This is a genomic window from Janthinobacterium glycogeni, assembly GCF_051380725.1.
In the GTDB taxonomy this organism is placed as follows: Bacteria; Pseudomonadota; Gammaproteobacteria; order Burkholderiales; family Burkholderiaceae_D; genus Janthinobacterium.
In genome coordinates, this window is sequence record NZ_JBNYXP010000004.1 from 282634 (window position 1) to 469416 (window position 186783).

The 186783-nt window shown below is 63.4% G+C and carries 165 protein-coding genes, 15 tRNA genes and 2 pseudogenes; 111 read left to right on the top strand and 71 right to left on the bottom strand.

The features are described 5' to 3' along the window. The first annotated feature begins 51 nt into the window (after positions 1-51). The 3 genes from ACQ4W4_RS12130 to ACQ4W4_RS12140 all read left to right on the top strand — a co-directional run bounded on the left by ACQ4W4_RS12130 (position 52) and on the right by ACQ4W4_RS12140 (position 4375). Positions 52-279, top strand: a complete 228-nt coding sequence (locus tag ACQ4W4_RS12130) for a hypothetical protein (protein ID WP_436542221.1) — start codon at positions 52-54, stop codon at positions 277-279. Positions 280-281: 2 nt separating this feature from the next. Next, entirely contained in the window at positions 282-1859 is a 1578-nt protein-coding gene (locus ACQ4W4_RS12135) for an FGGY-family carbohydrate kinase (RefSeq protein ID WP_436542222.1), read from the top strand. A gap of 245 nt (positions 1860-2104) precedes the next feature. After that, on the top strand, positions 2105-4375 hold the full coding sequence (locus ACQ4W4_RS12140) for a TonB-dependent hemoglobin/transferrin/lactoferrin family receptor (protein ID WP_436542223.1): 2271 nt from the start codon (positions 2105-2107) through the stop codon (positions 4373-4375). Positions 4376-4575: 200 nt separating this feature from the next. Here ACQ4W4_RS12140 and ACQ4W4_RS12145 read toward each other — a convergent pair whose 3' ends face one another. The 3 genes from ACQ4W4_RS12145 to ACQ4W4_RS12155 form a co-directional block, all read right to left on the bottom strand. After that, positions 4576-5934, bottom strand: a complete 1359-nt coding sequence (locus tag ACQ4W4_RS12145) for a diguanylate cyclase (protein ID WP_436542224.1) — start codon at positions 5932-5934, stop codon at positions 4576-4578. 290 nt (positions 5935-6224) lie between these two features. Then, positions 6225-7418 carry an aminotransferase-like domain-containing protein gene (locus tag ACQ4W4_RS12150; RefSeq protein ID WP_436542225.1) on the bottom strand — a complete coding sequence of 398 codons (1194 nt, stop codon included), beginning with the start codon at positions 7416-7418 and terminating at the stop codon, positions 6225-6227. A 176-nt stretch (positions 7419-7594) separates the two neighbouring features. Then, positions 7595-8506: a DMT family transporter gene (locus ACQ4W4_RS12155; protein WP_436542226.1), complete on the bottom strand. Its 912-nt coding sequence runs from the start codon at positions 8504-8506 to the stop codon at positions 7595-7597. Between the two features lie 132 nt (positions 8507-8638). Between ACQ4W4_RS12155 and ACQ4W4_RS12160 the strand changes: the two genes are divergently transcribed. From ACQ4W4_RS12160 to ACQ4W4_RS12170, 3 genes are all read left to right on the top strand, one after another. Continuing rightward, positions 8639-10057: an aminotransferase-like domain-containing protein gene (locus ACQ4W4_RS12160; RefSeq protein WP_436542227.1), complete on the top strand. Its 1419-nt coding sequence runs from the start codon at positions 8639-8641 to the stop codon at positions 10055-10057. 89 nt (positions 10058-10146) lie between these two features. Next, positions 10147-12066 (top strand): molecular chaperone HtpG, encoded by a 1920-nt coding sequence (gene htpG, locus ACQ4W4_RS12165; protein ID WP_070257762.1) that lies wholly within the window; start codon positions 10147-10149, stop codon positions 12064-12066. A gap of 130 nt (positions 12067-12196) precedes the next feature. After that, positions 12197-12562 (top strand): hypothetical protein, encoded by a 366-nt coding sequence (locus ACQ4W4_RS12170; protein ID WP_436542228.1) that lies wholly within the window; start codon positions 12197-12199, stop codon positions 12560-12562. Here the strand turns inward: ACQ4W4_RS12170 and ACQ4W4_RS12175 are convergent. After that, positions 12539-13270 (bottom strand): alpha/beta fold hydrolase, encoded by a 732-nt coding sequence (locus ACQ4W4_RS12175; protein WP_436542229.1) that lies wholly within the window; start codon positions 13268-13270, stop codon positions 12539-12541. The genes ACQ4W4_RS12170 and ACQ4W4_RS12175 overlap by 24 nt on opposite strands. Before the next feature lie 135 nt (positions 13271-13405). Here ACQ4W4_RS12175 and ACQ4W4_RS12180 point away from each other — a divergent pair, with 135 nt between their 5' ends. Further along, positions 13406-14452, top strand: a complete 1047-nt coding sequence (locus ACQ4W4_RS12180) for a hypothetical protein (RefSeq protein WP_436542230.1) — start codon at positions 13406-13408, stop codon at positions 14450-14452. Here ACQ4W4_RS12180 and ACQ4W4_RS12185 read toward each other — a convergent pair. The 6 genes from ACQ4W4_RS12185 to kynU form a co-directional block, all read right to left on the bottom strand. Beyond that, complete coding sequence (locus tag ACQ4W4_RS12185) at positions 14449-14814, bottom strand: hypothetical protein (RefSeq protein WP_436542231.1); 366 nt, start codon at positions 14812-14814, stop codon at positions 14449-14451. The two genes, ACQ4W4_RS12180 and ACQ4W4_RS12185, sit on opposite strands and share 4 nt — an antisense overlap. A gap of 57 nt (positions 14815-14871) precedes the next feature. After that, complete coding sequence (locus ACQ4W4_RS12190) at positions 14872-15480, bottom strand: hypothetical protein (RefSeq protein ID WP_436542232.1); 609 nt, start codon at positions 15478-15480, stop codon at positions 14872-14874. 2 nt (positions 15481-15482) lie between these two features. Continuing rightward, positions 15483-17549 carry a toxin-antitoxin system YwqK family antitoxin gene (locus ACQ4W4_RS12195; protein WP_436542233.1) on the bottom strand — a complete coding sequence of 689 codons (2067 nt, stop codon included), beginning with the start codon at positions 17547-17549 and terminating at the stop codon, positions 15483-15485. Between the two features lie 108 nt (positions 17550-17657). Then, entirely contained in the window at positions 17658-18203 is a 546-nt protein-coding gene (locus tag ACQ4W4_RS12200) for an RBBP9/YdeN family alpha/beta hydrolase (RefSeq protein ID WP_436542234.1), read from the bottom strand. Between the two features lie 17 nt (positions 18204-18220). After that, on the bottom strand, positions 18221-19108 hold the full coding sequence (gene kynA, locus ACQ4W4_RS12205; protein ID WP_436542235.1) for a tryptophan 2,3-dioxygenase: 888 nt from the start codon (positions 19106-19108) through the stop codon (positions 18221-18223). Positions 19109-19116: 8 nt separating this feature from the next. Further along, the gene (kynU, locus tag ACQ4W4_RS12210) at positions 19117-20367 is read right to left on the bottom strand and encodes a kynureninase (RefSeq protein WP_436542354.1); all 1251 of its coding nucleotides are present in this window, start codon (positions 20365-20367) and stop codon (positions 19117-19119) included. Positions 20368-20973: 606 nt separating this feature from the next. On the opposite strand from kynU, the gene flhD reads away from it, so the two are divergent. From flhD to ACQ4W4_RS12285, 15 genes are all read left to right on the top strand, one after another. Then, complete coding sequence (gene flhD / locus ACQ4W4_RS12215; RefSeq protein WP_010396649.1) at positions 20974-21291, top strand: flagellar transcriptional regulator FlhD; 318 nt, start codon at positions 20974-20976, stop codon at positions 21289-21291. 150 nt (positions 21292-21441) lie between these two features. Then, positions 21442-22002: a flagellar transcriptional regulator FlhC gene (flhC, locus tag ACQ4W4_RS12220; protein WP_436542236.1), complete on the top strand. Its 561-nt coding sequence runs from the start codon at positions 21442-21444 to the stop codon at positions 22000-22002. Positions 22003-22107: 105 nt separating this feature from the next. After that, the gene (locus ACQ4W4_RS12225) at positions 22108-22869 is read left to right on the top strand and encodes a class I SAM-dependent methyltransferase (protein WP_436542237.1); all 762 of its coding nucleotides are present in this window, start codon (positions 22108-22110) and stop codon (positions 22867-22869) included. A gap of 219 nt (positions 22870-23088) precedes the next feature. Then, positions 23089-23949 carry a flagellar motor stator protein MotA gene (motA, locus tag ACQ4W4_RS12230; protein WP_034758373.1) on the top strand — a complete coding sequence of 287 codons (861 nt, stop codon included), beginning with the start codon at positions 23089-23091 and terminating at the stop codon, positions 23947-23949. Positions 23950-24007: 58 nt separating this feature from the next. Beyond that, positions 24008-24985 carry a flagellar motor protein MotB gene (gene motB, locus ACQ4W4_RS12235; RefSeq protein WP_436542238.1) on the top strand — a complete coding sequence of 326 codons (978 nt, stop codon included), beginning with the start codon at positions 24008-24010 and terminating at the stop codon, positions 24983-24985. 46 nt (positions 24986-25031) lie between these two features. Beyond that, on the top strand, positions 25032-25580 hold the full coding sequence (locus ACQ4W4_RS12240; RefSeq protein WP_034758366.1) for a hypothetical protein: 549 nt from the start codon (positions 25032-25034) through the stop codon (positions 25578-25580). Between the two features lie 83 nt (positions 25581-25663). Continuing rightward, positions 25664-26029, top strand: coding sequence for a response regulator (locus ACQ4W4_RS12245; protein ID WP_034758362.1), 366 nt, complete (start codon positions 25664-25666; stop codon positions 26027-26029). A 43-nt stretch (positions 26030-26072) separates the two neighbouring features. Beyond that, positions 26073-28274, top strand: a complete 2202-nt coding sequence (gene cheA, locus ACQ4W4_RS12250; RefSeq protein ID WP_436542239.1) for a chemotaxis protein CheA — start codon at positions 26073-26075, stop codon at positions 28272-28274. A 30-nt stretch (positions 28275-28304) separates the two neighbouring features. Next, positions 28305-28811 carry a chemotaxis protein CheW gene (locus tag ACQ4W4_RS12255; protein WP_034758356.1) on the top strand — a complete coding sequence of 169 codons (507 nt, stop codon included), beginning with the start codon at positions 28305-28307 and terminating at the stop codon, positions 28809-28811. Between the two features lie 180 nt (positions 28812-28991). Then, entirely contained in the window at positions 28992-30713 is a 1722-nt protein-coding gene (locus ACQ4W4_RS12260) for a methyl-accepting chemotaxis protein (RefSeq protein ID WP_436542240.1), read from the top strand. Between the two features lie 71 nt (positions 30714-30784). Further along, the gene (locus ACQ4W4_RS12265; protein ID WP_070219720.1) at positions 30785-31657 is read left to right on the top strand and encodes a CheR family methyltransferase; all 873 of its coding nucleotides are present in this window, start codon (positions 30785-30787) and stop codon (positions 31655-31657) included. A 9-nt stretch (positions 31658-31666) separates the two neighbouring features. Next, the gene (gene cheD, locus ACQ4W4_RS12270) at positions 31667-32275 is read left to right on the top strand and encodes a chemoreceptor glutamine deamidase CheD (RefSeq protein ID WP_034758343.1); all 609 of its coding nucleotides are present in this window, start codon (positions 31667-31669) and stop codon (positions 32273-32275) included. A gap of 109 nt (positions 32276-32384) precedes the next feature. Next, positions 32385-33455 carry a protein-glutamate methylesterase/protein-glutamine glutaminase gene (locus ACQ4W4_RS12275; protein ID WP_035826603.1) on the top strand — a complete coding sequence of 357 codons (1071 nt, stop codon included), beginning with the start codon at positions 32385-32387 and terminating at the stop codon, positions 33453-33455. 147 nt (positions 33456-33602) lie between these two features. Then, positions 33603-34001, top strand: coding sequence for a chemotaxis response regulator CheY (gene cheY, locus ACQ4W4_RS12280; protein WP_026132837.1), 399 nt, complete (start codon positions 33603-33605; stop codon positions 33999-34001). 236 nt (positions 34002-34237) lie between these two features. After that, entirely contained in the window at positions 34238-34690 is a 453-nt protein-coding gene (locus ACQ4W4_RS12285; RefSeq protein ID WP_436542241.1) for a hypothetical protein, read from the top strand. A gap of 162 nt (positions 34691-34852) precedes the next feature. Here the strand turns inward: ACQ4W4_RS12285 and panC are convergent, their stop codons facing one another. The 5 genes from panC to metG all read right to left on the bottom strand — a co-directional run bounded on the left by panC (position 34853) and on the right by metG (position 39647). Continuing rightward, positions 34853-35692: a pantoate--beta-alanine ligase gene (panC, locus tag ACQ4W4_RS12290; protein WP_436542242.1), complete on the bottom strand. Its 840-nt coding sequence runs from the start codon at positions 35690-35692 to the stop codon at positions 34853-34855. A 54-nt stretch (positions 35693-35746) separates the two neighbouring features. Continuing rightward, complete coding sequence (locus tag ACQ4W4_RS12295; protein ID WP_436542243.1) at positions 35747-36673, bottom strand: segregation and condensation protein A; 927 nt, start codon at positions 36671-36673, stop codon at positions 35747-35749. 17 nt (positions 36674-36690) lie between these two features. Next, entirely contained in the window at positions 36691-36900 is a 210-nt protein-coding gene (locus ACQ4W4_RS12300) for a DUF3460 family protein (protein WP_034778041.1), read from the bottom strand. 107 nt (positions 36901-37007) lie between these two features. Continuing rightward, on the bottom strand, positions 37008-37487 hold the full coding sequence (locus ACQ4W4_RS12305) for a GNAT family N-acetyltransferase (RefSeq protein ID WP_070219744.1): 480 nt from the start codon (positions 37485-37487) through the stop codon (positions 37008-37010). Between the two features lie 9 nt (positions 37488-37496). Continuing rightward, positions 37497-39647, bottom strand: coding sequence for a methionine--tRNA ligase (gene metG, locus ACQ4W4_RS12310; protein WP_436542244.1), 2151 nt, complete (start codon positions 39645-39647; stop codon positions 37497-37499). A gap of 160 nt (positions 39648-39807) precedes the next feature. Between metG and apbC the strand changes: the two genes are divergently transcribed. The 3 genes from apbC (at position 39808) to ACQ4W4_RS12325 (ending at position 43275) form a co-directional block, all read left to right on the top strand. Then, a complete protein-coding gene (gene apbC, locus ACQ4W4_RS12315) occupies positions 39808-40896 on the top strand; it encodes an iron-sulfur cluster carrier protein ApbC (protein ID WP_131687374.1) in 1089 nt (362 codons plus the stop codon). 154 nt (positions 40897-41050) lie between these two features. Next, complete coding sequence (locus ACQ4W4_RS12320; protein WP_436542245.1) at positions 41051-41458, top strand: DUF4399 domain-containing protein; 408 nt, start codon at positions 41051-41053, stop codon at positions 41456-41458. A gap of 140 nt (positions 41459-41598) precedes the next feature. Continuing rightward, the gene (locus ACQ4W4_RS12325; protein WP_436542246.1) at positions 41599-43275 is read left to right on the top strand and encodes an alkaline phosphatase family protein; all 1677 of its coding nucleotides are present in this window, start codon (positions 41599-41601) and stop codon (positions 43273-43275) included. A gap of 54 nt (positions 43276-43329) precedes the next feature. On the opposite strand, the gene ACQ4W4_RS12330 is transcribed toward ACQ4W4_RS12325, so the two are convergent. After that, positions 43330-44895, bottom strand: coding sequence for a phospholipase D family protein (locus ACQ4W4_RS12330; protein ID WP_436542247.1), 1566 nt, complete (start codon positions 44893-44895; stop codon positions 43330-43332). A 63-nt stretch (positions 44896-44958) separates the two neighbouring features. After that, the gene (gene lysA, locus ACQ4W4_RS12335; RefSeq protein WP_495542789.1) at positions 44959-46209 is read right to left on the bottom strand and encodes a diaminopimelate decarboxylase; all 1251 of its coding nucleotides are present in this window, start codon (positions 46207-46209) and stop codon (positions 44959-44961) included. Between the two features lie 153 nt (positions 46210-46362). Between lysA and ACQ4W4_RS12340 the strand changes: the two genes are divergently transcribed. The 7 genes from ACQ4W4_RS12340 (at position 46363) to ACQ4W4_RS12370 (ending at position 49544) form a co-directional block, all read left to right on the top strand. Continuing rightward, entirely contained in the window at positions 46363-47274 is a 912-nt protein-coding gene (locus tag ACQ4W4_RS12340) for a LysR family transcriptional regulator (RefSeq protein ID WP_436542248.1), read from the top strand. A 70-nt stretch (positions 47275-47344) separates the two neighbouring features. Continuing rightward, positions 47345-48751 (top strand): glutamate--tRNA ligase, encoded by a 1407-nt coding sequence (gltX, locus tag ACQ4W4_RS12345; protein ID WP_436542249.1) that lies wholly within the window; start codon positions 47345-47347, stop codon positions 48749-48751. A 124-nt stretch (positions 48752-48875) separates the two neighbouring features. Continuing rightward, a tRNA-Ala gene (locus tag ACQ4W4_RS12350) sits at positions 48876-48951 on the top strand. Positions 48952-49018: 67 nt separating this feature from the next. Beyond that, a tRNA-Glu gene (locus tag ACQ4W4_RS12355) sits at positions 49019-49094 on the top strand. Between the two features lie 134 nt (positions 49095-49228). Further along, a tRNA-Ala gene (locus ACQ4W4_RS12360) sits at positions 49229-49304 on the top strand. 38 nt (positions 49305-49342) lie between these two features. Next, positions 49343-49418 (top strand) — tRNA-Glu (locus ACQ4W4_RS12365). 50 nt (positions 49419-49468) lie between these two features. Continuing rightward, a tRNA-Ala gene (locus ACQ4W4_RS12370) sits at positions 49469-49544 on the top strand. Between the two features lie 130 nt (positions 49545-49674). Here the strand turns inward: ACQ4W4_RS12370 and ACQ4W4_RS12375 are convergent. Continuing rightward, entirely contained in the window at positions 49675-50250 is a 576-nt protein-coding gene (locus ACQ4W4_RS12375; RefSeq protein ID WP_436542250.1) for a hypothetical protein, read from the bottom strand. A gap of 138 nt (positions 50251-50388) precedes the next feature. Then, positions 50389-51324 (bottom strand): LysR family transcriptional regulator, encoded by a 936-nt coding sequence (locus ACQ4W4_RS12380; RefSeq protein WP_436542356.1) that lies wholly within the window; start codon positions 51322-51324, stop codon positions 50389-50391. A gap of 203 nt (positions 51325-51527) precedes the next feature. Here ACQ4W4_RS12380 and lhgO point away from each other — a divergent pair, with 203 nt between their 5' ends. The 12 genes from lhgO to aqpZ all read left to right on the top strand — a co-directional run bounded on the left by lhgO (position 51528) and on the right by aqpZ (position 60455). Continuing rightward, positions 51528-52733: an L-2-hydroxyglutarate oxidase gene (gene lhgO / locus ACQ4W4_RS12385; protein WP_436542251.1), complete on the top strand. Its 1206-nt coding sequence runs from the start codon at positions 51528-51530 to the stop codon at positions 52731-52733. A gap of 104 nt (positions 52734-52837) precedes the next feature. Further along, positions 52838-54151 (top strand): MFS transporter, encoded by a 1314-nt coding sequence (locus ACQ4W4_RS12390; protein WP_436542252.1) that lies wholly within the window; start codon positions 52838-52840, stop codon positions 54149-54151. A gap of 325 nt (positions 54152-54476) precedes the next feature. Continuing rightward, positions 54477-54552: transfer RNA gene (locus tag ACQ4W4_RS12395), tRNA-Glu, on the top strand. Between the two features lie 124 nt (positions 54553-54676). After that, positions 54677-54752: transfer RNA gene (locus ACQ4W4_RS12400), tRNA-Glu, on the top strand. Positions 54753-54822: 70 nt separating this feature from the next. After that, a tRNA-Glu gene (locus ACQ4W4_RS12405) sits at positions 54823-54898 on the top strand. Between the two features lie 95 nt (positions 54899-54993). Further along, positions 54994-56163, top strand: coding sequence for an elongation factor P maturation arginine rhamnosyltransferase EarP (earP, locus tag ACQ4W4_RS12410; protein ID WP_436542253.1), 1170 nt, complete (start codon positions 54994-54996; stop codon positions 56161-56163). Between the two features lie 135 nt (positions 56164-56298). Next, the gene (locus tag ACQ4W4_RS12415; protein ID WP_070223695.1) at positions 56299-56874 is read left to right on the top strand and encodes an elongation factor P; all 576 of its coding nucleotides are present in this window, start codon (positions 56299-56301) and stop codon (positions 56872-56874) included. Positions 56875-57031: 157 nt separating this feature from the next. After that, positions 57032-58171: an amidase family protein gene (locus tag ACQ4W4_RS12420; protein WP_436542254.1), complete on the top strand. Its 1140-nt coding sequence runs from the start codon at positions 57032-57034 to the stop codon at positions 58169-58171. 35 nt (positions 58172-58206) lie between these two features. Next, positions 58207-58617, top strand: coding sequence for a hypothetical protein (locus tag ACQ4W4_RS12425; protein WP_436542255.1), 411 nt, complete (start codon positions 58207-58209; stop codon positions 58615-58617). A 65-nt stretch (positions 58618-58682) separates the two neighbouring features. Beyond that, entirely contained in the window at positions 58683-59141 is a 459-nt protein-coding gene (locus ACQ4W4_RS12430) for an Ivy family c-type lysozyme inhibitor (RefSeq protein WP_436542256.1), read from the top strand. Further along, positions 59141-59551, top strand: a complete 411-nt coding sequence (locus tag ACQ4W4_RS12435; protein ID WP_436542257.1) for a GNAT family N-acetyltransferase — start codon at positions 59141-59143, stop codon at positions 59549-59551. Before ACQ4W4_RS12430 ends, ACQ4W4_RS12435 begins: the two co-directional genes overlap by 1 nt. A 214-nt stretch (positions 59552-59765) precedes the next feature. Further along, a complete protein-coding gene (gene aqpZ, locus ACQ4W4_RS12440) occupies positions 59766-60455 on the top strand; it encodes an aquaporin Z (protein ID WP_070223703.1) in 690 nt (229 codons plus the stop codon). Positions 60456-60677: 222 nt separating this feature from the next. On the opposite strand, the gene ACQ4W4_RS12445 is transcribed toward aqpZ, so the two are convergent. Then, positions 60678-61508, bottom strand: coding sequence for an AraC family transcriptional regulator (locus ACQ4W4_RS12445; protein WP_436542258.1), 831 nt, complete (start codon positions 61506-61508; stop codon positions 60678-60680). A 228-nt stretch (positions 61509-61736) separates the two neighbouring features. Between ACQ4W4_RS12445 and ACQ4W4_RS12450 the strand changes: the two genes are divergently transcribed. From ACQ4W4_RS12450 to ACQ4W4_RS12465, 4 genes are all read left to right on the top strand, one after another. Next, a complete protein-coding gene (locus tag ACQ4W4_RS12450; protein ID WP_436542259.1) occupies positions 61737-62888 on the top strand; it encodes an MFS transporter in 1152 nt (383 codons plus the stop codon). 236 nt (positions 62889-63124) lie between these two features. Next, positions 63125-64501, top strand: coding sequence for a cysteine--tRNA ligase (gene cysS / locus ACQ4W4_RS12455; protein ID WP_436542260.1), 1377 nt, complete (start codon positions 63125-63127; stop codon positions 64499-64501). 73 nt (positions 64502-64574) lie between these two features. Continuing rightward, a complete protein-coding gene (locus ACQ4W4_RS12460; RefSeq protein ID WP_436542261.1) occupies positions 64575-65132 on the top strand; it encodes a hypothetical protein in 558 nt (185 codons plus the stop codon). Continuing rightward, positions 65125-65667: a hypothetical protein gene (locus tag ACQ4W4_RS12465; RefSeq protein ID WP_436542262.1), complete on the top strand. Its 543-nt coding sequence runs from the start codon at positions 65125-65127 to the stop codon at positions 65665-65667. The genes ACQ4W4_RS12460 and ACQ4W4_RS12465 overlap by 8 nt, the downstream gene beginning before the upstream one ends. Here ACQ4W4_RS12465 and dbpA read toward each other — a convergent pair. The 6 genes from dbpA to ACQ4W4_RS12495 form a co-directional block, all read right to left on the bottom strand. Next, on the bottom strand, positions 65654-67081 hold the full coding sequence (gene dbpA, locus ACQ4W4_RS12470) for an ATP-dependent RNA helicase DbpA (protein WP_070253445.1): 1428 nt from the start codon (positions 67079-67081) through the stop codon (positions 65654-65656). The two genes, ACQ4W4_RS12465 and dbpA, sit on opposite strands and share 14 nt — an antisense overlap. A 111-nt stretch (positions 67082-67192) precedes the next feature. Further along, a complete protein-coding gene (locus ACQ4W4_RS12475) occupies positions 67193-67429 on the bottom strand; it encodes a hypothetical protein (protein ID WP_436542263.1) in 237 nt (78 codons plus the stop codon). Positions 67430-67641: 212 nt separating this feature from the next. Further along, positions 67642-69306 carry an acid phosphatase gene (locus ACQ4W4_RS12480; protein ID WP_436542264.1) on the bottom strand — a complete coding sequence of 555 codons (1665 nt, stop codon included), beginning with the start codon at positions 69304-69306 and terminating at the stop codon, positions 67642-67644. 116 nt (positions 69307-69422) lie between these two features. Continuing rightward, positions 69423-71879 (bottom strand): TonB-dependent siderophore receptor, encoded by a 2457-nt coding sequence (locus tag ACQ4W4_RS12485; protein WP_436542265.1) that lies wholly within the window; start codon positions 71877-71879, stop codon positions 69423-69425. 152 nt (positions 71880-72031) lie between these two features. Then, the gene (locus tag ACQ4W4_RS12490) at positions 72032-73039 is read right to left on the bottom strand and encodes a FecR domain-containing protein (RefSeq protein WP_436542266.1); all 1008 of its coding nucleotides are present in this window, start codon (positions 73037-73039) and stop codon (positions 72032-72034) included. A 1-nt stretch (position 73040) separates the two neighbouring features. Then, complete coding sequence (locus ACQ4W4_RS12495) at positions 73041-73559, bottom strand: sigma-70 family RNA polymerase sigma factor (RefSeq protein WP_436542267.1); 519 nt, start codon at positions 73557-73559, stop codon at positions 73041-73043. A gap of 334 nt (positions 73560-73893) precedes the next feature. Here ACQ4W4_RS12495 and ACQ4W4_RS12500 point away from each other — a divergent pair, with 334 nt between their 5' ends. Then, positions 73894-74460: a hypothetical protein gene (locus ACQ4W4_RS12500; RefSeq protein WP_436542268.1), complete on the top strand. Its 567-nt coding sequence runs from the start codon at positions 73894-73896 to the stop codon at positions 74458-74460. A 68-nt stretch (positions 74461-74528) separates the two neighbouring features. Here the strand turns inward: ACQ4W4_RS12500 and ACQ4W4_RS12505 are convergent. The 5 genes from ACQ4W4_RS12505 to ACQ4W4_RS12525 form a co-directional block, all read right to left on the bottom strand. Continuing rightward, a tRNA-Met gene (locus ACQ4W4_RS12505) sits at positions 74529-74605 on the bottom strand. Positions 74606-74749: 144 nt separating this feature from the next. Further along, positions 74750-74826 (bottom strand) — tRNA-Met (locus tag ACQ4W4_RS12510). Positions 74827-74872: 46 nt separating this feature from the next. Beyond that, positions 74873-76051: a methyltransferase gene (locus ACQ4W4_RS12515; protein ID WP_436542269.1), complete on the bottom strand. Its 1179-nt coding sequence runs from the start codon at positions 76049-76051 to the stop codon at positions 74873-74875. 58 nt (positions 76052-76109) lie between these two features. Continuing rightward, on the bottom strand, positions 76110-76964 hold the full coding sequence (locus ACQ4W4_RS12520) for a hypothetical protein (protein WP_436542270.1): 855 nt from the start codon (positions 76962-76964) through the stop codon (positions 76110-76112). 60 nt (positions 76965-77024) lie between these two features. Further along, entirely contained in the window at positions 77025-77234 is a 210-nt protein-coding gene (locus ACQ4W4_RS12525) for a hypothetical protein (protein ID WP_034755039.1), read from the bottom strand. 178 nt (positions 77235-77412) lie between these two features. On the opposite strand from ACQ4W4_RS12525, the gene ACQ4W4_RS12530 reads away from it, so the two are divergent. Then, complete coding sequence (locus ACQ4W4_RS12530) at positions 77413-77580, top strand: hypothetical protein (RefSeq protein ID WP_166449232.1); 168 nt, start codon at positions 77413-77415, stop codon at positions 77578-77580. A 4-nt stretch (positions 77581-77584) separates the two neighbouring features. Here the strand turns inward: ACQ4W4_RS12530 and ACQ4W4_RS12535 are convergent, their stop codons facing one another. The 4 genes from ACQ4W4_RS12535 to ACQ4W4_RS12550 all read right to left on the bottom strand — a co-directional run bounded on the left by ACQ4W4_RS12535 (position 77585) and on the right by ACQ4W4_RS12550 (position 85750). Continuing rightward, positions 77585-81343 (bottom strand): AAA family ATPase, encoded by a 3759-nt coding sequence (locus ACQ4W4_RS12535; protein WP_436542271.1) that lies wholly within the window; start codon positions 81341-81343, stop codon positions 77585-77587. 16 nt (positions 81344-81359) lie between these two features. Continuing rightward, positions 81360-82586: an exonuclease SbcCD subunit D C-terminal domain-containing protein gene (locus tag ACQ4W4_RS12540; RefSeq protein ID WP_436542272.1), complete on the bottom strand. Its 1227-nt coding sequence runs from the start codon at positions 82584-82586 to the stop codon at positions 81360-81362. Positions 82587-82729: 143 nt separating this feature from the next. Then, on the bottom strand, positions 82730-84454 hold the full coding sequence (locus tag ACQ4W4_RS12545) for a sensor domain-containing protein (RefSeq protein WP_436542273.1): 1725 nt from the start codon (positions 84452-84454) through the stop codon (positions 82730-82732). Between the two features lie 15 nt (positions 84455-84469). Next, positions 84470-85750: a hypothetical protein gene (locus ACQ4W4_RS12550; RefSeq protein WP_436542274.1), complete on the bottom strand. Its 1281-nt coding sequence runs from the start codon at positions 85748-85750 to the stop codon at positions 84470-84472. Positions 85751-85791: 41 nt separating this feature from the next. Between ACQ4W4_RS12550 and ACQ4W4_RS12555 the strand changes: the two genes are divergently transcribed. From ACQ4W4_RS12555 to ACQ4W4_RS12565, 3 genes are read left to right on the top strand one after another with little or no spacing between them, the layout of a single operon-like run. Further along, complete coding sequence (locus tag ACQ4W4_RS12555) at positions 85792-86040, top strand: hypothetical protein (protein ID WP_436542275.1); 249 nt, start codon at positions 85792-85794, stop codon at positions 86038-86040. Then, complete coding sequence (locus tag ACQ4W4_RS12560) at positions 86030-86401, top strand: YajD family HNH nuclease (RefSeq protein ID WP_131687343.1); 372 nt, start codon at positions 86030-86032, stop codon at positions 86399-86401. The genes ACQ4W4_RS12555 and ACQ4W4_RS12560 overlap by 11 nt, the downstream gene beginning before the upstream one ends. A gap of 20 nt (positions 86402-86421) precedes the next feature. Beyond that, positions 86422-87090 (top strand): response regulator, encoded by a 669-nt coding sequence (locus ACQ4W4_RS12565; protein ID WP_436542276.1) that lies wholly within the window; start codon positions 86422-86424, stop codon positions 87088-87090. A gap of 62 nt (positions 87091-87152) precedes the next feature. On the opposite strand, the gene ACQ4W4_RS12570 is transcribed toward ACQ4W4_RS12565, so the two are convergent. Beyond that, complete coding sequence (locus ACQ4W4_RS12570) at positions 87153-89297, bottom strand: TonB-dependent receptor domain-containing protein (protein ID WP_436542277.1); 2145 nt, start codon at positions 89295-89297, stop codon at positions 87153-87155. A 166-nt stretch (positions 89298-89463) separates the two neighbouring features. Here ACQ4W4_RS12570 and ACQ4W4_RS12575 point away from each other — a divergent pair, with 166 nt between their 5' ends. The 9 genes from ACQ4W4_RS12575 (at position 89464) to ACQ4W4_RS12615 (ending at position 104013) form a co-directional block, all read left to right on the top strand. Next, positions 89464-90825, top strand: a complete 1362-nt coding sequence (locus ACQ4W4_RS12575; protein ID WP_436542278.1) for a sensor histidine kinase — start codon at positions 89464-89466, stop codon at positions 90823-90825. A 73-nt stretch (positions 90826-90898) separates the two neighbouring features. Further along, a complete protein-coding gene (locus ACQ4W4_RS12580) occupies positions 90899-92182 on the top strand; it encodes a winged helix-turn-helix domain-containing protein (protein WP_436542279.1) in 1284 nt (427 codons plus the stop codon). Further along, positions 92179-93171 carry a DUF2804 domain-containing protein gene (locus tag ACQ4W4_RS12585; protein ID WP_436542280.1) on the top strand — a complete coding sequence of 331 codons (993 nt, stop codon included), beginning with the start codon at positions 92179-92181 and terminating at the stop codon, positions 93169-93171. Before ACQ4W4_RS12580 ends, ACQ4W4_RS12585 begins: the two co-directional genes overlap by 4 nt. A gap of 116 nt (positions 93172-93287) precedes the next feature. Further along, positions 93288-95954: a bifunctional acetate--CoA ligase family protein/GNAT family N-acetyltransferase gene (locus ACQ4W4_RS12590; protein ID WP_436542281.1), complete on the top strand. Its 2667-nt coding sequence runs from the start codon at positions 93288-93290 to the stop codon at positions 95952-95954. A 116-nt stretch (positions 95955-96070) separates the two neighbouring features. Then, positions 96071-96727, top strand: a complete 657-nt coding sequence (locus tag ACQ4W4_RS12595; protein WP_436542282.1) for a hypothetical protein — start codon at positions 96071-96073, stop codon at positions 96725-96727. Positions 96728-96916: 189 nt separating this feature from the next. Then, positions 96917-99496, top strand: coding sequence for a DUF349 domain-containing protein (locus ACQ4W4_RS12600; protein WP_436542283.1), 2580 nt, complete (start codon positions 96917-96919; stop codon positions 99494-99496). Beyond that, the gene (gene moaE, locus ACQ4W4_RS12605) at positions 99493-99966 is read left to right on the top strand and encodes a molybdopterin synthase catalytic subunit MoaE (RefSeq protein ID WP_436542284.1); all 474 of its coding nucleotides are present in this window, start codon (positions 99493-99495) and stop codon (positions 99964-99966) included. The genes ACQ4W4_RS12600 and moaE overlap by 4 nt, the downstream gene beginning before the upstream one ends. A 121-nt stretch (positions 99967-100087) precedes the next feature. Next, entirely contained in the window at positions 100088-102694 is a 2607-nt protein-coding gene (clpB, locus tag ACQ4W4_RS12610) for an ATP-dependent chaperone ClpB (RefSeq protein WP_436542285.1), read from the top strand. A gap of 197 nt (positions 102695-102891) precedes the next feature. Further along, positions 102892-104013: a polyamine ABC transporter substrate-binding protein gene (locus tag ACQ4W4_RS12615; RefSeq protein WP_436542286.1), complete on the top strand. Its 1122-nt coding sequence runs from the start codon at positions 102892-102894 to the stop codon at positions 104011-104013. A gap of 84 nt (positions 104014-104097) precedes the next feature. Here the strand turns inward: ACQ4W4_RS12615 and ACQ4W4_RS12620 are convergent, their stop codons facing one another. The 3 genes from ACQ4W4_RS12620 to ppk1 form a co-directional block, all read right to left on the bottom strand. After that, the gene (locus tag ACQ4W4_RS12620; RefSeq protein WP_256267160.1) at positions 104098-104226 is read right to left on the bottom strand and encodes a hypothetical protein; all 129 of its coding nucleotides are present in this window, start codon (positions 104224-104226) and stop codon (positions 104098-104100) included. A gap of 172 nt (positions 104227-104398) precedes the next feature. Next, entirely contained in the window at positions 104399-104857 is a 459-nt protein-coding gene (gene sixA, locus ACQ4W4_RS12625; RefSeq protein ID WP_436542287.1) for a phosphohistidine phosphatase SixA, read from the bottom strand. 25 nt (positions 104858-104882) lie between these two features. After that, positions 104883-106976, bottom strand: coding sequence for a polyphosphate kinase 1 (gene ppk1, locus ACQ4W4_RS12630; protein WP_070218042.1), 2094 nt, complete (start codon positions 106974-106976; stop codon positions 104883-104885). 286 nt (positions 106977-107262) lie between these two features. On the opposite strand from ppk1, the gene pstS reads away from it, so the two are divergent. From pstS to ACQ4W4_RS12700, 14 genes are all read left to right on the top strand, one after another. Further along, complete coding sequence (gene pstS / locus ACQ4W4_RS12635) at positions 107263-108297, top strand: phosphate ABC transporter substrate-binding protein PstS (RefSeq protein WP_416054797.1); 1035 nt, start codon at positions 107263-107265, stop codon at positions 108295-108297. Between the two features lie 222 nt (positions 108298-108519). Then, complete coding sequence (pstC, locus tag ACQ4W4_RS12640; RefSeq protein ID WP_436542288.1) at positions 108520-109491, top strand: phosphate ABC transporter permease subunit PstC; 972 nt, start codon at positions 108520-108522, stop codon at positions 109489-109491. Then, positions 109488-110384: a phosphate ABC transporter permease PstA gene (pstA, locus tag ACQ4W4_RS12645; RefSeq protein WP_436542289.1), complete on the top strand. Its 897-nt coding sequence runs from the start codon at positions 109488-109490 to the stop codon at positions 110382-110384. The genes pstC and pstA overlap by 4 nt, the downstream gene beginning before the upstream one ends. A 38-nt stretch (positions 110385-110422) precedes the next feature. Further along, complete coding sequence (gene pstB, locus ACQ4W4_RS12650; RefSeq protein WP_373631409.1) at positions 110423-111205, top strand: phosphate ABC transporter ATP-binding protein PstB; 783 nt, start codon at positions 110423-110425, stop codon at positions 111203-111205. Between the two features lie 48 nt (positions 111206-111253). Next, positions 111254-111964 carry a phosphate signaling complex protein PhoU gene (gene phoU / locus ACQ4W4_RS12655; protein WP_070218051.1) on the top strand — a complete coding sequence of 237 codons (711 nt, stop codon included), beginning with the start codon at positions 111254-111256 and terminating at the stop codon, positions 111962-111964. Positions 111965-111969: 5 nt separating this feature from the next. Then, positions 111970-112659 (top strand): response regulator, encoded by a 690-nt coding sequence (locus ACQ4W4_RS12660; RefSeq protein ID WP_034755074.1) that lies wholly within the window; start codon positions 111970-111972, stop codon positions 112657-112659. An 11-nt stretch (positions 112660-112670) separates the two neighbouring features. Continuing rightward, positions 112671-113987 (top strand): phosphate regulon sensor histidine kinase PhoR, encoded by a 1317-nt coding sequence (gene phoR / locus ACQ4W4_RS12665; protein ID WP_436542290.1) that lies wholly within the window; start codon positions 112671-112673, stop codon positions 113985-113987. Positions 113988-114063: 76 nt separating this feature from the next. Continuing rightward, on the top strand, positions 114064-115260 hold the full coding sequence (gene senA, locus ACQ4W4_RS12670; protein ID WP_436542291.1) for a selenoneine synthase SenA: 1197 nt from the start codon (positions 114064-114066) through the stop codon (positions 115258-115260). Positions 115261-115292: 32 nt separating this feature from the next. Next, on the top strand, positions 115293-117239 hold the full coding sequence (locus ACQ4W4_RS12675) for a UvrD-helicase domain-containing protein (protein ID WP_436542292.1): 1947 nt from the start codon (positions 115293-115295) through the stop codon (positions 117237-117239). A gap of 94 nt (positions 117240-117333) precedes the next feature. Continuing rightward, on the top strand, positions 117334-118248 hold the full coding sequence (locus ACQ4W4_RS12680) for an NAD-dependent epimerase/dehydratase family protein (protein ID WP_436542293.1): 915 nt from the start codon (positions 117334-117336) through the stop codon (positions 118246-118248). Between the two features lie 382 nt (positions 118249-118630). Beyond that, positions 118631-119014, top strand: coding sequence for a LiaF transmembrane domain-containing protein (locus ACQ4W4_RS12685; RefSeq protein ID WP_436542294.1), 384 nt, complete (start codon positions 118631-118633; stop codon positions 119012-119014). Beyond that, positions 119004-119819 carry a LiaI-LiaF-like domain-containing protein gene (locus tag ACQ4W4_RS12690; protein ID WP_436542295.1) on the top strand — a complete coding sequence of 272 codons (816 nt, stop codon included), beginning with the start codon at positions 119004-119006 and terminating at the stop codon, positions 119817-119819. Before ACQ4W4_RS12685 ends, ACQ4W4_RS12690 begins: the two co-directional genes overlap by 11 nt. A gap of 6 nt (positions 119820-119825) precedes the next feature. Continuing rightward, entirely contained in the window at positions 119826-120902 is a 1077-nt protein-coding gene (locus tag ACQ4W4_RS12695; protein WP_436542296.1) for a sensor histidine kinase, read from the top strand. A gap of 11 nt (positions 120903-120913) precedes the next feature. Beyond that, positions 120914-121642, top strand: coding sequence for a LytR/AlgR family response regulator transcription factor (locus ACQ4W4_RS12700; RefSeq protein WP_436542357.1), 729 nt, complete (start codon positions 120914-120916; stop codon positions 121640-121642). On the opposite strand, the gene ACQ4W4_RS12705 is transcribed toward ACQ4W4_RS12700, so the two are convergent. From ACQ4W4_RS12705 to ACQ4W4_RS12715, 3 genes are all read right to left on the bottom strand, one after another. Continuing rightward, the gene (locus tag ACQ4W4_RS12705; RefSeq protein WP_436542297.1) at positions 121631-123883 is read right to left on the bottom strand and encodes an ATP-dependent DNA helicase; all 2253 of its coding nucleotides are present in this window, start codon (positions 123881-123883) and stop codon (positions 121631-121633) included. The two genes, ACQ4W4_RS12700 and ACQ4W4_RS12705, sit on opposite strands and share 12 nt — an antisense overlap. Beyond that, the gene (locus ACQ4W4_RS12710) at positions 123880-125529 is read right to left on the bottom strand and encodes a VRR-NUC domain-containing protein (protein WP_436542298.1); all 1650 of its coding nucleotides are present in this window, start codon (positions 125527-125529) and stop codon (positions 123880-123882) included. The genes ACQ4W4_RS12705 and ACQ4W4_RS12710 overlap by 4 nt, the downstream gene beginning before the upstream one ends. Positions 125530-125624: 95 nt before the next feature. Then, the gene (locus ACQ4W4_RS12715; protein WP_436542299.1) at positions 125625-126329 is read right to left on the bottom strand and encodes an SMI1/KNR4 family protein; all 705 of its coding nucleotides are present in this window, start codon (positions 126327-126329) and stop codon (positions 125625-125627) included. Between the two features lie 157 nt (positions 126330-126486). Here ACQ4W4_RS12715 and ACQ4W4_RS12720 point away from each other — a divergent pair, with 157 nt between their 5' ends. Further along, a complete protein-coding gene (locus tag ACQ4W4_RS12720; RefSeq protein WP_436542300.1) occupies positions 126487-127716 on the top strand; it encodes an MFS transporter in 1230 nt (409 codons plus the stop codon). A gap of 201 nt (positions 127717-127917) precedes the next feature. Here ACQ4W4_RS12720 and phaP read toward each other — a convergent pair whose 3' ends face one another. The 4 genes from phaP to ACQ4W4_RS12740 all read right to left on the bottom strand — a co-directional run bounded on the left by phaP (position 127918) and on the right by ACQ4W4_RS12740 (position 131651). Continuing rightward, the gene (phaP, locus tag ACQ4W4_RS12725; protein WP_436542301.1) at positions 127918-128529 is read right to left on the bottom strand and encodes a TIGR01841 family phasin; all 612 of its coding nucleotides are present in this window, start codon (positions 128527-128529) and stop codon (positions 127918-127920) included. A gap of 107 nt (positions 128530-128636) precedes the next feature. Continuing rightward, positions 128637-128831: a hypothetical protein gene (locus ACQ4W4_RS12730; protein WP_086138294.1), complete on the bottom strand. Its 195-nt coding sequence runs from the start codon at positions 128829-128831 to the stop codon at positions 128637-128639. Between the two features lie 47 nt (positions 128832-128878). Further along, on the bottom strand, positions 128879-131131 hold the full coding sequence (locus ACQ4W4_RS12735) for an ATP-binding protein (protein ID WP_436542302.1): 2253 nt from the start codon (positions 131129-131131) through the stop codon (positions 128879-128881). 91 nt (positions 131132-131222) lie between these two features. Then, positions 131223-131651 carry a winged helix-turn-helix transcriptional regulator gene (locus ACQ4W4_RS12740; RefSeq protein WP_436542303.1) on the bottom strand — a complete coding sequence of 143 codons (429 nt, stop codon included), beginning with the start codon at positions 131649-131651 and terminating at the stop codon, positions 131223-131225. A 114-nt stretch (positions 131652-131765) separates the two neighbouring features. On the opposite strand from ACQ4W4_RS12740, the gene ACQ4W4_RS12745 reads away from it, so the two are divergent. Beyond that, entirely contained in the window at positions 131766-132617 is an 852-nt protein-coding gene (locus ACQ4W4_RS12745) for an SDR family oxidoreductase (RefSeq protein WP_436542304.1), read from the top strand. Positions 132618-132714: 97 nt separating this feature from the next. Here ACQ4W4_RS12745 and ACQ4W4_RS12750 read toward each other — a convergent pair. The 3 genes from ACQ4W4_RS12750 to ACQ4W4_RS12760 form a co-directional block, all read right to left on the bottom strand. Then, positions 132715-132799, bottom strand: a tRNA-Leu gene (locus ACQ4W4_RS12750). A 75-nt stretch (positions 132800-132874) separates the two neighbouring features. Beyond that, positions 132875-132959, bottom strand: a tRNA-Leu gene (locus ACQ4W4_RS12755). A 68-nt stretch (positions 132960-133027) separates the two neighbouring features. Further along, positions 133028-133112 (bottom strand) — tRNA-Leu (locus ACQ4W4_RS12760). Between the two features lie 107 nt (positions 133113-133219). Between ACQ4W4_RS12760 and ACQ4W4_RS12765 the strand changes: the two genes are divergently transcribed. Continuing rightward, positions 133220-133384, top strand: a complete 165-nt coding sequence (locus ACQ4W4_RS12765; protein WP_436542305.1) for a hypothetical protein — start codon at positions 133220-133222, stop codon at positions 133382-133384. 30 nt (positions 133385-133414) lie between these two features. Here ACQ4W4_RS12765 and ACQ4W4_RS12770 read toward each other — a convergent pair. Then, positions 133415-133499: transfer RNA gene (locus ACQ4W4_RS12770), tRNA-Leu, on the bottom strand. A gap of 408 nt (positions 133500-133907) precedes the next feature. On the opposite strand from ACQ4W4_RS12770, the gene rnr reads away from it, so the two are divergent. The 6 genes from rnr (at position 133908) to udk (ending at position 140083) form a co-directional block, all read left to right on the top strand. Next, complete coding sequence (rnr, locus tag ACQ4W4_RS12775; protein WP_436542306.1) at positions 133908-136454, top strand: ribonuclease R; 2547 nt, start codon at positions 133908-133910, stop codon at positions 136452-136454. Between the two features lie 15 nt (positions 136455-136469). Then, on the top strand, positions 136470-137213 hold the full coding sequence (gene rlmB, locus ACQ4W4_RS12780; RefSeq protein ID WP_034784003.1) for a 23S rRNA (guanosine(2251)-2'-O)-methyltransferase RlmB: 744 nt from the start codon (positions 136470-136472) through the stop codon (positions 137211-137213). 192 nt (positions 137214-137405) lie between these two features. Further along, positions 137406-138155 carry a serine O-acetyltransferase gene (gene cysE / locus ACQ4W4_RS12785; RefSeq protein WP_034784004.1) on the top strand — a complete coding sequence of 250 codons (750 nt, stop codon included), beginning with the start codon at positions 137406-137408 and terminating at the stop codon, positions 138153-138155. A 10-nt stretch (positions 138156-138165) separates the two neighbouring features. After that, on the top strand, positions 138166-138864 hold the full coding sequence (locus ACQ4W4_RS12790; protein WP_436542307.1) for a YceH family protein: 699 nt from the start codon (positions 138166-138168) through the stop codon (positions 138862-138864). Positions 138865-138878: 14 nt separating this feature from the next. Beyond that, the gene (locus ACQ4W4_RS12795; RefSeq protein ID WP_436542308.1) at positions 138879-139382 is read left to right on the top strand and encodes a DUF2199 domain-containing protein; all 504 of its coding nucleotides are present in this window, start codon (positions 138879-138881) and stop codon (positions 139380-139382) included. Between the two features lie 59 nt (positions 139383-139441). Continuing rightward, positions 139442-140083: a uridine kinase gene (gene udk, locus ACQ4W4_RS12800; protein ID WP_070221308.1), complete on the top strand. Its 642-nt coding sequence runs from the start codon at positions 139442-139444 to the stop codon at positions 140081-140083. Positions 140084-140164: 81 nt separating this feature from the next. On the opposite strand, the gene ACQ4W4_RS12805 is transcribed toward udk, so the two are convergent. The 7 genes from ACQ4W4_RS12805 to ACQ4W4_RS12835 all read right to left on the bottom strand — a co-directional run bounded on the left by ACQ4W4_RS12805 (position 140165) and on the right by ACQ4W4_RS12835 (position 145463). Continuing rightward, entirely contained in the window at positions 140165-141166 is a 1002-nt protein-coding gene (locus ACQ4W4_RS12805; RefSeq protein WP_436542309.1) for a hypothetical protein, read from the bottom strand. Beyond that, positions 141163-142035 (bottom strand): ABC transporter ATP-binding protein, encoded by an 873-nt coding sequence (locus ACQ4W4_RS12810; RefSeq protein WP_436542310.1) that lies wholly within the window; start codon positions 142033-142035, stop codon positions 141163-141165. Before ACQ4W4_RS12810 ends, ACQ4W4_RS12805 begins: the two co-directional genes overlap by 4 nt. Further along, positions 142032-142412 carry a GntR family transcriptional regulator gene (locus tag ACQ4W4_RS12815; RefSeq protein WP_086138305.1) on the bottom strand — a complete coding sequence of 127 codons (381 nt, stop codon included), beginning with the start codon at positions 142410-142412 and terminating at the stop codon, positions 142032-142034. Before ACQ4W4_RS12815 ends, ACQ4W4_RS12810 begins: the two co-directional genes overlap by 4 nt. Positions 142413-142542: 130 nt before the next feature. Beyond that, entirely contained in the window at positions 142543-143259 is a 717-nt protein-coding gene (locus tag ACQ4W4_RS12820) for a DUF72 domain-containing protein (protein ID WP_436542311.1), read from the bottom strand. Between the two features lie 69 nt (positions 143260-143328). Then, complete coding sequence (locus ACQ4W4_RS12825) at positions 143329-144084, bottom strand: UDP-2,3-diacylglucosamine diphosphatase (protein ID WP_436542312.1); 756 nt, start codon at positions 144082-144084, stop codon at positions 143329-143331. Between the two features lie 217 nt (positions 144085-144301). Continuing rightward, positions 144302-144793, bottom strand: a complete 492-nt coding sequence (locus ACQ4W4_RS12830; protein ID WP_071326571.1) for a peptidylprolyl isomerase — start codon at positions 144791-144793, stop codon at positions 144302-144304. A 73-nt stretch (positions 144794-144866) separates the two neighbouring features. Next, positions 144867-145463 carry a peptidylprolyl isomerase gene (locus tag ACQ4W4_RS12835; protein WP_436542358.1) on the bottom strand — a complete coding sequence of 199 codons (597 nt, stop codon included), beginning with the start codon at positions 145461-145463 and terminating at the stop codon, positions 144867-144869. 312 nt (positions 145464-145775) lie between these two features. On the opposite strand from ACQ4W4_RS12835, the gene cysS (ACQ4W4_RS12840) reads away from it, so the two are divergent. The 10 genes and pseudogenes from cysS (ACQ4W4_RS12840) to ACQ4W4_RS12885 all read left to right on the top strand — a co-directional run. Further along, positions 145776-147173, top strand: a complete 1398-nt coding sequence (cysS, locus tag ACQ4W4_RS12840) for a cysteine--tRNA ligase (protein WP_436542313.1) — start codon at positions 145776-145778, stop codon at positions 147171-147173. Next, positions 147173-147892 carry a DNA-3-methyladenine glycosylase family protein gene (locus ACQ4W4_RS12845; protein WP_436542359.1) on the top strand — a complete coding sequence of 240 codons (720 nt, stop codon included), beginning with the start codon at positions 147173-147175 and terminating at the stop codon, positions 147890-147892. The genes cysS (ACQ4W4_RS12840) and ACQ4W4_RS12845 overlap by 1 nt, the downstream gene beginning before the upstream one ends. Positions 147893-147946: 54 nt before the next feature. Then, positions 147947-148921 carry an acetyl-CoA carboxylase carboxyltransferase subunit alpha gene (locus ACQ4W4_RS12850; RefSeq protein WP_034784047.1) on the top strand — a complete coding sequence of 325 codons (975 nt, stop codon included), beginning with the start codon at positions 147947-147949 and terminating at the stop codon, positions 148919-148921. A gap of 180 nt (positions 148922-149101) precedes the next feature. After that, positions 149102-150520: a tRNA lysidine(34) synthetase TilS gene (gene tilS / locus ACQ4W4_RS12855; RefSeq protein ID WP_436542314.1), complete on the top strand. Its 1419-nt coding sequence runs from the start codon at positions 149102-149104 to the stop codon at positions 150518-150520. A gap of 196 nt (positions 150521-150716) precedes the next feature. Further along, positions 150717-151964: an aspartate kinase gene (locus ACQ4W4_RS12860; protein WP_152252529.1), complete on the top strand. Its 1248-nt coding sequence runs from the start codon at positions 150717-150719 to the stop codon at positions 151962-151964. A gap of 110 nt (positions 151965-152074) precedes the next feature. Further along, positions 152075-152167, top strand: a tRNA-Ser gene (locus ACQ4W4_RS12865). A gap of 304 nt (positions 152168-152471) precedes the next feature. Beyond that, entirely contained in the window at positions 152472-153668 is a 1197-nt protein-coding gene (locus ACQ4W4_RS12870) for a tyrosine-type recombinase/integrase (RefSeq protein WP_436542315.1), read from the top strand. A gap of 972 nt (positions 153669-154640) precedes the next feature. Continuing rightward, positions 154641-155027 carry a BPSL0067 family protein gene (locus tag ACQ4W4_RS12875; RefSeq protein ID WP_426056230.1) on the top strand — a complete coding sequence of 129 codons (387 nt, stop codon included), beginning with the start codon at positions 154641-154643 and terminating at the stop codon, positions 155025-155027. 5 nt (positions 155028-155032) lie between these two features. Continuing rightward, complete coding sequence (locus tag ACQ4W4_RS12880; RefSeq protein WP_319017233.1) at positions 155033-155500, top strand: STY0301 family protein; 468 nt, start codon at positions 155033-155035, stop codon at positions 155498-155500. Positions 155501-155595: 95 nt separating this feature from the next. Beyond that, positions 155596-155734: pseudogene (locus ACQ4W4_RS12885) on the top strand (transposase); the annotation flags it as partial. On the opposite strand, the pseudogene ACQ4W4_RS12890 reads toward ACQ4W4_RS12885, so the two are convergent. Next, positions 155735-156057, bottom strand: a pseudogene (locus tag ACQ4W4_RS12890) (transposase); the annotation flags it as partial. A gap of 587 nt (positions 156058-156644) precedes the next feature. Between ACQ4W4_RS12890 and ACQ4W4_RS12895 the strand changes: the two are divergent. Then, the gene (locus ACQ4W4_RS12895; protein ID WP_436542316.1) at positions 156645-158249 is read left to right on the top strand and encodes a methyl-accepting chemotaxis protein; all 1605 of its coding nucleotides are present in this window, start codon (positions 156645-156647) and stop codon (positions 158247-158249) included. 57 nt (positions 158250-158306) lie between these two features. Here the strand turns inward: ACQ4W4_RS12895 and ACQ4W4_RS12900 are convergent, their stop codons facing one another. The 3 genes from ACQ4W4_RS12900 to ACQ4W4_RS12910 are packed head-to-tail and all read right to left on the bottom strand — an operon-like array spanning position 158307 to position 161168. Further along, on the bottom strand, positions 158307-159416 hold the full coding sequence (locus tag ACQ4W4_RS12900) for a hypothetical protein (protein WP_436542317.1): 1110 nt from the start codon (positions 159414-159416) through the stop codon (positions 158307-158309). Beyond that, a complete protein-coding gene (locus ACQ4W4_RS12905) occupies positions 159413-160288 on the bottom strand; it encodes a PoNe immunity protein domain-containing protein (RefSeq protein WP_436542318.1) in 876 nt (291 codons plus the stop codon). The genes ACQ4W4_RS12900 and ACQ4W4_RS12905 overlap by 4 nt, the downstream gene beginning before the upstream one ends. 13 nt (positions 160289-160301) lie before the next feature. Beyond that, the gene (locus ACQ4W4_RS12910) at positions 160302-161168 is read right to left on the bottom strand and encodes a PoNe immunity protein domain-containing protein (protein WP_436542319.1); all 867 of its coding nucleotides are present in this window, start codon (positions 161166-161168) and stop codon (positions 160302-160304) included. A 279-nt stretch (positions 161169-161447) separates the two neighbouring features. On the opposite strand from ACQ4W4_RS12910, the gene ACQ4W4_RS12915 reads away from it, so the two are divergent. The 7 genes from ACQ4W4_RS12915 to ACQ4W4_RS12945 all read left to right on the top strand — a co-directional run bounded on the left by ACQ4W4_RS12915 (position 161448) and on the right by ACQ4W4_RS12945 (position 166606). Then, positions 161448-162053 (top strand): hypothetical protein, encoded by a 606-nt coding sequence (locus ACQ4W4_RS12915; RefSeq protein ID WP_436542320.1) that lies wholly within the window; start codon positions 161448-161450, stop codon positions 162051-162053. Between the two features lie 129 nt (positions 162054-162182). Next, positions 162183-162866, top strand: coding sequence for a DUF2325 domain-containing protein (locus ACQ4W4_RS12920; protein WP_436542321.1), 684 nt, complete (start codon positions 162183-162185; stop codon positions 162864-162866). Positions 162867-162936: 70 nt separating this feature from the next. Further along, positions 162937-163767 carry a TlpA family protein disulfide reductase gene (locus tag ACQ4W4_RS12925; RefSeq protein ID WP_436542322.1) on the top strand — a complete coding sequence of 277 codons (831 nt, stop codon included), beginning with the start codon at positions 162937-162939 and terminating at the stop codon, positions 163765-163767. A gap of 36 nt (positions 163768-163803) precedes the next feature. Beyond that, a complete protein-coding gene (locus ACQ4W4_RS12930; RefSeq protein WP_436542323.1) occupies positions 163804-164079 on the top strand; it encodes a metal/formaldehyde-sensitive transcriptional repressor in 276 nt (91 codons plus the stop codon). Positions 164080-164089: 10 nt separating this feature from the next. Beyond that, positions 164090-165076 (top strand): CDF family Co(II)/Ni(II) efflux transporter DmeF, encoded by a 987-nt coding sequence (gene dmeF / locus ACQ4W4_RS12935; protein ID WP_436542324.1) that lies wholly within the window; start codon positions 164090-164092, stop codon positions 165074-165076. 91 nt (positions 165077-165167) lie between these two features. Next, positions 165168-165509 (top strand): zinc ribbon domain-containing protein YjdM, encoded by a 342-nt coding sequence (locus ACQ4W4_RS12940; RefSeq protein WP_436542325.1) that lies wholly within the window; start codon positions 165168-165170, stop codon positions 165507-165509. 68 nt (positions 165510-165577) lie between these two features. Further along, positions 165578-166606 carry an RNA methyltransferase gene (locus tag ACQ4W4_RS12945; RefSeq protein ID WP_436542326.1) on the top strand — a complete coding sequence of 343 codons (1029 nt, stop codon included), beginning with the start codon at positions 165578-165580 and terminating at the stop codon, positions 166604-166606. A 120-nt stretch (positions 166607-166726) separates the two neighbouring features. Here ACQ4W4_RS12945 and ACQ4W4_RS12950 read toward each other — a convergent pair whose 3' ends face one another. Both ACQ4W4_RS12950 and ACQ4W4_RS12955 read right to left on the bottom strand, forming a co-directional pair. After that, a complete protein-coding gene (locus ACQ4W4_RS12950; RefSeq protein WP_436542327.1) occupies positions 166727-167131 on the bottom strand; it encodes a hypothetical protein in 405 nt (134 codons plus the stop codon). Positions 167132-167204: 73 nt separating this feature from the next. Next, on the bottom strand, positions 167205-167432 hold the full coding sequence (locus tag ACQ4W4_RS12955; RefSeq protein WP_070218305.1) for a hypothetical protein: 228 nt from the start codon (positions 167430-167432) through the stop codon (positions 167205-167207). 126 nt (positions 167433-167558) lie between these two features. Here ACQ4W4_RS12955 and ACQ4W4_RS12960 point away from each other — a divergent pair, with 126 nt between their 5' ends. Continuing rightward, positions 167559-168236 carry a phosphoribosylanthranilate isomerase gene (locus ACQ4W4_RS12960; RefSeq protein ID WP_436542328.1) on the top strand — a complete coding sequence of 226 codons (678 nt, stop codon included), beginning with the start codon at positions 167559-167561 and terminating at the stop codon, positions 168234-168236. Here the strand turns inward: ACQ4W4_RS12960 and ACQ4W4_RS12965 are convergent. From ACQ4W4_RS12965 to ACQ4W4_RS12995, 7 genes are all read right to left on the bottom strand, one after another. Beyond that, positions 168233-169138, bottom strand: a complete 906-nt coding sequence (locus ACQ4W4_RS12965; protein ID WP_436542329.1) for a LysR family transcriptional regulator — start codon at positions 169136-169138, stop codon at positions 168233-168235. The genes ACQ4W4_RS12960 and ACQ4W4_RS12965 overlap by 4 nt on opposite strands. Before the next feature lie 198 nt (positions 169139-169336). Continuing rightward, on the bottom strand, positions 169337-169852 hold the full coding sequence (locus ACQ4W4_RS12970; RefSeq protein WP_436542330.1) for a 4'-phosphopantetheinyl transferase family protein: 516 nt from the start codon (positions 169850-169852) through the stop codon (positions 169337-169339). A gap of 11 nt (positions 169853-169863) precedes the next feature. After that, entirely contained in the window at positions 169864-173919 is a 4056-nt protein-coding gene (locus tag ACQ4W4_RS12975) for a Pls/PosA family non-ribosomal peptide synthetase (protein WP_436542331.1), read from the bottom strand. Positions 173920-174067: 148 nt separating this feature from the next. Next, entirely contained in the window at positions 174068-174772 is a 705-nt protein-coding gene (locus ACQ4W4_RS12980; protein WP_436542332.1) for an anaerobic ribonucleoside-triphosphate reductase activating protein, read from the bottom strand. Further along, the gene (nrdD, locus tag ACQ4W4_RS12985) at positions 174765-174962 is read right to left on the bottom strand and encodes an anaerobic ribonucleoside-triphosphate reductase (RefSeq protein ID WP_086147637.1); all 198 of its coding nucleotides are present in this window, start codon (positions 174960-174962) and stop codon (positions 174765-174767) included. The genes ACQ4W4_RS12980 and nrdD overlap by 8 nt, the downstream gene beginning before the upstream one ends. Continuing rightward, positions 174959-176707: a ribonucleoside triphosphate reductase gene (locus tag ACQ4W4_RS12990; protein ID WP_436542333.1), complete on the bottom strand. Its 1749-nt coding sequence runs from the start codon at positions 176705-176707 to the stop codon at positions 174959-174961. The genes nrdD and ACQ4W4_RS12990 overlap by 4 nt, the downstream gene beginning before the upstream one ends. A 118-nt stretch (positions 176708-176825) precedes the next feature. Further along, the gene (locus ACQ4W4_RS12995; RefSeq protein WP_436542334.1) at positions 176826-177242 is read right to left on the bottom strand and encodes a hypothetical protein; all 417 of its coding nucleotides are present in this window, start codon (positions 177240-177242) and stop codon (positions 176826-176828) included. A 162-nt stretch (positions 177243-177404) separates the two neighbouring features. On the opposite strand from ACQ4W4_RS12995, the gene ubiU reads away from it, so the two are divergent. Genes ubiU through ubiT form a run of 3 tightly spaced genes read left to right on the top strand, consistent with a single transcriptional unit; the run spans position 177405 to position 179896 of the window. Beyond that, the gene (ubiU, locus tag ACQ4W4_RS13000; RefSeq protein ID WP_436542335.1) at positions 177405-178442 is read left to right on the top strand and encodes a ubiquinone anaerobic biosynthesis protein UbiU; all 1038 of its coding nucleotides are present in this window, start codon (positions 177405-177407) and stop codon (positions 178440-178442) included. Between the two features lie 9 nt (positions 178443-178451). Beyond that, entirely contained in the window at positions 178452-179348 is an 897-nt protein-coding gene (ubiV, locus tag ACQ4W4_RS13005) for a ubiquinone anaerobic biosynthesis protein UbiV (protein ID WP_070311932.1), read from the top strand. A gap of 20 nt (positions 179349-179368) precedes the next feature. After that, positions 179369-179896: a ubiquinone anaerobic biosynthesis accessory factor UbiT gene (gene ubiT, locus ACQ4W4_RS13010; RefSeq protein WP_436542336.1), complete on the top strand. Its 528-nt coding sequence runs from the start codon at positions 179369-179371 to the stop codon at positions 179894-179896. A 24-nt stretch (positions 179897-179920) separates the two neighbouring features. Here ubiT and ACQ4W4_RS13015 read toward each other — a convergent pair whose 3' ends face one another. After that, complete coding sequence (locus ACQ4W4_RS13015) at positions 179921-180184, bottom strand: heavy-metal-associated domain-containing protein (protein WP_077402408.1); 264 nt, start codon at positions 180182-180184, stop codon at positions 179921-179923. Positions 180185-180432: 248 nt separating this feature from the next. Here ACQ4W4_RS13015 and ACQ4W4_RS13020 point away from each other — a divergent pair, with 248 nt between their 5' ends. The 4 genes from ACQ4W4_RS13020 to ACQ4W4_RS13035 all read left to right on the top strand — a co-directional run bounded on the left by ACQ4W4_RS13020 (position 180433) and on the right by ACQ4W4_RS13035 (position 186662). Further along, on the top strand, positions 180433-181293 hold the full coding sequence (locus ACQ4W4_RS13020) for a substrate-binding periplasmic protein (protein ID WP_436542337.1): 861 nt from the start codon (positions 180433-180435) through the stop codon (positions 181291-181293). A gap of 261 nt (positions 181294-181554) precedes the next feature. After that, on the top strand, positions 181555-183237 hold the full coding sequence (gene aspT, locus ACQ4W4_RS13025) for an aspartate-alanine antiporter (RefSeq protein WP_436542338.1): 1683 nt from the start codon (positions 181555-181557) through the stop codon (positions 183235-183237). A gap of 56 nt (positions 183238-183293) precedes the next feature. Next, positions 183294-184982, top strand: coding sequence for an aspartate-alanine antiporter (gene aspT, locus ACQ4W4_RS13030; protein WP_436542339.1), 1689 nt, complete (start codon positions 183294-183296; stop codon positions 184980-184982). Positions 184983-185051: 69 nt separating this feature from the next. Then, positions 185052-186662 carry a bifunctional aspartate transaminase/aspartate 4-decarboxylase gene (locus ACQ4W4_RS13035; protein ID WP_436542340.1) on the top strand — a complete coding sequence of 537 codons (1611 nt, stop codon included), beginning with the start codon at positions 185052-185054 and terminating at the stop codon, positions 186660-186662. The last annotated feature ends 121 nt before the right edge of the window (positions 186663-186783 follow it).

Consider the following 186783-nt stretch of genomic DNA (forward strand, 5'->3'; position numbering starts at 1 on the left):
GACGCGCGCATCACCTACGACAGCCTGTCGCCGCTGGATTTGCGCCAGAGCGTGGACGTCCTCGTCGACGACCTGGGCGAAGACCTGCTGCAAATCACCTGCGCGAATGGCGACATCGTTGACGTGGGCTGGTATCCGGCCTGGAACGAACAGGGGCGCTTGCGCGTGGTGGCTGTGCGTGGTCAGGACTGGGAAGCGCCCGTCTTCAGCGCGCAGCCGGACAAGGATCCGCAAGCGCTGCTGCAGGCGCTGCGCGCCGCGCTGGCCAGCTTGGCATAGCCATGACCAGCGTCTCCGGCCAGGGGCCGTACATTCTTGCCATCGACAATGGCACGCAAAGCGTGCGCGCGCTGCTGTTCGACCGGGACGGGACGCTGGCGGCGAAGGCGCAAGTGTTCCTGGAAGCGTATTACTCGGACCATCCCGGCTGGGCCGAGCATGACGCCGACGGCTACTGGCAAGCCGTGTGCGCAGCGTGCCAGCAGCTGTGGCGCGGCACCGCCATAGCCAAATCGTCGGTGGCCGGTGTGGCGGTGACGACGCAGCGCGGCACGGTGGTCAACGTGGACGAACACGGCGCACCGCTGCGGCCCGCCATCACCTGGCTGGACCAGCGCAGCACGCGCGACATTCCACCGCTGGCGCCGTGGTGGCGCGCGGCCTTCCGCGCCACGCGCCTCGACGGCACGATCCGGTATTTCCGCCGCGAGGCCGAGATCAACTGGATCGCGGCGCACCAGCCCGACATCTGGCGCCGCACGCACAAATTCCTGCTGCTGTCGGGCTTTTTGAACCACCGCCTGTGCGGAAAGTATATCGATTCGACGGGCTCGCAGGTGGCGTATATCCCTTTCGACTACAAGCGCCACGCCTGGGCCGGGCGCTTCGACTGGAAGTGGCAGGCGCTGGCGATACAACGCTCGATGCTGCCGGAACTGGTGGCGCCGGGCACGCGCATGGGCGCCATCACGGCATCGGCCGCCGCGGCGACGGGCATCCCTGAGGGCACGCCCTTGCTGGCGGCGGCCGCCGACAAGGCGTGCGAGGTGCTGGGCGCCGGCTGCGTCGAGCCGCACATGGCGTGCCTGAGCTACGGCACCACGGCCACCATCAACACGACCAGCCGCAAGTACGTGGAAGTGACGCGTTTTATCCCGCCGTACCCGGCCGCCATGCCGGGCGCCTACAGCACGGAAGTGCAGATTTTCCGCGGCTACTGGATGGTCAACTGGTTCAAGGAGCAGTTCGGCGACCGCGAACGGGCGGCGGCGGCCGAGGATGGCACGGGCTTGTCCGCCGAGGCGCTGTTCGACCGCCTGGTCGACGCCGTGCCGCCCGGCTCCATGGGCCTGATGCTGCAGCCGTACTGGAGTCCCGGCATCAAGGTGCCGGGGCCGGAAGCGAAGGGCGCCATGATCGGCTTTGGCGACGTGCATACGCGCGCGCATATCTACCGCGCCATCCTCGAAGGCCTGGCGTATGCGCTGCGCGAAGGCAAGGAGCGTATCGAGCGGCGCAGCGGCGTCGCCATCACGGAGCTGCGCATCGCGGGCGGCGGCTCGCAAAGCGATGCGGCCATGCAGCTGACGGCCGACATCTTCGGCTTGCCGGCCGCGCGCGCCCACGTGTATGAAAGTTCGGGCCTGGGCGCGGCCATCGCCGCTAGCGTGGGCCTGGGCTGGCATGCAAACTTTCCCGCCGCCGTGCAGGCGATGACGCGCAAGGGCAAGGTTTTCCAGCCCCATCCCGAGCACCGCAAGATCTATGAGCAGCTGTACCGGCGCGTGTACCGCAAGATGTATGCGCGGCTGCAGCCGCTGTACCGCGAGATTGCCGACATCACCGGCTATCCTGAATAACCAGATCTCAAATGCTATTGCGAATCATTATCATCCAGTATATGATGTGTTCCGCATTTCACTAAGGCAACTTATCCCGGTGACTGCAGTGCGCCGCCGGCCATGCGCCAGCGGCGTGTCCGCGCGGGCAGGGTTCCGCCGCAACGCTTCCGTCAACGCCGCCGCTTGATCGTGCACCGCCCATCCTCTGCCCAGCGTTTTTTCATTCCACAAGCATGCAGCAGCAAACCCAGGCAAGGATAGCGATGAAGAGCAGCAAACAACGATTGACCCCGCTGGCCGCCGCGCTGGCGCTGGCATTGGGAGGCGCGCACGGCCATGCGTGGGCGGCGGCGATGGCCGACAAGGCCGAGAAGGCTGACGGCGTGCAGATGCCCGCCATCAGCGTGTTTGGCGACGCCATCAGCGCCGGCACGGCCGGACGCTCGTACATCAACAGCGCCGATATCGAACGCCAGCAGGCCGACAATGTCGCGTCCTTGCTCGATACCTTGCCCGGCGTGGACCTGGCCGGCACGGCCCGTCCCAGCGGCCAGAGCCTCAATATCTGGGGCTTCAACAAAGTGCAGGACGTGAAGGTCATCCTCGACGGCGTGCCCAAGGGTTTTGAAAAATACCGCCAGGGTTCCATCTTCATCGAGCCGGAACTGATCAAGCAGATCGAAGTGAACAAGGGCGCGCATACGAGCTTGTACGGCAATGGCGGCTTCGGCGGCGTCATCACGGTCGAGACCAAGGATGCGCAGGACTTGCTGGAAGGCGGCGAGAAAGCGGGTGCCATGCTCAAGTACTCGCGCCATTCGAACAATGCAGAAAACGACGCCACCGTGGCCGTCTACGGCCGCACGGAAGACGGCCGCTTCGATGCGATGGCCTTCACCACGCGACGCAAGTCCGACGATTTGCGCAAGCCTGACGGCAAGCCATTCCGCTTTTCCGCCATCGACGCGCCATCGAGCCTGGCCAAGCTGAATATCCGGCTGACGCCGGAGCAGCTCCTGACCTTGACGGCGATGAAGAGCGGCAGTTCGGGCTGGGGCCCGTTCGCCGCCATGGGCGAGGACGTGCCCACGCCGACCGAGGCGGAAATCAAAAAATACGGACTGGAAGAGGCGTGGCAGCGCAAGGCCGTCTACCGGGACCAGGACGACGACACGTATTCCGTGAAGTGGCAGTACGCGCCGCAAGATAATCCATGGATCAAGCTGACGGCCAGCGCCGGCTATTCGCACACGGACCAGCATGACAAGCGCCTGCCATCGGCTTCGCCGGGTTCCTACCTGGGGTCCCTGGGCAACGAGAGCTGGGCGTCGTACGTGGACCGCATCGCGGAGGTGCGCAACGAAAGCGTGTTTGCGACGGGCGCCGTGTCGCACGTGCTGCAAACGGGCCTGCAATGGCACAAGAATGTGCGCGACACATTGATGTACTACCCGTCGTCGACGGCGCTGAAGGACCCCAGCTACAACTACGGCTACTTCCAGCCCTATTACATGCCGGCCGGGCGCCAGGAAACGACGGGCCTGTATCTGCAGGATGCGATGACGTATGGCGACCTGACGCTGACGGCGGCCCTGCGCCACGACCGGGTCGTCTCCGAGGGCGTGCCGAACAAGGCGTCGCGCTACAACAGCCCGCTGGCGGCGGCCGGCCACGACTTCAGCGAAAAGGCGCACGAAGACTGGTCGCCCCGTCTGGGCCTGTTCTGGAAGGCGTCCGGCACGCTGGCCTTGTTCGGCGACTTGAGCCGCACCTGGCGCGCGCCGACGATCGACGAGATGTATTCGAACGAATACTATGTGTCGTCCCGGCTCGGTTCATCGACGCCGGGCACCAGCCGCGACCTGGCCGTCGAACGCGTGACGGCCGTGCGCGCGGGCGCCATGCTGCACCGCCAGAATGTGTTCATGGAGCGCGACGACGCGCAGTTACGCCTGACGGTCTACCGCAACCGCGTCAGCGACAATATCGGCCCGCGCCTGGGCATCCTGATCGAAGGCTATGTGCCGGGATCGGGCAAGGTGCCGCCGGCTTTGTCGGACTACCGCAACCTGGCCGGTTTCCATACGCAGGGCGTGGAAGTGGAGTCCTATTACAACTCGCCGCGCCTGTTTGCCAGCGCCTCGCTGTCGAAGCAGCGCGGCACGCGCAGCGGCTCCCAGCGCGACCCGTGGGGCCGGGACGAACCCGTGTCGACCATCGCGCCCGATAAATTGATGGCGGGCCTGGGCTGGCGCATGCCCGACCTTGGGGTCAGCATCGGCTGGCAGGGCCGCTTCGTGGCGAAGCAGGAGCGCGTCCTGCCGGTTGGGAACGTCTACCGCCTGCCGCCGTCGAAAGGCTATGCGCTGCATACCCTGTTCGCGTCATGGAATGGCAGGCAGGGCGTGTGGCGCGGCACCGAGGTGCGGCTGACGGTCGACAATGTCTTCAACCGCAATTACATGCCCTACCTGAGCGAAGCGGTCACCGGTGTGGGGCGCAATGCAAAGTTGAGCGTGTCACGTAAGTTTTGATTAATTTAGGAACAGCGGGCCGGAGACGCGGGCCTGAGAAAATGCCGATGGCGGCGTTGCAGCTTCCTTGCCGTACTTGCGTACTGTCTGCGTCGCTGCGCCTTGCCCTCGACATTTTTCAGGCTCGCTTGGCCCGGGGTGCCTTTGCATCGGGCGTGGGCCTACTCTTGGTTCGCGACATGTTTCGTTGAATTTCCCTGTTAACGCAGTACGATCGCCTTGACCGTTTCCCAGGCCGTGCTGCCGGAGTGCGTGGCGCGGACCTGGTTGCGGCCCGCTTCCTTGGCCACGTACAGGGCGCGGTCGGCGGCGACGAACAGCGCTTCGCGGTCGTCCAGCTGGTGCGGGCGGATGGTCGCCACGCCGATGCTGACGGTGATCCACGGCGAGGTGGTGGAGCGCGGGTGCGGCAGTCGCAGCGCTTCGATGCTGGCGCGGATGGCCTCGGCCAGGTGCAGGGCGCTGGCCGCGTCCGTGTCGGCAAACAGCAGGACGAATTCCTCGCCGCCGTAGCGGGCCGCCAGGTCGCCGGAGCGGCTGGCATGCGCATGGATGGCTTGCGCCACCTGCTGCAGGCAGCTGTCGCCGGCCGGGTGGCCCAGGCTGTCGTTGTACAGCTTGAAATGGTCGACGTCGAGCACCACCAGCGACAGGGCGCCGCCGCCGCGCACGGCGCGCTGCCACTCTTTTTCCAGGAAGCTGTCGAAATGTCGGCGGTTGGCTATTTTGGTCAGCGGATCGAGATAGGCGGCGCGCTGCAGCGCGTCTTCCGACTGCTTGTGGTGCGTGATGTCGTGCAGCAGCCCGATATACAGGGGCTGGCGCAGATACATGGGCGTCAGGGTCAGGTCCATGCTCAGCGCGGCGCCGTTGCGGTGGCGGATCGCCACTTCGCGCGTACCGTGGTTGTGCGCCTTTTCCGGATTGGCCGCGTGCATGGCGAAGTAGTCGAGGTATTCCTGCGTCACGAGGGGGCTGAGCAGTTCGCCGATGAAGCGCCCGGCCAGCTCGTTTTCGCGGTAGCCCAGGTACTGGTCGCAGGCCGGGTTGGTGTACTGGATGCGCCCGTTCGCCTCGATGATCAGCAAGCCCTCGGCCATGTTGTTGACGATGGTGCGCAGGCGCTCGGCCTGTTCCTGCTGGGTTTCATTGTTGCTACGGATTTGCAGCTGGGCGCGCACGCGCGCGCGCACTTCGGCCATGCGCAGCGGCTTGCTGATGTAATCGACGGCGCCGCAGTCGAAGCCGGCCACCACGTCTTCCGTTTCCGTCTTGGCGCTCATGAAGATGACGGGGATGCGCTGCGTCAGCGGATGCTGCTTGAGGCGGCGGCACGTCTCGATGCCGTCCATGTCCGGCATCATCACGTCGAGCAGGATCAGATCGGGCTGGGCGCGTTGGGCGATCGCCAGCGCCCGCCCGCCGGACGTGGCAACATAGGTTTGATAACCCTGTTCGCTCATCAGCTTGCGCAGCAGCTCAAGGTTGGCCGGCGCATCGTCGACAATCAAAATGGCGGCTTCATGCCGCTGGGAATGCTCCACACTGCCTGGGCTCATTGCTTCCGGCCTTCTCGATGTACTCTGCGCTGCCAGCGTTTGCTGCATTTTCGGTGATGCTGACCGGGTTCAAATCTGATGCAGCGGTCAAATCATACCGCCTCGCCAATTTTTTGGGTGAAAAAATCGATGTTCCGCGAGGCGTGAAAATATTATTTTTATGCTATTTTTAAAAATAGATAAACGCAGTTGCTATCGTGAAAGCTGTTTTTAAACGGAAAAGATGCGTGCCCGGTGGCGCCGGGGCAGCGGGGGACACGCCCCGCGGTTGCGGGGCGTGGAGCGTGCGATTACATTTTTGCGGCGATCAGTTTGCCCAGGATGGCAATGCCTTCACGGATGCGTTCCGGCGGCACCGTCACGAACGACAGGCGCAAGGTGTGCGTGTCCGGCGTGTTGGCATAGAACGGCGCGCCCGGCACGAAGGCGACCTTGTTGGCGATGGCTTCATCGAGCAGTTTCATCGCATCGATGTGTTTCGGCAGGGTGACCCAGATGAACATGCCGCCTTCCGGCTTCGTCCAGGTGACGCCGGCCGGGAAGTGCTCTTCCAGCGCCGACAGCATGGCCTGGCACTGGTTGCCGTACAGGCTGCGGATGCTGGGGATATGCCGCTCCAGGAAGCCATCCTTGATCACTTCATGCACGACCATCTGCGTCAGCTGCGAGGTGTGCAGGTCGGCCGCCTGCTTGGCCAGTTCCAGGCGGCGCACCAGCGGCATCGGCGCCACCACGTAGCCGAGGCGGATGCCGGGCGTGAGCACTTTCGAGAACGAACCCATGTAGATGACGCCGTCCGGATTCATGTTGATCATCTTCGGATACGGCTCGCCGCTGTAGCTCAGGGCGCCATACGGATCGTCCTCGATCAGCGGCAGGCCGTGGCGGGCGCAGGTTTCCACCAGTTCCACGCGGCGCGCCACGGACAGGCTGCGGCCCGTCGGGTTCTGGAAGTTCGGCAGCGCGTACAACAGGCGCGCGCCATCGGCGACGGGATCGATCGACGACGGCACCAGGCCTTCGTCATCGGTGTCGACGGACACGAATTCGGGACGGTAGACGGAAAACGCCTGCAGGGCGCCCAGGTAGCTGGGGGTTTCCACCAATACCTTGCTGCCTTCGTCGATCAGCACCTTGCCCAGCAAGTCCAGCGCCTGCTGCGAGCCGGACGTCATCAGCACCTGTTCCGGCATGATGGTGCTGCCGTTGCTGGAGAGCGAGTCGGCGATCCACTGGCGCAGCGGCAGGTAGCCGTCGGTCGGGCCGTATTGCAGGGCGACCTTGCCATTGTTCGACAGGACCTTGTCGAACGCGGTCTTCATTTCTTCCACGGGGAAGGTGGCGGGCGAGGGCAGGCCGCCGGCAAACGAGATGATCTCGGGACGCTGCGTGATCTTCAGGATTTCGCGGATGAACGAGCTTTGCAGCTGTTCCGCGCGTTCGGCAAAGCGCCATTGGATCGGATTCGGATTTTCAATTTTCATACGAGTCTCACAGAAGATGCCGAGCTGCGCCGGCTGGATTTGTTGGCCCGCTTGTGGCGGTGCGTGCGCAAGCGGCGCCGGATAGGCGTCGCCATGGTGCTGCGGTATTGTACGGCTTGCACGCCGCCGTGCCCATGCGCACGCGCAACGGCGTTGCAAATGGGCGTCAGGGAACCTTACTTCAGCTTGCGCCCGATGCCCACGACGGCGATCACGGCGCCGGCAAACAGCAGGCTTTCTCCCGTTAATGGCTCATTGAGCAGCACGGCCGCGCCCACCAGGGTGAGGAAAGGCTGCAGCAGCTGCGTCTGTCCCACGCGCGCCACGCCGCCCAGCGCCATGCCACGGTACCAGAAAAAGAAGCCGATAAACATGGAAAACACGGAGATGTAGGCAAAACCCAGCCAGGCCACGCCGCTGGCCTGCGCCATCAGCGCGCGCTGCGGCCAGGCGTTCCACAGCACCACGGGCAAGACAAACGGCAGGGCCAGCAGCAGCGCCCAGGAAATCACGTGCTGGCCCGGCATGGCTTGCGCCAGGCGTCCGCCTTCGGCATAGCCGAGTGCCGCCAGCAGCACGGCGGCAAAGATCAGCCAGTCGGCCAGGTGGAAGCTGCCGCCGCCCTGGCGCAGCGCGAACGCCACCACCAATAGCGTGCCGAGCAGGGCCATCAGCCAGAAGCCCGGGGAAGGGCGTTCTTTGCCGCGCAGTACGGCAAACACGGCGGTGGCCAGCGGCAGGATGCCCACCAGCACGGCGCCGTGCGAGGCGGGCAGGCTGCGCATGGCGATCGACGTCAGCCAGGGAAAGCCCAGCACGCAGCCCAGCGACACGAGCGCCAGCGGCAGCCATTGTTCGCGGCGCGGCATTGGCGCGCGCTGCCGCCATAGCCACAGGCCGGCCAGGCCGGCAGCCACCAGGGCGCGCCCCAGGGCGACAAAGGTGGGGTCGAGTTCGGCCACGGCCAGCCGCGTAAAGGGCAGGGTCAGGCTGAAGAGGGCGACGGCGATGAGGCCCAGCAACAGGCCTTTGCGGTCGGCGCCAAGGCGCAGGGGAGAACTGGGGGAAGTGGTGGCGTGCGATGGCATGGCTGTCCTGGTGCGAATGGCTGGGTCTGGGGGCGGGGTGGATCAATCCGCCCCGTACTGCTATCCTAGAGATGAATAGCAATACAGTACAAATACACTTCGACGCATAATTTCACATACTGTCATGGTCATATGAGCAATACACTCCCTTTGCTGTCGCGCGCCTCGGGCGAAACCCTGATCGACCAGATCGCGCGCTCGCTGGCGGCGCGCATCGACGACAGGCTGCTGCGCGGCGGCGTGCGCATGCCCTCGATCCGCCAGTGCGCCGCCAGCCTGGAGGTGTCGTGCGCCACAGTGGTGGCCAGCTACGACAAGCTGGTGGCGCGCGGCTACCTCGAGTCGCGGCGCGGCGCCGGCTTTTTCGTGCGCGAGCGCTCGGCCCTGAACACGCCGGCGCCGCCGGCTGGCGCGCAGGATGCGGCGGCGCAGCCGATGGATGTGGTTTGGCTGATCCGCAACATGTTCCGCCAGACGCCCGCCATCCCCGCGCCCGGCACCGGCATGCTGCCCGCCGAGTGGCTCGATGGCGACCTGGTGGCGCGCGCCTTGCGCGACGTCAGCCGCCAGCCGGGCAGTTTGCTGCTCGGTTACGGATCGCCGCAGGGCTTTTTGCCGCTGCGCCAGCAGTTGCAGCTGAAACTGGCAGGCCTGGAAATCGCCTGTCCGCCCGAGCAGATCGTCACCACGGTGGGCGTGATGCAGGCGCTGGACCTGGTGGCGCGCGAGTTCGCCCGCCCCGGCGACACTATTTTCGTCGACGATCCCGCGTACTGGCTGATGTTCGGCGCCTTTGCCGCCATGGGCATGCACGTCATCGGCATCCCGCGCCTGGGTGACGGCCCCGATATCGCCGTGCTGGCCGAACTGGCGGCCTTGCACCGCCCCAAACTGTACGTGATCAACTCGGTGCTGCACAACCCGAGTTCCACGTCGCTGTCGGCGGCCAAGGCTTTCCAGGTGCTGCGCCTGGCCGAACAACACGATTTCCTCGTCGTCGAAGACGATATCTATTGCGACATGCATCCCGGCGGCGAGGTGCAGCCGGCCACCCGCCTGGCCGCGCTGGACCAGCTGCGCCGCGTGATTTACCTGGGCGGCTTTTCCAAGAGCCTGTCGGCCAACCTGCGCGTGGGCTTCATCGCCACATCGCCGGAATGGGCGCAGCGCCTGGCCGACCGCAAGATGCTGGCAACGCTCACCACCAGCGACATCGGCGAGCGCGTCGTGTATAAAATCCTCTCGCAGGGGTTGTACCGCAAGCATGCGGAGCGCCTGCGCGCGCGGCTCGACAAGGTGCGCGAGGGCACGTACCGCCGCGCCGAACGTGCCGGCCTGCGTTTCGATCCGGCGCCGGCCGGCATGTTCATCTGGGCCGACGCGGGCTGCGACACGAATGTGCTGGCCGAAAAGGCGCTGGCCGAAGGCCTGGTGCTGGGGCCGGGCAGCCTGTTTTCGCCGCGCCAGCTGCCGTCGACCCGCATGCGCCTGAACCTGGCCACGGTGCAGGACGAGCGCGTGTGGGATTTTTTCGGCCGCGCACTGGGCTAAAACTGCACATTTGCCGGGGGCTCTTGAAATCGCTTGTACCATCCCCAACTCCGTAGAATCCGTCCCATCCACAAGACTATGAGGTAAAAATGGCTGTCTCCGAAAAGCAAACCCTGGGTTTTCAGACCGAAGTGAAGCAAATGCTGCACCTGATGATCCATTCCCTGTACTCGAACAAGGAAATCTTCCTGCGCGAATTGATCTCGAACGCGTCCGACGCGGCCGACAAACTGCGCTTTGAAGCGATCGACAACGACGCCCTGTACGGCAACGATCACGAATTGAAGATCAAGGTCAGCTTCGACAAGGATGCGCGCACCATCACCATTTCCGACAACGGCATCGGCATGACCCGCGACGAGGCGATCTCGCACCTGGGCACCATCGCCAAGTCGGGCACCAAGGAATTCTTCGGCAAGCTGTCGGGCGACCAGCAGCAGGACGCGGCCCTGATCGGCCAGTTCGGCGTGGGCTTCTATTCCGGCTTCATCGTGGCCGACAAGATCACCGTCGAAACGCGCCGCGCCGGCGTGGACGCCTCCGAAGGCGTGCGCTGGGAGTCGGCCGGCGAAGGCGATTACAGCATCGAATCGATCGACAAGCCGTCGCGCGGCACCGACATCATCCTGCACCTGCGCGAAGGCGAGGACGAATTGCTGTCGAGCTGGAAGATCAAGTCCATCATCCGCAAATATTCGGACCACATCTCGCTGCCGATCGTGATGCAGAAGGAAGAGTGGGACGACGAGAAAAAAGAAACCGTCCTGAAAGACGAATTCGAAACCGTCAACCAGGCCAGCGCCCTGTGGGCCCGCAACAAGGCCGACATCACGCCGGAACAGTACGACGAATTCTACAAGCACGTGTCGCACGACTTCCAGTCGCCGCTGACGCACACGCACAACCGCGTCGAAGGCCGCAGCGAATACACGCAACTGCTGTACATCCCGGCCAAGGCGCCGTTCGACATGTGGGACCGCAACAAGCGCGGCGGCATCAAGCTGTACGTCAAGCGCGTCTTCATCATGGACGATGCCGAGCAGCTGATGCCGACCTACCTGCGCTTCGTGCGCGGGGTGATCGACTCGGCCGACCTGCCGCTGAACGTATCGCGCGAAATCCTGCAGGAATCGCGCGACGTCAAGGTGATCCGCGAAGGCTCGACCAAGCGCGTGCTGGGCATGCTGGAAGAGCTGGCGAACGCGGACGAGCAGGACAAGAAGGACAAGTACGCCGTCTTCTGGAAGGAATTCGGCCAGGTGCTGAAGGAAGGCATCGGCGAGGACGCGGCCAACAAGGAACGCCTGGCCAAGCTGCTGCGCTTTGCCTCGACGGCCAACGACAGCGACGAGCAAATCACCTCGTTCGCCGACTATGTGGCGCGCATGAAGGAAGGCCAGGACAAGATCTATTACGTCACGGCCGACAACTACGCCGCCGCCAAGAACAGCCCGCACCTGGAAATCTTCCGCAAGAAGGGCGTCGAAGTGCTGCTGCTGACGGACCGTGTCGATGAATGGATGCTGTCGTTTATCCAGGACTTCGAAGGCAAGGAGCTGGTCTCCGTCGCCAAGGGCGGCCTGGACCTGGGCGCGCTGGAAGACGAAGCGGAAAAGAAAGAGCACGAAGAAACGGAAACCTCGTACGCCGACCTGGTGGGCAAGATGAAGACGGTATTGGCCGACAAGGCCAAGGACGTGCGCGTCACGTTCCGCCTGACCGATTCGCCAGCCTGCCTGGTGGCCGATGAAAACGAATTGTCGGGCAACCTGCTGCGCATGCTGAAGGCGGCGGGCCAGAGCGCGCCGGAATCGAAGCCGATTTTGGAAATCAACCCGAATCACCCGCTGGTGACGCGTCTGAAGTATGAAGACGCGGAAGGCGGCAAGTTCGGCGACTGGGCCAACATCCTGTTCGACCAGGCCATGCTGGCCGAAGGCGGCTCGCTGGCCGACCCGGCCAGCTTCGTGAAACGCCTCAACGAATTGCTGCTCAATTCGGCGAAGTAATCGCCTTGTTGTCGGTGCGTAGGTCGGATTAGCGGGGCCGCCGAGGCCAAGCGTAATCCGACACGGCGGCTGAGGCATTTGGGCCGGCCCTTTCCTCGTGAAAGGGCCGGCTTTTTCTTTTAGGGATAGCATGAAAATCCGCCTGATGGCAGTCCTCGGCGCGCATGCGCTGGGCTGCCTGCTGTTTATCGCATTGAGCTGGCTGGGGTTTTACCTGTACACGCAGCTGTTCGGCAGCCTCGGCTCGCGCGGCGTGGCCGGCGGCCTGGCCCTGCTGCTGGTGTTTTACGTGTATGCGGGCACGAATCTGCTGCTGGCGGTGCTGCCGCCCGGCTGGTGGAAGCCTGCGCTGTGCTGCTTGCTGGGCGCGGCCGTGCTTGCGTACCTGCTGCCCCAGCATCCGCTGCGGGCCATCTACTTCAGCGTGCTGTCGGGCGGCTTGAGCTGGCTGGCCGTGCTGGCCAGCGCGCGTTTAGTCGAGCGCCTGCGCGGCTGACAGGCCCGCGATAAACGCGGCGACGGCCGCGGCGGCCGCTTCCGGCGCCGCCTGCAGCAGCATGTGCGGCGCGGCGATATCGACCAGCTGCGCGCCCGCTGCCTGCCGCAGTATCTGCACGGCGTTCGCCGGCGGCACCAGGCGGTCGTGGCGGGCGCGCAGATACAGCACGGGCAGGCTGCCGCGCGCGAAGCTGCGCGAGGCGTCGGTTTCCAGCACGGCGCGCAGGCGCTGGCGCAGCACGCTGGGCGGCACTTGCGCCAGCGCCGCTGCCAGTTCATTTTGCAACTGCGGTGTGGAGTGGGGCGCCAGCAGCGCCTGGCGCAGGACGAAGCCGGGCATGGCGCCAAACGGGACCAGGTCCAGCAGGTGGCGCAGGGGCGCGAGCATCGGGCGCGGATTGCGCACGAACGAACAGCACAGGACCAGGGCGCGCATGCCGGGCGGCGGATCGGCGCGCAGGGCGGCGCCCAGCGGCCCTGAAAACGATTCGGCCAGCACGACGAAAGGACGGCCCTGCGGCAAGCGCTCGCGCACGAACGCTTCCAGCGCCGCATAGTCGAGCGGCGCGGCCGGGTAGGCGACGGTTTGGGTGTCGATGGCGGTTTGCGCGCGCAAGGCGGCGTCAAAACGCTGGAAGAGCCAGGCCGTGCCATCCATGCCGGGCAGGAGGACAAGCAGTGTCGAGGCGTGGGTTGGTGTCGTCATTGCGGCCATCATAGCAGCCGCGCCGGTGCACGGGCCGTCCGCCTGCCGCACGGCATGGGGACTGGCGCCATGCTAGAATCGCCGGCGCGTCATGCGTGGCCGCAAGAGCGGCCAAATCCCCCGACAGACAGAATCATGCATATCATTTCTTCGAATTACCGCAGCCTGGGCGGCGCCTTGCTGGCGGCGGCCTGCCTCCTTTCCCAGCCCGTCCGCGCCACGGCGGCGCCCTCGGCACCGGCCGGGAAAAGCCTCTCGTCCCTGCTGGCCGGCGGTCCCTTGCCGCGCCTGAGCGAAGATACGAAAGTGCGCGCGGCCCTGTTCGATTTCTTCGGTTACGCGCGCGGCAGCTACACGGAAAACGATGAATTGCTGCTGGCGCAGGCGCTCGAAGCGATCAGCGAAAAGCGCGACGCCACGCGCGCCGTGCTGGCCGACGGCCGCCAGTTGCTGGCGTCGATGAATGACCGCAAGCAGGGCCGCGAACGCGGCGCCATGTTGCTCGACAAGCGCGGCGTCATCATCGCCTTTGGTCTGGTGAACGGGCATTGCCGCCTGGAGGGCCAGCCGCTGGCGAAAGTCTGCAATCCCGATCCGAATGCCGTGCTGACGGTGTTCCACCGCAAGGGCATGCTGGTGGGCGACGCTGCGCCCTTGCTGGCCTGGGCCCGGCAATTGCCGCCCATGCTGGCGCTGATCGCGGGCGACAAGGAAGCGGGCGCCGACGGGCAGAAGATCGCCACTGTCGAATACGTGCTGGCGCAGCCGGCCCTGCCGGGCTGGAACCGCGCCCAGCTGCCGCCCGCCTATCCGCCGGCGCTGCTGCCGCTGCTGCTCGATAAATCCACGGTGCTGACGTCGGCTGGCGCCGGCGTGTTCGCCTATCCGCTCACGCTCAAGGGCAAGAAACAGAACAATGTGCTGGACCATGCGGAAGGCCGTCCGCCGCGCGACCTGGAAGTGGCGCTGCGCAGCTATGCCAGTTTCGACACGGTGGTCGAGCGTTACCGCCAGCTGGCCAAGGGCGCCAGGCTGCAGCGCAACGAGCGCACGGCCTACCTCGACGGCGACATGGGGCAGGGCAGCTACCGCGTCTACATCCGCAACACGGGTGCGGACGGCGTGATGATCGACGTGGCGCTGTGGCAGCGCAAGCTGGCGGCCGGCAGCCAGGCCCGCTAGGTCAATAGTACGCGCGCGCTGTCGTAGCCCAGTTGCGCCAGTTGCGCGGCGATCGCGTCATCGCGTGTTTTCCTGCCGGTGCGCAGTCGCGCATGGGTCAGGGACGCGGGCAAGCCATGCGCCAGCAAAGCGTCGATGTCGAGCATGGTCTCGGATGCCGACAGCTGGCGCAGGGCGGGCAAGGCGGCGAGGCCGGGCAGGCTGTCGAGCGTCTTGCAGGTGTGCAGGTGCAGGTGTTCGAGCGCGGGATTGGGGCCCAGCGCGATCTGCCGCAGCTTGATCTGGTCTTCCACCCATAGCGCCTGCAGCAGCGGGAAGCGGCCGATATCGCCCAGCGTTTCGAGGCCGCGTACACGTATCACTTCCAGTTTCCTCAACAGCGGCGCCTCGATGTGCGCGAGCGATTCGCGGCCGCCCAGCTACAGCAGCAGCCTGTCCAGACGGGCCATCTCCGATATGAAATCCAGCGGCACCTTGTTCTTGATGCGGTACAGCGACAGGTCATGCAGCGCCGGCAGGCCGGCCAGGGTGTCGATATGCTGGTGGTGGCCCTCGAGGACCAGGCTGGCCAGCTGCGCATACTGGCGCAGCGGTGCCAGATCGATATTGTTCCTGGCAGATTCGCCCAGATGCAGGTAATCGAGACCGCGCAAATTATCCAGCTGCAGGATGTCGGTTTGCGCCAGTTCGTACACGCCCAGGCTCAGGCGCTTCAGGTGGCGCAGCTCGCCCAGCGTTTCCAGATACAGGGCGTTGCGGTGGCAGTCGATGGACAGGCTGGCCACATGCGGCAGCGCGCGCAGGATGCGGGCATCGAATATCCTCGGCTCGTACCCGTAGATGCGGATGGTCAGCGCCGTGCCGCAAGTGGCGGCCAAGGCGTCGAGGTCGGCCAGCAGCGGCTCCGGCTCGCCCAGGGTACTGAACTGCACCAGCACCTGCTGGCCGCCGGCGATGGCGGCGCGGATCGCCCCGGCGTCGATGCGCTCGGGGTTCTGTATGCGCAGCGGCTGTCCTGTTTCCATCATGCTCACAGTCCTATCGGATAGTCTACTTGCCTGGGGGGCGGGCAGCCTTCCGGCCCCGGGAAGGTCTGCTTGCCCGTGTCGTCGTAGCGCTTGCCACATTCCACGAGCACGCGTTTGCGGAAGGTGTAGATGCTGGCCACCTTGCCGTTCGGGTGATAGCAGATATTGTCGCCGTCGCGGTCGGCCGACGCATAGCTGATCATGGTCTGGCCGTTGACCGTGCGCGTGTTGTGGCCGCTGCGCGGCTCCGTGCATTTGAGCTGTCCGCTTTCGTAATAGGCGTTGAAGACGGAGGTGTCGGCCGCGCGGTCGACCAGCAGTTCATTCTTGCGCTTGCCGTTCGGGTAGTTCTCGTATCCCTCCTGGCGCTGTCCGTACTGGAAGGCGTAGTAGTACTGCGGCTTGCCGTCCGGGTAGTACATGTGGTGGTACTCGCACACGTCGTCGCGCGTGCTGCCGTACTCCTTGAAGGTGCAGCGGTGGATGTCGTTGAGCAGCTGGCCGTCTTCGTAGTATTCGCGCAGGTGCGTGAGCAGCCTGCCCTGGTCGATGACGGCCAGGCGTTCCGGCTTGCCGTTCGGGTAGTAGCGCGCGTCCAGGCCCTGCTTCTTGCCGTTGTCCCACAGCGTATCGAGGCGCAGGATCTTGCCGCTGTCGTCGAACGCCTGTTCGCGCCCGTCCAGCTGGCCGTTGCGATAGGTGGCCGTGTAGACCACGTACTCCTTGCCGGCCGGGCCCAGATAGCGCGTGCGGCTGCCTTCGAGCACGCCGGCCTGGTAATGGTCGCGCATGCGCAGCGCGCCTTGCGCATCCGTGTCGAGGGCTTCGCCCTGTTTCTTGCCTTTGACGAAAGTGACGCTTTGCGTGACACCGTCCTTGAGCTTGAGCTTCCACGGGCCGTCGCGCAAGCCGTCGACAAAGCTGCCGTCGCCGTCTTCCGTGACCCATGCTCCGTGGCGCGTGCCGTTCACGTAGTTGCCGCGCGTGCGCAGCTTGCCGCCCATGCGGCGTTCGTGCGGGCCGTTCAGCTGGCCGCCCGCGTAGGTGTCGAAGCCCGTCACTTCGTCTTCGTCGGCATAGTTGACGACGGTCCAGCGGCCTTCGCGCTTGCCGGCCCGGTACATGCCGCTCTCGCTCTGTTTGGGATAGTTGAAGTACCACATGCCTTCCTGCAGGCCGTTGACGTATTGACCTTTCTCGCTGCCTTCGTGCATGTCATCGCGCACCCACAGTCCCTGGCGCTTGCCCTTTACGTACTGGCCCCGCTCCACCACCGAGCCGTCGTCCCAGGCCAGGCTGTAGATGACGGACGGGCCGTCTTCGCTGCCCGTGAACTGCTGCGGCGCCGTCTCCCACGTCACTTGCCACAGGCGGTAATTGGGCAGGATGCCGGCGCCCGCGTCGCTGTACAGCGTGTAGCTGGCGGTGAGAAAACGGTCGCCTTTTTTCTGGAAGGTTTTCTTGTAGGTGATGGCCTCCTTGCCAGCACCGGCCACGGGCTTGCCGTCATCGCTGTAGTAGCCGACGACGGTGCCCTGCGTGTGGTCGATGGCGTCGAAGTCCGCATTGCCGCTCTTGCCGCGCGCGACGCTGTAGTCCATCGGCGCCAGTTTCGCCAGCGCCGCCTTGACCTGGCCCGCATTGGGAGCGGCGCTTTGCGCCACGATGCGGTTCAGGGCCGGCTGCAAGCCGTCGAGGCGGCGGTATTTGCCGGAGCTGCGATGGTAGCGGTAGGCGCGCAGACCGTTCCTGTCGCCCTGGCGGAACAGCACCAGCATGGTTTGCACGCTGGTGTCCGATTCCTTGTCCAGCGACGCGTAGAAGACGGAGCGGATGACGGCGTTGCCGAACTGGTCGAGCTGGAAGGTTTTCGAACTGCTGCTCGTGCACTCGCAGTAATAACCGTTGACGCCCTCTTTTTCCTTGATGAAGGCGATATCCAGCCCGCTGTCCTGCGAGGCGGTGATGGCGGGATGGGCGAGGGTCTTGCCTTCGTAGAAGGGCGCGCCGTGGGCGAGGGCGGAGCACAGCAGCAAGGACAGGAGAACTGGCAGGAGCGGACGTTTCATCGTGAGGCTGGCGCCGGGACGCCGCAATGGAAAGGCCACGATTCTGCCTGCGTTCTTACTTGCGGGCAAATGCGCGCGCGTCTATCGTGTGCGCGTGCGCGCCCAGGTTCAGGGCTGGTGCGCGGCGCAGAAGTCCAGCAGCAGCTGTTCGCCATCCGGCCAGGGGCCGTAGCCGGCGTCGCCGTTGATATGGCCGGCGTCGCCGATCATGGTGAAGTCGCTGCCCCAGGCGGCGGCAAAGGCGCGTGCGCGCGCGAAGCTGACGTAGGGATCGTCGCCGCTGGCCACCACCAGGCTGGGAAACGGCAAGGCTTGCAGCGGCATGGGAGAGAAACCCGTGGTGCCGGACGGGTAGGAGGGCGCTTCCACGTCGCTGGGGGCGACGAGGAAGGCGCCGGCGATCCTGTGCGGCGAGCCGCTGGCCGCCCAATGGGCCACCAGCGTGCAGGCCAGGCTGTGCGCGGCCAGCACGGGCGGGCGCTCGCAGGCGGCGATGGCGCGGTCGAGCTCCGCCACCCATTCGTCCTTGTCCGGCGTCTGCCATTCCCGGTGCGGCACGCGCGACCATTGCGGGTGGCGCGCTTCCCAATGGGTTTGCCAGTGCTGCGGCCCGGAATTCCACAGGCCGGCCAGGGTCAGGACGAGAGGCGACATCAAATCTCCTTGTAAAATCAAAGCTCCGTGCGCAGGGCGAATAGTTCCGGGAACAATACCACGTCGAGCATCTTGCGCAAATAGCTCACGCCCGCCGTGCCGCCCGTGCCCGTCTTGAAGCCGATGATGCGCTCGACCGTCGTCACGTGGCGGAAGCGCCAGAAGCGGAAGGCCGTTTCCAGGTCGACCAGCTTTTCGGCCAGCTCGTACAGGGCCCAGTGTTTCGACGGGTCGCGGTACACTTCCAGCCACGCCGCCTTGACCGAGGCGTCGGAGGCGGTCGGCAGGGTCCAGTCGGCGTCCAGGCGCTCGGGGGCGATATGCAAGCCGCTGCGCGCCAGCAGCTTGATGGCTTCGTCGTAGACGGACGGCGTGCGCAGGGCGGCGTCGAGCACCTTGTAGGTATCGGGCGCTGTCGTGTGCACGTTCAGCAGGGCGGCGTTCTTGTTCCCCAAAATGAATTCGATTTCGCGGTACTGGAAGGACTGGAAGCCGGACGAGGCGCCCAGGTAGGGGCGGATGGCCGTGTATTCGGGCGGCGTCATGGTGGCCAGCACGTCCCAGGCATGGACCAGCTGGTCCATGATGCGCGCCACGCGGGCCAGCATTTTAAACGCGGGCGCCAGGTCGCCGCTTTGCAGGTTGGCGCGCACGGCGTGCATTTCGTGCAGCATCAGCTTCATCCACAGTTCGCTCGTCTGGTGCTGCACGATGAACAGCATCTCGTTGTGGTTCGGCGACAGCGGATGCTGGGCCGTGAGGATGCGGTCCAGCGCCAGGTAGTTCCCGTAGCTCATCGATTCGCTGAAATCCATCTGCGCGCCATGCCACTGCGCATCCTGGCCGCCGGCATGCATGGGGCAGCCGCTCGTGTTTTCCTTGTTCATAGTCTTGTCGTCGCTCATGGGATGGTTCAGGTGACGGCGTCGCGCTTGGCGGCGATGTCGTAGGCTTGCGTGTCGAGGATGTCGCGCAGGATTTCCACCGCATCCCACACGTCGGCAAAGCTCGTGTACAGGGGCGTGAAGCCGAAGCGCATGATGGCCGGTTCGCGGTAGTCGCCGATGACGCCGCGCGCGATCAGCGCCTGCATCACGGCATAGCCGTGCGGGTGCGTGAAGCTGACCTGGCTGCCGCGCCGCGCATGCTCGCGCGGCGTGACGAGGCCCAGCGGATGGCTGGCGCAGCGCTGTTCCACCAGCGCGATGAACAGGTCCGTCAGGGCCAGCGACTTGCGGCGGATGGCTTCCATGCTCGTTTGCGCGAAGATATCGAGGCCGCATTCGACCAGGGCCAGCGAGACGATGGGCTGCGTGCCGCACAGGGCGCGGGCGATGCCGTCGGCCGGCGCGAAGCCCGGGTCCATGGCGAACGGCGTGGCGTGGCCCCACCAGCCGGACAAAGGCTGGCGGAAGCGGGCCTGGTGTTTTGCCGGCACCCAGATGAAGGCGGGCGAGCCGGGGCCGCCGTTCAGGTATTTATAGGTGCAGCCGACGGCCAGGTCGGCGCCGGCGCCGTTCAGGTCCAGCGGCACGGCGCCGGCCGAATGGGCCAGATCCCACAGCGCCAGCGCGCCCTGCGCGTGGCAGTGGCTGCTGATGGCGGCCATGTCGTGCTGGTAGCCGGTGCGGTAGTTCACGTGCGTGAGCATGGCGACGGCGCAATCGGCATCGATGGCGTGCGCCAGGTCGTCCGGGCTGTCGACCAGGCGCAGCTGGTAGCCGCGGTCGAGCCAGGCGGCCAGGCCTTGCGCCATGTACAGGTCGGTGGGGAAGTTGCTGCGTTCGCTGACGATGATGCGTCGCGCGGCATGGACCGGGTCGCTGGCCTGCATCTGCAGGGCGGCGGCCAGGGCCTTGAACAGGTTGACGGAGGTGGTGTCGGTGATCACCACTTCGCCCGTGCCGGCGCCCAGCAGCGGGGCCAGGCGGTCGCCCAGGCGCTTGGGCAGGTCGAACCAGCCCGCCGTATTCCAGCTGCGGATCAGGTCGGTACCCCATTCGGCCGTGATGACGTGCTGGGCGCGCGCCAGCGCCGCTTTCGGCCGCGCGCCCAGGGAATTGCCATCGAGGTAAATTACGCCTTGCGGCAAGTCGAATTGCTGGCGCAAGGGCGCCAGGGGATCGTCGAGGTCGCGCGCGCTGCAGTCATATCGAGAAATCATGGTGGCTTTCATGTTGATACTTGTCTCAATGGCGCAATATTGCTTGAGGCTTAAAGTATTGTGCGGAAGCAGGCAGTGTAGCAAATCCACGCCGGAAAGCGGAATTTCCACCCTGGCTGCAGCGCGAAAAGTGCCTGCCTGAGGGGCGTCAACGAAAAAAATCACGATTTTTAAAAATATTTTCAAATCACCCTAAAGTTTCGCCGGACGCCGCCGTCAACGATTACATGAACGGTGTCAAACCGGCCGAAAGAGAATACGGGTCTTTGAAATATTTTTCGAAAAAGCCCTAAAGTTCCTGCCAAGGCAGCCGTTATCTCAGTAGACAGGCTTGATTCCGATCAAGTTGTTGTAAAAAAGTGATATTTTTTACAGGCCAAAAGTCGGGTAAACCCGTCGCAGAGCCAACCTCCCACATCCGCGCCGTTGCTGGCGCGCGACCATGATCGAGCAGTGTTTGTCAGACAAACACCTACGATCCCATCCGCTATTGCCCGACCAAAAATACAGCGCTACGCCTCTGTTGCATTTAATGTTGCTCCTGCAGAATGTATCTCACTGGCAACACACAACGCCAGCTGAATTCAACGGATTGAGGAGATGGAAATGACTGCTAACGACATGATGGCTGAGATTCGCGACGCTAACCTGAGCTACCTGATGCTGGCCCAGCAAATGATTCGTGCGGACAAGGTAACGGCCATCTTCCGTTTGGGCATCGCCGCCGACATCGCCGAACTGATCGAAGGCATGAGCAATGCGCAGATCCTGAAACTCGCCGGAGGCAACATGATGCTGGCCCGCTTCCGCTTCGACGACAGCGCCATCCTGGGCATGCTGACGAACTACAATAAAGACCGCTCGCTGGCCCAGTCGCACGCTGCCATCCTCATGGCCGGCCAGGGCGTCGAAGAAATCGCTTAAGGTTCCCCTCAAAACGTCCATGGCGGCGTTGCATTGCCTTGCCGTACATTCGTACTGTCTTCGGCAACGCGCCTTGCCCTGAACATTTTTCTGGCAACCTTATCAGTCAGTATCAGTTAGTTAGCATCAGTCAGTCGCGGAGTACACAGCATGGCCAAGAAAAGTGTCGTATCGGAAGCGCAGGAAATCCAGCTGGCCATCGAATTGATACAGCTGGGCGCACGCCTGCAACTGCTGGAGACGGAAGTCTCGCTGTCGCGCGAGCGCCTGCTGAATCTGTACAAGGAATTGAAGGGCGTTTCGCCGCCCAAGGGCATGCTGCCGTTTTCCACCGACTGGTTCCTCACCTGGCAACCGAATATCCATTCCTCGCTGTTCATCAACATCCACAAATTCCTCGTCGACCATGCCGGCGCCACGGGCATCGAAGCCGTGATGAAGGCGTATAAGCTGTATCTGGAACAGATGCCGCCCGAAGCGGGCGAAGAGCCCCTGCTGTCGCTGACGCGGGCCTGGACCCTCGTGCGCTTTTTCAGCAGCAAGATGCTGGACATGGCGCCCTGCGGCAAATGCGGCGGCAAGTTTGTCGTCAACTGCCTCGACCTGAACGCCGATTATGTGTGCGGCCTGTGCCACATGCCTTCGCGCGCCGGCAAGACCAAGAAGGCGCGCGATGAAGCGGCCGCTGTTGCGCCGGGCGCGGTTGCCTGAGCCATACATAAGACAGAAAATAAGCCGGAGCCGGTCGCCTGACCGCACTCCGGCTTTTTCATGTCTCCATCGCTTACACTGGCGTTTTCCTTCTTTGACTAGCCCATGCTGCAACAAATCCTGCGCGCGCCCGCGCTCAAGGCCATCCTGATCCAGGCACTGGCCTTTCCCTTGATGTTGCTATTGGTATATGGCTTGGCGCGCGCCGGCGCGACCATGTCGCTGCCGGCCGTGGCGCTGTTGCAGGGCGTGCTGGCGGCGCTTATTACTTGGCGCGCGGGACTGGCGCGCTGGTGGTGCGCCATCGGCCTGCTGTTTGCGCCCGCCTTGCTCGGCGCCAGCCTGCTCGACTGGCCTCCGGCCGTGTTCCTGGCAGCCTTTGTTTTCCTGTTGAGCCTGTACTGGTCCACGTTCCGCACGCAAGTGCCGTTTTATCCGTCCGGGCCGAAGGTGTGGCAGGCGGTGGCCGGGCTGATCGCGGACCGTCCCGGCGTGCGCCTGGTCGATATCGGCAGCGGCCTGGGCGGTCTGGTGCTGGACCTGGCGCGGCGCCGGCCCGACGGGCAGTTTTCCGGTATCGAACTGGCGCCGCTTCCCTGGCTGGCAAGCCGCTTGCGCGCGCGGCTGGCGGGCAGTCGCGCGCGCTTCCTGCGCGGCGACTACGAAGCGCTCGACTTCGGCCGCTACGATGCCGTGTTTGCCTACCTGTCGCCGGCGGCGATGGCGGCCCTGTGGATCAAGGCGGAAAAGGAAATGTTGCCCGGTAGCATGCTTCTTAGTTACGAATTCCAGATTGCGGCACGCGAGCCCGATAAGACCATCGCCGCCACAGAGGGTGGTCCTTTGCTTTACATATGGTGCTTTTAAGCAATTGTCTGCGTTATTTGCTTGCCCGTGGGGCAATCTCACGTTATTGTAGTTCCACACGGCATTTTCTCGGATTTGCATTGAAAAGCAGCACATTTCAATTAACTTCCGGTTGCTTTTTTTGCCGCTGTCTTTGCCGGCGGCGCAGCCGCCAGAAGACAGGAACAGGTTTGAACATGCCGGGCATACAGCCGCGGCCATTATTGGGAGTCAGGGCACTTGTTAGTCATAATCGGATACATCATCGTCTGCGCTTCGGTCTTTGGCGGCTTCGCAATGGCCGGCGGCCATCTGGCGGCGCTGTTCCAGCCGCTGGAGTTGCTGATGATCGGCGGCGCCGCCCTGGGCGCCTTCCTTGTTGGTAACAATAACAAGGCCATCAAGGCGACGATCGCCGCCTTGCCCAGCCTGTTCAAGGGGTCGCGCTATACCAAAGAGCTGTACATGGAACTGATGTCGCTGTTGTTTGAAGTGCTCAGCAAGGTACGCAAGGAAGGTTTGATGTCGATCGAAGGCGATATCGACAAGCCGGAAGAAAGCCCGCTGTTTTCCAAGTATCCGGCGGTGCTGGCCGACCACCACATCGTCGAATTCATGACCGATTACCTGCGTCTGATGGTATCGGGCAATATGGATGCGTTCCAGATCGAAAACCTGATGGACAACGAAATCGAGACGCACCATCACGAGGGCGCCGTGCCGGCCCACGTGATCGCCAAGGTGGGCGATGGCTTGCCCGCGTTCGGTATCGTCGCCGCCGTGATGGGCGTGGTGCACACGATGGAGTCGGTGGGCATACCGCCGGCCGAGCTGGGCATGCTGATCGCGCACGCGCTGGTCGGCACCTTCCTCGGCATCTTGCTGGCCTATGGTTTCGTCGGTCCGCTGGCCAGCCTGCTGGAGCAGAAGCTGGAAGAGTCGAGCAAGATGTTCCAGTGCGTGAAAGTGACGCTGCTGGCCAGCCTGAACGGCTATGCGCCGGCGCTGGCCGTGGAGTTCGGCCGCAAGGTGCTGTTCTCGACCGAGCGCCCGACGTTCAATGAGCTGGAAGACCACATCAAGAAATCGAAAACGAAGTAAGCAGTGAATATACGCCTGGACACCATGAGTCATTTGCAGCACACGGAAGGGGGACGCCATGGCCGATGAAGGCATGCGCCCGATTATCGTCAAACGTATCAAGAAGACGGCTGGCGGGCACCATGGCGGGGCGTGGAAAATCGCCTACGCCGACTTTGTCACGGCCATGATGGCCTTCTTCCTGCTGATGTGGCTGCTCGGTTCCACCTCGAAGGGCGACTTGAACGGCATTTCCGAATTCTTCAAGACGCCGTTGAAAGTGGCCATGGCGGGCGGCTCCGGCAGCGGCGAAAGCAATTCCGTGATCCAGGGCGGCGGCCAGGACCTGTCGCGCCAGGATGGGCAGGTGCGCAAGGCGCAGGAAGAGCAGCAGCGCAAATCGTTCGACCTGAACTCCGCCAAGGCGGCGCTCGAACGCGAGGAAGGCAAGCGCCTGCAGGCGCTCAAGGCGCGCATCGAAGCGACCATCGACGCCAATCCCCTGCTGAAAAAATACAAGAACCAGTTGCTGCTCGATATCACCAGCGAAGGCTTGCGCATCCAGATCGTCGATGAGCAGAACCGTCCGATGTTTGCGCTCGCCAATGCGAACCTGCAACCGTACACCAAGGAAATCCTGCACGCCATCGGCTCCGTGCTCAATGAAGTACCGAACCGCATCGGCCTGTCCGGCCATACGGATTCGACGCCCTATATGAGCGATGCCGGCTACAGCAATTGGGAATTGTCGGCCGACCGCGCGAATGCGTCGCGGCGCGAACTGGTGATCGGCGGCATGAAGGAAGAAAAAGTCTTGCGCGTGGTGGGACTGGGCTCGGCCGCCCACCTGGACAAGCTCGATCCCTTCAATCCGATCAACCGGCGCATCAGCATTATCGTCATGAACAAGCGCACGGAAGAAAATGTCCTGCGCGATGGTTCGGCGATCGAGCTGCCGGTGAGCGATGCCGCTGCCGCCGCTGTCGCTTCCGGGTTGGCTGCCGGTGCGCCGCCTGCGGCGGCGCCAGTGCCCGCCCCGGCAGCGGCGAAAAAATAACACGCAAGGCGGTCGACGCGTGGTGTATTGAAACAATGAGACCTTTATGACAAGAAAGAAAATACTTGGCTCGCATGTAAAGCGCCTGCTGTCCGGCGTGTCGGACCATGGCCGCAAGCACTTGACGGAGGTGGAAACCGACCTGGTGCAGACCGGCATCTTGCTGGAAGAGGCGATCGAGAAGCTGTCCTTCAATTTCATGGCGATACACGCTGCCGTCGCTGCGCAGCAAGACACTATCGCGCTGCTGCTCGACGGCGGTATTCCGGCCGAGCAGCAGCGCGAAAAACTGCTGGCGTTGCAGGATGAGGTGGGGGGCTATGTGAATGCCGCCATCACCAGCCTGCAGTTCCAGGACATGACCAGCCAGCTGATCGAGCGCACCTTGAAGCGCGTGACGGGCTTGCGCGAGTTCCTCGGGACCCTGGGCGAGCATGGCGCGGAGATGTTGCCGGAGAGCGACAATGAAGAAATTGTCGCCTTGCTGGGGCGGGTCAGCATGGCGCTGGCGATTCAAAGCCTGGAGTTGCGCAGCGTGCTGCGCAAGGCTGTCAGTCAACAGCATTTGGAAAGCGGCGACATTGAGCTGTTCTAGCATGCCAGTGCGGAGCGCTTGTGGTCGCATGGATTGATTAATCAAATACTCGGGCAGGATGCCCGGAATAAGTGGGAGCAAAGATGGCCAAAACGATACTTGCAGTGGACGATTCCAGCTCATTGCGCCAGATGGTGGCGTTCAGCCTGAAAGCCGCCGGTTACCAGGTGGTGGAGGCCGTGGACGGCCAGGACGGACTGGAAAAAGCCAAGCTGCAAACCGTGGACTTGGTACTGACCGACCAGAACATGCCGCGCATGGATGGCCTGGAGCTGATCAAGCTGCTGCGCGAACTGCCGACCTACCAGAAGGTGCCCATCCTGATGCTGACGACGGAGTCGTCGGACGAGATGAAATCGAAAGGCCGTGCCGCCGGCGCCAATGGCTGGCTGGTCAAGCCGTTCGATCCGCAACGCCTGATCGAAGTGGTCAAGAAGGTGATCGGCTGATGCCAGCCGCGCAGCGCAATGATGCAATTGACGGAGTCACCCTATGACCATCGATATTAGCCAGTTTTTTCAGGTCTTTTTCGATGAGGCCGAAGAACTGCTGGCTGAAAAAGAACGGCTGCTGCTGGCCGTTGATATTGCGGCGCCCGACGCCGAAGATCTGAATGCCATTTTCCGCACCGCCCACTCGATCAAGGGCGGCGCATCGACGTTCGGCCTCTCCGACATGAGCGAGGTGACGCACATCCTCGAGTCGCTGCTCGACCGCATCCGCCAGGGCCAGATGGCCCTGACGGCGGAACACGTCGACGCCTTTTTGGCCGCCAAGGATATCCTCAAGATGCAGCTCGACGGCCATCGCCTGGGCAGCGCCGTCGACCAGGATGCCGTGGCCAATGTGCGCATGATGCTGCAGTCGTTCTCGCAGGACGTGCCCGTGGCCGCGCTCACGCCTGTCGCGCCGGCCTTCCACACGGCGGAAAAGGCCGCCGTCAGCCATGCCGGCGGCCATCGCATTCGCCTGGAACTGCCGGCCATGGAGCCGCGCGAAGTCGATGCGCTGGCGGCCGAACTGGGCTTGCTGGGCGACGTCGCCGTATCGAGCCTGCCCGACGCGCGCAAGGTGCTGGAAGTGACGACGCATGAAAGCCTGGACGATATCCTGGCCATCTGCTCGTTCGTGCTCAATCCCGACGACATGGTGATCACGCAGGCGCCGCCACTGGCGCCAGGCGAGGCCGAAGCGGCCCGCACGGCGCAGGAAAAGGCGCAAGGCTACGGTTTCTTCGAGCCGTTGCCAGGCACGCCTGGCGCGCAGGGCGCCACGGACCCCGGTTATGGCTTCTTCCAGCCGATCGAGGATATCCGCGCCGCCGCCGGCGTGCAGAGCGATGCCGAACAGGGCTACGGTTTCTTCCAGCCCCTCGAACAGATTCGCGCAGACGCGGCCAAGGCGGGCAACGCCAGCGCTGCCGCCGCGCCGGCTGTGGCGAGCGCCGTGGCCGAAGCGGAGCAGGAAAAGAAACCGGCGAAGAAAGAGGGCGACAAGGCCGGCGCCGAATCGTCGTCGATCCGCGTCTCGATCGAGAAAGTCGACCAGCTGATCAACCTGGTGGGCGAACTGGTGATCACGCAGGCGATGATCGAGCAGCGCGCCAGCGTGCTCGATCCGATGCTGCATGAAAAACTGCTCGACAGCGTCAGTCACCTGACGCGCAATACGCGCGACTTGCAGGAAGCGGTGATGTCGATCCGCATGATGCCGATGGATTTCGTTTTCTCGCGCTTCCCGCGCATGGTGCGCGACCTGGCCACGAAACTGGGCAAGAAGGTCGACTTCATCACGAATGGCGCCGCCACGGAACTGGACAAGGGCCTGATCGAGCGCATCGTCGATCCGCTCACGCACCTGGTGCGCAACAGTATCGACCATGGCGTGGAAATGCCGGCCGCCCGCGTGGCCGCCGGCAAGACCGAGGCGGGACGTTTGTTCCTTTCGGCCAGCCACCAGGGCGGCAATATCATCATCGAAGTATCCGATGACGGCGCGGGATTGAACCGCGAGCGCATCCTGGCCAAGGCTGCGCAGCAGGGCCTGGACGTGTCCGAGTCGATGAGCGACGCCGACGTGTGGCAGCTGATCTTCGCGCCCGGCTTTTCCACCGCCGAAGCGGTCACCGACGTGTCGGGCCGCGGCGTGGGCATGGATGTCGTCAAGCGCAATATCAGCGCCATGGGCGGCGTCGTCGACATCCGTTCGGCCAAGGGTTTCGGCACGACGATTTCCATTTCGCTGCCGCTGACCCTGGCCATCCTGGACGGCATGTCGATCCGCGTTGGCGACGAGGTGTATATTTTACCGCTGGGCTTTGTCATCGAATCGCTGCAGCCAGCCGTTGAGGATGTCAAGGACATCAGCGGCAAGGGGCAAGTGGTGAAAGTGCGCGGCGAATACCTGCCCTTGATTCCGCTGTATCAGATGTTCGACATCGCGCCGCGCTTTACCAGTCCCTCGGAAGGCATCTGCGTGATCCTCGAGACGGAAGGGCGCAAGGCGGCCCTGTTTGTCGACGACCTGGTGGGGCAGCAGCAGGTCGTGGTGAAAAACCTCGAATCGAATTACCGCAAGGTGGTGGGTATTTCCGGCGCCACCATCCTGGGCGATGGCGGCGTGTCGCTGATTCTTGATGTCGCCGCCCTGATCCGTTCCTCTCGCCAGCTGGCCGACGAGTCCATTTTTTCGTAACACCGATAGATAAAGATAGGAAAACGCACCATGTCAGATACTCAACAAACATCCGGAAGCAATGCGGGCGACGGCAAGGACATCGCCGGCCGTGAATTCCTGGCCTTCACCCTGGGCTCCGAAGAGTACGGCATCGATATCCTGAAGGTCCAGGAGATCCGTGGTTACGAAGCGGTCACCCGCATCGCCAACGCGCCTGAATTCATCAAGGGCGTGATCAACCTGCGCGGCATCATCATCCCGGTGGTCGACATGCGCATCAAGTTCAACCTGGGCACGCCCGTGTACGACCAGTTCACGGTGGTGATCATCCTGAACATCGGCGGCCGTATCGTCGGCATGGTGGTCGACAGCGTTTCCGACGTCACCACCCTGACGCCGGAGCAGGTCAAGCCGGCGCCGGAAATGGGCACGGCCTTCTCGACCGACTACATGATCGGCCTGGGCACCATCGACGAGCGCATGCTGATCCTGGTCGACATCGACAAGCTGATGTCGAGCAGCGAGATGGGCCTGATCGACAAGCTGGCGGCCTAAGCGGCAGCAAGGCGGCGCCCGGCGCGCCGCCGTTTTAGAACGCAAAGAATCACTACAGATATGCATGTACCGGCGCGGGCAGAGGCGCGCCGGCAGGCTGCAAGGTCCGACAGAGACCCGGCCACAACACGGCGCCGTCCGGTTGAACGGGCGCCGTTCACATAAATATTGGAGACTGTAATGAGTTTGCGCGATTTCAAGATAGGCACCCGGCTGGGGATAGGTTTTGGCAGCATCCTCGCCATCCTGGTGGTGGTGATCGTTTCGGCGAATGCACTGAATTACCGTAACAAGGCCCAGCTGCTCACGGGGTTGGAGCTGGCAAGCGAAAAGAATACGCAGGCGTCGCTGATGAAAAGCGCGATGCTGGAAACCGGTATTGCCATGCGCAATATCGGCCTGCAGGGCGATGTGAGTCTGATGCAGGCGGAAGAGGGCAAGGTGCGCGAGCAGCGCAAGCTGTACGACGGCGCGCGCGGCAAGCTGGCCACCTTGGGCTTGTCCGATGGCGAGAAGGCGCTGCTGGCCAATATCGCCAAGGTCGACGGCGAAGTCGATGCCGCCTTCAAGGAAGCGATGGGACAGGTGCTGGCGTTTAACAGCGAGGGCGCGGCGAAGGTGATCGCCACCCGCATCGATCCCTTGAACAAGACGACCCTGGCCGATATCAACAAGCTGCTCGACTTGCAGCACGTGGCGCAGCAAAGCTTCATGGACGACTCGCTGACGGCCGATGCGCGCCTGATGATGGTACTGTTCATCCTGGGCGGCGCGGCCGTGGCGATCGGCGCCTGGTGCGCCATCTTCATCACGCGCTCGATCACGGTGCCATTGTCCGGCGCCCTGGCCGTGGCGCAGAAGGTGGCGGCCGGCGAGCTGACGTCGCGCGTGGTGGTCGAAGGCAAGGATGAAACGAGCGCCCTGCAGCAGGCGCTCAAGGACATGAACGAGAGCCTGGTGCAGACGGTCAGCGACGTGCGCACCGGGACGGACACCATCACCGTGGCGTCGCGCGAGATCGCCAGCGGCAATGCGGACCTGTCGGCGCGCACGGAAACGCAGGCCAGTTCGCTTGAAGAGACGGCGTCGTCGATGGAAGAGCTGACGTCGACCGTGAAGCAGAACGCGGACAACGCGCGCCAGGCCAACCAGCTGGCCGTGTCGGCGTCGTCGGTGGCGGAGCAGGGAGGCAAGGTGGTGTCGCAAGTGGTCGATACCATGGGTTCCATCAAGGACAGTTCGCGCAAGATCGTCGACATCATCGGCGTTATCGACGGCATTGCGTTCCAGACGAATATTCTGGCATTGAATGCGGCCGTCGAAGCGGCGCGCGCAGGCGAGCAGGGACGCGGTTTCGCGGTGGTGGCGTCGGAAGTGCGCAATCTGGCGCAACGATCTGCCGGCGCGGCGAAGGAAATCAAGGGCCTGATCGGCGACTCGGTCGACAAGGTCGATGCCGGCAGCCGCCTGGTGGACGAGGCCGGGCAGACCATGGGTCTGATCGTCACGTCGATCCGGCAGGTGGCCGACATCATGGGCGAGATCACGGCGGCGACGCAGGAACAGAGCCACGGCATCGAAGAAGTCAACCAGGCCATCGCGCAGATGGACCAGATGACGCAGCAGAATGCGGCGCTGGTCGAGGAAGCGGCGGCGGCCGCCGAAAGCATGCAGGAGCAGGCGCAGAAACTGGCCGACGCCGTCAGCATCTTCAAGCTGGACGGCGAGAGCGCGGCGCAGGCAGCCATGCCCGCGTCCGCGCCAGTAGTCAAGGCGGCGGCACGGCCGGCACCGGGTGTGGCGGCAAATACACGGCGGTTGGCAACGACGGCGCAAGCCGGCACGCCACCGCCCGCGAAAAAGCTGGCGGCGGCTGGCGGCGACGATTGGGAAGAGTTCTGACGCCAACCCGGTCCCGCTAGTTATACTTGCAAAGGCATTGGTCAGAGTAGTCATAGAGAGGTAAAAACAAAATGCCGCAAACTAAAACGGATTCGGTCAAGGAATTTGATTTCACCGGCAAGGACTTCGAGCGGGTCCGCGCCATGATTTACAAGCGGGCCGGCATCGCGCTGGCCGACAGCAAGCAGGAGATGGTCTACAGCCGCCTGGCCAGGCGCCTGCGCGCGACCGGCATCTCCTCGTTCGTCCGCTACCTGGACGACCTGGAAGCGGGCCGCATGGGCGACGAGTGGGAAGCGTTCACGAATGCGCTGACGACCAACCTGACGTCGTTCTTCCGCGAGGCGCATCACTTCCCGCTGCTGGCCGAGCATGTGAAAAAACTGAGTGGGCCGATCACCATCTGGTGTTCTGCCAGTTCCACCGGCGAAGAACCTTACTCGATCGCCATGACGGTGTGCGAGGCGTTCAATACGCTTACGCCGCCCGTCACCATCATCGCCACGGACATCGACACGAATGTGCTGGCCACGGCCGCCAATGGCGTCTACAACCTGGACCGGCTCGACAAGATGCCGGCCGACCGTGCGCGGCGCTTCTTCTTGCGCGGCAAGGGCGACCGCGAAGGGCAGGTGCGGGTGCGTCCTGAACTGCGCCAGATGATCACCTTCAAGCCGCTCAACCTGCTGGCCGACGGCTGGCCATTGACTGGCCAGTTCGACGTCATCTTTTGCCGTAACGTGATGATTTATTTTGACAAGGCGACGCAGCGCAAGATCCTGTCGCGCTTTGTGCCGCTGATGAAACCCGATGCCCTGCTGTTTGCGGGCCATTCGGAGAATTTTCTGTACGTGTCGGATTCACTGAAGCTGCGCGGTAAAACAGTATATGAGCTCGACCAGCCTCGGGGCGCCGCGCCCAAGGCACCGTCGCATCGTACATGAGAGTGAAATATGAGCCTGGAATCCAAAGAGCAATTCGCCACTAACGTCTATTACGACAGGACGTTCAACTGTGACGCCGCCAAGATCTTGCCTGGTGAGTATTACTTTACCAACAAGGACATGCTGATCGTCACCGTGCTCGGCTCCTGCGTCTCGGCCTGCATCCGCGACCGTGTCACGGGTCTGGGCGGCATGAACCACTTCATGCTGCCCGATGGCGGCAGCGATCCGAACAGCCCGATTTCCGCGTCGATGCGCTATGGCACCTACGCCATGGAAATCCTGATCAATGATTTGCTGAAGGCGGGCGCACGGCGCGAGAACATGGAAGCGAAAGTGTTCGGCGGCGGCGCCGTGCTGCGCGGCTTCACGGCGATTAACGTCGGTGAGCGCAATGCGGCCTTCGTCATCAATTACCTGAAGGCGGAAAAGATGCGCGTGGTGGCGGAAGACCTCAACGACATCCACCCGCGCAAGGTGTATTTTTTCCCCCGCAGCGGCAAGGTGCTGGTGAAAAAGCTGATGCAGACGCATAACGATACGCTGGTACGCCGCGAACTCGATTACGCCAGCCGCTTGAAGGTCGCGCCGGTGGGCGGCGAGGTCGAACTGTTCTGATAAATATCAGGCGAAACCTGCCGCGCGTCGCGTTGTGCGGCTTGCGCAGGTTTTGTCCGGTGTACTAATTTAATAAAGAAGAAGGGCCGCAAGGCCTGGAAGGATAACTATGAAGATCAAAGTATTGATCGTGGATGATTCGGCCCTGATCCGAAGCGTGATGACGGAAATCGTAAACAGCCAGCCCGACATGGAAGTGGTGGGCGCGGCGCCCGATCCGCTGGTGGCGCGCGAGATGATCAAGCAGACCAACCCCGACGTGCTGACCCTCGATGTCGAGATGCCGAAGATGGACGGCCTGGACTTCCTGGAAAAGCTGATGCGCTTGCGCCCGATGCCGGTGCTGATGGTGTCGTCGCTGACCGAGCGCGGTTCGGAAATCACCATGCGCGCGCTGGAGCTGGGCGCCGTCGATTTCGTCACCAAGCCGAAGATTTCCATCCAGAGCGGCATGCGCGAGTACACGGACATGATCGCCGACAAGATCCGCGCCGCCTCGAAGGCGCGTATCCGCGCGCGCACCCTGCCGTCGGCCGGCGACAAGGTGGCCGCGCCGCTGCCTGCGCTGCGCAGCCCATTGACGTCGAGCGAAAAGCTGATCATCGTGGGCGCCTCGACGGGCGGCACGGAAGCGATCCGCGAATTTCTCATGCAGATGCCGTCCGATTGTCCCGGCATCCTGATCACGCAGCACATGCCGGAAGGCTTTACGCGCTCGTTCGCGCGCCGCCTCGATTCGCTGTGCAAAATCTCGGTGCAGGAAGCGGCGGGCGGCGAGCGGGTGCTGCCCGGCCACGCCTACATCGCGCCCGGCCATTCGCACCTGACCCTGACGCGCAGCGGCGCCAACTACATGACCAAGATCGACCAGGGTGAACCGGTCAACCGCCACCGTCCCTCGGTCGATGTGCTGTTCCGTTCGGCCGCGCAATCGGCCGGTAAAAATGCCGTCGGCGTGATCCTCACCGGCATGGGCAAGGACGGCGCACAAGGCATGTTGGAGATGAAGGCCGCAGGAGCGTATAATTTTGCGCAGGACGAAGCCAGTTGCGTGGTGTTCGGCATGCCGCGCGAGGCGATCGCTGTCGGCGCTACGCATGAGGTCGGCGCCCTGACGGCGCTGCCTGGCATGGTGCTGGGACATCTGGCGGCGCATGGTATGCGTGCTTTGCGCGTGTAAGCCACGTTTTATATGATCTGAGGCAAGTTTGTTCGCCTAAAAGCAACGAAAATGCTATCCTACAACTTGCTGCCGTAGTGTCGACCATAATGTCGGCATTCATGTCGATATTATTAACAAACCGCTACAGAAACAACGGAGTTATTCATGGCTGATCCAAAGATGAAATTTTTAGTCGTTGACGATTTTTCGACGATGCGCCGCATTGTCCGGAATCTGTTGAAGGAACTGGGTTATGCCAACGTCGATGAGGCGGAAGACGGCGTGATGGGCCTGGCCAAGCTGCGCGCGGAATCGTTCGATTTCGTCGTGTCGGACTGGAACATGCCAAACATGGATGGCCTGACGATGCTGCAGCATATCCGCGCCGATCCCGCACTGGCCAAGCTGCCCGTGCTGATGGTCACCGCCGAAGCGAAGAAGGAAAACATCATCGCCGCCGCGCAAGCTGGCGCCAGCGGTTATGTCGTCAAGCCGTTCACGGCAGCGACCCTCGATGAAAAGCTGAACAAGATTTTCGAGAAGCTGGAAAAAGCCGGCGCCTGATCACGGCTTGATACCGATCAAGAAAAACGCTGCCCGTGCAAACCGGCGGCGTTTTTTTCGTCGGCTTGCGCCGTGCTTACACCACGCTCATGCCACGTATCCTTCGCCCTGACCAGATGAAATTGCGTAAAGGAATGAAATATTTCCCATAGTTAACTTTACACGTCAAATGATTTGGCCCATGATCGCTGCAGTATTCCCCCTTTGTCCCCGACCCCGACAAGAAGGAGCGCACGATGCGCCGAGCACCCGTATTATTTTTCGCCCTGAGCACGGCCCTGTTGGCGGCCTGTGGCGTGAGCCTGGAACAAACCGCCGTTGCGCCTGTCGCGTCCGCCGAGCTGCAGGAGCCGGCCGCACAGCCGGCAGCCGAAGCCGATGGCCGGCATGCCTATCTGCACCGCGTGGGCGGCCAGGATTATGTCAGTCTGAGCCAGCACGGCTCCGAGGGCGGCTTGCCGATCCTCACGGGCACGCAGCGCCATGCGCACGCCATCCGCCTGCTGGCGGCCGATCCGGCCCAGGTGCGGGCCATCCTGCGCAGCCTGAGGCTGCCTGCGAACCAGCGCAAGCTGTGGGCGGGCGAGGAAATCGTGCTCGACGCCGCCAGCTATGACATGCTGCAAGCGGCACGCGGCAGCAACAAGCCGCTGTTTGCCGAGCTCAAGCTGGTAGGGATGGAGAAGTAGGAATGAAAGCGGGGCCGAATGGCCCCGTTGTGATTGCATTGACAGACATCTGACAAAACCGTAGCGAGCGGCAGTGATTTGTGGCTAAGACGCGCAACTGTGCTGAAGCACGGTGAGCATCGCAGACCGCACAGCGCGACGCGCGGCAGCTTGTGTCAGATGTCAGATTTCCAGGTTGTCGATCAGGCGGGTCTGTCCCAGCTTGGCGGCGGCCAGCACCACCAGCGGCTCGCCGGCGGCCAGTTCGGCGGCGTTCGGCGCCTGCAGGTTGGCGCGCTTGCGTACGGCGATGTAGTCCGATTTCCAGCCGCGGCCGTTCAGCAGCTGCATGGCCGCCTGTTCCAGTTCAGCGACGGCCAGGTTGCCCTTGCGCACTTCCTCGGCGACGAAATTGAGGCCCTTGAACAGCTCTGGCGCTTCCGCGCGTTCGCTTTCCGACAGATACATATTGCGCGAGGACAGGGCCAAGCCATCGTCGGCGCGGTAGGTCTCGGCGGCGATGATTTCCGTCGGCAGCGCGAACTGGCGCGCCATGTTGCGGATGATCATCAGTTGCTGGTAATCCTTCTTGCCGAACACGGCCACGCGCGGACCCACGCACGAGAACAGCTTGGTGACGACCGTGCACACGCCTTCGAAGAAGCCGGGGCGGAATTCGCCTTCCAGGGTATTGCCCAGGTCATCGGGCGGGCGCACGCGGTATTCCTGCGGCTCCGGGTACAGTTCCTTTTCCGTCGGCGCGAACAGCACGTACACGCCTTCCTTTTCCAGCTTGGCGATGTCGGCCGCCATGGTGCGCGGATACTTCTCGAAATCTTCGTTCGGGCCGAATTGCAGGCGGTTCACGAAGATCGACGCGACGACAGGATCGCCATGCTTGCGCGCCAGGCGCATCAGCGACAGATGGCCTTCATGCAGGTTGCCCATGGTGGGGACGAACGCCGTGCGCAGCTGTCCGCTGAGCTGGTCGCGCAATTCTTCAATGTCGGAAATAATTTTCATGGATTGCTTTCGCTAAAACCCCGTTGTACGGTGGTCAGTGACAAAGGGAAGGGATCAGGCGGGCGAATAGGCCAGCCGGACATAGATGGGGGCAAACGGTTCTGCCTGTGTGATTTCGATCAGGGTTTCCTTGGCCAGTTCCAGCAGGGCCACGAAGTTGACCACGACCACGGGCACGCCGCCGGCAATGTCGAACAGTTCGCTGAATTCGACAAAGCGCGACGATTGCAAATGGCGCAAAATGCTCGACATGTGCTCGCGCACGGACAGCTCCTGGCGGCTGATGCGGTGATGCTGGGTCAGCTTTGCGCGTTTCAGCACGTCGAGCCACGCCTGCTGCAGGTCCACCGGTTCCACGTCGGGCCAGGTGGGCGTCAGGCTTTGCTCGATGAAAATCTGCGTGCGCACGAAGTCGCGCTCGAACTGCGGAATGGCGTTCAGGTCATAGGCGGCCAGCTTGATCTGCTCGTATTCGAGCAGGCGGCGCACCAGTTCGGCACGTGGGTCGCCGCCATCTTCCTCGACGTCGCTCTTGCGCGAAGGCAAGAGCATGCGCGACTTGATCTCGATCAGCATGGCGGCCATCAACAGGTACTCGGCGGCCAGTTCCAGGTTGCGCACGCGGATCTGGTCGACATATTTCAGATATTGCAGGGTGACCTGCGCCATCGGGATATCGAGAATGTTGAAGTTTTGCTTGCGGATCAGGTAGAGCAGCAAGTCGAGCGGGCCTTCGAAGGCTTCGAGGAAGATTTCCAGCGCGTCCGGCGGAATGTACAGATCCGTCGGCATGCGCAGCATGGGCTCGCCATACAGGCGGGCGATGCCCAGCGGGTCGGCGGCGGGCGCCGCGTCCGTGGTTGCGGATGCTGCAGGGTCGCCGCTGCCGTCGCCACCGGCGACAGGTTCGGGCGACTCGATGACTGCGCCGGCACCGGAAGCGTCGGCTTCCGGCGTGACTGCAGACTCTTCAGGCAACATCGTGCCGGTTCCAGATCTTAGTTCTTGTTCTGGTAAACGTAAGCCTGTTGCTTGACGGCCGACGCCAGCTGGCGTTCCTGCTCATCGATGCTGACGGCAGGCTTGTCCCACAGCAGGGCGCGGCCCGCTTGCTGGCCCGCTTCCATGCCAGGATTCTTGGCCTTCAGTTCGGCGATGAACAAGGTGTGGTCGGATACGTAGTTGTTGTGTTTTGCAGGCAGTTTCATATTCTCTTCTGAGTGTCTTATGGGTAAGGTCAGCCGGCCGTATTTTACCGCGCCGTGCCGCCTGGCGGGTTGTTGTATCGGCAAGTCCGGGGCGAAATTGCTAAAAATCAATAACGCAGCAGGCGCCGCATCACCATCGGCGCCGGTTCGGCGGGGTTGGCGTGCGAATATTCCAGTTCTTCGGCTAGCTCGAATTCGAAGGCCGCATAAAAATCGATCAGCTTGCGCTGGTCGCGCCGCACGGCCAGGCGCAATTCCTCGGCTTGGCACGACAGGCCGTGATGAATGATGGCTTCGAGCAAGTGCTGCGAGACGTGGCTGCCCCGGTAGGCGGGCAGCACGCCCATGCGCGAAATCTTCCAGATGGCGGGGTCGCTGTCGAGCGGCATCCAGCGCAGCGAACCGGCTGGAATGTCGTCGATCAGCAACAGAAAACCGCCGCCGTGGCGCAATTGCGCTTCCACTTGCTGCGCCGTCTCGTGGTGTCCACTGGATGACGCGGCCACCTTGCCGGCCCACGCGGCGCGGGTCAGCTCGGCCATCAGTTGTGCATCGGCATTTGTTGCTTCGCGCACCACGATATTCATCATCGGTCCTTAGCGGATGCGCATGCCAGGTTCGGCGCCCGGCCACGGGTTCAGGATGTAGATGCCCGGATTGGCCTTCTCGTCGGCGGCGGAGGCGGCCATGACCATGCCTTCCGAAATGCCGAACTTCATCTTGCGCGGCGCGAGGTTGGCCACCAGCACCGTCAGTTTGCCGACCAACTCTTCCGGCTGGTAAGCCGAGCGGATGCCCGAGAACACATTGCGCAAGCGGCCTTCACCCGCGTCCAGGGTCAGGCGCAGCAGCTTGTCGGAGCCGTCGACCAGTTCGCAATTGACGATTTTCGCGATGCGCAGGTCGACCTTGAGGAAGTCGTCGATTTTGATCTCGGGCGCCAGTTCCTCGATGGCGCTGGCCGGGGTGGCGGCCACGTCGCTGGCGGCGTCGGCGGCGGGCACGGCGGCTGCCGCTTGCGGCGCGTCGAACAGCGCTTCGATCATCTTCGCATCCATGCGCGTCATCAAATGGTTGTAGCTGCCAATGGTGCGGCCCAGCATGCTGCTCGAGACGTCATCGACTTGCGTATCGGCCCAGCTGAATTCGGCATCGTTGAGGAAGCCGGCCACGTTCTTGGCCACGCCCGGCAAGACCGGCGACAGCAGGATGGTCAGCTGGCGGAACAGGATCAGGGCCGTCGTGCACACTTCGTGCAGCTCGGCCGTCTTGTCCGCATCCTTGGCCAGGATCCACGGCTTGTTTTCATCGACATACTGGTTGGTGATGTCGGCGATTTCCATGATCTCGCGCAAGGCTTTGCCGAATTCGCGGTTTTCGTAGTGGGCTGCGATGCTGGCCTGGCGTTCCTTGCTCAGGACTTCGTCGCCGGACGGCACCTTGTAGGTCAGCGCGCGCCAGATGTAGCCCTGCGCCTTTGGCGACAGGCTGGTGGCCAGCTTGCCGTCGAATTTCTTGGCGATGAAGCCGGCGCAGCGGCTGGCGATGTTCACGTATTTGCCGATCAGGTCGCTGTTCACGCGGGCGACAAAATCTTCGCCGTTGAAGTCCAGGTCTTCCACTTTCGAGTTCAGCTTGAACGCGATGTAGTAGCGCAGCCATTCCGGGTTCATGCCCAGATCCAGGTAGCGCAGCGGCGAAATGCCCGTGCCGCGCGACTTCGACATCTTTTCGTTATTGACCGTCAGGAAGCCGTGAACATTGACTTTCAGTTTGTCGATCACCGGGTGACCGGCGAATTTCAGCATGGCGGGCCAGAACAGCAAATGGAAGGAAACGATGTCCTTGCCGATGAAGTGGATCTGTTCCGTCGATGGGTCATTGAGGAAGGCGTCGAAATCGATGCCTTTCTTGTCGCAATAGTTTTTCAGACTGGCCAGGTAGCCGACCGGCGCGTCCATCCACACATAGAAGAACTTGCCCGGCGCATCGGGAATCGGGATGCCGAAATAGGGTGCGTCGCGCGAGATATCCCAGTCGGCCAGCTTTTCACCGGCTTCGCCCAGCCATTCGCTGACCTTGTTGACCATTTCCGGCTGCAAGCGGCCTGGCGTGTTGAGCCAGCTTTTCAGGAATTCGAAGCAGCGCGGGTCGGACAGCTTGAAGAAATACTGTTCCGACGGCTTCATCACGGGCGTCGCGTTGGTGAAGACCGAGAACGGGTTGACCAGGTCGGTTGGCTGATAAGCGGCGCCGCACACTTCGCAATTGTCGCCGTATTGGTTCTTGGCGCCGCATTTCGGGCATTCGCCCTTGATGTTGCGGTCAGCCAGGAACATGCCTTTCACCGGATCGAAGAAGCGGTCGACGGTTTTCGTGACGATCAGGCCCGTATCGCGCAGCTTGCGGTAGATCGATTGCGACAGGTCGACGTTTTCCGGCGAGTCGGTCGAATACCAGTTATCGAAGGCGATATGGAAGCCGTCCAGGTACTGGGCGCGGCCGGCCGCGATGTTGGCGACGAATTGCTGCGGCGTGATGCCTTCCTTTTCGGCGGCGATCATGATGGGCGTGCCATGCGTATCGTCGGCGCCCACAAAGTGCACTTCACGGCCGGCTGCGCCATCGCGTTGCATTCGCTGGAACCGGACCCAGATATCGGCCTGGATGTATTCCATGATGTGGCCAATGTGAAAAGCGGCGTTTGCGTAAGGCAGGGCAGTGGTGACGAACAGCTTGCGAGTCATGATTGATGCACTTTTGGGATGGATAATAGGTCATTTTAACAGCGGAAAGGCAATATGAGCAGATGCAGCGCCGGCAAGTGATGCTTTTGCCGCCATCGCGCCGTGCAAATTTGCGCTAGACTGCGCGTATTGCACATATGTAGTACACACGGAGATTTACATGAGCATCACAGTAGAAGACGTCAAGGCCGCGCTGGCCCAGGTTATTGATCCCAATACACATAAAGATTTCGTTTCCAGCAAAACCGTCAAGAATCTGAAGGTCGATGGCGATGACATTTCGCTCGACATCGAGCTGGGCTATCCCGCCAAAAGCCAGATCGACCTGATCCGCAAGTCCGTGCTGGCCGCCCTGCGCGTGCTGCCGGGCGTGGGCAATGTCAGCGTGGGCGTGTCGTCGAAAATCATTTCGCACACGGTGCAGCGCGGCTTGAAGCCGATGAGCAACGTGAAAAACATCATCGCCGTCGCCTCGGGCAAGGGCGGCGTTGGCAAATCGACCACGGCCGTCAACCTGGCCCTGGCACTGGCCGCCGAAGGCGCCACCGTCGGCATGCTGGACGCCGATATCTATGGCCCGTCGCAGCCGATGATGCTGGGCATCAGCGGCCAGCCGAAGACGCTCGACGGCAAGAGCATGGAGCCGATGGAAAACCACGGCCTGCAAGTGTCGTCGATCGGCTTCATGATCGATCCGGACGAGCCGATGGTATGGCGCGGCCCGATGGTCACGCAAGCCTTGCAGCAACTGCTGGACCAGACCAACTGGCGCGACCTCGATTACCTGATCGTCGACATGCCGCCAGGCACGGGCGATATTCAATTGACCCTGTCGCAGAAAGTGCCCGTCACGGGCGCCGTCATCGTTACGACGCCGCAGGACATCGCGCTGCTCGACGCGCGCAAGGGCTTGAAAATGTTCGAGAAAGTCGGCATTCCTATCCTCGGCGTGGTGGAAAACATGAGCACGCACATCTGCTCGAACTGCGGCCATGCGGAAGAAATCTTCGGCGCCGGCGGCGGCGCGAAGATGTGCGCGGACTTCGGCGTGGAATTCCTCGGCGCCTTGCCGCTGACCATGGCGATCCGCCAGCAGACGGATTCGGGCACGCCGACCGTCGTGGCCGAGCCCGATGGCCCCGTCGCCGTGATCTACAAGCAGATCGCCCGCACCATCGCGATCAAGGTGGCGGAAAAGGCGAAGGATATGACAAGTAAATTCCCGTCGATCGTCATCAAGAACGATTGATGATCGGCCATGGGGTCAGACCCGCCGGGGGAGTGCGTCCCAATGGGATGCGCTCCGATCGCGAAGCGACTGACCCCAGCAGCTCCCCGGCGCCATTGTCGTCAGGAATATGGTTTCATGCAGTCCGTGTTGTTATTAAACAAGAGGAGACATCATGCAATTGACTACCGTATTCCTGCGCCAGGCCGCAGTCCTGGTTGCCGGCAGCCTGCTGGCCGCCAGCGCGTTTGCGCAATCCGTTTCGTTCGTCGAGCCTGTCGATGGCGCGACAGTGACCAGTCCGTTCAAGGTGAAATTTGCCGTCAGCGGCATGGACGTCAAGCCGGCCGGCGACATGACGGCCAAGACGGGCCATCATCATCTGCTCATTAATACGGGGCCGATGAAGGCGGGCGAGATGATCCCCATGGACGAAAAACATTTACATTTCGGCAAAGGGCAGACGGAAACGGATGTCACCTTGCCGCCGGGCCAGTACACCCTGACCATGCAGTTCGCCAACGGTGCGCACCAGTCGTATGGGCCGGAGTTGAGCAAAAGCATCAAGGTGACGGTCAAATAAGTCAGGCAAATTCCGTCGTTTCAGTATAAGGCCGGGTTCCAGCGATGGAGTCCGGCCTTTTTCATGTTGTTGCCTCTTGTCATTGTTGTGTCATATAGTCGGCGTATGCTGCCCGGTGGCCTAACTTTTGATGAGCGGATATGACGAAACATTTCTCCCTTTCCCGGCAGCTGGCGCACGCGCTGCTGCTGGTGTCGAGCGTGGCGGCTTGCCAGGCATATGCGGCCAAGGCCGTACCCACGACTGCGGCGCAGCCGAAGCTGGTCGTGGTGCTCGTGGTCGACGGCTTGCCGCAAGAGCAGGTGACGCGCTACCGCGAGCAGTTCGGCCAGGGCGGTTTCCGCCGCCTGCTGGAGCAGGGCGCGTGGTTCAGCGATGCGCACCAGGCGCACGGCATCACGGTCACCGCCATCGGCCACTCGGCCGTGCTGTCGGGTGCCTATCCTTACCAGCATGGCGTGATCGGCAATAACTGGATCGATCCCGTCACGAAAAAATCCGTGTATTGCACCGAAGACGGTAATTTTCATTACATCGGCGAAGAAACGCAGCCCGATGACGGCACGGCGCCGACCAGGCTGCGCGTGAGCACCCTGGGCGACGAATTGCGCTATTCCACGGGTGACAAGGCCAAGGTCGTCACCGTGTCGGGCAAGGACCGCGGCGCCATCCTGCTGGCCGGGAAAACGGGCACGGCCTATATGTACATGGAAAAGACGGGCAACTTCGCCAGCAGCACCTATTACATGCAGCAGCACCCGCAATGGGTGCAGCGCTACCAGGCGGCCAAGCCGCAGGACCGTTATTACGGCAAGAGCTGGACGCCGCTGCTGGCCGACGGGGCTTATGTCAACGATGCGCGCGATGATCTGGTGCCGGCCAAGCCGGGCACGCGCAACACCTTCCCGTTCGCCTACTACAGCGACAGCGGCAAGCTCGATGGCGAGTATTACAGCCGCTTGAAGTCCGGCCCCTTCCTCGACGAGCTGACCCTGGAATTCGCGCGCGCCGCCATCGATGGCGAAAACCTGGGCCGCAACCCGGCCGGCGTGTCCGATATCCTCGGCGTGAGCCTGTCCGCGCACGACTACGTGAATCACGCCTACGGCCCGGAAAGCAGGATGTCGCACGACCACCTGCAGCGCCTGGACCGCATGCTGGCCGGCTTCTTTGCCGACCTCGATAAAAAAGTCGGCATGGATAACGTGCTGGTGGTGCTGACGGCCGACCATGGCTTTGCCAACGTGCCGGAATTTGCCGAAACGCGCGGCTTCTCCGCCAGACGCATCGACGGCGCCAAACTGGTCGATGCCTTGAACCAGCACCTGGCGACTAACCTGGGTATCGACAAGCTGGTGACGACGTCGTCGCTGCCGAATATCTATCTCGATTACGCGCTGGCGGAAAAGAGCGGCGTCAAGCGCGCCGCCCTGGAAGACGCGGCGGCCCGCTTCCTGTTGCAGCAGGACGGCCTGGCGCAGGTCTACACGCGCACGCAGATGGAAGCGGGGGGCGTCGCCACGCGCATGGACACCCTGATGCGCCGCGCCTGGAACCGCCAGCTGTCGGGCGACCTGATGGTAGTCACAAAGCCTGCCTGGTACTTCGGCAAGGGCGCTGGCGGCACGTCGCACGGCACGCCATACACATATGACACCAACGTGCCGCTGATGGTGTTCGGCCCCCGCTGGATCAAGCCGGGCGCCTACGGCCAGTACGCGGAAGTGGTCGACATCGCCCCCACGCTCGCCCATCTGCTGCGCATACGCCAGCCGTCGGCGTCGGAAGGGCGCGTGTTGACGGAGGTGGTGCGGTAAGGCGAGTTGGCGCTTGCTTGGGGTCAGACCCGGCGGGTCTGACCCCGGTAACTGTTACAGCAGCCAGTCTATCGGCAGCACCGACAGAATCGCCACCCCCATGCGCTTCCACACGCTGGCGCCCGGCTCCGTGTCGTAGCGCGTGGCGGCGCCGCTGGCGTCGCGGGCGATCCAGTACAGCGCGCCGTCGTCGCCCAGCAGCACCTGGTAGGCGCGCTGCGGGATGGTGGTGCGCATGGCTTGCCCCAGCTGGCTTGCCAGCACGGGGCTGTCGATGACGAGGCCCATTTCCGTATTCAATTCGATCGAGCGCGGGTCGAAGTTGAACGAGCCGACGAAGATGCGTCGGTCGTCGACGGAAAAGGTCTTCGCGTGCAGGCTCGATGCGGAGCTGCCGAAGCGGCCCGGCTGCTCGCGCGCATCGCCCCGTTCCCACGAGCGGCGCGATTCATACAGCAGCACGCCCGCTTCCAGCAGGGGCTTTCTCCACTTCGCATAGCCGGCATGCACGGCCGCCACGTCGGTCGCTTCCAGCGCATTCGTCAGGATGCGCACGCCCACGCCTTTTTTCGCCAGATCGGCGAAGGCTTGCGTGCCGGCTTTGCCGGGCACGAAATACGGCGATACCAGGTCCACTTCCTTTTCCGGCACGCCCAGCAGGTTTTGCAGGTTCTCCGCCACGCCCGTGCCGGGCCTGGCTTTGTCCAGCACCTTGGCCGGGTCGTCGCTGACCATGCGCGTGTGCGCCCATTCGAAGGGCAGGGTGCGTTCCATCATCTGCTTGACGAAGGGCGAGGTGCGCAGCGCCTGCACGTATTCCTCGGCCGCCTTGGTGTCGTCGATGCGGTCCGCCTCGGCGGCGATGGTGGCCGCGTCGCCCTCGACGGGGCTGGTCAGCAGCAGCCGGGCCGGGTAGGCCGAGGCGCTGTTCCAGTAGCGGTCGAAATCCTGCGAGACATGGTCGACGACGGGGCCGATGGCCAGCACGTCCAGGTCGGCGAACAGCACGTCGCCGGCCGCGCCAAAATATTCATCACCCACATTGCGCCCGCCGACGATGGTGGCCTGGTTATCTGCCGTGAACGATTTATTGTGCATGCGCCGGTTGAGGCGGGAAAAATCCGTGGCAAAGGCCAGCGCGCGCGGCGCGCGGGGGACGAAGGGGTTGAACAGGCGGATTTCCAGATTGGGCTGCTTGCCCAGCATGGCCAGGGTCTGGTCCAGGCCCGCCGTGTTGTTATCGTCGAGCAGCAGGCGCACGCGCACACCCCGTTCGGCCGCCTGGCGCAGGGCGTCGAACAGCAGGGTGCCCGTGATGTCCTTGTGCCAGATGTAATACTGCACGTCCAGGCTGCGCTGGGCGGCGGCGGCCAGCAGGGCGCGCGCGGCAAAGGCGTCGCGCCCGTCGACCAGCGGGTAAATGCCGGAGGTGCCGGGATGCTGCGCCACCATGGGAGCGATGGCCGTGGCCAATTGGGTATGCTTTGTGTCGGCGATGACGCTGGAAGCCACGCGGCCTTCCAGCGAGGGCAGCGAGGCGCAGCCGGCGAGGATGGCGGACAGCAGCAGGGGCAGCAGCCGCCGGGTGGCGTTGCGGAAGGGAAGTGCTTGGGCGGGCATGGCGGGCTTTCATCGAGTTGCCCCGATGTTAGCAGATGCGCATGCCCGCACGCGGGCGAGGTGTTACAGTTGTTCCAGCGCGATCAGCTCGGCCACCGTCTGGCGACGGCGGATCAGGCGCGACGGGTGTTGATCATCGGCGCCATCGACCAGGTATTCGGCCGCATGGGGGCGGCTGTTGTAGTTCGACGACATCGACGCGCCATACGCGCCCGCGCCTTCGAAGACCACGTAGTCGCCCACCTGCGCTGCGGGCAGGAGTCGGGTTTCCACCACGCCGCCGTCGCGCTGGGTGAAGACGTCGCCCGATTCGCACAGGGGGCCGCCGACCACGGTGGCGCGCTGCGTATCGAGAGCGCGGCCGTCATGCGCGATGACCGACATTTCATGGTAGCTGCCGTACATGGCGGGGCGCATCAGTTCATTGAAGCCCGTATCGAGCAAGGTGAAATGGTTGCCGCCCATTTGCTTGGTGGCGCGCACTTCGGCCACCAGCAGGCCCGCGTCGGCCACCAGGAAGCGGCCCGGTTCGATTTCCAGGTGCACGGGATGGCCCAGGTGCGCCTCGATCTGCTTGCGCGCCGCATCCCACAGCTGGAAGTAGTGGCTTGTATCGACCGGTTGCTCGCCTTCGCGGTAGGGCACGGACAGGCCGCCGCCCGTGGAAATGGCTTCGATATCGTGGCCCATGTTTTTCACCAGGTCGACCATGGTGCCGCAGACGGTTTCCAGGTGGCTGTAGTCGACGCCCGAGCCGATGTGCATGTGCAGGCCGACCAGATGCAGGCCATGCGCGCGGATGACGGCCAGCGCCTCCGGCAGTTCTTCATGCCAGATGCCGTGCTTGCTGTTTTCGCCGCCCGTGTTGGTCTTGTTGCTGTGGCCATGGCCATAGCCGGGATTGATGCGCAGCCAGACGCGGTGGCCGGGCGACACGGGGCCCAGCTGGCGCAGCATGTCGACGGAGCCGCAATTGACTTCAATTTTTGCTGCCGCCACGCGCGCCAGGGTGGCGCGGTCGAACAGGTCGCAGGTGAACACCACGCCGGCCGCGCCATTCGTTTGCGCCGGCGTAAAGCCTGCCTGCAGCGCGCGTTCGATCTCGCCCAGCGACACCGCGTCCACGTGCACGCCGGCCTCGCGCATCAGGGTCAGCAGGTGGATGTTCGAATTGGCTTTTTGCGCAAAGCGCACGGTGTCGAATTGCGCCAGCTGGGCGATGCGCGCGCGGATGGTGGCCGCGTCATACACCCACAAGGGCGTGCCGTGTTCCTGGGCGAGTTGGGCGAGGGTGGCGTCTGGCACTGGTTTCATGGCGGTGGTCTTTGTCGTGTGATGGTGGTGTCGGAGGCGGTGTCGGATTGCGCGCTGTGCGCTAATCCGACCTACGTGCAGATCATGATGCGGGTTTTCTTTGTAAACATAAAATATCCATTTAGGTCTACCTTATTCATTTATGATATGGGCATGACTATCTCCTTGCGCCATATCGAAGTGTTCCGCGCCATCATGACGACGGGCAGCGTCACGGCCGCCGCCGCCATGCTGCACACCTCGCAGCCCACCGTCAGCCGCGAACTGGCGCGCCTCGAGCATTTGACGGGCTTGATCCTGTTCGAGCGCGAGCGGGGGCGTCTGCGCCCCACGGCCCAGGCGCTGCAGCTGTTCGAGGAGGTGCAGCGCGCGTATTTCGGCCTGGAGCGCATCGTCAGCACGGCGGCGGCCCTGCGCCAGTTCGACCAGGGACAGCTGTCGATCGCCTGTCTGCCCGTGTTTTCCCAATCCTTGCTGCCGCAGGCCTGCAAGCGCTTCGTCGCCGATTTTCCCAAGGTGAGCATCAGCATCACGCCGCAGGAGTCGCCGCTGCTGGAAGAGTGGCTGTCGGCGCAGCGCCACGATATCGGCCTGACGGAAGTGGGCAATGCGCCGCCGGGCACGGCGCTCGATACCTTGATGTCCGTCGATGAAGTGTGCGTGCTGCCCGACGGCCATGCGCTCGCCGGCAAGGCCGTGCTGCAGCCGGCCGACTTCGCAGGCCAGCCTTTCATCAGCCTGGCCGCCGTCGACCCTTACCGCCAGCAGATCGACGCCATCTTTGCGCAGGCGGGCGTGGAGCGGCGCATGGCGCTCGACACGCACAGCGCCGCCTCCGTGTGCGCCATGGTGCGCGAAGGCGTGGGCCTGGCCATCGTCAATCCGCTCACGGCCCTGGACTATGCGGGGCAGGGCTTGCAGATCCGCCGCTTTGGCGTGACCCTGCCGTTCACGGTGAATCTCGTGAAACCTTTGCACCGGCCCTTGTCGCAACTGGTCGCCCTGTTCGAGCAGGCGCTGCATGCGCAGGCGGCGGAAGTAAAAAGGCGCTTGCTGCAGCTGTGACGGCGCTTGTGGAGCGGCGGCGGTCAACAGAGTAAAATGGCGTTTTACTTATTCAAGCCTGATTACTTCGATGACCACAAACGCTACTCCCGTCCGTACCCGTTTCGCTCCCAGCCCGACCGGCTATCTGCACCTGGGCGGCGCCCGCACCGCTTTATACAGCTGGGCGTATGCCCGTCACTTCGGCGGCACTTTCGTGCTGCGCATCGAAGACACGGACGTGGAGCGTTCCACGCCGGAAGCCGTGCAAGCCATCATCGAAGGCATGAAGTGGCTGGGCCTGGACCACGACGAAGGCCCGTTCTACCAGATGCAGCGCATGGACCGCTACCGCGAAGTGGTGGCGCAGATGCTGGCCGAGGGCACGGCGTATCACTGCTACTCGTCGCCGGAAGAAGTCGAAGCGATGCGCGAGCGCATGCGCGCCGCCGGTGAAAAGCCGCGCTACGACGGTACCTGGCGTCCGGAGCCTGGCAAGACCCTGCCGGCCGTACCGGCCGACCGCAAGCCCGTCGTGCGCTTCAAGAATCCGCTCGATGGCGATGTGACGTGGGACGACGTGGTCAAGGGCACGATCACGATATCGAACCGAGAGCTGGACGACCTGGTGATCGCCCGCCCGGACGGCACGCCGACCTACAACTTCTGCGTGGCCGTCGATGACTGGGACATGCAGATTACCCACGTGATCCGCGGCGACGACCATGTCAACAACACCCCGCGTCAGATCAACATCTTGCGCGCCATCGGCGCACCGCTGCCGCTGTACGGCCACCTGCCGATGATCCTCGGTGCGGACGGCGAAAAGCTGTCGAAGCGCCACGGCGCCGTCAGTGTGATGGATTACCCGGCGCAGGGCTTCTTGCCGGAAGCGATGCTGAATTACCTGGCGCGCCTGGGCTGGAGCCATGGCGACGATGAAGTGTTCTCGACCGAGCAGTTCTGCGAGTGGTTCAACCTGAACCACCTGTCGAAATCGGCGGCCCAGTTCAACAATGAAAAACTGGCCTGGCTGAACAACCACTATATCAAGCAGGCCGACAATACGCGCCTGGCCGATCTGGCGCGCCCGCAAATGGTCGCCGCCGGCGCCGTCTTTGAGGGCGCCCCGGACCTGGCGCAAGTGCTGGGCATGATGAAAGAGCGCGCCAACACCGTCAATGAACTGGCTGCCGCCTCGATGCTGTTCTTCCGCGAGCCGCAGCCGGAAGCGGAACTGGCGGCGCAGCACATCACGGATGCCATCAAGCCCGTGCTGGCGCAGTTTGCCGAGCGTATCGCCACGGTGGAGTGGAGCAAGGAAGCCGTCGCCGCCATGATCAAGGAAGTGCTGGCCGCCAACACCATCAAGATGCCGCTGCTGGCCATGCCTTTGCGTTTGATCCTGACGGGCCAGTTGCAGACGCCTGCCATCGACCAGGTGGTGGTGATCTTCGGCCGCGACACCGTGCTGGCGCGCCTGGCAAAGTGGCTGTAAGCATCGCGATCAAATCGCCGGAAAAACAGGGTGCGGAAACCGTCCCTATGAAAAGTTGCTCATAGACGAAAAAGGGTATTTGCAGAGTGAAACTTCTTTGCTATACTCTTGTTTCTGCACCAACGGGGGTATAGCTCAGCTGGGAGAGCGCTTGCATGGCATGCAAGAGGTCAGCGGTTCGATCCCGCTTACCTCCACCAGCAGCAAAATCGCAGTCAGGTTTTGTTAGTCGTTGAAGTGGTGCAGATGTTGTTGGGAAGTTCCGCGGTCCCCATCGTCTAGAGGCCTAGGACATCACCCTTTCACGGTGAGTACAGGGGTTCGAATCCCCTTGGGGACGCCAGGTAGTTGTGGTATAGTAGTGGCAGTTGTTTGTACTGATTGTTGTAAGTTCAGGCCCGTAAAAAGCGGAATCTGGATGGAAAGCAAGTAGTGGAACAAAGTCGCCAAGTGCGGCTTTTATTATTTCTGCGCCCGGGGGGTATAGCTCAGCTGGGAGAGCGCTTGCATGGCATGCAAGAGGTCAGCGGTTCGATCCCGCTTACCTCCACCAACAGCGCAGAAGTAAGGTGGTAAAACTGTAGTGCCGAGGTCCCCATCGTCTAGAGGCCTAGGACATCACCCTTTCACGGTGAGTACAGGGGTTCGAATCCCCTTGGGGACGCCAGTTCAGTCTGGTGTTGTAGTTGTAAAGAAGTAGCAGTGTTTCTGCGCCCGGGGGGTATAGCTCAGCTGGGAGAGCGCTTGCATGGCATGCAAGAGGTCAGCGGTTCGATCCCGCTTACCTCCACCAACAGCGCAGAAATCACATGATAATCAAAGTCGCCACGTGCGGCTTTTTTTATTTGCGTCAGCGGTTTCCTCGCTCGGGGGAATATGGCTAAGCTGTGAGCGCGCCAGCATGGCATGCAAGAGGTCAGTGCTTAGCTCCCGCAAACCTCCACCAACAGCGCAGAAATCACATGATAATCAAAGTCGCCACGGGCGGCTTTTTTTATCTGCATCAGCGGTTTCTTCGCTCGGGGGAATATGGCTAAGCTGTGAGCGTGCCAGCATGGCATGCAAGAGGTCAGTGCTTGGCTCCCGCAAACCTCCACCAACAGCGCAGAAATCACATGATAATCAAAGTCGCCACGGGCGGCTTTTTTTATCTGCATCAGCGGTTTCTTCGCTCGGGGGAATATGGCTAAGCTGTGAGCGCGCCAGCATGGCATGCAAGAGGTCAGGATTGGCTCCCGTAAACCTCCACCAACAGCGCAGAAACAGGCAGTGAATAAATCAAAGTCGCCCTGGGCGACTTTTTTTATTTCCGGGGCACTTATCGCCATACCCGGCAGGGGGAGTGTGGCGTAGGTCGGATTAGCGTAGCGTAATCCGACAGCACCATCTTCTGAAGCCAACATCCGTATCCATGCCGCCTCCACCAACAGCGCATAAATCACATGATAATCAAAGTCGCCCTGGGCGGCTTTTTTTATTTCCGGGGCACTTATCGCCATACCCTTCGGCGAGCGTGGCCAAGCTGTTAGCGCGTTGGCATGGCATGCAAGACGTCAGCGCTCGGCTCCCGCTGATGCCCATGCATGGGTTGTGCTGGAAGTCGAGGTGGCCAGCGGGCGGCGCATGGCCGGCCGTTATCAGCGTTCCGTTATGCTGCCCAGCGGTCGCGATAGATCGGCAGTGAAGTCGACATATTGGGTGGAAAGCCCGCGTAGCTGCTCGATCAGTGGACGGTTGTCTCCGCGCCGCCACTGAAAAGAATAGATTACCGGCGCTGGCATTTCGGCGGCGGCGAGCGGGAGCAGCAGACCCTGGTCAACCAGCTTTTGACTCCAGCCAGTGGGCAGTATGCCGATCCCGACAGAGGCAATCAGCATGCCGGCAATGGCCCCCCAATTATTGCAATTTATACGCTCAACGGCAGCGATGCCGTGAGCCAGTAGCCAGTCATCAATCAGCCGCGTGGTGCCAGCTGATGGCGGTAAGGCAACGATGGGCTGTCCAGCGTCAAGTAAATCGGCGGCGCCACGTAAGCCAGGCGGGCTGTCAGATACAGCCAGGGTTGGCGCGGCAAGCCAGATGAATTGTGCTTGGCTGACTGGTTGCGACAGGATGCCGTGGTGCGATGAGCGTCCGGCAATGATCGCAAAATCGAGCTCGCCCTTGGTGACACGGCTTTCCAGAACTGAGCCCACGTCGACATAGGGTTCGAGCGTCAATTTGGGATGCAGTGCCCGGACTTGCGCAATGAACTGCGGTAGCCAGGTCAGCGCGCTGAGTTCGCCAACACCAAAGGTGCAACGGCCAACTAGCCCGGCAGAGGGGGCGAAGGCGGTACGTATTGCGGCGGCGTCATCGAGCAGCGCCAGCGCGCGTGGCAGCAATGCCTGGCCTGCATCGCTGAGTACGGCGCGGTGGCCACTCCGGTCGAACAGATTGATGCCAAGCGCTTCCTCCAGTTCCGAAATGCGCTTGGAGAGAGAGGATACGGACAAATGCAGGCGTTCGGCGGCAATCGCAAAGTTGGCGCAGGTGGCGGCCCAGTAGAACGCTTCGAGTTGCTTTAAAGTCATGGACATCACTTGTTCTCTTTTTTCGAAATTAATTGTACATAATTTTTCGCTTTTATCTAAATTGTGGTTGATCAAAAATGCTTGACAGGGCAAATCGCGTCGGTGCCAGGCGTTGGGCGGGCGGCATATGCAGGCCCTCGCCCTTCGCCAAAGTGATGCATGTAGCAGTGAAATGACGAGTTTGCTATTTTTTGAGAGGCGCAATGAACAAGAAGCGTTATGCAGTTATCGGCGGGGGGATAAATGGCCTCGCAGTCGCACGTCAGTTATTGTTGGATTTTCCCGACGCCACGGTGGTGCTGTTCGAAAAGGAGGCGAGTGTCGCCAGTCATCAGTCCAGCCACAATTCCGGTGTGGTCCATGCCGGTCTGTACTATGAGCCGGGGGGGCTCAAGGCACGACTTTGCAGGCGCGGGGGCGAATTGATTGGCAACTATTGCCGCGACAATGCGATCCCTTACGACGAGTGCGGCAAAGTTGTCGTCGCGCTACAAGAGGAAGAGTTGCCTCGCCTGGAGGCGATTTATCGGAAAGCGCAGGCCAACGGTGTGCCTGGCGTGCGGCTGATCGGCTCAAATGAGCTGCGCGAAATCGAGCCCAACTGCATCGGCCTGGGCGCCTTGCATTCACCGAAAACGGCGATTGTCAGTTACGGTCAAATTGCGGCCCGAATCGCCGATGAAATCAGGGAACGTGGCGGGCGCATTTGTCTGAATTCGCCGGTTGAGCGCCTGCTTGAGCAGGGCGGCGAAGTACGGATCGAACTTGCAGACGGAGAGGTCTTCGATACGGTATTCGATCAGGCAATTGCCTGCGCGGGTTTGCAGTCAGATCGCCTGGCAGAGCGTTCGGGCGATCAGGACACGCCACGCATCGTACCGTTCTTCGGCCAGTATTACGTGATCGACGAGGCTTTCAAGTCGCATGTCAAAGGCTTGATCTACCCGGTGCCGGACCCGCGCTTTCCTTTCCTCGGGGTGCATTTCACAAAGCGTATCGACGGACAGATGACGATCGGCCCGAATGCTTTCATATCCTTCGGGCGCGAGAACTATGACGGCCGCAGCATGAACCTGGCCGACATCTTCAATTTTGCCAGCTACCCCGGCTTTTGGAAGTTTGCTGCCCGTAACCTGCCGGCGACGCTTCGGGAACTGAAGACTGTGGTCAGCGAGGCGAGCTTTGTCCGCGAGGCGGCGCGCTATGTGCCGACGCTTGCCTCGGTCGGTATTGTTCCGGCGGTTCGTGGGATCCGTGCCCAGGCTATGGAGGCCAATGGTGCGCTGGTTGACGATTTCGTGATTCGCCAACACGGCAATATTACCCACATCCGCAATGCACCGTCACCCGGGGCGACATCGTCGCTAGCCATTGCTGAATACATTGTGCGTGAAGTGATGAGGCGCTGAGTTTGCGTAGCGGACAACGTACGGTTGTTTGTCGCTCCCCAGCCAGCCCCAACTCGAACGCTCTAGGCGAAAAAGAAAAAAAATTAATTCATGAAGGAGACATTTTGAACATTCAAAAAACGGAACAGGAAACCCCGGCACAGACAAAAAGTCGTTTGCGCAAAGTGGCGGCAGCGACCATCGTCGGCTCAATGTTGGAGTGGTATGACTTTTATCTTTACGCGACGATGGCGTCGATTGTCTTCAGCAAGGTCTTCTTCGATACCTCGGACCCGGCGAATGCATCGCTGCAAGCCTTTGCCACCTTTGCCATCGGCTTTGTGGCGCGACCGATCGGGGGGCTGTTCTTCGGCTACTTCGGCGACCGCTACGGGCGCAAGAAAATGTTGTTCGTTACTTTCTGTATGATGGGCTTGTGCACGACCGCCATTGGCCTGGTCCCTTCCTACGCCAGCATCGGCTTTTGGGCGCCCCTGTGTCTGGTGCTGATCCGCATCGTGCAGGGCCTGGGTGCCGGTGCTGAACTGGCGGGGGCGGCGGTAACTTCCTACGAACATGCGGCCGACAACAAGAAGGGGCGACAAGGTGCGTGGCCTGCATTGGGGCTGAACCTTGGCCTGTTGCTATCGTCGCTGACCGTTTATCTGCTGACCGTCAATGGCGACAAGTTTTTGCTTGCCGACGGTTGGCGCATTCCCTTCATCCTCAGTTTCGTGCTGGTACTGGTTGGGCTCTGGGTGCGCGGGAGTCTGCCGGAAACGCCAGAGTATCACCACTTCGAGGAAAGCCATCGCCGGAAGAGGCCGTTCCGCGAATTGTGGAAAACCAATCTTAAGGGCCTGGGCGTCGTCTTCTTTGTCGCCATCGGTTACAACGCACTGAGCTATGTCTTCAAGACCTTCTCGCTGGCCTACCTGACCCAGTTCAAGGGCATTTCGGCCAGCGTGACATCGCTATCGGTGACACTGGCCAGTCTGGTCGCAATCTTTACCGTCCCGCTCTTCGGCTATCTGTGTGACAAGTTCAGCAGCAAGAAGCTGCTGATCGTCGGCGGCCTGCTGTCAGCATTGTTCGCGTACCCGTTCATGCAGTTGCTGGACAGCGGCGAGAACAGGCTGATTTACCTGGCGCTGATCGTCGGCACCGGGGTGCTGGCGCCGATGATGTTCGCCCCACAGGGCTCTTTCCTCAGTCGCCAGTTTGCCGTGCAAAACCGCTCGACGGGGGTCGGTTCGGGGCGTGAAATCGGCACTGCCATTGCCGGCGGTATTGCTCCGTTGTGGGCGTTATCAATGGCTGCCCAGTCTGCGACTCGTGACACGAGCGCAGTGGCCTTGATGCTCACGTGCTCCGGAGTGATCGTCGCATTGGCAGCATACTTCGACCAAGGTTATCGCTTCAGCCATTACAAGAACTGATGGTCAAGGCGGCGGGCCAAGCTTGCTCAGCTCCTCCCGCCGCCCAACCCTTGTATGACGTGGGTTTGGGCCAGTACAAACGAAGGGGGGCAAGAGGCTTTCCTTTTGCTTGTCTGGCTGCTGTTGCTGAGGACCTGTACCTCGCCCGCGCAGCCGATCGATTGCACATTGAGCAATCGCCGCCGGGAACGGCTTCCTCCATGGAAAATAAGATGCGCCCGCGGTTGATTTTGTGAATGGCCCCGTGCTATACTTCGCGCACGCTTTTTTGAGGGGCTAAGCAAAGCCTTCAACGAAGAGTCCGCTGAGAGTAGAGCCAGCACAGGTCCCCATCGTCTAGAGGCCTAGGACATCACCCTTTCACGGTGAGTACAGGGGTTCGAATCCCCTTGGGGACGCCAGGATTTAGTTGTAAAGTAAGATTGCAGTGCTGAACGGGCCTGACAAGTCAGGCTTTTTTTGTTTCTGCCATATCGCTGCAGTACCGGGTCAGGATGCGAAGTAATGCATTCAGGACAGATTTCTGTCCCCATCGTCTAGAGGCCTAGGACATCACCCTTTCACGGTGAGTACAGGGGTTCGAATCCCCTTGGGGACGCCAGATTCGCAAGCAGTCAGCAAGTAAAGTAACAGGTCGGGATGCGGAATAATGCATCTTGGACAGATTTTCTGTCCCCATCGTCTAGAGGCCTAGGACATCACCCTTTCACGGTGAGTACAGGGGTTCGAATCCCCTTGGGGACGCCAGACCGGCTGAATCAGCCAACAAAAAAGCCGCCTGGTAACAGCGCGGCTTTTTTGTTATTGGCCGCCATGCCCACGTTTTTCTCTTCCCCTTGACTATGCCACTACCTACCGATCGCGCACCATCCCTGGCCATCTTCTGCAAAGTCGTCGACAACTACGGCGATATCGGCATTTGCTGGCGCCTGGCGCGGCAGTTGAGCGGCGAGCATGGCGTGACCGTCACCCTGTGGGTCGATGATTTACCCAGTTTCCGGCGCATCTGCCCCGAAATCGACGCGAAGGCCGAGACGCAACAGGTGTCCGGCGTCACGGTGCGGCATTGGCGCGATCAAAATGGCGTGTTTGCGCCGGCCGATATCGCCGACATCGTCATCGAATTCTTTGCCTGCGACATTCCTCCCGGCTATATTGCTGCGATGGCGCAGTGTTCGCCGCATCCCGTGTGGCTGAACCTGGAAGGCTTGACGGCGGAAGAGTGGGTCGAGGGCTGCCATGCGCTGACGTCGCCGCGCCACGGCATGATCAAGCATTTCTTCTTTCCCGGTTTTACCGATAAGACGGGCGGCTTGCTGCGCGAAGCGGCGCTCGATGAAAAAAGGCTGGCGTTCCAGTCCGACGCGCCCGCCATGGCGGCATTTCTCGGGCAGTTCGGCGTCACGGCTGCAGAAATGTGCGCCTTGAAAATATCGCTGTTCTGCTACCCGTCCGCGCCCGTCGCCGAACTGTTTGCCGCCTGGCAGGCCGGGAAGGAACCCGTGACCTGCCTGGTGCCGGAAGGTGTCGCGTTCGACGCCGTTCAAGCGTTTATCGGCGACGATGCGGCGGTGCCGGGGGCGGCGCGCACGCGCGGCGCGCTGACCGTGCGCGTGCTGCCATTCGTGCCGCAAGACGATTACGACCGCCTGCTGTGGGCGTGCGATGTCAATCTTGTCCGTGGCGAGGATTCCTTCGTGCGCGCGCAATGGGCGGGCCAGCCGTTTCTCTGGCATATCTATCTGCAGGATGAAAACCTGCATCACGTGAAATTGCGCGCCTTCCTGCAGCGCTATGCGATGGACGCGGACGGCGCCATCGACAGCCTGGTGCGGGCGGCGCTGGCCTGGAATGGCGCCGGCGCGGACGCCTTGCCGTGGGCGCAGCTGTGGCCCGCATTGCAGGCCGATCTGCCGCGCATCCGGGCGCGCGCGCACGCCTGGCAGCGGCAGATGCAGGCTCTTGGCGATCTGGCAAGTAACCTGCTGGCGTTCGCTGGCGCGACGAGATAGGCGCTTGCCAAAAATTAAGGTAAAATGCCCGGTTATTTCTAACGTATTTTTAACCGATCAAACGCAAGCTTGCGGCGCTGATGGCGCACAGGCGGCAGATGGTCTTCATGCAACCCACTTTTTACGTACATTCCTATGAAACCCGCAAAAGAAATTCGTGTTGGCAATATCATCATGGTCGACAGCAAGCCAATGATCGTGTTGCGTTCTGATGTCAACGGTTCGAGCCGCACGGGCTTCACCTACAAATGGAAGATGAAAAATCTTCTGACGAACACCCCGATGGAAAACGTGTTCCGCGGCGACGACAAGTTCGACGTGGTTGTTCTGGATAAAAAGCCAGTGACGTATTCGTACTTCGCCGACCCGCTGTTCGTTTTCATGGACACCGAGTACAACCAGTACGAAATCGAAGAAGAAAACCTGGGCGATGCACTGCATTACCTGAAGGATGGCATGGAATGCGAAGCCATTTTCTACGACGGCAAGGCGATCTCCGTTGAGCTGCCTACGACCATCGCGCGTCAAGTGGTGTACTCGGAGCCTGCGGTCAAGGGCAACACGTCGGGCAACGTCCTGAAAGAAGCCAAGATCGAAAACGCCATCGACGCGCACCGCCACACCGTGCAAGTGCCGCTGTTCGTGGCACAGGACGACGTCATCGAAATCGACACCCGTACCAACGAATACAAGCGTGTCGTGCGCAACTGATTTGCCCCAGCGCCTGACCATCAAGAAACGCTGCCTTCGGGCGGCGTTTTTTTTGCTTGAAAAATAATTCCTTTCAACAACAATTGAGTTGCAAGGACTGCTATGCTATGGCTAGTACATTATTGCGTTAGAAACACTGAGGTTTCCTGGAGATACGATGCAGCGCAGTCAGATGTTACGCAGTGGCGCGTCCCGGGGCGTGTCGCGCCCCGTACTGGCCCGTGCCACGGCGCCCGCCAGCCCCATGGCCCATTTGCTCGACGCAGGCGTCTTGCCGCAACAGCAGATGATGCAGGCAGGCAAACTCAGTTCCCATGCGCTGACGTCGCAGTACCTGGCGCGCATCCGCTCGCTGTGCAGCATCGGCGCGCGTGCCTATGCCGGCATTGAAATCAATCCCGACGCGCTGAAAATTGCGCTGGAAATGGACCGTGAGCGGCAGGTGCACAAGGTGCGCGGCCCCTTGCATGGCATCCCCATCGTCCTGCGCGACAATATCGCCACGGGCGACCGCATGAAGACGCGCACGCAGGCGCCCCTGGCCACGCATGCCAGCTGCGATTCCTTTGTGGCGGCGCGCTTGCGCGCGGCCGGCGCCGTCATCATCGGCAAAAGCAATTTGCGCCAGTGGGCCGCCGTCAGCGTGCCGCATGCCAGTGCCAGCTGGGCCGGCCTGACCATCCTGGCCGTCGACAGCGCGGCGGACGGCTCCATCGTCGCGCCTGCTTCAAACTGCGGCCTGGTCGCCATCAAGCCCACGGGCAGGGCCGCCGGCGGGCAGGGCGGTGAGCCAGCCACGGCAGGACCGATGGCGCCCAGCGTGCGCGAGGCTGCCTGGCTGCTCGCCGCGCTGACGGGCGAGCGCCTGGCCGATGGCTTGGCGCTCGACCTTGCGGGCTTGCAAGGGCGCCGCATCGGCGTGGCGCGCAGCCTGTTCGGCCTGTGCGCCGAAACCGATGCCGTGATCGAGCAGGCGCTGCTGGTGTTGCGAGAACAGGGCGCCGAACTGATCGAGCCGCCGCACGCGTCCGTGTCTGGCGGCATCGAAGCGCTGCTGCGTTCGCATGCGCTCGATGCGCTGGTGGGGCCGACCTGCCATGGCGTATCGCCGCAGTCCGACTTGCCGCATATCACGGTGCCTGCCGGCATGGCCGGAGGATCGCCGGTCGGCTTGTCCTTCATCGGCCCGGCCCACGGCGACCTGCCGCTCATTGCGATGGCGTATGCCTACGAGCAGGCGACCTTGCACCGGCGCACGCCCGCATTGCCATCGAGCATCACCCTGGCGCTGCGTTGACCATGATGATTCCTTTCGTTTTCTTTCGATAAACTATGCTTGCAACTTTGCTGCTGAGTACGGCCGCGGCCGCCGCTTCCCTCCCTTTTGATGCCGCGCAATTGTCCGGCAGCTGGTCCGACAGCGTGAATACGAACAGTGTGTGCGAAGAAGCGCGGCACTTTACGCGCATGCAGCTGTCTGACGATCATCAGCGGCTGGCGATCTTCAACGACCGCACGTGGAAAAGCAAACTGGGCGAAACCAACCGCTTTGCCGCAACGGTGGTGGCGGAAACGGAGCGCAGTCTGACCTTGCGCTATGACAATGAAACCCGCCTCAATGCCGCCGGCAAGCTGGTGGAATGGCAGTTGATCATCGTCGCGCCGGGCGTATACCGCTGGCGCGAGACGGGCTGGCCGGAAGGCAAAGTCAACGGCGTGGTCGGCATCCGTTGTTCTCCCTGAGGCGCGCGCACAAGCATGCCATTCTGCTATGCTTCCGGCATTGCACTAGGCTTTTAGGAGATTGAATGTCTGTACGTTTGCTTTTACCCGTGTTCCTGGGCGCCGCCGTGGCGCTGGCTGCCGTGCCGGCACAAGCGCGTACGCCCAAACTGTCGCTGATCGAGCAGGCGCAAAGCTGCGACGGCGGCCACACCTGCCCGTATTTTCCCGACGTCTACAAGGCGGATTTCGCCTTTCGCAAGGCCTTCAATGAGGGTTTGAAAAAGGCGGGCCTGAAGCGGCAGCGCTGGGTGCCGAACGGCGTGGCCAGCCCGCTCAAGCCCGTTGAGATCGACGGCAAGGCACGCCTGCTGAGCAGCGTCTGCGAACCGCACAATTGCGGCCACCGCTATTCCATTTTGTACGACCCCGTCGCGCGCAGCATGACGGGCGTGTATATCGGCAGCGATGGCAAGGGCGGCTCGCGCACCGTGTACTTCGGCGAGCCCAGCATCGCCGAAGCCGACTTGCTGTACAAGAACTGATGCACGCGCCGCTACGCATTTCCAGCGAGCGCGGCGAGCTGGACGTGCCCCTGATCCACCGCTACCTGAGCGAGCAGTCGTACTGGAAGCGCGGCGTGGCGATCGAAACGGTGCGCAAGGGGATTGCCAACGCGCTGTGTTTCGGCGGCTATGTGGGCGGCCAGCAAGTGGCGTTCGCCAGGGTCATCACCGACTACACGGATTTTGCCTACCTGCGCGACGTGTTCGTGCTGCCGCCATACCAGGGGCGCGGCTACGGCAGGCAGATGGTGGCCGCCGTGCTCGGCGATGAGCGCTTGCGCGATGTCGCCTGGATGCTGGGCACCGATGACGCGCATGGCCTGTATGCGGGCTTTGGCTTTGCGCCGCTGGAGGCGCCGCAAAAGTACATGCGCCGCCCCGCGCCGTGAGAATTATCAAAACAACCTTTAGGTGTCAAGAGAACTATTAACATTATTGTACGTAATAATGTTGCATTGATAATGACGTCGTGTCATTATGCGCGCTCTGCAGCGTGCGTTGCTGGTGCTGTGCTTTGCCTTCGCCCCTGGGCGGGGCGAAGGTGGTGAGCGGTCCGATTGGTCGTCCCTGGCACGTTTTCTCGTCACTTTAAAGGAATACATCATGAAACAATATGGCGCCGAATTTCTCGGCACGTTCTGGCTGGTACTGGGCGGTTGCGGCAGCGCCGTGCTGGCCGCCGCCTTTCCCGGCCTTGGCATCGGCTTTGCCGGCGTAGCGCTGGCGTTTGGCCTGACGGTGCTGACCATGGCTTACGCCATCGGCCACATCTCGGGTTGCCACCTCAATCCTGCCGTCTCGATCGGCCTGTGGGCCGGCGGCCGCTTTCCCGCCAGCCAGTTACTGCCTTACATCATCGCGCAAGTGCTGGGCGCCATCGTGGCCGGCGGCGTACTGTATGTGATCGCCAGCGGCCAGGCCGGTTTTGATGTCAGCAAGGGCTTTGCCTCGAACGGCTTCGGCGCCCATTCGCCGGGCGGGTATTCGATGCTGTCGGCGCTGGTCATTGAAATCGTGCTGACGATGTTCTTCCTGATCGTCATCCTGGGCGCCACCGACAAGCGCGCACCGGCCGGCTTCGCCCCGTTGCCGATCGGCCTGGCGCTGACCCTGATCCACCTGATCAGCATCCCCGTCACCAATACTTCCGTCAACCCGGCCCGCAGCACGGGCGTGGCCCTGTACGTGGGCGACTGGGCCACGAGCCAGCTGTGGCTGTTCTGGCTGGCACCCATCATCGGCGCCTTGCTGGGTGCGCTGGCCTACCGCTTGATTGCTGGCGAAAAAGAGTAGGTCGGCTTAGCCCGCAGGGCGTAAGCCGACAATGCCGACAGCGTAGCTTGTCGGCTTACGCGCGGCCTTGCCATGCTAAGCCGACCTACGGTGGCGTCCATCATTGGCGCCTTGTCCGGTGCGCTGGCATCGTCGTAGGTCGGCTTAGCCCGCGCAGGGCGTAAGCCGGCAATGCCGGCAAACGACTTGATGAAAGCAGCCCACGGGCTGCTTTTTTTTTGTTTAGTCGGCGGCGCGCCATTCGCTCAGGTAATGCTGCGGCGTGCGGCCCAGGATGCGGCGGAACATGGCGCTGAAGGCGCTGGGGCTGGCGTAGCCCAGCGCATAGGCGATGGCGGCCACGCCTTCGCCCCGGTCCAGGCGGCAGAAGGCCTCGGCCAGGTGGACTTGCTGCAGCCATTGGCGGTAGTGCAAACCCGTTTCCTTCGGGAATAGGCGGATCAGGGTGCGCGCGCTGGCGCCCGCATCCTGCGCCCAGTCCTCGATGCTGCGCCGGCTGCCTGGCGCGTCCATGATGGCCGAGCACACGGCCACCAGGCGGCGGTCGCGGGGCCAGGGGATGGCCAGGGGCACGGTATCGGCCGCCGCCAGTTCCGACAGGATCAGGTGTGCCAGCCAGTCGCCGCGCCCCGCCAGCGCATATTCGATCGGTTCGGCCAGCAAGGCCAGGATCAGCTCGCGCAGCAGCCGGCTCACTTCCAGCACCTTGCAATCGGCGCCATACTGGGCCGCCACCTGCGCATCGATGTACACGGTACGCATGCTCAGTTCGCTCAAGATGTGGACTTCATGCACGACGCCCACGGGGATCAGCAGGGCGCGCCGCGGCGGCAATATCCACACGCCGTGCCCGGTGGAGACGCGCATCACGCCTTCCGTCGCATACAGCAGTTGCGCCCGCACGTGGCTGTGCGGCGCCGTGTAGTCGCCGGCCGCATATTGCCTGGACATGGCCGTCACGGGCCGCGGCACGTGCTGGTAATCGTGCGAGCTGGTGCTGCGGCTGAACGGCACGCCATCGGGGTGGGTCTGGACGGATTGGTGGGTGTACATATGGATCGTCGGATTGTCACCGGATTGTCACTTAGTTGTCACTTGGGCGACGATTATTGGAAGTTATCAGTTCAGTGACCATACTATACTGGCTTCTTTGCCGGGCTGCCCGCCGTGCCCGATTATTGCGGATGACACATGCATACAACCACAACTGCCCCAGCATTGGCCAAGTCCGTGCCGGCGGCTCCCTCGCTTCATAGTTCCCAACAACAATCCGGTCTGGCCATGCACATCCTGGGCGCCGTCGCCTTCGTGCATTTGCTCAATGATCTGATCCAGGCATTATTGCCGTCGATTTATCCGATGCTGAAAGCCGAGTTTTCACTCAGTTTTACCCAGGTCGGCCTTATAACCCTGACGTTCCAGTGCACGGCCTCCTTGCTGCAGCCCTGGATCGGCTTGTACACGGACCGCCGTCCGCTGCCGTTCCTGTTGCCGGTCGGCATGTGCTTTACCCTGGCCGGCGTGCTGATGCTGTCCGTCGTCTCGACTTTTCCGACCCTGCTGCTCGCCTCGGGCCTGATCGGCGTCGGTTCCTCGACTTTCCACCCGGAAGCGTCGCGCGTGGCGCGCATGGCGTCGGGCGGGCGCTATGGCTTTGCCCAGTCCCTGTTCCAGGTGGGCGGCAATGTCGGTTCCGCGCTGGGGCCGTTGCTGGCGGCCGCCGTCATCGTGAACCGCGGCCACGGCAATGTCGCCTGGTTCAGCTTGCTGGCCGTGCTGGCCATCGGCGTGCTGTACAAGGTCAGCCAATGGTACAGCGGCCACCTGGCCAGCTTCAAGCCGAAGGCGGGCGGCCATGGCCCGAACTTGTCGCGCAACAAGGTGTTGAAAGCGCTGGGCGTGCTGGCCCTGCTGGTGTTCTCGAAGTACATCTACATGGCCAGCCTGTCGAGCTACTACACGTTTTATCTGATCGACAAATTCCAGCTGTCGCTCGGCGATGCCCAGCTCTACCTGTTCCTGTTCCTCGCCGCCGTGGCGGCCGGCACCTTCATGGGCGGCCCCATCGGCGACCGCATCGGCCGCAAGCGCGTGATCTGGATTTCCATCCTGGGCGCCGCGCCGTTCACCCTGCTGCTGCCATACGTCGACCTGTTCTGGACGGCCGTCTTGACGGTCATCATCGGTTTCGTGATTTCTTCCGCGTTTTCCGCCATCGTCGTCTTCGCGCAGGAACTGGTGCCGGGCAAGGTGGGCATGATCGCGGGGATTTTCTTTGGCCTGATGTTCGGCGTGTCCGGCATCGCGGCCGCCGCCATGGGCCACCTGGCTGATATCTCCGGCATCGCCTATGTGTATAAAATCTGTTCCTATTTGCCGCTGCTGGGCATCCTGACGGTGCTGCTGCCGCAGATCGAGCAGGCGAAAAAATAGGCCAGCGTCGCGGGAGGGCTTGACGGCCCGCCTGCGTACATGCGATATTCGTCCCATGACCACTTTCACCCTCACTCCAGTTTCTGCATCCGGCGCCGCTGCTGCGCTGTGTCCGTGCGCCTGGCCCCGTGAGGATGCGGCTGCGCGCCGCTGACGTTTTACTCCTCATTCGATGGCCACAGTGTTGAAAAACCTGTGGCCATTTTCTTTTTCCGCAGCGTTAATGAAAGCTCCGCATGACACTTCATCTGTACGATACCTATGCGCGCAGCCTGCGCCCGTTTGAACCCATCGCCCCGGGCCAGGCTGGCCTGTACGCCTGCGGCCCCACGGTCTACGATTACGCGCACATCGGCAACCTGCGCACCTATCTGTTCGTCGACGGCTTGCGCCGCGCGCTCGCGTTCAACGGCTTGCAGGTGCGCCACGTGATGAACATCACGGACGTGGGCCATTTGACGTCGGACGCGGACAGCGGCGATGACAAGATCGAAGCGCGCAGCGCCCGCAGCGGCAAGTCGGCCTGGGACATCGCCCTTGAATTTACCCGCGCGTTCGAGGACGATCTGCGCCAGTTGAATATCCTGCCGCCCACCGTCTGGTGCCGCGCCACCGACCACATCGCGGAACAGATCGATTTCATCCGCGACCTGGAAGCGAAGGGCTATACCTACCGCACGGACGACGGCATCTATTTCGACACGACGCGCCAGGACAGTTACGGCAAGCTGGCGCGCCTGAAGCGCGACGGCCTGCAGGCGGGGAAAAGGGTGGATATTGGGGAAAAACGCGACATTTGCGACTTCGCGCTGTGGAAGTTCAGCGGCGTGCCGGGACAGCGGCAGATGGAGTGGGACAGTCCGTGGGGCCTGGGTTTCCCGGGCTGGCACATCGAATGCTCGGCCATGGCGGAAAAGCACCTGGGCACGTATTTCGACATCCATTGCGGCGGCGAAGACCACGTGGCCGTGCACCACAGCAACGAGATCGCGCAAACGGAAGCGCGCCACGGCACGCGCCTGGCCAACTTCTGGCTGCACGGCGCCTTCCTCAAGACCCAGGATGCGAAGATGTCGAAATCCTCGGGCGACTTCCTGCGCCTGCAAAGCCTGGCGGAGCAGGGCATCGATCCGCTGGCCTACCGTTACCTGTGCCTGGGCGCCCACTACCGCAGCAGCCTCAATTTTACGGACGAGGCCTTGCGCGCCGCCAGCAGCGGCCTGGCACGCTTGCGCGTGGCCGTGCATGGCCTGGGGGATGCGGACGGCGAGGCCGATGCGACATGGCTGGCGCGTTTTAGGACCTGCATCAACGATGACCTGAATTATCCGCGCGCGCTGGCCGTGGCCTGGGAGCTGCTGAAAAGCGCGCTGCCCGATGGCGTGAAAAAGGCCACCATGGCCCGCTTCGATGCGGTTCTGGGACTCGATCTGCTGGCCTGGCAGCCGGCGCAGGTGGAAGTGCCGCAGCCGGTGCTGACGTGGCTGGCGGAACGGGCCAACGCCCGCGCGCAGCGCCAGTGGGCCGAGGCGGACCGCTTGCGCGAATTGGCGCGCGCGGCCGGCTACGACATCGACGATACGCCGCAGGGCCAGCAGGCGCGTCCCCTGTGAGCGTGTGGCCGTATCTGCGGCGGCCATGCATAATGGCCGCATGATAAACGCGGGAGATGCCGTGAAGCGTGGCGTGTTGTTATGGAGTTGCTGTCTTGCCTTTTCTGCCGCGCAGGCGGCCGGCGAGTGCCCGGGCTTTCCCGTGCTGGCCACGTCGAGCGAGGCGCTGCTGGCGCAAGTGCGCGCGCTGCCGCCCGTCGGCATCGACCGTGAGCGGCAGGCGTGCGCGCCGGCGACCGTCATCGATTTCGCCTACAGCGGCGGCACCCTGTGCCGCTTTGGCGGCGAGGTCGATGCGGCGACAGCCGCCGTCACGCGCCTGGCCGATGGCGGCGAACTGGTCGAATACCTGTATCTGTTCCCGTATGCGCCGGCCACGCACGCGCGCTTGCTGGCGCTGCTGGCCGCGCGGTTTACGCCGGTCGACAAGGCGGCCTGGCCGGCCTTTCTGCAAGGTGCGGCGCCGGGCAAGGAAACCACGGCCCTGTTCACCCATGGCGGCTACTATATTTCGCTGGGCAAGCCCGCCGAAGGCGACCCTGCGGACTGGTATTCGAACGTGATCTTTGAAAAGATGGATAAACCTGCGCTGGGCGTGCGCAAGGCGTGCCGCGAGGGGCGCGATGGCTGAAGCGGACGCCTTTCCGGCGGCATTGGCCGGCGCCCTGGCGCAGCTGCTGCCCGCCCTGGGAAACAGCCGGGCACACCCGCCTTTTGCCGTGTATCAGAATGGCGAGGCCTTGCTGATCCCGACGCGCACTTATTACGACCGCGAGCGGCTGCTGGCCTGTACGCGGCTGCCCGGCGACGCGGGCGTGATCGCCCTGTGCCTGGGCACGCGCCACCACGACGGCCATCTGCGCGAAGCGTGTGTCAGGCAGCTGTTGCGGCAGGAGCGCGCGTGGACGGTGCCGTTCGTCGTGCACCTGTGCGGCGAGTACGTGCTGGAGATCGTCGAGAGAATCGGCGCGGCGCTGCCGGCCTGGAATGCGCAGGCGCTGGCGCGCTACCTGCGGGAGAACCCAGCGTATCTCGATACGCTGGAGCGGCGCGCCATCAGCTACTGGAACTGCTACTACCGCTGGCGCTATCCCGTGTGGGAAGATTATCCGGGACGCAGGACCATGGCGGTCCTGCGGGAACTGCAAGAGCTTAGGCCTCGATAAAGCGCATCTTGAAGCTGCGGCCCTTGATGTTGCCGAAGTCGCGGCCCAGGGTATTGCCCGCATTCAGGCGCTTGAAGGCCGCTTCTGCCACCTTGCGGTCGAGCGCCACGTAGGTCATGAACTCGAATACGTTGATCTTGCCCACCTGCTCCTTGGTGAGGCCGGCATCGCCCGTCAATGCGCCCAGCAAGTCGCCCGGGCGCAGCTTGTCCTTCTTGCCGCCCATGATGCACAGGGTGACCATCGGCGCCGGCAGCGCCTCCATTCCGTCATCTTCCGCCAGTTCCTTCAGGTCGTGCCATTCGGCGGCGCTGTTCTGGTACTGCTCGATCAGCTTGACCCATTTTTTCTCGTTCGGTGCGCACAGCGACAGGGCCAGGCCCTTCTTGCTGCCGCGGCCCGTGCGGCCGATGCGGTGGATATGCACTTCCGTGTCTTTCGAGACGTCGACGTTGATCACGGCGCCCAGGTCGGAAATATCGAGGCCGCGCGCGGCGACGTCGGTGGCCACCAGCACGGAGCAGCTGCGGTTGGCGAACAGCACGAGGATTTCATCGCGCTCGCGCTGTTCCAGCTCGCCGTACAGGGCCAGCGCGGAAAAGCCCTGCTGGCGCAGTTCCTCGGCCAGTTCGCGGCAATGCACCTTGGTGTTGCAGAAGGCCAGCGTGGATTCCGGCTTGAAGTGCTTCAGCAGCTTGCCGACGGCGCTGTTGCGCTCGTCGAAGCCGATTTCATAGAAGCGCTGCTCGATCTTGTCGTTGTCGTGCTGCGCCTCGACCGTCACTTCCAGCGGATTGACGAGGAACGACGCCGTGGCGCGGCGGATGTCTTCCGGGTACGTGGCCGAGAACAGCAAGGTCTGGCGGCGCGCAGGGCAGGCGCTGACGATGCCGGCGATTTCCTCGTAAAAGCCCATGTCCGTCATGCGGTCCGCTTCATCGAGCACCAGGGTCTGCACGTGGTTCAGGTTGATGGTGCCGCGGCCCAGGTGGTCGCGCAGGCGGCCCGGCGTGCCGACGACGATGTGGGCGCCGTGTTCCAGCGAGGCGATTTGCGGGCGCATCGGCGCGCCGCCCGTCAGGGTCAGGATCTTGATGTTGCCGGCCGCGCGCGCCAGGCGGCGCAATTCATTGGCCACCTGGTCGGCCAGTTCGCGCGTGGGGCACAGCACCAGGCCCTGCACGGCAAACCATGCCGGATTGAGCTTGTGCAGGATGCCGATGCCGAAGGCGGCCGTCTTGCCGCTGCCTGTTTTCGCCTGGGCGATCAGGTCGCGGCCATCGAGTACCGCCGGCAGGCTTTGCGCCTGGATGGTGGTCATCTCGTGGTAGCCGAGCGAGTCCAGGTTGGCCAGGAAGGCGGGTGTCAGCGGCAGGCTGGCAAAGGAAGTGGTGGTGTCAGTGGTGGTGTTCATAGGGGCGGAGCCGGTAAAAAGCGGGTGGATGGGCACAGTCTACAGGCGTTCTACGCCCTTGTGCGGATGGTGGTGTGGAAGCCGGCGGCAAACGGCCGCCCGCGTGTGGTATTAATTGTCGGGCGCCCAGATGGGCAAGCCGGTCAGATCCAGGCCGGCGTCGCGCGTCCATACGGGCAGGCCCGTGGCGTCGGTCGGCTCCAGCAATTCGAGCTGTACCTGCTTGAGCGCCACCTTGCGCGCGCGCGCGCGGCGCTGTGGCTCCGGCGCCGGCTCTGGCGCTTCGTGCGCTGGCGGCGGGCCGAAACCGGGCAAGTCGATGGTGGCGTTGTCTTTTTTATCTCTCATTTCTGAACCTCTGGTCCCTGGCCGCGAAAAAATGGCGCCGGGGAGCGGGCAAAAAGCTGTCCGCTGTGTGAATACTCTGTGCGTCTCGTCCACAAAACAAAAGCCCGGCTACTGGAGTCGGGCTCATTGTTGGAACAACCGTCAGGAATACCTGTCCTGCGGATTTAAGTGCGGCACGCAGTGTATCACAGGCGTGCCGCATTGTGGGAGGCTTAGCGGAAGCTGAGGGCGCCCGTCAAGTCGCCCGGCGGCAGCGCGCCGCGTGAGGCGAACGCGTCATTACGCACCTTCAAGCCTTCGAGCAGCGGCAGGTCGTGCAGGCGCGTGATCAGGCGCAGGATCGACGTCGTGTCGTAGAAACTGTGGTCGACGGCGCCTTTCTTCGCGTATGGCGAGACGACGATGGCGGGAATGCGCGTGCCCGGACCCCAGCGGTCGCCCTTCGGCGGCGCCACGTGGTCCCACCAGCCGCCGTTTTCATCGAAGGTGATCACCACGATCATGTCCTTCCACTGCGGCGACTCCTTCAGATGCTGGATGACGTTGGCCACGTGCTGGTCGCCCGACTCGATATCCGAGTAGCCGGCGTGCAGGTTCAGGTTGCCCTGCGGCTTGTAGAAGGTCACGGCCGGCAGCTTGCCCGCCACGGCGGCGGCGAGGAATTTGTTCGAAATCGGGCTGTCGCCCGTGCCGCCGTCGCGCAGATGCTCGGCGCGCGCGGCCGTGCCAGGCGCGAACTGCTTGAAGTAGTTCAGCGGCTGGTGGTGGAACTGGAAGTTCGGCTTGCTGCCGCCGCCCTTGTGGTCGAGCGCCGCTTGCCAGCCGCCGCCATACCACGCCCAGCTGACGCCCTTGCGCGACAGCAGGTCGCCGATGGTGTCATAGGTTTGCGGCGGCAGGGTATTCGCATCGGCCGGGTCGGCGTGCAGCGGGTCGCCGTCGAAGGCGGGGCGGACATAGCTCGGTTGATACGGCGGCGCCATGGTGTTGACGGCATAGCCGTCCGGCGTGATGGCGCCGTCGTTCACGTACTTCGGCTTGCCGTCCAGCGCGGAAGGCGGGCAGTCTTCCGCGATGGCCAGGCGCACGCCTTGCGGGCCGTCGGACAGCACGGCGATCTTTTTCTTTGCCGCCGTCCCGGACGCGTTGAAGTATTCGTTGGCGCGGCCCGTCACCAGGAACTGGTGGTTCATATAGGAGCCGCCGAAGGCCGCCATGAAGAAGTTGTCGCACAGGGTGTACTGTTCGGCGATCTGCCACAGGTTCAGGTTTTTCGACGTTTCGCCGTAATGGCCCATCACCAGGCCGCCGCTGTCGGCCCACGCGGCAAAGCCGTCGTTCTTGCCGCCGTTGATCTGCATCTGGTTGTTATAGAAGCGGTGCACGAGGTCGCGCGTGATGATGCTCTCGGGCAGGGGCTTGCCGGCCGCGTCGCTCAATTTGTAGGGCGCGTTCGGCAGGCCGGCAATCTGGTCTTCCTTGATCAGGTAATCGATGCCGCCGATATTCTGCTGGTTCGGCACCAGGCCGCCCCAGATCTTCGGCAGGGTGGCCAGCGGCTTGCCGTCGCGGTCCATCTGCTGCGCCTGTTCCGCCGTGACGGCGGACAGGGGCGCGCTGGTGCCGGGGAAGTTGGCAAACAGGTTGTTGAAGCTGCGGTTTTCCAGGTAGATCACGACCACGTTCTTGACGTGCGCCTTGAGTTTCGCGTCGAGCGAACCCTTGGCAATGGTCTTCCTGGCTGGCGCGGCGTCGGCCAGCGCCGGCAGGCTGGCGGTCAGGCCGACTGCGGAAGCGGCCTGGAAAATGCGCCGGCGCGAGGGATTGGCGGGTTGGTCGGCCGGATCGGCTGGCAGGGCGGGGGCGAGGTCCTTCACACATTCTCCTTGGGTGTCTCTATGGGCACGGGCGTTGGCGGCAATGGCCGGCAACGCCCGTGAAGCGGGAAAATTGTATCACCGGCCCTGTGCCAGTGCGAAATATTCGGCCCGCCCTAGAACTGGTAGCGCACCTTCAATGCGACCTTGCGCGCCGGGCCGTACATGCCCGAGTACCACCAGTCCGACACGGAAGCCGTGTACTGCTTGTCGAACAGGTTGGCCACGTTCACGGTGGCAGAGAGCTTGTCGTTGACGTCGTAGCGCGCCATCAGGCTGGCTACCGAGTACGCCTTCTGTTCCCAGTGCAGGGTGCTGTTGATCTGCCACGCGTCGATGTCGGAATGCACGCGGCTTTGCCAGTTCACGCCGCCGCCCACCGTCAGGCGATGCAGCTCGCCGGGCAGCCGGTAAGTGGTCCACAGTTTCACCAGGTGGCGCGGGAAGGTGGTCAGGATCGCCTTGCCGGTATTGTTTTCCGTCTGGCTGTAGGACCACGAAGCCGAGATGTTCCAGTCCGGCGTCAGGGCGCCCGTCGCTTCCAGGTCTACGCCCTGGGTCCTGGCGCCCTTGATGGTGCGGTTGGCGGGATTGTTCGTGCCAGGGACGGTGTAGCCGGGGTCCGATTCGGCCAGGTTGCTTTGGCGGATCTGGTACAGCGCGGCCGAGGTGTTCAGGCGGCCATCGAGCCAGCCGCTCTTCACGCCCGCTTCCAAGGTCTTGCCCTCGCGCGGCGCCAGCAGCTTGCCATAGCGGTCTTGCGATGCTTGCGGCTGATGGATGGTGGAATAACTGGCGTAGGCGCTGTGCGTGCCGTCGATGTCGAACACCAGGCCGCCATACGGCGTGACGACGCGGCTTTCCGAGGCTGGCGACGCGCTGTAAAAATTCACGGAAGGCGCGTCCGAGATGTAGTTCTCGCTGTAGCGCAGGACCTTGGCGCCGGCGATCAGTTTCAGGCGCTCGGACAGGTTGAAGCGACTGGCCGCGTAGGCGCTGGCCTGGCGGCGCGTGCTGTCGTAGATGACGGTGGTGTCGCCAAACACGGGCGTTGCCGTGCGATTCCAGCGGTACAGGTTGGCGGGCGTGTTTTCGATGCCCCTGTCGAAACGGCCATCGGTCTTGCTCTGGAATTCGCTGTAGTCCATGCCCAGCACCAGTTCGTGCTGGCGGCCGAAGGCGCTGAAGGGGCCGCGCACATTGACGTCCACGCTGTTGACCTGGAGCTGGTAGTCGCGGTAGTCGGCGTTCAGCAGCAGGCCATCGCCCGTGGCCTGGTCGGGGAAGCCGCCACTGACGTTCAGGTAGACGGCGCGCTCTTCCTGCGACGATTGCACACGGTTGGCCGAGATTTTCAGCTTCCAGTCGTTCGCCAGCGCGTGCTCCACGGTGGCGAAGAGGTCGGTTGAATTGGTGTCGAAGCGGTTCGACCTGGCCGCCGGGCTGAAGGAGCGGGGCAGGTCCGTCATGGCGCCATTGCTGTAGAACAGGGGGAAGCCCAGGTAGGACAGGGAACCGTCCGAGCGCTTGCGCTGGTGCGTCACGCCGGCCGTCAGCTTCGTGTCGCTTGACAGGTCCGCCTCGACCACGCCGTAGACCACTTTCTTGTCGCGGCTGTAGCCGTCGATGATGCTGTCGCCTTCCTCGTACACGGTCACCAGGCGGCCGCGCAGCGTATGCGCTTCGTTGAGCGGACCGGCAACGTCGGCCATGGCGCGCCGTTCATCGTAGGAACCCAGTTCGGCCTCGACGGAGGCCTGGAACTGCGACGTCGGCTTCTTGCGCACCATGTTGATGGCGCCCGAGGCGTCGCCCGCGCCCGTCATCAGGCCCGAGGCGCCGCGCAGCACTTCGATGCGGTCGTACAGCGCCATGTCGGCCAGGCTTTGCGACGGTATCGCGTCGAGGCCCAGGTTTTCCGAATGCGTGCTGACGCCGTCGAGCTGGTAATTGGTGATCGAATAGCCGCGCGAGGTAAAGCCCGTGCGCTCGCTGCCCAGCGAGAACAGGGTGACGCCCGGCGTTTGCGCCATCACTTGCGCGATGGTGCTCAAGCCCTGGTCCTGCATGCGCTGCTGCGTGATGACGCTGACCGACTGCGGCGTTTCCCTGATCGACAGGCCCAGCGGCGTGGCCGTGGCGATCGGCAGGGCGGAGACATACGCGCCCGAGCCTTCCGTCGCATCCTGCCGCGCCTTGACCGACACTTCCGGCATCATGGCGATGGCATCCGCGCCGGATTCGGCCTGGGCCGGGCGCAGCACGTAGCTGCCATTGGCGCTGCGCTCGGCCTTCAAGCCCGTGCCGCGCAGCACGCCGTTCAGGGCGGCCAGCACGTCGTGGCGTCCCGCGAGGCCCGCCGACGTCTTGCCGCGCGTCTGGTCCGGCGTGAAGCTGAGGATGACCCTGGACTGGCTGGCGACCTGGCGCAGCGCCGCCGCCAGGTCGCCGGCCGGCACCTGGAAGTCGAGAGTGGCTGCGGCTGCTGTCGCGCTCTCCTGCGCCAAGGCTGGCGCGGGGACATTCAGCAGCAGGGCCGAACCGATGAAGACGAATTGGATGGCGTGCGCCATGTGCGTGCGCCGTGGGCGCGGCCGGGACCGGGAAGATATAACTTGAGACATGGTTACCTTGTGGTGTAGTCGTCAAAAAGAACGTTGCCTACACAGGTCACGCGAGAATCGAAAACGGGTACTTTTTTTTGCGCTGGCGTCAAAATAAATGTTCAGCGCTGCCGCCGTGCTTCCACCTGCACCCAATAGCGCGTGCGCAGCCGCACATCCACCGGCAGGGAATCGGGCAGCGACAGCAGCACGGCGTCCAGGTCGGCCAGCGGGAAGACGCCGGAGATGCGCAGGCCGGCCACCGCGTCGTCGCAGCCCAGCAAGCCGTGGCGGTAGCGGCTCAATTCATGCAGGAAGTCGCGCAAGGGCATGGCGTCGGCCAGCAGCAAGCCCTGTCGCCAGGCCCAGATGTCGGGCGAGACCGCGTGCGCGGGCGAGGTATTCTGCTCCGTCATGCCGCCGCCCTGGCCTGCGCGGATAAGCAGATGGCCGTCGCCCTGGCGCGGCATCAGCCGCACGGCGCCTTCCTCGACGGCGACCTCGGTGCTGCCGTCCGCCTGGCGCACCGAGTAGCGCGTGCCCAGCGCCTGCGCGTGGCCTTGCGTGGTTTCGACGAGGAAGGGGCGGTAGGGCCGGGCCGTTTCGCTGGCGGTGGCGATGAAGACTTCGCCCCGCACCAGTTGCAGCAGGCGCTGCGTGTCCGTGTAGCGGATGTTGACGGCGCTGCCGCTGTTCAGGTGCAAACGACTGCCGTCCGCCAGCGTCAGCTCGCGGCGTTCGCCCACGCCGGTGGACAGGTCGGCCAGCGCGGCGCGGGCCAGGTCGGGCGCATAGTCCGAGCGCGTGCCGAACCAGCCCGTGAGGCCGATGGCCGATACCCACGCCAGCAGCCGCAGGCTGCCGCGGCGCGACACTGAATGTGCGCTGGGGCCGTGCAGCAGCGCCTTGCGGCTGGCTGGCCCATCGAGTTCGCGCAAGCCGCCGCTGACGCTTTCGATGTGTTGCCATGCCCGTTCATGGTCGGGGTGCGCCTGGCGCCACTGCTGCCAGGCCGTTTTTTCCGCCGGCGTGGTGTCGCCGCTCATCAGGGTGGTCAGCCATTCGGCCGCCTGCATGGCGATGGCCAGGTCGATGGGCTGGCCCTGGGCGTAGACGGTGGCGGCGCGCATGTCAGGGCGCGGCAAAATCGGGCACGGCAAAAAAACACAGCAAGTTGGCCTTGCTCAGGTATTTTTTGACGGAATGCGTGGTGGTGCCCAGTTCGGCGGCGATCCCGGCATAGCTCATGCCGTCCAGGTGGGCCAGCAGGAAGGCGGCCCTGGCCTTGGCGGACAGCTGGTCCAGCGCGCGGTCGATCCGCTGCAGCGATTCGAGCAGGATGGACATCGCTTCCGGCGACGGTGCGCACGCTTGAGGCTGGTGCAGCAGGGCGTCGAGGTAGGCGCGTTCCAGCTCTTCACGGCGGCAGTGGTTGGCCAGCAGGCGCTTGGCGATGGTGGCCAGGAAAGGGCGTGGCTGCGCGATCCCGGCACTGCTGTGCGCAACGAAGATCTTGAGGAAGGTATCCTGCGCCAGGTCGCCCGCCAGCCCCGCATCGTGCAGGCGGCGCTTCAGCCAGTGCAGCAGCCACGAGTGGTGCTCGGCATACAGGGCCTGGAACTCGGACGGCGGGGAAGGTGCGGACAGCATGCGGACGGGACGGGATGGGATGGGTATCTTAATCTAAATGAGAATTGTTCTCATGATAGCGCAACCGGGCACGCCGGGCAATCGGGAAAACGCGGCGTTGCTGAAATGCGACTGCGCGCCCGGGCCAAGCGCGGCGCGGGCTTCGTGCCTGCGCACGGCAGATGTAAAAGTTTCCTTGGTGCAAGCTTGCATGTGAGAAAATGCGGGCTGTCGATGTGGTGCGGAGCGAAAAATGATGTGGATGGTTGGCGGTGCCCTGGTTCTCCTGGTCGCCAGATTTTTATGGTTGGCCTATTTCCATCGGGTCAACGCGATGTCGCGCCAGGCGGAATTGATGAACTGGATCGACATCGGCCGGGTGTCGAATGCCGATGGCGGCAAGGATATTCTGTTGGCGAGAAACGAGCGCGGCGCCCGGATCGACTGGCGCACGGGCGAGGTCTGGCTGATGAACCCCAAGGTGGACGAGCCGTTTGCCGATTTTCTCGCCGTCGAGCGCTGGCTGACTATGCGCGACATGCCGGCGGCGACCAAGCCGGCCGCCGCTGCGCCTGCGCCAGCGGAACCGGAACCCGAAGCGGCGCCGGATGCCGGCCCCGTGCGCGATACCTTGCCTGCTTTCCAGCAAAAGGTCGATGCCTGTTTGGCCAGGGCCGAGGGCGGCCAGGAATTGCTGGAAACGAAGCAGGCGTTCGAGGCGGGCAGCGAGCCTTATCTCGAGGCGTCGACGGAATTGAGCAAGACGGCGCTGGAACTGGAAGTGTCGCCGGCCATGGTGGCCACGTTTCATATCAGCGCCTTTGCCGCGCTGGCTGAAACGGCGGGAGCCGACAAGCTGGAACGGGTGGCGGCCAGCCTGCATGCGGCGGCCAGGCAGATCAGGGCCAGCGTTACCGCGTAAAAGCATGGGCCTGGCCTGGAATGAAAAAACCGCTGTATCCCTTGCAGGAATCAGCGGTTTTTATGTATTGGTTGCGGGGACAGGATTTGAACCTGTGACCTTCGGGTTATGAGCCCGACGAGCTGCCAGACTGCTCCACCCCGCAGGCGAATTATAACCGAGTTTGTTGCATTGCGAAAGAGCGGATCGACACGGAAGGCATTTGACTTGCATGGGGCAGCATTGACATGTTGCGCCGCAATGAAAAAAGCCGCTGATCCCTTTGCAAGAATCAGCGGCTTTTATAGATTGGTTGCGGGGACAGGATTTGAACCTATGACCTTCGGGTTATGAGCCCGACGAGCTGCCAGACTGCTCCACCCCGCAGGCGAATTATAGCGGGGTTTGCTGCAATGCGCAATGGCTGACTCGATTACGCCGCCGCCAGGCGCCACAGCGAGGTGATTTCCTGCGAGCGGGCCGCGTGCAGGCTGTCCGTGGCGTCCTGCGCGCGCGGGTGCGTGGGTTTCACGTCCAGGCGGTCGACGACCTTCAAGCCCGCTTGCGCGATCCACTCCAGCAACTGCGCGCGCGGGCGCAGGCCCAGGTGCTCGGCCAGGTCCGACAAGATCAGCCAGCCTTCGCCGGCTGGTTCCAGGTGATCGGCCAGGCCGGCGAGGAAGCCGCGCAGCATGCGGCTGTCCGGGTCGTAGACGGCGTATTCGATGGGCGAGCTTGGGCGGGCCGGCAGCCATGGCGGATTGCACACGACGAGCGGCGCGCGGCCGGCGGGGAACAGGTCGGCCTGCACCACCTCGACCTTGTCGATCAAATCGAGGCGGGCCAGGTTTTCGCGTGCGCAGGACAGGGCGCGCGGGTCCTGGTCGGTGGCGACGATGCGTTGGACGCCGCGCTGCGCCAGCACGGCGGCCAGCACGCCCGTGCCGGTGCCGATGTCGAAGGCCAGGCTGGCGCGCGCGGGCAGGGGCGCTTCCGCCACCAGGCCCACGTATTCGCCGCGGATGGGTGCGAACACGCCGTAATGCGGGTGGATGCGCTGGCCCAGGGCCGACAGTTCCACGCCCGTGCGGCGCCATTCGTGCGCGCCGATCAGGCCCAGCAGCTCGCGCAGCGAGGCGATGAACGGCTCTTCACCGCGGCCATACGCTTCATTGCAAGCCAGTTTCACGTCCGGCGCGCGGCGCAGCGGGATCGTGTAGTCGGCGTCGAAGGGCAGCAGCAGCATGGCCAGGGTGCGGGCGCGCTGCGACTGCGCCTGGCGGTGCAGATGGAACGCTTCCGTGGCCGATGGTTCCGGCTTGGCCAATTTGGCGGCCTTGGCCTTTTTGCTCGGTTTGTCGTTCTTGTGGTCGGCGCGCCGCGCCAGCGCCTGCAGCAGCTGGCGCGCGTTCTGGAAGTCGCCGCGCCACAGCATGGCCGTGCCTTCGCAGGCCAGGCGGTAAGCCTGGTCGGCCGTCGTGCGGTCATCGGCGATGACGACGCGCTTGGGCGGCGGCATGCCGCTTTCCGAGCGCCAGCGGGCCGAATGCTCGGCGCCGTTTTCGCTCCAGTGGATCTGCGGATGAACGGTAAGTGAAGAGGTGTCGGACATGGGATTCAATCGATAGAAGGGGGCGCGCGGCATGGTCGCCTGCGCAGGCCGTCTTCCATTATACGTCGCTGGCCGTGCCGTTAGCAGTGTCCGTGCCATAGGCGAGTGCCAGCGCGCGGGCGCGCGCCTGGTCTTCCGGCGTGGTTTCCACGGCTTTCTTGTCAACCTTGGCGGCTTCGGCCGCATGCTCCGGCTGCACCAGCTTGAGCAAGCGCAAGCTCAGGCTGCCTGCCAGGTCGCCATCCTTGCCGCTGGCGCTGGCGCCATCGGCCTTGCTGTTGAAGATGTTGCTTTGTAATTGCTGGCCCAGCAGCTTGAACAGGTCATGCAGATTGCCGCCGAAGTGCGTGGTAGGCAACTCCTTGGCGGGCAGGGCGTCGTCTTCGGATGATGTGGCTTCCGGTGTTTCACCTTGCGTTTGCTCGAGGATGCCCGCGCTGATGTTCGATTGATATTGCACTTCCACTTCGAAGTCGAAGGTTTGCCCATCGGCCGTCGTGATCTTGCCCTTGCCGATGAAATGGGCGTTTTCATCGAGGCTGAAGGCGGCCGCGCGGCTGCTGCCGTTGGCGCCCGAGATGCTGGCGCTGCCGCCGCTGAAGCTGGAACCGGCTTGCAAATCGACGGAATCGAAGGCGACAGTGGCGCCGTCGCCGAACAGCTGGCGTGTCATGTTGCTCAGAAAATCTTGCGCCACGTCGACGGTGGCGTTGCCCAGCGCATCGGTCCTTTGCGACAGTCCCTTGGCCGACAGGTCCAGGCCATTCTTCGACAGGGCCACCACGTCTTGCGCCGTGCGCTGCATCAGGGGCGAAGCGGCCAGGCCGGCGCCCGTTTTAGGCGGCGTTTGCCCTGCCAGGGTATTGGCGGCGGGCTGGCGCGAGCCGGGAACGAGGGCGGGAAGCTGGGACATGAACAAATTCCGAATGAGTAAGTACTCAGTTAACGGCAGTCGTGCCCCATTCTTTAACCATTAGTGGTGGTGCGACCAGCTACCGTCCGCCGACTCCAGGTAAGACTTGACGGCATCGGCCTGGCCCGTGGCGTGGCGCTTGAGTTCGCCGCATGCGCAAATGCCCTGGTAAGGCTGGATATGCGAGCAGGCGGAGACTTTTTGCAGGTAGACCTGCATCGATTTGTGACATTTTACGCACTTGAAGGTGAGGCTGCGGGCGGCTTTCATGGGGTTCCTTGAACTGTTGCGGGGCGTAGCGGGTAGTTACGCGAAGGCGGCGATTTTAACGCACTCCGGCCATCGTTACACGTTGTTGCATCTGCGCCACGCGCACGTCAACTGAATCCGTGCCATGACGTTGAGCGTATATAGGAGGTCGTCTGACCGCCATTGAAGAGGTAGCACCATGGACAAGCATGACAAGGAAAAGCCTGCACAGCCCGCCAAGGAGCTGGTGAGGAAGTGGCTGAAAGCGGAGCTGGAACAGCGCCGGCCCCCGCCCGACCCCGAGCAGATCCGCCGCGAACTGGGCTGGGATATGCTCAGACTGTGCCGGGAGCCGGCCAGCCGCTAGTGACTCAGCGCACCGTCACCACGCTCTTGCCGCCGGGCCCCGGCTGCACCAGGATGCGGGTGGCGATGCGCTCCGTCATTTCCTGCACGTGCGAGATGACGCCTACCTTGCGGCCCATCGCTTGCAAGCCGTCGAGCGCATCCATGGCCACGCGCAGGGTTTCCGTGTCCAGGCTGCCGAAGCCCTCGTCGATGAACAGCGATTCCACGCGCACCCGGTTCGAGGACAGCGAGGCCAGACCCAGCGCCAGGGCCAGCGAGACGAGGAACGATTCGCCGCCCGACAGTGAGTGCACGGAGCGCAGCTCGCCGCCCATGTCCTGGTCGCGCACCATCAGGCCCAGCGACGGATTGCTCGGGTTGTCGATGCGTTCGAGCTGGTAGCGGCGCGCCAGGTGGGTCAAATGCGCGTTGGCATAGCCGAGCAGCACTTCCAGCGTGAATTGCTGCGCGTAGTTGCGGAATTTCTTGCCGTCGGCCGAACCGATCAGTTCATTCAGGCTGGCCCAGCGCCGCTCGATGACGGCTTGCGCCTCGATCTGCGCCAGCATCGCCTGTGCGCTGTGGCGCCGCGCGTCGTCCTGCCCGATGGCCAGGCGCAAGCGCGTCGCTTCCTGGTTGGCCGCCTGGCGTTCGGCGCCCAGCGATTCCAGCGCTGTCTGCAGCGCGGCGACGTCCGTTTCCAGCGCCTCCGGCGGCTGCTGCACGTGCATTGCCAGCTGCTGCCGGCGTTCGGCCAGCACGGACACGGCCGCCGTGTGGCGGTCGGCGATCAGTTGCAGGGCGTCGCGTTCGGCCCGCATGGCGTCCGGCGCGACGGCCAGGCGCGCGCGCAAATCGTCAAGCGTGGCGGGGGCGTGGCCAGGGTGGTCCAGCTGGAACTGGCGCAGCCAGTCGTGCAGGGCGGCGCTGGCGCCGTCTTCCTGTGCACGCAAGGCGGCCAGGCGCTGCGACAATTGTGCGCACGCTTCGTCGAGGCGCGTGCGCTGCGCGCTGGCCGACTGCGCCGCTGTTTGCTGCTGCGCCAGCAGCTCCCTGGCTGCCGCGATGGCGTTTGCCAGCGCGCGCTCGACTTCGGCCACGCCCTGGCCCTGCCATAGCGCGTTGCGCTCCGATTGCAGTGCCGCGCGCTGCTTGTCGGCGGCGGCAAAGGCGGCGTGGGCTTCCTGCGCCGTTTGCTGCGCCTTGTCCGCGGCCAGCAGCGCCGCTTCCAGCTGCACAGCCAGGGTCGCCAGCGCGTGGCCGCGCTGGTCCTGCTCCGCCTGCTGTTTCAGCCATTGCCGGCTTTCCGTTTCGCGCGCCGCGCGGAAGGCGGCGGGGCCGGCGCGCCAGCCGTCTTTCCAGTCCTCGGCGCCGTCGGCGTCGGCGAAGGCGCCATCGAGCTGCGCCAGCAAGGCATCGAGCGCCGTGCGCGCCGCCTCGCCCTTGTCGGCGATGCCCGCTTGCTGCGCTTGCAGCTGCGCCAGCCGCGCCTGTGCATCGGCGACGGTGCTGGTGCAGCGCGCGTGGTCGCCGGACGCCAGTTCATGCGCCGCCTGCGCCTGCTCGCGCCGCGCGCTGGCCTGGCGCAGCGCCGCCTCCTGCTGCGCCAGCGCCTGCATGCCCGCCGCATTGGCCGCCAGCTGCTGCGCGAACCAGTCCGCGCGCTGGTCTGCCGGCGGCAGCTGCAAGGCATCCGCATGCGGCTGCCACTGTGCGGTCAGGCTGTCGATGGCGGGCGGCAGGGCTGCCAGTTCGGCCTCCGTTTGCGCCTGTTCGCGCGCCGTCGCGGCCAGCGCCGCCTTGTGCGTGGCCAGCCGCTCCAGATTGCCGCGCGCCTGCGTGCGGCAAGCCAGTACCTCATCCTGCAAGCTGGCCAGCATCGCCTGCAAGGCGTGGTCGGCGTGGCTGTACGGGTGTTCCAGCGCGCCGCACACGGGGCAGGGCTGTTCGTCCTGCAAATTGGCCCGCAACTGCTCCACGCTGGCCGCGCATGCCGCTTCCGCGCCTTTCAGCGATTTTTCCGCCTGCGCCAGGCGCGCTTCCAGCAGCGCCGTTTGCGCCGCTTCCGCCGCCAATGCCGTAGTTTCCGTCTGCGTAGCCTGCGCCAGCTGGGCCGCCCTGGCTTGCCAGTGCGCCAGCGCCTGCTGCTGGCGCGCCAGTTCGCTCCAGGTTCTTTCCGCGCTGGTCAAGATGCGCGCATGCGCCTCCAGCTGGCCGCGCTGTTCCTGCAAGCCCTGGCCATCGATGGCCTGCACGGCGGCTGACGCCTCGCGCCTTTCCGCATCGCGCGCCGCCAACACGGCAGCGGCGCTGGCCAGCGCATCTTGCGCCGCCTGCGTGGCGTCACAGGCCTGGCGCACCTGCTGTCTTGACTCGGCCATGCCGGCGTCGGCCGCATCGGCTTGCGCGGCGGCTTGCCCGGCCTGGGCAAACAATTGATCCCACAATTGCCACGATTGCGCCAGCGCCTGCCACTGCTGGTGCGATGCCAGCCACTGGCGGCCCGCTTCCTGTTCCGCCAGCGCGGCTTGCTGGCGCTGCCGCAGCGCGTGCAGCGCGGCGCGCGCCGTCTCGTTGGCCTGGTCGGCGGCCAGGGCGCCATCGTGCGCCTGGCGGTGCGCGGGCAAGTGCGCGGCAAGGCCCGCGTCGAGCGCCTTGGCTTGATCGAGCAGGGGCGCGGCATCGCGCTGCGCCGTTTCCCTGGCTTGCAAGGCCTCGGCCGCCAGCTGCACGGCCTGCGCCAGTTGCGCTTCGCTGGCGCCTGCGTGCGCCGCCTGCGCGCGCGACGTTTCCAGCGCGGCGCCGGTGCCGGCGATGTCGCTGGCCAGGCGCGCCACGTCGTCGATCAGGGGCCGCGCCGGCTGGAGCAATTCCCACTGCGCCAGCGCCGCGCGGCGTTCTTCCGCGGCGGCCCGTTCGGCATCGGCGTTATCGAGAGCCGCTTGCGCCGCCGTCACCTGGGTTTGCAGCTTGTGCGTCTCGTGGTGCCAGCGCTGCTGCAGTTCCAGCACCGCCTTGCGCAGGTCGATGTGTTGCAGGGCGGTCTCGGCCGCGCCGCACAGCGCTTCGGTCCCGGCGCGTTCCTCCGGGGACAATGGCCGCTGGTCGGCCAGTTTTTCGCCCAGGCGTTCGAGCACCTGCTTTTCCTTTTTCGCGCGCTCGAAGGCGCGCATGGAAATGTCGGTATAGATGCTGCTGCCCGTCAGGGTTTCCAGCAACTCTCCCCGTTCATTGTCTTCCGTCTTGAGGAAGGTGGAAAACTCGTTCTGCGCCAGCAGCACGGCGCGGGTGAACTGGTCGAACGACAGGCCGATGCGCTTTTCGATCTCTTCCTTGACTTCCGTCTTGGTGCCGCCGATGGGCTGCAGCGCGGGCAGCTGGTGCAAGCTCATGGCGGTGGCCTGCAGCGCCCCTTCGGCCTTCGTGCGCGAACGGCGCACGCTCCAGCGCGCGCGGTAGTGACCGCCGTCGTTGCCGACGAAATCGACTTGCGCGTAACCGTCCGGCGTGCCGCGGCGCAGCAGGGTGCGCGTATCCTGGGCGTTGACGGTTTCCTTGCCCACGTCGGGCAGGGCGCTGCCCCGGCCCAGCACCTTCAGCAGGCGCGGCGTGGCGTCGTACAGGGCCAGGCACAGTGCGTCGAGCAGGGTGCTCTTGCCCGCGCCCGTGGGGCCGCTGATGGCGAACAGGCCGGCGGACGCCAGCGGCTCCTGCTGGAAGTCGACTTCAAATTCGCCGGCCAGCGAGGCCAGGTTCTTGCCGCTGATTGTGAGGATTTTCATGGTTCTTCAGATGTGCTCAGGCGCCGGGCAGCAGCAGTTCGGCCAGGGCCGACAGTTGTTCGGGGGGCGCTTCCTTGGCGTATTTTTGCAGATACAGGCGGCGGAAGATGTCGTCGGGCTGCAGTTGGCCCAGCTGGTCGAGCGTCATGTTCTCGGGCGCGTTGCTGCGCGCGGCGCTCGACGTCTCGATCTTCGCCAGGCGTACCGGCTTGCCGTCGAGCGCCGTTTCGATGCGCGTGCGCAGGCCCGGCTCGGGCGCATCGAGGCGCACGCGCACTTCCAGGAAGGGCTGCGCTTCCGGTGGCGCGGCGGGCACGTCGAGCGCGGCCAGCTGCGCCAGCACTTCGGCGATCGGCGCCGGCGTGGCGGGCACGCGCAAGAGGGGCACGGCGCGCGGCACGGCGATGACGCGCACCGATTGCAGCGCTTCGCCGTCGATGTCGAGGCACAGCACCTGGTGGCGGTAATTCACTTCCGCGAAGGACAGCGGTATCGGGCTGCCGCAATAGCGGATATGTTCTTGCCCGCCGACGGCCTGCGCCTTGTGCAGATGGCCCAGCGCCGCATACGCGATGGACGTATCGAAAATCCCAGACGGCAGCATTTCCGTGCCGCCGATGACGATGCGCCGCTCGGAGTCGTTCGACATTTCGCCGCCCACCATGTGGCAGTGGCCCATGGCGATGATGGCTTGCCCGGGCTGGCGCCGCGCCAGCGCCAGGTCCGCCAGTTGGCGGTACAGCAGGGCGATGCCGCCCAGGTAGGCGTCCTGGGCGTCGCCGGCCGGCAGCTTCGGCACGTCGCCGGGGCGCAAAAAGGGCACGGCCAGGCACCAGGCCTGCACCTGCCCATCTGCGCCCGCCAAGGGCAGCAGCAGGCGCTCCAGGTCGATATTGCCTGCCTCGTCGCGCAGCACATGGCCGATCACGTGCGTGCCATGCGCGGCCAGCAGGGGGCCGGGCGCTTCGAGCCGGCCGGCCGAATCGTGGTTGCCGGCGACGACGACCAGCTGCAGCGCGGGCAGGCGCGCGCGCGCCTGCTGCAGGAACACGTACAACTGCTTTTGCGAGGCGGCCGACGGGTTGGCGTTGTCGAACACGTCGCCGGCGACGAGCAGCACGTCGACCTGTTCGGCGACGAGCGTGTCGAGCAGCCAGTCGAGGAAGCGCTGGTGTTCGTAGCCCCGCTCATAATTGTGCAGGGTCTGGCCCAGATGCCAGTCGGAAGTGTGCAGCAGGCGCATGGTGGGGCAAGGGTAGGGAAGACAGGCGCCAATATAGCAGGAATGATAGGGGGGCAGACCCGTTGGGGGCAAGTTTCCAGTTAGGGAACTTGCCGATCACGAAGCGACTGACCCCAGCCTTCAGTTGGGCTTGCCCTCAGCCATCAAGCCGTCAATGCGCCTGCCCTGTAAGTATTGCGCCCATCCTGCTTGGCCTGGTACAGCAGCACGTCGGCCCGCTGCAGCAGCACGGCGGGCGAGATGTCTTCGTCGCGGTAGAAGGCCAGGCCGATGCTGGCGGAAATGCGCACAGTGATGCCGTCGAGTTCGAACGGCTGCCGCATGGCGACGACGATTTTTTCCGCCAGCACGGCCGCGTCGTCGGGCCGGGCGATCTGTTCCATGATGATGGTGAATTCGTCGCCGCCCAGGCGGGCGACGATGTCGGTGGCGCGCATGGTCTGCGTCAGGCGCTGGGCGAAGGCGCGCAGCAGGGCGTCGCCCGTGCCGTGGCCGTGCGTATCGTTGACGGGCTTGAAGCGGTCGATATCCATGTACATGACGGCCATCAGGTGCCGCTGGCGGCGGCTCGCGTGCATGGCGTCGCTGAGTTTTTGCTGGAAGCCGGCGCGGTTTGACAGGCCCGTCAGCACATCGACCTGGGCCAGCTTCAGCAGCCGCTGTTTTTCGCGCTTTTGCACGGTGATGTCCTGGCGCATCACGTGAAATCCCACCACCTGCAGCCTGTCTTCGCCGATCTGCGGGATGTAGATCACTTCCATGCAGCGCTCGATGCCTTCCTTCTCGTCTTCTTCCTCGAAGCTCAGGGTTTCGCCGGCCAGCACGCGCTCGATATACGGCGCCACCGTGCCGTAGCGCGCCTCGCCCACCGTGTCGCGCACGCTCTTGCCCAGCGCCTGCTGGCCCGTCAGGCCGAATTCGCGTTCATAGGCGATGTTCAGGAAGCGGTAGACCTGGTCGGCGTCGATGTAGGCAATCATGGCGGGCAAGGTGTCGGCGATGGTGCGCAGGCGCGCTTCGCTTTCCAGCAGCGCCACTTCCGATTCGCGCAAGGTGGTGATGTCGTCCAGGCTGCCCACGTAGCCGTCGATCCGGCCGTCGATGAGGATGGGGGCAATCTTGACGGAGACCCAGACCAGCCTGCCGTCGCGCTGCAGGCAGCGCAGGGTGGACTGGAATGGCGCGTGGCTGCGCGTGAGCTGTTCCAGCGCCACGTGCATCAGCGGATAGTCGTCCGGGTGCAGGGCGCTGGTCCAGCCGGCGCCCAGGGCGGCCGCGCGCGGCAGGCCCGTGATGGCTTCGAAGGTGCGGTTGACGTAGGTGCAGCGGCGCTGGTGGTCCAGGCGCACCAGGCCGAGCGGCGAGGCGTCGTTGACGGCGGCCAGTTCTGCCTGTTTCTGGCGCAATTCCAGTTCCTGCTGGCGGCGCTGCGAGATATCCTCGGCGATGCACAGGATATGTTCGATCTGCTGGCGCTCGTCGAACACGGGCACGGAGACGGCGCGCAGGTAGCGCAGGCTGCCGTCAGCCAGGCGCAGCGGCTTTTCCGTATGGTCGATGACGCCCCGTTCGGCCAGGATGGCGCGGTCGTCCTCGGCGTCGTGCAGGCCGAAGTCGGGCGGGAAGGCCAGGCAATCGGTCTTGCCGATGACGTCGGCGGCCAGGTGGCCGGTGATGTCTTCGGCCGCCTTGTTCCACACTTCCATCCGGCCGAAGTTTTCCGGGCGCGCGCTTTTCACATAGACCAGCACGGGCAAATGGTCAATCAGCGACTGCAGGAAGCTGCGGTTATCCTGCAGCGCCAGTTCGTCATGCTTGCGCGCGCTGATGTCGCGCGAGGTGACGGCCACGCCGTCGGCGATCGGCACCACCTGATGGCGCAGTCAGCGCGTGCCGCCCGAGGCCAGCCTCAGCTCGAATTCATCTTCCAGCGGCTGGCCCGTTTCCATCACCAGCACGAAACGCTTGAAAAAGCGCTCGCCGCGCAGCAGCGGCACCTGCGGCAGCACGCGCTGTCCCAGCAGTTCGGAGCGCGGCTTGCCCAGCATGTCGGCGGCCCGCTCGTTGACGTCGGCGAAAATGAAGTCTTCCACCGGCTTGCCCGGCGCGGGACGCCAGGCTTTCAGCAGCAGCACGGCATCGAGGCTGCCCTGGTGGGCGGCGCGCAGCAGCGCCTGGGCTTCCTTGGCCTGGCGGATGCTGCGGCGCAGGCGCGCGCTCTGGCGCATCAGCAGGGCCGTAAAGCCGGCGATGAGCACGCTGGCGGCGAGCAGCGCGCCCACATACGCGAGGCGGCGCTGTTCGAAGCGGGCCAGGGCGGCGGCGCGGCTGATGCCCACCACCGCCAGCAGCGGGTAGCGCGGCAGCTCGCGGTAGCTGTAGATGCGCGCCGTCGCATCGACGGGCGGCTCGATCAGCAGTTCCTCGGGCGCGTGTTCGGGCGGTCCCGGCATGCGGAAGTCGATGCGGTCGCTGAGGAGCCGCTGTTCGCCGATGCGCCCCACCGTCAGGCCGCTGTCGCGCGCCACCAGCATCAGCGCCCCCTGTTCATCGAGGTTCAGGCGGTCGTAATCGTCGACGAAATACGTGGGGTCGACGAGGATGACGATGGCGCCGGCAAAGTGGCCATGGCCATCGTTCAGGCGGCGCGCCAGGCGGATGGTCCAGTGCTTGCTGCCCGCGTCGAGCATGGGCGTGTCGACCAGGGCCGTATCGGACGCATTGGCGGCCAGCGCCCTGAAAAATGGCTGCGTGGCCAGGTTTTCCGGCAGATACGCGTTGGCGCTGTCGAGCACATTGTCATGCGCGTCGACGAGGGCGATCGGCAGTTCCAGCTTCGACGGCAGCACGCTGTCGAGCAGGCCCTGGCGGCGCGTGAATTCATTGAGGCGCAGGCCGCCGTCCGTTTCCTCGTATTTGAGCTTGAACAATTGCGTGGCGTGGTCCGTCTGGCGCAGCGTGAAACTGGTATGGTCGGCCAGGGTACGCGCCAGCGACTGGCTGACGGCCACGGCGTCGCGTACGGCGCCGGCCCGTTCCTGGCCCACCTGGTAAAGGACGGCCGCCCACAGCGCCAGCAGCAGGATGAGCGCGAACAGGGGCACCAGGCTGAGACGGTACAGGCGGCGGGCAAGGCGTTGCAGGGGTCTTGTTATCGCTATCACGGGCGCTTGCAGGCTAGGGTCATGAAAAAGGGAGGGGCGGCGTGGCGCGCATCATAGCCGAAATCGGCTGTGTTGCGCGTAACCCTGTTGTTGCCTCCCGCCGTCTGTTTGCGGTCTGTCGCTGGGCTTATTTTGCGTTAAATCAAGTACCTGTGGTGCCGCGCACGCTAAAAAAAGCACGCGGGCGGCGACACGGGCTGGCGCAGTGGCAGAAAAAGTACAATTGCGCCCCCATCCTCATTAAAATGGATGCTTCTTCCTCCCATATCGAAAGTTGTCATGCAGAGTAAAAAGCCCGACGCGGCAAGACTGGACAAGATCGTGGCCGACGCGCGCCGCGCCGCCGACCAGCGCGAGAGCGGCTACCGCGAACGCTCGCTGAAGATGTATCCGTGGGTCTGCGGCCGCTGCATGCGCGAATTTACGCGCGCCAACGTGCAGCAGCTGACGGTGCATCACCGCGACCACAACCACGACAACAATCCGCCCGACGGCAGCAACTGGGAACTGCTGTGTCTGTATTGTCATGACAATGAACACTCGCGCTATCTGGAAGCGGACCGTGGCGCCGGCCTGCTGTCGGCCGAGGTCGCGCCCGCCACGCACAATCCGTTTGCCGCGCTGGCCGGCCTGATCAAGAAAAAGGACTGAGCGGACCGCGCCGCTTCCCCATGCGCATCCTGCTGACCGAAGACGACCCGCAGCTGGGCCGCGCCACGCAGATCGGCCTGGAACAGGGCGGCTATGCCGTCGACTGGGTCACGAGCGCCGAACACGCGCACACGGCCGTGCGCCTGCACGACTACGGCTGCATCCTGCTCGACCTGGGCTTGCCGGGGCAGGACGGCATGCAGGCGCTGGGCGTGCTGCGCGACAATGGCTACAGCGGCGCCGTGCTGGTCGTCACGGCGCGCGACACGGTGGGCGAGCGCATCGCCGGCCTGGACGCGGGCGCCGACGATTTTTTAGTGAAACCGTTCGACCTCGACGAGCTGGCCGCGCGCATCCGCAGCGCCTGCCGGCGCGCCGCGGGCCGCCTGCGCGAGCACCTCGTGCATGGCGACCTGGTGCTCGATATCGCGGACCGGCAGGTGACGCAAGGGGGATTGCCCGTGACCTTGACGGTGAAGGAATTCCGCATCCTGCAACTGCTGCTGGAACACGGCGGCCGGGTGCTGAGCCGGGAACAGCTGGAAAAAAACCTGTACAGCTGGGGCGATGAAGTGGAAAGCAATGCCGTGCAAGTGCACATCCACCATCTGCGCAAGAAGCTGGGGCGGGACGTGATACGCACCGTGCATGCGATCGGTTACTGCATCGACAAGCCGAAAGCGTCTTGATAAGAAAAACGGGCCGCCTTGAGGCAGCCCGTCGCGGTGATGCTTAACAAGCCATCACATCATCAGAAATCGACGGTGGCCGACAGCCACAAGCGGCGTCCGTCCAGGCTGTTGACGTAGCGGTTGGCGTAGTTCAATGCCGGTGCGCGGTAGGGCTGGTAGTCGATAAAGTCCTTGTTGAGCAGGTTGTACACGGCCGCATTCAGGGTCACGCGCTGGCTCAGCTGGTAGCTGGTGCCCAGGTGCAGCATGGTGTAGCCCTGGTAGTCGCCCAGCGCGGCCTTGGCGGCGCGCGTGGCTGCCGACGTGCCCGGATCGCGGAAGCGCTCGCTGCGGTATTCGGCGCGCAGCCAGCCGTTCCAGTCGCGCGAGATATCCCACGACAGGCGCGCGTTGAGGGCATGCTTCGGCGTGTCGCTCAGCGGCTTGCCCGCGTTGCTGCCGCTCTTCTGTTCGCTTTCCGTGTACGTGTAGTTGGCGCTGGCCGACAAGGTCTTGCCCAGCGGGAAGCGCGTGTTCAGCTCGACGCCGCGCGTGACGGCCTCATCCACGTTGACCGACTGGCCAAATGCATCGACGTTGGGCCAGTTGCCGAAGCTGACGCAGCCGGGACGGTTCGGCGAGGGACGGTAGTCGCAGTTGACGAGGCCGGTACCCGTCGTGATCTTGTCCTTAAACTTATTGTTGAACAGGGAGCCGCTGGCGGTCCAGCCGGCCAGGTTGTCGAAGTAGGCGCCGATTTCCGTCGTCGTGCTCGTTTCCGGCTTCAGGTCCGGGCTGCCGACGAGGGGAATCGTGCCCTGGCCGCCGAAACCGTTGATGCCTGGCGACAATTGTTCCACGCGTGGCGTCTTGTAGCCCTTGCTGACGCCGCCCTTGATGGTCCAGATCGGGTTGGCGTTCCACACGGCATAGGCGCGGGGGCTGGTCTGGCCGCCGAAGATGCTGTGATCGTCATAACGGGCGCCGAAGGTCAGCGCGAGATTCTCCAGCACCTGCCATTCGTCTTCCACGAACAGGGCTTTTTGCGTGAATTCGAATTTCTTTGGCGCCACGCCGTCCGTCATGTCCGCTTTCCACCATTGCGCGCCGACGGTGGCCATGTGTTTGCCCAAGGGCATGACCAATTTGGTGTCGAAGACCTGGCTTTCCACTTCCAGGGTGCGCGCGCTGCCGGCGACGGCGCCGGGCGTGCCTGGCGGAATCGTGCGGCCCAGGGTTTCCGTCTTGTTCACCATGTAGCTGCTGTCCAGGGTGCCGAAGCCGAAGCGGCCCGTGTGCGACAGGGTCCACTGGTCGCGCTTGTATTTCTGTTCGGGGCCGTAGCCGCCCTGCACGGTCTTGGTGCCCAGCTGGCCGCGCGCATTGTCGTAGGTCTGGCGGCCCGCATCCGCGTCGAGGATGACGGTATGGAAACGGTTGGGTGTGAACGCCAGGCGCGCGCCGAAGTTCTCGACGTCCGCGCGCACGGGATTGGCGCCCATGCTGGCGGGCACTTCCGCGCCGGCCGCGTTGGGGACGCGGATGTCGGCCGCGTCGCGGCGCTGCTTGCTGCCGCGCAGGGACAGGCCCAGCAGGTCGGTGGCGATGGGACCGCTCAAGTAGAAGCGGCCGCTTTTCACGTCGCCGAAGTCCGATTCCTGCTGCGCGGTGTAGTCGGCCGAAACGGAACCCATCCACTGCTTGCCCACCTTGCGCGTGATGATGTTGATCACGCCGCCCATGGCGTCGGAACCGTACAGGGTCGACATGGGGCCGCGGATGATCTCGATGCGCTCGATGGCGGCAAGCGGCGGGATGAAGCTCGTCTGCGTGCCGCCGAAGCCGTTCGGCGTGACGTTGCCGGCCGCATTCTGGCGGCGTCCGTCGATCAGCACCAGGGTGTAGTCGCTGGGCATGCCGCGGATGCTGATGTTCATGCCGCCCGTCTTGTCGCCCGCCGCGCCCACGTCGATGCCTTCCACGCTTTCCAGCGCCTGCGTCAGGTTGCCGAAGCGCTCCTTCGACAGTTCCTGACGCGTCAGCACGGTGATTGATGCCGGTGCCTGTTTGATGTCCTGCTCGAAACCGGAGGCGGAGACCACCACTTCCGGCATGCTGGCGGGCGTGCCCGTCTGGGCGTGAGCCGGCAGGCAGGACAGGGCGGCCAGAGCCAGGGCCAGGGTGGTGGGACGCGGCAAGGGCGCGCGGCGGGTGCGGTTGGACATGCAAACTCCTGAAGGGTTAATTAATAATTGCTCTGTATTGGCGAGAGAATGGGAATCATGAAAGCAATAAGAATCATTTACAATTGCGTCCATGGCTACCCAGAAAATATTTCGCTCCGGATCTTGCGCAGAAGTTCTTAAGAGATTCTTAACTGCCGGCGCCGGCGTGAAAACCTGGTCGCTGCGACGCACCCTGCTGGCGGTCCTGCTGGGGCTGACCCTGGCCCTGTGGGTGGGCAGCGCCGTCATCGTGTATGTGGAAGCGCGCCGTGAAAGCCAGGAATTGTTCGACCAGTCACTGACCGAGACGGGGCATCTGCTGCTGTCGCTGGTGACAAAGGAGGCGCGCGAACACGGCTTGACGGGGCCCGTCGACTTGCCGCTGCGCGGCCAGCGCAATCCCCACCAGTATTTGCTGTTCAAGGTGCGCGACGCGCAGCAGCGCGTGTTGTACCGCAACGATGCGGCGACCGACATCGCCCTGTCGCGCAGTGCGCCCGACGGCCTGTCGTGGACGACGATAGGCGGCCAGCGCTGGCGTCTGTTTTCGCTGTGGAACCCGCAGCGCAGCCTGCAGTTGCTGGTGGCCGAGCCGACCAGCCACCGCGACGACATCAGCCGCGGCTTCTTTTACCGCATCGCGCTGTTCGGCCTGTTGCTGGTGGCGCTGGCCACCATCGCCATCTGGTGGAGCATCCACCGCGTGTTTCGCGTGCTGCAGGCGTGCGCCGATGAAGTGTCGGCGCGCACGCCCGATGAGCTGGCTGACGTCAGGCTCGCCGGCGCGCCCGCCGAGCTGCATCCGCTGCTGCTGGAAATTAACCGCCTGTTCGGCAGGGTGCGGCACAGCCGTGACAATGAGCAGCGCTTCACGGCCGATGCGGCGCACGAACTGCGCACGCCGCTGGCCGCCATCAAGACGAATCTGCAAGTGCTGCAGCGGGCCCGCAGCGCGGACGAGCGCGAGGAATTCATCGCCGCGCTGGGCGTCAGCGTGGAGCGCGCCACGCGCCTCGTCAACCAGTTGCTGGCGCTGGCCCGGCTCGATCCGCAGGCGCAAGCCCAGGTGGCGCTGGCGCCGGGCGACCTGGCGCACCTGCTGGCCGGGCAGGGCGCGCAGTGGCAGGCGCTGGCCGCGCCGTACCGGCTGTCGCTGGCCGTGAACCTTGCGCCGGCGCCGTGCGCGCTGCATGCGGACAGCCTGCAGATGCTGCTGCGTAACCTGGTCGACAATGCGCTGCGCTACACGCCGTCGCCGGGCGCCGTCGAGATCAGCTGCGGCGTGGAAGCGGGACGCAGCTACCTGCGCGTGGCCGATACGGGACCGGGTATCGCCGAGGAATGGCACGAACGCGTGTTCGAGCGCTTTGTACGCCTGGTGCGCCTGGACGGCGCGCAGCCGCCAGGCAGCGGCCTGGGACTGTCCATCGTGCGCCGCATCGCCGAGCGGCATGGCGCTGTCATCGTCCTGGGCGCCGGGCTGCAGGGCAGGGGGCTGGCGGTGACGCTGGTGTTTCCCGCCGCATAGCGTGGCTGCCGGCTGCGCGATCCGATAGCGATAAAACGCACAAGGCGCGTCCGGAATGCGGTATCTTTCTGTTATGCACAGACCAGACAAGCACCCGCCTTCCGACCTCCCCCCGCTCTCGCTGGCCGCCGCGCGCGCCCTGCACCTGGCCGCGCAGGGTTTGCTGCAGGCGCGGCGTAAAAAAGCCGTGAAGGCCGACGTGCTGAACGCCATCCGCCAGATGGGCGTGCTGCAGATCGATACCATCCACGTGGTGGCGCGCAGCCCGTATCTGGTGCTGTGGAGCCGGCTGGGCGACTATCCGCAGCCGTGGCTCGAGCAATTGCTGGCCGAGGGCGCGCTGTTCGAATACTGGGCGCATGAAGCGTGCTTCGTGCCCATCGAAGACTATGGCCTGTACCGCCACCGCATGCTGGACCCGGCCGCCATGGGCTGGAAGTATTCGGTCAAATGGATGGCCGAGCAGGGCGAGGCCGTCGCTTCGGTGCTCGACCACATCCGCGCCAACGGCGCCGCGCGCTCGGCCGATTTCGAGCGCACGGATGGCCAGGCGGGCGGCTGGTGGAGCTGGAAGCCGGAAAAGCGTTCGCTGGAAGTGCTGTTTACGTCGGGCGTGCTGATGATCGCCAGGCGCCATCAATTCCAGCGCTATTACGACCTGGCCGAACGGGTGCTGCCTGGCTGGCACGACGGCTTGCTGCCGCCGGAAGAACAGGTGCGCCGCCGTTTGCTGCTGGCCAGCGTGAAGGCGCTGGGCCTGGCGCGGGCCGGATGGATCAGCGACTATTTCCGCACCAAACAGTCGCGCGCCAGCCTGGCGCACGATCTGCAGGCGCTGGTGGACGAGGGCGCGCTGCTGCGCTGCACGGTGGACGGCTGGGATGATGGCGTGTACGTGCATGCCGACCAGGCGGACCTGGCACGCGCGGCGGCGGCCGGCAAGCTGGCGCCCACGCTGACGACGATCTTGTCGCCGTTCGACCCCGTCGTCTGGGACCGGCGCCGCGCGCTGGAACTGTTCGATTTTGACTACCGGCTCGAATGCTATACGCCGGCCGAAAAACGCCGCTACGGCTATTTCACCCTGCCGATCCTGCGCCGCGGCGCGCTCGTAGGACGCCTGGACGCCAAGGCGCACCGCGTGCAGGGGCGCTTCGAGATCAAGTCGCTGGTGCTGGAAGAGGGCGTGCGCATCAGCCCCCGCCTGGTGCAGGACGTGGCCGGCGCCGTGCGGCGCCTGGCGCTCTGGCATGCCTGCCCGCAGGTCGAGATAACCCAGGCGCAGCCGGCCGCCTTCGGCGCGCAGCTGGCCGAGGCGCTGCACGGCGGCGGCGCTGCCGCAAGGCAGGCCGCATGATGCTGCCGCCCGCGCCGCCATCCCTGCTCGCCGCCGACGGCCGGCCATGTTTTGGCCGCTATACGGGCCAGCTGGACGCTTACGACTGGGCCGCGCTGGCGCCGCCCTACGCGCGCAGCGCCCTGTGGCGCCTGTTCCACCACAAGCGCTGGCACTACGTGGCCCTGTCGACACCGGCCGTGTTTTGCGGCGTGGCCATCGTCGACCTGGGCTGGACCAGCACGGCCTTCGCCTATGCCTTCGACCGCCACAAGGGCAAGATTGTGGCGACCTTTTCGCAGGACGGCATCCCCGGCCTGTGCGCCACGGTGGCGCCGCATGCTGGCGCCTCCAGCCGTTTCCGTTTCCTCTCGCAAGTGATCTCCATCGAGGCGCAGCCGCAGCAGCGCTACCGATTGCGGCTCGATTGCGGCCATTTCGGCATCGATGCGGAATGCGGCCCGCCCGTGGCGCCTACCCTGCTGGCCATCGGCCCCGTGGGCGAGGGCGGCAGCGCGCATGCGACGCAAAAATCGGGCGGTCTGCCCTTGTGGGGCACCGTGCGCTGCGGCGCCGTCGGCTACAGTTTGGACGACGGCGTGGCCAGCTTCGATTATTCGAACGGCTTGCTGGCGCGCGAGACGGAATGGCGCTGGGCCTCGGCGCACAGCCTGGACCTCGGTTTCAACCTGCAGGCCGGCTATTTCGGCGCGCATGAAAACGCGCTGTGGCTCGACGGCCAGCTGTATCCGCTGGGCCGTGCGCATTTCGATTTCAATCCCGACAACCCGCTGGCGCCGTGGCACGTATGGACGGACGACGATTTGCTGGACCTGCACTTCAAACCCGAGGGGGCGCGGCGCGAGGATAAAAACCTGGGGATCGCCGCCAGCCGCTACATCCAGCCCATCGGCACGTTCAGCGGCTGGGTGCGCACCAGCGCGGACTCGCCCAAGCGCATCGTGGCGCAGCTGGCGGGCGTGACGGAAAGCCACCGCTCGCGCTGGTAGGCGTATTGTTTTTTCGTGAAATGCACGACAAGGTCAAATTTTTTTGGCAACGCATCCTATACACTGGCGCGTAGTCGCTCCGGCAATCCCGCTCCGGCAATCCATGAGGCCAGAACATGAGTATCCGTAATCTCGACAAGCTGTTCAAGCCGGCCTCGGTGGCCCTGATCGGCGCCACGGCGCGCGAACGCAAGCTGGGCGCCATCGCCCTGTACAACCTGCTGGGCGGCGGCTACCAGGGAGACATCTGGCCCGTCAATCCCAAGTACGACGAGCTGATGGGCCTCAAATGCTACCGCAAGCTGGCGCACCTGCCCAAGGCGCCGGATCTGGCCATCATCTGCACGCCGCCCGTCACCATCACGGCCCTGATCCGCGAACTGGGCGCGCTGGGCACGCGCGCCGTCATCGTCATGACGTCCGGCCTCGACCCCGTGCGCGAGCAGTCGCTGCGCCTGGCCATGCTGAAGGCGGCCAAGCCGCATTTGCTGCGCATCCTGGGCCCCAACAGCATGGGGCTGCTGGTGCCCAAACTGGGATTGAACGCCAGCTTCGCCCACGTCGGTGCGACGAGCGGCAAGATCGCCTTCGTGTCGCAATCGGGCGCGCTGGTGTCGGGCGTGCTCGACTGGGCCAATGCGCACGGCGTGGGCTTTTCCAAGTTCATTTCGCTCGGCGCCAGCTACGACGTCGATTTCGGCGACCTGCTCGACTACCTGGCCGGCGACGTCGACACGGCCGCCATCCTGCTGTACATGGAAGACATCCAGGCGGCGCGCAAATTCATGTCGGCGGCGCGGGCGGCCGCGCGCAGCAAGCCCGTCATCGTCCTGAAGGCGGGGCGCGAGGCGGAAGGCGCGGCCATGGCGGCCTGGCATACGGGCGCGCTGGCCGGTTCCGACGCCGTCTACGACGCGGCCATCCGCCGCGCCGGCATGCTGCGCGTGTATTCGGCCGAAGAGCTGTTCGACGCCGTGGAAACGCTCACGCACATCCGTTCCCAGCGCGGCGAGCGCCTGGCGATCTTGTGCAACGGCGGCGGCCTGGGCGTGATGGCCACCGATGCGCTGGTGAGCAGCGGCGGCAAGCTGGCCGAACTCTCCCCCGATACCGTGATCGCGCTGGAAAAGGCGCTGCCACGCGGGTGGTCGCACGACAATCCCGTCGGCTTGCCCGGCGACGCTGCCGTGCAGCGCTATGCCGACGCCATCAAGCCGCTGCTCGACGAGCCGCAGGCGGACGCCTTGCTGCTGCTGCATGCGCCCACGGCCATGGTCTCGTCGATCGACATCGCCGAAGCCGTCACGCCGCTGATCAAGGCCACCTCGCGCACGGTGCTGTCGTGCCTCTTGGGCGGCACCACGGTGGCGCCCGCGCGCCAGGTTTTTAATCGCGCCGGCATTCCCACCTACGACACGCCGGAAAAGGCCGTGCATGGCTTCATGCAGATCGTGCAGTACCGGCGCAACCAGGAAACCCTGATGCAGGTGCCGGCGCAGCTGCCCATGTCGGCCACGCCGCGCCGCGCCAGGGTGCGCGAAATCGTCGCCGCCGCGCTGGCCGCAGGCCAGACGGTGCTGGGCGAATGCCGTTCGAAGGAGATTTTGGCCGCCTACGGCATCCCCGTCGCCACCACGCGCATGGCGGCCGACGTGGAAGAGGCGCTGGCCGTGGCGGCCGACATCGGCTACCCGGTGGCGCTGAAAATCCATTCGCCCGACATTGCCCACAAATCCGACGTGGGCGGCGTGGCGCTCGACCTCGACGCGCCCGACATCCTGCGCACGGCCGCCGCCGCCATGCTCAAGCGCGTGCGCCGCATGCGCCCCGACGCGCTGATCGACGGTTTTACCGTGCAGCAGATGGCGCGCCGGCCGCAGTCGCATGAACTGATCGTCGGCGTCACCACGGACGCCGCTTTCGGTCCCGTGATTCTGGTGGGGCAGGGCGGCATCGCCGTAGAAGTGACGGCCGACCATGCGATCGGCCTGCCGCCGCTGAACATGGTGCTGGCGCGCGACATGCTGGCGCGCACGCGCGTGTCGAAATTGCTGGCCGGCTACCGCAACCAGCCGCCGGCCGACATCGACGCCATCTGCTACACGCTGATCCAGGTGGCCGAACTGGTGGCCGACATCGGCGAACTGGCCGAACTCGACATCAACCCGCTGGTGGCCGATGCCCACGGCGTGATCGCCCTCGACGCGCGCATTCGCCTGCAGCCGGGCCAGCAGCGCGACCGCCTGGCCATCCGCCCGTATCCGCAGGAGCTGGAAGAGCAGGTGACGTGGATGGACCAATCCATCCTGCTGCGCCCCATCCGCCCCGAAGACGCGCCGCAGCACATGGATTTGTTCCACGCGCTGGACCCGGACGACGTGCGCCTGCGCTTTTTTACCTCCATGCGCGAGCTGCCCGTGTCGCAGCTGGCGCGCCTGACGCAGATCGATTACGACCGCGCCATGGCCTTCATCGCCACGCACACGGGGCCGGACGGCAAGCCGGAAACCCTGGGCGTGGTGCGCGCCGTGGCCGACCCGGACAATATCCATGCCGATTTCGCCATCGCCGTGCGCTCGGCCCTGAAGGGCAAGGGCCTGGGCCACATCCTGTTCGAAAAGCTGGTCGACTATTTCCGCAGCCGCGGCACGGAAGCGCTGGTGGGCGAGGCGATGGCGCGCAACAAGGGCATGCAGCGGCTGGTGAAAAGCTTTGGTGGCGAGGTCACGCCATCGGAAGAGCCCGGCGTTGTCAACCTGCATATCGGCCTGCGCGCGCCGTAAAAGAAAGCGCGGCTGGCCCGCTGCAGGTTTGTGCAGGATCAAACCCATCGCTGTCGGTAGTCTTTACACTTTCACTTCCAGGATCAGACATCCAGCGCGTTTTCGGGAGTGAGTGCATGCTTACGGCAACATATATATTGGTTTCCCTGTCGGTCGAACAGGCCAGCATCCGCATGAGCCTGCTGGCCTTGCAGAAGTACATGCATGTGCAGCTGCGCCAGCAGAGCAGACTCAGCCTGGCGCAGGTGCAGTATGCGGGCGACTGGCTGAGCCGGCTGTACCAGGGCGGCTACTGGCGCAAGGTGGAAATGTATCTGGTGCCCGCCATCCGCCAGGCCGCACCCCATGCCGACGGCTTGCTCAATGAGCTCAATGGCTTGAACCACGTGGCGCTGGAAAGCATCAACGTGGTGCAGCAGCGCGCGGGCGCCGCCATCGACCATTCCGAATTGCAGGCCGAGCAGCTGTGCGCCGCCATCGACGCCTTTTGCGCGGCCTTGCTGCAGCGCCTGGAAAAAGAAGAGCGCGAACTGTTCGCGCTGGCGCGCAAGGTCATCGTCGGCGAAGCGTGGTTTGCCATCGCCTACCAGTTCCTCGCACACGATGCGCGCGCGCAGGAGGCGCGCCGTGGCAAGGCGCAGGTGCTGCCCTTTGTTTTGTCAGCGCCTTTGCCAGTAGCGTTGCCGGCAGCCGGCGGCAGCGTGGAAACGGCGGCCGATGGCGCCGCGTCCGCGTTGCCCGTGCCGGTACAGCCGCTGCGTGCGCAGGCTTGAGCAGGTAGCGAGCGCACACCCCGTTCTTCCGTTTGCGCCGGGGGCGCCGCCCTGGCTTTGCGCCGGCGCTCCCATGGGGAAATGCCATGTTGCTCACTATGTTACGCAATTGCTAACTTGTACATACCTGTCCGATGCAATACCCCGGGCTTTGTTATGATGGTGGTTTTGATCCACGCGAAACCCGTCATGTTCGAATTTCTCTTCAAGCGTTCTGCCAGCAAGACTGCCGTCCCCGATCCTGTCGTGGCAGAACAGGCCGCCGCCTCGGCGCAGAGCGCATCGCGCCGCGCCGAACAGGTTGCGCGTGCCCATGCCGTGGCCGGTGACGAAGCCGCCGCTGCCGATTTCATCCTGTCCAGCGAATTTGCCGATGCCCGTCTGATCGCGGCCGAACACGTGCATGCCTTGGCCCTGCTGGAAACAGTGCACCATGCCATGCGCAACACGGACCGCCGCGTTGCCAAGCTGATGCAGGGTCGCATCGACCTGATCCGTCATCAGGCTGCCGAGACGCAACGCGCCCAGGCCAGCATCGCCACGGCCCAGCGCCTGTTGAATGATGAAAAGTTGAGCCCGAACCAGGTAGCCGAGCTGGACCGCCAGTGGCAAGTCATCAAGGCCACGCCCGAGCTGGAGAGCGCCTTTGCCGCCGCGCGCGCCGCGCTGGCCGCCCGCCTGGAAGCGCAAGTGGTGCTGCAGCGCGCCGTGATCGACACCGTCGCCGCGGCGCGTGCCTTGGCTGCCAGTGGCCAGTCCGTCGGCGAGCTGGCCCAGGCGCTGGCCCGCCTGGACGCGGAACATGCGCAGCATGCGCAATCGCCCGAGCGCGCTTCCTTGCCGAAACACCTGGAAACCGATTTCACGCAGGCGCGCGAGCAGGCGCAGTCCGCCTTGCAGGCGCTGCAGCAGCACCAGGCCGTGTTCGACGTGCGCCAGCTTGCTCTGGCCGAATGGCAGGCGCAGGACGCCGCCACGCTCGATGCAGACACCTTGAAACGCGCGTGGCAAGCCTTGCCGCGCCTGCCGGAATCGCCATTGTCCGACAGCCTGCAGCAGCAATTTGCGGCCCTGCTGGCCAGCGCGCCGGCGCCTGTCGCCCCTGCCGCAGCCGTGGACGCGCCAGCGCATGCGGAACTGGCGCCGCGCAAGCCGCGCCAGGAGCATGCGCCCGTGTCGAAAGAAGCGACGGAGCAGTTCTTCAAGGTGCTCGACGCCATGGAAGCGGCGCTGCAGGACGGCTTGTTGCACGTGGCTTCCGAGCACGACAAGACCTTGCGCGATAGCAAGCACGGCCGTTTGACGCCCGCGCAGGCGGACCGCCTGGCCCATGTGCGCGGCGAGTTCAAGCGCCTGGCCGATTGGGCGCGCTGGGGTGGCAATGTGTCGCGCGAGGAACTGGTCAAGGCGGGCGAGGAATTGCCGGCGCAACAATTGCCCATGGCCGAGCTGGCCAAGAAAGTGGGCAGCCTGCGCGAGCGCTGGAAGTCGCTCGACACCTTGTCCGGCCCCGCACCGAAATCCTTGTGGGAGCGTTTCGACGCCGCCTGCAGCGTGGCGTATGCGCCGGCGGCCCAGCATTTCAAGCAACTGGCGGAAGAGCGTCACGGCAATGCGGCCAAGGCCCAGGAATTGATCGCGGAAACGGCGGCCCTGGCAGCCCAGGAAAGTACGGACTGGAAACAGGTCGCCTCCGCCTCGCAGCGCTTGCGCCAGGCGTGGACGCGCCTGGGCACCATCGACCGCAAGGAAAAGAAACGCCTGGATACGGAATTCGGCGCCGCGCTGGACGCCTTGTCGAAGCCGCTGGACACGCAGCGCCAGATCGAGACGGCCCGCCGCGAACAATTGATCGTCGAAGTGGGCCTGCTCAAACCATCGGAGCGCAACACGGTCGACATGCTGAAAGCCTTGCAGGATAAATGGCAGGAGCTGGCGAAAGCCTTGCCGCTGGAACGCCGCGCGGAACAGGCGCTGTGGCAGCGTTTCCGCGCCGCCTGCGACGATATCTTTGCCAAGCGCAAGGAAACGGCCCATGCGGCCGACCATGAGCGCCGCGAACACCTGCATGCGCGCGAAGCGCTGTGCGCCGCGCTGGAAACGGCCGTCGTGCCTGAAGGGGACGACAAGGCGCGCACCGCCTTCATCCATCACTTGCTGCGCGACACGCGCGCGGCCTGGAACGCCACGGGCCCCGTGCCGCGCGCCAGCGAAGCGAAGATCGAACAGCGTTACCAGACGGCTGTCGCCGGCGTGCAAGCGCAGGCGGACGCCATTGCCGAACGGGCTGGCGCAGCCCAGGCCAACGCCCTGCGCGACAAGTTGCGCCTGGTGCAATCGCTGGAAGCCGCACTGGCGGATGGCGCTGCCGGCGCCGACGCGCAAGCGTGGAGCGAGCGCTGGAACGCCTTGCCGCCGCTCGACACCCAGTACGAACGCAGCCTGCAGCAGCGCTTTGCCGCCGCCCAGGCCGCGTTTGGCGAGGGCAGCGCCGCCTACGTGCAGCAATTGCAGGCCAATCAGGAGCGCCTGCTCGGTGAAGTCCTGCGCCTGGAAATCGTCGCCGGCGTCGACAGCGGCGCCGAATTTGCCCGCGACCGCCTGAAAATGCAGGTGGAAGTGCTGCAATCGTCGCTCAAATCGGGCCAAAAGCCGCTCACGCAAGTGTCGCAGCTGATGCAGCTGTGCGCGATCGCCGCCACCACCGATGCGCGCACGGCCAGCCGTATCGAAACCCTGCTGCGCCGTATCGGAGGGCATGCCAAATGAGTACCAGCGTCCGCGTCCAGCAAGCCGATTTTGACTTGAGTCAAGAAATTGCACAATTGCGTGCAGGAAACCCCAAGGTGGGCGCCGTCGTCGGCTTCGTCGGCACGGTGCGCGACATGAACGAAGGGCTGGACGTGGCGGCCATGGAGCTTGAGCACTATCCGGGCATGACGGAGAAATCCATCGAGGCCATCGTCGAGCAGGCGCGGGGCCGCTGGCCCCTGTCCGGCGCACTGGTGATTCACCGTGTCGGTCCCCTGCTGCCGCAGGAGCAGATCGTGCTGGTGGCCGTGTCGTCCGCCCACCGGGGCGAGGCGTTTGCCGCCTGCGAATTCATCATCGATTTCCTGAAGACGGAAGCGCCGTTCTGGAAGAAGGAAGACACGCCCGAAGGGGCGCGCTGGGTCGATGCGCGCGACAGCGACGAGACGGCCCTGGACAAATGGACGATAAACGCAAGCCCCATTTGAAGCGAACGCGCCGCGCACGCTAGCATTTGCCAAAATGCATCAGTTTTCTGCTTTGTGTATGCTTGAAAAGTACTGCCTCACCCCAATTTGGTTAACAACTAATTAATCGGGAGCGCTTTTCATGCGACAAGATAAACTGACTACCAAGTTACAGGAAGCCCTGGCCGACGCACAAAGCTTGGCCGTGGGCAACGACAACCCCTATATCGAACCAGTCCACCTGCTGACGGCCCTGTTGAACCAGGACGATGGCGGCGCCCGCTCGCTGCTGCAGCGTGCCGGCGTCAACGTGGGCGGCCTGTCCAAGGCCCTGGGCGCGTCCATCGAACGCTTGCCGAAGGTGTCCGGCACGGGCGGCGACGTGCAGGTCAGCCGTGAATTCGTGGCCTTGCTGAACCTGGCCGACAAGGAATCGCAAAAGGCGGGCGACCAGTTCGTGTCCAGCGAAATGGTCTTGCTGGCCATGACGGACGACAAGTCCGACTGCGGCAAGCTGGCGCGCGAAAACGGCCTGACCCGCAAGGCGCTGGAAGCGGCCATCGAGGCTGTGCGCGGCGGCAACAAGGTCGACTCGCAAGAGGCCGAAGGCCAGCGCGAAGCGCTGAAGAAATACACGCTGGACCTGACGGAGCGGGCGCGCAAGGGCAAGCTCGACCCTGTCATCGGCCGCGACGATGAAATCCGCCGCACCATCCAGATCCTGCAGCGCCGCAGCAAGAACAACCCCGTGCTGATCGGCGAACCGGGCGTGGGCAAGACCGCCATCGTCGAAGGCCTGGCGCAGCGTATCGTCAATGGCGAAGTGCCCGAGTCGCTGAAAGGCAAGCGCGTACTGGCGCTGGACATGGCCGCCCTGGTTGCCGGTGCCAAGTTCCGCGGCGAGTTCGAAGAGCGCCTGAAATCCGTGCTGAAGGAACTGGCCATGGATGAAGGGCAAACCATCGTCTTCATCGACGAAATGCACACCATGGTGGGCGCGGGCAAGGCCGACGGCGCGATGGATGCCGGCAATATGCTCAAACCGGCGCTGGCGCGCGGCGAACTGCACTGCGTGGGGGCCACCACCCTCGATGAGTACCGCAAGTACATCGAAAAGGATGCCGCGCTGGAGCGCCGCTTCCAGAAGGTGCTCGTCGACGAGCCGACCGTGGAGGCGACGATCGCCATCCTGCGCGGCTTGCAGGATAAGTACGCGCTGCACCACAAGGTGGAAATCACGGACGCGGCCATCATCGCGGCCGCCGAGCTGTCGCACCGCTACATCACGGACCGCTTCTTACCGGATAAGGCGATCGACCTGATCGACGAGGCGGCGGCGAAGATCAAGATCGAGATCGATTCGAAGCCGGAAGTGATGGACAAGCTGGAACGCCGTCTGATCCAGCTGAAAATCGAGCGCGAAGCCGTCAAGAAGGAAAAAGACGAAGCGTCGCTGCGCCGTCTGGGCCTGATCGAGGAGGAAATCCTCAAGCTGCAGCGCGAGTACAATGACTTCGAAGAAATCCTGAAGGCGGAAAAAGCCGTGGTGCAAGGCAGCACGCACATCAAGGAAGAAATCGAGCAGGTCAAGCTGCAGATGGAGCAAGCCACGCGCGAAAGCAACTGGCAGAAGGTGTCGGAGCTGCAATACGGCAAGCTGCCGCAGCTGGAAGCCCAGCTCAAGCAGGCTGACAGCGGCATCCCGAAACTCGATCCCGACCAGCCGAAGCTGCTGCGCACGGAAGTGGGCGCCGAGGAAATCGCCGAAGTGGTGTCGCGCGCGACGGGCATACCCGTGTCGCGCATGATGCAGGGCGAGCGTGACAAGCTGCTGCACATCGAAGAGAAGCTGCATGAGCGCGTCGTGGGCCAGGATGAAGCGATCACGGCCGTGGCCGACGCCATCCGCCGCTCGCGCGCCGGCTTGTCGGACCCGAACCGTCCCTATGGTTCCTTCATGTTCCTGGGACCGACGGGGGTCGGTAAGACCGAGCTGAGCAAGGCGCTGGCGACCTTCCTGTTCGATACGGAAGAATCGATGATCCGCATCGACATGAGCGAGTTCATGGAGAAGCATTCCGTGGCCCGTCTGATCGGCGCGCCACCGGGCTACGTGGGCTACGACGAGGGCGGCTACCTGACGGAAGCCGTGCGCCGCAAGCCGTACAGCGTGATCCTGCTCGATGAAGTGGAAAAGGCGCATGCCGACGTTTTCAACGTGCTGCTGCAAGTGCTCGACGATGGACGCATGACGGACGGCCAGGGCCGTACGGTGGACTTCAAGAATACCGTCATCATCATGACCTCGAACCTGGGTTCGCATAAGATCCAGGCGATGGAGAGCGATGATCCCGGTGTCGTGAAGCTGGCCGTGATGGCCGAGGTACGCTCGCACTTCCGTCCCGAATTCGTCAACCGCATCGACGAAATCGTCGTGTTCCACGGCCTCGACGAGAAAAACATCGGCGCGATCGCGAAGATCCAGCTCAAAATTCTCGAAGAACGCCTGGCGCGCATGGACATGCAGCTGAGCTTGACGGACGCGGCACTGCAGCAAATCGCCGAAGCGGGCTACGATCCGGTGTATGGGGCCCGTCCGCTGAAACGGGCGATCCAGCAGCAGATCGAAAATCCGCTGTCGAAGCTGATCCTGGAAGGCAAGTTTGGCCCGAAAGACGAGATCCGCATCGACGCCCAGAACGGCAACCTCGTATTCACGGGCGCGCAGGTGGGGCTGGACAAGGTGTAATGCTGACAGGTCAGTCCCTGCGGGATTGGAAGCTATTCCATTTGGGGTAGCTTCCCCCGTCGGGTCTGCCCCCAGTTTCACGGCATTTGCAGTGACGACGATTTGCGACGTCTGACAGGGCGGTATCAGGCTAGACCTGATGCCGCCCTTCTTGCTATCATCGTCACTATTTTCTGACTAATTCCGGAGGCGGTACGATGGCAAACACATGGCAAGCAGGGCGGCGCATTGGAGTGGGATTGACCTTGGCGGCGGCCGTACTGGCCTTGTCTGCCCAAGCTCAGGCGCAGGAAGAGAAGGTCCTGAACATCTATAACTGGTCGGACTATATCGGCGACGATACGATCAAGAATTTTGAGAAGGAAACGGGCATCAAGGTACGCTACGACGTTTTCGACAATAACGAAATCCTCAATGCGAAACTGGTGGCGGGCAAGTCCGGCTACGACATCGTCGTGCCGACGGCCCAGTGGGCGCGCCTGCAGATCGATGCGGGCCTGCTGCGCAAGCTCGACAAGAGCAAGCTGACCAACCTGGGCAACCTCGACCCGAACCTGCAGGCGAAGCTGTCGAAGATCGACCCGAACAACGATTACCTGGTCGACTGGCTGTGGGGCTACACGACGGTGGGCATCAACGTCAACAAGGTCAAGGCCGCGCTGGGCGGCATGCCCATGCCCGACAATGCCTGGGATTTGATCTTCGACCCGAAATACGCGGCCAAGCTGAAATCGTGCGGCGTCTCCTTCCTCGACTCGCCGTCGGAAGTGCTGCCGGCCGCCCTGCAATACCTGGGCAAGCCCGCGTACTCGAAAACGGCCGCCGACTACCAGGAAGCGGGCAAGGTGCTGCAGGCCATCCGTCCCTACGTGACCCTGTTCAGCTCGTCAGGCTATATCAATGACATGGCCAACGGTTCCGTCTGCGTCGCGCTGGGCTGGTCGGGCGACATCAATATCGCGCGCCAGCGCGCCATCGACGCGAAGAATGGCAATGTGATCCAGGTGCTGGTGCCGAAGACCGCCGCCCTGATGTTCGACACCATGGCCATTCCCGCCGACGCGCCGCACCCGAACAATGCGCACCTGTTCATCAACTACATCCTGCGCCCGCAAGTGCATGCCAGCCTGAGCAACAAGGTGTTCTATGCGAATCCGAATCCGGCCAGCATCAAGTATGTACGCAAGGATATCGGCGAGAACAAGGCCATCTTCCTGTCGGACGCCGACAAGCAACGCATGGCCGCGCCGGAAGCGACCACGGCCGATATCCGCCGCTTGATGACGCGCATCTATACGAAGTTCAAGACGGGAGTGTAAGGCGGGAGTGTAAATACAAGGATGGCGCGAGGGACGGGCCTGTTAGGCCGTCGCTGGCGCCATGCGATAGTGCCGAGGTGAACGCTACTCGTGATAGCGGTCCATCAGCTTATGGTGGCTGCCGCGCATTTCTTCGACCAGTTCAAAGGCGACAAAGCCGATGATGGCGGCGAAGATGGCGATGAAGAGAAAAACGAGGAAGGTGATTAACATGGTCTTTCAGCCGCCGTTGGACGGCCGTCCGCTGGGTTGCTCAATGTACCGGAGCAGCGCTCCAGCACGTAGTTGATGCAATTAAACTCTAGCAGATCGGCAGCGCTTTACAAGGCTGCCGAGTTGTAATTCCTACCAGTATTTGTCCCAGCGCACTTTTTGCGCATTTTCTCTATTTCACGACCAGGTCATGCGCCATCACGGCCTTCAGATACACGCTGACGGGGTCGCCTGGCTCGCGCTGCGAGAACCACCACGCGCTGGCCTTGCGCATTTCCCATTCCTGCTCTTCGCCCGTCAGCAGCAGGGCGGCCGCCTGGCCCAGAGTCGGCTGGTGGCCGACGACGAGCACGGTTTCCTTGCCGCCGGGCCAGTTGGCCGCCTTCAGGATGTCTTCCGCTTCGGCGCCGGGCGCCAGTTCCGGCATCAGCTTGAACTTGCGCCCCAGCGCCTCCGCCGTTTGCAGGGTGCGCAGGGCGGGGCTGACGAGGATGCGGCAATTTTCCGGTAGTTGCGAGGCCAGCCATTCCCCCATGCGGCGCGCCTGTTTCTGGCCTTTGACGGTCAGGGCGCGTTCGAGATCCGGGACGCCCGGCTCGGCTTCTGCGTGTCGCCACAAGATGAGATCCATGCTGTACTCCTGTGTGTAGAGTTGCCTATTCGCCGACCTCCGCGCCCGGCGTGCCCAGTGTGTGCATCAGGTATTGCTGGGCGCTGAACGGCATCTGCTTGCCGCGCGGCTTGCGGCGCGCATAGTGGCCCGTCGGCTCCAGTTCCCATGCATTCGTATTATCCTTCAAATACGGATTCAAGCCCTCGGCGATCACGCGCCGTTTCAGCGCCCGGTCCAGCACGGGGAAGGCCACTTCCACCCTGCGGAACAGGTTGCGGCTCATCCAGTCGGCGCTGGCCAGGTAAACATCGTGCGCCAGGTCGTTGCGGAAGTAGTAAATGCGGCTGTGCTCGAGGAAGCGGCCGATCACGGAGCGCACCTTGATGTTTTCCGACAAGCCCGGCACGCCCGGCTTCAGGGTGCAGGCGCCGCGCACGATCAGGTCGATCTTTACGCCATCGGTCGAGGCCGCATACAGGGCGCGGATCACGGATTCGTCGACGAGTGCGTTGACTTTCACGATGATGCGCCCGCGCCGGCCCGAGCGGGCGATCTTCGCCTCGTTGCGGATGGCCTTGATGATCTCGCTTTGCAGGCCGAACGGCGCCAGCCACAAATGGTTCAGGTTGTGCGGCTTGGTCAGGCTGGTCAGGTGGATGAACACCTCATTGACTTCCACTGCCAGGTCCTGGTTTGCCGTCAGCAAGCCGAAGTCCGTGTACAGCTTGGTGGTCGTGGGGTGATAGTTGCCGGTGCCCAGGTGGGCGTAGAAGCGCAGCGCGCCTTCTTCGCGGCGGATGACGAGCGCCACCTTGGCGTGGGTTTTCAGGCCCACGACGCCGTACACGACTTGCGCGCCGGCCTGCTCCAGCTTGTCGGCCCAGTTGATATTGGCTTCTTCGTCGAAACGCGCCATCAATTCCACGATGACGGTCACTTCCTTGCCCATCTTCGCCGCCGTAATGAGCGACTCCATCAAGTCCGAGTTCATGCCCGTGCGGTAGATCGTCTGCTTGATGGCGACGACGGACGGGTCGTAGGCGGCGCTGCGGATGAAGTCGATCACCGTCTGGAACGACTGGTAGGGGTGGTGCAGCAGGATGTCGTGCTTGGTCAGCGCGGCAAAGATGTCGTTACCGATGGCCTTGTGCGCCAGGCCCGGGAAGAAGGGCGGGAAGCGCAGTTCCGGCTGCTTGACGTGGTCGATCATTTCCGACAGGCGCACCAGGTTCACGGGGCCGTTGACGCGGTACAGGCGGCTTTGATCGAGGTTGAACTGGTCGAGCAGGAATTGCGACAATTCTGGTGGGCAATTGCGCGCCACTTCCAGGCGCACGGAGGTGCCGAACTGGCGCCCCACGAGCTCGCCCTTCAGGGCCTGGCGCAGATTCTTGACTTCGTCTTCGTCGACCCACAGGTCGCTGTCGCGCGTGACGCGGAACTGCGAATAGGCAATCACTTCGCGCCCGGCGAACAGGTCGGAAATGTGCGCATGGATGACGGACGACAATAAACAGAAAGACACGCCATCGCCGGAAATGTCGTCCGGCAGCTTGATGACGCGCGGCAAGACGCGGGGCGCCTTGACGATGGCGATCGCCGTGCCGCGTCCGAAGGCATCCTTGCCGCTCAGCGAGACGATGAAATTGAGACTTTTATTCACCACTTGCGGGAAGGGGTGGGCAGGGTCGAGTCCGATCGGCGTGAGCAGGGGGCGCACTTCGCGGTCGAAATACTGCTTGACCCAGGCACGCTGCGCATCGTTGCGGTCGTTGTCGCGCAGCAAATGCACGCCCGCTTCGCGCAGGGCCGGCAAGACTTCGCTATTTAATATCTCGTACTGGCGTTCCACCAGCGCATGGCATTCCTTGCCGATGCGCTCCAGATTGGCCGCCAGGGCGGGGTGGCCGGCCAGCGAACCGCCGATGCTGCCGGCCGCCAGCAGGCTGGCCACGCGCACTTCGAAGAACTCATCCATGTTGCTGCTGACGATGCACAGGTAGCGCAGGCGCTCGAGCAGCGGAATGTTCGGGTCTTCCGCCTGGGCCATCACGCGTCGGTTGAAAGTCAGTTGCGACAGCTCGCGGTCAAGCAGGATGCCCGATTTGGTCACTTCCGTGTGCAGTTCAGGTTTCATATTCTTTTGTCTTTGCAGATAGTTAATTCTAGCCGTATTTCATCATGTATGACGCGTTGTGAGTGTAATCATGAAATATGACATAAGCGTGACATAAGCTGTCATAAAGCGTCGCCCGCGCTGTCATTTTTCGCGCCGAAAAGGGCGACTTCCCGGGCGTAGGCAATTATTTCAGGATTTTTTACCCATGTCATAAAGCTGTCATATTCGCTTGCTAGACTGCGCAGCATTCAACCGGGACTTTGAGCCCTAACAACCCTGAGGACTTGATATGCAAATGAAGCAAATGTTCAAATTTATCGTCGTGGGTGCTTCGGCAGCGATGGCATTTTCTTCCGCTTCCGTCATGGCGGCAGATATGACAGGTGCTGGTGCAACCTTCCCGTACCCGATCTACGCCAAATGGGCTGAGACGTACAAAGCCAACACGGGCAACGGCCTGAACTACCAATCCGTCGGTTCCGGCGCCGGCATCAAGCAAATCAAGGCCAAGACTGTTGAATTCGGCGCTTCGGACATGCCGTTGAAGGCGGAAGAGCTGGAAGAAGCGGGCCTGATGCAATTCCCGGCCATCATGGGCGGCGTGGTCACCATCGTCAACCTGGATGGCGTGACCCCAGGCCAGCTGAAAATGACGGGTAAAGTCGTTGGCGACATCTACCTGGGCAAGATCACCAAGTGGAGCGCGCCGGAAATCGCCGCACTGAACAGTGGCGTCAAGCTGCCGGACACGGAAATCACCGTGGTGCACCGCGCCGACGGTTCGGGCACGTCCTTCCTGTTCACCGACTTCCTGTCGAAAACCAACCCGGAATTCAAATCGAAAATCGGTGCTGGCTCGGCTGTGAAATGGGCCGTGGGCGTGGGCGGCAAGGGTAACGAAGGCGTCGCCGCCAACGTACAGCGTATCAAGGGTTCGATCGGCTACGTCGAGTGGGCTTACGCCAAGAAAAACAAGATGTCGCACACCCAGCTGCAAAACAAGGACGGCAACTTCCTGCAGCCTGACGACGAAAACTTCAAGGCAGCCGCCGCTTCGGCACCCTGGACGCAAACCCCAGGCTTCGGCGTGGTCCTGACCGACCAGGCTGGCAAGAACAGCTGGCCGATCACCGGCGTGTCGTTCATCCTGATGCACAAAGTCCAGGCTGACGCAGCCAAAGCCAAGGAAGTCCTGAAGTTCTTCGACTGGGCCTACAAAAACGGCGGCCCAGCTGCCGTCGAACTGGACTACGTGCCAATGCCGGCATCGGTCGTGAAACTGGTGCAGGAATCGTGGAAAGCCAATCTGAAAGATGCATCGGGTAAATCGATCTACTAATCCGATAGTCTGAATACAGCAATATCCATCCTTGTCCCCGCCAGCAGCACGGCGGGGCAGGGAGTTAGCCAGGACCGCCCGCAAGCCCTTGCAGACGGTCCTGGCTAAAGAAGCAACAATAAAACAAGAGTTCAAAATAGCGACACCGGCAGTACCACCCACATCTGGCACAATATGAGCGCACAATCTACCTCCTCCACGATCCCCCTGCCAGGCGGCACCATGACCGATTCCATCAGTCACGCGCAAATGCTTTCCACCATGCGCAAGCAGCGCATCCAGGATTTCATGTTCCACAAGGTGACGATGCTGTTCGCCCTGTCGGTGCTGATCGTCCTGGTCGGCATCATCATTTCGCTGATCATGGAATCGATACCGGCCTTCAAGACCTTCGGCCTGCATTTCATCGTGTCCGCGGAATGGGACCCCGTCAATGACCAGTACGGCGCCCTGATTCCCATCATCGGCACCCTGGTGACGTCCGTCATCGCCTTGCTGATCGCCTTTCCCGTCAGCTTCGGCATCGCCTTGTTCCTCACGGAAATCTGCCCGGCCTGGCTGCGCCGCCCGCTGGGCACGGCTGTCGAGCTGCTGGCCGGCGTGCCATCGATCATCTACGGTATCTGGGGCCTGTTCGTCTTCGCGCCCCTGTTTGCCGACCACGTCCAGCCCCTGCTGAAAGCCACCCTGGGCAACGTCCCCGTCATCGGCCAGCTGTTCAGCGGCCCCATGATGGGCATCGGCCTGCTGACGGCCGGCCTGGTGCTGGCCATCATGATCATCCCCTTCATCGCTTCCGTGATGCGCGACGTGTTCGAAATCGTCCCTGCCGTGCTGAAGGAATCCGCATACGGCCTGGGCTGCACGCGCTGGGAAGTGGTGCGCAAGATCGTCTTGCCATACACCAAGACCGGCGTCGTCGGCGGCGTCATGCTGGGCCTGGGCCGCGCGCTGGGCGAGACCATGGCCGTGACCTTCGTCATCGGCAACGCCAACAAATTGTCGTGGTCGCTGTTTGCCGCCGGTAACAGCATCACCTCCTTGCTGGCGAACGAATTCGGCGAAGCGCAATCGTCGCTGCACGTATCGTCGCTGTTCTCGCTGGCCCTGATCCTGTTTGTCATCACCTTTATCGTCTTATCCGCCGCCAAGCTGATGCTGGCTGGCATGTCCCGCAAGGAAGGCACGAAATGAGCCAGCTCAGCCAAGTTAGCACCCTCGACGTTCCGGCCAAGCCGGCCATGAACCCCGTCTACCGCAAGCGCCTGCTGATGCACCGCATCGGCATCGCCCTGTCGGTGGCGGCCATGGCCCTGGGCCTGGCCGTGCTCGTGTGGATTTTGTTCACGCTGGTGATCAAGGGCTTCGGCGCCTTGTCCATCGACCTGTTCACGCAAACGACGCCGGCCCCCGGCAGCGAAGGCGGCGGCTTGATCAATGCCATCGTCGGCAGCGCCCTGATGGTGGGCCTGGCCACCGTCGTCAGCACCCCGATCGGCATCCTGGCCGGCATCTACCTGGCCGAATACGGCGAAGAAAACAGGCTGGCGCAAGTGACGCGCTTCGTCACCGACATCATGCTGTCGGCGCCGTCCATCGTCATCGGCCTGTTCGTGTATGCGCTGTACGTGGCCCACGTGAAGCACTTCTCCGGCTACGCGGGCGCCATCGCCCTGTCCCTGATCGCCGTGCCCGTGGTGGTGCGCACGACGGACAATATGCTGCGCCTGGTGCCGAACAGTCTGCTGGAAGCCGCGTTTGCCCTGGGCGCGCCGCGCTGGAAGGTCGCCACCCTGGTGCGCTTGCGCGCCGTGAAGGCTGGCGTCATCACCGGCGTGCTGCTGGCCTTGGCCCGCATCGCCGGCGAAACGGCGCCGCTGCTGTTCACGGCCCTGAATAACCAGTTCCAAAGCTTTAACATGAATGCGCCGATGGCCAACTTGCCGTCCGTCATCGCATCGTTTGCAATGAGCCCGTACGACAACTGGCGCTCGCTGGCCTGGGGCGGCGCACTGCTGATCACCTTCAGCGTGCTGGCCTTAAATATCCTGTCGCGCACCGTGTTCAGCCAAAAAGTCCCACATTAAACAGATAGCGAGCGAAGCGAACCCCTATGAATACGCAAATGAATCCAGCCCAAGACCTGGCACCAAAGAAAAAAACCATCGAGATTTCGGGCCTGAACTTTTTTTACGGCAAAACGCAAAGCTTGCATAACGTCAACCTGGACATCCACGAGAAGAAGGTCACGGCCTTCATCGGCCCGTCCGGTTGCGGCAAGTCGACCCTGCTGCGCACCCTGAACCGCATGTACGACCTGTATCCGGGCCAGCGCGCGGAAGGCTCCATCCTGTACCGCGGCCGCAACGTGCTCGACGCCGACCAGGACGTCAACATGCTGCGCGCCAAGGTCGGCATGGTGTTCCAGAAGCCCACGCCGTTCCCCATGTCCGTCTACGACAACATCGCTTTCGGCGTGCGCCTGTATGAAGACCTGTCGAAGGGCGAAATGGACGAGCGCGTCGAGTGGGCCCTGAAAAAGGCCGCGCTGTGGGGCGAAGTCAAGGACAAGCTGACCAAGAGCGGCCTGTCGCTGTCGGGCGGCCAGCAGCAGCGCCTGTGCATCGCGCGCGGCGTGGCCGTGAAGCCGGACGTCTTGCTGCTCGACGAGCCGACCTCGGCGCTGGACCCGATCTCGACCTCGAAGGTGGAAGAGCTGATCAGCGAACTGAAACAGGATTACACGATCGCCATCGTGACGCACAATATGCAGCAGGCGGCGCGCTGCTCCGACTACACGGCGTATATGTATCTGGGCGAGCTGGTGGAATTCGGCGAAACGGACCAGATTTTCATGAATCCGGCCCGCAAGGAAACGCAGGATTACATCACGGGCCGCTTCGGCTGATCCGCCCGGAATAACGATATACAAGACTACTGAATACGGAGAGACAGCATGATAGGCGAACATTCATCCAAGCAATACGACAACGAACTCGAAGCGATCCGCTCGAAAGTGCTCCTGATGGGCGGCATCGTTGAAACCCAGTTCCTCGACGCGATGACATGCTTTCGCATCGGCAATCCGGAACGCGCCGACCGCGTGATGCGCGAAGATGACGTCGTCAACCAGCTGGAAGTGTCGCTGGACGACGCCTGCAGCCATCTGATCGTGCGCCGCCAGCCGGCCGCCAACGACTTGCGCACCATCATGGCCACCATCAAGGTGATTACCGACCTCGAGCGCGTAGGCGACGAGGCGACCAAAATCGCCCGCGTGGCGAAGAACTTGCACAAGCGGGGCAACGCCGTCGTCAACCATTACGAAATGGTGCGCGGCATCGCCAACACGGCCACCGACATGCTGCACGACGCGCTGGACGCCTTCGCGCGCAACGATGGCAAGCAGGCATTACAATTAATTGCACAAGACGCCATCATCGACCATGAGTTTCGGTCTATCATGCGCAACCTGATTACCTTTATGATGGAAGACCCGCGCACGATTTCGGCGGCGCTCGATACCCTGTGGGTGGCCAAGGCCATCGAACGGATCGGCGACCATGCGAAAAACATCGCCGAATACGTGATTTACGTGGTTGAAGGCAAGGACATCCGCCACACCAAGGTGGCTGCTCCCGCCATTTCCGAGGAGCTCCCTGAGTAAGCTTTATGGCATCTGATAAAACCACGGTATTGATTGTTGAAGATGAGCCGGCCATCGTTGAACTGGTGACCTATTCGCTGCGCGAATCCGGCTGGAATTGCTGTTCCGTACAAAACGTCGCCGATGCCTGGGAATTCATCCAGCACCGCACGCCGCACCTGATCCTGCTGGACTGGATGCTGCCGGATCAGACGGGCTTGCGTCTGCTGTCGCGCATCCGCGCCGACCGCAATTTTGCCGCCATCCCCGTCATCATGCTCACCGCCAAGAGCATGGAAGAAGACAAGCTGGCCGGCTTGAACAGCGGGGCCGACGATTACGTCACCAAGCCGTTCTCGCCGCGCGAGCTGCTGGCCCGCGCCAAAGCGCTGTTGCGACGCAAGAGTCCGGAACACGCGCAGGCGCCCATGCGCGCCGGCAACGTGGCCCTGGACCCCGTCAGCTGCACCGTCATGATGGATGAACAGAAGATCGATATCGGCCATGCCGAATACAAGCTGCTGAAATTCCTGCTGGCCCACCCGGAGCGCGTGTTTTCGCGCAGCCAGCTGCTCGACAAGGTATGGGGCGACCATGTGGTGATCGAGGAACGCACGGTCGACGTCCACGTATTGCGCTTGCGCAAAGCCTTGAAAGAGGCGGAAAGCCTGATCAAGACCGTGCGCAGCGTCGGCTACATGTTGTCTGAAAAGTAAAGCCTCACTCTATGAATCCGAAATTGCTGTTCTGGGTACCGGCCGCCTTGCGCATGGTGCTGGCGCTGCTGGGCGTGGCCGTCGTCTGGTATCTGTTTGGCGCCACGTATGCGCTGGGCATCGCCTTCGTGCTGATGGCCATGATGGTGTTCGTGCAGCTGTCGTATCTGTTCCAGCTGAGTAACTGGCTGGACAATCCGCAAAGCGCCAAGCTGCCCGACGGCTGGGGCGCCTGGACCAGCATCTTCGCGCGCCTGTACCGCATGCGCCGCGACGACGAGAAAAACCAGGCCGAGCTGACGGAATGGCTGGCGCGTTTCCGCCAGGCCATGCATCTGTTGCCTGACGGCGTAGTCATCATGGATGACGTGCTGTTCCTCGAATGGTGCAATCCTGCCGCCGAGAAACACCTGGGCCTCACGCACGAGCGCGACAAGGGTATGCGCGTCACCAACCTGATCCGCAGCCCCGAGTTCATGGATTACATCATCCTTGGTCGCTACGACCAGCCGCTGACGATCACCTTCCGCAACCGCAAGCTGATCGTGCAAATCATCCCGTTTGAAAACCGCCGCCAGATCCTCGTCACGCACGATGTGACGGAAACGGAACGCATCGAAATGATGCGCCGCGACTTCATCGCCAACGCCTCGCACGAATTGCGCACGCCGCTGACGGTCATCGTGGGCTTCCTGGAAATCGCCTCCGCCGAGCTGGATCTGGACGCCGCCACGCGCGCCGCCCACCTCAAGCTGATGACGGAGCAGGGCCACCGCATGCAGCATCTGATCGAGGACATGCTGACCCTGTCGCGCCTGGAATCGGTCGACTACCCGCTGCGCCCCGAGCCCGTGGACATCAAAAAGCTCATGCAGCAAGTCTTGCGCGACGCCAGGGGCTTGTCGGCCGGCAAGCATGAAGTGACCATGGAATGCGACGGCCCCGATGTGCTGGGCAGCTACGATGAACTGTACAGCGCTTTCGGCAACCTGGCGTCGAACGCCGTGCGCTACACGCCGGCCGGCGGCACCATCACCCTGCGCTGGCAGGATGGCCCGGCCGGACCGCAGTTCATCGCCCAAGACACGGGCATCGGCATCAGCCAGGAACATATTTCGCGCCTGACGGAACGTTTCTACCGCGTCGACAAGAGCCGCTCGCGCGAAACCCAGGGCACGGGCCTGGGCCTGGCCATCGTCAAGCACGTGCTGCTGCGCCATGGCGGGACGTTGGCCATCCAGTCCGTGGCCGACAAGGGCAGCAGCTTCATCGTCAGCATGCCCAAATCCGTCGTCACGCCGCTGCAGGGCGAGTTGCTGGTCAAGTAGGCCGGGGAGGGGAGTATTCCCTCCCTGTTTCCTGTGCGACTAGTGCGAAGTTGGCATAAGTCGTTACAATCTGGCTATGACTTTAATCAACGCCTCTTTTCGCCTCGCCGGCGCGCAGCAACTGGCCCAGTCGCTGCTGGCCGCGCGCCAGGACACCCTTTCCCTGTTCGACTGTTATGTCACTGCCGGCCTGGACGTGGTGGCGGGCCTGCCCCGTCATCCGCGCCTCAATCCGCCTTTATGGCAACTGGCGCAGATCGCCTGGTTTGCCGAGTGGTTCATCCTGCGCGAAGCGGCGTCCAGCCACCCGGCCGACGCCATTTATAATTCCCTGCTGACGCGCGGCGACGACTTGTTCGACGCCAACATGGTGCAGCAGCGCGCGCGCTGGATGCTGGAACTGCCCAGCCCCGGCGCCGTCAAAACGTATTGCCACGAGGTATTGGATCGGGTGCTCGATAAACTGTCGCGCGAAGCCAATGTCGACAGCGCCCTGGCGCCGTACCGGCTGGCCCTGGCCCATGAAGACTTGTGTGGCGAGGAAATGCTGGCCGGCTTGCAATGGCTGGGCCTGGAAGCACCGGAGTCCCTCGCGGCCAGCCCGGCCTTGCCGCCCGGAGCGGGCGAGATCGCTTTTCCTGGCGGTGCCATCGTACTGGGCTCGCCGCGCGGTGCCGGGTTTGCCTTCGATAATGAATCGCCGCCCCACAGCTGCTACGTGGCGCCGTTTTCCATCGATGCCTGCGCCGTCTCCAATGCCCAGTTCGCCGATTTTGTCGCCGATGGCGGCTACCAGAACCGCCAGTTCTGGAGCGCGGCCGGCAGCGCCTGGCTGATGCGGCAGGAACGTTCGTCGCCGCTGTACTGGCTGCGCGAAGCGACGCAGTGGCGCACCATGCGTTTCGGCCAGCGCACGACCTTGCCGCCGAACGAAGCCGTGCGCCACATCAACCTGTACGAAGCGCAGGCGTACTGCGCCTGGGCCGGGCGCCGCCTGGCGACCGAGGCGGAATGGGAGTATGCTGCGCTGTCCGGCCATCCGCGCTTTCACTGGGGCCAGGTGTGGGAGTGGACGGCGACGCCGTTCGAGCCGTATCCGGGCTTTGCGGTGGATGCCTGGCGCGAATATTCGGCGCCGTATTTCATGCAGCACCAGGTGCTGCGCGGCGCCTCCTTTGCCACGCCGCCGCGCCTGCATTCGGCCCGCATGCGCGCCTTCCATGCGCCCGAACGGGGCGACATCTTTGCCGGCCTGCGCACCTGCGCCTGGTAGCGCGCCAGAACAGACATCATTTCAGGATACCCTTGAGTACAGATAACGCCCCGCAGTTCATTCCCAAACGCATCACGCCCACGCCGGAGCAGGTCGCCATCCAGACGGCGCAAAAGAAAGTGGTCTTGATCGACGCCAATGCCGGCGCGGCCAAGACGACGACCCTGGCCCTGCGCCTGGCCGAAGCCTTGCACCGGGGCCGCGCACCCGAACGCATGCTGGCCCTCGTCTTCACGGAAGCGGCGCGCGTGGCCCTGCGCCAGCGCCTGCTGGAAGTGGGCGTGCCGCTCGGCGTCGTCAAGCGCCTGACGGTCGACACCTTCGACGCCTTTGCCGCCAAGGTGCTGTTGCAGCTGGAAAACATGCAGGTAGCAGTCATGCGCAGCGATGAAGAGTTGCGCCCCGTGGCCTGGGAAGCGCTGGAAGTGGTCTCTGAGAAATACGCCCACCGCTATCCGCTGGAAATCAATACGACGAATGGCGCCATCGCCGAGTTTTTGAAATTGCAATTGCGCACCAAGGCGCGCCTGGATTTCCAGAACCCTGACTTCGAGAGCAATTCCCTGGACGACAACCTGGAGCTGCTGGGCATGTCGCGCACGCATTATCTGTGGCTGCGCGAATACGAAGGCTTGCGCGGCGCCGACACGGGCGACATCCAGTTCCGCGCGCCCTTCGACGCCACCTACGACCTGGTGCGCATGCTCGACGGCGACGAGCCGCTGCGCCAGCAATTGCCCGCCTTCCAGATCATCGTGGCCGATGAATTGCACGACTTGAACGAGGCGTCGTTCCGTCTGCTGACCATGCTGATACGCCGCGGCAATGCGTTTTTCTGCGGCGCCGGCGACAAGGATCAGGTGATCTACACGTGGTCGGGCGCCGACCACCGCTTCCTGCGCCAGCGCTTCGAGCAGGAATTCCCCGCCTTGCAGCGCCTGCCGCTGACGGCCTCCTACCGCTACGGCCCGCAGCTGGCGCAGGCTGTCGGCGTGCTGAAGAACAAGCCCAGCGTGTCGGCCCTCACGCGCGCCACCCATATCGAGCTGCTCGAGTACGACCATGCGCAGCCGCAGGCGTGCAGCGCCCAGCTGATCGCCGCGCTCGAACACGCACATGCGGGGACGACGGCCATCTTGCTGCGCGATCGCGACCAGGCGATCCGCGTGGAAACGGCCCTGTTCCAGAGCGGCATCGCGTATGGCCTGGTGGACATGAACAGCTATCTGCTGAGCCTGGAAGTGCTGATGCTGCGCGGCATGGTCGCCATCGCCCGCAAGGATTTGCACGCGATCAAGAGCGGCCCGCGCCGCGGCGAGATCCTCGAAGCCCTGGTGGCCTTCGCGGAAATCCCGTTTACGCGCGCGGAGCTCCAGCAAGCCAAGGCCGACGTGGCCAACTATCCCGACTTGCTGGAAGGCTTCCTGACGAACCAGCTGGCCAAGTCGCACAACCAGGACAAGGCGGCGCTGACTCTGGCCGCCGTCGATTACCTGCGCGCGCTGCCTGCCGACGCCCTGGCCGGCGACGCGCTGCAGCACATCTTTGGCCTGATGCAGCTGGAACAGACGGCGCGCCGCATCTATGTCGACCCGGCCCAGGCGCGGGTCGTCGCCCGTTCCCTGCACGGTTTCATCGCCGTGTGCCGCGAAGCGGGCGTGGCGCTGGGTGGTTTCGCCGGCTGGCTGGGCGAGATGGAAGACGCCGTGACGGTCTCGACCGGCAAGGCTAGGCTGGTCATCGCCTGCATCGACCAGATCAAGGGCCTTGAATACAACCACGTGATCCTGCCTTACCTGGCCGTCGACGAATTCCCGCGCAGCAAGACCGACCCGCTGGAAGAGGAAAACCGGTTCTATGTGGCCGCCACGCGCGCGCGCGACAGGCTCACCCTGCTGACGCCGGAAGACCCCGCCTACCGGAGCCGCTACATCGCCGCCCTGCAGCTGAAAAACAAGATTGTTGCGCCGAAGTCATAGATCTTTTGCTGAATGCCTGCTTTTTGCGAAAGACGAAAGCGGGCATACTGTACTGGTGTGATTGACAGCAATCTAACCAGACAGGGAGCAAGATATGAAAGTGTTTTTGACAGGCGCGGCGGGTTTTATCGGTAGTTCCATCGCGGCGGGCCTCGTGCGCGCCGGCCATCAGGTGACAGGCCTCGTGCGCAAACCCGAGCAGGTGGCCGAGCTGGCCACCATCGGCGTACACGGCATCGTCGGCACCTTGAATGACCGCGAATTGCTCATCGAACAGGCGAGGGCGGCGGACGCCGTCATCAATGCCGCCAGCAGCGACCACCGGGGCGCCGTGGAAGCCATCATTGATGCGCTGGCGGGCACGAACAAGGTGTTTCTGCATACCAGCGGCTCGTCCATCGTGGGCGACGCGTCGGGCGGCGAGGGCACGGAACAGATCTATTACGAAGACAAGCTGCCGGCGCCCACGGCCGACAAGGCGGCCCGGGTCGCCATCGACGACCTGGTGCTGGCCAGCGCAGGCCAGGGTGTGCGCGCGAGCGTGCTGTGTAACACCTTGATCTACGGACACGGCGCCTTGCCGCGCGACAGCGTGCAGCTGCCCCGTTTGCTGAAGCAGGCGCGCAAGAGCGGCATCGTGCGCCATGTGGGGCCGGGCCGCAACATCTGGTCCAACGTGCATATCGACGATGTCGTCAGCCTGTATTTGCTGGCCCTGGAAAAGTCGCCTGCCGGCACGTTTTACTTTGTCGAAGCGGGCGAAGCGGCGTTCCGCGACATGACGGCCGCCATCGCCTCGGCGCTGGACCTGGGGCCCGCGCAGGACTGGCCGCTGCCGGAAGCGATTGCCGAATGGGGTTACGAGATGGCATCGTACGGCCTCGGCTCCAACAGCCGCGTGCGCGGCGAACGGGCGCGCAAGCTGCTGGGCTGGCAGCCGCAGGGGCCGTCCGTGCTGGCATGGATCGGGAACGACATGGTGCGTTCGCCGCACGCCACGGCTGCTTGATGCAGCTCAGCAAATCCGCATCTGTGTGCGCTAGCGAACGGTGCTTTTGGCCGAGCGGGAGTATGATGCCTTTGCTTGGTTGAGACGCACTGCCGTGAAGTTGGCGGCATGTTCGATCTTCCAGCAGGTCAGCCGGTCGCCTCAAGGATCGGCACCAGATTTCCGCTGCCGGCGCGCTTGCGCCAGGCTGCTATGCACTGCCACTCCAGGTCGCGGTGTGAACTGCGAACCCCTTCAAGACCGGCCCTGGCCGGTCTTTTTTTTGCCTGTCGTTCCCTCCGTTGCGCCATTCACCGCCACCTGTCCGCCATTCGCCGAAGCGCTGTTTTCGCGCGGCCGAAATCCGCGTATCTTTACGATCAATTAACTTCAAGGGGTGACCGTGAAACCTGAACCAGCGTACTACCGCCGTACCCAGCTGCTGTGGGGCGTGCTGCTGATCGCCATCGGCGCCGTCATCCTGCTGGACCGGCTCGATGTGATCCATCTCCATGATTACTATGCACTATGGCATTATTGGCCCCTGATACTGGTCGTCTTCGGCCTCAACAAGCTGGTCGCGCCCGTGTCCGCCAAGCAGGTATTGAGCGGCCTGTGGCTGATCTTCTTCGCCGCCTGGTGGTATGTGTCGTACGAAGAACTGTGGGACTTGAATTTCTACAATAGCTGGCCAGCCTTGCTGATCGCCTGGGGCGTGGGCCTCGTGCTGGAACCGTTGTTGAACAAACATTTTATTGCCTACCGGGAGTCCGAGCATGAAAAATAGACCGCCGCTGCACTCGCCATCGCAGATCGTGCTGGGCGTCATCGTCATCGGCCTGGGGCTGCTGTTCCTGCTCGATAACCTCGGCTTCATCAATGTGCGCTACACCTTCCGCTTCTGGCCCACCATCCTCATCATTTTCGGCTTGCTGAAAATATCGCAAAGCCATAACCGCTCCGGCTACATTCTCGGCGGCGTGATGGTCTTGCTGGGTCTGAGCTGGACCCTGAAAGCCATGGGCTTGTTTTATATCAACTGGAGCATGCTGTGGCCGCTGCTCATCATCGCCGCCGGCGTGGCCGTCGTGTCGAAATCCTTGCCCGGCGCACAGCAGCGGCAGCGCCGCCGGCATTTTGCCGCGCCGCCCGAGGGCAGCGCTGCGCCTGACGCATTCGGCCAGGCCAGGAATGGCGCCGTATCGCTCGACAAGGAACCCGCCGATGCCGCTGCAGCGCCCGGCGCCAGCGGCCAGGCCGACGACGACAGCATCATCGAAGTGACGGCCATCCTCGGCGGCTACGTGCGGCGCGTGTCATCGCAGCGCTTCAGGGGCGGCGATATCAACGTCATCATGGCGGGCTGCGAAATCGACTTGCGCCAGGCATCGATCGAAGGCGAAGCCGTGCTCAACGTGTTCGCCCTGTGCGGCGGCGTCACCATCAAGATCCCGCCCGACTGGAGCGTCGTGCTGCAGGGCACGCCCATCCTTGGCGGCTTCGAAGAAAAGACCATCGTGCCGCCGAACCAGAACAAGCGCCTGTACGTGACGGGCTACGCCATCATGGGCGGCCTGGAAATCCGCAACTAGGCGCGCATGTCCGGCCCCTTGTCGAAGCGGCGCGGCGCCGTGGTGGTGTTCCTGGTCTGCATCGCGCTGGGCCTGGCCCTGGCCTCCATCCTGGCCAGGGTGGCCCACGCACCGTGGCTCAATGCCGTCCTGCTGGTGGTGCCCGCCACGCTCGTGTATGCGATCGGCTCGGGGTTTTCCGCGTTTTACCTGTGCCGCGCCTATCCCTTGCACGCCCGCCATCCGCTCGCCATCGCCGGCGTGATGGGCGTGGCGGCCCTGTTCGCGGGCTTGCTGTGGGCAACCCTGCTGCAATTTCTGAACAGCGTCAGTCAGTTGCTGGAGCAGCACTGGCTGGGCGTGAACCTGACGCCATCGCTGCTGGCCCTATTCTTCGGCCTGGGCGCGCTGCTGTATTGCCTGGCCGCCGCCGTGCATTATCTGCTGCTCGAATTCGTGCGCGCCAGGATGGCCGAGCAGCGGGGCCTGGAAGCGCAGCTGATGGCGCAGGAAGCGCAGCTGCGCATGCTGCGCACGCAGATCGATCCGCATTTCCTGTTCAACAGCCTGAACTCCATCAGCGCCCTGACGTCTATCGATGCGGCGGGCGCGCGCCAGATGACGGTGCAGCTGGCCAGTTTCTTTCGCCAGAGCCTGAGCCTGGAAGCGCACAAGCACATCACCGTGCAAGAGGAACTGGTGCTCATCCGCCACTTTCTCGCCATCGAGCAGGTGCGTTTCGGCGCGCGCCTGCAAGTGGCGGAAGGCATCGACGATGCCGCGCTGGCCTGTCTGCTGCCGCCCATGCTGATACAGCCGCTGGTGGAAAATGCCGTCAAGCACGGTATCTGCGGCTTGACGGAGGGCGGCCTGATCGCCATCGAAGTGCGGCGCGCGGGCAGCCTGTTGCAGATCGCCGTGCGCAACCCGGTCGATGCGGATCAGGGACCGCCGCGCGGTAATGGCGTGGGCCTGGAGAATGTGCGCCAGCGTCTGGCCGGCGCGTATGGCCACGAAGCGGGCGTGCACTGGGCGCGGTGCGGCGCGACGTTTGAAGTAACGTTATCGATGCCGGCGCAGACCGGCGACACGGAGGAAGCATGATGCAGGCAAGAATGCGGGTGGCCATCGTCGATGATGAATTGCTGGCGCGCAGCGTGTTGCGCGAATACCTGGCGCGCCACGACGATATCGACATCGTCGCCGAGTGCGCCAACGGCTTCGACGCCGTCAAGGCCATCGCGGAACTGGCGCCGGAACTGGTGTTTCTCGACATCCAGATGCCGCGCCTGGACGGTTTTGAAGTGGCCGAGCTGATCGGTGGAAAGACAAAGCTGATTTTTGTCACGGCCTACGACCAGTACGCCTTGAAAGCGTTCGAATGCCATGCGCTCGATTACCTGCTGAAACCGTTCAGCGAACAGCGCTTCGACCAGGCGCTGGCCCATGCGCGCGCCAACCGCAGCACGCCGGACACTGTGCAAACGCTGGCGCGCGAGGCGGCCACGCGCGCCGCGCCGCTGGACCGCGTGCTGATCCGCGACGGCGCCAAGGTCCACGTCATCGCCAGCGCGCGTATCGATTACATCGAGGCGCAGGACGATTACATCAGCATCCGTTCCGAGGGCAAGTCCTACCTGAAAAGCCAGACCCTGGCGGAGCTGGAAACCCAGCTCGACCCGGCCAAGTTCCTGCGCGTGCACAGATCGTATCTGCTCAATATCGACGGCATCCGCCGCATCGAGGCAGCCACGAAAGACAGCCACGTGGCCATCCTGCGCGACGACACGAGGATACCCGTGAGCAAGGCGGGCTACCAAAAGCTCAAGCTATTAGTCGGCTAGCTGCACATCCCACCACGCGGGCAAGAGCTGGCGGATTTCAGGCCGCGAAAAGCGGTCGTCGATCAGGTACACGACGCCCTTGTCCGACTGGGTGCGGATGACCCTGCCTGCCGCCTGCACCACCTTTTGCATGCCCGGATACAGATACGTGTAGTCGTAGCCGGCGCCGAAGATGTCGCCCATGCGCTGCCGGATCTGCTCGTTGACGGGATTGATCTGCGGCAAACCGAGGGTGGCGATGAAGGCGCCGATCAGGCGCGCGCCGGGCAAGTCGATGCCTTCGCCGAAGGCGCCGCCGAGCACGGCAAAGCCGATGCCGCGCGTGTCCAGGCCGAAGCGGCCTAAAAATTGCGCGCGGGCACCGTCATCCATGCGGCGCGGCTGCTGCCAGATGGGTACGTCCGGGTAATGCTGGGCGAACAGGGTGGCCGTCTTTTCCATGTAGTCGAAACTGCTGAAGAAGGCCAGGTAGTTGCCCGGCGTTTCCGCGTATTGCTTCGCCATCAGTTGCGCGATGGGCAGCAGCGAAGCGGCGCGGTGCTGGTAGCGCGTGGAAATGGTATCGGCCACGCGCACGGACAATTGTTCCGCCTGGAACGGCGATTCCACGTCGACCCAAGCCGTGTCGGCCGGCATGCCCAAGGTATCGCTGTAGTAATTCCACGGACTCAGGGTGGCGGAAAACAGGGCCGTGCTGTGGCTGGCCGCAAAGCGCTCCTTGAGGAAGGGGGCTGGCACGATGTTGCGGATGCAGACGGTGGAACTGGCGTCCGTTTTGCTGACGTCGAACAGCGAATGTTCGCCGAAGCTTTCCGCCAGGCGGTTGATCAGCAGCACGTCGAAATAAAAGCGCTGCAAGTCCTCGTCCAGTGCGGCGGCGTGTTCGGCCATGTAGTCGCCGATGGCCGTGGCCACGCCTTGCAGGGCGCCAAAGAACTTGTCGGGCAAGGCCGCATGCACGTGGTAGTCGCCATCCTGATCCTTCAACAAGGCCGTCCACTGGCGCGCGAGGCGGTCCAGCGGCTTTTTCAAGCCCTCGGGCGCGAACTTGCGCAGCATTTTCAGGTCGATCTGCGCCAGTTCCGCCGAATACATGCTGCGCGCGCGCGACACCATATTGTGCGCTTCGTCGACCAGCACGTTGACTTTCCAGCCGTGGGCCAATGTCATGCCGTACAGCATGGCGCTGAGGTCGAAATAATAATTGTAGTCGCCGATGACGACGTCGCTCCAGCGCGCCAGCTCCATGCCCAGGTAATACGGGCAAATACCCTGCTGCAAGGCGATGGCGCGCACGGCTTCCTTGTCGAGGATCAAGCCGCTGGCCAGCGCCACCTCGCGCGCCAGCGGCAGACGGTCGTAAAAACCCTGGGCCAGCGGACACGATTCGCCATGGCAGGCTTTGTCGGGATGCTCGCAGGCGCTGGTCTTGGCGCTCAGTTCCAGCACGCGCAGGGGCAGCAGCGGGGCGCTCTCCTTGAGGATGGCGCAGGCGTCGAGCGCCATCTGGCGGCCCGGCACCTTGGCGGCCAGGAAAAACAGTTTATCGAGGCCATGCGCGGCCGTCGCCTTGAGCATGGGGAACAGGCTGCCCACCGTCTTGCCGATGCCGGTCGGCGCCTGCGCCAGCAAGCCGCAGCCGCGGCTGCTGGCCTTGTACATGGCTTCGGCCAGCTGGCGCTGTCCCGGACGGAAGTCGGCATGGGGGAAGACCATGGCCGTGAGCTGCGCGTCGCGGCCGGCCCGGTGCGCCAGTTCCTGCTCGGCCCAGTCGAGGAACAGCGTGCAATGCTGTTCGAAAAACAGGCGCAGCGCCTCGGCCGTGCATTCCTCGTGCATGACCGTTTCCTTCTGGCTGGCGATGTCGAAATACACGAGCGCCACGCGCAGCATGGGCAGGTTCAGCTGCCGGCACAGCAAGTGGCCGTAGATGCGCGCCTGCGCCCAGTGCAGCTGGCGGTGGTTGGCGGGCATGGCGTCGAGCTCGCCCCGGTAGGTCTTGATCTCTTCCAGCTGGCGCCGCGCCGGGTCGTAGCCATCGGCGCGGCCGCGTACGTGCAAAGGCCCGAAGTCGCCGGACAGGCTGATTTCGCGCTGGTAATCGTCGTCGCGCCGGCCCGTGACGGTGGCGTGGCCGGCCATGCCTTCCTGGGCCGTGGGTGAAGGGGTAAAACGCAAGTCCAGGTCGCCCACCTTGGCCGTGAATTCGCACAGGGCGCGCACGGCGATCGTGTATTTCATGCACCCTCCCATTGCAGGTAGCACACGCTGACGGGCATGGCGTGCTCGGCGCAATAGGCGATCCAGCGCAGCTGGTTGTCTTGCAGGCGGTCGCCCGGACCCTTGACTTCGATCATGCGGTAGCGCCGTTCTGCCGGCCAGAACTGGATTAAATCGGGCAAGCCGCTGCGGTTGCTTTTGATATCGAGCAAGATGCGCTCGAACGCCTTCTTCAGGTGCGCGGCCGGCATGCAGGCCAGCGCCAGGTCCAGCAAGCCGTCGTCCAGCGCCTCCCAGCTGACGAAGGGCGAGACGACGCCGTGCTTGGCGGCAAAGGTGGCGCGGATGGCGGCGTGGTAGCTGCCGTCGTCCAGTTGCGCCAGGCAGGCGGCGAAGTCGATGCTGCGGCGCTGGTAAAAATCGGCGCTGTGCAAGTCGGCCGGGCCACGGTGGAACGGGTGGAAGAAGGCGCCCGGCATGGCCTTGAAGATGGCGGGCCAGCATAGCAGGCCGAACAGCGAGTTGATCAGGGTGTTTTCCACGTAATACACGGGCGCGTCGTCGCGCATCAGGTGTTGCTGCACTACGCCTTCCACGTAGCACGCAGCGCTTGGGTACGGCAGCTGCAGGTCGATGCGGTCCACGGCGGCGGTCACGGCGACCGCCTGCTTCGCGTGGCCCAGCTTGCGCCGCAAGCGCGGCGCCATGCGCAGCAGCAATTGCTGTTCCGCCTCGCTTTCCGGCGCGGCCAGCGCGATTGTCAGGCGCTCGTAGGCCGCTTGCGGCTGTTCATCTTTTTCCAGCACGCGGATGGCGCGGCCCCGGGCGCCCGGATAGCGGCAATCGGCGTAGGCGCGGTAGGCGGCGGGCCAGTCCTGGCATTTCTCGAGGTGCTGGGCGATCTGGAAGCGCAGCTTGTCGCGCCGGCTGGTCAGCCAGGTATTGTCCTCGGGCAATGGCAGCGCCGCCAGTTCCTGCAGCACCTCGTCGGCCGGCGCGCTGTCGTTGTAGCGCTCGCGGCACTGGTGCAGCACTTCATAGTGCTCGATATCCTGGCGCGTGCGAAAACCGCGCGACTCGGGCGAGAATTCCACCTTCTCGTATTGATACACCCCGAGGTCGGACAGCACGAATTCCGACCAGTCCTGGTGATAGTTGCCAAAGTAAATCAGGCGCAGGCGGTCGCACAGGGGCTGCAAACCGATGCGGTACAGCACGTCGCCGGAGGCCGGATGCCAGGCGGAAAACGGTCTATTTTCCGCATGCTGCTCGCGCAAGGCCTCCAGCTGCTCGGCTTTGCGCGCCGCCTTCAGGGACGGCGCGAGAGCGAAAGCCTGGGCGATTTCCGCTTTCAGCAGTTGTTCGAACAGCTCGTCGAGCGCAATGACGGGATCGGCTTCCACCCATGCCTGGGCCAGCAAGGGCAGGGCGGCCGCGCGCGTGTCGCCGATTTCCGGATAATTGAGCTTGCTGGCGCGAAACAGACAGCCCTTGCGCATGACGAGGCGCACGAACAGGGCGCGCGATGGCTGCGGCAGTGCGCCGAATGCGGCGATGAATTGTGTTTCTTCAGGACTCAGCAGATCGGCGTAACGCGCGGCTATCCAGCTCAGCACGTCCTGGAAATTATCCAGATAGTACAGGGGATTTTCCAGGACTCTCAGCATGAGGATGGTAATAGGGCAAGTGGCAAGGCGATGATTTTTACTGTGTTTATATACAGTTTAAACCTTCCGCCGCCGCTTGCCCAGCGATTTTATGTTCAGCCAGCCGCGCTGTAGGCAAAACAGTGGTCGAACTTATCGTAGGGAATGAATTCCTCGCGCAGGCGGGCCAGTTCTATATCGGTCAGCAAGCCCCGGTGCGCTTGCTTGCGTCCTTTCGGCAGCGCCACCTCGTAATCGAAGATGTCCCTGGCCAGCAGTGTGTGCAGGACTTGCGCCTGTTCCGGCGTCAGGTAGCGCGCATGCGTGCCCAGGGTTTTGGCCAGCTGTTCCCTGAATTCCTCGTCGCCGACCTCATTGTAGGTATCCTGATCGGCCATGCTGTTCAATAACATGTGAAACAGGAAGTCCTGCAGGTTCTTTGCCAGGTACTGGGCTTCATTCTGGTCATGCCACAGCAACACGACGGGCATGTCGCCGTCCTGCTGGCCTGAAACGAAAAAACAGTAGTGGTCGCCCGCGCCCGTTTGCGCGAAGGGGATGAAGCGGAAGGCGGGGGCGATCTGCCGGTAATCGTCCGCGTCCAGCAAGGTGTCCGCCTCGTCGGCCACGGCCTTAATGTTGAGCAATTCGAAATCGTCGGCATGCAACAGCAGGGTGGGACGCTCCGTCAAGGTGGGATAGACCAGCTTGTACCAGTCGGGGCCATATTCGCCCACGGCCAGCATGCCGTCGCGCTCCAGCTGGCGATACAGCGCAGGGTAGATAAAGCCGTGTTTGCTTTCAATTTCTGACAGTGTCATGTTTGTCTTGTTCAACGTGGGTCATGGAGGCATGATAGCCGAGGCATTGTCTGGCACGCTTCACGGCGGCAATGATGAGCATGATTAATCGATATTTAAGTTTGCTTGTGTGGCATGGCCAACGTATGCTTGCCAGACTAAATTTCGCTGAGCCCGCATGAAAAACATCATCCTGATTTCCGCCGCCTGTTTGCTGGCGTTGCTGTCGACCATCGGTGCCTCCTTGCCATACCCGATCCTGCCGCCCCTGTTCGCGGCCGAGGCGCCCAATGCCTTCAATAATTTCCTCGGCTTGCCGTCCAAATTGCTGTTCGGTCTGGCGCTGACCATCAACCCGCTGGGCTTGCTGATCGGCTCGGCCCTGCTGGGCCCTTTGTCGGACCGCTACGGCCGCCGCCCCTTGCTGATGCGCACGGCCGTAGGCGCCGCCATCGGCCATGCGATCACGGCCTGGGCGCTGGTGATTCAGTCCTATCCGCTGTTCATCGTGGCCCGTTTCATCACGGGTTTGCTGGAGGGGAACGGCGCCGTGGCGCGCGCCATGCTGGCGGACCAGCTGACGGGAGCGCTGCGCCTGCGCGCCATGTCGTGGCTGAATGGTGCGTTTTACCTGGGCTGGCTGGTGGGACCAATCCTGGCGGGCGCGACCCTGGGCTGGGGCGTGACGGTGCCGTTCTGGATCGCCGCCGCCGCACTGATGCTCGTCGCCGTGCTGGTGGCCGTCGGCTTGCCGCGCGAAACGCCCTCGCTATTGACGACGTCGTGGTGGCAAGTGGCGCGCGACCGCCATTCGCTGAACCTGCTGCGCCATGAAGAGCTGCGCACCCTGTTCATCGTGCAACTGGCGTTCACCTGCGGCGTGGCCAGCTTCTATGAGTTCTATCCGCTGTGGCTGGTCGAGACGGCCCATTACCATGCGCAGGAGATTGCCTGGGTGAATGTGGGCCTGTGCGGCACGATGACGGTCACCTCCTTGCTGGCGGGCGGTCCCAGCCGCCATGCGCCGCTGCTGCGGGCCTGCTGGTATGCGTGCGGGGTGGCGCTGGCCGTCGGGATATTGGCGCTGGGTAATATCTGGGTGGGCATCGCCGCCATCGTGCTGTTCGGCATTCCGAATGCGCTGTACAACACGGTCATACAGGGCTGGTGCGCCGAGCGCTTCAGCGCGCACGGACAGGGCGCCGTGATGGGCTTGCTGGCCACCACCTTTTGCATCGCCAACATCGTCGTGGCCTTGAGCGGTTCCGTGCTGACCCTGATCGACACGCGCCTGATCCTCGTCGCAGGCGCCTTGTCCGCCGCCTGGGCCGCATGGCGCATGGCGGCCTGGCGCCGCCAGCTGGCCGGAACCGTCGAGGCGAAGGCTTGCCAGGATTTCTACAGTTAGGCGCTGGCCATCTTTCGGCGGGTATGGGGGGCGACTATCTGCTGGAGGGGAGGTGGTGCGTGTACCGGCTCGTGCCGGTGGATGCGTCGTCGGCCGGCTTGTAGGTCGGGTTAGCGCTGCGCGCGTCACCCGACATCACCATTGGCGCCAACAATGTGTCGGATTACGCGCGGCGTTGCCGCGCTAATCCGACCTATATCGTTACTTCTTGGCAGCCTTCGGCTTGGCGGCAGGCGCCGCCTTTTCAGCTGCGGCAGTGGCGCCGCTCGTCGCCTTTTCCGTGGCCTGCGCCACTTGCGCGCTGGCCTTGGCGATCTGCTCTTCCACGGTCTTCACGGCCTGTTTCGTGGCCTTGGTCACTTGCTCGTAGCCGAGGAAGGCGTTGTCGATGGCGGCCTTGACGATGGCGACGGCGTTTTCCGAGCCTGGCGGCACGTTTTTCGTGACGTCGTAGATCAGGGCGCTCAGATTGCTTTTCGCTTCGGCCACGTGGGCTTCGGCGGCCGTGGTGAATTCCGTGTGGATTTCCTTGATGATGTCGTCGAGTTGCTGTTTATACGCTTTCGCGCCGGCCACGCCCGGTTGCAGCTGGGCGGCGGCGGCGGCCATGGCGGCCTTCGGATCCTTGGCCTGGCTGATTTCCTTGCCGGCGGCAAGGCCATCCTCGATGCCGGACTTGGCGGTGGCCATGTTCAATGCCAGCACCTGTTCCACGCCTTGCACGGCCTTCGAGGTGAGGGTGTTGAAGGTCATCAGCTGGAATTCAAACAGGGCCTTGGTGGCCGTTGCGAATTGTTCGGGATTCGTAAACATGTGGTCTCCTCGGTTTGAATAGATACGTTCTTATCGTTCCATACTCTTTCGACGCCGCAATGCCATCGCTTGATCTCAAGCCGGTGCCCCGTGTGGTCATGGCCCCATTATTTAACAAGCGCCGGTTTTTCGCAACGGCTATCTTTGTACGGTCCCGAGGCCAGTTCCCAGCCAAATCCGAGGGTGGACTGGGCGCACGACAGGGTGCCGTCGATCTTGCTGCGCCACTGGTACCAGGGCGCCGGTCCAGCCGAGGCGTACGCGCAGGCGGCCAGCAGGGCCGTGGCGATCAGGTATTTCATAAGTTCTCCGAAAGAAAAGCCTGCCGGCATTGTAGCGTGCCTGCCGTTCAGGGCGCGGGCGATTGCGGCGCCACGGCGGGCAGCTGCAGGGTGAAGGTGGTGCCGCTGGCGTCGCCGATGCTGCTGGTGGCGTCGATATGGCCGCCCAGCACGCCCGTGACGATGTTGTGCGCCACATGCAGGCCCAGGCCCGAACCGCCCGAACCCAGCTTGGTCGTGAAGAAAGGGTCGTAGACGTGCACGAGATCGTCGGCGGCGATGCCCACGCCCGTGTCGGCGATGGACACGGTGATCGTCTTTCCATCGTCGCTGCCGCGCGCCCTGACGTTTATGGTGCCGCCGCTGCGGCCCTCGAAAGCGTGACGCAGGCAGTTTTCCAGCAGGTTGCTCAGCACCTGGCCCAGCGGACCCGGATAGCTGTCCATCGCCAGGCCCTCCGGCACGTCCTGCGTCAGGCTCAGGCCGGCGGCCTTGAGCTGCGTGCACAGGGGCAGCATCAGCTCGGCCACGAACTGGCGCAGCAGGAAGTGGCGGCGTTGCGAACTGGCGCGGTCGACGGCGATCTGCTTGAAGCTCGAAACGAGGTCGGCCGCGCGCTGCAGGTTGCGCAGCATGATGGCGTCCGCCTCGCTGGCCTGGGTCAGATAGGCGCCCAGCTCGGAGCGGCGCAGGCCGTCGAGAAAGCTGGCCTGGATTTCGCGCGTGCGTTCGGCCATGGTGGTGGCCACCACCAGACCGTTGCCGATCGGCGTATTGAGTTCATGCGCGATGCCGGCGACGAGCGCACCGAGCGCGGCAAGCTTGTCGCGGCGCACCAGTTCTTCCTGCGTGATGGACAGGTTTTCCAGCGCGGCGGCCAACTCGCGGTTCGTCTGCTCCGAGTGTTCCTTGGCCTGCGTCAGGGCCGCCGTGCGTTCGGCCACCAGCTCTTCCAGGTGGGTGCGGTGGCGTTGCAGCTCGCGTTCATGGCGCATGCGGCCAATCGCGATGCCGGCCAGGTCGGTGGCCGTGTCGATCAGTTCCAGGTCGCGCGCATCGGGCTGGCGTACTTCGCGGTAGTACATGGCGAAGGAACCGAGCACGGCGCCATCCTGGCCGAAAATGGGTTGCGACCAGCACGCGCGCAAGCCGAACGGCGCGGCCAGCTCGCGATAGGGCGCCCACAGCGGATCGCGCATGATGTCGCTGACCACCACCGGTTCGCGCAGGAACATGGCGGTGCCGCAGGACCCCACGCCGGGGCCGATGGTCACGCCTTCCAGCAGGGCCATGTATTCGGGCGGCAGGCTGGGACCGGCCGCGCTGTGCATGTGGAGACCGTCGTCGTCGAGCAGCATGATGGAGCAGAGCACGCCGCGCGACTGGCCTTCGATCAAGAGCAGCAGCTGGTTCAGGGTGGGAAGCAGGGGCGCGCCCTTGGCGACCATTTCCAGCAGGGCGCTCTGGCCCGAGCGCATCGCTTCGGCGAGGTTGCGTTCGGTCAAGTCGATGATGCGCGCATGCACGAGCTGGCGCCCCGGCACGGACAGCCGCATCAGGCGGATTTCGCAGGCGATCGGGTGGCTGTCGCGGTGGCAGCAGCTGGCGCGGAAGACGACGATCTTGCCTTGCAGGGTATCGCGGATCTTTTCTTCCAGCAGCTGCGGCGAGGCGCGGCCATCGCTCTGATGCTTGGGGAACAGCGGCTCCATGCCGCCTTGCAGCAGCTCGGCCAGCGGCATGCCGAACAGTTCTTCGGCCAGGTGGTTGGCGTCGATCAGCAGCTTGTTGTCGATATCGAACAGCAGCACGGCGTCGGGCGAACCGGCCAATATCGAGTGGTAATTGACTTCCAGCGTTTGCGGATGCACGGGGCGCGGCGGCGTGGCGGGAGTGGCGAAGGGACGGACGGCGGACGCCTCGGCCTTGTGCAGCGCCAGTTCCATGAGGATTTTTTCCGCCACGTCGCGCGCATTGAAGGGCATCTTGATGTAGTCGGAAGCGCCGGCGCCCACGCTGCGGCCCTGCTCCTCGGCGCTGGGCGTGGCCGACATCAGCAGCAGGGGCACGCTGTGGCGTCCGCCCGCATTGCGCAGACGCATGCAGGTGGCGCCGATATTCGAACCCGCCAGAGCGGCGTCGAGCAGGATCAGGTCCGTGCCGCCAGCCGCCAGTTCCACGCCTTCGTCGATATCGCCCGCCAGCCCCGTGCCCAGGTTATGCCGGTCCAGTACATACAGCAGTTCGCGCACTTCGTTCGGCGAATTGCTGACCAGCAGCACATTGGCCCGGTCGGTGATGGAAGAAATCAACTGATTCATGGTGTCGCGCCCTTACGCGTTTCATGGGCCTAGTATTACATCAAGGCAAGTAGGAGTAAACGATAATTCTTGATGATCAAAAGCAATCTGCTCAAGCCGCATTTTGCGCTGCCGGTGCCGCATCCAGGGCTGCGCGCGCCTGTTCGATGCGCGGGTAATTATCCTCGATCCAGTCGACCAGCACGGCCAGGCGTTCGGCCGCCTCGCGTCCCAGCGGCGTGAGGCTGTATTCCACCTTGGGCGGGATCACCAGATACGCCTGGCGCAGCACGAAGCCGTCGCCCGCCAGCGCTTCCAGGGTTTGCGCCAGCATTTTTTCGCTGACGCCGCCCACTTCGCGGCGCAGTTCGCTGAAACGGCGCGTGCCGCTCAGCAGCAGCACCAGCACCAGTACGGCCCAGCGGCTGGTCAGGTGGCTGAGCACGGCGCGCGACGGGCAGGTGGCCGCCAGCAGGTGCGCCCCCTGGTTCTGGCGGGCGAGGGCGGCGCGCAGGCTGGCGCCGGGAGTGTCTGCGGACATGATAGTAGGCCTTCAAGGTGGGTTTAATTCATACTTACCAAAAGGTACGTACTTACAATAAGTAAGTAATAGTCCTATTATAGGGTTTTACCAGCCACCCTCCAAGGAGAAATCATGATCGTTATCACCGGCGCCACAGGCAATCTGGGCCAGCACGTCATCGCCAGCCTGCTCGCATCCGTCCCCGCAGCCAACATCATTGCCGCCGTGCGCAACCCGGCCAAGGCCGCCAGTCTGGCCGCCAAGGGCGTGCAGGTGCGCCAGGCCGATTACAACGACGGCGCCAGCCTCGATGCGGCCTTCAAGGGCGCAACGAAAATCTTGCTGATTTCGTCGAGCGAAGTGGGGCAGCGCGCGCAGCAGCACCAGAACGTCATCGATGCGGCCAAGCGCGCCGGCGTCTCCCTGCTGGCCTATACCAGTGTCTTGCGCGCCGATACGTCGCCGCTGGGCCTGGCCGCCGAACACGTGATCACGGAAGCGGCCATCCGCGCATCGGGCCTGCCGTACACGTTCCTGCGCAACGGCTGGTACCTGGAAAACCATACGGAGCACCTGGCGCCCGTGCTCGAGCATGGCGTCGTGCTGGGCGCGGCGCAAAACGGCCGCTTCTCGTCCGCCGCGCGCGCCGACTACGCGGCGGCCGCCGCCGCCGTGCTGACGGCCGCCCAGCCGCAAGCGATCTATGAACTGGCCGGCGACCACGGCTTTACCCTGGCCGAGTACGCGGCCGAAGTGGCGCGCCAGTCGGGCAAGGCGATTGTCTACAAGGATATGCCGCAGGCGGACTTCAAGGCGGCGCTGGTGGGCGTGGGCGCGCCGGAAGGCTTTGCCGATCTGCTGGCCGATTCCGATGCGGGCGCGGCCAAGGGCGGCCTGGAAGACAATGGCAAGCAATTGAGCGCGCTGATCGGCCGTCCGACGACGAGCCTGCAAGACGGCGTGAAGGCGGCGCTGGCCAAGTAAGAGGAGGGTGCCGCGGGTCGGGAAGACTGCGCGGCATTCCGGAATGAAAAAAGCCGCAAACTCGTGAAAGTTTGCGGCTTTTTTGCGAATTAGGTAATGGTGCCCACGAAGGGACTCGAACCCCTACACCCGAAGGCACATGGACCTGAACCATGCGCGTCTACCAATTCCGCCACGTGGGCACTGATGCTGCTTGTTGCTTACTGCCGTATTTCACTACTGTACTGCGGACTACAACGAAAACAACTCGTTGCTGGTGGTGCCCACGAAGGGACTCGAACCCCTACACCCGAAGGCACATGGACCTGAACCATGCGCGTCTACCAATTCCGCCACGTGGGCATTGTGCTGCTTGCTTCAACTACTTACTGCTTTACTGCGGATCACAACAATGAACAACTTGTTGCTGGTGGTGCCCACGAAGGGACTCGAACCCCTACACCCGAAGGCACATGGACCTGAACCATGCGCGTCTACCAATTCCGCCACGTGGGCATTGTTACTGCTTGCTGCTTGTCGCTGCATGTTCTGCAGCGAGGACAAAATCATAAGGGCTGGCGCGCATTCGGTCAATCAACATTTCGCACTTTTCTTCAAGAAACATGTTTTTTCGCCTGAAAAGGGCTTTTCCCTATGAAAAAAGGTTGAATCTGCCTATTTTTTCAGCGTTTTTCCGCCGCTTGCCGTCACTGCGCGCGTCGGGTGGCCTGCTTGCCGGGAGGGAGGGGCTTTTCGCCGCGGAAATGAAAAAAGCCGCAAACTCGTGAAAGTTTGCGGCTCTTTTGCGAATTAGGTAATGGTGCCCACGAAGGGACTCGAACCCCTACACCCGAAGGCACATGGACCTGAACCATGCGCGTCTACCAATTCCGCCACGTGGGCACTGATGCTGCTGTGACTTGCTACTTTGCTGCTCGAGTACTTGTTGAAAAATAACTTCGCAACAATTCTGCTATTATAGCGACTTGAAGAGTTTTGCGCCAGATGAGCTTTCGCTCCATACTGCACATCAACCCTGTACCGCTTTCCTGCAACTGCATTCCCGTGAAGGTTTGTCGCTGCAAGAGACCGAGATTATAGAGCAATATTTGCCGAAGTCAAATGCATTGCGCAGCTTTTCTCCTTTTTTTCATCGGCGGGGCACTTGTTCGGTTTCCGCTACGCTGTGCGTTAGGCAAACCAAGGCGTCCTCCGGTACACTACCGCACATCACCGTGTCAATATTGACGGTGATGTCATCGGTCTTTGTCTTCCGTTTGATCACTGTCAATAACAACTATAGAAATACTTTTGAGCCAAAATACCCACACCATCCCCAGCCGGGAGGACATTCTCGGCATATTCCGCAGCGTCAACGCGCCTCTCGACCCGCAGTCTCTCGGGAAAACGCTGCAAGTGCATGCCGATTCCATGGATGTCCTGGTCCGTCGCCTGAAGGCGATGGAGCGCGACGGCCAGCTCAAGTCTGACGCCAGCGGTGTTTTCAGCCTGGCCGACCAGAGCGCGCTTGTCGCCGGTCGCGTCATGAGCCACCGCGACGGCTTCGGCTTCGTCATTCCCGACGACGCCAGCGCCGACCTGTTCCTGCCCGAGAAAGAAATGCAGAAAGTACTGCATGGCGACAAGGTCATGGCCCGCATCGTCGGCACGGACCGCCGCGGCCGCCCGGAAGGCACGATCGTCGAAGTCACCTACCGCGCCAATACCCACGTCATCGGCCGCCTGATCCAGGAAAACGGCACCTGGGTCGTGGCGCCGGAAGATCAGCGCATCGGCCAGGACATTCTCGTCACCGGTTCGGTGGGCAAGGCGAAGGCCGGCCAGATCGTCAGCGTCGAGCTGACCGAGCAGCCGATGCGCTTCAAGCAGCCGGTCGGCAAGATCGTCGAAGTGCTCGGCGCCCTGGATGATCCCGGCATGGAAATCGAGATTGCCGTGCGCAAATTCAATGTGCCGCACATCTTTTCCGCCGCCGCCCTCAAGCAAGCTGAAAAGCTGCCGTTCGAAGTGCGCGCCGCCGACCTGAAAGACCGTGTCGACCTGCGCGACGTGCCATTGGTGACCATCGACGGCGAAGACGCGCGCGATTTCGACGATGCCGTGTATTGCGAACCCGTCAAGATCGGCCGCGCCAACTGCTTCCGCCTGATCGTGGCGATTGCCGACGTCAGCCATTACGTGAAACCGAACGACGCGCTCGATATCGACGCGTTGGAACGCAGCACGTCCGTCTACTTCCCGCGCCGCGTGATCCCGATGCTGCCGGAAAAACTGTCGAACGGCCTGTGCTCGCTGAACCCGGCCGTCGACCGTTTGACCCTCGTGTGCGACGCCGTCGTCAGCGACAAGGGCGAACTGAAGGCTTACCAGTTCTACCCGGCTGTCATTCATTCGGCCGCGCGCCTCACGTATGATGAAGTCGCTGCCGTGCTGGGCAACACCAAGGGACCGGAAGCGGCACGCCGCGCGGACATCCTGCCGCACCTGCAAAACCTGGAAGCCGTCTACCGCGCCTTGCTGAAAGCACGCACGGAGCGGGGCGCCATCGACTTTGAGACGACGGAAACGTATATCGTCTGCAACAGCGCCGGCAAGATCGAAAAGATCATTCCCCGCACGCGCAACGAAGCGCACAAGATCATCGAAGAGTGCATGCTGGCGGCCAACGTCTGCGCGGCCGATTTGTTGCTGCGTAACAAGCACCCCGGCACCTACCGCATCCATGCCAGCCCGACCAAGGAAAAGCTCACGCAAGTGCGTACTTTCCTGAAGCAGGTTGGCTTGAACCTGACGGGCGGCGACACGCCGTCGGCATCCGATTACCAGACCCTGATGCAGCAGATCAAGCAGCGTCCCGACGCGGCCCTGCTGCAGACGATGCTGCTGCGCTCGATGCAGCAAGCCGTCTACAGCCCGGACAATATCGGCCACTTCGGCCTGGCCTACGAGGCGTATGCCCACTTCACCAGCCCGATCCGCCGCTATCCCGACCTGCTGACGCACCGCGCCATCAAGGCTATTCTGCAAGGCAAGAAATACGAGCCCAAGCTGTCCGACAAGGTCGTGCTGAACACGAATGTGTCGAACGCCACGCGCAAGCAACAGGCCAAGGACAAGGCCGACGGCAAGCCGAAGAAGACCGATCTCACCATCTGGGACGCGCTGGGCGTGCATTGCTCGGCCAACGAGCGCCGCGCCGATGAAGCGTCGCGCGACGTCGAAGCGTGGCTGAAGTGCTACTTCATGCAGGATAAATTGGGCGAAGAGTTTACCGGCACCATCACGGGCGTGACGACGTTCGGCGTGTTCGTGCAGCTCGATACCCTGTTCGTCGAAGGCCTGGTGCACGTCACCGAGCTGGGCACCGACTACTTCCAGTACGACGATGCGCGCCATGAATTGCGCGGCGAACGCACGGGCAAACGTTATCAATTGACGGACCGTCTGACGGTGCAAGTGGCGCGTGTCGACCTGGAAACGCGCAAGATCGACCTGCGCCTGGTCACCGATGCGGAACTGGCGGGCGAAGAAGCGCCGGCCAAGCAGTCTGGCGGCAAGCGCAAGGGCGAAAAGAAATCGATGGTCAAGCCCGGTCCTGCGACCGAGCAGCGCCATGAGATCAAAACCGGCGGCAATAACGGTGGCAAATCCGGCAATGGTTCCGGCGGCCGTTCCAACGGCGCCAAGGCGCAAGCCAAGCCTGCAGCCAAGGCAGCCCTGAAGGAAGCCCCCAAGGCCGCCGAACCGAAGCGCAGCAAGAAACCAGCCGCGGCACCCGCCGCGGCGGCACCACGAGCAGCAAAAAATGTATCAAAATCAAGCAAGAACAAGCGATAAAAGAAACGATAACAAATGAAGAATAAAATGATTTTCGGCTTCCACGCCGTCACTTCGCGTCTGCGTCATGAAGCGTCGTCCGTGGAAGAAATTTTCGTCGATGCCAGCCGCGTCGACGGCCGCATGAAGGACATGATCGCCGCCGCCAAGGCGGCCAACGTGCGCGTCATGCCAGTCGACTCGTCGCGTCTGGACAAGATCGTCGGCACGCGCCGCCACCAGGGCGTGATCGCGTTTGCCTCGCAACTGTCGCTGGCGCGCAATCTCGATGAGCTGCTGGACGCCATCGACGGCCCGCCGCTGCTGTTGATTCTCGACGGCATCACCGACCCGCACAACCTGGGCGCCTGCCTGCGCGTGGCAGACGGTGTCGGCGCCCATGCCGTCATCGTGCCGAAGGACCGCGCCGTGGGCCTCAACGCCACGGCCGCCAAGGTCGCCAGCGGCGCCGCCGAAACCGTCCCGTACATCACCGTGACGAATCTGGCGCGCACCATGCGTGAACTGAAAGAGCGCGGCATCTGGCTGATCGGCACCTCGGACGACGGCGAAAAAGGCTTGTACGAAGCCGATTTCACGGGCCCGACAGCCCTCGTCATGGGGTCCGAGGGCGAAGGCATGCGCCGTTTGACGCGCGACACCTGCGACATCCTCGTCAGCATCCCGATGTTCGGCTCCGTCGAGAGCCTGAACGTGTCGGTCGCTTCCGGCGTCTGTCTCTACGAAGCCCGCCGCCAGCGCATCGCGAAAGAAGGCTAAAAAACGTCCAGGGCGGCGTTGCATTGCCTCGCCGTACTTTTGTACTGTCTTCGGCAATGCGCCTTGCCCTGAACGTTTTGTAGCGCTTCTTTGATATGCCGCCGCCCTTGAGGCGGCGGTTGTTTATCTGCCTCCCCGGCAGCACGCCGCCGAATACGCTACCATTTGCGTTCCACCTTATTCATTGTCATTATGTTCCACCACTTGCGCGAAGACATCAACAGCATCATCGAACGTGACCCCGCCGCCCGCAACGGCTGGGAGGTGCTGACCTGTTATCCCGGCTTGCACGCCATCGTCATGCACGGCTGGGCGCACTGGTGCTGGACGCGGCACATGAAGTGGGTGGGGCGCTTCATTTCGTATATCGCGCGCATCATCACGGGCATCGAAATCCACCCGGGCGCCGTCATCGGCCGGCGCGTCTTCATCGACCATGGCTTCGGCGTGGTGATCGGCGAGACGGCCGTCGTCGGCGACGACTGCACCATTTACCAGGGGGTCACTTTGGGCGGCACTTCGCTGCACAGCGGCGCCAAGCGGCATCCGACGCTGGAGCGCGGCGTCATCGTCGGCGCCGGCGCGCAGGTGCTGGGCAGTTTCACGGTGGGCGAGTACGCCAAGGTGGGCTCGAACGCCGTGCTGTTGAAGCCCGTGCCGTCCGGCGCCACGGCCGTCGGCAACCCCGCGCACATCGTGCAAAAGGATGTCAGCGCCTTGCGCGAGGGCAGCACGGCGCATCTGTTCGCCGCGTATGGCGTCACGCCCAACGGCGACGATCCGCTGTCGAAAGCCCTGCAAGGCCTGATCACGCATGCCGTGGCGCAGGAGCAGCGCATCGAAACCATCCTCGCCACCCTGAAGGCGGCGGGCATCTGCTGCCAGGGCGTGCCCGAGTGTGATAAATTCGATTCAGAGCAAATGAACAAGCTGGTTGATTAAGGATACAGGCATGAATACTGATGTGACGGCAGGCGAAAAAAGTACTGACAATCCGAATCTGCTCGACCCTTTCGAGATCCGCGTGCTGGCCGTGCTGGCCGAAAAGGAAGCGCTGACGCCGGACAGCTATCCGCTCTCGCTCAACGCGCTGACGAACGGCTGCAACCAGCTGTCGAGCCGCGACCCCGTCATGGCCCTGTCCGAGGAAACCGTGTACGACGTGCTGCAGCGTTTGATGCAGCGGAAATTCGTCAACGGCATCACGCAGGCGGGCGCCAGAGTCGCCAAGTATGAACACCGCATGCGCATCAAGTGGTCGCTGGAACAGGATAAACTGGCCATCCTGACGATCTTGATGCTGCGCGGCTTGCAGACGGCGGGCGAGATCCGCAGCCGCAGCGGCCGCGTGCATGAATTCAAGTCCGTGGCGGAAGTGGAATCCGGCCTGCAATTTCTGATCGACAAATACCCGCCGCTGGTGGCCAAGCTGGCCGTCGCGCCCGGCGCCAAGGAGCCGCGCTACGGCCACCTGCTGGGCGGCGAGGAAGCGCTGGCGCAGATCGAGACGGCGGCCGGTTTCGCGGGCGCCGTCAGCGCGCCGCAGCAGGGCGGCAGGGTGGCCCAGCTGGAACAGGAAGTGCTGCAACTGCGCAGCGACTTCGACGGCCTGGCTGCCCAGTTCGAGGCGTTCCGCAAGCAGTTCGAGTAAAGCGGCATCGGCGCGTGACGTTTTCTTTCCTGTGCCGCTCCTGCGGCGAGACCCACATGGGCATGCCCAGTTTCGGCGCCGATGCGCCGTGGCTGATTGACCAGATTGCGCCCGCCGAGCGCGAAGCGCGCTGCCAGATCGACAGCGACGCCTGCATCGTCGACGCAGAATACTGCTTCGTGCGCGCCAGCATCGACATTCCCGTGCATGGCTCGGACGAGCCATTCAGTTGGGGCGTGTGGGTGTCGCTCAGCGGCGAGAGCTTCGATGCGTGGGACGCGTGCTTCCACGATGCCAAGCGTGCGCACATCGGCCCCTTCTTCGGCTGGCTCAGCACGCAATTGCCTGTGTACCCTGATACCCTGAACCTGAAAACCCGCGTACACCTGCGTGACGATGGCCTGCGTCCATTCCTCGAGCTGGAACCGACCGATCATCCGCTGGCGGTAGAACAGCGCGACGGTATCACGGCAGAGCGGGTGGCCGAGCTGTATGCGCGCCTGATGCATGGCGTGTGACAGGCGCGGCTTCTCAGCCGCTCCCTGTCAGTCCGCCCGCGTTTCCGGTATCATTCGGCATGAATAATATTTCCTTCCAACCGTTTGTTATTGGTGTCGCTGGCGGAAGCGGCAGTGGCAAGTCAACCGTATCACAGCAGGTGCTGGCGTCGTTCGGCGCCGACATGGTCTCGGTCGTGATGCAGGACGATTACTACTGCGACCAAACCCATCTCTCCCCTGAAGTCCGGCGCCAGCAGAATTACGACCATCCGCAGGCGTTCGAGTGGCCCTTGCTGGTGCAGCACATCCAGGCCTTGCGCAATGGCGAAGCGATCGAGATGCCGGAGTACGACTTCACGCTGCACAACCGCTCCAACCGGACCATTCCCGTCAAGCCGGCGCCGGTGATCGTGATCGAAGGCCTGTTTGCCTTGTATGACGAAGACTTGCGCAACATGATGTCGCTGAAGATCTTTGTCGACACGGCATCCGACGTGCGCTTCATCCGCCGCATGCAACGCGATATCACGGAACGCGGCCGTTCGGTGGAAAGCGTCATCGAGCAGTATCTGGAAACGGTACGCCCGATGCACAAGCAATTCATCGAGCCGACCAAGCGCAATGCCGATGTCATTTTGCCGCACGGCGCCAACGGCCCCGCGGTCGACATGATTACGGCCAAGGTGGCCAGCGTGATCGGCCGGTTGACGCGGGCCTGATCCCAGCCGGTCCGCTGCGCGTATGCCGGGCCGGCATACGCGTGCAAGGCGTCGCCCAAATCCGCCCACGGAAGAGGGGACTCAGCCTTCCTCGCGCCAGCGGCGCAGGCGGATGGCGGCGTAAATCAGCGCCACGCCTGCCGCCGCACCCAGCCACACGGCTGGCGAGGCCAGGCTGGACCAGGAATTGCTGAACACATCAGTGCGCGTCGCCTGCGATTCCCCCTCTGCCAGCGCGTGCATTTGCTGTAGCAGGTCCGGCTCGAACAGAAACCAGCTGCCGGGGAGAGTGCCCAGCAGGGCGCGCCCGATGACATTCATCTGTATCCAGTCGACGCCGCTTTCCGTCTGCGTCAGCTTGCCGGCCCAGACGGCCAGGATGAGCAGCAGCAGCGGCACGCCAACGGCCCACAGGAAGACTTTCGACTTGGCCCAGCTCGACACCATCAGCAGCCATCCGACCGTCGGCAAGGCCCACAGGCAATACACGGGCAGCAAGCCGAACACGCGCAGCGGTCCCAGATACAGGCCGGGCGTGGCGAGCAGTTCGGCAAACACGTGGATGCCGTTGGCCGCCAGCACGCCGCTCAGGATCAGGACCAGAAGCAGCGAAGTCACGCTGGCGGCAGCGGCCACGATCAGCGGCGCGACCAGCAGGGCGATGGCCGCTTTCGACAGCACCGTCTGCGCATCCGAGATGGGCAGCGATTTCCAGAACAGCACGCTGCGGTCGCGGCGGTCGTCATGCAGGGCGCTCAGGCAATAAAAGAACACGAGAAAGCCCAGCGCCAGGAACAGCGGCGCGGCCGCGTACGTGTAGTTGTTGGCGACGGCGTCGATGATTTCCGTGCGGCGCGGGCCGAAAGTGCGGGTATTGAAGACCGTGCTCCAGGAAATTTCCTCACCGTTGACGATCAGCGCCGTGCGCATCTTGGTCTTGGCGATGGTGCCTATCGTCATCAGGGCGCCCAGCACCGTCATGACGAGGCCGATGAGGGCGGGCGTCCATACCAGCATGCCCTTGTGTTCCCACAATTCACGCCGGATCAGCCATTGCATCTTGTTTGCAGGGGAAATACTCATTGGTACGATCCTTTCATGGTCGCGACAAACAGGTCAGCCAGGCTGGGCGTGCGTACTTCGCCGAGGGCGGCCAGCTGGGTGCGGGCGACGCCGTCGAACAGCATCACCGACTTGCCGAATACGCTGCGTTCGCTGATCGGCTGCAGGGCGCGCGCCGGATTGACGTGCTGCGGTCCCACCATCACCTCGATATAGCGTTCGCCCACCTCTTCCATGGTCGATGCCAGCACGATCTTGCCGTCGCGAATGAACATCAGGTCGCTCAGGATGTGTTCCACTTCCTCGATCTGGTGCGTGGTGATGACGATGGTCTTGTTTTCATCGAAATAGTCTTGCAGCAGGTTCTGGTAGAACTGCTTGCGGTACAGAATGTCCAGCCCCAGGGTCGGCTCGTCGAGTACCAGCAGTTTGGCGTCGATGGCCATCACCAGCGCCAGGTGCAGCTGCACCACCATGCCTTTCGACATGGCCTTGACCTTCATCTTCGGCGCCAGCTTGGTGTGGGCCAGGTAGCGCTCGGCCTTGCTGCGGTCGAAACGTGGATGTACGCCGGCAACGAAATCGATGGCGTCGGCCACGCGCAGCCAGCCCGGCAGGATCGCCACATCGGCGATGAAGCACACGTCGTCCATCAGCGCGTCGCGCTGCAGGCGCGGATCGCGCCCCAGCACCGATAGCTGGCCTTCGAAGCCCGTCAGGCCCAGGATGGCTTTCAGGGTGGTGGTCTTGCCGGAGCCGTTCGGCCCGATCAAGCCGACGATGCGCCCCGGCGCGATATCGAAGCTGATGCCGTCGATGGCGACCTGTCTGCCATACTGCTTGCGCAGGCCGCGTGCGCTGATGACGCTGTCCTTGTTCAATGCATTCATGCGCTCTCTCCGTGTGCGCCACTGTCGCGGCTCGCCTGCAGTAGTTGCTCGAGGTTAAGGTCCAGTTGCGTGATGCGTTCCAGCATCGCCGGCCATTCTTCGCGCATGAAGCGCTCGCGTTCACTGGCCAGCAATTTGTCGCGGGCGCCTTCCAAGACATACATACCGAGTCCTCTGCGTTTTTCCACCAGGGCATCGTCGACCAGTTCCTGGTAGGCGCGCGAAACCGTGATGGGATTCAATTGATAATCGGCCGCCACCTGGCGTACCGAAGGCAGGGCGTCGCCGGACTGCAGCACGCCATCGAGCATCATGCCCACCACCCTGGCCTTGAGCTGGCGATAGATCGGGCTATTGTCGTTCCATTCCGCGCTCATGGGATGCGCTCCGACAAGGGCGGGGCTGTGCGGCGCGTGAAAAATGCTGTAGGCATCGAAGCTCCGTGGTTTATTGAGTTGGTGTTGTAGTTAACTATAACACTAAGTCTCAAAAAATCAACACGTATTTTCAGATCAGCCGTGCCTGCAAGTCCAGCGCATTGAACAGGGCGGCGCCGGCCGCCGTGTTATCGAAGATGCACCAGCTGTCCGCCTGCGCCGATGTGTGCAAGTCGGCGGCCAGCGCCGTCAGATAGTCGGCCGGATAGTCCGAATAATATATTTTCGGGCTGCCGTGCAGGCGGAGGTAGGCCACCGCCGTGGTCGGCACATGGGGGCCAGGCTGGCCGGCGGGCGGATCGGCTCGCACGCGTGTGATGCCTTGCATCGTCAATAGTTCGGTCGCGCCTGTCTCGAACCAGCTGGGGTGGCGCGCTTCGCAAGCGAGCATGCCGTTGAAGCGCTGGCGCAGCGCCTGGAAAAAGGCGGCGGCCACGTCCGCCTCGAAACGCAGGCTGGGCGGCAGCTGCACCAGCACGCAGCCCAGTTTATGCCCCAGTTGCATCGCTTCTCCCGCAAAGCGCTCCAGTTCGGCCGCACAGTCGCGCAAGCGCCGTGTGTGCGTGATGCTGCGCGGCAATTTCACGCTGAAGCGAAAATGCTCGGGCACGCTGGCGGCCCAGCGCGCGTAGGTGGACGGCTGGTGCGGGCGGTAGAACGAGCTGTTGATTTCCACGCAGTCCAGTACCTGGGCATAGCGCTGCAGGTGGCTGCCGTCGAGGGGGAAGCGGCTGGCGGCGGCGCTGGAGATGCTCCAGCCGGCCGTGCCGATGTGAACAGTGTGCATGGCGCCATTACAGCAAGGCCAGGCAGGCGCGGCTATCGGACAAACGCCCGTGCGGCCGTCGGCGCAAGCCTAGTCGATGATCTCGCCGTTCAGGTCATGGCGCGTGATGTTGCCGCGCGCATCGATGGCGATCCAGCCGCCGCGCGGCTGTTCCGGCGCCGTCACGTCGCATTCCCAGTCGGGCAGGACATAGCGCAAGGTATCGTCGACCTGGTGCAGGGCGGGACGGTGCGTATGGCCGTGGATCATGACGGTGCTCGCGTGTTCGGCAAATACTTGCGCGACAGCATCGGGGGTGACATCCATGATGTCCATGGTTTTTTCGCCATTGTGCGCGCGGCTGCTTTGGCGCAAACCATCGATGATGGCTTTGCGCTGCGCCAGGGGCATGGACAGGAACTGTTTTTGCCAGGCGGGTTGGCGCACCATGGCGCGAAACTCCATGTAGCTGGTGTCTTTCGTGCATTCGGCGTCGCCATGCAGCAAGACGATGCGCCTGCCGGCGATCGTGGCCACGTGCGGTTCGCTGAGCAGGGTGGCGCCGGCGGCGGCGGCAAAGCCGGAGCCGACGAGAAAGTCGCGGTTGCCGGCAATCCAATAAACATGCACGCCAGCATCGCTGACGGCGCGGATGGCGGCCGTCATGCGCGCATTGAACGGGTCTTCCAGGTCATCGTCGCCGGCCCAGTATTCGAACAGGTCGCCTAATAGGTACAGCGCTTGCGCATATTGCGCATGGTGTTCCAGGAAAGAAAGAAACGCCGTGCTGGTGCGCGGGTGCGAGCTCTGCAGATGCAGGTCGGAAATAAAGAGTGCGGCAGGCATTGTCATCGTTCAACGCTCCCGTAGTGAAGGGACTGCTTGCTTGCGGGACGCATGATTGCTGCCTGGCTTGTTTGGTGTATGGAATGAATTGTTGAAGGTGGCTCTGAAAACCGTAGCGAGCAAGCCCGATGCCGGATCGAGTAGCGGAGCTGTACCTTGAGTACAGCGAGCAACGGAAACCCGGCAGTGGGCTGCGCAGTAGGTTTGCAGGGCTACCTTAAGCGGCTTCGACTTTCTCGATGATGACGTCCGTCACTGGCACATCGGCAAACATGCCGGCGCGCGAGGTTTTTACGGCGCGGATGGCGTCGACGACTTCCTTGCCGTCGGTAACTTTACCGAACACGGCGTAGCCCCAGCCGTCCTGGCCTGGATAGTCGAGGAAGCTGTTGTTCTTGATGTTGATGAAGAACTGGGCCGATGCCGAGTGCGGGTCCGACGTGCGGGCCATGGCCAGGGTGTAGGTATCGTTTTTCAAGCCGTTCTTGGCTTCGTTTTCCACGGTGGTGTCGGCCGGTTTCTGTTTCATGCCTGGCTCGAAACCGCCGCCCTGGATCATGAAGCCGTCGATGACGCGGTGGAAGATCGTGTTGTCGTAGTGGCCGGCTTTCATATAGGCCAGGAAGTTGGCAACCGTTTTCGGCGCTTTTTCGGCGTCCAGTTCAGCGGTGATCTTGCCCAGATTGGTGGTGATGATGACGGAGGTCATGATGATCCTTAATAAATTGGATGAATAATTGATTCAGCGGCGCCAGGCAGGCCGGCGCCGCAAAAACGCTATTTTACAGTTTTGCGGGCGCAGACTTGAGTAAAGTCGCCGATTCGATCACCACGGGGGTGACGGGCACGTTCTGGTGCGGGCCCTTGTCAGCCACGGGCACGGCCTTGATCTTGTCGACCACGTCCATGCCGCTGACGACTTTGCCGAACACCGTGTAACCGAAACCGTCGCGGCCAGGGTAGTCGAGCGCGCCGTTGTCGTTGACGTTGATAAAGAATTGCGCGGTGGCCGAATGCGGATCGCCCGTGCGCGCCATGGCGATGCTGTAGGTGACGTTTTGCAAGCCGTTTTGCGCCTCGTTCTTGACCGGCGCCTTGGTGGCTTTCTGCTTCATGTTCTTGTCGAAGCCGCCGCCCTGTATCATGAAGCCGTCGATGACGCGGTGAAACACCGTGCCCTTGTAATAACCACTTTTGACATACTGCAAGAAATTGGCCACGCTTTGCGGCGCTTTTTCCTGATTCAGTTCCAGTACGATTTCGCCCATGCTGGTTTTCAGGGCCACGTGGGGCGTGGGGTCGAGGGCGGTCGCCGGAGCAGCCGCCACGACGGCGCTGCCCAGGGCCAGGCCGGCAAACAGGGTGCAAAAACGGGCCAGGAAAGACAGGCGTTTCGATTTGGTTTCTTGCATGAAGGCGTCCTTGATCGTTATTTTTCTTTAAACTTGCTTTAATTGTAAAGAAGTGGAAATTCGGTTGAACATCGTAAAAACCTGATTCATATCGGGCCAGTATGGTTTTTATCAATGTTATACTTGACCGCTAACGCCCCAATTCTAACAAACAAAAACAACAATATAGCGGGTCGACCAGTCTTTGGCGCACACGGCAGTTCTGTGGCGCGGCACCCCCGGTGTCCGCGCCTGTCTGTCGTTTTGCCAGGCTGGCGGCCGCTCCACTTGCAAAGTACGATGAGCAATCTAAAGATTTACAACACCCTGGCGCGCGAGAAGCAGGTATTCATCCCGATGGAAGCGGGCAAGGTACGCATGTACGTGTGCGGCATGACCATCTACGATTATTGCCATATCGGCCATGCGCGCATGATGATGGCGTTCGACGTCATCTACCGCTGGCTGAAAGCGTCCGGTTTCGACGTCACCTATGTGCGCAACATTACGGACATCGACGACAAGATCATCCGCCGCGCCGTGGAAAACGGCGAGACGATTTCCCAGCTGACGACGCGTTTCACCCGCTACATGGATGAAGACACGGCCGCGCTGGGCATCTTGACGCCCGACCACACGCCGCGCGCCACCGAATACGTGCCGCAGATGCTGCGCCTGATCGAGCAGCTGGAAGCGAAGGACCTGGCCTATCAGGGCGCGGATGGCGACGTGAACTATGCCGTGCGCAATTTCCCCCACTACGGCAAGCTGTCGGGCAAGTCGCTCGACGACCTGCGCGCGGGCGAGCGCGTCGACGTGAACACGGGCAAGCGCGATCCGCTCGACTTCGTCCTGTGGAAGTCGTCGAAGGAATCCGAACCCGAAGAAGTCAAATGGGATTCGAAGTGGGGCAAGGGCCGCCCGGGCTGGCATATCGAGTGCTCGGCCATGTCGTGTGCCTTGCTCGGTGAACAGTTCGACATCCACGGCGGCGGCGCGGACTTGCAATTCCCGCACCACGAAAACGAGATCGCCCAATCCGAAGGCGCGTTCGGCCACACCAGCGTCAATTACTGGATCCATAACGGCTTCGTGCGCCTGGACAATGAAAAAATGTCCAAGTCGCTCGGCAACTTCTTCACCATCCGCGAAGTGCTGCAAAAGTTCGATGCCGAAGTGATCCGCTTCTTCATCCTGCGCGCGCACTACCGCAGCCCCCTGAATTACTCGGATGTGCACCTCGATGATGCGCGCCTGTCCCTGACCCGCCTGTACACGGCGCTGGCCGACGTGGCGGTGGAAGAGGGCGCCATCGACTGGAGCGAAGCGCATGCCGTGCGCGTGCGCGAGGCGATGGACGACGATTTCAACACGCCGCTGGCCGTGGCCGCCCTGTTTGACCTGGCGACGGAAGTCAACAAGAGCAAGTCGCCGGCCCTGGCGCGTCAGTTGAAGGGCCTGGCGGGCGTGTTCGGCTTGCTCGAACGCACGCCGCAGCAATTCCTGCAAGCGATCGTCGGCGCCGCCGCCGGCGGCCAGGATGAAGCGGCCGGCATCGAAGCGGCCATCGCGGCGCGCAGCGCGGCGAAAAAGGCGCGCGACTTTGCCCAGTCCGACAAGATCCGCGCCGAACTGTTGGCGGCAGGCATCATTCTTGAAGACAAGCCTGACGGCTCGACCAACTGGCGCCGCGCATGATGGCGACGTCCAGGGAAAACGGGGAAGCGCCCAAAGTGACGGACCTGGCGCAGGTGATCCAGGTGCCGCACTACTGGGAAGAGGCGAAGATCGAGCTGATGAAGCGCGACCGCATCATGAAAAAACTCATCCCGCAATTTGGCGACCTGCACCTGGTCGGCCATAGCGACCCGTTTACGACCCTGGCCCGCTCGCTGGTGGGGCAGCAGATCACGCCCAAGGCGGCCGATGCTGCCTGGAAAAAGCTGCTGGCCGCTTGCCCGAAATGCACGCCTTCGCAAGTGTTGAAGGCAGGCGCCGAGCAATTGTCCGCCTGCGGCTTGTCCAAACGCAAAACCGAATACATCCTCGACCTGGCCGACCATTTCAAGGCCAAGCGCGTGCACGCGAGCCAGTGGGACCAGATGGATGACGAAGCCGTCATCGCCGAGCTGGTGCAGATCCGCGGCATCGGCCGCTGGACAGCCGAGATGTTTCTGATATTTAATCTGCTCCGGCCGAATGTCTTGCCGCTGGACGACCCTGGTTTGATCCAGGGCATCAGCGTCAATTATTTCTCCGGCGAACCAGTTTCCCGTAGCGATGCGCGCGAAGTTTCCGCCAATTGGGAACCGTGGCGCACCGTGGCGACGTGGTATCTGTGGCGCAGTCTCGACCCTGCAGCCGCCCCTGTCGCATCCGATACAGCCCCCGGCGCACCAGCCGGTACGGTAAAATAAACATAGATGACGCCGCGCGCCCTGGCGCCGTGGCCGGTAAAACCTGGAGGTACAATGACTAAAACGACTTTCCTCAATTTTGAACAGCCGATCGCGGAACTCGATTCCAAGATCGAAGAGTTGCGCTTCGTGCAAGACGATTCGGCCGTCGACATCTCGGAAGAGATCGACCGCCTGGCCAAGAAGAGCCAGCAGCTGACCAAGGATATCTACGCCAAGCTGACCCCTTGGCAAGTGGCGCAGATCGCGCGCCACCCGCAGCGCCCCTACACCATGGATTACGTGAATGAAATCTTTACCGATTTCCACGAACTGCATGGCGACCGCAGCTACGCGGACGACCTGTCCGTCGTCGGCGGCCTGGCCCGCTTCAACGGCCAGCCGTGCATGGTCATCGGCCACCAGAAGGGCCGCGACACGAAAGAGCGCGCCATGCGCAATTTCGGCATGCCGAAGCCGGAAGGCTACCGCAAGGCAATGCGCCTGATGAAAGTGGCTGAAAAGTTCAACTTGCCCATCTTCACCTTCGTCGACACGCCGGGCGCCTTCCCCGGCATCGATGCGGAAGAGCGCGGCCAGTCGGAAGCCATCGGCCACAACCTGTACGTGATGGCCGAACTGAAAGTGCCGCTGATCGCCACCATCATCGGTGAAGGCGGTTCCGGCGGCGCGCTGGCCATCGCCGTGGGCGATGCCGTGCTGATGCTGCAATACTCGACCTATGCCGTGATTTCGCCGGAAGGTTGTGCCTCGATCCTGTGGAAGAGCGCCGAGCGCGCCTCCGACGCGGCCGAAGCGCTGGGCCTGACGGCGCACCGCCTGAAAGCCATGGGCCTGATCGACAAGATCATCAACGAACCGCTGGGCGGCGCCCACCGCGATCCGAAACAGATGGCCACCTTGCTCAAGCGCGCACTGGCCGACACCCTGCGCCAGTTCCAGGGCATGAAAACCAAGGACCTGCTGGCCGCGCGCCATGAAAAACTGCTGAGCTACGGCAAGTTCAAGGAAACCACGCCGAGCGAGTAAGCCGTCGCAGGTCGGCGTAGGTCGGCATTGGTCGGCGTAGGTCGGCTTAGCGCAGCGTAAGCCGACAAGACGTAAGCCGACAAGACGTAAGCCGACAAGACAGTAAAACACCAGGGACAGTCCGCTAAACGACACCATCCGTTTAGCAGCCTGTCCCTCTTTGCATTCCCGGAGTCCGAATTGAAAAAGCAACAAACCGCCACCGTCGCCGATATCTTCGCCCGCGCGCTGGACGCCTGCGCGCCGCCAGCTGGCAGCGCGGTGGGCATCGCCCTGAGCGGCGGCCTCGATTCCTCGGCCCTGCTGCACCTGGCGCATGCCTGGGCGCAGGGGCACGGCGTGGCCCTGCACGCCTTCCACGTGCACCACGGCCTCAGTCCGAACGCCGATGCGTGGCTGGCGCACTGCGCGCAGTTGTGCGCCGGCATGGGCATCGCCTTCGAGGCGCGCCGTGTCACCCTGGAAAAGAATGCGAAAACGGGCACGGAAGAGGCGGCCCGCAAGCGCCGCTATGCGGCCCTGGGCGCATTGTGCGCCGCCCACGGCGTGCGCCTGCTGCTGACGGCCCACCACCAGGATGACCAGGCGGAAACGGTGCTGCTGCAATTGTTGCGCGGCTCGGGCACGGCGGGCCTGTCCGGCATGGATGGCGCCAACAGCGCGCCCGAACTGCTGGGCAATCCGGACCTGGTGATGGCGCGCCCCTTGCTGCCCGTGTCGCGCAAGCAGCTCGAAGCGTATGTGGTGAGCCATGCGATCGCGCACATCCACGATGAATCGAACGACGATCCCCGCTTTGCCCGCAATGCCTTGCGGCACCAGGTGATGCCCGTGCTGGCGCAGGCCTTTCCCGGTTTCCAGGAGCGCTTCGCCCGCAGCGCCCAGCATGCGCAATCGGCGCAGCGCCTGTTGACGGAGCTGGCGACGCAGGATTTGGCGAACTGTCTCGATGGCGACTGCATCGAACTGGCGAAATTGCGCGCGCTGAGCGCGGACCGCTGCTACAACCTGCTGCGCCACTGGTTCGGCACGCGCGGCCTGCGCATGCCGTCGACGGCGTGGCTGGCGGAAATGCTGGCGCAATTGCTGGAAGCGCGGCCCGATGCGCAGTTGCTGGTCACACATCCCGAATGCCATGTGCGGCGCCACCGCGACCGGCTATACCTGACGCCGAAGCTGAATGACCTGGCCGGCATGCGCGAGCGTGACGACGCGGGCATTCCCGGCCTGGAAAAAGCCGGCCAGGAGTTCGCATGGAAAGGCGAGGCCAGCCTGGCCTTTCCTGCGTATGGCGGCGTGCTGCATTTCGATGCGGTGGAAGAGGGCGGCCAGGGTATTGATATTGCCTGGTTGCAAGCTCAAACCTTGACCATCGACTTCCGCCAGGGCGGCGAGCGCCTGAAACTGGCCTTGAACCGTCCCACCAAGAGCTTGAAATACCATTACCAGGCGTTCGACGTGCCCGCCTGGGAGCGCGAACGCCTGCCGCTTGTCTGTGCGGCGCAACAATTGCTGTACGCGGCCGGCATCGGCCTCGATTGCCATTGTTTGAGTCTGCTGGACCGTCCCCGCGTGACCTTGCGCTGGGTCTCCTGCTGAGCGTGAGGGCCGCCGCCACGGCCACTCCCAGGGTGGTCGCCAGGTGGCTGCCAAAGCCAGCTGGACTGCATGGATTGGTTATTTCCATATGCGCAATCGGTATGAGCTAATGCGCTTTTTAGCTTGTTATTTTGCATTGCGGCATGTAGAGTAAAGCCCTCCTTTTTTATTCTTCTTGAGCGGAAACTTCACTCTTATGGCTTTAATCGTCCACAAATATGGCGGTACGTCGATGGGCTCGACTGACCGTATCAAGAATGTCGCCAAGCGCGTTGCCAAGTGGCACGACGCCGGGCATCAAATCGTGGTGGTGCCATCCGCCATGTCGGGCGAAACCAACCGCCTGATTGGACTGGCCAAGGAAATCATGGATCAACCCGATCCCCGTGAACTTGACATGATCGCCTCGACAGGCGAACAAGTGTCCGTCGGCCTATTGTCGATGGCACTGCTGGCGATCGGCAAACAAGCCGTATCCTATGCTGGCTGGCAAGTCGCGATCAAGACCGATTCCGCCTTTACCAAGGCACGCATCCAGTCGATCGATGACGAAAAAGTCAAACGCGACCTCGATGCGGGCAAGATTGTCATCATTACCGGTTTCCAGGGCGTCGACGAACACGACAACATCGCGACCCTGGGACGCGGCGGTTCGGACACCTCGGCCGTGGCGATCGCCGCCGCCATGAAGGCGGCCGAATGCCTGATCTTCACGGACGTCGACGGTGTCTACACGACCGACCCGCGCGTGGTCTCCGAGGCGCGCCGCCTGAAGACCATCACCTTTGAAGAAATGCTGGAACTGGCTTCGCTGGGTTCCAAAGTGCTGCAAACGCGTTCGGTGGAATTCGCCGGCAACTACCGCGTTCCCACGCGCGTGCTGTCGTCGCTGACCGACCCGATGTTGCCGCTGGAAATAGAAGCCAATTCAGGCACCCTGATTTCGTTTGAGGAAGATACAAACATGGAACAAGCAGTCATCTCCGGCATCGCCTTCAACCGCGATGAAGCCAAAATCACCGTGCTCGGCGTGCCCGACCGTCCTGGCGTGGCGTACCACATCCTGGGACCGGTGGCGGACGCGAACATCGAAGTCGACATGATCATACAGAATCAGTCGGTCGACGGTAAAACGGACTTCACCTTCACCGTCTCGCGCGGCGAATACACGCGCGCGCTGGCCGTGCTGGAAGCGAACCGCGAAGCACTGGGCGCGGCCAGCATCACGGGCGACGCGAAAGTGTCGAAACTGTCCGTCGTCGGCGTGGGCATGCGCAGCCATGTCGGCGTCGCATCGCAAATGTTCCGCACCCTGTCGGAAGAGGGCATCAACATCATGATGATCTCCACTTCCGAGATCAAGATCTCCGTACTGATCGATGAAAAGTACATGGAACTGGCCGTGCGCGCGCTGCATAAAGCGTTCGAGCTGGAAAAAGCTTAAATATCCAAAAATATTGCCCCACGCCCTTGACCAAAGGGGGGGCAATCGATATTATGACGTTCGTCGCTGCAGCGCAGTTAGCTACAGAGACATAGTTGAGTAATCAGCTAGGAGACGTGGCCGAGTGGCCGAAGGCACATCCCTGCTAAGGATGCATACGGCTTATACCTGTATCGTGGGTTCGAATCCCACCGTCTCCGCCAGTATTTCTAAAAACCCGCTTCGGCGGGTTTTTTCATTTCCGCTCCTCATAGGAGAAACCACGTAAATCCATCCGCCAGCGTCCGCTACCTGCCGCGTCAATCCTGCATCTGCTGGGGGGTAGGCTGGGGGGTAGGTATGGCTGTGTGCGCTGCCTTCAAGCGTACGTCACCGATCCTGTTATGTCCCGCCTGTTGCCGCAACTGACCTTGTGCAGGATCAAGTGTCGTTGCCAGCACGCGCTTGATCGCGCGCTAAAATTAGTACCGGTTCTCGCATTGCGTGAGTGGGGTAATGACAATCAGGATGAACAAGCTGTCGGCGCTGGTCGTCGGTCGCGCCAGGGAGCCAGGGTATTACGGGGATGGCGGCGGACTGGTGCTGCAAGTATCCGGCGCTGGCGCCAGGAGCTGGCTGTTTCGTTATAGCGTAGCTGGCAGGCGTCACGAAATGGGGCTGGGGTCTTGTCTGGCAGTCGATCTGGTCGAGGCGCGCAAAAAGGCGCGGCAATGCCGTTTGCTGCTGAGTGAAGGGCGTGGCCCGCTGGCAATGCGCCGCCAGCAAGAACAGGCAGGGATGCTGGCGCGTGCGCGTCAAATGACCTTTGAACAGTGCGCGGCATCCTATATCGCGGCGCACCGGCATGGCTGGAGAAATGCCAAACATGTGGCGCAGTGGGAAAACACCCTGGCCGCCTATGTGTTCCCATTGGTGGGGGCGCTGCCTGTCGCGGCGATCGACACCGATCTGGTCGTCAAGGTGCTCGATGCAATCTGGTTGTCAAAGACGGAGACGGCAACGCGCATACGCGGCAGAATCGAATGCATACTCGACTGGGCAACGGTCAGCGGCTTTCGTCAGGGAGAAAATCCGGCGCGCTGGAAAGGCCATCTGGAAAATCTGCTGGCCAATCCGAACAAGGTTTCTCCAGTGAAAAACCGACCGGCCCTGCCGTGGCAAGAGATCGGCAGATTCATGGCCGCCTTATCGGGTCAGGAAGGGATTGCTGCCAGGGCGCTGGCGTTTGCCATCCTGACGGCTGCGCGCTCAGGAGAGGTCAGGGGTGCGCGGTGGCCGGAGATAGACTTGGAGGCGGCCCTGTGGACGATTCCAGCGCAGCGCATGAAGGCAGGCAAGGAGCATCGCGTGCCGCTCTCTGGTGGGGCACTTGCGCTGCTGCGCGCAGTGCCGCGTCAGGGGGACATCATCTTTTCAGGCCGCAAGCGTGGCACGCAGTTGTCGGACATGAGTTTGACGGCAGTCTTGCGCCGCATGCAATTTGACGACATCACCGTGCACGGTTTCCGTTCTTCCTTCCGTGACTGGTGCGCCGAGGCGGCGGCCAATGCCTTTTCACGTGAGGTATGCGAGCATGCGCTGGCGCACCGCTTGCCGGACAGGGTGGAAGCGGCCTACCGGCGCGGCGACTTGTTCGACAAGCGTATCGTGCTGATGCAGGCATGGTCTGACTTTTGCAGCAATCCCGCACCGTCTGTTGTGTGATGGCTTGCCCCATGGAGTATCCTTGCGCGGCTGAGGACTGGCATGCGTGTTCAGGCGCCTTCCAGCCACTGTCCGCATCCCGTGCTGGCACGCGTTCCTGAACCAGGCCTGCAAGCGGCCCTGGAGTCTTACGGAGGCCAGGAAGGTGTCTTCCTTGGCGCTTGCTTAGATCCTGCTACCCTATTTTCCGCTGCTTGCCGACACTCCAGGCAGGCGGCTGAAGCGCGCCTCGTTGAGCGTTGGCGCGCCAAGGTACTGTGGCGGGAGGAAGTAGTCACTTGGGACGTGTTTCTCTTCAACGGTGAGGCAGGATCGGTGCCAGCACGGCGGCAATGGAGCAGACCGGATCGCCATCCTTGCATAGCCAGTTGAGTGTTGCTGCGGGTATCGTCGCTGAAGGCCAGAAATGCGACGAACTCCTGGCCGCGCTTCGCTGGTGGTGGCGTTTGAGCCAGGCACGCAGTTGTTCTGCACAGGATTCTTCATGGTATTTAATCGCCCTCATGTCGTGCGGAACATGCACGGTTAAACCACAAATCTGGCACGGTTGAACCACAAATCTGACACGGTTGAAGCAGATATGGCACAAATAAGGCCTTATAAGGCCTTATTTGCTTTCAGCCGTGCCAAAAAAGGGGTTTGGTCGACGTTGCGTCCGACGATTTTAGTGCTTCAGTCGCTGCGCGAAGCGGGGCAGGATAGGTGAAGTTAGCTAACCGGCGGGCCGGTTAGCTAACTTCACACCTGCTTATTCGCACTTCGTGCTCAACGTGTTCTTTTAGCGCGCTCTAGAAATGGGGGGGGGGTACCCTCAAGACATCAGGTCTGCTGATAGACGTAAGCGGTTTTCAGTGCATGTGCTTGATGTCGGTCAAAGGCCTCCACCTGAGAGCGCTAATTTTTGTTTATGTTCAAAGAGCTGAGTTCTCATTGCCGTAAATTCAAGACATTCCCAATTCTCAGGAGGCCGGAATGTCTTACGTTTATCCTAATGCGTCGTTGCTCAAAGGTCAGCCCGTGATAGGCAGCCACCAATGTGTCGCGCTCGTTCAAGAGTATGCCGGAGCACCCACAACACCACATTGGCGACAAGGTGAAGCCGTTGTAGGCAACGCGACGTTGCGCGCCGGAACGGCCATCGCGACCTTCGTCAACGGCAGGTATCCTAACCATCGGCATGGTAATCACGCTGCCCTGTACATACGCCAAGGCGTCAACGGTATTTATGTCGCAGACCAATGGAAGGCGGCCGGAAAAACAAAAATCTCAGTGCGCCTCTTGCAGTCTTTGGGCAAAGATAAAAAAGGCAATTTCAACCATCCGAGTAACAACGCCGATGCTTTTTTCGTTATCGAGTAATGCCCATGAACCAACAGAGAAACCCAGATTTGGTCCGCCGCGTAGCATCGGCGGCCAGCTGCGCGCTAGCCCTTATGCTCGCGGTGGCGCCACCTGTATTCGCTTCGCCTCCAGTCCTGGAGTGCCCCACGTCGATTTCAGAGAAGTCGGTACAGCTGAGGGATACCCCGGCAGGCTGGCAAACCTTTGTAAGCGCGCCGCTGTATTTGCACGGAGCCGCTCCGATGAGCGGTCCACCCGAAATGCTCGGTGAGCTCATAAGCGATACGGAACGACATGGCAAGAAGGGAACAGAATCCACCTACAAAATCGATGGAAAATTTCCTAATGGGAAATGGTTGGCGTGCACCTACGGCGAGGCTGACCAAGTGACACTCGCTCGTCAATTACCGGATGCCACCAATGTCTGTGTTATCACTTCTCGCAAGGGAAAATTTGTCGGGCAGAACGACGTCAAAATCGATTGCAAATGACGACGTGAGAAATTTCTCGATCTGCTGAAATAGCCCCCTGATTCACCGGACACAGCCTATGCGCTATTCTTACGGATAGGAATAGGACTGTGCATATGACTAGGAACAAGCAAACAATCGAGGTTGTAACGATTAGCCAGGAGCGCCGCAGGCGCTGGTCAGCCGATGAGAAGGCGGCGCTGGTGCGCGAGACATACGAACCGGGCATGACCGTCTCGCTGGTCGCCCGCAAACACGCACCGGGAATTGGTCCTGTAACTCAACAATTAAGGTGTACTTTACGCGGACGTCTTGGCAAAGTACACCGCGGCCTTTTTCAAAATGTCGCGCTCCTCAGTGACGCGCTTGAGCTCGGCTTTCAGGCGCCGCACGTCGTCGGTCTGGACATCAACTGTCTTGCGCTCTTCTTCCGGAACGCCATAGCGTTTCACCCAGGCGTAAAGGCTATGGATGCTTACGCCAAGCCGCTCTGCGACTTCGCTAACCGGGTACTCGCGCTGCGCTACTTGCTTGACCGCAGCAATTTTGAATTCCTCCGTGTACCGCTTTCCGCTCATACCTTCTCCTTGTGCCCATGATTATGGCTCAGGAGTGTCTACGATTGTCGTGGCGATTCAGTTCGCGGTTGTCTGGCAGAGTCTGGCGATTCACTTTGCCATGGACTAACAACTTCTCCACCCCAGTCGTCGTAGGGGGGTAGGCAGGGGGGTAGCGCCGAAGTATGCGCCGTTTTTCATAGGGATGTTCTACGGACACCGTCTCCGCCAGAATCAAATAAAAAAGCCTCCCCTGTGGGAGGCTTTTTTATTTGTCTGGACGGAACGGTGGGATTCGAAGGGCTGGGCCGTGCCGGCCCAGCCCTTTCCGAATCGCCCATCTGCCGCGCTGCGCGCGGCCCCGCTGGCCGCGCAGCGGCCAGCGCCGTCCCCTTATCTCAGGCAGTAGCGGCCAGCGCCTGCGCCGGCCTCTGCGGGCGCCTGCGCCAACCGTTGCTCAGCAAGAGATTCTTTTTCACCCCCATCCCTCCCAATCCCCTTAAAAAGTTGCATAATCCACAAATGCCGCGCAGAAATTTCATACTGACCAGCGCGGCCTATGCCGGCGGCATGGAGGGCATGGTCCGGATAAACGAGGGGGTACGCACATGCAGCTGCTTCGCCAAGTCAAACTGTCGCGCCGGCTGGCCTTGTTGGTCGCCATCTTTTCGCTGGGCCTGATCGTCTATGGCGGCTGGTCGCTGCGCGTGCTGCACGAACTGAAGGTCAACGGCCCCGTGTACCAGCGCATCGTGCAGGGCAAGGATCTGGTGGCCGACGTGCTGCCGCCGCCGGAATACATCCTCGAATCGTATCTGGTCGCCTTTCAGCTGATGGCGTCCGAAGACCGGGGCGCGCAGGACAAGCTGGTCGAACGCCTGAAAACCTTGAAGGCCGAATACGACACGCGCCATCAGTTCTGGCGTACCCAGGATCTCGATCACGATATCGCCGAAGCCTTGCTGACGCAGGCGCACACCCCTGCCGTGGCATTCTATGAGACGGCGTTCACGCGCTTCATCCCGGCGTTGCAGGGGCAGGACAAGACGGGCGTCGCCACTGCCATGGCGGCCATGGCCGCCAGCTACGACAGCCATCTGGCGGCCATCAACCGCGTGGTCGACATGACCAGCAAGCGCTCGGCCGCGTTCGAGACCGACTCGGCCGACAGGGCGCGCTCGGCAACCGTGCTGCTGGCGGGCTTGCTGCTGGCATCGCTGGGCGTCAGCATCGCCGGCGCCGTGCTGATCAGTCGCAGCATTACCGGACCCTTGCAGGAGGCGTTGCTGGCCGCGCAGAGGGTGGCGGCCGGCGACCTGAGCAATCGTGTCGACAAGCGCTTTTCCGACGAGCCTGGTCAATTGCTGCAGGCCCTCGAAGCGATGAATGGCAGCCTGTCGCGTACCGTGGGCCAGGTGCGCAGCAGCACGCAAAGCATCACTATTGCTTCGCGCGAAATCGCGGCCGGCAATTTCGATTTGTCGTCGCGCACGGAGGCGCAAGCCAGTTCGCTGGAAGAAACGGCTTCCGCGATGAAGGAGCTGACCAGCACGGTAAAGCAGAATGCCGACAATGCCAGGCAGGCCAATCAGCTGGTGGTGTCGGCGTCGGAATTTGCCGTGCAGGGCGGGCAGGTGGTCGGGCGCGTGGTCGATACCATGGGCGCCATCAATGCCAGCTCGCGCAAGATCGTCGATATTGTCGACGTGATTGACAGCATTGCTTTCCAGACCAATATCCTGGCTTTGAACGCAGCGGTAGAGGCGGCCAGGGCGGGCGAACAGGGACGCGGCTTCGCCGTGGTCGCCAGCGAAGTGCGCAGCCTGGCGCAGCGCTCGGCCAGCGCCGCGCGCGAAATCAAGGCCATGATCGGCGATTCGGTCGAGCGCGTCGACGCGGGCAGCAAGCTGGTGGACGAAGCGGGCGCCACGATGGACAAGATCGTGGCATCCGTCAAGCAGGTGGTCGACCTGATGAGCGAGATCGCCGCCGCCAGCCAGGAACAGAGCCTGGGCATCGAACAGGTCAACCAGGCCATCACGCAGATGGATGAGGTCACGCAGCAGAATGCCGCCCTGGTCGAGGAAGCGGCGGCGGCCGCCGGCAGCCTGGAAGAGCAGGCGGCCAGCCTGGTGCGGGAAGTGGGGGTGTTCACGCTCGATGCAGGCGGCGCTGCCAGCGCGCTTGCCGCGCCCGTGCATCCGGGGCGCTGACAGGCTGGCTGGCGGCCAGGGCGCCGTTCGGCATGGCGTTTCCTGGACGTTGCTGCGCTATGGCGCGCGGGCCGCTGCCGTGGCTTGCTTGTCGCACGTCGCCAAGGTAGCTGTGCATGTGGAAAACGTTTCCAGATAGGTGATGGTTTTCTCGTATTCGTCGATCAGGTCGCGCAGCTGATATGCCAGCTCGACCGATTCGCCCGTGCCTTTGTCGCGCAGCTTGTACATATCTTTCAAGAAGCGTTTTCTTCGCACCAGTTCCGCAGCCAGGCGCGCCTTGCGCTCGGCGGCCGGTGGCAGCGGATACGGCTTGCCATTGATGGATTTGACGCCCTCAGGCGTCAGATCCAGGTCCTTGCCGGGGTAGCGAAATTCCACGCTCATGCTGCCATCCGCCTGCACCAGTATCAGCAGTTCGTCGGCGTCGCTGTAGGCTGGCAAGGTCATGGTCAGCACTTCAGGCTTGCCCTTGGGCAGCCAGCGATGTTCGAGCTTGACCTCCAGCTGTGGCGCGGCCTGCGCCGGCAGGTAGAAGCAGCAGCTGGCGGCGCTGCTCATGTAAGGATTCAGGGGATCGGTATCGACAGCGTTGTCAGGATTGCGGGCGGAACTGATGCCCACCTGGATCATGCGCGGACTGTAGTTCAAGGTGCTGACCGATACCTTGCGCTCACCGGCGCCGGGCGTGTACGCGTGCAGGTTCCGCTCCCCGCGCTCGTCGTGGCCCGCAAGGAGCGGCCGGCGGTGCAGGGGGGTAATGCCGAAGCTCGCGATATTGCTGATATAGCCGGTATCGGACGGGCCGACGCGCGAGTCGCGGTTGCCCGGCGTGTGGTAGAGATAGCCGATCTCGTCCAGCGATAGCGCGCTGACCATGTTGTCTTGCTGAAACAGTGGCGGTGACGCATAGCTGTCGCCGTTGCCCATGATTTTGGCGTAGATGGGGCCTGTCCATGGCCCGTGGCCGGTAAAACGCGCGAGTACCACGTATTCGCCCAGCAGCGATTTTACTTTCAGGACATCTTTGGTCTCGCCAGTGACGGGGTCGATGATGGAATAAATGCCCGGAAAGGGATTGGTGGAGACACGCGACAGCGCGGGCAGGGCAAAGTAGAGTCCGGCAACCACGACGATGCCGGTGGCGATGGCAGTGCTGGTTTTCATGCTTCGTCCCGTCGTTGCTGCTGCGTGTCCTGCGTTGCCACAGCGGTGCCGGGGGCGATCCCGTTCATCCGGCAGAACGCCACCAGGTCTGCCGGATAGAAGGGCGCGCCGCGATAGCCGCTGTCGTCGATGTCGAGCACGCAGGTGATGGCGGCCGCTTCCCAGGACCAGTAACCCCAGAACGCGGTGTCGCGCCGGTGGCTGTCGTAATAGGGCTCGCGGCGGCTGGCCTCATACCATTGCTGCAGATAGGCGCGCATCAGCGCAGGACGGGCATCTTTTTCTGCCGCGAATATCGCCAGCGTATTGACGTAGGGCAGCTGGCGCGTGCATTTTGGCCAGGCGGCATCCCTGCCGGCGACGAAGCATGCCAGCAGCCGCTCCAGCAAGCCATCCTTTTCATGGTTGTTGAAATCGATGACGGGCGCCAGCCGGGGCAGCAAACTGCCCCGGCCCAGCAAAATGCCGAGGCAGACCATGCGGTTGACCTGCTCGTAGCCGTCGCCGGGCAGGGCGAAGTGGGGAAAACCCTGTTCGGCCTCGCCGGCCTGAGCGTCGAAGGCCATGTCATGGTGGGCAAACGCCAGCCAGTAACCAAGTATCGTCGGATACGCGGCGCGCAACTCGTCGAGCGGGTGGCCGGCGCTGTAGGCGAGGGCCAGCTGGTCGACGCCATCCCAGGCCCGCTCACGCGTGGCCGTCATGAAATTTTCTGCTGGAATATGTTGCAGCACGTCCGCCGGCTGTTGCAAGCCGGCTGCCACCATGTCGTAGCACTCGTCCTGGCTTTCCTTGTTTTCAAGATAGATGGCGTAGGACAGCCGCGCTTCCCTGCGCCTGGCCAGAAAATCCTGTTCGTTCAGCGTCTGCATCCTTGTCCCTTGCTCAAGATGGCTGCGGCCATGCCACTTCACTGGTGTAGCGGTTTGCTTCGCGTAATTTTCGGGCATAGTCAACGAGATCCCTGGGATACACCAGATGCCCGGTCTGGCTATCGTCCAGATCGAGCATGAAAACCGTCGCCCCCGCTTCGAATGCCCAGTAGCCATAGTAGCCGGCATAGCCTTCCTCGCTGATATTGAGATGCGCGTTGTACCAGCGCGGATGATGTTTCATGGCCGGATACCATTGTTTCAGGTATTTCTGGAGCAGGGCCAAGGTCGCTTCCTCATCCTCCTCATAGAATACTTGCAGCAGGGTGTCATAGGGCCTGGCGATGATGCAGGCGTCGAGTGCTTGTCCATTCTCCACATATCCGTCTATCAATTGCTCGAACAGGCCATCGCGGCCACGGTGGCTGCGCAGCACGTGGATGATGCGCAGTACCGAACGCTGATCGCGCAGCAGGATGGCAATGCTCAGCAGTTGCAAGGTGTCCTGATAGTCGGACAGGATGTAAAACTCCGGTGCTCCCTCATATTCGTAGGGGCCGAACTCTGGAAACTCGAGCGCAGCATCCTGCTGATAGAGCTGATCGACCGCGTTCCATTCTTCAAACTTATCCACGATGCCCGCGATGCGCGGCGCCAGCGCATCGATGGACACACCCGCCGTGTAATCGAGCATCCAGAGCCAGAGCAGTTCCAGATACAAAAAATGATGAACGGAGGCATTCTCCTGCGTTGAGTCGGCGACTTTTTTGTTTTCCAGTCCTCCTGCAATCAGCGCAAATTGATTGTTGCGTGTCTTGGCATACAGTTCTTCATCCAGAAATTGCTGGCGGCGGCGCTCGGGAAATGGAAGATCGTTCATCTTGTCTGGGTGCCGTCGTTCTCGACGCGTAACGACGACGCGCTTGCAGGGAAAAATGCGGACATTGCCTGGAACTCCGTATGGTGAGGTAAACGTATCGGCAATTGAGGTAATAACTTGTTTGCAAGATTACACACCAGAAATAGTGATCGAACAAGCGCGATTCAGTTGAATCGTGTGCCAGAAAGAAATATTCAAAATAGTTAATATGAGCGGCTCGATGGCGTGCCGCAGGTGTTTTTCGGCCGCCATCGTCTTTTTACGTGAACAGGAGCAAGCATGAGCAAGATGAAATACGCGGCCGCCGTGGCCCTGTGCGCCAGCCTGTCGCCCGCCATGGCGGCATCCACCCCGGCCGCGCCGCCGTTCCTGGACGTGCTCGTTTATCAGTACGCCAATTGCGTCAAGCCTGCCTATCATCAGGCCGACCTGCTGGTACAGGACGGGACGGGGCGCTACCAGATCGACTTCAAGGGCGAGGCCTACACGGTCGAATTGCAGGAACGCATGGGATTTTCGCTGCAAGCAGGCATAGACGGTCCCGTGGCGGCCGTCGTCAAGCTCGACCGGCCGCCAACGGGACAGTTCGAGGAGCAGGCGCACTGGCGCGAGCGCTGGCTGCGCGATGTGGCCGAGCGCAGCGGCGTGGCGCTGGACGAGCGGGCGCTTGCCGGCGGCGCGCGCCTGCTGAGCGTGAACAAGGGCGAGATCAAGGGGAACTATGTGGGCCAGTCACTGCTGATCGATCCGGCACGGCAGTTGTTCATCGATATGGCGTGGCCAAATACGCTGGATATCTATCGTGGTCCCGACGGCCTGCGGCATGTGCGCGCAGTGCAGGACGACGTATGGCAGCGCCTGCTGTCTTGCCCGCCGACTGCGTGACGCTGGCGGCCACCGCATACCCCTGCTGCGCACATGTGCATGCGCAAATAATAATGATTCTCATTTATAATGCGGGCAATGGGGGTAGCATGGGCTGGCGCCAGGGCGCCACGGGCGGTGAAGGAGGGCATGATGGGCAGTAGGCATGGCAACGAGGACGCGATCGCGCATGAGCATCGCGTGCTGATGGGCGAATATGGGCGGGCGCAGGCGCGTTGCAGTGCGCAGCTGGCGGCGCAGGCGGCCCGCATCGCGCAGCTGGAGTCGGAATTGATGCGCGCGCGGGCGCAGGTCGTGATCCGCGATACGCAGCTGGCGCTGGCGCGCGACGCATTGGCCGACCTGGCGGCCAGCGTGCCGGGCTTGCCGACGCGCGCCCGGCTGGCCCGCAAGGTCGAGTGGCTCAGCGAGCGCGTGCAGGACCTGATGCGCGAGTTGCTGCGCCTGCAGTGGCTGCCGGCGCCAGGTTTGCGGGCCGACGTGCGTGAAAAGGCCGTGCTGTATGTGGGCAATTATTCAAGCCTGGCGCCGGGCCTGGATGCCGCCGGCGCCAGCGCGGCGCAGCTGGCCATCGAACAGGCCGGCGGGCGCTTCCTGCACCACGGGGGCGGCGATGACGGCGCCGACGACGCGGCGGCGCTGGAAGCCGGTCTCGTGGCGGCCGACCTGGTGATTTGCCAGACGGGCTGCGTCAGCCACGACGCCTACTGGCGCGTGCATGACCATTGCAAGCGCACGGGCAAGCAGTGCGTGCTGGTGGACGAGCCGCAAGCCATGCATTTCGTGCGCAAGGAGGCGCTGGCCGATTTTTGATGCCGGATTAACGCCTGCTTAATCCGCATGGGGCAGAATGGCCATCCATTCGATGTTATAGCGAGCGCCCATGCTGTCCCTGCAAATCGGCCCCCTGGTCCTGCCCACGGGCCTGGTCCTGTTGTTCGTTTCCCTGTGCGTCGCCTACGGCACGGCGTGGTGGCTGCGGCGGTATCGGCAACTGCCCGATGCCGGTCCGCTCGTTTCCGACATGCTGATCGCCGGCCTGCTGGCGGCGCGGCTGGCGTTCGTGCTGCTCTGGCACGAACAGTATCTGGCCGCGCCCGGGTCCATCATCAATATCCGCGACGGCGGGTTTTTGGCGCCGGCCGGCATCGCCGCCGCGCTGGCCATCGCCGCGTGGCGCTGCCGGCGTCCCGCCATGGCGGCCATGCGCCGTCCTCTCGGCGTCAGCGTCGCGGCTGGCGCACTGGTCTGGGGCGTGCTGGGCGCAGGGATCTCGCCGGCGTACGACAAGCCGGCGGCCTTGCCGGTCGTAGTCCTGCAGGCGCTCGATGGCGCGCCGACGAACCTGACGGCGCTGGCCGGCGGCAAGCCCATGGTGGTCAACCTGTGGGCCAGCTGGTGCCCGCCATGCCGGCGCGAGATGCCCGTGCTGGCCGCCGCGCAGCAGGCGCGCGCCGACATCGTCTTCGTGTATGCGAACCAGCGCGAGGATGCGGCGGCCGCCACCGCTTTCCTGGACAGGAGCGGCGCGACCCTGCGCAACGTGGTGCTCGACGGCGAGGCGGCGCTGGGCAAGGCGGCCGGTTCCTCGGCCCTGCCCACCACCCTGTTCTATGACGCGCAGGGGCGGCTGGTCGATACCCACCTGGGCGAATTGTCCGACGCCTCGCTGGCCAGCAAGCTGCAAAAAATCGCGCCACCCGGATCTCTCTGATAGTATACCCCCCTATAGTATTTATCGGGGTGAATCATGGGCCACACGGCGCACAACAAGACCAGGCTGCTCAATCGCGTGAAGCGCATCAGGGGACAGGTGGAAGGCCTGGAGCGGGGTCTGGACGAGGGCCGCGACTGCGGCGAAGTGCTGCAACTGATCGCCGCCGTGCGCGGCGCCGTCAATGGCCTGATGGCCGAAGTGATCGAAGAGCACTTGCGCGAGCACGTGGCCAGTCCCGATATCTGCGGCGACGAGCGGGCCAGGGGCGCCGACGAGATCGCGGGCATCCTGCGCACCTACCTGAAATAAGGAGCACGTCATGCAAACGCAATCCCTCAGCGAAGACCTCTCCGCCTGGCAGCATGATCACGTTTTTGGCGCCGCCAGCGACAAGGCGGAACGCCGCGCGCGCATCGTCATGTGGATCACCCTGGCCACCATGGTGCTGGAAATCGTCGCCGGCTGGTGGTACAACTCCATGGCCCTGCTGGCCGACGGCTGGCATATGAGTTCGCACGCGCTGGCCATCGGCCTGGCCGCGTTTGCGTATGCGGCCGCGCGCCGCTATGCGCGCGATCCCCGCTTCGCCTTCGGCACGTGGAAGATCGAAGTGCTGGCCGGCTACACCAGCGCCATCCTGCTGCTGGGCGTGGCCGTGCTGATGGTGGCCGCTTCCGTCGAGCGCCTGTTCTCGCCGCAGCCCATCCACTATCCGCAGGCGATGGCGGTGGCGGCCTTCGGCCTGGCTGTCAACCTCGTGTGCGCACTGATCCTCGGCGGCCACCACGACCACCACCATGATCACGGCCACGACCACCATGACCACCATGACCACCATGACCACCACGGCCACCACGGCCACCACCATGGCGAAGACCTGAACATGAAGGCCGCGTACATCCACGTGCTGGCCGACGCCGCCACCTCCGTGCTGGCCATCGCCGCGCTGGCCGGCGCGTGGGCTTATGGCTGGCGCTGGCTCGATCCCGTGATGGGCATCGCGGGCGCCGTGCTGGTGGCGCTGTGGGCGAAAAAGCTGATGCAGGAGACGGGCAAGGTCTTGCTGGACCGCGAGATGGACCACCCCGTGGTGGTGGAAATCCGCGAGGCGGTGGAAGTGGAAAGCGCCGGCGATACGCCGCGCATCGTCGACCTGCACGTGTGGCGCGTCGGCAAGCAGCTGTATTCGTGCGCCTTGTCCGTCGTCAGCCGCGACGCCGCATTGACGGCCGCCGAACTGCGCGCGCGCATCGGCATCCACGAGGAAATTGTCCACAGCACCATTGAGATTATTCGCCGGCCTTGACAATGATGGGGAAAAAAGCCCGTTGATGCGGGGCGTAGGCCGTATAATGTCGGCTTTTACAGCACGCGCTGTTCACCAGACAGAGAAGAAAATGAGCACATTACCACCATGCCCGCAATGCCAATCCGAATTCACGTACGAAGACGGCAGCCAGTTGATCTGCCCTGAATGCGCGCATGAATGGTCGGCCACGGCTGGCGAAGCGGCGGAAGAGGGCGCCCGCGTGTACCGCGATGCGGCCGGCAATATCCTGCAGGATGGCGACACGGTCAGCGTCATCAAGGACTTGAAATTGAAGGGCGGCGGCGGTGTCGTCAAGATGGGCACCAAGGTCAAGAACATCCGCCTGGTCGACAGCGACCACGATATCGACTGCAAGATCGACGGCTTCGGCTCCATGAGCCTGAAGACGGAATTCGTCAAGAAAGTGTAAGACTTTTCCTTGCCATTCGCGGCGCGCCTCGCATTGTTGCCGGCGCGCCGTTTTTTATTTCAGACGCCATGCAAATCGACCATCTCCGCCAGCGCCTGCGCGCCTTGGGCGCCAAGCCCCTGCACGAACAGCGCGTGCTGCGCGACTGGATACAGGGCCAGCCGCACGACCAGGGCCGGCGCCGCGCCGAAGACTTTTTGCCGCTGCCCGTGCGCGAGGCCTTGCCTGCGCTGGACGCCGACTTGCAGGGCATGCTGAAACTGCTCAGCACCCATCCGGGCGCGGACGGTTCGGCGCGCCTGCTGGTGGGGCTGCACGACGGCCAGACGGTGGAAAGCGTGCTGCTGCCGCGCGACGGCCTGTGCGTGTCGAGCCAGGTCGGTTGCGCCGTCGGCTGCCAGTTCTGCATGACGGGCCGCGACGGCTTGATCCGGCAAGTGACCAGCGGCGAAATCGTCGCCCAGGTGGTGCTGGCGCGCACCTTGCGCCCGGTGAAAAAAGTCGTCTTCATGGGCATGGGCGAACCGGCGCATAACCTGAACAATGTGATGGAAGCGATCGAACTGCTGGGCACCGAGGGCAATATCGGCCACAAGAACCTTGTGTTTTCCACTGTGGGCGACCCGCGCGCCTTCGAGCGCCTGCCGCAGGGGCGCGTCAAGCCGGCGCTGGCCCTGTCCCTGCACACCACCAAGCCGGCGCTGCGCGAACAGCTGCTGCCGCGCGCGCCCAGGCTCACCCCGCGCGAGCTGGTGGACTTCGGCGAATCGTATGCGCGCCTGACCGGCTACCCGGTGCAGTATCAATGGACCCTGATGGAAGGCGTCAACGATGGCGAGGATGAGATGGACGGCATCGTGGCGCTCCTGCAGGGCAAGTACGCGGTGCTCAATATGATTCCATATAACACGATCGATGACTTGCCGTTCAGGCGCCCCAGCTGGGACAAGGCGCGGGCCATCGCCGCCGCCTTGCACGCGCGCGGCGTGCTGACCAAATTGCGCGATTCGGCCGGTCAGGACGTCGAAGGGGGATGCGGGCAGTTAAGGGCGCGCGCGGCGAAAGGCAAGAAAGTGATCGAGATACGCGCAGCGTAAAACCGGGGTCAGACCCCAGTGACGGCGTAGGTCGGATTAGCGCGTGAGCGCGTAATCCGACAACATCGTTGGCGTATATGGTGATGTCGGATTACGCTCCGCTAATCCGACCTACCCGGCTCACACCCCACCGAGCAAGTCGTTTTCATTCAAGATCGCAAACGCGATCTCGGGATGCGCGGCCAGGCAGCGGCGCACGGCGGCCGGAATGGCGGCGCGCGTCTTGCGGCACAGGCCAGGGCGCTCCAGCAGGCGGATCTGGAAGCCGCGCACGGTGCGCACTTCGCCGCTGCCGGGGGCAATCTGCAATTCCACGCCCAGGTTTTTCTTTAACAGCAGTTGCAGCTTCCGCAGCTGCGCGTGCGTGGCGATGCCGTCGATGTGCGCCAGCAGGCGCTTTTCTTCCGTCAGGTTCAGGCGCAGGATGGACAGGTCCGCCTGCGGATCGTCGAGCAGCCGCTCGCGCTCGCAGTCGCATAGCTGCGGCGGGCACTCCTTGCGGACTTCAAAGTCGACGATGCGCATGCTGGTGTTCCAGTGACGTTCCAATGGCGATCCGGGATCAATCAAGTATCGTCCGCCGCCCGGCGCGTGTCAATCAGCGCGGGCTGACGATCAGGCGCCAGCGGATCGCGCCCTGCTCGCTGCTGTGCTGATGGTGGTTTTGCGGCGGCATGACGTGGCCTTCCGTCGACACGATCTCGTGCGCGCAGCCGTCGCAGCGGTAGATGCCCGAATACGGCACGGCTTCGCCGGGTGACGTCAGTTCATCGAAACGCGGGTGCATGGAGCGGGCCACGTAGCTGGGGTTCTTGTAGTCGGCCATGGGTTCCTCGGAAAGTGGGCAGGTCCCCATTCTGGCACACAATCGTGCACGGTCTTGACGGCGTGTCTTGGCGCGCGCGCCGCCCTGTGTTGTAATGTTGATCATCCCGACGGAGTACGCAAGGCCATGAGAACCCGCATCAAGATCTGCTGCATCGCTTCCATCGACGAAGCGCAACTGGCCATTGCCGCCGGCGCCGACGCGCTGGGCCTGGTGGCCGCCATGCCGTCCGGCCCCGGCCCGATTCCCGACGCGCGCATCGCGCAGATCGCCGCATGGACGCCGCCGCCCGTGGCCACCTTCCTGCTGACGTCCGAGACGACGGCGGCAGCCATCGCCGAACACGTGCGCGCCACGCAGCCGTCCACCGTGCAGATCGTCAGCCATATCGACCCGGCCGAAGTGGCGCAGCTGGCGCGCCTGCTGCCGCACGTGCGGCGCGTACAGGTGATCCACGTGGAGGGACCGGAGGCTTTGGCGCTGATCCCCGCCTATGCACCCCATGTCCACGCTTTTTTGCTCGACTCGGGCCGCCCCGGCGCGGCTGTGCCGGAGTTGGGCGGCACGGGCCGCACGCATGACTGGTCCGTCAGCGCGCGCTTCGTGCGCGCCAGCCCCCGTCCCGTTTTCCTGGCCGGTGGCCTCGATGCGAACAACGTGATGGAGGCGCTGCGCCAGGTGCGCCCCTACGGCATCGACCTGTGCTCGCGCGTGCGCACGGACGGCCAGCTCGATGTCATGAAGCTGGCCTTGTTGATGGCGGCCGTGCGCGACGTGGATGCGGCGCTGTATGCGGAAGGCTAAACGGCCGGCAGTTTGCCCATTTCGCGCACGAATGCTTCCGTAAACGCGGCCACCATGCCGCTGGCCGCGCGCGGCGAGATCAGGCCGACGACGGAGTGCGATTCCTCGTCCGGCAGGGCGATAAAACGCACGCCGGGCGGCGCCACCAGGCGCATGCTGTCGGGGACGATGGCGATGCCCATATTGGCTTCGATCAGGTTCAGCTGCGAAGTCTTGCGTGACAGGGCGCGCGCCGCTTTCGGGAAGAAGCCCTGCGCCAGGCACAGGCCCGCCACCAGGTAGCTGAGGCCGCCGCGGTCCTTGTGCGGGATCGAGACGAACGCCTCGTCGCGCAGGGCGGCGATCGTCGTGCGTTCCAGCGCGGCCAGCGGCGAAGCCGATGACACGGCCACCACCAGCTTTTCCGCGTACAGTTCGCGCACGACGATGTTGGCATGCTTGCGCAAGGTGGGCAGGCGCACGAGGCCCAGGTCGGCGCGGCCTTCCTCGATGTCTGCCGCCTGGTTCTCCGACGATCCCTTCGATACATCGAGCGAAACGCCGGGGAACTGCGCCAGCAGGCGGTTCAGCACGGCGCCGATGGCGGGCGTGAGGGTGACGGAGCTCGAATGCAGCAGGCGGATGATGCCTTGCGCGCCTTGTCCCACGTGGCGCGTCTGGCGCACGGTTTCCTCGATGTCGTCCAGAATGCGCCTGGCGCGTTCATAAAATAGCTGTCCCGCAGGCGTGAGTTCGATATGGCGCGCGTCGCGCGTGAGCAGCAGGGCTTGCACCTCGCTTTCGAGCTCCTTGATTTGCCGGCTCAGGGCCGATTGCGCGATGTACAGCTTTTCCGCCGCGCGCGAATAGCTGCCCGCATCGACGACTTCGACAAAGTAGCGGAACTGTCTGATGGAAATCAATCGTATGCCTTTTCGAGATCGGAGACTGCCTGATTTGATATTGGCCTGGCCCCGGCATTCAGGCTACAGTGGCCTGGTCTGCTGCCACTGCAAAGGAAAGACCATGCTGGAATTGATCGGGGTACTGGGACTGCTCGTCAGTATTATCGTAAAACTGATTTTCGTCCAGATCGGTGGAGCTGGACATGGCACGGAAGATTAATACGCGAGGCTTGCCACGTAGGGGGCTGGCAATGGCAAAGCCTGCAGGCAGCAGGCTGGCGCGGTCCCATCCCACTCCGTCAACGGCAATCCCGCGCACTTGAGCACCGCCTCGCGCGCCGTCCATGCCTGCGCCAGGGCGAAAGGACGCTGTGGATCGGGCATGGAGGCCAGCTCCTGCGCCACCTGCGGCCCAAGGTAATCGCGCGCCAGCATGAACCAGTCGGCAATATCCTGCACGCGCATCACGTCGATGCCGACAGGGCCATGCAGATGGACGGCGGCCAGCGAGATGCCCTCGTCATGGCTGAACGACAGGCTGACTGCGCGGCCGGCCAGCAGCAGGCGCGGAGGGGCGCCTGGCGTGGACTCCACCGCAATCGCCCCGATATCCATCTTCAGCCACCGGGCCGCCGCTTCGCGCACGGCCTGGCGCAGGTGCGCGCGCGCTTCCATGCGGGACGGCGGCGGCGCAATGCCGATCACCAGCACGCCGTCCCCTGACCAGAGCACCGTAAAATCCATCAGCTGCGCAGCGGCGCCGCCGGGCAGCCCGCCCAGTTGCTGCCGGCGGGGATGTGCTCGCCCTTCATCACCAGGGTCAACGGTCCCAGGCGCGCATTGTCGCCCACCTTGGCGCTGTACAGCACGGAGCTGCGCGGGCCCATGTAGACGCGCTGGCCGATCTCCACGTGGTCGATCTTCATCACGCGGTCTTCGAACAGATGCGTTTGCGGGCAGGTGAGGGCATTCAGTTCGCTGTAGTCGCCGATGTGCACGCAGTCGAATTCCGTGATGTCGGTCGTGTCCATGTAGACGCCGCGGCCGATCTTGCAGCCGAACAGGCGGAAGGCCAGCGGCAGCCACGGCGTGCCGCGCAGGTAGCGCATGAAGTTGGGCACGGCGATGCCTTCGTACAGGTTCGTCACGCCTTCCGAAATCCACACGAACGGCGTCCACATTGGCGCCGCATGCTTGCGGTAACGTCCCAGCAGCAGCCACTTGAACAGCACGACGACCAGGAAATTGCCGATGCCGTAGGCGATGCCGGCGATGGCCAGGTCGCTCACCACTTCGCCCCAGCGTCCGGCGCCCGCGATCGGCATCACGTCCAGCACCAGCGTATAGCCGACGGCGATCACCACGGCGTGCGGCGCGACGATGCGGAAGGCTTCGATCAGGCTGCGGCCCAGGCGGCGCAGCAGCGACGGCTTGAACGTCAGGTGCTCGGCAAAGCCGCTCACCTGTTCGCGCGCGGGCAGGTGCATGGGCGGGGAACCGAGCCACGTGTCGCCGCTGTGCATCTGTTCATTGCGCGGCGCATGCGTGTGCACGCCGATCAGCACGTGTTCGGGCAGCACGGTGCCGTCCGGGATATAGCTGCCGTTGCCGACAAAGCTGCGGTGCGAGACGACGGTGGGGCGCATGGTCATCCAGCCGCCGTCGATCTGCTCGTCGCCCAGCATGACGGCGTCGGCGATGAAGGTGTCATCGCCCAGGGTCAGCATGTCGGGCACCACGCCCAGCGCCGTGGAAATCTCGGCGCCCTTGCCGACCTTGGCGCCCAGCAGGCGGTACCAGTACGGCGCGTACACGGTGGCGTAAATACCGTGCAGCACGTTCAGGCTCGATTCCTGGATATGGCTGACCAGCCACTTGGCGCAATATATATTGCTGTGGACGGGCGAGCTGCCCGGCTTCAGGCGCGGCAGCGCGCCCCAGCGGATGGCGGCCGACAGCAGGGCCGTGAGCACGATCAGCACGGCGCTGGCGGGGAAGGCCAGCAGGAAGTAGCGGGCCAGCTGGGTCGTCACGTCGCGCCCCTGCAGCCACGGCATCATTTCGCGTTCGTCGAACCAGTCGATCAGCACGAAGCTGGGGAAGACGGGCATGAAGAACAGCACGGCGATGAGCACCATGCCGTAGCAGAAGAACAGGGTTTCGCCCGTCAGGCGCAGGCGCGAGACGGCGGGGCGCGGCGGCTGGCTGGTCCGGTCATAGGGGCCGATATCGCGGGCGGGAGAACCCGTCCAGACGCGGCCGGCCGGCACCGAAGCGCCGTCGGCCAGCGCCGATTGACCCTCCAGGTGGCCAAACTCGCCTACTTTGGTATTGCCTTCCATGATCGCGTATGAGCTGATGCAGGCATCGTCGCCGATGCTGATCTGGCCCAGCAGCAAACGGCCCCGCTCCACCCGGGCGTTTTCAAAGTTGACGGCATTGCCCACGCTGACGTTGTCGCCGATGGCCAGCAGGTCGGGCGCGCGCAGGGTCATCGAGCCGATGACCACTTCCTTGCCCACTTTCGCGCCCAGCGCGCGCAGCCACCAGCTGTTCAGCGAAGAGCCGCTGAGCAGATACGCGGGCGCCGATTCGACCAGACGGTCGGCCAGCCACCAGCGGTAGTATGTCAGCCCCCAGAGCGGATAGCTGCCCGGCTTCAAACGGCCGGCGATCAGCCACTTGCCGGCAATCGCGATGGCAAATTCGGCCAGGGTCGCGAGCAGGAACACGCCGATCGAGGCGGCGATGGCGCGCGGCACGGTGTCGCCCGTGTCGCCCGTGAAGAAGTGGTAGGTGAAGAACGGCGCCATCCACTGCGCCATGCGCAGGGTGACGAGGCCAGGCACGGCCGCCGCCTGGGCCGCGCCGCAGATCCAGCGCTTCAGGGTCGACGGCGGCGTCCACTGCGCTTCCGGCGTGGCCAGCGCGGGCGCCTCGTTCAGCACGGCGGCGATCTTGCCGATCTGCCGGTTCTGGTAAATGTCGCGCACCGTCATGTGGGCATAGGCCGGATCGGCGCGCAAGGCGGACGCCAGGCGCGCGGCCAGGAAGGAATGGCCGCCAAGGTCGCTGAAGAAGTCCAGCTGGCGCAAGATGGCCTGGCCGGGGAACAGCTTGGCCAGCGCCGCGAACAGGGCCGCTTCGGCCGGCGTTTCCGGCACGTCCGATTCGCCCGCCTCGCCCGGGGGCGGCGCGGACAGGGGCATGGCTTTCAAGGCTTTCCGGTCGATTTTTCCCGAGGTCAGGCGCGGCATCAGCGGCAGCAGCTCGAAACGTCCCGGCACCATGTAGGGCGGCAGGTGCAGGTTCAGGGCCGCGCGCAGGGTTTTCGCCGCCAGGGCGTCGTCGGGCGCCTCGTCGCTGCCGACGATGTAGGCTACCAGCTGGTCGATGCCGTCATCCTTGCGCAGCAGGACGGCCACCGTGCCCACGCCCGGCTGCTGCGCCAGCACGGCTTCGATCTCGCCCAGTTCCACGCGGAAGCCGCGTATCTTCACCTGGTCGTCGGCGCGGCCCAGGCACAGCACCTGGCCGTCGGCATCGATGCGGGCCAGGTCGCCCGTGCGGTACAGGCGCGCGTCGTCGTCGCTGGTCGCCCACGGATTGGGCAGGAATTTTTCCACCGTCAGGTCGGGCCGGCCCAGATAACCCTCGGCCAGGCCGGGGCCGATGATGCACAGCTCACCCGTCTCGCCGCGCGCCAGCAATGTCAAGGGACGGTTTTCTCCCGGCTCGGCCACTTGCAGCACCAGCAAGCCATAGTTGGGCAGCGGCGTGCCGATGGTGACGGGCTCGCCGGGCCGCAATCGCGCCAGGCTGCACGAGACGGTCGCTTCCGTGGGGCCATAGGTGTTGAACATGGCGCGGCCCGGGCGCGACCAGCGCTCGACCAGGGACTCGGGGCACATCTCGCCGCCCAGGTTGATCAGGCGCAGGCTCGGTACTTCCTCGGCGAACAGGGCCAGCAGGGTCGGCACGGCGTGGAGAACGGTTACCTTGTTCTCGGCCAGCGCGCGCGGCAAGGCTTCCGGGTCGCCCGAAATCTCTTTGGGACCGAGCCACAGGGTGGCGCCCACCAGATAGGCGATCCAGATTTCCTCGAACGACATGTCGAAGGCGACGGAAAATCCCTGGTAGACGGTGTCGCTTTGCGTCACTTCCAGCACGGCGTTTTCGCTGCGCAGGAAGTGGCAGATGCTGCGTTGATTGATCAATATGCCCTTGGGCTTGCCGGTGGAACCGGACGTGTAGATTACGTATGCCGGGTGGTCGGGCAAGACGGTGCCGCGCGCGGGCAGGTGTTCGCCCGGCGCGGCGGGCGCCAGCAGGCTTTCCGCCGTCCATACGGGACGCTCGATGCCGGCCTGCTCCAGGCGTGGCGCGAACTGCGCGCAGCTGACGACACCAAAGCCATTGGCGTCGTCGAGGCACACTTGCAGGCGCTCGACGGGCGTGTCTTCATCGACGGGCAGCCAGGCGGCGCCCGCCTTGGCGATGGCCGCCTGCATCAGCAGCAGATTGGCGCCGCGCGGCAGCCACAGGCCCACGATGTCGCCGGGCTTGACGCCGGCCGCCGCCAGGCGCGACGCCGCCAGGCCCGCCTGGGCATCGAGTTGCGCATACGTGATGCGGCGCGCGCCGTCGATCAGGGCGGTCTGCTGCGGGCAGCGGCGCGCCGTCGCTTCCAGCAGGTCGGCCAGCACTTCCTCGCGCAGCAAATCCGGTCGCGGCGGGCCGTACAGGATGTCGGCGTGGGTGGAAGGGATGCCTGGACTGACTGCGGTGAAATCGTTCATGGATGACGCTTATCTGTAATGCTGTGTGAGGAATCTGACGGGCCGCGCATGGTGCGCGGCACAGTTGATACATTACAGCACGCAAGACATTTCAGCGTTGCAGAACGGGGAATTTTGCGGGACTTTCAATAATTATGTGGCGGCAGGATCAACTGCCATGATTACGGAATGTAAAACGGGGAAACATGGCGCCGATTTGCGCCACCGTGTCCGCCGCCGGATAGCCGTGCAGGGGGCGGCCGGCCAGCGCCGCGTCTGCGCAGCCTTCGGCGCGGAATTGCTGCAGCACGTAGTTGTCGACGCCTTTGGCGGCCAGGGTGGCGGCCAGGGCCAGCAGCTGCTCGTCCGGCAGCAGATCCGGGTGGGTGGTGGTGCGGCATTCGTAGGCGACGCCACTGGCGAGAATGGCGTCCAGGCAGGCGCGCGCGGGGTCGCCGCTGCCGGCCACGCGGGTCACATGTCGATAGTCGGCAAACGGCGCCTTGATGTCGAAACCCACCCAGTCGACCAGGGGCAGCACTTCCTGCAGGCGCTGCGGATAAATGCAGGCCGTGTGCAGGCCGATGCCGAAACCCAGTTCCCTGACGTCCTGCATGGCCCGCGCCAGCGCCGGGTCCATGCACGCCTCGCCGCCGCTGAAGACGACGGCGTCGACCAGGCCCACGCGGCGGCGCAGCCAGGTCAGGACGTCCTGCCACGGCATGGCGCCGTCCGGCGTGCGCGCCTGCAGGTGCGGATTGTGGCAATAGCCGCAACGCCAGGGGCAGCCCTGCACGAACACCACCGCCGCCAGCTTGCCGGGATAGTCGGTGGCGGAAAAGGGCGTCAGGCCGCCCACTTTCAACTCAGCCATGGCAGGCGGGCTGGCCAACCCGGGCGCTCGCTTCCGTAAAATACTGGCGCTCGTGGAATTCGCCCTGCTTGCCGATGTTGAACGAGGCGACGGGGCGGTGGTAGCCCATCACGCGCGTCCAGATTTCGCAGCGCTGGCGTTCGGTGTCGAGCAGGGTGATGGCGGGAGTGAAGTCGGGACGTGCATTCATGGCGTTTCCTCAAGTGATGGAGCAATGTGGGCCTGCTTGCGGGCGATCAGTTCCGCGTCGCAGGTGGGACAGAATTCATGTTTGCCGGCCAGGTAGCCGTGGCGCGGGCAGATGGAAAAGGTGGGCGTGACCGTGATGTAGGGCAGCGAGAAGCGGCTCAGGGCGCGTTTTACCAGCTCGCGGCAGGCGTTCGCATCCGACAGCGCTTCCGTCATGTACAAATGCAGCACCGTGCCGCCCGTGTACTTGCGCTGCAGCGCGTCCTGCAATTCCAGCGCTTCGAACGGGTCGTCCGTGTGGCCGACGGGCAGTTGCGACGAGTTCGTGTAATACGGATTGTCGACGGTGCCGGCCTGCAGGATGGCGGGATAGCGCTTGCGGTCTTCGCGGGCGAAGCGGTATGTCGTGCCTTCGGCCGGCGTCGCTTCCAGGTTGTACATATGGCCCGTCTCTTCCTGGAAGGCCACCATGCGGGCGCGCACGTGGTCGAGCAGGCGCACGGCCAGCGCGTGGCCTTCGGGCGTCGTGATGTCCCAGGCGTCGCCGCTGAAATTGCGGATCATCTCGTTGATGCCGTTCACGCCCAGGGTGGAAAAGTGGTTGCGCAGGGTGCCCAGGTAGCGCTTCGTGTACGGGAACAGGCCTTGCTGCATCAGTTCCTCGATGGTGCGGCGCTTGATTTCCAGGCTGGTCTTGCCCAGTTCCAGCAGGCGGTCCAGGTCGGCCATCAAGGCTGGCTCGTCGCCGCGCCACAAATGGCCCAGGCGCGCGCAGTTGATCGTCACCACGCCCAGGGAGCCCGTCTGCTCGGCGGACCCGAACAGGCCATTGCCCCTTTTCAGCAATTCGCGCAAGTCCAGCTGCAATCGGCAGCACATGGAGCGGATCATGTTCGGCTTGAGTTCCGAATTGATGAAATTCTGGAAGTAGGGCAGGCCGTAGCGTGCCGTCATTTCGAACAGGCGTTCCGCGTTTTCGCTATGCCAGTCGAAATCCTCGGTGATGTTATAGGTGGGGATGGGGAAGGTGAAGACGCGGCCCTTGGCGTCGCCCGCCATCATGATCTCGATGTAGGCGCGGTTGATCATGTCCATTTCCGCCTGCAGCTCGCCATAGCTGAAGTCCATTTCCTGGCCGGCGATGACGGGAATCTGCTCGCGCAGATCGTCCGGACAGACCCAGTCGAAGGTGAGGTTGGTGAACGGCGTCTGCGTGCCCCAGCGCGACGGCACGTTGAGGTTGAAGATCAGCTCCTGCATGTACTGGCGCACGTCTTCGTAGCGCAGGCCGTCCTTGCGGATGTAGGGCGCCATGTAGGTGTCGAAGGAACTGAACGCCTGCGCGCCGGCCCATTCGTTTTGCAGGGTGCCGAGAAAATTGACGATCTGGCCGATGGCGCTCGACATGTGTTTCGGCGGGCCCGATTCGATCTTGCCCGGCACGCCGTTCAAGCCTTCATGCAGCAGGGTGCGCAGCGACCAGCCGGCGCAATAGCCGGCCAGCATGTCGAGATCGTGGATGTGCAGCGCCGCCTCGCGGTGCGCCGCGCCCACTTCCGGCGGATACACCTGGTCCAGCCAGTAGTTGGCGATGACCTTGCCCGACACATTGAGTATCAGGCCGCCCAGCGAGTAACCCTGGTTGGCGTTGGCGTTGACACGCCAGTCGCGCCGGTCCAGGTATTCATTGATGGACGCGGCGACATCGACCTGGCCGCGTGTGGGGGAAACTGCATTTGTCGTCATGAAACCTCCAATAAACACAACATGCGGTGTTTTTATGGAGATTAATCACTAAATATAGTGGCGTCAAAGGGCGCGTGCAGTTGCGTGACGAATCCTTGATGCAGGTGAAAAATACACCTCAGCCGCCTTTGTTCCAGCGCGTTTCGCGCAGGATCAGCCAGCTCGCGCAAAAGAACGCGGCGCCGCAGGCGGCGACGCTGGCGACGGAGGCGGGCAGCACGTGCGCCCAGATTTCCAGCGGCGAGAAGGTACTCCAGCTGGCGACGCGCGCGTCGAAGGTGACGTAGTTCGCCAGCAGCCAGTAGACGGCCAGCAGGCCCGTGCAGATGGCGGCCTGACGCAGCAGCGGCATCTTGCGGCGCGCAAACACGGCCAGCAGGAACAGCAGCAGCACGCCCGGATACGCGCCCAGCACTTCCGGCGACAGCACGGAGATGGTCCCTGCGTCATAGCCATCGGCCGGACCGGCCCACTGCACCTGCAGCGCGGTGAGGAACAGGGTGAGCAGGAAAATCAGCAGCGGTTTGCGGGTCATGGCGGTCAATCGAAGAGGGAGAAAAGGGAGGCATTTTACAGCCAGGTCAAGCAAGTTGAACGCGCGCCAGCCATGCACGCATTCCTTCACCTGCGTCAAGGACTGGGCCGTATGGGCGGGGCTATAGTCTGCACCCTGAGCCGATACAGGACTGTGAACATCATGATGCTTGAATCAACCACCGCCACCCGCGTGGCCGGACCGCTGGAACTGGTCTGCCCCGCCGGCAGCCTGCCCGCCTTGAAAGCGGCCATCGACAATGGCGCCGACACCGTGTACCTGGGCTTTCGCGACGCCACGAATGCGCGCAATTTCGCCGGCCTCAATTTCGACGAGAAGGCCATCGCCGAGGGCGTCCGCTACGCCCACCAATATGGACGCAAGGTGCTGCTGGCGCTGAATACATATCCGCAGCCGCACAACTGGGCCGTGTGGCGCAGCGCCATCGACCGCGCCGCGCAAGCCGGCATCGACGCCATGATCGTGGCCGATCCGGGCCTGATGGCGTATGCGAGCGAGCATCACCCGCAACTGCGCCTGCACCTGTCCGTGCAAGGCTCGGCCACCAACTATGAAGCGATCAATTTTTACCAAGAACACTTCGGCATCGCCCGCGCCGTGCTGCCGCGCGTGCTGTCGATGGCGCAGGTCGAGCAATTGATCGCCAAGACGGACGTCGAGATCGAGGTCTTCGGCTTCGGCAGCCTGTGCGTGATGGTCGAAGGACGCTGCGCGCTGTCGTCGTATGCGACGGGCGAGGCGCCGAACACGCACGGCGTGTGCTCGCCGGCGAAATCCGTGCGCTGGCTGGAAACGCCGAACGGTCTCGAATCGCGCCTGAACGGCGTGCTGATCGACCGCTACGCACCGGGCGAAAACGCCAGCTATCCGACCCTGTGCAAGGGGCGCTTCGAAGTCAACGACGAAGAGTATTACGCCATCGAGGAGCCGGCCAGCCTGAACACGCTGGCGCTGCTGCCGCAGCTGATCGCCATGGGCGTGCGCGCCGTGAAGATCGAAGGGCGCCAGCGCAGTCCTGCCTATGTCGCGCAGGTGACGCGCGTGTGGCGCGAAGCGATCGACGCCTGCCGCGAAGGCAATACGCGCTACGCCGTCAAGCCGGGCTGGATGGCGGCCATGGACAAGCTGGCCGAAGGCCAGCAGCACACACTGGGTGCGTACCACAGATCTTGGAAATAAAGGATGAACATGCTGAAGCTTTCATTGGGCCCCTTGCTGTACTACTGGCCGCGCGCCACCGTCTTCGAGTTTTACCAGCAGATCGCCGGCACCGCCGTCGATATCGTGTACCTGGGCGAAACCGTCTGCTCGCGCCGGCATGAGCTGCGCCTGGCCGACTGGCTCGATATTGCCGACATGCTGGCCGCCGCCGGCAAGGAAGTGGTGCTGTCGACGCAGGCGCTGATCGAGGCGGGCGCCGAACTGGCCACCCTGCGCCGCATCACGGGCAATGGCCGCTACGGCGTCGAGGCCAACGACATGGGCGCCGTGCATTGCATGGAAAAGGGCGCATCCTTCGTCGCCGGTCCCCATTTGAACCTGTTCAATGGCCCCAGCCTGCAGCTGCTGGCGCGCCTCGGCGCGCGGCGCTGGGTGATGCCGCTGGAAATGGGGCAGACGGCGCTGGCCGAGATGCAGCGCCAGAAACCGGAAGGGCTGGAGACGGAAGTGTTTGCCTACGGCCGCATGCCGCTGGCGTTTTCCGCGCGCTGCTTCACGGCGCGCAACCGCAACCTGCCGAAGGACGACTGCGGCTACAGCTGCCTGGAAGAGCCGGACGGCCTGCTGCTGCGCACGCGCGACGAAGTGCCCTTCCTCGTCCTGAATGGCACGCAGACGCAGTCGGCGCTCGTCTACAACCTGGTGCGCGAACTCGACGCCATGCGCGACATGGGCGTGTCGGTGGCGCGCATCAGTCCGCAGGCCATGCATACGGAACAGGTGATCGCCATCTTCGACCGCGCCCGCCGGGGGCAGGTCAGCGGCATCGGCGCCCAGGCCCAGCTGGCGGCATGCCAGCCGGCCGGCGCCTGCGACGGTTATTGGCACGGCCAGCCCGGCATGGAACAGCACGCCGCCCATTGAACGCATCGAAAGGAAGCACCATGCAAGATCAAATGGAACGATTGCCCGTCCCGGCCAAGCCACCCATGAGTAAACCCGCCGTGTCGTACCGGCTGCCCGAACCGCTGGCCGAATTGCTGTCCAAGCTGCCGCCGTATCCCGCCTCCTGGCTGTTCGTGCAAGGCTTGAACCGCCTGCTGGCGCCGCAATTGCCCGACGACGTGCGTTGCAGCCTGGAGGGGCGCAGCCTGCGCCTGCGCTTGCTGGACGCGGGTATCGCTTTCGATTTCGAGTGGCAGGGCACGGTTTTCGTGGCCGAACGCTATGTCGACGTGCCGGACCTGTGCATTGCCGCCAGCGTGCATGACTTGATGCTGCTGGCGCGGCGCCAGGAAGATCCGGATACCCTGTTCTTCAGCCGCCGTTTGAGCCTGGAAGGCGATACGGAGCTGGGCTTGCTGTTCAAGAATACGCTCGACGCCATCGAATTGCCGCCGTTCGACTTGCAGGCGCTGGGACCGCGCCGCGTGCTGGCGCATTTGCGCGACCGGGGCGCGCGGGGAGGCTGAGCGGAAAAGGGGAGGGGGCGGCGCTCAGTGGCGGCAGTGGCCGCAGGCGCCGCTGCACGAGGCCAGCTGTTCTTCATCGGTCGCCTCGCCCATGAAGCCGGCGTCATTGACGGCGGCCAGCAAGCGTTCCTGCGTGGCCAGGCGTTCGTCAAATTGCACCGTGGCGCCGTGGCGCGCCAGCGAGACGCAGACGGTGGCCACGCCCGTGACGGCCTCAAGTGCGCCCGTCAATCTGTCGGCGCAGCCTTCGTGATCCATTCCAATAATATTCAAGCGCGCTGTCTGCATGTGGTCCTCTTGTTTTTCAGATAAAAAAACAGCGTAGGCGAGGGGCGCGCATGCCGTCCAGAGCAGCACGCAAGATTTATTTTCTATTTACGGTTTTATTGATCTGGATTAATTCGCACCCCTCCACTCCCGCCTGAATTGCTGTTGTTTTGTACACAGTTTCCATAATCCAGTCGACAAGCGTGCCCTGCTGCGCGATACTGTCATTCTGATAAGAACGCTGATGAAAGCGCTGGAAAGGAGGGGCCATGCAGCGCCGCCCCCTGCTCATGCTTGCCGGTCTGTGGCCGTTGGGCGCTGCCGCCGGCACGCCGCTGCCGCTCGTGTATCCGCGCCACCAGGCGCTCGATGATCCGCAGCAAGGTTATGTGACGGCCTTGCTGCAAATGGCGCTGGCCCGGTCGGGCCAGGCATATGCCTTGCGCCGCTCCGAACTGCGCATGGTGCAGACGCGTGCCATGCAGGAAATCGCCATGGCGTCGGGCAGCGTCGATGTCGTCTGGGCCATGACGAGCCAGGCGCGCGAAACGCAATTGCTGCCGGTGCGCATACCCATCGACCGCGGCCTGATCGGCTGGCGCGTGGCCCTGATCCATGCCCGCCGGCCGCAGCTGCTGCGCGGCGTGCGCAGCATCGCCGCCCTGGCGCGGCTGTCTGCCGGCCAGATGCGCGACTGGCCCGACTGCGCCATCCTGCAGGCGAACGGCTTGCGTCTCGATACCTCGAGCACCTACGAAGGCCTGTTCCAGCAACTGGCGGCGGGGCGCATCGACTACTTTCCCCGCTCCGTGATCGAGGCCCAAAGCGAGCTGGCCAGTCACGCGCAATTGCCGCTGGCGCTCGACGCCCATCTGGTCATCCGCTACCCGGCCGCGCTGTACTTTTTTGTCGGCAAGCACCGGCCGGAACTGGCGCGCCACATTGAAACAGGACTGGAAACCATGCTGGCCGATGGCAGTTTTGCGCAGCTGTTCCAACGCCATTTCGGCCGTCTTGCGCAGGGCCTGAACCTGTCCCGTCGGCACGTGCTGGAACTGGCCAATCCCGACTTGCCGGAGGAGACGCCGTTGGCCCGCAAGACACTTTGGTATCGTCCAAAACATTACTAATAGTTTTATTGACCAGTGTCAAACCACCGCTCCAATCGTGCGCAGGATGTTTGACGAAACGCAAGACGAGTTCAACAGAACACCTGTTGACACTTATAAAATTTTCGCCGAACATAATTCCATCTTGCAACACTTTCCCAGCGAAAGCCGCCATGATGGCTGTCGCGTGGCAACCATGCGTCCGTTCAACAGCAAGCTGCCGCCAGCCGCTGAACGCTGTGTTCCCTTGTAACCATCCGTTATCTTTTCGAAGGTTTGCCCATGCTCGAGTCGATCACGTCGGTATTGCACCAGGTGCCGGAACTGGCCTTGTTCCTGGCACTGGCGCTGGGCTACGCGGTAGGGCAGATACGCTTCGGCCCCATCCAGCTCGGCGGCGTGTGCGGCACCCTGATCGCCGCGCTGCTGATCGGCCAGCTGGGCATTACCCTGGACGCCAGCGTCAAGAACGTTTTCTTCATGTTGTTCATCTTTGCCCTCGGCTACGCGGGCGGTCCCCAGTTCTTTGCCAACCTCAATGCCAAGGGCTTGCGCCTCGGGCTGCTGTGCCTGATCGAAGTGGTGGTGGTGCTCGCGCTGGTGCTGCTGGCCACGCGGTTCCTGGGCCTGGACCAGGGCACGGCGGCCGGCATGATGGCGGGCGCGGCGACGGAATCGGCCGTCGTCGGCACGGCCACGGATGCGATCTCGAAGCTGGCGCTGCCGGCGGCCCGCATCGCCGAGCTGCAAGCCAATGTGGTCACCGCGTATTCCATCACGTACATCTTCGGCCTGATCGCCATCGTCATCGCCACCAGCCAGATTTTTCCGCTGTTGTTGCGCGTCAACCTGCGCGAGGAAGCGGACAAGTTATGGGAAAAAATGGGCGGCGCGCAGGCGGGCGCCGACGATTTGCAGGCGACGCCGGAAATGGTCGGCCGCGCTTACCGCATCAGCCGGGGCGCGGGACGCCGCCTCGATGCCTTGCAGCATATTTTTGCGGGCCGCGCCAGCATCACGCGCGTGCGCCGGCATGGCAAGGTCTTGCCTTTGGAACCGGCACTGCGCCTGCGCAATAACGACGAAGTGCTGGTGATCGGCCACCGTCCCGCGCTGGTGGCGGCCGAAGCCATCCTGGGCGAGGAATTTGCCGATACGACGGGCTTGAACATGGCCGTCTCCGCCGTCGAAGTGGTGCTGCAGCAAGCCGCGCTCGTGGGCCAGCCCTTGCGCCAGCTGGCCTTGCCCACCGGCGTGCATGTGGCGGCCGTCATCCGGGGCGAGCACAGCATGCCGCCGCTGCCCGACCTGGCCCTGCAGCGCGATGACGTGCTGCGCCTATACGGCACGACGGAAGGCCGCGAACTGAACACGGCGCTGTCGGCCATCGGCAAGCGCGTGCCCACGGGCGACCGCAGCAATATCGTCTACGCCAGCATCGGCATCGTGCTCGGCGTGTATATCGGCGGCTTTACCGCCAAGCTGGGCGGCATACCGTTTTCGCTGGGCACGGGCGGCGGCGCCTTGCTGACGGGACTCGTGTTCGGCTGGTACCAGGCGAGAAAGCCGGGCATGCCGGGCATCCACCCTAGTGCGCTCGACATGATGAAGGATATCGGCCTGGCCACCTTCATCGCCTGCGTGGGCCTGGCGTCGGGACCGCAAGCGATCGAGCTGGTGCGCCAGTACGGCTTGTCGCTGCCGCTGATGGGCGTCCTGATCGCCGTCATCCCCGCCTCGCTGTCGTTGCTGGTGGGTCACTTTTTCCTCAAGCTGGACGCGCCCGTGCTGCTGGGCGCCATCGCCGGCCAGCAGTGCAGCACGCCAGCCTTGTCGGCCGTGCAGAACGCGGCCGGCAATTCCACGCCCTTGCTGGGCTACACGATCACGTATGCGATCTCGAACGTGGTGCTGCCCTTGCTGGGGCCGCTCATCGTGGCCCTGGCCGGCTCGGTCCACGCATGAGCAGCTTGCAAGAGCACAGGCAGTAAAGAATTCCTTCAACACGAAAGGCGGTCCGCATGGAATGGTTGCATGAGTTATTCAAGAAGTCGCCCGAAATTGCCTTGTTTCTCTCCCTGGCAGTGGGCTACTACATCGGCAAGATCAAGTTCGGCTCGTTCCAGCTGGGCGGGGTCGCCGGTTCACTGCTGGTGGCGGTCCTCGTCAGCCAGGTAGGCGTGGCCATCGATCCCGGCGTCAAGTCGGTATTGTTCGCCCTGTTCATTTACGCGGTCGGCTATGAAAGCGGACCGCAATTCTTCAATTCGCTGGGGCGCCAGTCCGTGCGCGAAATCATCCTGGCCGTCGTGCTGGCCGTGACGGCGCTGCTGACGGTGGTCATCATGGCCAAGGTCTTTGGCCTGGACAAGGGCCTGGCGGCCGGCGTGGCGGCGGGCGGCTTGACGCAGTCGGCCATCATCGGCACGGCCGGCGATGCGATCACCAAGCTGGGCCTGGCGGCCGACGAGGTGGCGCGCCTGCAGGGCAACGTGGCCGTCGGCTATGCCGTCACCTATGTGTTCGGCTCGTTTGGCGCCATCATCGTCTGCGTCAACATCTTGCCTAAACTCATGGGACGCACCATCCGCGAAGATGCGATCAAGGCGGAAACGGCGCTGCAGGCGGGCGTGCAGGTGCTGGGACCTGGGCAGACGCCGGCCGCGCCCGACCTGATCGGCCGCATCTACGACGTGGGCCCTGGCGCCGGGCGCTCCGTCGAGGAAATCGAAAGCGCTCATCCGAACACGGCCATCACCATCGAGCGCGTGAAACGCAATGGCCAGATCATCGACGTCAGCCCGGACCTGGTGCTGGCGGCCGATGATATCGTCCTGCTGGTGGGCCGCCGCGAAGCCATGCTCAGCGTGTCTTCCCAGCTGGGCAAGGAATTGCTTGCCGTCGAAGGCATGGAACTGGTAATGCAGCGCCGCGACATGGTGCTGACCAACAAGGCTTACCACAATAAAACCGTGGGCGAAATCCGCAGCGCGACGGCGCCGGGCGTGCGTCACGGCATCTTTGTCGTGCAGCTGAGCCGCATGGGCAAGTTACTGCCCATGCAGCCGGAAACCGTCGTGCAGACGGGCGATGTGGTGACCATCTATGGCGCCGAGCAGGACGTCAAGCGCGTGGCGGCCGAAGTCGGTTACATGATCGTGCCGAGCGCCAAGACGGACTTCGTCTACATGGGCGCCGGCCTCGTCGTCGGCCTGCTGGTGGGCTTGCTGGTGGCGCGCATCGGTTCGATTCCGCTGACACTGGGCAGCGGCGGCGGCGTGCTGCTGTCGGGCCTCGTATTCGGCTGGTTCCGTGCCAAGCGCCAGACGTTCGGCTACATGCCCAGCGGCGCCGTGCAAATCCTCAAGGATCTGGGTCTGGCCGGCTTCGTTGCCGTCGTCGGCCTTACGTCCGGCCTGCAAGCCGTGCAAACCGTGCGCGAACACGGCCTGACACTGTTTGGCGTGGGCGTGGTGGTGACCATCCTGCCGATGATTTTGACCATGCTGATCGGCCGTTACATCTTGCGCTATGACAACGTGGCCGTGTTTGCGGGCGCCTTGTCCGGCTCGCGCAGCGCCAATCCCGCGTTCGGCGAAGTGCTGAACGCGGCGCAAAACTCGATTCCCACCGTGCCGTTTGCCATCACGTATGCCTTGGCCAACGTTTTCCTGACCCTGCTGGGGCCGCTGATTGTGGCCTTCGTCTGAGTCTGCATGTAGGTGCAAGAACCTGTGCAAGAACCCTCAAAATTATCAGTCTGATAAGGAGTAGCAAAAATGGATTTCAGTAACCCAAGCAAACTCGCCCTGTTGAGCCCCTTCGAATTGAAGGATGCGCTGATCCAGACGGCCAAGCAGAGCAACCGCCTGATGCTCAATGCGGGCCGCGGCAACCCGAACTTCCTGGCCACCACGCCGCGCCACGGTTTCTTCCAGTTCGGCCAGTTCGCCATGACGGAAGCGGAGCGCTCGTATGTGTACATGGACGACGTGGGCGGCTTTCCCACGCGCGAGGGCATCGAGGCGCGCTTTGAAATCTTCGTGCGCAAGCACGAAGGCAACCCGGGCGTGCATTTCATCGAGGCGGCCGTGTCGTATGTGCGCGACCAGCTGGGCCTGAGCGCGGGCGACTTCATCTATGAGATGTGCGAAGCCATCCTCGGCTGCAACTACCCCGTGCCGGACCGCATGCTGCGCCTGTCCGAGAAAATCGTCGGCCAGTATATTCACCGCGAAATGATCGGCGACCATCCATTCGTCGGCAACTTCGACATGTACGCGGTCGAAGGCGGCACGGCGGCCATGACGTATCTGTTCGCCAGCCTGAAATCGAACCACATCATCCAGGAAGGCGACACGATCGCCCTGGGCATGCCGATCTTCACGCCCTACATCGAAATTCCCCAGCTCAATGATTACAAGCTGAACACCGTGCACATCGATGCGCCGCAATCGAACAACTGGCAATTCACCAAGAAGGAGCTGGACAAGCTGCTGGACCCGAAAGTGAAGGCTTTCTTCCTCGTCAACCCCAGCAATCCGCCATCCGTCAAGATCGATGACGAGACCCTGGAATACATCGCCAAGATCATCAAGAAGCGCCCCGACCTGATCATTCTCACCGATGACGTGTACGGCACGTTCGCCGACAATTTCGTCTCGCTGTTCGCCATTTGCCCGTTCAACACCATCCTCGTGTATTCGTTCTCGAAATACTTCGGCGCGACGGGCTGGCGCATGGGCGTGGTGGCCACGCATGAAAACAATGTGCTCGACGACAAGATTGCCAAGTTGCCGGAAACCATCAAGAAGCAGCTCGATGCGCGCTACCATTCCATCACGACGGAACCGCGCCAGCTGAAATTCATCGACCGCCTGGTGGCCGACAGCCGCACGGTGGCGCTGAACCACACGGCCGGCCTGTCCACGCCCGTGCAGGCGCAGATGACCTTATTCTCCTTGTTCTCGCTGATGGATGAAGAGCAAAAGTACAAGCAGTCGATGAAGCGCATCGTGCTGCGCCGCAAGGAAGCGCTGTACCGCGAACTGGGCTTGCCGATGGTGCACGACGCCAATTCCGTGCGTTACTACCACCTGCTGGACATGGAATCGCTGGCCGCGCAGATGCATGGCGAGGAATTCTCGCAGTGGCTGCTGAAAAAGCTGAAGCCGAACGAGGCGCTGTTCCGCCTGGCCGAGGAAACGGGCGTCATTTTGTTGCCGGGCCGCGGCTTCGGCACCACGCACCCGTCCGGCCGCGTGTCGCTGGCCAACCTGAACGAATACGACTATGCGAATATCGGCCGCGCCATCCGCGCCATGGCGTCCGAGTTCTTTGCCGTGTTTGAAAAGGAAAAGGAAAAGGGCGGCAAGAAGGCGAAGAAGTAAGCCGCTAGGGTCTGTCTGACTGATTTCAGATGAGCCATAGAATCATTGTTGCGATAATCACGACTGCCAGATAGTTGTGTCCGCGTTTGTCGTAGCGAGTTGCGACGGCGCGGAAATCTTT

Bases quoted from the DNA above. Each gene is read 5' to 3' on its own strand.
- ACQ4W4_RS12975 (WP_436542331.1), bottom strand. From the start codon at position 173,919: ATGAACGATTTCACCGCAGTCAGTCCAGGCATCCCTTCCACCCACGCC.
- ACQ4W4_RS12305 (WP_070219744.1), bottom strand. From the start codon at position 37,487: ATGAATATCGTGGTGCGCGAAGCAACAAATGCCGATGCACAACTGATG.
- lysA (WP_495542789.1), bottom strand. From the start codon at position 46,209: ATGAAACCAGTGCCAGACGCCACCCTCGCCCAACTCGCCCAGGAACAC.
- ACQ4W4_RS12150 (WP_436542225.1), bottom strand. From the start codon at position 7,418: ATGAAAATTGAAAATCCGAATCCGATCCAATGGCGCTTTGCCGAACGC.
- ACQ4W4_RS12660 (WP_034755074.1), top strand. From the start codon at position 111,970: ATGGCATCTGATAAAACCACGGTATTGATTGTTGAAGATGAGCCGGCC.
- cheY (WP_026132837.1), top strand. From the start codon at position 33,603: ATGGCTGATCCAAAGATGAAATTTTTAGTCGTTGACGATTTTTCGACG.
- ACQ4W4_RS12810 (WP_436542310.1), bottom strand. From the start codon at position 142,035: ATGAATGCATTGAACAAGGACAGCGTCATCAGCGCACGCGGCCTGCGC.
- ACQ4W4_RS12945 (WP_436542326.1), top strand. From the start codon at position 165,578: ATGCAAATCGACCATCTCCGCCAGCGCCTGCGCGCCTTGGGCGCCAAG.
- ACQ4W4_RS12420 (WP_436542254.1), top strand. From the start codon at position 57,032: ATGCAGCGCAGTCAGATGTTACGCAGTGGCGCGTCCCGGGGCGTGTCG.
- ACQ4W4_RS12740 (WP_436542303.1), bottom strand. From the start codon at position 131,651: ATGTCCGCAGACACTCCCGGCGCCAGCCTGCGCGCCGCCCTCGCCCGC.
- ACQ4W4_RS12580 (WP_436542279.1), top strand. From the start codon at position 90,899: ATGCACAGACCAGACAAGCACCCGCCTTCCGACCTCCCCCCGCTCTCG.
- cheD (WP_034758343.1), top strand. From the start codon at position 31,667: ATGAGCCTGGAATCCAAAGAGCAATTCGCCACTAACGTCTATTACGAC.
- ACQ4W4_RS12585 (WP_436542280.1), top strand. From the start codon at position 92,179: ATGATGCTGCCGCCCGCGCCGCCATCCCTGCTCGCCGCCGACGGCCGG.
- cysE (WP_034784004.1), top strand. From the start codon at position 137,406: ATGTTCCACCACTTGCGCGAAGACATCAACAGCATCATCGAACGTGAC.
- ACQ4W4_RS12300 (WP_034778041.1), bottom strand. From the start codon at position 36,900: ATGAAACTGCCTGCAAAACACAACAACTACGTATCCGACCACACCTTG.
- ACQ4W4_RS12195 (WP_436542233.1), bottom strand. From the start codon at position 17,549: ATGAAACGTCCGCTCCTGCCAGTTCTCCTGTCCTTGCTGCTGTGCTCC.
- kynA (WP_436542235.1), bottom strand. From the start codon at position 19,108: ATGAGCGACGACAAGACTATGAACAAGGAAAACACGAGCGGCTGCCCC.
- ACQ4W4_RS12495 (WP_436542267.1), bottom strand. From the start codon at position 73,559: ATGCTGTCCGCACCTTCCCCGCCGTCCGAGTTCCAGGCCCTGTATGCC.
- dmeF (WP_436542324.1), top strand. From the start codon at position 164,090: ATGCAAACGCAATCCCTCAGCGAAGACCTCTCCGCCTGGCAGCATGAT.
- ACQ4W4_RS12525 (WP_034755039.1), bottom strand. From the start codon at position 77,234: ATGAAAGCCGCCCGCAGCCTCACCTTCAAGTGCGTAAAATGTCACAAA.
- ACQ4W4_RS12900 (WP_436542317.1), bottom strand. From the start codon at position 159,416: ATGAAAACCAGCACTGCCATCGCCACCGGCATCGTCGTGGTTGCCGGA.
- clpB (WP_436542285.1), top strand. From the start codon at position 100,088: ATGCGACAAGATAAACTGACTACCAAGTTACAGGAAGCCCTGGCCGAC.
- ACQ4W4_RS12340 (WP_436542248.1), top strand. From the start codon at position 46,363: ATGACTATCTCCTTGCGCCATATCGAAGTGTTCCGCGCCATCATGACG.
- ACQ4W4_RS12940 (WP_436542325.1), top strand. From the start codon at position 165,168: ATGAGCACATTACCACCATGCCCGCAATGCCAATCCGAATTCACGTAC.
- ACQ4W4_RS12155 (WP_436542226.1), bottom strand. From the start codon at position 8,506: ATGCCATCGCACGCCACCACTTCCCCCAGTTCTCCCCTGCGCCTTGGC.
- ACQ4W4_RS12590 (WP_436542281.1), top strand. From the start codon at position 93,288: ATGAGTATCCGTAATCTCGACAAGCTGTTCAAGCCGGCCTCGGTGGCC.
- ACQ4W4_RS12425 (WP_436542255.1), top strand. From the start codon at position 58,207: ATGCTTGCAACTTTGCTGCTGAGTACGGCCGCGGCCGCCGCTTCCCTC.
- dbpA (WP_070253445.1), bottom strand. From the start codon at position 67,081: ATGAACACCACCACTGACACCACCACTTCCTTTGCCAGCCTGCCGCTG.
- ACQ4W4_RS12175 (WP_436542229.1), bottom strand. From the start codon at position 13,270: ATGACGACACCAACCCACGCCTCGACACTGCTTGTCCTCCTGCCCGGC.
- panC (WP_436542242.1), bottom strand. From the start codon at position 35,692: ATGAAAATTATTTCCGACATTGAAGAATTGCGCGACCAGCTCAGCGGA.
- ACQ4W4_RS12600 (WP_436542283.1), top strand. From the start codon at position 96,917: ATGTTCGAATTTCTCTTCAAGCGTTCTGCCAGCAAGACTGCCGTCCCC.
- ACQ4W4_RS12895 (WP_436542316.1), top strand. From the start codon at position 156,645: ATGCAGCTGCTTCGCCAAGTCAAACTGTCGCGCCGGCTGGCCTTGTTG.
- ACQ4W4_RS12995 (WP_436542334.1), bottom strand. From the start codon at position 177,242: ATGACCCGCAAACCGCTGCTGATTTTCCTGCTCACCCTGTTCCTCACC.
- metG (WP_436542244.1), bottom strand. From the start codon at position 39,647: ATGACTCGCAAGCTGTTCGTCACCACTGCCCTGCCTTACGCAAACGCC.
- ACQ4W4_RS12140 (WP_436542223.1), top strand. From the start codon at position 2,105: ATGAAGAGCAGCAAACAACGATTGACCCCGCTGGCCGCCGCGCTGGCG.
- ACQ4W4_RS12680 (WP_436542293.1), top strand. From the start codon at position 117,334: ATGAAAGTGTTTTTGACAGGCGCGGCGGGTTTTATCGGTAGTTCCATC.
- ACQ4W4_RS12875 (WP_426056230.1), top strand. From the start codon at position 154,641: ATGTCTTACGTTTATCCTAATGCGTCGTTGCTCAAAGGTCAGCCCGTG.
- ACQ4W4_RS12870 (WP_436542315.1), top strand. From the start codon at position 152,472: ATGAACAAGCTGTCGGCGCTGGTCGTCGGTCGCGCCAGGGAGCCAGGG.
- ACQ4W4_RS12595 (WP_436542282.1), top strand. From the start codon at position 96,071: ATGCTTACGGCAACATATATATTGGTTTCCCTGTCGGTCGAACAGGCC.
- ACQ4W4_RS12275 (WP_035826603.1), top strand. From the start codon at position 32,385: ATGAAGATCAAAGTATTGATCGTGGATGATTCGGCCCTGATCCGAAGC.
- moaE (WP_436542284.1), top strand. From the start codon at position 99,493: ATGAGTACCAGCGTCCGCGTCCAGCAAGCCGATTTTGACTTGAGTCAA.
- pstC (WP_436542288.1), top strand. From the start codon at position 108,520: ATGACCGATTCCATCAGTCACGCGCAAATGCTTTCCACCATGCGCAAG.
- ACQ4W4_RS12475 (WP_436542263.1), bottom strand. From the start codon at position 67,429: ATGAGAGATAAAAAAGACAACGCCACCATCGACTTGCCCGGTTTCGGC.
- ACQ4W4_RS12285 (WP_436542241.1), top strand. From the start codon at position 34,238: ATGCGCCGAGCACCCGTATTATTTTTCGCCCTGAGCACGGCCCTGTTG.
- ACQ4W4_RS12135 (WP_436542222.1), top strand. From the start codon at position 282: ATGACCAGCGTCTCCGGCCAGGGGCCGTACATTCTTGCCATCGACAAT.
- ubiU (WP_436542335.1), top strand. From the start codon at position 177,405: ATGATGCTTGAATCAACCACCGCCACCCGCGTGGCCGGACCGCTGGAA.
- ACQ4W4_RS12170 (WP_436542228.1), top strand. From the start codon at position 12,197: ATGAAAATCCGCCTGATGGCAGTCCTCGGCGCGCATGCGCTGGGCTGC.
- ACQ4W4_RS12700 (WP_436542357.1), top strand. From the start codon at position 120,914: ATGCGGGTGGCCATCGTCGATGATGAATTGCTGGCGCGCAGCGTGTTG.
- ACQ4W4_RS12730 (WP_086138294.1), bottom strand. From the start codon at position 128,831: ATGAAATACCTGATCGCCACGGCCCTGCTGGCCGCCTGCGCGTACGCC.
- ACQ4W4_RS12160 (WP_436542227.1), top strand. From the start codon at position 8,639: ATGAGCAATACACTCCCTTTGCTGTCGCGCGCCTCGGGCGAAACCCTG.
- ACQ4W4_RS12960 (WP_436542328.1), top strand. From the start codon at position 167,559: ATGAGAACCCGCATCAAGATCTGCTGCATCGCTTCCATCGACGAAGCG.
- kynU (WP_436542354.1), bottom strand. From the start codon at position 20,367: ATGATTTCTCGATATGACTGCAGCGCGCGCGACCTCGACGATCCCCTG.
- gltX (WP_436542249.1), top strand. From the start codon at position 47,345: ATGACCACAAACGCTACTCCCGTCCGTACCCGTTTCGCTCCCAGCCCG.
- ACQ4W4_RS12145 (WP_436542224.1), bottom strand. From the start codon at position 5,934: ATGAGCCCAGGCAGTGTGGAGCATTCCCAGCGGCATGAAGCCGCCATT.
- ACQ4W4_RS12445 (WP_436542258.1), bottom strand. From the start codon at position 61,508: ATGTACACCCACCAATCCGTCCAGACCCACCCCGATGGCGTGCCGTTC.
- apbC (WP_131687374.1), top strand. From the start codon at position 39,808: ATGAGCATCACAGTAGAAGACGTCAAGGCCGCGCTGGCCCAGGTTATT.
- ACQ4W4_RS12825 (WP_436542312.1), bottom strand. From the start codon at position 144,084: ATGCCTGCCGCACTCTTTATTTCCGACCTGCATCTGCAGAGCTCGCAC.
- aqpZ (WP_070223703.1), top strand. From the start codon at position 59,766: ATGAAACAATATGGCGCCGAATTTCTCGGCACGTTCTGGCTGGTACTG.
- ACQ4W4_RS12240 (WP_034758366.1), top strand. From the start codon at position 25,032: ATGACAAGAAAGAAAATACTTGGCTCGCATGTAAAGCGCCTGCTGTCC.
- phoR (WP_436542290.1), top strand. From the start codon at position 112,671: ATGAATCCGAAATTGCTGTTCTGGGTACCGGCCGCCTTGCGCATGGTG.
- pstB (WP_373631409.1), top strand. From the start codon at position 110,423: ATGAATCCAGCCCAAGACCTGGCACCAAAGAAAAAAACCATCGAGATT.
- ACQ4W4_RS12535 (WP_436542271.1), bottom strand. From the start codon at position 81,343: ATGAAAATCCTCACAATCAGCGGCAAGAACCTGGCCTCGCTGGCCGGC.
- udk (WP_070221308.1), top strand. From the start codon at position 139,442: ATGAATAATATTTCCTTCCAACCGTTTGTTATTGGTGTCGCTGGCGGA.
- ubiT (WP_436542336.1), top strand. From the start codon at position 179,369: ATGCAAGATCAAATGGAACGATTGCCCGTCCCGGCCAAGCCACCCATG.
- ACQ4W4_RS12500 (WP_436542268.1), top strand. From the start codon at position 73,894: ATGAACTGGATCGACATCGGCCGGGTGTCGAATGCCGATGGCGGCAAG.
- ACQ4W4_RS12435 (WP_436542257.1), top strand. From the start codon at position 59,141: ATGCACGCGCCGCTACGCATTTCCAGCGAGCGCGGCGAGCTGGACGTG.
- cheA (WP_436542239.1), top strand. From the start codon at position 26,073: ATGACCATCGATATTAGCCAGTTTTTTCAGGTCTTTTTCGATGAGGCC.
- ACQ4W4_RS12710 (WP_436542298.1), bottom strand. From the start codon at position 125,529: ATGCTGAGAGTCCTGGAAAATCCCCTGTACTATCTGGATAATTTCCAG.
- ACQ4W4_RS12415 (WP_070223695.1), top strand. From the start codon at position 56,299: ATGAAACCCGCAAAAGAAATTCGTGTTGGCAATATCATCATGGTCGAC.
- ACQ4W4_RS12615 (WP_436542286.1), top strand. From the start codon at position 102,892: ATGGCAAACACATGGCAAGCAGGGCGGCGCATTGGAGTGGGATTGACC.
- ACQ4W4_RS12375 (WP_436542250.1), bottom strand. From the start codon at position 50,250: ATGGCGATAAGTGCCCCGGAAATAAAAAAAGCCGCCCAGGGCGACTTT.
- ACQ4W4_RS12490 (WP_436542266.1), bottom strand. From the start codon at position 73,039: ATGCGCGCCGCCACCGTCTACGCCCAGGGCCAGCCCATCGACCTGGCC.
- ACQ4W4_RS12880 (WP_319017233.1), top strand. From the start codon at position 155,033: ATGAACCAACAGAGAAACCCAGATTTGGTCCGCCGCGTAGCATCGGCG.
- ACQ4W4_RS12930 (WP_436542323.1), top strand. From the start codon at position 163,804: ATGGGCCACACGGCGCACAACAAGACCAGGCTGCTCAATCGCGTGAAG.
- pstA (WP_436542289.1), top strand. From the start codon at position 109,488: ATGAGCCAGCTCAGCCAAGTTAGCACCCTCGACGTTCCGGCCAAGCCG.
- ACQ4W4_RS12925 (WP_436542322.1), top strand. From the start codon at position 162,937: ATGCTGTCCCTGCAAATCGGCCCCCTGGTCCTGCCCACGGGCCTGGTC.
- ACQ4W4_RS12260 (WP_436542240.1), top strand. From the start codon at position 28,992: ATGAGTTTGCGCGATTTCAAGATAGGCACCCGGCTGGGGATAGGTTTT.
- ACQ4W4_RS12560 (WP_131687343.1), top strand. From the start codon at position 86,030: ATGCAGAGTAAAAAGCCCGACGCGGCAAGACTGGACAAGATCGTGGCC.
- ACQ4W4_RS12180 (WP_436542230.1), top strand. From the start codon at position 13,406: ATGCATATCATTTCTTCGAATTACCGCAGCCTGGGCGGCGCCTTGCTG.
- ACQ4W4_RS12850 (WP_034784047.1), top strand. From the start codon at position 147,947: ATGACTAAAACGACTTTCCTCAATTTTGAACAGCCGATCGCGGAACTC.
- earP (WP_436542253.1), top strand. From the start codon at position 54,994: ATGCCACTACCTACCGATCGCGCACCATCCCTGGCCATCTTCTGCAAA.
- ACQ4W4_RS12295 (WP_436542243.1), bottom strand. From the start codon at position 36,673: ATGTTGCCTGAAGAGTCTGCAGTCACGCCGGAAGCCGACGCTTCCGGT.
- ACQ4W4_RS12530 (WP_166449232.1), top strand. From the start codon at position 77,413: ATGGACAAGCATGACAAGGAAAAGCCTGCACAGCCCGCCAAGGAGCTG.
- ACQ4W4_RS12225 (WP_436542237.1), top strand. From the start codon at position 22,108: ATGCTGCAACAAATCCTGCGCGCGCCCGCGCTCAAGGCCATCCTGATC.
- ACQ4W4_RS12450 (WP_436542259.1), top strand. From the start codon at position 61,737: ATGCACATCCTGGGCGCCGTCGCCTTCGTGCATTTGCTCAATGATCTG.
- ACQ4W4_RS12380 (WP_436542356.1), bottom strand. From the start codon at position 51,324: ATGACTTTAAAGCAACTCGAAGCGTTCTACTGGGCCGCCACCTGCGCC.
- ACQ4W4_RS12910 (WP_436542319.1), bottom strand. From the start codon at position 161,168: ATGAACGATCTTCCATTTCCCGAGCGCCGCCGCCAGCAATTTCTGGAT.
- ACQ4W4_RS13015 (WP_077402408.1), bottom strand. From the start codon at position 180,184: ATGCAGACAGCGCGCTTGAATATTATTGGAATGGATCACGAAGGCTGC.
- flhC (WP_436542236.1), top strand. From the start codon at position 21,442: ATGGCCAAGAAAAGTGTCGTATCGGAAGCGCAGGAAATCCAGCTGGCC.
- ACQ4W4_RS13035 (WP_436542340.1), top strand. From the start codon at position 185,052: ATGGATTTCAGTAACCCAAGCAAACTCGCCCTGTTGAGCCCCTTCGAA.
- rlmB (WP_034784003.1), top strand. From the start codon at position 136,470: ATGAAGAATAAAATGATTTTCGGCTTCCACGCCGTCACTTCGCGTCTG.
- ACQ4W4_RS12860 (WP_152252529.1), top strand. From the start codon at position 150,717: ATGGCTTTAATCGTCCACAAATATGGCGGTACGTCGATGGGCTCGACT.
- ppk1 (WP_070218042.1), bottom strand. From the start codon at position 106,976: ATGAAACCTGAACTGCACACGGAAGTGACCAAATCGGGCATCCTGCTT.
- ACQ4W4_RS12980 (WP_436542332.1), bottom strand. From the start codon at position 174,772: ATGGCTGAGTTGAAAGTGGGCGGCCTGACGCCCTTTTCCGCCACCGAC.
- ACQ4W4_RS12540 (WP_436542272.1), bottom strand. From the start codon at position 82,586: ATGCGCCTGCTGCACACTTCCGACTGGCATCTGGGCCAGACCCTGCAC.
- ACQ4W4_RS12265 (WP_070219720.1), top strand. From the start codon at position 30,785: ATGCCGCAAACTAAAACGGATTCGGTCAAGGAATTTGATTTCACCGGC.
- pstS (WP_416054797.1), top strand. From the start codon at position 107,263: ATGTTCAAATTTATCGTCGTGGGTGCTTCGGCAGCGATGGCATTTTCT.
- phoU (WP_070218051.1), top strand. From the start codon at position 111,254: ATGATAGGCGAACATTCATCCAAGCAATACGACAACGAACTCGAAGCG.
- ACQ4W4_RS12950 (WP_436542327.1), bottom strand. From the start codon at position 167,131: ATGCGCATCGTCGACTTTGAAGTCCGCAAGGAGTGCCCGCCGCAGCTA.
- ACQ4W4_RS12200 (WP_436542234.1), bottom strand. From the start codon at position 18,203: ATGTCGCCTCTCGTCCTGACCCTGGCCGGCCTGTGGAATTCCGGGCCG.
- ACQ4W4_RS12695 (WP_436542296.1), top strand. From the start codon at position 119,826: ATGTCCGGCCCCTTGTCGAAGCGGCGCGGCGCCGTGGTGGTGTTCCTG.
- lhgO (WP_436542251.1), top strand. From the start codon at position 51,528: ATGAACAAGAAGCGTTATGCAGTTATCGGCGGGGGGATAAATGGCCTC.
- ACQ4W4_RS12520 (WP_436542270.1), bottom strand. From the start codon at position 76,964: ATGTCCCAGCTTCCCGCCCTCGTTCCCGGCTCGCGCCAGCCCGCCGCC.
- aspT (WP_436542338.1), top strand. From the start codon at position 181,555: ATGCTCGAGTCGATCACGTCGGTATTGCACCAGGTGCCGGAACTGGCC.
- ACQ4W4_RS13020 (WP_436542337.1), top strand. From the start codon at position 180,433: ATGCAGCGCCGCCCCCTGCTCATGCTTGCCGGTCTGTGGCCGTTGGGC.
- htpG (WP_070257762.1), top strand. From the start codon at position 10,147: ATGGCTGTCTCCGAAAAGCAAACCCTGGGTTTTCAGACCGAAGTGAAG.
- ACQ4W4_RS12720 (WP_436542300.1), top strand. From the start codon at position 126,487: ATGAAAAACATCATCCTGATTTCCGCCGCCTGTTTGCTGGCGTTGCTG.
- ACQ4W4_RS12190 (WP_436542232.1), bottom strand. From the start codon at position 15,480: ATGATGGAAACAGGACAGCCGCTGCGCATACAGAACCCCGAGCGCATC.
- ACQ4W4_RS12430 (WP_436542256.1), top strand. From the start codon at position 58,683: ATGTCTGTACGTTTGCTTTTACCCGTGTTCCTGGGCGCCGCCGTGGCG.
- nrdD (WP_086147637.1), bottom strand. From the start codon at position 174,962: ATGAATGCACGTCCCGACTTCACTCCCGCCATCACCCTGCTCGACACC.
- ACQ4W4_RS12765 (WP_436542305.1), top strand. From the start codon at position 133,220: ATGTTTTTTCGCCTGAAAAGGGCTTTTCCCTATGAAAAAAGGTTGAAT.
- ACQ4W4_RS12990 (WP_436542333.1), bottom strand. From the start codon at position 176,707: ATGACGACAAATGCAGTTTCCCCCACACGCGGCCAGGTCGATGTCGCC.
- ACQ4W4_RS12845 (WP_436542359.1), top strand. From the start codon at position 147,173: ATGGCGACGTCCAGGGAAAACGGGGAAGCGCCCAAAGTGACGGACCTG.
- ACQ4W4_RS12245 (WP_034758362.1), top strand. From the start codon at position 25,664: ATGGCCAAAACGATACTTGCAGTGGACGATTCCAGCTCATTGCGCCAG.
- ACQ4W4_RS12790 (WP_436542307.1), top strand. From the start codon at position 138,166: ATGAATACTGATGTGACGGCAGGCGAAAAAAGTACTGACAATCCGAAT.
- motB (WP_436542238.1), top strand. From the start codon at position 24,008: ATGGCCGATGAAGGCATGCGCCCGATTATCGTCAAACGTATCAAGAAG.
- ACQ4W4_RS12745 (WP_436542304.1), top strand. From the start codon at position 131,766: ATGATCGTTATCACCGGCGCCACAGGCAATCTGGGCCAGCACGTCATC.
- flhD (WP_010396649.1), top strand. From the start codon at position 20,974: ATGACTGCTAACGACATGATGGCTGAGATTCGCGACGCTAACCTGAGC.
- phaP (WP_436542301.1), bottom strand. From the start codon at position 128,529: ATGTTTACGAATCCCGAACAATTCGCAACGGCCACCAAGGCCCTGTTT.
- aspT (WP_436542339.1), top strand. From the start codon at position 183,294: ATGGAATGGTTGCATGAGTTATTCAAGAAGTCGCCCGAAATTGCCTTG.
- ACQ4W4_RS12620 (WP_256267160.1), bottom strand. From the start codon at position 104,226: ATGTTAATCACCTTCCTCGTTTTTCTCTTCATCGCCATCTTCGCCGCC.
- ACQ4W4_RS12465 (WP_436542262.1), top strand. From the start codon at position 65,125: ATGGCTGAAGCGGACGCCTTTCCGGCGGCATTGGCCGGCGCCCTGGCG.
- ACQ4W4_RS12830 (WP_071326571.1), bottom strand. From the start codon at position 144,793: ATGACCTCCGTCATCATCACCACCAATCTGGGCAAGATCACCGCTGAA.
- ACQ4W4_RS12820 (WP_436542311.1), bottom strand. From the start codon at position 143,259: ATGCACACTGTTCACATCGGCACGGCCGGCTGGAGCATCTCCAGCGCC.
- ACQ4W4_RS12565 (WP_436542276.1), top strand. From the start codon at position 86,422: ATGCGCATCCTGCTGACCGAAGACGACCCGCAGCTGGGCCGCGCCACG.
- cysS (WP_436542260.1), top strand. From the start codon at position 63,125: ATGACACTTCATCTGTACGATACCTATGCGCGCAGCCTGCGCCCGTTT.
- ACQ4W4_RS12570 (WP_436542277.1), bottom strand. From the start codon at position 89,297: ATGTCCAACCGCACCCGCCGCGCGCCCTTGCCGCGTCCCACCACCCTG.
- ACQ4W4_RS12905 (WP_436542318.1), bottom strand. From the start codon at position 160,288: ATGCAGACGCTGAACGAACAGGATTTTCTGGCCAGGCGCAGGGAAGCG.
- ACQ4W4_RS12515 (WP_436542269.1), bottom strand. From the start codon at position 76,051: ATGTCCGACACCTCTTCACTTACCGTTCATCCGCAGATCCACTGGAGC.
- ACQ4W4_RS12805 (WP_436542309.1), bottom strand. From the start codon at position 141,166: ATGAGTATTTCCCCTGCAAACAAGATGCAATGGCTGATCCGGCGTGAA.
- ACQ4W4_RS12255 (WP_034758356.1), top strand. From the start codon at position 28,305: ATGTCAGATACTCAACAAACATCCGGAAGCAATGCGGGCGACGGCAAG.
- ACQ4W4_RS12815 (WP_086138305.1), bottom strand. From the start codon at position 142,412: ATGAGCGCGGAATGGAACGACAATAGCCCGATCTATCGCCAGCTCAAG.
- ACQ4W4_RS12705 (WP_436542297.1), bottom strand. From the start codon at position 123,883: ATGAAATACACGATCGCCGTGCGCGCCCTGTGCGAATTCACGGCCAAG.
- senA (WP_436542291.1), top strand. From the start codon at position 114,064: ATGACTTTAATCAACGCCTCTTTTCGCCTCGCCGGCGCGCAGCAACTG.
- ACQ4W4_RS12915 (WP_436542320.1), top strand. From the start codon at position 161,448: ATGAGCAAGATGAAATACGCGGCCGCCGTGGCCCTGTGCGCCAGCCTG.
- ACQ4W4_RS12920 (WP_436542321.1), top strand. From the start codon at position 162,183: ATGATGGGCAGTAGGCATGGCAACGAGGACGCGATCGCGCATGAGCAT.
- ACQ4W4_RS12330 (WP_436542247.1), bottom strand. From the start codon at position 44,895: ATGCCCGCCCAAGCACTTCCCTTCCGCAACGCCACCCGGCGGCTGCTG.
- ACQ4W4_RS12955 (WP_070218305.1), bottom strand. From the start codon at position 167,432: ATGGCCGACTACAAGAACCCCAGCTACGTGGCCCGCTCCATGCACCCG.
- cysS (WP_436542313.1), top strand. From the start codon at position 145,776: ATGAGCAATCTAAAGATTTACAACACCCTGGCGCGCGAGAAGCAGGTA.
- ACQ4W4_RS12320 (WP_436542245.1), top strand. From the start codon at position 41,051: ATGCAATTGACTACCGTATTCCTGCGCCAGGCCGCAGTCCTGGTTGCC.
- sixA (WP_436542287.1), bottom strand. From the start codon at position 104,857: ATGGATCTCATCTTGTGGCGACACGCAGAAGCCGAGCCGGGCGTCCCG.
- ACQ4W4_RS12325 (WP_436542246.1), top strand. From the start codon at position 41,599: ATGACGAAACATTTCTCCCTTTCCCGGCAGCTGGCGCACGCGCTGCTG.
- ubiV (WP_070311932.1), top strand. From the start codon at position 178,452: ATGCTGAAGCTTTCATTGGGCCCCTTGCTGTACTACTGGCCGCGCGCC.
- ACQ4W4_RS12485 (WP_436542265.1), bottom strand. From the start codon at position 71,879: ATGGCGCACGCCATCCAATTCGTCTTCATCGGTTCGGCCCTGCTGCTG.
- ACQ4W4_RS12735 (WP_436542302.1), bottom strand. From the start codon at position 131,131: ATGAATCAGTTGATTTCTTCCATCACCGACCGGGCCAATGTGCTGCTG.
- ACQ4W4_RS12690 (WP_436542295.1), top strand. From the start codon at position 119,004: ATGAAAAATAGACCGCCGCTGCACTCGCCATCGCAGATCGTGCTGGGC.
- ACQ4W4_RS12715 (WP_436542299.1), bottom strand. From the start codon at position 126,329: ATGACACTGTCAGAAATTGAAAGCAAACACGGCTTTATCTACCCTGCG.